150 protein-coding genes, 1 tRNA gene, 2 other RNA genes and 2 riboswitches are annotated in these 166,663 nt (G+C 58.6%); of the genes, 78 read left to right on the top strand and 75 right to left on the bottom strand.

Annotated features, from left to right (window positions below; all coding sequences use genetic code 11):
• Positions 1 to 181: 181 nt before the first annotated feature.
• From purD to KEHDKFFH_RS10440, 10 genes are all read right to left on the bottom strand, one after another.
• On the bottom strand, positions 182 to 1,468 hold the full coding sequence (purD, locus tag KEHDKFFH_RS10485; RefSeq protein ID WP_104321868.1) for a phosphoribosylamine--glycine ligase: 1,287 nt from the start codon (positions 1,466 to 1,468) through the stop codon (positions 182 to 184).
• Between the two features lie 116 nt (positions 1,469 to 1,584).
• The gene (gene purH, locus KEHDKFFH_RS10480; RefSeq protein WP_104321867.1) at positions 1,585 to 3,165 is read right to left on the bottom strand and encodes a bifunctional phosphoribosylaminoimidazolecarboxamide formyltransferase/IMP cyclohydrolase; all 1,581 of its coding nucleotides are present in this window, start codon (positions 3,163 to 3,165) and stop codon (positions 1,585 to 1,587) included.
• A gap of 78 nt (positions 3,166 to 3,243) precedes the next feature.
• The gene (gene fis, locus KEHDKFFH_RS10475) at positions 3,244 to 3,561 is read right to left on the bottom strand and encodes a DNA-binding transcriptional regulator Fis (RefSeq protein WP_008170934.1); all 318 of its coding nucleotides are present in this window, start codon (positions 3,559 to 3,561) and stop codon (positions 3,244 to 3,246) included.
• On the bottom strand, positions 3,558 to 4,556 hold the full coding sequence (gene dusB / locus KEHDKFFH_RS10470; protein WP_104321866.1) for a tRNA dihydrouridine synthase DusB: 999 nt from the start codon (positions 4,554 to 4,556) through the stop codon (positions 3,558 to 3,560). Before dusB ends, fis begins: the two co-directional genes overlap by 4 nt.
• A gap of 224 nt (positions 4,557 to 4,780) precedes the next feature.
• The gene (locus tag KEHDKFFH_RS10465; RefSeq protein WP_104321865.1) at positions 4,781 to 6,025 is read right to left on the bottom strand and encodes a DUF3426 domain-containing protein; all 1,245 of its coding nucleotides are present in this window, start codon (positions 6,023 to 6,025) and stop codon (positions 4,781 to 4,783) included.
• Between the two features lie 61 nt (positions 6,026 to 6,086).
• Entirely contained in the window at positions 6,087 to 6,983 is an 897-nt protein-coding gene (gene prmA / locus KEHDKFFH_RS10460) for a 50S ribosomal protein L11 methyltransferase (RefSeq protein ID WP_104321864.1), read from the bottom strand.
• Positions 6,984 to 6,985: 2 nt separating this feature from the next.
• Positions 6,986 to 8,332, bottom strand: a complete 1,347-nt coding sequence (gene accC / locus KEHDKFFH_RS10455) for an acetyl-CoA carboxylase biotin carboxylase subunit (protein ID WP_104321863.1) — start codon at positions 8,330 to 8,332, stop codon at positions 6,986 to 6,988.
• Between the two features lie 18 nt (positions 8,333 to 8,350).
• Positions 8,351 to 8,818, bottom strand: a complete 468-nt coding sequence (gene accB, locus KEHDKFFH_RS10450; RefSeq protein ID WP_104321862.1) for an acetyl-CoA carboxylase biotin carboxyl carrier protein — start codon at positions 8,816 to 8,818, stop codon at positions 8,351 to 8,353.
• A 27-nt stretch (positions 8,819 to 8,845) separates the two neighbouring features.
• Positions 8,846 to 9,286 (bottom strand): type II 3-dehydroquinate dehydratase, encoded by a 441-nt coding sequence (gene aroQ / locus KEHDKFFH_RS10445; protein ID WP_104321861.1) that lies wholly within the window; start codon positions 9,284 to 9,286, stop codon positions 8,846 to 8,848.
• Between the two features lie 315 nt (positions 9,287 to 9,601).
• The gene (locus KEHDKFFH_RS10440) at positions 9,602 to 11,215 is read right to left on the bottom strand and encodes a diguanylate cyclase (protein WP_104321860.1); all 1,614 of its coding nucleotides are present in this window, start codon (positions 11,213 to 11,215) and stop codon (positions 9,602 to 9,604) included.
• Between the two features lie 198 nt (positions 11,216 to 11,413).
• Between KEHDKFFH_RS10440 and KEHDKFFH_RS10435 the strand changes: the two genes are divergently transcribed.
• Both KEHDKFFH_RS10435 and KEHDKFFH_RS10430 read left to right on the top strand, forming a co-directional pair.
• Positions 11,414 to 13,414, top strand: coding sequence for a bifunctional diguanylate cyclase/phosphodiesterase (locus KEHDKFFH_RS10435; protein ID WP_104321859.1), 2,001 nt, complete (start codon positions 11,414 to 11,416; stop codon positions 13,412 to 13,414).
• Positions 13,415 to 13,421: 7 nt separating this feature from the next.
• Positions 13,422 to 14,474, top strand: a complete 1,053-nt coding sequence (locus KEHDKFFH_RS10430) for a DUF2333 family protein (RefSeq protein ID WP_104321858.1) — start codon at positions 13,422 to 13,424, stop codon at positions 14,472 to 14,474.
• 78 nt (positions 14,475 to 14,552) lie between these two features.
• On the opposite strand, the gene ppa is transcribed toward KEHDKFFH_RS10430, so the two are convergent.
• The 3 genes from ppa to rpiA form a co-directional block, all read right to left on the bottom strand.
• On the bottom strand, positions 14,553 to 15,080 hold the full coding sequence (ppa, locus tag KEHDKFFH_RS10425; protein WP_008170949.1) for an inorganic diphosphatase: 528 nt from the start codon (positions 15,078 to 15,080) through the stop codon (positions 14,553 to 14,555).
• Between the two features lie 399 nt (positions 15,081 to 15,479).
• A complete protein-coding gene (locus KEHDKFFH_RS10420) occupies positions 15,480 to 16,619 on the bottom strand; it encodes an acyl-CoA dehydrogenase family protein (protein WP_104321857.1) in 1,140 nt (379 codons plus the stop codon).
• A gap of 146 nt (positions 16,620 to 16,765) precedes the next feature.
• Positions 16,766 to 17,446: a ribose-5-phosphate isomerase RpiA gene (gene rpiA / locus KEHDKFFH_RS10415; RefSeq protein WP_104321856.1), complete on the bottom strand. Its 681-nt coding sequence runs from the start codon at positions 17,444 to 17,446 to the stop codon at positions 16,766 to 16,768.
• A gap of 151 nt (positions 17,447 to 17,597) precedes the next feature.
• Between rpiA and ilvA the strand changes: the two genes are divergently transcribed.
• Both ilvA and KEHDKFFH_RS20230 read left to right on the top strand, forming a co-directional pair.
• On the top strand, positions 17,598 to 19,133 hold the full coding sequence (gene ilvA, locus KEHDKFFH_RS10410; protein WP_104321855.1) for a threonine ammonia-lyase, biosynthetic: 1,536 nt from the start codon (positions 17,598 to 17,600) through the stop codon (positions 19,131 to 19,133).
• Between the two features lie 274 nt (positions 19,134 to 19,407).
• Complete coding sequence (locus KEHDKFFH_RS20230; RefSeq protein WP_192875773.1) at positions 19,408 to 19,569, top strand: hypothetical protein; 162 nt, start codon at positions 19,408 to 19,410, stop codon at positions 19,567 to 19,569.
• Here the strand turns inward: KEHDKFFH_RS20230 and KEHDKFFH_RS10405 are convergent.
• The 6 genes from KEHDKFFH_RS10405 to KEHDKFFH_RS10380 all read right to left on the bottom strand — a co-directional run bounded on the left by KEHDKFFH_RS10405 (position 19,551) and on the right by KEHDKFFH_RS10380 (position 23,028).
• Positions 19,551 to 20,186 carry a 5-formyltetrahydrofolate cyclo-ligase gene (locus tag KEHDKFFH_RS10405; protein ID WP_104321854.1) on the bottom strand — a complete coding sequence of 212 codons (636 nt, stop codon included), beginning with the start codon at positions 20,184 to 20,186 and terminating at the stop codon, positions 19,551 to 19,553. The two genes, KEHDKFFH_RS20230 and KEHDKFFH_RS10405, sit on opposite strands and share 19 nt — an antisense overlap.
• Positions 20,187 to 20,190: 4 nt before the next feature.
• A non-coding RNA gene (gene ssrS, locus KEHDKFFH_RS10400) (6S RNA) lies at positions 20,191 to 20,372 on the bottom strand.
• A 62-nt stretch (positions 20,373 to 20,434) separates the two neighbouring features.
• Complete coding sequence (locus KEHDKFFH_RS10395) at positions 20,435 to 20,731, bottom strand: cell division protein ZapA (protein ID WP_104321853.1); 297 nt, start codon at positions 20,729 to 20,731, stop codon at positions 20,435 to 20,437.
• Positions 20,731 to 20,937 (bottom strand): TIGR02449 family protein, encoded by a 207-nt coding sequence (locus KEHDKFFH_RS10390; RefSeq protein ID WP_008170964.1) that lies wholly within the window; start codon positions 20,935 to 20,937, stop codon positions 20,731 to 20,733. The genes KEHDKFFH_RS10395 and KEHDKFFH_RS10390 overlap by 1 nt, the downstream gene beginning before the upstream one ends.
• A 103-nt stretch (positions 20,938 to 21,040) precedes the next feature.
• Complete coding sequence (locus KEHDKFFH_RS10385; RefSeq protein WP_104321852.1) at positions 21,041 to 22,315, bottom strand: ABC transporter permease; 1,275 nt, start codon at positions 22,313 to 22,315, stop codon at positions 21,041 to 21,043.
• Positions 22,312 to 23,028, bottom strand: coding sequence for an ABC transporter ATP-binding protein (locus KEHDKFFH_RS10380; protein ID WP_104321851.1), 717 nt, complete (start codon positions 23,026 to 23,028; stop codon positions 22,312 to 22,314). Before KEHDKFFH_RS10380 ends, KEHDKFFH_RS10385 begins: the two co-directional genes overlap by 4 nt.
• Positions 23,029 to 23,095: 67 nt before the next feature.
• Between KEHDKFFH_RS10380 and KEHDKFFH_RS10375 the strand changes: the two genes are divergently transcribed.
• Positions 23,096 to 23,617: a DUF3299 domain-containing protein gene (locus KEHDKFFH_RS10375; protein ID WP_104321850.1), complete on the top strand. Its 522-nt coding sequence runs from the start codon at positions 23,096 to 23,098 to the stop codon at positions 23,615 to 23,617.
• A gap of 13 nt (positions 23,618 to 23,630) precedes the next feature.
• Here the strand turns inward: KEHDKFFH_RS10375 and KEHDKFFH_RS10370 are convergent, their stop codons facing one another.
• The gene (locus KEHDKFFH_RS10370; RefSeq protein ID WP_104321849.1) at positions 23,631 to 24,209 is read right to left on the bottom strand and encodes a ZrgA family zinc uptake protein; all 579 of its coding nucleotides are present in this window, start codon (positions 24,207 to 24,209) and stop codon (positions 23,631 to 23,633) included.
• 137 nt (positions 24,210 to 24,346) lie between these two features.
• Between KEHDKFFH_RS10370 and KEHDKFFH_RS10365 the strand changes: the two genes are divergently transcribed.
• The 5 genes from KEHDKFFH_RS10365 to KEHDKFFH_RS10345 are packed head-to-tail and all read left to right on the top strand — an operon-like array spanning position 24,347 to position 29,750.
• Positions 24,347 to 24,946, top strand: coding sequence for a UPF0149 family protein (locus KEHDKFFH_RS10365; RefSeq protein ID WP_053113127.1), 600 nt, complete (start codon positions 24,347 to 24,349; stop codon positions 24,944 to 24,946).
• A gap of 26 nt (positions 24,947 to 24,972) precedes the next feature.
• On the top strand, positions 24,973 to 26,292 hold the full coding sequence (pepP, locus tag KEHDKFFH_RS10360; RefSeq protein ID WP_104321848.1) for a Xaa-Pro aminopeptidase: 1,320 nt from the start codon (positions 24,973 to 24,975) through the stop codon (positions 26,290 to 26,292).
• Positions 26,293 to 26,298: 6 nt separating this feature from the next.
• Complete coding sequence (gene ubiH, locus KEHDKFFH_RS10355; protein ID WP_104321847.1) at positions 26,299 to 27,582, top strand: 2-octaprenyl-6-methoxyphenyl hydroxylase; 1,284 nt, start codon at positions 26,299 to 26,301, stop codon at positions 27,580 to 27,582.
• Complete coding sequence (locus KEHDKFFH_RS10350) at positions 27,575 to 28,798, top strand: FAD-dependent monooxygenase (protein ID WP_104321846.1); 1,224 nt, start codon at positions 27,575 to 27,577, stop codon at positions 28,796 to 28,798. The genes ubiH and KEHDKFFH_RS10350 overlap by 8 nt, the downstream gene beginning before the upstream one ends.
• Positions 28,799 to 28,817: 19 nt before the next feature.
• Entirely contained in the window at positions 28,818 to 29,750 is a 933-nt protein-coding gene (locus KEHDKFFH_RS10345; protein ID WP_104321845.1) for a DUF808 domain-containing protein, read from the top strand.
• Here KEHDKFFH_RS10345 and KEHDKFFH_RS10340 read toward each other — a convergent pair.
• From KEHDKFFH_RS10340 to ubiE, 9 genes are all read right to left on the bottom strand, one after another.
• A complete protein-coding gene (locus KEHDKFFH_RS10340) occupies positions 29,722 to 30,441 on the bottom strand; it encodes a 16S rRNA (uracil(1498)-N(3))-methyltransferase (RefSeq protein WP_104321844.1) in 720 nt (239 codons plus the stop codon). The genes KEHDKFFH_RS10345 and KEHDKFFH_RS10340 overlap by 29 nt on opposite strands.
• On the bottom strand, positions 30,438 to 31,223 hold the full coding sequence (gene tatC, locus KEHDKFFH_RS10335) for a twin-arginine translocase subunit TatC (protein ID WP_104321843.1): 786 nt from the start codon (positions 31,221 to 31,223) through the stop codon (positions 30,438 to 30,440). Before tatC ends, KEHDKFFH_RS10340 begins: the two co-directional genes overlap by 4 nt.
• Positions 31,220 to 31,693, bottom strand: coding sequence for a Sec-independent protein translocase protein TatB (gene tatB, locus KEHDKFFH_RS10330; RefSeq protein ID WP_104321842.1), 474 nt, complete (start codon positions 31,691 to 31,693; stop codon positions 31,220 to 31,222). Before tatB ends, tatC begins: the two co-directional genes overlap by 4 nt.
• 11 nt (positions 31,694 to 31,704) lie before the next feature.
• The gene (tatA, locus tag KEHDKFFH_RS10325; protein ID WP_104321841.1) at positions 31,705 to 31,944 is read right to left on the bottom strand and encodes a Sec-independent protein translocase subunit TatA; all 240 of its coding nucleotides are present in this window, start codon (positions 31,942 to 31,944) and stop codon (positions 31,705 to 31,707) included.
• An 88-nt stretch (positions 31,945 to 32,032) separates the two neighbouring features.
• Positions 32,033 to 32,362 (bottom strand): phosphoribosyl-ATP diphosphatase, encoded by a 330-nt coding sequence (locus tag KEHDKFFH_RS10320; protein WP_104321840.1) that lies wholly within the window; start codon positions 32,360 to 32,362, stop codon positions 32,033 to 32,035.
• Positions 32,363 to 32,391: 29 nt separating this feature from the next.
• On the bottom strand, positions 32,392 to 32,808 hold the full coding sequence (gene hisI, locus KEHDKFFH_RS10315) for a phosphoribosyl-AMP cyclohydrolase (RefSeq protein ID WP_104321839.1): 417 nt from the start codon (positions 32,806 to 32,808) through the stop codon (positions 32,392 to 32,394).
• Positions 32,809 to 32,835: 27 nt separating this feature from the next.
• Positions 32,836 to 34,479 (bottom strand): ubiquinone biosynthesis regulatory protein kinase UbiB, encoded by a 1,644-nt coding sequence (gene ubiB, locus KEHDKFFH_RS10310; RefSeq protein WP_104321838.1) that lies wholly within the window; start codon positions 34,477 to 34,479, stop codon positions 32,836 to 32,838.
• On the bottom strand, positions 34,476 to 35,117 hold the full coding sequence (locus KEHDKFFH_RS10305) for a ubiquinone biosynthesis accessory factor UbiJ (protein WP_104321837.1): 642 nt from the start codon (positions 35,115 to 35,117) through the stop codon (positions 34,476 to 34,478). Before KEHDKFFH_RS10305 ends, ubiB begins: the two co-directional genes overlap by 4 nt.
• Positions 35,117 to 35,908 (bottom strand): bifunctional demethylmenaquinone methyltransferase/2-methoxy-6-polyprenyl-1,4-benzoquinol methylase UbiE, encoded by a 792-nt coding sequence (ubiE, locus tag KEHDKFFH_RS10300; RefSeq protein ID WP_092030433.1) that lies wholly within the window; start codon positions 35,906 to 35,908, stop codon positions 35,117 to 35,119. Before ubiE ends, KEHDKFFH_RS10305 begins: the two co-directional genes overlap by 1 nt.
• Positions 35,909 to 36,033: 125 nt before the next feature.
• Here ubiE and KEHDKFFH_RS10295 point away from each other — a divergent pair, with 125 nt between their 5' ends.
• Complete coding sequence (locus KEHDKFFH_RS10295; protein WP_064229913.1) at positions 36,034 to 36,312, top strand: polyhydroxyalkanoic acid system family protein; 279 nt, start codon at positions 36,034 to 36,036, stop codon at positions 36,310 to 36,312.
• A gap of 19 nt (positions 36,313 to 36,331) precedes the next feature.
• On the opposite strand, the gene KEHDKFFH_RS10290 is transcribed toward KEHDKFFH_RS10295, so the two are convergent.
• Positions 36,332 to 37,081 (bottom strand): DUF8198 family protein, encoded by a 750-nt coding sequence (locus KEHDKFFH_RS10290; RefSeq protein ID WP_104321836.1) that lies wholly within the window; start codon positions 37,079 to 37,081, stop codon positions 36,332 to 36,334.
• 85 nt (positions 37,082 to 37,166) lie between these two features.
• A complete protein-coding gene (locus tag KEHDKFFH_RS10285; protein WP_104321835.1) occupies positions 37,167 to 38,090 on the bottom strand; it encodes an alpha/beta hydrolase in 924 nt (307 codons plus the stop codon).
• Positions 38,091 to 38,413: 323 nt separating this feature from the next.
• Here KEHDKFFH_RS10285 and KEHDKFFH_RS10280 point away from each other — a divergent pair, with 323 nt between their 5' ends.
• The 4 genes from KEHDKFFH_RS10280 to KEHDKFFH_RS10265 all read left to right on the top strand — a co-directional run bounded on the left by KEHDKFFH_RS10280 (position 38,414) and on the right by KEHDKFFH_RS10265 (position 44,756).
• Positions 38,414 to 39,820 carry a WS/DGAT domain-containing protein gene (locus KEHDKFFH_RS10280; RefSeq protein WP_104321880.1) on the top strand — a complete coding sequence of 469 codons (1,407 nt, stop codon included), beginning with the start codon at positions 38,414 to 38,416 and terminating at the stop codon, positions 39,818 to 39,820.
• A 187-nt stretch (positions 39,821 to 40,007) separates the two neighbouring features.
• On the top strand, positions 40,008 to 41,108 hold the full coding sequence (locus KEHDKFFH_RS10275) for a porin (RefSeq protein WP_104321834.1): 1,101 nt from the start codon (positions 40,008 to 40,010) through the stop codon (positions 41,106 to 41,108).
• A 239-nt stretch (positions 41,109 to 41,347) separates the two neighbouring features.
• A complete protein-coding gene (gene nosP / locus KEHDKFFH_RS10270) occupies positions 41,348 to 42,517 on the top strand; it encodes a nitric oxide-sensing protein NosP (RefSeq protein ID WP_422385691.1) in 1,170 nt (389 codons plus the stop codon).
• Complete coding sequence (locus KEHDKFFH_RS10265; RefSeq protein WP_104321879.1) at positions 42,495 to 44,756, top strand: hybrid sensor histidine kinase/response regulator; 2,262 nt, start codon at positions 42,495 to 42,497, stop codon at positions 44,754 to 44,756. Before nosP ends, KEHDKFFH_RS10265 begins: the two co-directional genes overlap by 23 nt.
• A 153-nt stretch (positions 44,757 to 44,909) precedes the next feature.
• On the opposite strand, the gene KEHDKFFH_RS10260 is transcribed toward KEHDKFFH_RS10265, so the two are convergent.
• Positions 44,910 to 45,587: a response regulator transcription factor gene (locus tag KEHDKFFH_RS10260; RefSeq protein ID WP_104321878.1), complete on the bottom strand. Its 678-nt coding sequence runs from the start codon at positions 45,585 to 45,587 to the stop codon at positions 44,910 to 44,912.
• Positions 45,588 to 45,921: 334 nt separating this feature from the next.
• Between KEHDKFFH_RS10260 and KEHDKFFH_RS10255 the strand changes: the two genes are divergently transcribed.
• From KEHDKFFH_RS10255 to KEHDKFFH_RS10245, 3 genes are read left to right on the top strand one after another with little or no spacing between them, the layout of a single operon-like run.
• The gene (locus KEHDKFFH_RS10255; protein WP_104321832.1) at positions 45,922 to 46,875 is read left to right on the top strand and encodes an ABC transporter substrate-binding protein; all 954 of its coding nucleotides are present in this window, start codon (positions 45,922 to 45,924) and stop codon (positions 46,873 to 46,875) included.
• Positions 46,872 to 47,648: an ABC transporter permease gene (locus KEHDKFFH_RS10250; RefSeq protein ID WP_241956477.1), complete on the top strand. Its 777-nt coding sequence runs from the start codon at positions 46,872 to 46,874 to the stop codon at positions 47,646 to 47,648. Before KEHDKFFH_RS10255 ends, KEHDKFFH_RS10250 begins: the two co-directional genes overlap by 4 nt.
• Complete coding sequence (locus KEHDKFFH_RS10245) at positions 47,641 to 48,312, top strand: ATP-binding cassette domain-containing protein (protein WP_104321831.1); 672 nt, start codon at positions 47,641 to 47,643, stop codon at positions 48,310 to 48,312. Before KEHDKFFH_RS10250 ends, KEHDKFFH_RS10245 begins: the two co-directional genes overlap by 8 nt.
• A 308-nt stretch (positions 48,313 to 48,620) precedes the next feature.
• Here the strand turns inward: KEHDKFFH_RS10245 and KEHDKFFH_RS10240 are convergent, their stop codons facing one another.
• From KEHDKFFH_RS10240 to KEHDKFFH_RS10225, 4 genes are read right to left on the bottom strand one after another with little or no spacing between them, the layout of a single operon-like run.
• Entirely contained in the window at positions 48,621 to 49,427 is an 807-nt protein-coding gene (locus KEHDKFFH_RS10240; protein WP_104321830.1) for an ABC transporter permease, read from the bottom strand.
• Between the two features lies 1 nt (position 49,428).
• Positions 49,429 to 50,151 carry an ABC transporter ATP-binding protein gene (locus tag KEHDKFFH_RS10235; protein ID WP_104321829.1) on the bottom strand — a complete coding sequence of 241 codons (723 nt, stop codon included), beginning with the start codon at positions 50,149 to 50,151 and terminating at the stop codon, positions 49,429 to 49,431.
• On the bottom strand, positions 50,148 to 51,122 hold the full coding sequence (locus KEHDKFFH_RS10230; protein ID WP_104321828.1) for a YVTN family beta-propeller repeat protein: 975 nt from the start codon (positions 51,120 to 51,122) through the stop codon (positions 50,148 to 50,150). The genes KEHDKFFH_RS10235 and KEHDKFFH_RS10230 overlap by 4 nt, the downstream gene beginning before the upstream one ends.
• 41 nt (positions 51,123 to 51,163) lie before the next feature.
• On the bottom strand, positions 51,164 to 52,336 hold the full coding sequence (locus KEHDKFFH_RS10225; RefSeq protein WP_104321827.1) for an ABC transporter substrate-binding protein: 1,173 nt from the start codon (positions 52,334 to 52,336) through the stop codon (positions 51,164 to 51,166).
• Positions 52,337 to 52,596: 260 nt separating this feature from the next.
• Between KEHDKFFH_RS10225 and pedF the strand changes: the two genes are divergently transcribed.
• From pedF to KEHDKFFH_RS10210, 3 genes are all read left to right on the top strand, one after another.
• Positions 52,597 to 53,025, top strand: coding sequence for a cytochrome c-550 PedF (gene pedF / locus KEHDKFFH_RS10220; RefSeq protein ID WP_104321826.1), 429 nt, complete (start codon positions 52,597 to 52,599; stop codon positions 53,023 to 53,025).
• Between the two features lie 89 nt (positions 53,026 to 53,114).
• Positions 53,115 to 54,071: a substrate-binding periplasmic protein gene (locus KEHDKFFH_RS10215; RefSeq protein WP_104321825.1), complete on the top strand. Its 957-nt coding sequence runs from the start codon at positions 53,115 to 53,117 to the stop codon at positions 54,069 to 54,071.
• A 191-nt stretch (positions 54,072 to 54,262) separates the two neighbouring features.
• A complete protein-coding gene (locus KEHDKFFH_RS10210; protein WP_104321824.1) occupies positions 54,263 to 56,038 on the top strand; it encodes a PQQ-dependent methanol/ethanol family dehydrogenase in 1,776 nt (591 codons plus the stop codon).
• A gap of 66 nt (positions 56,039 to 56,104) precedes the next feature.
• Here KEHDKFFH_RS10210 and KEHDKFFH_RS10205 read toward each other — a convergent pair whose 3' ends face one another.
• The 3 genes from KEHDKFFH_RS10205 to KEHDKFFH_RS10195 form a co-directional block, all read right to left on the bottom strand.
• Positions 56,105 to 56,890, bottom strand: a complete 786-nt coding sequence (locus KEHDKFFH_RS10205) for an ABC transporter ATP-binding protein (protein WP_104321823.1) — start codon at positions 56,888 to 56,890, stop codon at positions 56,105 to 56,107.
• Positions 56,890 to 57,705, bottom strand: a complete 816-nt coding sequence (locus KEHDKFFH_RS10200) for an ABC transporter permease (protein WP_064229930.1) — start codon at positions 57,703 to 57,705, stop codon at positions 56,890 to 56,892. The genes KEHDKFFH_RS10205 and KEHDKFFH_RS10200 overlap by 1 nt, the downstream gene beginning before the upstream one ends.
• Before the next feature lie 66 nt (positions 57,706 to 57,771).
• Positions 57,772 to 57,880, bottom strand: a riboswitch (guanidine-I (ykkC/yxkD leader).
• Between the two features lie 193 nt (positions 57,881 to 58,073).
• Entirely contained in the window at positions 58,074 to 59,105 is a 1,032-nt protein-coding gene (locus tag KEHDKFFH_RS10195) for an alpha/beta fold hydrolase (protein ID WP_104321822.1), read from the bottom strand.
• A 154-nt stretch (positions 59,106 to 59,259) separates the two neighbouring features.
• Here KEHDKFFH_RS10195 and glnT point away from each other — a divergent pair, with 154 nt between their 5' ends.
• Positions 59,260 to 60,618 carry a type III glutamate--ammonia ligase gene (gene glnT, locus KEHDKFFH_RS10190; protein ID WP_104321821.1) on the top strand — a complete coding sequence of 453 codons (1,359 nt, stop codon included), beginning with the start codon at positions 59,260 to 59,262 and terminating at the stop codon, positions 60,616 to 60,618.
• Positions 60,619 to 60,636: 18 nt separating this feature from the next.
• Here the strand turns inward: glnT and KEHDKFFH_RS10185 are convergent, their stop codons facing one another.
• Entirely contained in the window at positions 60,637 to 61,407 is a 771-nt protein-coding gene (locus KEHDKFFH_RS10185) for a class II aldolase/adducin family protein (protein ID WP_104321820.1), read from the bottom strand.
• Positions 61,408 to 61,545: 138 nt separating this feature from the next.
• On the opposite strand from KEHDKFFH_RS10185, the gene KEHDKFFH_RS10180 reads away from it, so the two are divergent.
• A complete protein-coding gene (locus KEHDKFFH_RS10180; protein WP_104321819.1) occupies positions 61,546 to 62,469 on the top strand; it encodes a bifunctional transcriptional activator/DNA repair enzyme AdaA in 924 nt (307 codons plus the stop codon).
• 20 nt (positions 62,470 to 62,489) lie between these two features.
• Here the strand turns inward: KEHDKFFH_RS10180 and KEHDKFFH_RS10175 are convergent, their stop codons facing one another.
• From KEHDKFFH_RS10175 to KEHDKFFH_RS10145, 7 genes are all read right to left on the bottom strand, one after another.
• The gene (locus KEHDKFFH_RS10175; protein WP_104321818.1) at positions 62,490 to 64,202 is read right to left on the bottom strand and encodes a hypothetical protein; all 1,713 of its coding nucleotides are present in this window, start codon (positions 64,200 to 64,202) and stop codon (positions 62,490 to 62,492) included.
• Between the two features lie 236 nt (positions 64,203 to 64,438).
• Positions 64,439 to 65,623 (bottom strand): helix-turn-helix transcriptional regulator, encoded by a 1,185-nt coding sequence (locus KEHDKFFH_RS10170; protein WP_104321817.1) that lies wholly within the window; start codon positions 65,621 to 65,623, stop codon positions 64,439 to 64,441.
• Positions 65,624 to 65,821: 198 nt separating this feature from the next.
• Entirely contained in the window at positions 65,822 to 66,436 is a 615-nt protein-coding gene (locus KEHDKFFH_RS10165; RefSeq protein ID WP_104321816.1) for a TetR family transcriptional regulator, read from the bottom strand.
• A gap of 223 nt (positions 66,437 to 66,659) precedes the next feature.
• Positions 66,660 to 67,727, bottom strand: a complete 1,068-nt coding sequence (locus KEHDKFFH_RS10160; protein WP_104321815.1) for a putative urea ABC transporter substrate-binding protein — start codon at positions 67,725 to 67,727, stop codon at positions 66,660 to 66,662.
• A 69-nt stretch (positions 67,728 to 67,796) separates the two neighbouring features.
• A complete protein-coding gene (gene uca, locus KEHDKFFH_RS10155; protein WP_104321814.1) occupies positions 67,797 to 71,423 on the bottom strand; it encodes an urea carboxylase in 3,627 nt (1,208 codons plus the stop codon).
• Complete coding sequence (locus tag KEHDKFFH_RS10150; protein WP_104321813.1) at positions 71,414 to 72,052, bottom strand: urea amidolyase associated protein UAAP2; 639 nt, start codon at positions 72,050 to 72,052, stop codon at positions 71,414 to 71,416. Before KEHDKFFH_RS10150 ends, uca begins: the two co-directional genes overlap by 10 nt.
• A 13-nt stretch (positions 72,053 to 72,065) precedes the next feature.
• The gene (locus KEHDKFFH_RS10145; protein WP_104321812.1) at positions 72,066 to 72,791 is read right to left on the bottom strand and encodes an urea amidolyase associated protein UAAP1; all 726 of its coding nucleotides are present in this window, start codon (positions 72,789 to 72,791) and stop codon (positions 72,066 to 72,068) included.
• Between the two features lie 56 nt (positions 72,792 to 72,847).
• Positions 72,848 to 72,954: riboswitch (guanidine-I (ykkC/yxkD leader) on the bottom strand.
• A gap of 375 nt (positions 72,955 to 73,329) precedes the next feature.
• Here KEHDKFFH_RS10145 and exaC point away from each other — a divergent pair.
• From exaC to KEHDKFFH_RS10080, 13 genes are all read left to right on the top strand, one after another.
• On the top strand, positions 73,330 to 74,850 hold the full coding sequence (gene exaC / locus KEHDKFFH_RS10140; protein WP_104321811.1) for an acetaldehyde dehydrogenase ExaC: 1,521 nt from the start codon (positions 73,330 to 73,332) through the stop codon (positions 74,848 to 74,850).
• A 334-nt stretch (positions 74,851 to 75,184) separates the two neighbouring features.
• Positions 75,185 to 75,256 carry a pyrroloquinoline quinone precursor peptide PqqA gene (pqqA, locus tag KEHDKFFH_RS10135; protein ID WP_007153157.1) on the top strand — a complete coding sequence of 24 codons (72 nt, stop codon included), beginning with the start codon at positions 75,185 to 75,187 and terminating at the stop codon, positions 75,254 to 75,256.
• A gap of 53 nt (positions 75,257 to 75,309) precedes the next feature.
• Positions 75,310 to 76,239, top strand: coding sequence for a pyrroloquinoline quinone biosynthesis protein PqqB (gene pqqB / locus KEHDKFFH_RS10130; RefSeq protein WP_104321810.1), 930 nt, complete (start codon positions 75,310 to 75,312; stop codon positions 76,237 to 76,239).
• The gene (gene pqqC, locus KEHDKFFH_RS10125) at positions 76,236 to 76,991 is read left to right on the top strand and encodes a pyrroloquinoline-quinone synthase PqqC (protein WP_104321809.1); all 756 of its coding nucleotides are present in this window, start codon (positions 76,236 to 76,238) and stop codon (positions 76,989 to 76,991) included. Before pqqB ends, pqqC begins: the two co-directional genes overlap by 4 nt.
• Positions 76,991 to 77,266 (top strand): pyrroloquinoline quinone biosynthesis peptide chaperone PqqD, encoded by a 276-nt coding sequence (pqqD, locus tag KEHDKFFH_RS10120; RefSeq protein WP_104321808.1) that lies wholly within the window; start codon positions 76,991 to 76,993, stop codon positions 77,264 to 77,266. The genes pqqC and pqqD overlap by 1 nt, the downstream gene beginning before the upstream one ends.
• On the top strand, positions 77,263 to 78,426 hold the full coding sequence (gene pqqE / locus KEHDKFFH_RS10115; protein ID WP_192875772.1) for a pyrroloquinoline quinone biosynthesis protein PqqE: 1,164 nt from the start codon (positions 77,263 to 77,265) through the stop codon (positions 78,424 to 78,426). Before pqqD ends, pqqE begins: the two co-directional genes overlap by 4 nt.
• Positions 78,392 to 80,314: an alpha/beta hydrolase family protein gene (locus tag KEHDKFFH_RS10110; protein ID WP_104321807.1), complete on the top strand. Its 1,923-nt coding sequence runs from the start codon at positions 78,392 to 78,394 to the stop codon at positions 80,312 to 80,314. Before pqqE ends, KEHDKFFH_RS10110 begins: the two co-directional genes overlap by 35 nt.
• A 44-nt stretch (positions 80,315 to 80,358) precedes the next feature.
• Positions 80,359 to 81,522, top strand: coding sequence for an alcohol dehydrogenase-like regulatory protein ErcA (ercA, locus tag KEHDKFFH_RS10105; protein WP_104321806.1), 1,164 nt, complete (start codon positions 80,359 to 80,361; stop codon positions 81,520 to 81,522).
• Positions 81,506 to 83,272, top strand: coding sequence for a PAS domain-containing hybrid sensor histidine kinase/response regulator (locus KEHDKFFH_RS10100; RefSeq protein WP_104321805.1), 1,767 nt, complete (start codon positions 81,506 to 81,508; stop codon positions 83,270 to 83,272). Before ercA ends, KEHDKFFH_RS10100 begins: the two co-directional genes overlap by 17 nt.
• Before the next feature lie 116 nt (positions 83,273 to 83,388).
• Positions 83,389 to 85,179, top strand: coding sequence for a CotH kinase family protein (locus tag KEHDKFFH_RS10095; protein WP_104321804.1), 1,791 nt, complete (start codon positions 83,389 to 83,391; stop codon positions 85,177 to 85,179).
• Positions 85,176 to 85,934 (top strand): polyphosphate polymerase domain-containing protein, encoded by a 759-nt coding sequence (locus tag KEHDKFFH_RS10090; RefSeq protein WP_104321803.1) that lies wholly within the window; start codon positions 85,176 to 85,178, stop codon positions 85,932 to 85,934. The genes KEHDKFFH_RS10095 and KEHDKFFH_RS10090 overlap by 4 nt, the downstream gene beginning before the upstream one ends.
• Positions 85,918 to 86,502, top strand: coding sequence for a DUF4956 domain-containing protein (locus KEHDKFFH_RS10085; RefSeq protein WP_104321802.1), 585 nt, complete (start codon positions 85,918 to 85,920; stop codon positions 86,500 to 86,502). The genes KEHDKFFH_RS10090 and KEHDKFFH_RS10085 overlap by 17 nt, the downstream gene beginning before the upstream one ends.
• Positions 86,492 to 87,616: an OprO/OprP family phosphate-selective porin gene (locus KEHDKFFH_RS10080; RefSeq protein ID WP_104321801.1), complete on the top strand. Its 1,125-nt coding sequence runs from the start codon at positions 86,492 to 86,494 to the stop codon at positions 87,614 to 87,616. The genes KEHDKFFH_RS10085 and KEHDKFFH_RS10080 overlap by 11 nt, the downstream gene beginning before the upstream one ends.
• Here the strand turns inward: KEHDKFFH_RS10080 and KEHDKFFH_RS10075 are convergent.
• From KEHDKFFH_RS10075 to KEHDKFFH_RS10065, 3 genes are read right to left on the bottom strand one after another with little or no spacing between them, the layout of a single operon-like run.
• Complete coding sequence (locus KEHDKFFH_RS10075; RefSeq protein ID WP_104321800.1) at positions 87,588 to 88,958, bottom strand: sensor histidine kinase; 1,371 nt, start codon at positions 88,956 to 88,958, stop codon at positions 87,588 to 87,590. The two genes, KEHDKFFH_RS10080 and KEHDKFFH_RS10075, sit on opposite strands and share 29 nt — an antisense overlap.
• A complete protein-coding gene (locus KEHDKFFH_RS10070; RefSeq protein WP_241956476.1) occupies positions 88,955 to 89,596 on the bottom strand; it encodes a helix-turn-helix transcriptional regulator in 642 nt (213 codons plus the stop codon). The genes KEHDKFFH_RS10075 and KEHDKFFH_RS10070 overlap by 4 nt, the downstream gene beginning before the upstream one ends.
• Positions 89,596 to 91,074 (bottom strand): response regulator, encoded by a 1,479-nt coding sequence (locus KEHDKFFH_RS10065; protein WP_104321799.1) that lies wholly within the window; start codon positions 91,072 to 91,074, stop codon positions 89,596 to 89,598. The genes KEHDKFFH_RS10070 and KEHDKFFH_RS10065 overlap by 1 nt, the downstream gene beginning before the upstream one ends.
• Before the next feature lie 192 nt (positions 91,075 to 91,266).
• On the opposite strand from KEHDKFFH_RS10065, the gene KEHDKFFH_RS10060 reads away from it, so the two are divergent.
• From KEHDKFFH_RS10060 to KEHDKFFH_RS10050, 3 genes are all read left to right on the top strand, one after another.
• A complete protein-coding gene (locus tag KEHDKFFH_RS10060; protein WP_104321798.1) occupies positions 91,267 to 91,551 on the top strand; it encodes a hypothetical protein in 285 nt (94 codons plus the stop codon).
• Between the two features lie 67 nt (positions 91,552 to 91,618).
• Positions 91,619 to 92,995, top strand: coding sequence for a class II fumarate hydratase (locus tag KEHDKFFH_RS10055; RefSeq protein WP_104321797.1), 1,377 nt, complete (start codon positions 91,619 to 91,621; stop codon positions 92,993 to 92,995).
• A gap of 27 nt (positions 92,996 to 93,022) precedes the next feature.
• Entirely contained in the window at positions 93,023 to 93,505 is a 483-nt protein-coding gene (locus tag KEHDKFFH_RS10050; protein WP_104321796.1) for a CDP-archaeol synthase, read from the top strand.
• On the opposite strand, the gene KEHDKFFH_RS10045 is transcribed toward KEHDKFFH_RS10050, so the two are convergent.
• Entirely contained in the window at positions 93,502 to 94,476 is a 975-nt protein-coding gene (locus KEHDKFFH_RS10045) for a metallophosphoesterase (protein WP_104321795.1), read from the bottom strand. The genes KEHDKFFH_RS10050 and KEHDKFFH_RS10045 overlap by 4 nt on opposite strands.
• A gap of 164 nt (positions 94,477 to 94,640) precedes the next feature.
• On the opposite strand from KEHDKFFH_RS10045, the gene chrA reads away from it, so the two are divergent.
• From chrA to msrB, 3 genes are all read left to right on the top strand, one after another.
• Complete coding sequence (gene chrA, locus KEHDKFFH_RS10040; protein WP_104321794.1) at positions 94,641 to 95,822, top strand: chromate efflux transporter; 1,182 nt, start codon at positions 94,641 to 94,643, stop codon at positions 95,820 to 95,822.
• Between the two features lie 112 nt (positions 95,823 to 95,934).
• The gene (gene msrA, locus KEHDKFFH_RS10035; protein ID WP_104321793.1) at positions 95,935 to 96,588 is read left to right on the top strand and encodes a peptide-methionine (S)-S-oxide reductase MsrA; all 654 of its coding nucleotides are present in this window, start codon (positions 95,935 to 95,937) and stop codon (positions 96,586 to 96,588) included.
• Between the two features lie 11 nt (positions 96,589 to 96,599).
• Entirely contained in the window at positions 96,600 to 97,025 is a 426-nt protein-coding gene (msrB, locus tag KEHDKFFH_RS10030) for a peptide-methionine (R)-S-oxide reductase MsrB (protein ID WP_104321792.1), read from the top strand.
• Positions 97,026 to 97,056: 31 nt separating this feature from the next.
• On the opposite strand, the gene sorU is transcribed toward msrB, so the two are convergent.
• Together sorU and sorT are read right to left on the bottom strand one after the other, a co-directional pair.
• Positions 97,057 to 97,377 carry a SorU family sulfite dehydrogenase c-type cytochrome subunit gene (sorU, locus tag KEHDKFFH_RS10025; RefSeq protein WP_104321874.1) on the bottom strand — a complete coding sequence of 107 codons (321 nt, stop codon included), beginning with the start codon at positions 97,375 to 97,377 and terminating at the stop codon, positions 97,057 to 97,059.
• 58 nt (positions 97,378 to 97,435) lie between these two features.
• The gene (sorT, locus tag KEHDKFFH_RS10020; protein ID WP_104321791.1) at positions 97,436 to 98,662 is read right to left on the bottom strand and encodes a SorT family sulfite dehydrogenase catalytic subunit; all 1,227 of its coding nucleotides are present in this window, start codon (positions 98,660 to 98,662) and stop codon (positions 97,436 to 97,438) included.
• A 211-nt stretch (positions 98,663 to 98,873) separates the two neighbouring features.
• On the opposite strand from sorT, the gene KEHDKFFH_RS10015 reads away from it, so the two are divergent.
• Positions 98,874 to 99,638: a lysophospholipid acyltransferase family protein gene (locus KEHDKFFH_RS10015; RefSeq protein WP_104321790.1), complete on the top strand. Its 765-nt coding sequence runs from the start codon at positions 98,874 to 98,876 to the stop codon at positions 99,636 to 99,638.
• Positions 99,639 to 99,664: 26 nt separating this feature from the next.
• Here KEHDKFFH_RS10015 and KEHDKFFH_RS10010 read toward each other — a convergent pair whose 3' ends face one another.
• Together KEHDKFFH_RS10010 and nhaD are read right to left on the bottom strand one after the other, a co-directional pair.
• Positions 99,665 to 100,648, bottom strand: a complete 984-nt coding sequence (locus KEHDKFFH_RS10010) for a calcium/sodium antiporter (RefSeq protein WP_192875771.1) — start codon at positions 100,646 to 100,648, stop codon at positions 99,665 to 99,667.
• Positions 100,649 to 100,657: 9 nt separating this feature from the next.
• On the bottom strand, positions 100,658 to 101,908 hold the full coding sequence (gene nhaD / locus KEHDKFFH_RS10005; RefSeq protein WP_104321789.1) for a sodium:proton antiporter NhaD: 1,251 nt from the start codon (positions 101,906 to 101,908) through the stop codon (positions 100,658 to 100,660).
• A gap of 324 nt (positions 101,909 to 102,232) precedes the next feature.
• On the opposite strand from nhaD, the gene mqo reads away from it, so the two are divergent.
• The 5 genes from mqo (at position 102,233) to KEHDKFFH_RS09980 (ending at position 109,812) form a co-directional block, all read left to right on the top strand.
• The gene (gene mqo, locus KEHDKFFH_RS10000; RefSeq protein WP_104321788.1) at positions 102,233 to 103,714 is read left to right on the top strand and encodes a malate dehydrogenase (quinone); all 1,482 of its coding nucleotides are present in this window, start codon (positions 102,233 to 102,235) and stop codon (positions 103,712 to 103,714) included.
• 156 nt (positions 103,715 to 103,870) lie between these two features.
• Complete coding sequence (locus tag KEHDKFFH_RS09995; protein ID WP_104321787.1) at positions 103,871 to 105,103, top strand: ATP-grasp domain-containing protein; 1,233 nt, start codon at positions 103,871 to 103,873, stop codon at positions 105,101 to 105,103.
• Positions 105,104 to 105,158: 55 nt separating this feature from the next.
• Positions 105,159 to 107,183 carry a hypothetical protein gene (locus tag KEHDKFFH_RS09990; protein WP_104321872.1) on the top strand — a complete coding sequence of 675 codons (2,025 nt, stop codon included), beginning with the start codon at positions 105,159 to 105,161 and terminating at the stop codon, positions 107,181 to 107,183.
• A gap of 48 nt (positions 107,184 to 107,231) precedes the next feature.
• On the top strand, positions 107,232 to 108,902 hold the full coding sequence (locus tag KEHDKFFH_RS09985; protein ID WP_104321786.1) for an acetolactate synthase large subunit: 1,671 nt from the start codon (positions 107,232 to 107,234) through the stop codon (positions 108,900 to 108,902).
• 46 nt (positions 108,903 to 108,948) lie between these two features.
• The gene (locus KEHDKFFH_RS09980) at positions 108,949 to 109,812 is read left to right on the top strand and encodes a hypothetical protein (protein ID WP_104321785.1); all 864 of its coding nucleotides are present in this window, start codon (positions 108,949 to 108,951) and stop codon (positions 109,810 to 109,812) included.
• On the opposite strand, the gene KEHDKFFH_RS09975 is transcribed toward KEHDKFFH_RS09980, so the two are convergent.
• Both KEHDKFFH_RS09975 and KEHDKFFH_RS09970 read right to left on the bottom strand, forming a co-directional pair.
• On the bottom strand, positions 109,809 to 110,696 hold the full coding sequence (locus tag KEHDKFFH_RS09975) for a chemotaxis protein (RefSeq protein WP_104321784.1): 888 nt from the start codon (positions 110,694 to 110,696) through the stop codon (positions 109,809 to 109,811). The genes KEHDKFFH_RS09980 and KEHDKFFH_RS09975 overlap by 4 nt on opposite strands.
• A 190-nt stretch (positions 110,697 to 110,886) precedes the next feature.
• Complete coding sequence (locus KEHDKFFH_RS09970; protein ID WP_104321783.1) at positions 110,887 to 111,483, bottom strand: exopolysaccharide biosynthesis protein; 597 nt, start codon at positions 111,481 to 111,483, stop codon at positions 110,887 to 110,889.
• Between the two features lie 266 nt (positions 111,484 to 111,749).
• Between KEHDKFFH_RS09970 and KEHDKFFH_RS09965 the strand changes: the two genes are divergently transcribed.
• Positions 111,750 to 112,553, top strand: coding sequence for a substrate-binding periplasmic protein (locus KEHDKFFH_RS09965; RefSeq protein WP_158253194.1), 804 nt, complete (start codon positions 111,750 to 111,752; stop codon positions 112,551 to 112,553).
• A gap of 67 nt (positions 112,554 to 112,620) precedes the next feature.
• Here the strand turns inward: KEHDKFFH_RS09965 and ssrA are convergent.
• The 3 genes from ssrA to smpB all read right to left on the bottom strand — a co-directional run bounded on the left by ssrA (position 112,621) and on the right by smpB (position 115,114).
• Positions 112,621 to 112,985: a transfer-messenger RNA gene (gene ssrA / locus KEHDKFFH_RS09960) on the bottom strand.
• A 90-nt stretch (positions 112,986 to 113,075) separates the two neighbouring features.
• Positions 113,076 to 114,494, bottom strand: coding sequence for a WS/DGAT/MGAT family O-acyltransferase (locus KEHDKFFH_RS09955; protein ID WP_104321781.1), 1,419 nt, complete (start codon positions 114,492 to 114,494; stop codon positions 113,076 to 113,078).
• 140 nt (positions 114,495 to 114,634) lie between these two features.
• A complete protein-coding gene (gene smpB / locus KEHDKFFH_RS09950) occupies positions 114,635 to 115,114 on the bottom strand; it encodes an SsrA-binding protein SmpB (protein ID WP_064229984.1) in 480 nt (159 codons plus the stop codon).
• A 200-nt stretch (positions 115,115 to 115,314) separates the two neighbouring features.
• Between smpB and KEHDKFFH_RS09945 the strand changes: the two genes are divergently transcribed.
• The 3 genes from KEHDKFFH_RS09945 (at position 115,315) to KEHDKFFH_RS09935 (ending at position 117,746) form a co-directional block, all read left to right on the top strand.
• A complete protein-coding gene (locus KEHDKFFH_RS09945) occupies positions 115,315 to 116,940 on the top strand; it encodes a sodium-dependent transporter (RefSeq protein WP_104321780.1) in 1,626 nt (541 codons plus the stop codon).
• A gap of 72 nt (positions 116,941 to 117,012) precedes the next feature.
• On the top strand, positions 117,013 to 117,459 hold the full coding sequence (locus KEHDKFFH_RS09940; RefSeq protein ID WP_064229986.1) for a type II toxin-antitoxin system RatA family toxin: 447 nt from the start codon (positions 117,013 to 117,015) through the stop codon (positions 117,457 to 117,459).
• On the top strand, positions 117,459 to 117,746 hold the full coding sequence (locus KEHDKFFH_RS09935) for an RnfH family protein (protein WP_104321779.1): 288 nt from the start codon (positions 117,459 to 117,461) through the stop codon (positions 117,744 to 117,746). The genes KEHDKFFH_RS09940 and KEHDKFFH_RS09935 overlap by 1 nt, the downstream gene beginning before the upstream one ends.
• Here KEHDKFFH_RS09935 and KEHDKFFH_RS09930 read toward each other — a convergent pair.
• Complete coding sequence (locus tag KEHDKFFH_RS09930; RefSeq protein ID WP_104321778.1) at positions 117,740 to 118,066, bottom strand: outer membrane protein assembly factor BamE; 327 nt, start codon at positions 118,064 to 118,066, stop codon at positions 117,740 to 117,742. The genes KEHDKFFH_RS09935 and KEHDKFFH_RS09930 overlap by 7 nt on opposite strands.
• 122 nt (positions 118,067 to 118,188) lie before the next feature.
• On the opposite strand from KEHDKFFH_RS09930, the gene fur reads away from it, so the two are divergent.
• The gene (fur, locus tag KEHDKFFH_RS09925) at positions 118,189 to 118,599 is read left to right on the top strand and encodes a ferric iron uptake transcriptional regulator (protein WP_104321777.1); all 411 of its coding nucleotides are present in this window, start codon (positions 118,189 to 118,191) and stop codon (positions 118,597 to 118,599) included.
• A gap of 95 nt (positions 118,600 to 118,694) precedes the next feature.
• On the opposite strand, the gene recN is transcribed toward fur, so the two are convergent.
• Positions 118,695 to 120,374, bottom strand: a complete 1,680-nt coding sequence (recN, locus tag KEHDKFFH_RS09920; protein ID WP_104321871.1) for a DNA repair protein RecN — start codon at positions 120,372 to 120,374, stop codon at positions 118,695 to 118,697.
• Between the two features lie 255 nt (positions 120,375 to 120,629).
• Here recN and grpE point away from each other — a divergent pair, with 255 nt between their 5' ends.
• From grpE to greA, 7 genes are all read left to right on the top strand, one after another.
• Positions 120,630 to 121,229 carry a nucleotide exchange factor GrpE gene (gene grpE, locus KEHDKFFH_RS09915; RefSeq protein WP_104321776.1) on the top strand — a complete coding sequence of 200 codons (600 nt, stop codon included), beginning with the start codon at positions 120,630 to 120,632 and terminating at the stop codon, positions 121,227 to 121,229.
• Between the two features lie 92 nt (positions 121,230 to 121,321).
• The gene (gene dnaK / locus KEHDKFFH_RS09910; RefSeq protein ID WP_104321775.1) at positions 121,322 to 123,247 is read left to right on the top strand and encodes a molecular chaperone DnaK; all 1,926 of its coding nucleotides are present in this window, start codon (positions 121,322 to 121,324) and stop codon (positions 123,245 to 123,247) included.
• 78 nt (positions 123,248 to 123,325) lie between these two features.
• Positions 123,326 to 124,456 (top strand): molecular chaperone DnaJ, encoded by a 1,131-nt coding sequence (gene dnaJ / locus KEHDKFFH_RS09905; protein ID WP_104321774.1) that lies wholly within the window; start codon positions 123,326 to 123,328, stop codon positions 124,454 to 124,456.
• 24 nt (positions 124,457 to 124,480) lie between these two features.
• Complete coding sequence (gene dapB / locus KEHDKFFH_RS09900) at positions 124,481 to 125,281, top strand: 4-hydroxy-tetrahydrodipicolinate reductase (protein WP_069181920.1); 801 nt, start codon at positions 124,481 to 124,483, stop codon at positions 125,279 to 125,281.
• A 480-nt stretch (positions 125,282 to 125,761) separates the two neighbouring features.
• Complete coding sequence (carA, locus tag KEHDKFFH_RS09895; protein WP_192875770.1) at positions 125,762 to 126,892, top strand: glutamine-hydrolyzing carbamoyl-phosphate synthase small subunit; 1,131 nt, start codon at positions 125,762 to 125,764, stop codon at positions 126,890 to 126,892.
• Between the two features lie 80 nt (positions 126,893 to 126,972).
• Entirely contained in the window at positions 126,973 to 130,191 is a 3,219-nt protein-coding gene (carB, locus tag KEHDKFFH_RS09890; protein ID WP_104321772.1) for a carbamoyl-phosphate synthase large subunit, read from the top strand.
• A 4-nt stretch (positions 130,192 to 130,195) separates the two neighbouring features.
• Positions 130,196 to 130,675 (top strand): transcription elongation factor GreA, encoded by a 480-nt coding sequence (gene greA, locus KEHDKFFH_RS09885; protein WP_104321771.1) that lies wholly within the window; start codon positions 130,196 to 130,198, stop codon positions 130,673 to 130,675.
• 112 nt (positions 130,676 to 130,787) lie between these two features.
• Here the strand turns inward: greA and yhbY are convergent, their stop codons facing one another.
• Positions 130,788 to 131,099, bottom strand: coding sequence for a ribosome assembly RNA-binding protein YhbY (gene yhbY, locus KEHDKFFH_RS09880; RefSeq protein ID WP_064229997.1), 312 nt, complete (start codon positions 131,097 to 131,099; stop codon positions 130,788 to 130,790).
• Positions 131,100 to 131,485: 386 nt separating this feature from the next.
• Here yhbY and ftsH point away from each other — a divergent pair, with 386 nt between their 5' ends.
• The 13 genes from ftsH to pnp all read left to right on the top strand — a co-directional run bounded on the left by ftsH (position 131,486) and on the right by pnp (position 146,105).
• Positions 131,486 to 133,429 (top strand): ATP-dependent zinc metalloprotease FtsH, encoded by a 1,944-nt coding sequence (gene ftsH, locus KEHDKFFH_RS09875; protein ID WP_192875769.1) that lies wholly within the window; start codon positions 131,486 to 131,488, stop codon positions 133,427 to 133,429.
• A gap of 95 nt (positions 133,430 to 133,524) precedes the next feature.
• Positions 133,525 to 134,355: a dihydropteroate synthase gene (folP, locus tag KEHDKFFH_RS09870; RefSeq protein ID WP_104321770.1), complete on the top strand. Its 831-nt coding sequence runs from the start codon at positions 133,525 to 133,527 to the stop codon at positions 134,353 to 134,355.
• On the top strand, positions 134,355 to 135,698 hold the full coding sequence (glmM, locus tag KEHDKFFH_RS09865; RefSeq protein ID WP_104321769.1) for a phosphoglucosamine mutase: 1,344 nt from the start codon (positions 134,355 to 134,357) through the stop codon (positions 135,696 to 135,698). The genes folP and glmM overlap by 1 nt, the downstream gene beginning before the upstream one ends.
• A gap of 75 nt (positions 135,699 to 135,773) precedes the next feature.
• Positions 135,774 to 136,532, top strand: a complete 759-nt coding sequence (tpiA, locus tag KEHDKFFH_RS09860; RefSeq protein WP_104321768.1) for a triose-phosphate isomerase — start codon at positions 135,774 to 135,776, stop codon at positions 136,530 to 136,532.
• 24 nt (positions 136,533 to 136,556) lie between these two features.
• Complete coding sequence (gene secG, locus KEHDKFFH_RS09855; protein ID WP_104321767.1) at positions 136,557 to 136,937, top strand: preprotein translocase subunit SecG; 381 nt, start codon at positions 136,557 to 136,559, stop codon at positions 136,935 to 136,937.
• A gap of 7 nt (positions 136,938 to 136,944) precedes the next feature.
• Positions 136,945 to 137,029 (top strand) — tRNA-Leu (locus KEHDKFFH_RS09850).
• 320 nt (positions 137,030 to 137,349) lie between these two features.
• The gene (gene rimP, locus KEHDKFFH_RS09845) at positions 137,350 to 137,811 is read left to right on the top strand and encodes a ribosome maturation factor RimP (protein ID WP_064230003.1); all 462 of its coding nucleotides are present in this window, start codon (positions 137,350 to 137,352) and stop codon (positions 137,809 to 137,811) included.
• Between the two features lie 55 nt (positions 137,812 to 137,866).
• Positions 137,867 to 139,360: a transcription termination factor NusA gene (gene nusA, locus KEHDKFFH_RS09840; RefSeq protein ID WP_104321766.1), complete on the top strand. Its 1,494-nt coding sequence runs from the start codon at positions 137,867 to 137,869 to the stop codon at positions 139,358 to 139,360.
• A gap of 18 nt (positions 139,361 to 139,378) precedes the next feature.
• Positions 139,379 to 141,922, top strand: a complete 2,544-nt coding sequence (gene infB / locus KEHDKFFH_RS09835) for a translation initiation factor IF-2 (RefSeq protein ID WP_104321765.1) — start codon at positions 139,379 to 139,381, stop codon at positions 141,920 to 141,922.
• A complete protein-coding gene (rbfA, locus tag KEHDKFFH_RS09830; RefSeq protein ID WP_104321764.1) occupies positions 141,922 to 142,347 on the top strand; it encodes a 30S ribosome-binding factor RbfA in 426 nt (141 codons plus the stop codon). The genes infB and rbfA overlap by 1 nt, the downstream gene beginning before the upstream one ends.
• On the top strand, positions 142,344 to 143,285 hold the full coding sequence (gene truB, locus KEHDKFFH_RS09825) for a tRNA pseudouridine(55) synthase TruB (RefSeq protein ID WP_104321763.1): 942 nt from the start codon (positions 142,344 to 142,346) through the stop codon (positions 143,283 to 143,285). The genes rbfA and truB overlap by 4 nt, the downstream gene beginning before the upstream one ends.
• Positions 143,286 to 143,363: 78 nt before the next feature.
• Positions 143,364 to 143,633, top strand: a complete 270-nt coding sequence (gene rpsO, locus KEHDKFFH_RS09820; protein ID WP_064230008.1) for a 30S ribosomal protein S15 — start codon at positions 143,364 to 143,366, stop codon at positions 143,631 to 143,633.
• 357 nt (positions 143,634 to 143,990) lie between these two features.
• Positions 143,991 to 146,105, top strand: coding sequence for a polyribonucleotide nucleotidyltransferase (pnp, locus tag KEHDKFFH_RS09815; protein ID WP_422385690.1), 2,115 nt, complete (start codon positions 143,991 to 143,993; stop codon positions 146,103 to 146,105).
• 88 nt (positions 146,106 to 146,193) lie between these two features.
• Here pnp and KEHDKFFH_RS09810 read toward each other — a convergent pair whose 3' ends face one another.
• The 9 genes from KEHDKFFH_RS09810 to KEHDKFFH_RS09770 all read right to left on the bottom strand — a co-directional run bounded on the left by KEHDKFFH_RS09810 (position 146,194) and on the right by KEHDKFFH_RS09770 (position 155,703).
• A complete protein-coding gene (locus KEHDKFFH_RS09810) occupies positions 146,194 to 147,066 on the bottom strand; it encodes an alpha/beta hydrolase (RefSeq protein ID WP_104321761.1) in 873 nt (290 codons plus the stop codon).
• The gene (locus KEHDKFFH_RS09805) at positions 147,036 to 148,901 is read right to left on the bottom strand and encodes an Lnb N-terminal periplasmic domain-containing protein (RefSeq protein WP_104321760.1); all 1,866 of its coding nucleotides are present in this window, start codon (positions 148,899 to 148,901) and stop codon (positions 147,036 to 147,038) included. Before KEHDKFFH_RS09805 ends, KEHDKFFH_RS09810 begins: the two co-directional genes overlap by 31 nt.
• Before the next feature lie 90 nt (positions 148,902 to 148,991).
• Positions 148,992 to 149,456, bottom strand: a complete 465-nt coding sequence (locus KEHDKFFH_RS09800; protein ID WP_104321759.1) for a DUF3015 domain-containing protein — start codon at positions 149,454 to 149,456, stop codon at positions 148,992 to 148,994.
• Positions 149,457 to 149,698: 242 nt separating this feature from the next.
• Positions 149,699 to 150,400, bottom strand: a complete 702-nt coding sequence (locus KEHDKFFH_RS09795) for an ABC transporter ATP-binding protein (RefSeq protein WP_104321758.1) — start codon at positions 150,398 to 150,400, stop codon at positions 149,699 to 149,701.
• A 9-nt stretch (positions 150,401 to 150,409) separates the two neighbouring features.
• The gene (gene livG, locus KEHDKFFH_RS09790) at positions 150,410 to 151,165 is read right to left on the bottom strand and encodes a high-affinity branched-chain amino acid ABC transporter ATP-binding protein LivG (protein WP_008171552.1); all 756 of its coding nucleotides are present in this window, start codon (positions 151,163 to 151,165) and stop codon (positions 150,410 to 150,412) included.
• A gap of 6 nt (positions 151,166 to 151,171) precedes the next feature.
• Entirely contained in the window at positions 151,172 to 152,443 is a 1,272-nt protein-coding gene (locus tag KEHDKFFH_RS09785; protein WP_104321757.1) for a high-affinity branched-chain amino acid ABC transporter permease LivM, read from the bottom strand.
• A complete protein-coding gene (gene livH, locus KEHDKFFH_RS09780; RefSeq protein ID WP_104321756.1) occupies positions 152,443 to 153,366 on the bottom strand; it encodes a high-affinity branched-chain amino acid ABC transporter permease LivH in 924 nt (307 codons plus the stop codon). Before livH ends, KEHDKFFH_RS09785 begins: the two co-directional genes overlap by 1 nt.
• Positions 153,367 to 153,528: 162 nt before the next feature.
• Positions 153,529 to 154,641 (bottom strand): branched-chain amino acid ABC transporter substrate-binding protein, encoded by a 1,113-nt coding sequence (locus KEHDKFFH_RS09775; RefSeq protein ID WP_104321755.1) that lies wholly within the window; start codon positions 154,639 to 154,641, stop codon positions 153,529 to 153,531.
• Positions 154,642 to 154,794: 153 nt separating this feature from the next.
• Positions 154,795 to 155,703, bottom strand: a complete 909-nt coding sequence (locus KEHDKFFH_RS09770) for a tetratricopeptide repeat protein (RefSeq protein ID WP_104321754.1) — start codon at positions 155,701 to 155,703, stop codon at positions 154,795 to 154,797.
• Positions 155,704 to 155,871: 168 nt separating this feature from the next.
• Between KEHDKFFH_RS09770 and KEHDKFFH_RS09765 the strand changes: the two genes are divergently transcribed.
• Positions 155,872 to 156,366, top strand: coding sequence for a MarR family winged helix-turn-helix transcriptional regulator (locus KEHDKFFH_RS09765; protein ID WP_104321869.1), 495 nt, complete (start codon positions 155,872 to 155,874; stop codon positions 156,364 to 156,366).
• Positions 156,367 to 156,588: 222 nt separating this feature from the next.
• Here the strand turns inward: KEHDKFFH_RS09765 and lon are convergent, their stop codons facing one another.
• Positions 156,589 to 159,039, bottom strand: a complete 2,451-nt coding sequence (lon, locus tag KEHDKFFH_RS09760) for an endopeptidase La (RefSeq protein ID WP_104321753.1) — start codon at positions 159,037 to 159,039, stop codon at positions 156,589 to 156,591.
• A 208-nt stretch (positions 159,040 to 159,247) separates the two neighbouring features.
• Between lon and trxA the strand changes: the two genes are divergently transcribed.
• The 4 genes from trxA (at position 159,248) to KEHDKFFH_RS09740 (ending at position 164,451) form a co-directional block, all read left to right on the top strand.
• Complete coding sequence (gene trxA / locus KEHDKFFH_RS09755) at positions 159,248 to 160,111, top strand: thioredoxin (protein ID WP_104321752.1); 864 nt, start codon at positions 159,248 to 159,250, stop codon at positions 160,109 to 160,111.
• Between the two features lie 71 nt (positions 160,112 to 160,182).
• Complete coding sequence (locus KEHDKFFH_RS09750; protein WP_104321751.1) at positions 160,183 to 160,497, top strand: hypothetical protein; 315 nt, start codon at positions 160,183 to 160,185, stop codon at positions 160,495 to 160,497.
• A gap of 421 nt (positions 160,498 to 160,918) precedes the next feature.
• Positions 160,919 to 163,357, top strand: a complete 2,439-nt coding sequence (locus KEHDKFFH_RS09745) for a translocation/assembly module TamB domain-containing protein (protein ID WP_104321750.1) — start codon at positions 160,919 to 160,921, stop codon at positions 163,355 to 163,357.
• Positions 163,357 to 164,451 (top strand): hypothetical protein, encoded by a 1,095-nt coding sequence (locus KEHDKFFH_RS09740; RefSeq protein ID WP_104321749.1) that lies wholly within the window; start codon positions 163,357 to 163,359, stop codon positions 164,449 to 164,451. Before KEHDKFFH_RS09745 ends, KEHDKFFH_RS09740 begins: the two co-directional genes overlap by 1 nt.
• A gap of 32 nt (positions 164,452 to 164,483) precedes the next feature.
• Here the strand turns inward: KEHDKFFH_RS09740 and KEHDKFFH_RS09735 are convergent, their stop codons facing one another.
• Positions 164,484 to 165,332 carry an alpha/beta fold hydrolase gene (locus KEHDKFFH_RS09735; RefSeq protein WP_104321748.1) on the bottom strand — a complete coding sequence of 283 codons (849 nt, stop codon included), beginning with the start codon at positions 165,330 to 165,332 and terminating at the stop codon, positions 164,484 to 164,486.
• Complete coding sequence (locus KEHDKFFH_RS09730; RefSeq protein ID WP_104321747.1) at positions 165,325 to 166,455, bottom strand: helix-turn-helix transcriptional regulator; 1,131 nt, start codon at positions 166,453 to 166,455, stop codon at positions 165,325 to 165,327. The genes KEHDKFFH_RS09735 and KEHDKFFH_RS09730 overlap by 8 nt, the downstream gene beginning before the upstream one ends.
• Between the last annotated feature and the right edge of the window lie 208 nt (positions 166,456 to 166,663).

Raw genomic sequence — 166,663 nt, 5'->3', positions numbered from 1 at the left:
ACCATCTCGAGTTCGTGTTGTTGCGGGGACGGCTCTTTGAGCATGGGGCAGCCTCTGAAAAGTCGATGCCCCAATTACAACAAACCCCCGCCGTAATGGCGAGGGTTTGTCAGCAATCTGAGCCCGGTCAATGACCGGGCTGCGTTTTCGCGGACTGGTTCTGGCCAAGTTGGCTTCTGCTTCAGGATTGCTCGCGGGCAATGGCCCGGAAAGCGATGTCCTTGCGGTAGAACGCGCCATCCCACTGGATCCGCGAGGCCAGTTCGTAGGCCCGTTTCTGGGCCTCGGTGACGGTATTGCCAAGCGCCGTGGCGCAAAGAACACGGCCGCCGTTGGTGACCACCTGGTCGCCATTGAGACGAGTACCGGCGTGAAACACTTTTTCGCCCTCGGTCTCGGTTTCCGGCAGTCCGGTAATGGCGTCGCCCTTGTTGTAGCTGCCGGGGTAACCACCGGCCGCCAGCACGATGCCTACGGAAGCGCGGTCATCCCACTCGGAGGGGCACTGGTCCAGCCTGCCGTCGATGGCCGCACCACACAGTTCAACGAGATCGGACTTCATTCGCAGCATGATCGGCTGGGTTTCCGGATCCCCGAAGCGGCAGTTGAACTCAATCACCTTTGGGGCGCCGCTGTTGTCGATCATCAGGCCGGCGTAGAGGAAGCCCTTGTAGGGGTGGCCCTCGGCCGCCATGCCGCGCACGGTCGGGTATATCACTTCGTCCATGATGCGCTGATGCACGTCGGCAGTGACCACCGGCGCCGGCGAGTAGGCGCCCATGCCGCCGGTATTGGGACCGGTGTCGCCATCACCGACCCGTTTATGATCCTGGGACGTGGCCATGGCCAGCACGTGCTCGCCATCCACCATCACAATGAAGCTGGCTTCCTCGCCTTCGAGGAATTCTTCAATGACCACGCGGCTGCCGGCATCACCGAACGCGTTACCAGCCAGCATGTCGCGGATGGCGTCTTCGGCTTCTTCCAGTGTCATGGCAACGATCACGCCTTTGCCGGCGGCCAGGCCGTCGGCCTTGACCACAATCGGAGCGCCCTGCTGGCGAACATAGGCCAGGGCCTCGTCCACGTCGGTGAAGTTGCCGTAGCCGGCTGTCGGGATCTTCTGGCGGGCCAGAAAATCCTTGGTGAAGGCCTTGGAACCCTCCAGTTGGGCCGCGCCGGCACTCGGGCCGAAGACCCGCAGGCCACGCTGCTCGAATTTATCCACGATGCCTGCCACCAGGGGCGCCTCGGGGCCGACGATGGTAAGCCCGACATTGTTGGTGGCGGCGAAGTTGGCCAGGCCGTCCAGATCCATCACGTCGATATCGACATTTTCCAGACCCGTTTCCCGTGCCGTGCCGGCGTTGCCGGGCGCCACAAATACACGGTCTGCTTTGGGGGATTGTGCGGCTTTCCACGCCAGCGCATGTTCGCGGCCGCCAGAGCCAATGACGAGAATATTCATGAGCGTATTCCTGTTTTGTCGGATTACGCCTTCGGCTAATCCGACCTACTGTATTCGTGCTTCAGATCGTAGGTCGGATTAGCCAACGGCGTAATCCGACACTCCCGAACCTTCCCTTAATGTCGGAAATGACGCATGCCAGTGAACACCATGGCAATGCCGTGCTCGTTGGCAGCATCGATAACTTCCTGGTCGCGCATGGAGCCACCAGGCTGGATAACGGCTGTGATCCCCGCTGCGGCAGCGGCATCGATGCCGTCCCGGAACGGGAAAAAAGCATCGGAAGCCATCACCGAGCCTTTCACTTCCAGACCTTCATCGGCGGCCTTGATGCCGGCAATCTTGGCGCTGTAGACCCGACTCATCTGGCCTGCGCCGACGCCGATGGTGCGACCGGCCTTGGCGTAGACAATGGCATTGGATTTGACGTATTTGGCCACTTCCCAGGCAAACAGCAGGTCATTAAGTTCCTGCTCGGAGGGCTGGCGTTCGGTCACAACCTTGACGTCTTCCATGGCGACCATGCCCAGGTCACGATCCTGCACCAGCAAGCCACCGGTGACACGCTTGTAGTCCATGGAACGGGCACGATCGCCGTCAAACTCGCCGCAGGCCAGCAGGCGAACGTTCTTTTTGGCGGACACCAGTTCCACGGCTTCCGGAGCGACGGTGGGGGCGATGATCACTTCCACAAACTGGCGGTCGATGATGGCTTTAGCGGTTTCCGCATCCAGCTCACGGTTGAAGGCGATGATGCCGCCAAAGGCCGAGGTGGGGTCGGTGGCGAAGGCCAGGTCGTAGGCCTGACGGATATCGGCGCCGATCGCCACACCACAGGGGTTGGCGTGTTTGACGATCACGCAGGCCGGATCCGCAAAAGGCTTCACGCATTCCAGGGCGGCATCGGTGTCGGCTACGTTGTTGTAGCTCAGCTCTTTGCCCTGGAGCTGTTTGGCCGTGGCTACGCAGGCTTCTTTCGGGTTGCGCTCGGCATAGAAGGCAGCGCGCTGATGCGGGTTCTCGCCGTAACGCATGTCCTGGACCTTCACGTACTGGGCGTTGAAGGTGCGGGGGAAATCGACGTTGTCGTTGTCTGGCGTGCGGCCACCCAGGTAGTTGGCAATGGCGCCATCGTAGCCCGCCGTGTGCTCAAATGCCTTGACCGCGAGATCGAACCGGGTGCTGTAGCTCAGTTGGCCATCGTTGGCATCCAGCTCTTTCAGAACCCGGCTGTAATCGGAGGCGTTCACCACGATCGCGACGTCGTTGTGGTTCTTGGCGGCGGCGCGAACCATGGTCGGCCCGCCGATATCAATATTTTCACTGGCAGTCGGCAGGTCACAATCCGGGTTAGCCACAGTCTCCTCGAACGGATAGAGGTTGACCACAACCATATCAATAGGGCTGATGCCATGCTCGGACATTACGGCGTCGTCGGTACCACGGCGGCCAAGAATCCCGCCATGGATCTTCGGATGCAGGGTTTTTACCCGGCCATCCATCATTTCGGGAAAACCGGTGTAGTCAGAGACTTCTGTTACCGAGATGCTGTTTTCTTTCAGGAGCCGGTAGGTGCCACCAGTAGAGAGCAGCTCAACGCCGCGCTCGGTCAGGGCGCGTCCGAAATCGACGATGCCGGTTTTATCACTCACGCTGATCAGGGCGCGACGGACGGAGGTGTTAGCCTGGTTTGCCATGGGTCACTTTCTTCGCTGGAGATGAACGAATAAGGGCCTCGCGAATGGTGTCCGGGAGGCCCTCTTCAAATGTCTGGATTATAGCAGACCGTACTGCTTCAGCTTCTTGCGCAGGGTTCCTCGGTTCAGACCCAGCATGGTAGAGGCCTTGGTCTGGTTGTTACGGGTGTATTTCATCACCTGCTCCAGCAGCGGGGCTTCCACTTCGGAAAGTACCAGCTGGTAGACTTCGGTCACCGGAGCGCCGTCCAGCTGGGCGAAGTAGTTTTTCAGGGCCACCTCAACGCTGTCGCGCAGTGTGACGGTGTTGCCGCTGCTGTTCACCGTCTGCAACTGATGGATATCATCGTTGGCCGGGGTGCTCAGGTTGTCGTTTGCCAAAGTCTCAGCGCTCATGCTGCGAATACCTCTCCATTTCGTAAGCCTGCAAAATACCGTTGAATCGTGTCTCTCTGCTCCAGCGCATCGTCGATGGCGTTGAAGCGTTTGCGGAACTGTTTACCCGGATCGTGGGACTGCAGGTACCAGCCCACATGTTTTCTGGCAATACGCACACCCATGGTCTCGCCATAGAAGGCGTGCAGTGCCTGGAGATGCTCGGTCAGAATATCCTCGACCTCATCCAGCTCCGGTGCGGCCATGTGGCTGCCGGTTTCCAGGAAATGCCGGATTTCCCGAAAAATCCAGGGGCTGCCCTGGGCGGCACGGCCTATCAGCAACCCATCAGCACCGGTATGGCGAAGCACGTCCCGGGCTTTCTCCGGCGATGTAATATCCCCGTTGGCAAACACCGGAATGCTGATGCGGGACTTCACATCGGCGATGGTGTCGTACTCGGCGTTGCCCTCGTACTTATCTGCACGGGTCCGGCCATGGATGGCAACAGCCTGAATCCCGGCGTCCTCCGCCATCCGGGCAATGACCAGTGCATTGCGGTTGTCCCGATCCCATCCGGTACGCATCTTGAGGGTGACGGGAACATCAACCGCCTGAACCACCGCCTCAAGAATGTCGCGAACCAGGGTTTCATCCTTCATCAGGGCGGAGCCGGCCGCCTTGTTACAGACCTTCTTGGCCGGACAACCCATATTGATGTCGATGATCTGGGCGCCGAATTCCGCATTTTGACGGGCGGCGTCGGCCAGCATTTGCGGATCACCGCCGGCAATCTGCACCGAGCGGGGTTCCGGCTCACCTTGATGGTTAAGGCGTGTCCGGGACTTGCGCGTATGCCAGAGTTTGCTGTCCGCTATGACCATCTCCGACACCGCCAGACCAGCGCCCAACCTCCGGCATAAAAGACGGAAAGGGCGGTCTGTTACGCCAGCCATGGGCGCAACAATCAAAGGGTTGGGCAAGGTGTACGGCCCGATTTTTGCCGTTGGCAGCATGATCTGAGTCCGTGTCACAGCGGGTTAAGCAAAGGTCGGACTGAGCGGTTGTTCAATAAGTAACCGATCCAGCATCCGAAGGGCGGTAATGATACCGCCGGGTGGACCATGATTGAAGGGGCTGGGCGGTGAAAAAATTGATTATTTTTCGCCCTTTCTGGTTGACTTTTGTTCTGTGCGATGGCCGTCGGTAATGGCTGTCGAGTAAATACTTCCTTACTGCATCAGGGTGCGTGGGGGCGGAAGAGGATGTTGTAATTCACTGCGTCACGACCGGGATCCCGGATGTTGATGGCAATGCGCACGGGCGTATCCGTGGGCATGGCGTCCAGCTCCCTGCCTTCGCCGGCCAGGTATTCTTCGGGCGTGAACAGGCTCTGGGCAACCACATCGCCATTCAGGTTGGAAAAGGTCAGGGCAATGGCAGGAAACGGTTGTTCGAAGTCGGCCCGGTTGATGATCACAGCATCGACTACCAGTTGCGAGCGGTTATCCGGGTCGGTCCGAACCACCAGTTTCCGGCTCTGTATGGCTTCAACGTTGATCAGCGGTTTGAGCTCACAGCCGGCCAGCTCGCACCCTTTTTCATAGAATGGCCGCAACTCGGGAATGGCCGACAGACGGTCAAACTGGAACCAGGTTACCTGGGCAATCAGAACGCCGATCAGGCCCAGCACAATAACACTCCACACTATGGTCCGGATGCCGCTTCCGCCCGAATCGACGGCAACGGGGTCGCGACGCAAGTCCCGGAAGGGCGGGTCGGCATGGAAGGCGTCGGCCGGTCGATCCGTTTCATCGAAATCGAAACCGGATTCGTCCACAAAGTCATCGAACGGATCAGGTTCCCTGGTCGGCCGGGTGGCAGCGGAAGAGGGTGTTGCTGTCTGCTCGAACACCGGTTCCTCTTCGAGGCTCAGCTCAGGGCGAGGCTCTGCTCTCGGCTCCGGTTCAGGCGCGGTTTCCTCGGGCTCTGGTTCGGGGGCAGGCTCGGGGCGTTGGGGTTCAGAGGGTTTCCGGGCTGCTGGCTCGTCATCCTGAAGAATGGCTTCGGCCCAGCTTTCATCGACTTGCTCATCGGAACTGTCGGTGTCAGCGTCCTTGTAGTCTGCTTCGTCGCGTTCATCAAAGCTGCGGAAGCTGTCGCTTAACTCGTCATCGGAGAAGGTCAGCTTGGTGCCGGCGTAGCGGCCTTCCGCCGCATCCTCTTCTGGGTTGTCAGCGAAGACAAAATCTTCCTCGCTGACGCCGGTGCCGGCCGAAGATGGAGTGTCCGCCGGTTTCTCAGGGGTGGGTGGAGTTTGTGGTTTCTCGCCCCCGCCGGGGATAACCTGGTGTTCGATGGCGTTGAACACTTTCATGCAGTTCCCGCAGCGTACCTTGCCCTTGGCAATGCCAAGCTGTTCTTCGGTTACCCGGAATCGGGTCTGGCAGTTCGGGCACTGTGTCTGCAGGCTGCTCTGGGTCATGCTTCTTCCTGAAAGCGACTGGGCTACGAGTGTCGGAGTTTAGTCGTTAAGACCGGTTTCGTCATCTGTCGTTGCGCCGTCCTGTGAGGCGTATCCACTCTTCCCGCTGTTCGGGCTCGTCCATCACGAACCAGGGCTCGTAGGCGGCCATCACTTCCCGGGCCTGGTTGGACAGTATGCCGGACAACACCAGGTCGCCGCCGGGTCTGGTCCGGGATGCAAGGTGAGGGGCAAGGCCGATCAGGGGCTGGGCCAGGATATTAGCCAGCATGATGTCGGCTTTGGTCTCGGGTTCGTCTTCGGGCAGAAACAGGTCCAGCTTGCTATCATCAACGCCATTACGACGTGCATTCTCACGGCTGGCTTCGAGGGCCTGCGGGTCTGTATCGACGCCAATCACATGGTCTGCGCCAAGCAGCAGGGCCGCAAGGCCGAGAATGCCTGAGCCGCAGCCATAATCGATGACCTGCTTGCCCCGGGCGTCCTGGCCGTCGAGCCATTCCAGGCACAGGGCTGTGGTCGGATGGGTGCCGGTGCCGAAGGCCAGGCCTGGGTCCAGCATCAGGTTCGCCGCATCGGGGTCCGGGGCGTCGTGCCAGCTGGGAACAATCCAGAGGCGTTCGCCGAATTTCAGGGGCTGAAAATCGTCCATCCAGGCCCGTTCCCAATCCTTGTCCTCAACCAGTGTCACTTCGATTTCGGGAAGCGCCTGTTGGGTTTGCTGGTGCCAGGCATCCCGGATATCGGCGCAAAGCTGCTCGATATCCCGGCCGGAATCAAATAATCCGGTCACGGTAGTCTGGCTCCAGAGAGGGGTGGTGCCCGGGTCGGGCTCGTACAGGGGCTGGTCGGCGGCATCCTCCATGGAGACGGCGTCGGAGCCCATCTCCATGAGCAGATCTTCCAGCTGATCCGCATTGTCCGGATCAGCCGGGATCTGGAGTTGTATCCAGGGCATGATTAATCCCGCATCAGTTTCTCAAGGTAGTGGATGGTGAAGTCTACCTTTTTAAAGCCACCATCGCGTACCAGTTTCCGATGCAGGGGCTGGTTGGTCTTGATGCCCTCGACCACCAGTTCATCAAGTGCATTTTTCATGCGGCGCCGGGCAATGTCCCTGTCATCGCCCCAGGTGATCAGTTTTGCCACCAGGGAATCGTAGTAGGGCGGGACCGTATAGCCGCTATACAGGTGTGAATCCACCCGCACACCATTACCGCCGGGGGCGTGGAAATGCGTGACCTTGCCCGGGCTGGGTACGAAGGTTTTTGGATCTTCGGCGTTGATCCGGCATTCCATGGCGTGCCCGGAAATCCGGATGTCGTCCTGGGTGTATTGCAGCGGGAGACCACTGGCGATGCGTAGTTGCTCGCGGACAATGTCCACGCCGGTAACCATTTCGGAGACCGGGTGCTCCACCTGAACCCGGGTGTTCATTTCGATGAAATAAAACTCGCCGTCCTGGTACAGGAATTCGAAGGTGCCGGCGCCCACATAACCGATTTCCTTGCAGGCATCGGTGCACGCCTTGAGGGTGCGCTCCCGGGATTCCGGATCGACGTCCGGGGCCGGGGCTTCTTCGATGACCTTCTGGTTCCGGCGCTGCATGGAGCAGTCACGGTCGCCCAGATGAATGCAGTTACCGTGCATATCAGCCAGCACCTGGACTTCAACGTGACGCGGGGCCTCCAGGAACTTTTCCAGGTACACCGTAGGGTCGCCGAAGGCGTTCTTGGCCTCACTCTGGGTAATCTGGACACCTTTTAGCAGAGCCGCCTCTGAGTGGACCACCTGCATGCCGCGACCACCGCCGCCGGAAGCCGCCTTGATCATCACCGGGTAGCCGATTTCACGGGCAATCCGCAGAGTGCGCTCTTCGTCGTCGTCCAGCGGGCCATCCGATCCTGGCACGGTCGGAACGCCGGCCTTGATCATGGCGTTGATGGCCGACACCTTGTTGCCCATCAGGCGGATAGTGTCCGCTTTTGGTCCGATAAACCGGAACCCGCTTTTTTCCACCTGCTCGGCAAAATCGGCGTTCTCGGCGAGGAAACCATAGCCGGGGTGGATACCCACGGAATCGGTCACCTCGGCGGCGCTGATGATGGTCGGGATGTTCAGGTAGCTGTCGGTCGCGCTGTTGGGACCAATACAGACGGACTCGTCAGCGAGACGCACATGCATCAGGTCTCGATCGACCTGGGAATGCACTGCCACGGTCTTGATGCCCAACTCCTTGCACGCGCGCAAAATCCGGAGGGCAATTTCACCCCGGTTTGCGATCAGAACTTTTTCTAACATGGCCATGAGTAGCTATCACCGCGTTCAGGAAATGACGACCAGGGGCTGGTCAAACTCAACCGGCTGGCCATTCTCGACCAGGATGTCCTGGATTGTTCCGCTCTTGTCGGCCTCAATCTGGTTCATCATCTTCATGGCTTCCACGATGCAGATGACATCACCCTCTTTGACCGTCTGGCCAACTTCCACAAACGCCTTGGCGGTGGGAGAAGGAGAACGGTAGAAGGTGCCCACCATGGGCGACTTTACGGTATGGCCCGACGGACCTGCTGGCGCAGAAGATTCTTCGGAGGCCGGGGCAGATGCTGCCGGGGCCGGAGCTGGCGCGGGCTGCTGGGCAGGCGCCGGATAGTGGCTCACGTACTGGGTGCCTGCGGCCGGCTCACGGCGGCGGGAGATACGCACCGAATCGTCCGCTTCGTGAATCTCCAGCTCCTCGACGTCAGATTCCTCGAGCAGCTCGATCAGTTTCTTGATTTTACGAATATCCATAGTCAGTCCAGTCCCGTTGTGTCAGGTCTATCGGTGAATGCGTTTCAGGGCCGCCTGGAGTGCGAGGTCGTACCCCTGGCTACCCAGCCCACAGATAACGCCTTCGGCGATATCCGAGAAATAGGAGTGATGCCGGAACGGTTCCCGTGCATGCACGTTGGAAAGATGCACTTCAACAAAAGGAATTCCCGAAGCCAGCATGGCATCCCGCAGGGCAACGCTGGTGTGGGTGAAAGCTGCTGGATTGATGATGATGAAATCCACGCCTTCCGCCCGGGCCTCGTGAACCCGTTCAATCAGTTCGTATTCGGCGTTTGATTGCAGGTGCAGCAGATGGTGCCCGCGCTCTGCCGCCTGTGAACGCAACCGGTCGTCGATATCTGCCAGTGTCTCGTAGCCATAGACCTCCGGCTCGCGTGTGCCGAGCATGTTGAGGTTGGGTCCATGGAGTACGAGAATTGTCGACATGGTGCTGTCTGCCTTGGTGTCTTTTTACAGGATCGCCGAATTTAACGGCATGTTCCCCCAATGGTGCGTGCTTGTTTTGTTCAGATCAACACTTTTTGACAATCGTTCCTGTTGTCCATTGGTCGTAAAAAGACGGCACATGAATCGAAACGGGACCTTTCCGCTGATGACAATCATTGTCGTGAACGGCGGAACGAACTTCTATACGACGTTGGTTTCATAAAAGGTAGCAGCCGGGCAGTGACTGAGCCATGCCCGACCGAAAATTGTCTGGGAAGTTTTGCGCAGAGGGATACGGCCCGGGACCGCCAGGAATCAGGAATCCGCCACCGTCACGCAGTTGCGGCCAAGTTCCTTGGAACTGTAGAGCGCCCGGTCTGCCCGCTCGCACAATGCCTGCGAGGTGTCGTCATTCCAGGCTGCGATGCCGCAACTGAAGGTGACGTTGAATTCGCGGTCGCCGGCCGGCTGCTGCAGCTCCGAAAACCGCTCCCGGATTTCATTGAGAACGTTCCGGGCATCGCTCGGGCGGGTATTGGGCAGGATAATGGCAAATTCTTCTCCGCCATATCGGCCAATATGATCGGTCTTGCGCAGGCGCTGCTTGAGGAACATCGACAGGCTTCGCAACACACGGTCGCCAATCGGGTGGCCGAAGGTGTCGTTCACTTTCTTGAAATAATCGATGTCGATCATAGCAAAGCACAGCGACTGGTCTTTCTGGCGCGCCCGCACAATCTCCTGGTCCAGCAGGTGGAGCGTATGGGTGTGATTGAACAGGCCAGTCAGGCTGTCACGGATCATCAGCGCCAGCAGGGAGCGGGCACGGCGCCCGCGGTTGTGGATGGTGGCGATCAGGTGTTTCGGGTCGATGGGTTTGGTCAGGAAGTCGTCACCCCCCAGGCTCATGGCATGGAGTTGTTTGCTGACGTCTTCTTCGGCCGACAGGTAAATAATGGGCACGCTGTGGAAGCGGTCCTGCTGGCGGATCACCCGGGCGATTTCCATGCCGGTGCAGCCGGGCATATACATGTCCAGGATGATGATCTCCGGAGAGAACTCCTCCAGCGCGTGGATGATCTGCATCGGGTCGGTGATGATGTGGGCTGTCATGCCCGCCTTCTTCAACACCGTTTCCATATACTTGGCCTGGGCCCGGGAGTCGTCCAGCACCAGAACCTTGTAGGGCTCCACGGTATTCCCGTGGGTGTAGGTTTCGATCTTTTCGATCAGCTGGCCCGGGTCGACGGCAGGATAGAAGAACTCTTCCCCGCCGCAACGTGAGGCCTGCAGGCGGGTTTCGATAGAGCCGTCCTCGTCGCTCATGAAGATAATGGGGATGGGCGTATCGTGACGTTCCTGCAGGTGTTCGATGGTGGTAATGCCGGCGTTGGCCGAACCGCCAAAATTGACGTCCACCAGGATGGTTTCGGGCTTATGGAGAGCGCAGGCTTCGGTGAGTTCATCGGCGTTGGCAAAGGCCGAGGCCCGGAAGCCGAAAAACTCAAGTTGCCGGATCAGGCGGCTAGCCATTTCCTGGTTGGCCAGAGCAATGTAGACCGGGGTGCGGCGGAACTGGTGGGGCGACTCGGAACTGTTGAGGTCGGTCCTGCGCAGGGTGCTCTGGGACAGGGTCTCGATGGCGTCCTGCAGCCGTCGCTCAAGGCTATCGTCCAGTGCCGAACCCGGTTCCCACTGGTTGATCAGTTCCAGCGTGGTCTGCCCGGCCCTGGCGTGGCTGTCCATTTCGAACCGCTGGGCGTAGCGCACCAGCTTATCGGCGGCGGCGGCAAACTCGTTGCGGTGGGCGGCGGCCTTGTCTCGGTCTTCGTGAATTTTCTGCCAGGTGTCGAGAACAACCCGGGCCTGGGTTGTTACACGGCGTGCGAAATGCTGCCTGAGTTTTTCTTTCTGGCTTTCGTCGTTCATGTTGCTCGGGCCTGTCTCTTTTTCGTTATTGGTCGTCCTTCCCCGGTGCGGACGATTTTTCAACCTTAGTCCTTTTGCAGAGTCTATAGTGTTTAATGTTGTCGGCGTAGGTAGCGCTATGTAAATGTTTGTCAACTCTGCGGTGCAGGTCACAATCACCTGGCCGGCTGGCTCACAGCCAATCCGGAGAAGCTCCCCATGGCACGGAAGCAAATCCCCATAAAGCGCAAGCAGAAGGGTGTGGTAACCCTGCGAACCATGCTTCTGGTGTTGACTGGAAGTTTGCTGGTGGCCCTGCTGGGGGCGGTTTTCATTACCAGCTACGGGTATTTCCGGGATTATGTCTCGGACCAGTTGGCGGGTCATGCCCGTGACGGGGCGACGGCCATCGGTTTGTCCCTTTCCAATGCCATTGACGGCCGTGACCCGGTCGCCTCGGCCTCACTGATTGACGCGGTGTTCGATAGTGGACGATACCTTTCAGTGAGCTACCTGAATCATCAGGGCGACCAGGTTGCCGGGCGCGCCATGACCCTCAATGAGGTGGCTGTACCCTCCTGGTTCCGTTCTTTTGCGGATCTTCCTCTGCCGGTAGCCGAGGCAGAAGTGGTCCGCGGCTGGAGCCGCCTCGGGACGGTTCAGGTAATCAGCCACCCCGGTCGAGCCTACGAAGATCTCTGGCGAATCACCATCGGGCTGACTGCCAGTACTGCGGTCATCGGGGGAATCGGACTATTTGCCGTCTTCCTCCTGCTTCGCCGCACCCTACGCCCGCTGCATGCTCTTGAGGATCAGGCAAAAGCCCTGGGCCAGAGGGATTTCAGGAGGCGGGTTTCCATCAAGTCGACCCGTGAAATCAACCAGGTGACTGACGCCATGAACCAGATGGCGGATGATCTGGGCCAGCTTTTCGAAGGGCAGGCCAAACTCATTCAGCACCTGCGGCGGGTCAATAACGAGGATTCGGTCACCGGGCTGGCCAGCCGGAGTGCCTTCGACCAGCGCCTGAAAGTGGAAGTGGAATCCGAGGAAAAGGCCGCGCCCGGGATTCTCATGCTGATTCAGCTTGCGGATTTTTCCGGTTATAACCAGGCCTATGGCCGGAGCGAAGCCGACCGGTTGCTGCTGCGAGTAGCGACGGTGATTGCCGATTTCGTCATGCAGCATGCCGGGTCCTTTGCCGGGCGCAGGACCGGGGCCGAGTTTGCCGTTTTCCTGCCCGGCGTGATGCCGGCCGACGCAGGAGTCTGGTGTCGGCAACTGGTAAATGACCTCGACGGGGTTTATTCAGATCTTGCCGCACCCATGGATACCGCCGTACATGCCGGGATGGCCAGAACGCTGGAAGGCCGCGGCGCACGTGATCTCATGGCGGCTGCGGATGAGGCGTTACGGACCGCCCAGAGCAGCAATGGGACGGGCTGTCACCTGGCCGATCCCGAGAAGGATGGCCATCACAATCTGGAAACCTGGCGGGTGATCATCAGCCAGGCGATTCGCCAGCAGACACTTTCGCTTTGGCTCCAGCCCATGGTCAACGAAGGCCGGCTCATGCCGGTTTACCATCAGGTGTTCTCCCGTATTGATTCCGCCGAAGGCGCTTTGAAGGCAGGCACCTTCGTGCCAATGGCCGAGCGTTTCGGGCTGATTTCCGATATTGATCGCCTGCTGGTTCAGCGGGTACTTGATCGCTTGAAGGATTTGCCGGATCAGCCACTGGCTGTCTCGCTCGGTAACGCCTCCGTGGCCAGCGAGACCTTTCGTACGGACTTGCTTGAGCAGCTTCAGCAAGCCGGTTCACTGGCCCGTAATCTCTGGATAGGCATTTCCGAGCAGGCCATCCACCACCACCGCACAGCGGTGGGCTTGCTGGTCAGGGCGCTGGGGCGTCTGGGGGTTCCGGTACTGGTCGACCGCTTTGGCGTTGGGGGCGTGCCTTTCAGTTACCTGAGAAATCTGAGGTTTCAGGGCCTGCGTATCGATAACAGCTTCATTCACGATATCGACACCCACGAAGATAACCGCTTCTATATCGAGTCCGTGGTGGCCATCGCACACAGCCGTGGCGTGAAAGTGTTTGCCACAGGAGTGGAAACTGCCGCGGAATACTCGGTACTCTGTAAACTGGGTATCGACGGAGCCATGGGTTACCATCTTGGCCGGCCGTTTGCCGCTGACAACCAACAGACAGGGGATTAAAAGTCATATGCCAGGCAAAATCAGACAGTACTTCAAGGACAAGAAAGACGATGTTCAGGATTATGCCGGTGGCAGCGGCGTAATCGGTAAACTGATTCTGGCGTTGGTTGTGATCTACCTGTTGGTGGCGTTGGTGCTTGGCATGATCTGGAGCAGCGAGCCGGACACCTTCTCGGTGCGCGAACACACCCGCTCGGTTGCCAACTCCATGGAGCGAGAGCCCATTACCGGGTTCGCCACCACGGTGACCATGATCCGTGTTGCCGAAACCCTGCTCGACAAGCCTGGTGGCTATATCTCCAACGATATTTTCCCGCCGGGGTTGTGGCTGGACAACATGCCTAACTGGGAATATGGCGTGCTGGTCCAGCTCCGGGACCTCTCACGGGCTATGCGTAAAGACATCAGCCGCTCCCAGAGCCAGTCCGCGGAAGACAAGGATCTGATTATTGCCGAGCCTCAGTTCCACTTCGACAGTGAAAGCTGGGCAATTCCGTCTACCGAGGCGGAGTACCGTCGGGGCATCACCGCTCTCAAACGTTACCTTGACCGGCTGTCGAGCCCGGAGCAGGCTGACGCCCAGTTTTTCGCCCGAGCGGACAACCTGAGCAACTGGCTGGCGGATCTGGAGACCCGCCTCGGAAGTTTGTCCCGTACGCTTGGTGAGAGCGTTGGCAAGGCTTCGGTATCAGACTCGGTGGTCACCATGAACTCCGGTGATCCTCTCGCTGAGGAAGCGACCGGAGAAGATGTAAAGACGGCGTGGACAAAAATCGATGACGTTTTCTATGAGGCCCGAGGCAGTGCCTGGGCGCTTCTGCACATCTTTCGGGCGATTGAAGTGGATTTCCGGAAAGTACTCCAGGACAAGAATGCCATGGCCAGCGTGCGGCAGGTAATCATCGAGCTGGAAGGTGCCCAGGGCGAAATGTGGAGCCCGGTCATACTGAATGGCAGTGGCTTTGGTGTACTGGCCAACCATTCACTGACCATGGCCGCTTACCTTTCCCGGGCCAATTCCGCGATCAGTGACATGCGGGATCTGCTGTCCCGGGGCTGATATCAGCCAGGGTTCATCCAGACACAAAAAAACCGGGCGCGCGAGCGCCCGGTTTTTTAATGCCATGAAAAGTCCGGCTCAGCCTTTATAGGCGTTCACGGAATCCACGATGGCTTTTCTGGCGGCGTCGGCGTTGTCCCAGCCTTGCACCTTCACCCACTTGCCCGGCTCAAGGGTCTTGTAGTTCTCGAAGAAATGCTTGATCTGGTCGCGCAGTAGCTCGGGCAGATCGTCGATTTCCTTGACGTCGTGGTAGGTGGTGGTCAGCTTGTCATGGGGAACCGCAACCAGCTTGGCATCGCCACCGGCTTCGTCTTCCATGTTCAGAACACCCACCGGGCGGCAGCGAATCACGGAGCCGGCCTGGATCGGGTAGGGGGTCACAACCAGCACGTCCAGGGGGTCACCGTCGTCGGCCAGGGTGTGGGGGATGAAGCCATAGTTGGCCGGGTAGAACATCGGGGTCGCCATGAAGCGGTCTACCAGCAGGGCGCCCATGTCTTTGTCCAGTTCGTACTTCACCGGGGAGCTGTTGGCCGGGATTTCGATAGCAACGTAGATGTCTTCAGGCGGGTTCTTGCCTGCGGGGATGTTGTCGAATTGCATGTGCGATCCTTCCTGGTACGTTTAAAGGTACGTTTAACTGCGGTTAAAAAGTGGGCGCAATTATACGGGAGTCTCCTGCAGTTCGAAACTAAACCTTGGTCGTTGGTTTTTGGTCTTTCTGTCCGGGCTTTGGTGCACGCGGCTATCTGGCGGGACCTTCCGAAAAACGCCCGTGAATACGTCCCTGTAGGGCTCGGTCGCGCCATCCCTGGCGCTCCACGTTTTCGGAAGGTCCCGCCAGATACCCGCCCGAACCTTTGAGGAAAGTCGTTGAAGTAAACCCGAAACAAGCGCACATGGACGTGCTCGTAGCGTGTTTTGGAACAGCCACTGACATGCCCCGCCACCAAAACCCAGCAGGCTGGGTCAGGACAAGAGGACGAACGCGGAATCCACAGCTCAGAGCTTGATCTGCTTGGCAATGAGTTCTTTCATGATTTCGGTGGTGCCGCCACCAATCGAGAGAATCTTGGCATCCCGATAGAGGCGCTCGACCACGGTTTCCCGCATATACCCCATGCCGCCGAACAACTGCACCGCTTCCCGGGTGACCTTTTCGCAGACATCCACCGAGAAGTTCTTGGCCATGGCCACTTCCTTGATGGGGTTCTTGCCCGCCTGCATCAGGGCGGCACAGCGGTAGGTGTATTCCCGGGCCACGTCGATCTGGGTGGCCATATCCACCAGCTTGTGGCGGGTCACCTGGAAACCGGCAATGTTGCGGCCGAACGCCTTGCGTTGTTGGGTGTATTCCAGGGCAGCCTCGTAGGCGATTTGAGCGGTCATGTAGGCCATGATGGCCAGGCTGAGGCGCTCGAACAGGAAGTTGCTCATGATGGCGATGAAGCCGGCATTTTCGGCGCCGATCAGGCGGTCCGCCGGGACACGGCAGTCCTCGAAAAACAGCTCGGCGGTATCGCTGGCCCACCAGCCCATTTTGCGCAGTTTCTTGCCGGTGGAGAATCCGGGCATGCCCCGGTCGATGAGCAACAGGCTGATGCCACCGTGGCCTTCGCCGCCTGTGCGCACGGCGACGGTGTAGTGGTCAGCGCGCATGCCGCTGGTGATGAAGGTTTTGCTGCCGTTGACGATGTAATGGTCGCCGTCCCGGACTGCCCGGGTTTTCAGGTTGGCGACGTCGGAACCACCGCCGGGTTCTGTGACCGCGAGGGCGGCGATCTTTTCGCCCCGCAGAACCGGCGGCACGATCTGTTCCCGGATTTCCTTCTTTGCCCATTTGGCGACCGGCGGCAGTCCGATATCCAGGGAACCGAGGCCGGCCACCAGGCCGCCGGAGGTGGAACGCATCAGCTCTTCGGAGACTGCCACTTTCAGAAAGATGTCGCCTTCTCCGATGCCGCCCAAGGTGTCGGGAAAACCAATGCCCAGCAAACCTGCATCGCCGGCTTTCTTATAGAGATCCCGGGGAAATTCACCCGCCTCTTCCCAGTCGTCGATGTGCGGCAGCACGTGGGTTTCGATGAACTTTCGGGCGGTCGCGCGGACCTGCTGGTGGGTTTCGTTGAAATAATCGGACACGGTGACGCTCCCTCTGATCGGAATCAATGCAGAGCAGTGTCGCCCAAATATTGCTACCAAGCAAGCGCTTGGTTTTTGGTGCGCCAGGCAATAAAAAAGCTGGCCCGAAAGGCCAGCTTCGACAGTCGACGAGCGACAGGAGCCGGTCAGGCGCCTTCGCTCGATATGCTTTTCACGCCGTCTTTGGTTCCCAGCAGCAGCAGATCCGCGCGGCGGCGGGCGAACAGGCCATTGGTGACCACGCCGACGATATTGTTGAGCTGCTCTTCCACCCGGATCGGTTGGGAAATATCCATGTTGTGGACATCGATAATGATATTGCCGTTATCGGTGACAACGCCTTCCCGGTAAACCGGGTCGCCCCCCAGTTTCACAACCTCCCGGCCAACATGGCTGCGGGCCATGGGGATGACTTCCACGGGCAGGGGGAAGTTGCCCAGAATGCCGACCATCTTGGAATCATCGGCAATGCAGATGAAGGTTTTGGCCACCGCTGCCACGATCTTTTCCCGGGTCAGTGCAGCGCCGCCACCCTTGATCAGTTCCAGGCGTTCGTTGGTTTCATCGGCGCCATCCACGTAGAACTCAAGCTCACCGGCGCTGTTGAGATCGTACACCGGAATGCCGTGGCTTTTCAGGCGCTCGGCGGTGGCTTCCGAGCTGGCAACGGCGCCGTCGAACTCGGTTTTCAATTCCGCGAGCATGTCGATGAAGAAATTGGCCGTGCTGCCGGTGCCAACACCAATCACGCTCTCGCTATCGAGGCGGGGGGCGATGTAGTCAATGGCGGCTTTGGCGACGGCTTTTTTCAGTTCGTCCTGGGTCATCTGGGGCTCCGGCTGCAAATCAGGTTGGCTTTGGACGGATTATAACGCTTAAGCGCCCTCTGCTTATAGACGGCTGCCGTGCAAACTTTCTACACTGTGGGTTTTTCTCAGCCAGCCATCACTCACACACCAACCAGAAGCCGGAACTGCTATGCCGCAACGCTACATCAAGAAGATTCTCGATGCGCGCGTCTATGACGTGGCCATCGAAACACCCCTGACTGAAGCCCGTAGTCTGTCCAAGCGCTTTGGCAACAATATTCTGCTCAAGCGTGAAGACCTTCAGCCGGTGTTTTCCTTCAAGATTCGCGGTGCCTATAACCGGATTGCACAGCTTTCCGAGGAGCAGAAGGCCAAGGGAGTGATCTGTGCCTCCGCCGGCAACCATGCTCAGGGTGTTGCGCTGGCAGCCAAGAACCTGGGGATCAAGGCGGTGATTGTGATGCCGCAGACCACACCTGAGATCAAAGTGCGTTCGGTGCGGGATCATGGTGCCAAAGTGGTTCTCAAAGGCGATGCCTTCGACGAGGCGGCCGCCCACGCTCAGGAGTTGATCGCAAAGCACGGCTACACCTACATTCCGCCGTACGATGATCCCGATGTGATCGCCGGCCAGGGCACGGTGGCCATGGAGATCATGTGGCAGTTCAGCAAGCCGATCCACGCCATCTTTATCTGCGTTGGCGGCGGCGGGCTGATTGCTGGCATGGCCGCTTACATCAAGTACCTTCGCCCGGAGATCAAGGTGATCGGTGTTGAGCCCGAGGACTCCAACTGCCTGCAGGCTGCCCTGAAGGCGGGCAAACGGGTGGTGCTGGACGAGGTGGGCATCTTTGCCGACGGCGTGGCGGTCAAGCAGATCGGCAAGTATCCCTGGGAAATCTGCAAGGATCACGTGGACGAGGTGATCACCGTGTCCACCGACGAAATCTGCGCTGCCATCAAGGATGTTTTCGAGGACACCCGCTCCATCGCCGAGCCGGCCGGTGCCCTCGGCGTGGCAGGCATCAAGAAATACATCGAGCGTGAGAAGGTAGAGGACGAAAACCTGATTGCCACCCTGAGCGGTGCCAACATGAACTTCGACCGCCTGCGCTACATTTCCGAGCGCACGGAAGTGGGCGAGAAGCGCGAGGCGATCCTGGCCGTGACCATTCCGGAGAAACCGGGCGCCTTCAAGACCTTCATCAACGCCCTGCACAAGCGCAGCATCACCGAGTTCAATTACCGCTACGCCGATGCCACCAACGCCACGATTTTCGTTGGCATCCAGATTGCGGCCGGTGGCCATGGCCGCGAGGATCTGGTTCAGGAGTTGCGGGAGAGCGGCTACTCGGTGGTCGACCTGACCGACAGCGACCTGGCCAAACAGCACATTCGCCACATGGTGGGCGGTCACGCGCCGACCATCACCAACGAGAAGGTCTTCCAGTTCGAGTTCCCGGAGCGCCCGGGGGCGTTGCTGAAATTCCTGATGTCACTGGGTACTCGCTGGAACATCTCCATGTTCCATTACCGCAACCACGGTGCGGCCTACAGCCGGGTGCTTTTGGGTGCTCAGGTGGAAGACGACGAAGTGCAGGACTTCGAGAAAATGCTGGATAAGGTTGGCTTCCGTTACGAGAACATGACGGACAACGAGGCTTATCAGCTGTTTCTTGGTCAGGGTAACGCGCGTTCAAGTTAACTCGGAGTAGGCCAGGGTCGGGTAGAGGCTTCCAAAACTGTGCGGAGCCATGGATGGCGGAGCCCAAGCGCCACATGGATGTGCCGCAAGGAGCGTGTTTTGGAAGCCTCTACCCGATGCTGGCCGAGCGCCGATCGAAAAGCTTACCTAATTTTAATCTGTCAAAAATTGTAAAAATGAGGATAGGTGTTAATCTTTCCTCTGATTCTTGAAGTCAAGAATAGCTCACTGATTTCCCGACACTTTCAAAACTGCATCTTGAGGAACTGAAGCCATGGGCGGCAAGCCTGACATCATCAAAGCCATTGTGCTGATTTTTGCCATCGGCCTTGTGATTACTGGTTTCACATCCATCCACGCCTCTGAAGACAGAGGCGCACGAGCTTTCAACGTTGTTGGCTCTGTCCAGGCGATGGGTCAGCCGCTGAACCGGTAACGTCGCTTATCGGTTACCACGCTGTGCAGGGGCACATCCCAGGGCTCTATTGGCAGCTTCTTGACCTTCTGGAAATCATGGGCCAGGCCAATCAGTTTCGGCGCCAGTCTTGGCCGTATACGGCTGAAAGCAAAGGTCCTGTCGTAGAACCCGCCTCCCATTCCCAGTCTTCCGCCCTGTTCGTCAAAGCCTACTAACGGAAACAGTACGGCATCCAGTGCCCAGGCCGGGCGTCGCAGGCCTTTGCTGAACGCGGGCTCGGGGATGCCAAACCGGTTGGCGGTGAGTTCTACGCCGTCGTAGTAGGGGCTGAAAGCCAGCCGGCCTTCATGAATCGGATGCAGTACCGGCAGGTAGAAGCGGATGCCCTTGCGACGTGCGATGTCGAGGTAGGCATGGGGATCAATTTCGCCGTCGTTGGGCAGATAGATGGCAATGTGCCGCGCGCGGTGCAGGTCCGGATTCTTCAGCAGGTTGAGAGCGAGATACTCGGCAGCCTGTTGTTGTTGCTCGAAATTCAGTTCGCGCCGATGCTGCCGGAGGCGCTTGCGAAGTTCGCTGCGTGAGAGGGTATCAGGATGGGACTGGAACGGTTGAGGCTCGATAAACTGGCTCAAAATAAAGCTTCCCGGGCTGCCGTTATCGGATGTTGCCCTTGAACCCAAAGTTCAAGGTCGGTGGCCGCTGTGACATATTAGGCTTTCCCCTGTTGGGGACGTGCTCACAATGCCCTGAAGTAGCCACCTGGGTAATGCGCATCGGCTCGAGGACGTATCCGACTATCCCGAACAGCCCAGGAAGTTAGTTCCATTATACGGGCAGTGTCGGGGCCGATTGCAACACCTGTCTCAGATTCTCTGCGGAATTATCGGCCGGAGCCATCGCCCAGGGCACCGTCCAGTTTATTGTCCATGGCCCGCAGCAGGCTGCTGGTGGCATCTGACATGGTGTCGCGCTCAAGCAGTTCGTGGGTAATATTCAGAGCTGCCATGACAGCAATGCGTTCGGTGCCGAAAACCTTGCCACTGGCGCGGATTTCGCGCATTTTGCTGTCCAGGTGCCGGGCAGCCCGCAGCAACGCCTCCTGCTCTTCCTCGGGACAGGCGACCAGGTATTCCTTGTCGAGGATTTTCACCTCAACCGTCGTGGATTGCTGTGCCATCAGTGATGCTCCAGGGCCCGAAGGCGGCTGATCATGGCTTCGATCTTGTGCTTCGCGTGATCGTTTTTCTGCACCAGCTGGGCCCGTTCCCGGTTCCAGTCATCCTGCAGTTCGCGCAATGTGGCGTTGTCCCGCTCAAGTTTTTGACAGCGTTCAATCAACCTGTCCAGCTTGTCCGCTAATGCCTGTACTTCGGACTGTTCCATGACGTGCCCAGCAGTGGTTTAAGGTAATTGCAACTAACTATAAGTGTGGACGCTAAGTCGGTCAATTTACAGGCTTGTCATTGCGTTCCCTGCGTGATGCGCATCACTGATCGGCGGCCTCGCCAAATCCCAGTCGGCGACTCTGGCGCCAGGTGCCGAAAGCCGGTATCAAAGCCACCATAAAGGCGGCGACAGGAACTGCGGCTAGCAGCGCCCACTCGGTTGCAGTCAGGGGGCGAAGCGAGATCTGCAGGCCATAGTTGGCCAATAGCCAGGGGCTGGCCAATGAGAGGCCGGCCATGCCAATGATCAGAGCCAGCACGCAGGCCGCCAGGGCAAGGGCCACGCACTCAAGGATGTAAAGCGAGGCGATCAGTGCCGGAGAGGCACCGGTTGCCCGCAGTACGGCAATTTCGTGGGCCCGCTGGGCCTGCAGGGTCAGAAGAACGGCAATCAGCCCGATAAGACTGGTAATCACAACAAAACCGGTAATGCCCAGCAGCGCCCGCTCAAACTGGCCCATCAGCCGCCAGAGCTCGCTCAGGGCGACGCCCGGGAGTATGGCTGACAGCGGTTCACCGGCAAACTGGTTGATTTCCCGCTGTATCCGGAAGGTCAGTACCTGTCTTTCGATGCCGACAAAGGCTGCGGTAATGGCATCGGGTGTAAAATCACGGTCCTCTGCCTGTTCCCGGGTGAGCGTTCGGCCCGGTATCGCGACCCCGGACTCCCAACCCACATGCATGGCCTCCATGCCGTCCAGGCCGATATACACCGCCTGGTCCACCGGCGTTCCGGTGGGTGCGAGTACGCCGGTGACGGTAAACGGCGTGTCTTCGTGGTTGGAGAAGCTGGTTCGCCCACCGCCATGGGACAGCACAATCTGTTCGCCCACCTGATGCGCCAGCGACCTTGCCACGCCCGCGCCCAACACAACATCGAAGACCCCTTCAAACCAATGGCCTTCAGCCAGTTCGAGCGGCAGGTCGCGGCCGTAACGGAAGTGCTGCAAAAAGTTCTCGTCGGTGGCGACTACACGGTTGCCCCGATAGCTATCTCCCAGGGAAATCGGAATCAGCCACTCGAGGCGGGAATCCTCTTTCAGGCTCTGGTAGGTGGACCAGCGAATGTTATTTGTGGCATCACCAATATGAAACACGGTGTACAGAAGCAGGTTCAACTGGCCACTGCGGGCGCCGACGATCAGGTCGGTACCGCTGATGGTGCTGGTAAAAGACTGTTTGACCTCGGTGCGCAGGTACTGGATGCCCAGCAACAGGGAAACGCTCAGGGTGAGCGTCAGGCACACCAGGGCCAGTACCTTTTTACGGTGCCAGAGGCTGGCCATTGCGAGCGTCAGAGCAAGGCGTGCCTTCATGTCCGGTCACCCCGCAGTTCCAGCTGATTACCGAAATGGCGGGCCAGGGACTGGTCGTGACTGACAAACAGCACCGAGGTGTTATGCCGGTGGGCAAGATTCAGGAGGAGTTCCAGAAAACGGTCCCGGTTGTCAGCATCCAGTGCCGATGTGGGCTCGTCCGCGAGAATCAGGCCCGGGGCACCAATCAGTGCCCGGGCAGCGGCGATCCGCTGTTGCTGGCCAATACTCAGCCTGGTGACTTTCCGCTGCCAGTGATCTTCGGGGATCGACAGGGCGGCAAGTAATCTCTCAGCTTCGTCTGCGACTGTAGGTTCGGTTCGCTTTTTGCGCAGTTCAGAAAGTCCGCAGGGCAGGGTGACGTTGGCTCGGGTGCTAAGGTAAGGCACCAGATTGAACTGCTGGAAGATAACCCCCATATGGTCGGCCCGGAATTGGTCCCGGGCGCCGGGGCCCAAGTGGTGGATGTCGGTATCCAGTAACCGGACAGAACCAGTGTCCGGGCGAAGCATGCCTGCCAGAAGGCTGAGGAATGTGCTTTTGCCGCTGCCGCTGGGGCCGTGCAGGAACAGATGGTCGCCACGTTTCAGAGCGATATCCGGAAAACTGAGGGGCGCCTGTACCGGGTCCCAGGAAAAACCAAGCCCGCTGACTTCAATGGCGGTTTCCGTGCTTCGGGAACTGTTGTTGGTTGAGTCTGTCTTGCTGGTCATGTTGGTTGCTGTCTGCCCGGTGTATGATGGCGGTTTGCGAATTTCACTGTCAGGAGTATGTGGTCCAATGATGTCTGCCCCGGCGCGTTTGCGCTTTGCGCTGCCTTCTCTCGCTGCGCTTGTCCTGGTGCTTTTACTCCCGACGACAGGCCGGAGCGAAACCCGGGAGATTGACTGGCTTGAACTGATGCCGGCCGAGGATCTGGCGCTGCTGGAGAATATGCCAGAGATCGAGCATGAGGGCGATGGCCCGCCGCTGTTGCCGGACGAGATCATGACCGGTCGGGTTGTGCCGGAGATGGGCGATGTGGAAGGGCGCATCCCCGGCTTCGTGGTGCCCCTGAAGACGACCGAGGATATGCGCATACTGGAGTTTTTCCTGGTGCCCTACTACGGCGCCTGTATTCATGTGCCGCCACCGCCCCCGAATCAGATCATTCACGTCAAGTACAAGGAAGGTTTCACGCTTGAGGCCCTGTACGATCCGGTCTGGATCGAAGGCAAGCTGGTGATCGACCGTACCGAGAATGACATTGGCACGTCTTCTTACTCCATGGTGGCAACCGAGGTTGAGCCCTACGAGGAGTAACTTGCGAGCCCCATTATCGGGCGCCTGGCCTGAAGCTGGTCTCCCCGTGATCCAGGCGGCCTGAACCCTGGCCTCCTGACCAGACCCACTCGACATTCAGGTGCTCAATCTCGGGAAAACGCTCTGTGAGCGGCGTAGAGAGTGCCTCGGAAGCATCCAGCCTGGAGCAGCTCAGGGTCTGGGTGACTTCGAAATCCGAGTGGGTGGAGCCGTTCTCGTCCGCATGCTTGTCCTCGTGGTCATGGGCGTGACCATGGTCGTGTCCGTGATTGTCACCGCCCGCCTGATGGTGCACCACCGCATTCATGACTGTGCAGCCAGCCTCGGCGGTGTCCACCAGGGGGGTCTCACCGAGCCAGTTGGTGGTTTCCGTGACCAGCGCTTTCTGTTCCTCGGTCCGGGCTCGGTGTTCGAAGCCCAGCAGGTTATAGGCTGGTGAAGTGAAAATCAGGTCAACCTGGTTGTCTTCGATGGCCAGCTGAAGCTCGGCATGACCATGCTGATGAGCGCCGGGGTTGTCGCTGGCGAACGTGGAGCCGGCAGTCAGAATGGTCGCTGCCAGTATGGCGTTGGTTACCTTTGATAAAGTCATGGTAGTGTCTCGCGGTATAAAATGTTACGTTATAACATATTGTTCTCTCCCCGGGTAAAAATCAACAGGCAGTGCCTTGGCATCGCCTGAATGCTAAAGTAGGCCTTTAATTCACCAACACAGGATCCGCCTGTTTCATGTCAGAAACCGACACTTCCGGTGCCGCCCGCGCCGCCGAATTTGAGCGCTGGGCCAATGTTTTCACAGCTCACAAGGCATTCAGCCACCCATCCGAGTTGCACGGCGCGCTTTGTGGTCGCCTGGCGGCCGGATCCCGTATTGAAGAGCCGGAGTGGCTGGCAATGGTGTGTGAGCACATGGGGCTGGCTGAGGATGCGGCCGAGGAGTCTGACGATCTTGCTCCGTTCATGAACCGGGCCTATGAGCAGACCCTGGAGCTCTTGAAATCAGCCGACATGAGTTTCCATCCTTTACTGCCAGATGACGACTACGCCATCGAACAAAGGCTGGAGGCCCTGGTTTCCTGGGTGCGGGGATTTCTCGAGGGTATGGCATTGTCGGCCGGCGAGTCCCTTGGCCAGGCGCCCGACGAGATCCGGGAGTTGATCGAGGATATGGTGGCCATCAGTCAGCTGTCCGAAGAGGAAGAAGCGGACGACGAGAGCGAGCAGCAGTTGCTGGAAATTACCGAATACATCCGGCTGGGGGCGCTCGCCGTGTTTACCGAATTCAATGCCCCCGAACCGCCGAAGTCTGATTCGCCGACCCTGCACTGAGCCGGGTCCTGATTGCAGGAGAGACTATGAACTCCATGATTCCCGCAAAGGAGTTTGCCGAGCGCCGTCGCAAGCTGATGGAGCGTATGGCGCCAGACAGCATTGCGATTATTCCGGCTGCCCCGGAGCGCGTTCGCAACCGGGATGTACTTCACCCGTTCCGCCAGGACAGCGACTTTCATTATCTGTCCGGTTTTGGCGAGCCGGAGGCGGTACTGGCCCTGATTCCGGGCCGTGAGCACGGGGAATCCGTTCTGTTCTGCAAGGAGCGTAATCCGCAGAAGGAACTCTGGGACGGTTTCCTGGTTGGCCCGGAAGGCGCCATCGAGCGCTATGGCCTGGACGATGCGTTTCCGATTGCAGACATCGACGACATCCTTCCGGGCATGATTGAAGGTCGCAGCCGGGTCTATTATCCCCTGGGCAAGGACGATCATTTTGACGCCCGGGTGATGGACTGGGTGAAGATGATTCGCAGCAAGGTTCGCAGTGGCGCACATCCACCTGGCGAATTCGTGGCCCTGGAACACCTGCTTCATGACCTGCGGCTTTACAAAAGCGCCAATGAGATCAAAATCATGGCCAAGGCCGGCCAGATCAGTGCCGAAGCCCACTGTCGGGCCATGAAGCGGGCCCGAAAAGGCGGCTTCGAGTACAACCTAGAGGCCGAACTGATCCACACGTTCATGGAGCATGGCGCCCGGTCAACGGCTTACCCCTCGATTGTGGGCGGGGGCGCCAATGGCTGCATCCTGCATTACATCGAGAACAGTGCACCGCTGAAAGACGGCGATCTGGTACTGATCGATGCCGGCTGTGAATACCAGTGCTACGCCTCTGACATTACCCGCACCTTCCCGGTCAGCGGAAAGTTCAGCAATGAACAGCGGGCCCTGTATGAGGTGGTGCTGGCGGCACAGTACCAGGCCATTGAGGCAGTTTCGCCGGAAAACCACTGGAACCGGCCCCATGAGGCGGCGCTGGAAGTGCTGACCCAGGGTCTGATTGATCTGGGGCTGTTGTCTGGCACCCTGGAAGACGCCATTGCCAGCGAAGCCTACAAACCCTTCTTCATGCACCGCACCGGCCACTGGCTCGGGCTGGATGTGCACGATGTGGGCGATTACAAGGTCGGTGATGCCTGGCGCCAGCTGGAACCCGGAATGGCCCTGACGGTTGAACCGGGGCTGTACATTGCGCCGGATAATACCGACGTGGATGAGAAGTGGCGTGGCATCGGCATACGCATCGAAGACGATGTTGTGGTAACCAAAGACGGCTGCCGGGTGCTGACCGAAGCGGTTCCGAAAACCATTGCCGAAATCGAAGCCCTGATGGCGGACTGACACCCTGTGACCAAGCCAGATACCGATCTGATCATTGCCGGTGGAGGCCTTGCCGGGGCAACCCTGGCCCTGGCGCTGGCACGGATGGTGCCGTCGCTCCGCGTGACCGTGGTCGAGGCGTTTCCACTGTCTCCCGACGCCCTGCCGGACAGTTACCAACCCAGCTACGACGCACGTTCCACCGCGCTGGCCTGGGGCTCCCGGTTAATCTTTGAAGAGCTGGGGCTCTGGCACCGGCTAGCCGAGCACGCCACGCCCATCGAACACATTCACGTTTCTGATCGGGGACATTTCGGCGCCACCCGGCTGCATGCCGGCGAGCATGGTCAGGAGGCGCTTGGTTATGTCGCGGATAATCGCTGGATGGGTCTGTGCCTGATGCGTGAGCTTCTGGATACCAACGTCCAGTGGCGGGCGCCGGCAGAAGTGACAGATATGACGCCCATCGCCGGTGGCGTCCGGGTCCGGCTGTCGAAGGATGGCGAGGATGCCCCGGAACTGACGGCTCGCTGCCTGGTGGTCGCAGATGGCGGTCGCTCAGGATTGCGCGAGAAACTTGGCTTCAGGCCCGATCGTCACAGCTATGGCCAGAATGCCCTGATCGCCAATGTCTCTACCAGTGACAGCCACGGATTCACCGCCTTTGAGCGATTCACCGATGCCGGTCCCATGGCGCTTTTGCCCCATGGTTCTCCCGCGCGGGCGGGGCATCAGTCGGCACTGGTCTGGACCTTATCCGATGAAGCATTGCAGGACGTTCTTGAGGTTCCCGACCAGGAAAAACGTCGCTGGCTTCAGGACCGGTTTGGCTGGCGTCTAGGGCGGTTTACCCGCATCGGTGCCTGTCATCATTATCCGCTGACGCTGACCACAGTGGACGAGCCAGTGCGCCCAGGGGTTGCGCTGGTGGGCAATGCCGCCCACGCCCTGCATCCGGTCGCCGGGCAAGGGTTCAATCTGGCCCTGAGAGGGCTGATGACACTGGTTGAGCAGTTCCGGCTGGCAGAAGAGCAGGGCAGGTCCATTGGCGATCTTGACGTGCTCAAGCGCTACCAGGCCCTGCATCGTCAGGATTGGCAGCAAACGGTGCGCTTCTCCGATTCCCTTGTTCGCCTGTTCGGGCAGTCCATGCTGCCGGTAACTGCCGCCCGCGATGCCGGACTGGTGGGCCTTGATCTGCTGCCGGGCGCAAAGCGCTGGTTTGCCCGCAAGGCCATGGGCCTGGGTGGTCGGCGGGCGGTGATTGATCGACCCGGAAACCTGAACCGGGAGGCACCAGGTCATGAGTGAAGCGAAAACCTACGATATTCTTGTGGCCGGCGGTGGCATGATCGGCTCCGCCCTGGCTCTCGGGCTCTCACGTCAGGGCTGGCATGTGGCGCTGGTGGAGGGCTCCGATCATGAATCTCTGGTTCAGGCGCCGGACCCTGCCACCACCGTTGCCGATTTCGAACCTCGGGTCAGTGCCATTTCGGTCGCCAGCCAGCAGTTGCTGGAGCAGCTGGGAGTCTGGTCCGAGGTTACCGCGGGTCGACACTGTCCTTATCAGTCCATGACAGTGTGGGATGGTGACGGCACGGGGCGTATACAGTTTGAGGCCGCCGAGCTACAGGCGCGGACCCTTGGCACGATTGTCGAAAACCGCAGCATCGTGCGGGCGCTGTTCAGGGCCCTGGAACAAAGCCCGGTTGAGCTGATTGAGGGCGCGAGGATCATTGGCTGCAAGCGATTGCCCGAGAGTTGCACGGTTGAGCTGGAGGATGGTCGATCCTTGTCTGCCGGATTGGTGGTGGGCTGTGATGGTGCCAATTCTCGCCTGCGTCAGTGGGTGGGCCTGCCAACCCGAGAGTGGGACTACGACCAACAGGCCATCGTGTGCACAGTGCGAACCACCCAGAGCCATCGGTTTACCGCCTGGCAACGGTTTTCAACGACCGGTCCACTGGCGTTCCTGCCCTTGTTGACCGAGTCTGGCAGTGAGCATTTCTGTTCCATTGTCTGGTCCCAGGATACCGTGGAAGCCCGGCGCTTGATGGCTCTGGGCGACAGTGAGTTTGCCGCCGAACTTGAGCGCGCCATTGAGCGGGAGCTTGGCTCAGTTGAAGCCGTTTCCGACCGGTTTGCCTTTCCGCTTCGCCAGCGCCATGCCAAAGACTACATTGCGCCAGGTTTCGCGCTGGTGGGTGATGCAGCTCATACCATTCATCCGCTGGCGGGGCAGGGCGCCAATCTGGGATACGGCGATGTGCGCGCACTTCTGGACGAGCTTTCGCGGGCAAGGAAAACCGGACTGAGTCCAGCCCATGAACTGGTTCTGGCGCGCTACCAGCGCCGCCGAAAAGGCGAAAATCTGACCATGATGGCCGCGATGGAGGGTTTCAAGCAATTGTTTGGTCGTGATGAGCTGTCGGTTCGCTGGCTGCGCAACACCGGCCTGCGCTGGCTCAACCAGCTGGGGCCGGTCAAAAATCGCATTGCTGCCGAGGCCATGGGTCTGAACGGCTGAACAGAAAAGGAATTTTGCAATGGCAGGAAGCAGTCTTCTGGTTCTGATCGATGACATCGCCACCGTGCTGGACGATGTCGCCCTGATGACCAAAACCGCCACCAAGAAAACGGCGGGTGTTCTGGGTGACGATCTGGCACTCAATGCCCAGCAGGTGACTGGCGTGAAACCGGCGCGGGAGTTACCGGTGGTCTGGGCCGTCGCCCGGGGTTCGATGATCAACAAGGCCATCCTGGTGCCGGCGGCGGTTGCGATCAGTTTTTTCATGCCCTGGCTGGTCACGCCGTTGCTGATGCTTGGCGGTGCCTTCCTGTGTTTCGAGGGCTTCGAGAAACTGGTGCACAAGTTTTTGCATCGGGAGGAAGATCAGAAGCGCAAAGGGGAGCTGCATGAGGCCCTGAAGAATCCAGAAGTCGATCTGCGGGCGATCGAGAAGGACAAGATCAAGGGTGCGATCCGCACCGATTTCATCCTGTCTGCGGAGATTATTGCCATTACCCTTGGAACGGTAACGACCCAGACCATCGGCATGCAGTTCATGGTGCTGGCCGTGGTTGCCATTATGATCACAGTCTTTGTTTACGGCCTGGTGGCGGGGATCGTGAAACTGGACGACGGTGGCCTCTACCTCAGTCAGCAAGATAATCCGCTGCTCCAGAAACTGGGCTCAGGCATTCTGTGGCTGGCTCCCTATCTGATGAAAACGCTCTCCATTCTTGGCACCCTGGCGATGTTTCTGGTCGGTGGTGGCATTCTCACCCACGGCTTTACCCCGGTCTACGACGCCATTCATCACTTTTCGGAAGGGTTTAGTGGTGTGATTGGCATGCTTATGCCAACGATAGCCAATGGTCTGTTCGGTGTGTTGGCTGGCGCGTTACTGGTAGCCATCATTACACCCCTGACCCGGTGGTGGCAGGCTGCTAAAGACAGGCGTCGAACAGCCGGCTGACCAGTACTGGTACCGCGGTTTCCACCCGCAGAATGCGGGGGCCGAGGTGTACACTCTGGCAACCGGCGTCTTCAAGCTTGCCCACTTCGTAAGCCGTAAAACCACCCTCCGGGCCAACGCAGAGTAATGTCGGCTGGTTCAGGTGAACCGGGCAGGGTGTGCTGGTGCCAGGGTGCGCTACCAGGGCCTGCCTGTTTGCCAATAGCGCCGGCAACTCGTCTTCCACAAAAGGTTTGAACAGCTTGCGGATCTGCACCCGGGGCATCAGGGTGTCTTTTGCCTGCTCCAGTCCCAGGGTGAGGTTCTCCCGGAGCTGCTCATCTGAAAGCCACGGTGTCTGCCAGAAGCTCTTCTCCACCTTGTAGCTGTTGATCAACCAGAGGTCTTTCACCCCCAGTGCGGCGCACGTCTGCAGGATACGACGGAACATCTTCGGCCGGGGCATGGCCAGCACCAGGGTGAGCGGCAATGGTGCAGGGGGAGACTGGTGCAGCGTGACCTTGAGTTCCGCCTCGGTATCGGTAAGTCGGACGACCTCGCCGGTTCCCATTTGGCCACCCGCCCGGCCTACCGGCACCGTATCGCCAGCAACGACTTTGATTACGGACTGCAAGTGGGCAAGACGCCGGCCACGTAAGACGGCTCGGTCAGGCGCTACGAAATCCTCGTCAAACAGTAACGCCAGATTCATTCGCCGGCAGGCTCATCGCTTTCCGGGTCTGCGACTTCCCGTTTCGCCAATCGCCCGAACAGGATACCTACCTCGAACAGTATCCACATGGGCACCGCCAGCAGGGTCTGGGAAATGATATCAGGCGGGGTCAGCATCATGCCGATGATAAAACAGCCCACGACCACGTAGGGGCGCTTGGCCGCCAGATCCGCCGGTGTGGTGGCGCCGGTGAGAATCAACAGCACGGTGGCGATCGGGATCTCAAATGCGACGCCGAAGGCAAAGAACATCTTGAGCACGAAATTGAGGTAGCTGGTAATGTCCGGTAATTCGACGATGCCTTCCGGCCCTATCGCGGTAAAGAAGCCGAACACCAGCGGGAAAACCACGTAATAGGCAAACGCCGCACCTGCGTAGAACAGGATTACCGAGGTAAACAGGAGTGGAAAGGCCAACCGTTTTTCATGGGCGTACAGGCCCGGGGCGATGAAACTCCAGAGCTGGTAGAGAATGATCGGGATGGCGGCGAACACGGCCAGCACCAGGGCCAGCTTCAGCGGCGCGAAGAAGGGCGAGGTAACATCCGTTGCGATCATGGTCTGGCCAACGGGCAACAGGGAACGGATAGGTTCAGACAGCCACAGGTACAGCTCGTTGGCAAAGGGATAAATGGCAGCGAAGCAGACCAGCACCGCAAGAACCATTTTCAGTAGGCGATTGCGCAGTTCGAGCAGGTGCTCGATCAGTGGCATTTCCTGCTGTTCCGGAGGCAGCTGGTTGCCGTCGGGTTTTGCATTCATGAACGGTTATCCGGCGGACTTTGCGGGGTTTCGCTTTTGGGTTGTTCCTTCCCGGCAGCGCCTGTATCCGGCGTCTGCGGGGCATCATTGGCACCAGCCTGATCCTGTGCCGGAGCCTCGGAGGCCTTTGTCTGGCCAGACACACGCCGTGTCGCTGGTGCCGGCCTTGGCTTTTGGGTCTCGTTCTCGGGCAGGATCATGTGCTCGTACTTTTTAGCCTCGTCCAGGGCACCACGCACGGTTTTCTGCACGTCGTCCAGGCCAACATCCCCTGCCTTGCGAAGCTCGTCCCGGAGTTCGCCGGCTTTCAGTTCCCGGTCCAGTTCCGAGGTGAACTGTCCGACCATGCGCCGTGCACCACCCACCCAGCGACCGGCCGCACGGGCGGCCGCAGGCAGACGCTCGGGACCGAGCACCAACAGCGCTATGACGCCGCAGATCAGCAGCTCAAGAAAGCCGATATCGAACATTCAGCCTGGTCTCAGCTGTGGGACTTGTCCCGGGGCTTGTCTTCGGCCGCAGCCTGTTGCTGTGGCTGCTCCTCTTCCTTGCCTTCCAGGGATTCCTGGTTCTCGGCTTTGGAGTCCTCATCGTTCATGGACTTCTTGAAGCCGCGAATGGCACCACCAAGGTCGCTGCCGATGTTGCGCAGTTTCTTGGTTCCGAACAACAGAATGACAATGCCGAGTACGATAAGTAATTGCCAGATGCTGATACCCATTACGGGGTCCTCGTTTTAATGTTTCTGTTCAATGACATTGTACGTTACCAGAACGGTTACGCGGAAACCCCTTTGGAGGTACTACCGCTCACTTGTCCCGCGACGCTTTTTCTTCCAGGCCTGACAGGTCGAACCGGCTGGCCAGCTCGTCCAGGATGTCTTTCGGACCAAGCCCCAGTCTCGACAGCATCACCATGCTGTGGAACCACAGGTCGGCGGTTTCATAAACCACGTCCCGGGTTTCACCGGAGTGTTCTGCGTCCTTGGCGGCCAGCAGGGTTTCCGTGCACTCTTCCCCGACTTTTTCCAGAATCTTGTTCAGACCCTTGGCGTGGAGACTGGCTACATAAGAGGTTTCCGGATCTGCCTCCTTCCGGGCTTCCAGAACCCGTGCCAGGTTTTCCAGTACATCACTCACTGTCCGTGCTCCTCAGTTGCTGCCGTAGCTCAGTTGCTGCCGTAGATAGTGCCGGGGTCCTTGATCACCGGGTCAACACTGACCCACTGACCGTCTTTCAGAGTCCGGTAGAAGCAGCTGCGTCTGCCAGTATGGCAGGCGATGCCGCCTTTTTGTTCCACCTTCAGCAGGATAACGTCCTCGTCGCAATCCAGTCGAATGTCCCGAATGACCTGTTGGTGCCCTGAAGTTTCCCCCTTGCGCCAGAGCTTGCCCCGAGAACGGGACCAGTACACGGCCTGGCCTTCTTCTGCGGTCAGCTTGAGCGACTCGCGGTTCATCCAGGCCATCATCAGAATGTCGCCGGTTTCGGCGTCCTGGGCGATGGCCGGCACCAGGCCGTCCTCTGTCCAGCGAATGGCATCCAGCCAGTCAGGGTTCTCGACGTTATCCGAGCTGTTTTGCATTTTTGTGAATCCTGAAATCTTTATCGGTTATCGGCTGCCCCGGAGCATGATTCCGCCGGCGATGGCAAACAGGGCCCAGCTCCACGCCGGCACGCTTTCGAGCCACTGCTGGCCGTCAGGCTGGGTGCCCAGGACACCCCCGGCAATCAGAAGTACCGCCAATGTAGCCCGTCGCCAGCGCCGCTCCGTGCGGACCTGCTGCTCACGGAGCAATTCCAGTGTAGCCCGGTTCTGGGGCTCGGTGGGCCCGGCCTGCCGCAGTTGAAGGAGCGCATCGTGCACCAGCTGCGGCATTTCCGGCGACTGTTCCAGCCACGACGGTAGATGGGACTGCAGAGACTTGATCAGCCCCGAGGGACCAATCCGCTTGCGCATCCAGGTTTCAAGGTAGGGTTGCGCGGTACTCCACAAATCCAGATCCGGATAAAGCTGGCGGCCCAGGCCTTCCACGTTCAGCAGGGTTTTCTGCAGCAGGACGAGCTGGGGCTGCACTTCCATGTTGAATCGCCTCGCCGTCTGGAACAAGCGTAACAGGAAGTGGCCGAAAGAGATGTCCTTTAAAGGCTTCTCGAATATTGGCTCGCAAACAGTACGTATGGCCGCCTCAAACTGGTTCACTGGCGTGTCGGGTGGTACCCAGCCGGACTGGATATGCAGCTGCGCAACCTGACGGTAGTCGCGACGGAAAAAGGCCAGAAGGTTTCGGGCAAGATAGCTCTGGTCATCCGGAGCCAGGGTGCCGACGATCCCGAAATCGATGGCGATATATCGCGGATCCGAGGGGTTGGACGTATCCACAAAGATGTTGCCCGGGTGCATGTCGGCATGGAAGAAGCTGTCCCGGAACACCTGGGTAAAGAAAATCTCCACGCCTTTTTCGGCCAGCACCTTCATATCGACACCAGCGGCCTTCAGGGCGGTGGTATCGGCAATGGGGATGCCGTGAATACGCTCCATCACCAGCACCGACTTGCGGGTGTAGTCCCAGTCGATGAAGGGGATGTAGATCAGTGAGGAGTTCTCGAAATTCCGGCGCAGTTGGCTGGCATTGGCGGCTTCGCGCTGCAGGTCCAGTTCGTCGTGGATGGTGGCATCGTAGTCGGCAACCACTTCCACCGGGTGCAGGCGTTTGCCCTCAGACCAGTATTTTTCCAGCAGACCGGCCATCAGGTACATCAGGGCCAGGTCCTGGCGGATGACCCTCTCGATACCGGGGCGCAGTACTTTAACCACCACCTTCTGGCCGTTGAGCAGGGTGGCCGCATGCACCTGGGCAACCGACGCGGACGCCAACGGGTCCGGGCTGAACTCGGCAAACAGTTCCGAGACCGGGGCGCCGAGGGAGGTTTCGATTATGCCCCGGGCCTCATCGCTCGGAAACGGCGGTACCCGGTCCTGAAGGTTTTTCAGGGATTCGGCCATGTCATCCGGCAGCAGATCCCGTCGGGTGGAGAGTATCTGGCCGAACTTAACGAATACCGGGCCCAATTCTTCCAGTGCCAGCCGTAGGCGATCGCCCCGGTCGAGCTTGGGTTTGGGGAACAGGTGCCAGGGCGCAAGCAGGAAAAACACCTTCAGGGGCGCAGGCAGTTCTGCGATTGGCAGGAACGTGTCCAGCCGATAGCGGCAGAATACCCAGGCAATTCGAAACAGGCGTTGCAGGCGGGTCACAGGTTCTCCGGTTCGTCAGTCTTGCCGCGGTTTTCAACCAGGTTCAGCCGGGCTTCCAGTCTCTCGGTGCGCAGGTTCAGTTCGTCGATGTCCTCGAACGTTGCTTCCAGTTCCCGTCGCCCGGGCAGGGCACGACTCTCTTCATGCACATACTCCTCGATATTGGCGTTCAGGGACTGAAACGCCTGACGGCTCCACCGAATGGCGCCGCGAATCCGTTGGCCCAGAAAGTGTGCGGGTACATCCCCGATATGCTGGGCCATGGCGGCTTCCCAATCCGGCTCAAGCTGGTTCAGTGCGCGCTGCAGCTGATGGGCCAGGGCCGTGTCTCCGGTCACGTCGAGGCGACCATCGGCAAAGACCCGGTCATCACCGGTGGCCAGCGCCGCAAAGGCGATGGGTTTGCCGGTCACCTCAAGAGCAGGCTGGTCGACCGGCTGGCTGCCAACCCGAACGCGGTTTCCGGCGCGGTCCAGGGTGTAGATCAGGGGGAAAGGATCAGTGATATTGAACTGCACCGGGCCCGCGAGTGCTTCCATCAAGGCATGATGCCCCGCCGGATCCAGTTCCAGCGCCCGGTTCAGGGCGCTTTCCAGGATGGCGGAGACAGCGGAAAGCAGGGTGGGGCCGGGAAACATCAGGGCTTGATTCCCACATGCAGGGCGACAATGCCGCCGGTCATGTTGTAGTACTTGCAGTTCACCAGGCCGGCATTTTCCATCATGCCCTTGAGGGTGTCCTGGTCCGGGTGCATGCGGATGGATTCGGCCAGGTACTTGTAGCTTTCGCTGTCGCCGGCGATAAGCTGACCCATCAGTGGCAAAGCGGAAAACGAGTAGGTGTCGTAGGCCTTGCTCAGCAAAGGATTGGTCGGCTTGGAGAATTCCAGGATCATCAGTTTGCCACCGGGTTTGAGAACCCGGGTCATGTCGCGCAGGGCCTGATCTTTATCGGTGACATTGCGCAGGCCGAAGGCGATGGATACCGCATTGAAATTGTTATCCGGGAACGGAAGGTGCTCGGCATCCGCCTGCACGTATTCGATGTTGCCGGCATAGCCGCGGTCTGTCAGCCGGCTGCGGCCCACCTGCAGCATGGAGGCATTGATGTCGGCCAGCACCACCTTGCCGGACGGACCCACCAGGTCTGAAAACTTCATGGTGAGGTCGCCGGTGCCGCCGGCAATGTCCAGTACCTGGTGGCCGGGACGCACGCCGGAAAGCTCGATGGTGAAGCGCTTCCAGAGCCGGTGGATCCCCATGGACATCAGGTCGTTCATGAGGTCGTATTTGCCCGCAACGCTGTGGAATACTTCGGCCACCTGGCTCGCCTTCTGGCTTTTCGGCACATTGCGGAAGCCAAAGTGGGTGACGTCATCCTGGCCATTATTGTTTGCGGCCTGGTTGGCTGGCGTTTGCTGCTCGCTCATGGGAGATGTCCTGTCAGAATCTGAACCCCGTATTCTAACCGCTGACGGGGTTGCTACAAGGGTGGCGGTGAGTTAAATAGCGCCCTAAACTGTAAATTCGTCCAAATCCGAGAGAAAACGTTTTCATGTCCGTTATTGATGTACACCGCCCGCATACCCTGGATAAAGAACACGCGAGAGAGGCTGCCGAAACTCTGGCCAAAGACCTGTCCAGCCAATTCGACGTGCATTACCAGTGGGAAGGCGATCACCTGAAATTCAAGCGCAGCGGCGTCAAGGGGCACCTGAACATTACCCCGACGGATCTGCACATTCATCTGGAGCTGGGCATGATGTTGCGGCCCTTCAAATCCCGGATCGAGCAGGAAATCCACTCCCAGCTGGACCAGATCATCAAGGCCTGAGCCCATCGTTCCGGTTGACTCAGAGGCTTTCCGGCAACCTGAACGGGTCCGGGTGATGGTTGAGAATATTACGCATCACCTGCTGTTCCCGGGAAACCAGCCGGTCGATCAGTAACTCCACATCGTCCATCTTCCGGAAGGCGGAATAGCCCCGGTGCAGGAAACTGTGCAGATCGGTCAGGTCGGCCATCTCCGCCGGGCCCCGGGTCATCGACAACAGCCACCCGAGGGTGCGGTTGCGGACATAGCGATCAAGCTGCTGGCCTACGTCAGCCACCAGGGTGATCTGCTTCTCCCTCTGATCCAGCTGTCGGCTTTCCCGGAAGGCGGCACAGTAGTCCTCAGTGGTTATTGCGTCGGCGGGCACGCCCTGCTGGTGGAACAGCTCGGCCAGCTCGAGATCCAGCCGCTGGGTGATCAGGTTCAGCTCCACCAGACCGGCGAAGGTGTCCAGCAGGTTGTCCGGCAGCCACTTCACCATCTTGGGGAAGACCCGATCAATATTGTCATCCCGCCGGGTCATTCCGGCCGGCGCATACAGATCGGTCAGCAGGAACTCCAAGCCGTGATGGTAGCCGGGGTGCTGGTAAAGGTCTTCATGAGTCGCCTTAAGCCGTTCGGCCTGCCAGTCGGCAACGTGGATTGCGCTTTCCAGCAGTGGGTGTTCTGCTTTCAAATGCCGGAAATCATGGTAGTCCAACAGCAGTTGCTGCAGCTGGCGAGCGCTTTCGGTGCGGGCTTCGGTAGCGACAAGGCGCTCACGGTACATGGACGATGGCTCCACTAAACCTGAAGAAAAGAGCGTAGTTTAGCGGAGCTGAGGTGGTCTTGCAGTAAGGCACTGCCGGGAGTTATCAGCCCTGTGCGGCAGTGGGCAGCGTTTCGAACCCCGGCACCCATTCCTTGCTGTCCAGGGTGATGAAATGGCTCGGCGCCTCGGTTTCGACGATTCGCATGGTGGTCGGGCTCTGGCGGGCACTGGCCAACATGGAGGAGCGATCCAGAATACGGTCTACCGCAGGAATCAGGAAGGTGCCGTGACGTACATGGCTGTAGACGCTGGTGTCTGTCCGTGCCATCCAGTCCATGATGTTCTCGATGTTACGAACAATGGTCAGATGATCCTTGGTGGCGGAAAACAGCTTGCTTAGCAGTTGCTTCTTGCGCGGGTTCATCTTGCCAAAGAAGGTCTGGCCGTAGGCGGACGACGGAGCGCTGTTGATCAGGCGGATCAGCCAGGGCCACATACCGTGGCTTACAGGTTCCAGAATAGTCGTTACCAGCGCCGAAAGCCTGCCGTTGGGGAGCACGGGTGCTTCCAGCACCACTTCCACGTCGTCATACAGCTCCGGCCATTGTTTGATGGCCTCCAGGATCACCGCCCCGCCACGGGAGTGACCATGTACCCGAATGTTGTCGGTGGTGGGCAGGCTGGAAAGCGCCTGGTTGAGAATGCAGGCGTCGTATTCGATGGTGCCTTCCAGATGCTTGATCGGCACTTCCCAGTCCGGGGTCTCCGGAGTCACACCGTTCACCGGGATGTGGTAATTGCTACAGGTGAGCAGGATCAGTTCGGTGGTGGGCGCTTCATAGGCCTGGGTGAAGTAGCAGTGGTTCTCCAGAAAGCCGTGCACGCCGACAACGGTCTGCTCGGCCTTGCCACTGTGGTTGCGAACGGACACAGCGCCCTTGCCAACGCGATACACCCGCCCGGAGAACATTTCCGAGTAGGCGCTCTCAATCGGTTTTATCAGCTTGCGAACATGGCTCGCTTTCATAACTGCTCTCCCTCCAGCACGGCAATGGCCTGTTATTGGAATTAGGGTGTGCTGGTAAGCCTTTTGTACCCCGATCATCTGGCTGTGTTACTGGCCCTGAATAAAGAATTTTTGATCCCTCAGGGCCAATCGATCACGGATCGGCAGCGTTTAATAACCATTGCACTACGGCTTATAACCAGTATAGGACTGAACAGTTACTCACGTGTAATTTTTTGTAACAGAGTGCGCTGGTGCCGCATATGGAGCCTGCGGGGCATGTCTGGCACAATGCGGAGTTCGGTTTTTACTTACCTTCACCACTTTTCCAGGGACGTTCGGGTTTGAGTCACGAACAATCGCATCTCCTGCTACCTGCAGATTCGGCCTGGCTGGCCCTGGAACGCCCGGAAAATCCCATGACCATCACCGTGATGCTGCGGGTTGATGGCCTCACGGCGCCCCGTTTCCGGGAATTCCTCCGGGTTTACTGGATGGCCTGGGAGCGTTTCCGATATATGCCGGTCAAGCGCTCGCCCGCCTGGTGGTGGGAGCAGGACCCGATGTTTGATGTCCGCCACCACCTTGATGTGGTGGTCGATCGCTTCACTCCGGAAAGCCTGCAGGAATGGGTGTCGGTGCGGCTGAATCAGCCTCTGCCCATGTACCGTCCGCGCTGGAAATTCTGGCTGGCGCCCAATGCCGAGGGCGGGGCGGTCCTGTTGCTGCGGATTCACCATTGTTACGCCGATGGTCTGTCCCTGCTGGGCATTTTTGAACGGCTCTGCCCACCTTCGCCCCAGCAGCATCCGGCCATATACGGTGCACCTGAAACCGCGGAGCTGTCACGCTGGACCGCTGCAGCGAAGGTCTGGCTCGGAGAGCTGATGGCCACTGGCGAGTCCGCAGAAGAAGCCCATGGCGTTGCCGGAGTAGACAAGCCCGTAGGCAACCAGTGGCAGGATGCCGGGCGCCTGCTGGAGCGGGTTGCCCAGAAAAGTCTCAAGCTGGTGCATGAGTTTTCGGAATTCCTGGTGGAGCCGGAGGATTCAGACACGGATCTCCGGCGCCCCCTGCTGGGACGACGGCACTGTCGCTGGTCTGAACCGGTGCCCCTGGAGCGCTTCCGGAACATCGCCCGGGTCACCAACGTGACGATCAACGATGTGTTGCTGAGCTGTGTTGCGGCTGCGGTGCGCACCCGCCTTGGCATTGACGGGGCGGACCTGGATGAAGCCGTGCTGCATGCCGCCGTGCCCGTTGATATCCGCAGCCGTCTACCCGATGAGTTGAAACCGGCCCCTGGCGCCCTGGGCAACTATTTCGGCACCGTGTTTGTACCTTTGCCGGTGGATGGCGAAAGCCCGCTCGAGCGCTTGTACCGCATCAAGCATGAAACCCGCCGCCTGAAGAAAAGCTGGCAGCCAGGCATTGCCTGGGGGTTGGCGGCCAGTGCCACGGTGGTTCCGGAACCCTGGCGGGAGCCTCTGGCCGATGTGTTCTATCGCAAGGCCAGTGCCGTGGTGTCCAACGTGCCCGGCACCCCGGAGCTTCGCTACATTGCCGGTTGTCGGATCACCGAGCAGATGTTCTGGGTGCCCCAGGCCGGGGATATTGGCCTGGGCATCAGCATTGTCAGCTACGCCGGCCAGGTACAGTTTGGCGTCGTTGCCGATGAGGCGGTGATGGCCGATCCCGAAGACTTCCTCAACGACTGCCTGCAGGAACTGGCCCAGTTCCCCGGCGACTGATCCGCCGGGTCGTACTCCCAAAGTTTCAATTCAATTGCCTCCCAAATGAGCAGAAAACCTGCTCCCTGGAAGCATTTTCCCCCTCCCTCGCATCACCGACCATGGAATTCAGGCGACAGACCGCGCCTGGAGAGTCCGGATAACCCGGGTCTCCGATCCCAGATTTCCAAAAACAACCGGGGGAACTATGAAAAACAATAACGTCAGAAAGTCAGGGTTAGCCATTGCCATGGCAGCCGCCATGGGTGTCAGCACAGGAGCCAGCGCCGCTGTTGAGCTTTATAACCAGGACGGCACGAGCTTTTCTGTTGATGGCTACTTCAATGCGTTTTATGTAAACCGTGATGACAAGCAGAACGATGTGCGCGATTCCCGCATCAAGATGGGCTTCCTGCCCAACACCATCGGCTTCAATTTCAGCAAGGACATGGGTGAGCTGACCCTGGGCGGGCGTTCCTCGTTCTGGACCACCATCAATGACAGCCTGGATACACCCACAGACACCGCCATCGACGTGCGTCAGTTCTATGCCACGGTGGACGGTGATTTCGGTCAGGTGCTGATCGGTAAGGATTTCGGCCTGTATGCACGCTCCAACATCTTCCTGGACGAGATCCTGATGGGATTTGGCTCCCCGGGCGTTGCCGGTGGCGTGTCCTTCGGCAATATCCGCGCGGGCTATCCGTACCCGACACCGTCTGCCCAGATTACCTATCGCTCGCCCGATATGAGTGGCCTCAAAGTTGCGGCTGGTGTGCTGGATCCCGCCGACACGGTGACCGGTGCCAATGACGAGAATGCCGCGCCACGCTTCGAGTCCGAGGTAACCTACAACGCCAACCTGAACGACGTGGCCCTGACCGGCTGGGTGAACGGCCGCTATCAGTCTGCTGAAAATGGCACCACGACCGTCGACAGCACAGGCCTTGGGTACGGTATCAAGGCGTCGGTCGCGGGACTGACCCTGGCCGCTTCCGGTTTTACCTCCAAGGGTGACAACCCGGTTCTGATCGGCAACGGAGCGGTAACCGAAGATGATGCAGACGGTTTCCTGGTTCAGGGCTCCTATGCTTTCGGCGCCAACAAGGTAGTTCTGTCTTATGGGGAAACCGATGCCGAGATTCTGGACCTGGAAACCGAAAGCACAACGCTCGGGTTCTTCCACGATGTGAACAGCAACTTCAAGCTGGTTGCCGAGTACAACATGTACGAAGACAACAACCGCACCACCGGTGCAACCACCACTGAGGCGGATACCATCGCCCTTGGCGCCATCGTGATGTTCTAAGCACTATCTGGCGTTGCGGGTGGCGGGAGGCCCCTCGCAGCGCTGGTTTGACTAAGACTAAAGTGCCGGTTTGCCTGAAAGGAAACCGGCAGCGCCATCAGACATTGATTCAGGAGGCAATTTAATCAATGGCTTACGATCATTTTGGCGCGCCGATTAAAAGCACTGAAGTCGCATTGGCTGCGTTTACGGATGCCGTAGAATCGGTGAAAAGTCATCCGTTTTCGGGAGCAGCATTTATGAAGCCAGCGACGACCCTGCCTGCGGTCCGGGTAGCGAGCTCCAGTGTTCGCGATCCGATGTTGGCCGCCACCAATCTCGCCAGCCAGCTCAGCCATGAGCACCTTGACTGTGTTCTGTTCTTTTGCTCCGCGGAATACGACCTGGGTCGACTCGGCAGTGCCCTTGAGCAAAGTTTCCAGGGCGTGCGCGTTTGCGGCTGTACCTCTGCCGGGGAGATCACGCCGGAGGGGTACGGACGTGGCTGCATCACCGCCATCGGGTTTGACCGCCGCTATTTCGCCATCGACTGTGCGCTGATCCGGGAACTGGATCGGTTCACCCTTCAGGATGCCCAGGGCGTGATCGACGGCCTGCTTTCTACCTGTCGGGACGCCAGGCTGGCGCCGGTCAAGGGCAACACCTTTGCCATCACGCTGCTGGATGGCCTGTCGAGCCGTGAAGAGCTGGTGCTGGCAACGCTTAATTCGGCCCTCGGCACCATTCCCCAATTCGGCGGCTCCGCCGGCGACGATGAGCGCCTGGCCAACACCCATGTGTTCTTCGACGGCCAGTTCCATACCGGCGCCGCCACGGTGTTGCTGGTGAACACGCCCCTGGATTTCCGGGTGTTCTCCACACACCACATGGTTGAGCGCAGTGAAAAACTGGTGGTAACCGACGCCTGTGCGGAAAGCCGGACGGTCTACGAGCTCAACGCGGAGCCGGCAGCGGATGCCTATGCCCGCGCCGTCGGTGTCGATGTCGATGCCCTGGATCGCAAGGTTTTCGCACTCCGGCCCATGGGGGTAAGAATCGGCGGCCACTATTTTGTCCGCTCGGTGCAGCGGGTAAACCCGGACAGAAGCCTGACCTTCTACTGCGCGGTGGAAACCGGAATCGTGATGACGGCCATGGCGCCGGAATCCCTGCTGGACAGCGTTCGCACCCAGATTGAGGCAGCAGAGCGGGTCGTGGGGCCGCCCCTCGTCACCATCGGTTGCGACTGTTTTTTGCGCCGGCTGGAGGCAGAACTGACCGGGGAAGTGGAAGCGGTTTCGGAATTCCTGCGTCATCACAAGGTGATTGGCTTCAATACCTACGGCGAGCAGTTTGACGGCATGCACATCAACCAGACGTTTACGGGGGTGGTCATTGGCCAGCCTGATGTCCGTTCCGGACAAGATTGAAGCACCCGTTGAGGACGAGCGGGACCGGCGAATTGCCGAGCTTGAGGCGGAGAACGAGCGCCTGAGGCGAATTCGCGATGCCCTGATTGTCCGGGTGGAGTCTGGTTCTGCCCACAAGCCGGAGCCCTATGCGGCCTTCGAGCACTCGGTGGTGCTCGCCGAGCAGGTTCGGGAGCGAACCGAGGCGTTGAACCAGGCCATGGAACAGCTCAAGGGCAGCAACAAGGCCCTGAGCCGGGCCCGGGAAGAAGCAGAGACAACCCGCCAGAGATTGAGCGATGCCATCGAGAGTATTGCCGACGGCTTTGTGCTGTTCGATAACCAGCATTGCCTGATCCAGAGCAACAGCCGGTTCCGGAGTTACTGGCGTCATGCCGGTGTCGACGCGCCGGGACAGGGTACCCGGATTGCAGAGTTGAAGCGCCAGGCGGTGGCCTGCGGTCTGGTTCTGGAGGAACACAGCCATCCGGATTCGGAAGGTGTGGTGTTTCTGCTGGCCAACGGCCGCTGGGTTCAGGTTACCGAGAGACCGACCCGCGAAGGCGGTTTGGTGGTGCTCTACTCCGACATCACCGATGTGAAGAACAGCGAAATGGCTCGGCGGATCAAGGCGCTGGAGGAAAGCGAGCGCTGGATCCGGGTGGTGACCGACCACGTCCCGGCTCTGATCGCCTACATTGGCGCCGATATGACCATCCAGTTCTGCAACAAGGTCTATGAGTCCTGGTACGGGCGCAAAGGAGAGTCGCCACTCGGCAAACGTCTCAACGAAGTGCATTCGCCCGAGTTTTACCAGCGGCTTCTACCCCAGATTCTCGATGTCATGGACGGCCACAACGTGACGTTTGAATTCGAGGAGACTGGCGAGCAGGGCGAGGTGCGCCACATGCTGCGCTCCTACGTTCCCAATTTCGATGAACAGGGCGATATCATCGGTTTTTTTGTGTTGATCCGGGACATCACCGACCGCCGCAAGACCGCCCTGGCCCTGGAACAGGCCTATGACAACCTGGAACGACGGGTGAAGGAACGCACCGCAGCCCTGACCGGCCTGAACAACCAGCTGCGCCAGGAAATCACCGAGCGGGCTGCCGTAGAGGCCCGCCTCCGGGATGCCAAGCTGGAGGCTGAACGGGCCAATCTCTCGAAAACCAAGTTCCTGGCGGCCGTCAGCCACGACCTGCTGCAGCCTTTGAATGCCGCACGGTTGTTCACCAGTGCGCTGCTGGAACAGTCGTTCGGGCCCAAGGCGGAAGGCCTGGTTCGTTCAGTCAGCACGTCCCTGGACGATGTCGAGAACCTGCTGGGCACCCTGGTGGATATTTCCAAGCTGGATGCCGGCGTGATCAAACCAGATGTCACCGCCTTTGATCTGCGAGACCTGCTGAATAACATCGCCCGGGAATTCCGGCAGATGGCCATGGCCGAGGGGCTGCGACTGGACTTTATTGCCAGCTCCGCGATTGTGGAGTCAGATTCCCAGTTGCTGGCGCGGATTCTCCGGAATTTCCTGACCAACGCCATCCGCTACACCGGCAACGGCCGGATTCTGCTTGGCTGCCGTCGACAAAAGGATCATGTTCTGCTGCAGGTGTGGGATACCGGCCCCGGTATTCCCGAGGACAAACTCACCGAGATCTTCCAGGAATTCAAACGTATTCGCCCGGCCGGCTCACAACCCGATAAAGGCCTGGGACTTGGCCTGGCCATCGTGGACAAGATTTCCCGCATGCTTGGTCATGAAGTGACGGTGAATTCCATCGAGGGCAAGGGCTCAGTCTTCAGCGTCCGGGTCCCGGTCGGCAGACTGAAGCCCCGGCAACCGGTGGCAGACCAGAATCGAGCCGTGTCTTTCGATAGCGGTCTCGGCGGTGCCCGAATCTGGGTGATCGACAATGACCAGTCGATCTGCCAGGGCATGCAAACCCTGCTCGAAGGCTGGGATTGCCAGGTGGTGACGGCGGTGTCCCTGGAGGACCTCGAGCGCCAGCTGGATCCAGCCAGCAGTGCAGTGGATCTGATTCTGGCGGACTACCATCTGGACAACGATGAGAATGGCGTGGATGTGGTGGCGGAGATCAATGGCCGCCGGAGATGCCCGGCGCCGGTGGTGATGATTACCGCCAACTACACCAATGAACTGAAGCAGCATATTCGCGAGCTGGGGCACCTGCTGATGAACAAGCCGGTGAAGCCTCTTAAGCTGCGCAGTGCGTTGAGTCATTTGCTGAGGAATTGAGGTTGAAGATGGGTGTCGGGTTACGGCTGCGCCTAACCCGACCTACGCGGGGATGTGTGCTCGAAAGGTAGGTCGGATTAGCCAAAGGCGTAATCCGACAACCAGAGAAGTAGGTCGAATTAGGCGAAGCCGTAATCCGACAAAAACCCTACCTTACCGCTTCAAATACTGACTGAAATCCACATCACTGGCAGACAAAATCGCCTGCACCCGGTTGTGAACCCCGAGCTTGCGCAATATCGCAGACACGTGGGCCTTCACCGTGGTCTCGGCGATATTCAGGTTATAGGCGATCTGCTTGTTGGATTCGCCCTTGGACATGCGCTCAAGCACCAGCAGCTGGCGGCGGGTCAGGGAATTCAGAAGCTCCGGTGAAATCGGATTGTCTTCATTGCGGCTGCGGCGGGTGTTGCTTTCCTTGCCGGTGCGGATGATATCCGAAGGCAGGTAAACATTACCGTTCAGGATTTGCTGGATGGCCTCGGTCATCTGGGCCCGGGGCGAGGACTTGGTAATGAATCCGCAGGCGCCGTAAGTAATGGCCTGCAGTACCACCTGCTTGTCTTCCTCGGCAGAGACAATCACCACCGGAATGGTCGGGGCCTCATTTCGCAGGGTGATCAGGCCGGTCAGGCCGTGCATACCGGGCATGTTCAGGTCCAGCAGGATCAGATCCAGGTCGTCGTTCTCGCGGGTGATTTCCAGGGCGCTGTCCAGATCAGCGGTTTCGATGATCTCGCTGCCCGCAAAACCGGAAGCGATTACGCTGCTGATGGCTTCCCGGAAGAGTGGGTGGTCGTCGGCAATCAGAATCTTGTAAGCCGGCTCCATGGATGGGTCTACCTGTTTGTTTTCAGTATCGGGATTGACTTCCGAATCATGATAGCGGTTTTCGGAAGAGAGTGCGGCTTCGAGCTCGTTCAGCATGGCGGCCTCCTGTGCAGAGAATCGCTGGAGTCGGTTCCGATCCTCTGTTTATTATTGTGATGGTTTCATTACACGCCATCTTGGTCTCGGGTTGAATGCGACCATCGCACCAAAAAACAGGCACCAAAGTACTATTCTTGCCGGGCTGCGGGCTTCGTATCGTGGAGCAATGAGCCTGCAACTAACAATAACGATCGTCTCCAGATCCTCACTTGTCTATTCCTGGATCAACAAAGGAATGGCCGCACTGCTATGTCTTCTCTTGAGTCTTGCAGGCAGTGTCCATGCCCGGGAAGGAGCGCCTGACCTACCCGTGCTGTCTGTCAGCGTGTTGCAGTTTGGCACCGCCCACTGGGAGCTCGACCATCTCCTGCATCGGGAGCTGGACCGGGAGCATGGCTATCGGCTGGCATTGAAACCGGTTGCCAACCTGCCGGCCTCCAGGCTCGCGGTCACCAGCTGTTCGGTGCACGGCGCTGTGGCTGATCTGCTGTGGGCACAGTCACGATTCCAGGCCGGCACACCCTACCTGTACGTGCCGTTCTCCTCCCAGATTGGCGATATCGTCGTCGCTGACAACTCAACGATTCGCTCGGTGGCGGATCTGGCAGACAACCGCATTGGCGTTGCCGGCGGGCCGGACAGCAAGGGCTGGATACTGCTCAAGAAAGTCGCACAGCGCCAGGGTATCAACCTTGAGGAAGCCGCCGGCGTCCAGTTTGCCGCCCCGCCTTTGTTGAGTCAGGCGTTAAAACGGGGGCAAGTGGATGTCATCGTCACTTACTGGCATTTTGCGGCCCGCCTGAGAGGCGAGGGCGGCTGGCGATCGGCGTTCGGCATGGCTGACCTGCTCACTGAGATGGACCTGGATCGCAACCTGCCAGTGCTTGGCTATGTTTTTCCCGAAAGCTGGGCCCAGGACAACGGCCCGCTGATTGATCGTTTTGCCGCTTCCCTGCAACAGGCCAAAGCCGAGCTCGCGGAGAGTAAATCCTACTGGCAGCGCTTGCGCCCTCTCATGGGAGATCCGGACGACAGTGTCTTCGCAGCCTTGCGAGAGGGCTTTGTCGCCGGGACGCCAGCGCCGCAAACAGACCAGCGAATCGCTGACCTGCAACGTTTGATGACCCTCACCGGCGCTGACCCGGACAACCTGATGCCGGCTTCTCTGTTTTACCGGAGCCAGCCGTGAAAGGCCGTGCCGGCCGGCCGCCGCTGTGGAGCTACTGGGTAGTTCTGCCGTCGTTTGTCCTGCTCTGGGGGCTCATTGCCTGGCTGCTTCAGTCGCCCTTGCTGCCGACGCCCCTGAACGTGCTGGACACCCTGATTCGCGAATCGGCGACCGGCGAGCTCTGGCATCATCTGGGCGCGACCCTCGGGCGTGTAGTGGTCGCCTTTAGTCTGGCCATGATCATTGGCACCGCCATCGGCATCGTCATGGGCCGATCCCAAACCACCAATGCCCTGTTCGATCCCTTGCTGGTGCTTTTACTGAACCTGCCGGCCCTGGTCACCATCATCCTCATGTATGTCTGGTTCGGCCTGGTCGAAGTGGCGGCCGTGATGGCGGTCGTGATCAACAAAGTGCCCAACGTGGCGGTTACCGTCCGGGAGGGCGCCCGCAGCCTGGACTATAGGCTCGAGGAGATGGCCACCGTTTACGAGTTCACCCGGAGGCAACGGTTGCGGGAAGTCTGGGTACCCCAGTTGTTTCCCTATCTCATGGCAGCCACCCGGGGCGGCCTGGCCCTGATCTGGAAAATTGTCCTGGTGGTGGAACTGCTCGGCCGTTCCAGTGGCGTTGGTTTCCAGTTGCATATGGCGTTTCAGGTTTTCGATGTAGCCGCCATTCTTGCCTACAGCCTGGCGTTTATTACGGTCGTCCAGCTTATTGAACTGGCCATCCTTCAGCCCCTGGAGCGCCGGTCCAGTCGCTGGCGACAACCGGAGGCCGCCCATGCTTGAGCTCAGAATTGCAGGCTGCGATTTTGGCCAGCCGGTGCTCGGAGAGGTCTTCGCAACCATTGCGCGAGGCGATCGCATTTGCCTTCTGGGCCCATCGGGTATCGGCAAGACTACTCTGCTGAACGCAATTGCCGGTCTCGATAAATCGGTTCCGGACGAGGCGGTTATTGGTCGCGAAAAACTCCGGGTGGGCTACCTGTTTCAGGAGCATCGCCTGCTGCCTTGGCGGACCCTGGACGCGAATCTTAGACTCGTTGGTGCGAACACTGACGAGGCCGAGAGGTTGCTGGGTCAGGTTGGCTTATCCGGCTACGGACACTATCTGCCGGACCAGCTGTCCCTGGGTATGGCCAGGAGAGCGGCCCTGGCCCGTTGCCTGGCGGTGAAGCCGGACTTGCTGTTGTTGGATGAACCCTTCGCCTCGCTTGATCCGGTGATGGCGGGTGAGCTCAAGGCGCTGATTGCCGGGATTCTGGATTCGCGTCCGGAGATGGCGATGATCTGTGTTACCCATGATGGTGGGGATGCAGAGATATTAGCGAACCGTCTTTGGTACCTGGATGGCAAGCCCGCTCGGTTGCAGTGGGATGATTCGGTGGGCGAACCCGGATTGGTTGATGTGCTGCTTGGGAGGCTTCGAGGTCTGGATTTGACCGGCTCTTAGGTTGATCGAGGGTGTCCGCAGTCTGTCGGATTACGCTTTGCTAATCCGACCTACGAAGTCTAACCCGACCTACCGGTTTTGGCGGTTTGCAAGGAGTATGGGTGGGCAGCGGGGAGAAGGTTTCCAAAACTGTGCGGAGCCAGGGATGGCGGAGCCCAAGCGTCACAGGGGTGAGGCCGAGCGCTTATGAAGCGAAGCTTCATGCGACAGCCAAACGACTGCAATCTATGATTGCAGGCCGGACCCCGGAGGGGTGCCGTAAGGAGCGTGTTTTGGAAACCTTCTCCCCGCTGACCACTGGCACCATATCAAGCCGGCCTGGAGGTCCCGAGTATCCTGGTCCTCTGAGGCCGGAATCCTGCCGTGGCCAGTAATGCCAGAACTACAGTTACTCCGGTGGTAATCCCGTAAGCCATCGGATTCCATTCCAGATAGAGCGAAAACCGGATCGCCTCTACAGCATGGGTGAACGGATTAAACTGGCAGATCCAGTACAGCCAGGGACTGGCCTCGTTCATGCGCCAGAGCGGATAGAGCGCCGAGGACATGAAGAACATCGGGAAGATGACGAAGTTCATCACCCCGGCGAAGTTCTCCAGTTGCTTGATCCAGGTGGCGATCAGCAGGCCCAACGCGCCCAGCATCAGGCTGGTAAGAATCAACGCTGGCAACACGGCCAGGTAGCCCCAGAGCGGTGGTTCCACATCCACCAGCAGTGCCAGCAGCAGGAACACATACACCTGGCCGATGGACACTACACCCATGGCCAGCAGTTTGGTCACCAGCAGGAAAGGTCGGGGCAGGGGGCTCATCAGGAGAACCCGCATGCTGCCCAGCTCCCGGTCATAAACCATGGACAGGGCGCCCTGCATGCTGTTGAACAGGATGATCATGCCGCACAGACCGGGGGCAATGTAGGTCTCGTAGGTGATGTAGGTCTGATAGGGCGGGATGATGGAAATGCCCAGAACCGCACGGAACCCGGCGGCAAACACCACCAGCCAGAGCAGTGGCCGGACCAGGGCGCTGGCGAAGCGGGTGCGCTGCTGCCAGAAGCGCAGCCATTCACGAGTCTGGATGCCTACGAAACAGTGCCAGTAGTGAGCTGCTTTCATATCAGCCGGCTCCGGTCAGGGAATGGAAGGTTTCGGCCAGATCCCGGGTGCCTTCGGCTTCGCAGATGGCCTGGCCTTTGTCGTCGGCCAGCAACTGGCCCTGATGCAGGATCAGGACCCGGTCGTCTGACCGGACCTCTTCGATCAGGTGCGTTGCCCAGAGCACGGTCATGCCGTCTTCCTCGCACAGGGTTCGGACGTGCTCGTTGAGCGCTCTGCGGCTGGCCACGTCCAGGCCCACCGTGGGTTCGTCGAGCAACAGCAGCGAGGGTTCATGCAGCAGGGCGCGGGCAATTTCCACCCGCCGGCGGTGGCCGCCGTTGAGCTGGCGGACGGCATCGTTGGCCCGGTCCAGCAGGCTGAAGCGTTCCAGCTCCCGGTCACCCCGAACCCTGGCTTCCTTGCGGGAAAGACCATGCAAGGCGGCGTGATATTGCAGGTTCTGGCGAACCGTCAGATCCAGATCCAGGGCGTTCTGCTGGAACACCACGCCGATCCGGCGCATGGCCTCGGCCGGCTGATTTTTCAGGGACTGCCCGGCCAGTAGGAGTTCGCCCTGCTGCAGGGCAAGCAGGCGGGTGAGCAAACCAAACAGGGTTGATTTGCCGGCGCCGTTGGGCCCGAGCAGGGCGTGAAAACGGCCAGAGGTCAGCGCAAAGCTGACCTCACGGAGCACCGGCTTCTCGCCGTAACGAAAGCTCAGGTTGCTCGCTTCAATGGTCATGACGTCGGATCAATGACCACACCCCAGGGGTAGCGGCCTACCTTGATGGACTTGATGACCTTCAAGTCTTCCACATCGATCACGGAGACATCGCCGGACACGCCGTTGGTGGTGTAGAGGTGCTTCTCATCCTTGTCCAGATCCAGCTGCCACACCCGGGCGCCCACCAGCAGGTAGTCCAAAACCTCATAGGTCTGGGCATCAACAACCGCTACATGATTGGAGGGGCCGAGCGCGACGAAGGCGTATTTGCCATCGGACGTCAGTTCAATGCCTACCGGCTGGACCCGATCCTGATTCACGCCAGGCACCTTGAAGGACATCTCGTGGATCTGCTCCAGGTTGTCGACGTCGATGATGTGCACGGTGCCGCCGATTTCCGTGGAGGCCCAGGCAATCTTGCTGTCCTTGCTGAACTCCACGTGGCGCGGGCGCTGGCCCACCACAATGTTCTTTTCGATCTCGAAGGTTTCGGTGTTGATCCAGTGCAGCATGCTGGTGGTTTCGGAGGTGTTCACCGCCCACTTGCCGTCGGGGCTTACCGCCATCCCTTCGGGCTCGATGCCCACATCAATCTGGGCCAGAACATCCTTGGTATCCACATCCACCACCGTCACGATGGCGTCGTCCTCGTTGGCGATGTACAGGTGCTTGTTGTTCGGGTGCAGCGCGAACTGCTCCGGATCTTCACCGGAGGGCAGGGTATCCACAATCTTGCGGGTGGCCAGATCCAGCACCTGAACCGTGTCGTCGTCGCTGGCACAGATGTACAGCTTGGTAAAGTCCTTGGACAGCAGGATACCCCGGGGCCGCTGGCCGACACTGATGGTCTCAATCACTTCCTGGGTTTCGGTATCAATCACCGACAGGGTGTTATCTTTCTCGTTGGACACATAGGCCACGCTGGCCAGTGCCGGTGTCGACAGGCCGATCATGGCGGCCAGCGCCGTCTGTTTGAACAGGGTTTTCATGGTGTGACTCCTTCTTGTTTTGAACGTTGGCCGCCATAGGCTCAGCCGTTAATCCGACACTCGCTCTCAGGTCTGTCAAAGCCGAGGGTGTCCATTTCGGTGTTCGGGTGCAGGAAGCCTTCGAATGGAGCTCGTGCTACCAGTCCCCGGGGATGAACCAGTGGAATCGGCTGTCTCAGCTGGCCGTTCCAGTCGCGGAAGGTGAGCTTGCGGCCCTTGAACGCGGCCAACTGGAATTTGTCGCTGAACAGGAAATTTCGGATGTCAGTGGGGTTCGCAGAGTTCAGGTCGGTCACTGCCGTACCCATTGAGCGAATGGCAGCCCAAGCCGCGTAGTCTTCACCGTTCATATCCCGCCCAGCCAATTCGCGGAAACGGTTCTGGAGTTGCGCCGCACCCCAGCTTTCCACCACCCGATGCCAGGTGACCGGTGACATGCCCTGGGTGCCCACCACCGGGCGCGGCAGCCAGGTATTGAACGGCACGTACTCGCCAAAATCGCCCCGCACGTCAGCCACCACCACCGCGTCGTAATCGCTGGCCTGGGTAAACAGGGGCAGTTCCTTGGAGGCGGTGCGACGCAGGTCGGCGTCAAAGGTCCAGGGCTTGTCTTCGACGATCTCCAGCCCGAAACGCTTGGCCGAGCGCCGGAAGGCATCGGCCCAGCCCTTGTCTGCTTGAGTCGGCCCGGTAATCAGGAAAACCTCATCCCAGCGTCGCTGATTCAGCCACTGGCCGAGCGCATCGGTGAGCATCGAATAGCTGGGCATGGTGTGCAGCAGGTTGACGTGGCACTGGCCGGTGCGCAGGGCATCGTCCTTGGCGCCAGCGTTGAAGATCAGGGTGTTGTCGCCGGCCTTTTCGGTGAGGGCTTTCAGGGTCGAGGCAGGCGCATTCACCACAAACAGGTCGAAACCATTCTCGCGCATGGCATCAAAGGCTGCGATGGCGCCTTCTTCCGAATCGGCAACCTCACTCTGGAGTGAGTAGGTCTGGCCCAGAAACTTGCCGGTGGTGCTGTTGTCGTTGATGGCCAGTTCGGCGCCTCGCAGGCCGGCGTCCTCAGGTTCCGGAATGATATTGGAAAGCACCGGCCCCTGATGCGGTACCCACTGGAGATAGCCAATCCGCACATCGAGGGTCTCAGCCTGAAGCGGGCTTGCTGCCGCCAGTGTGATCAGTGAAATGGCCACTGTCCGGGACAGAAAAGACATGGGGTTCTCCGGTTTGATGTTGTGCCTCCAGCTTATGGAAGGGGGAAACGCCCGGAAATATTCAGAAAGTAGGAATCAGGCAGTACCAAAGGATGAGATTTTCGCTCGGGGACCAAACATCTACTACCAAGGAACTAAGCCAAAAACCCCAAAGTGGCATTCGGATTGGACATGGGGATTCCTAGACTGGAGATCAGCAAGTTGGCAACTGACAAATCCAACAGCCAACCACGGGGAATCCAATAACAGAGGTAAGACCAATGGCAATGTCCTTTTCACTCAAAACCATCTTGGCTGCGGCCATGCTTGGCCTGGCCGGCTTCGCTATTGCCCACGGCAATGTCACACCACAGGAAGTGGATACGGGCAATCTGCCGGAGCTGGGCGATGACGTCCGCATTGAGAATCCGTTCCGTGAAGGCAATGAATTCGGCGAGTTCAACGCCCAGGCGGTCAAGGTCGGCGAGAGTGCCTACGCTGGTAACTGTGCCGCCTGCCACGGCATCCGGGCGATGTCCGGCGGCCTGACACCGGATCTTCGCGAGCTGACCGAGTGGGATGACGAGTACTACATCGGCCGGGTGATGAATGGTACCGACCGGGGCATGCCGTCCTGGAAAAAGAGCATGGACCAGAACGCCATGTGGGCGATCCGCACCTATGTGGAATCCCTGCCCAAGCCAGAGTGATGAGCACGGCTTCTAGCAAAACGAACGCCTGAATTCGGGTCGGCCCTGTGCCGGCCCTTCGTCGTTGAGAGAAAAGGTGGGAGAAAACAATGAAAATACTGTCTCGAATGCTTGCCCTGTTGCTATTTGCCCAGTTTGTCCTTGCCCAGGAGGTTAACGACGGAAACGAACTCCTCAACCGGCCTGCGGATCGCACCTACGACATCATTCTGGAGTCCGGCTACCTGAAAGTGGGCGTCTACGAGAATTTTCCGCCTTACTCCTACCAGGTAGATGGCGAGCCCCGGGGCATCGATATCGAACTCGGCCGCCGTATTGCCGAGGAAATGGGCGTTGAATTCAAGGTGCACTGGATTATCCCGGATGAAAACCTCGGTGACGACTTGCGCAACAACGTCTGGAAAGGCCACTACCTGGCCAAGCAGCGGCTTGCCGACGTGATGCTGCGCGTGCCCTACGACAAGACCTACGCCTACATGCAGGATTCCACCGGCGAATACATCAACGAGCAGGTTGTGCTGTTCGGCCCTTACCAGCAGGAAACCTGGCAGATAGCTTACAACCCGGAAAAGCTCGACAGTGTCGAAACCGTGGCGGTGTTCCAGTACAACCCGATCGGCGTCGAGATCGATACCCTTCCCGACTTTTACCTGACCTCAGCGTTTGGCGGCCGTATGCGGGAACAGGTGCGTCACTTCCACAAGGTGGCCGAGGCGTTCGAGGCAATGCGTAACGGTGAGGTCAGCGCTGTCATGGGCATGCGGTCGGAGATAGATCACGAACTGGCGAAATCCGAGAACAAGGCCTTCAAGGCCGCCGGCAACGGCTTCCCGGGCATCGGCAAGCAGGTCTGGGATGTGGGCATGGCGATCAAACATACCCATCGGCAGCTGGGTTATGCCCTGGAGGCCATCGTCGACAGGCTGGTGAAAACCGGAGAGATGAATGAACTCATGGCCAGCCAGAATCTTCGCTACAGCGTGCCAGGCTACTACCGGGCCTTCCTCGATGAGCAGGCCATTGCCAGGGCCGAAGGGAATCTCTGATGGTTCGCTCGATGCGCCCGGGCCGGAAGATTCGGGGTAGTCGTACTACCAAGTGATGAGAAAACCTGTTCCGGGGAGCAATTGTTGGTTTTGCCCTCAAGGCGAAGAATCGTATCAGAGGCGGGAAAAGTTCCCGGTTCGGCCTGAAACGAACACAGAACCGAAAAACAAGAGACTTGGAGAGCGCAACCATGAGAACCAACAAGTTCGGGATTCGCATTGCGGCCAGCGCCTTGGCTATGGCTGTTTCCTACGGGGCCCATGCGGTAACCGACGAAGATATCATCAACGATCACAACACCCCGGAAGACATTGTCAGCTATGGCATGGGCACCCAAGGCCAGCGATACAGCATTCTGGAAGACCTGAACACCGGCAACATTCAGTATCTGCAGCCGGCCTGGGCATTCTCCTTCGGCGGCGAGAAGCAGCGTGGTCAGGAATCCCAGCCGCTGATCAAGGATGGCGTCATGTATGTGACCGCCTCCTACTCACGCATTTACGCAATTGATGCCAGAACTGGCGAGGAAATCTGGCAGTACGATGCCCGCCTGCCGGACGGCATCATGCCTTGCTGTGACGTGGTGAACCGTGGCGCTGCCATCTACGGCGACAAGGTGATTTTCGGCACACTCGATGCCAAGCTGGTTGCCCTGAACAAGGACACCGGCAAGCCGATGTGGATCAAGAAGGTGGCCGATTATCAGGCCGGCTATGCGATCACTGCCGCACCGATTGTCGTGAAGGGCAAGGTTATTACCGGTGTTTCAGGCGGTGAATTCGGTATTGTCGGCAAGGTTGAGGCCTACGACGCCAACACCGGCGATCTGGTCTGGACTCGGCCGACCGTCGAAGGCCATATGGGGTATGTCTACAAGGATGGCAAGAAGGTCGAAAATGGCATTTCCGGCGGCAAGGCAGGGGTAACCTGGCCCGGCGAAATGTGGAAGAACGGCGGCGCAGCAACCTGGCTGGGCGGCACCTATGATCCGGATACCGATTCCCTGTTTTTCGGTACCGGTAACCCTGCGCCCTGGAACTCGCACCTGCGCCCCGGCGATAACCTGTTCTCGTCATCCCGTCTGGCGATCGACCCGGACGATGGCAGTATCAAGTGGCACTTCCAGACCACCCCGAACGATGGCTGGGATTATGACGGCGTCAACGAGCTGATCTCCTTCGATTACGAGGAGAACGGCAAAACCGTCAAAGCCGCGGCGACTGCCGACCGTAACGGTTTCTTCTACGTTCTGAACCGGGAGAATGGCGACTTCATTCGTGGCTTCCCGTTCGTGGACAAGATCACCTGGGCCGAAGGCCTGGATCCGGAGACTGGTCGTCCGATCTTTACTGATGGCGGGCGTCCCGGTAACCCGGCGGACCTCGACGGTAACAAGGGCGAGACGGTCGTGGCCCAGCCAGCCTTCCTGGGTGGCAAGAACTGGATGCCGATGGCCTTTAGCCAGGACACCGGTCTGTTCTATGTGCCGTCCAATGAATGGTCCATGGATATCTGGAACGAGCCAGTTTCCTATAAGAAAGGCGCGGCGTTTCTGGGGGCAGGCTTCACCATCAAACCGGCCAACGACGAGTATATTGGTGTGTTGAGGGCCATGGATCCGAAAACCGGTGAAGAAGTCTGGCGCTATGAGAACCCGGCCCCGCTATGGGGTGGCGTGATGACCACCGCAGGCAACCTGGTATTCACCGGCACTCCGGAAGGTTACCTGAAGGCGTTCGACGCCAAGACCGGGGAAGAGCTCTACCGCTTCAACACCGGTTCCGGCGTTGTCGGCACGCCGGTGACCTGGACCATGGACGGTGAGCAGTATGTCTCGGTTTCAACCGGCTGGGGCGGTGCGGTTCCGCTCTGGGGTGGTGAAGTGGCCAAGGTGGTCAAGGACTTCAACCAGGGTGGTACCGTCTGGACATTCAAGCTGCCTAGTGATCGCGTAGCCAGCAACTGATCGCGACGGATACCGGCCTCGAGCCGGCGAGTAACAGGGGCTGCCTTCGGGCGGCCCCTTTTTCGTTCAGGCCGCCTGATTTCTTGCGGTCTCACTGACCGACTGGTTGATGTCCTCATACAGCTTCCGATCAGTCTGACCAATCGGCAAGTCGTAGGTGATGGTGGCGCCGAACGCTTGCGGGTCATGGGGATCGTTGCGTACCTTGTCGAACACCAGCAGCCGGGTACCCAGGTAAAAACCTTCCTTCAGATCGTGTGTCACCATGAAGATTGTGGTGCCTGTCTCCTGCCAGAGTTTCAACAGCAGATCGTGCATGTCGCCCCTTATACCGGGATCCAGCGCGCCGAAGGGCTCGTCCAGCAGGAGCACCCGTGGCCGCATGATCAGCGACTGGGCAATGGCCAGCCGTTGCTGCATGCCGCCGGAAAGTTCGTGGGGCCATTTGTTGGCCGACGGGCTCAAACCCACCGATTCCAGCATGGCATCCACCTTCTCCAGGGCTTCGCGGCGGGCGCTGCCGAACAGCTTGCCCAGCCAGGGTTTCTGTTCCAGTTCCAGGCCCATCAGCACGTTCTGACGCACCGTCAGGTGTGGGAATACCGAGTAGCGTTGGAATACGATACCCCGGTTTCGGTCCGGCTCGCCGGGGAAGGCCTCGCCCTCCAGTAACAGTTCGCCGCGGGTCTGGGTTTCCTGGCCCAGCAGCATTTTCAGGAAGGTGGATTTGCCACAACCGGAGGCGCCCACCAGAGTGCAGAATTCGCCCTGTTTCACGCTCAGGTTCAGGTTTTCCAGGACCACCTGGTCACCGTATTCCTTCCAGAGATTGTTGACGGTAATAAAGCTCATCAGTGGCCTCCTGCGTTGTACCAGGGGAACAGTCTGCGGTTGGTAAGACGCAGACACTGGTCGATGACAATGGCGAGAATGGTGATCCAGATGACATAGGGCAGGATTACATCCATGGCCAGGTAGCGCCGAACCAGGAAGATCCGGTAACCGAGCCCTTCGGTGGAAGCAATCGCTTCGGCGGCAATCAGAAACAGCCAGGCGGGGCCAAGACTCAGGCGCACGGCGTCGATCAGGCGGGGCAGCACCTGGGGCAGGGCCATGCGGGTAATCACCTGCCAGGAATTGGCGCCCAGGGTCTGGATCTTGATCAGTTGCTCGCCTGGAAGTTCGCGAACCCGCTGGGCCACATCCCGCATCATGATGGGCGCGGTGCCGATCACAATCAGCATGACCTTGGACAGCTCGCCCAGCCCGAACACGATGAAGAGGATGGGTAATATGGCCAACGGCGGCACCATGGAAAGGGCAGATACCAGTGGCGCCAGGTTGGCCCTGACCAGCGGCAAAACGCCATTGAGAATGCCGACCACCAGCGCCAGTAAGGCGGCAATGCCAACGCCCATTCCCAGGCGTGCCAGACTGGCAGTGGTGTCCTGCACCATCAGGTAGTCGCCGCTTCGGCGGTCTTCCTGGAACGCCATGCGTTCCACGGCGGCGGTCATCTGCTCAAGGCCCGGAAGGAGTTTGTCGTTGGGGTTTTCTGCCAGGCGCTCCTGGGAGGCCAGGCTGTAGACAAGCATGATCAACAGGAAGGGCAGCAGGCCCAGCAGGGTGGCTGAAACGCGCCCGGGGTGATGGTTGATCATTCGCATGAATCGTCTCCTCTGGTCACACAACACGGCAAGGTCATCGCGGGTAACGGCGTCCCTTGCGATTCAGTCTCCCGGGCTTTTGTCCCGCCGTGTAACCTCCCCAGAGGTCGGTAACTCTCGGACCAGCCATCCAGGAATCTTGATTGCCCGGACCGGAACCCTAGTTACCCATTTTTTCCGTTGTGTTCGCCGCCCTGTCTGCGGTGTTGTGAACGGTGCTGTAAACGGATCGGGGTTTTGTAAATTTGCTGATGGAAAGGTTGCAGGTGGCGTGCCATATCCTTCAAGCCGGTAAAACCGCGTCATGCCGGCGAAGGCGCAGTCGAAAATATGCACCGGATTGGTGCGGCACAGGTTCGGGTGCTCTATCATGACGCTTCTCCCGCGAGCAGCAATCGGGCCGCTGCCAGAATCTGTTCGTGGCTTTCCCGCTCCCGGGCAGCACCCCCTGCGATATGGCCCCAATTCGAGTGGATGGGATCAAAAGTGGCTCCTGGCATGCCAGCACAATCCTGCATGGCATCCTCTGCCACAAAATAGAGATCTGTTGTGCTGGGCATGATCCGGGTGGGCATGGTGATCGCGGCAAGGGCGGAGTCATAATCCTTCCTGAATACCGGGTTATCGCTGATATCGCCCCGCTGCCAGGTATCCAGCACTGCCAGAAGGTTGTTGGCGTCCTGGCCCAGGTGATCCTGTTCCCAGAACCGCAACAGCTCCTCAATGGAGCCGAAACCGAGGTTGTGCCAGAGTTGGTGGCGGAAGAATGCCTGGGAATAGGCCCAGCCAGCGTAAACCCGGCCGAAGGCCCGGAGTCCCCGTTCCGGTGGTTTGCGGTAGTAGCCGTTTTCAAAACTCTGGTCGCAGGTCAGGGCAGCTTTTACACCTTCCAGAAACACCTGGTTGTGGGGGTAGCATCGTGCGGTACAGCAGGTGGCCAGCACCGAATGCACCTTCTCCGGAAACAGGCAGCCCCACTGAAGCGCCTGCATTCCGCCCATGGACCAGCCCATCACCAGGGCAATCCGGGCGTCATCGAATACTTCTTCAACCAACCGTTTTTGCAGCATGACGTTGTCGTACAGACTCACTGCGGGAAAGCCCGGGCCGGCCTGGTGTCCGGCGGTGTTTGAGGGGGAGGAGGATTCCCCGGCTCCGATCAACGACGGAATAACAATGCAGTAGCGGCCCGGATCCAGCGGACTGTGATCGCCAATCCAGGGCTGATTACCCGCCGCTGCACCACCATAGTACGTGGGCAGCAGAATCAGGTTGTCTTTTGGTGCGTTCAGCTCGCCGATCCGGTGGTACCGCAATCGTGCGGAGTAAAGCGTTTCGCCGCAGGCCAGCGGCAGGTCGCCCGCTTCATAATCCTCTACAAGCCATTGCTTCGGCGCCATTTTTTCCTCTCTTTCAGGCTGACTGGTTGCCTGAGGTCTCTTGTGTTCGCTCTTATATATACACGCTGGCATGTATGTTGAATGGCAAAAACAAAGAAAGAAACGTGCCAGAACTCAAACTGATTGCCCGCATGACGGGCCGGAGAAAAACAGGATGAAGGAATTGACCAACACCCAGGCCCTGAAAGAGAAGCTCACAGAAGCGGGTGTGAAATACGCCATTGCCAGCTACGTGGACATCCACGGTGTGACCAAGGGCAAGTTCGTGCCCGTGGCTCACCTGGGGCAGATGATGGAAGGCTCCGAGCTATACACTGGAGCTGCCCTGGATGGCGTGCCCCAGGATATCTCCGACGACGAGGTTGCCTCCATGCCGGATCCCGATGGGCTGGCGATCTGCCCCTGGAATCGTCAACTGGCGTGGTTTCCGGGCAACCTGTTTCTGAACGGCGAACCGTTTGAGGCCTGTTCCCGGAATATTCTCCGGCGCCAGCTCACTGCTGCTGCTGATATGGGTTATCGCTTCAACCTGGGTATTGAGACCGAGTTTTTCCTGTTCCGGAACACCGAGGATGGCGGTTTTGCACCCCTCAGTGAACGGGACACTCTGGGCAAGCCCTGTTATGACCCCCGCACGCTCATGGACAACCTGCCGATCCTGGATGAGCTGGTGGATGCCATGAACGAGTTGGGCTGGGACGTCTATTCTTTCGATCACGAAGACGCCAACGGCCAGTTCGAGACCGATTTCAAATACGCCGACGCCCTGACCATGTCTGATCGCCTGGTGTTCTTCCGGATGATGGCGAATGAGATCGCCCGCAAACATGGCGCTTTCGCCAGCTTCATGCCCAAGCCCTTTGCCGACCGCACCGGCAGTGGTGCCCACTACAACATGTCGCTGGCGGACCTGAAGACCGGCGAAAACCTGTTCGAGCCCAGGGGCGACGACCTGCATAACTGTGGTATCAGCAAGATCGCCTATCACTTTACAGCCGGTGTGCTGAAACACGGCGCTGCCATCAGCGCGGTGATCGCCCCGACGGTAAACAGCTACAAGCGGCTGGTGCGCCAGGGCAGCATGTCCGGTTCCACCTGGGCGCCGGTGTTCATGTGCTATGGCTCTAACAACCGCACCAACATGATCCGGATTCCCGGCATGGGCGGGCGCATTGAATGCCGTGCCGCGGACATTGCCTGCAATCCCTATCTCGGCAGTGCTCTGATCCTAGCCGCCGGCCTGGAGGGCATCCGTGAAGGTCTGGACGCAGGCGCACCCCACCACGAGAACATGTACAACTACAGCGATGCTGAGATTGCCGAGCGGGGCATCGAGTATCTGCCCCGGAACCTGGGCGAGGCGGTGGAGGCTTTCGAGGCCGATCCGCTAGCGAAGGAAGTCTTCGGTGAAGCCATGTTCAAGAGCTTCACTGAGTACAAGAAAGCAGAGTGGGAGAGCTATCAGAACCACGTGTCGTCCTGGGAGGTCGACCGTTATCTGAAGATGTTCTGATAGCTACACGGCGTGATGTCAGCTCCGGAAGCCAGGATCGATACGGTCCAGCTTCCGGAGAAGCCCCGGCCAGGCAAGATTGCCGCCCATGCCCTTGGTGACCTTTTTGGCCTGTTCCCGAATGGAGCTGAGAATGGTATCGGGAATACGTACCAGCGGCTGGCCCCCGGACATGGCCTGAATCTGGACCTCGCAGGCGCGCTGCAGGATGTACATGTTCAGGAAGGCCTCGGCCACGCTGGGCCCCGTGGTCAGCAGGCCGTGGTTGCGCAGGATCATGAACCGGGCATGGCCCAGATCTGCCTGCAGGCGCGCTTTCTCGTCTTCGCGCAGCGCCACGCCTTCGTAATCGTGGTACGCCAGTCCCGACAGCGGAAACAGGCTCTGCTGCGACAGAGGCAACAGACCTTCCTTCTGGGCTGAGACGGCCACACCGGCCGTGGTGTGGGTATGCATCACGCAGGCGGCATCTTCACGAACCGCGTGGATGGCACTGTGAATGGTGAAACCGGCCGGGTTGATGTCGAAATCGTCAGGATTGATTTTGTTGCCTTCCTGGTCAATGCGCACCAGGCTGGAAGCCGTAATTTCCTCGAACATCATGCCATAGGGGTTGATCAGGAAATGATGCTCGTCACCGGGAATCCGCACCGAGAGATGAGTGAAGATAAGGTCGTCCCAGCCGTAGAGAGCAATCAGGCGGTAGGCGGCGGCAAGGTCAACGCGAAGCTGCCACTCCTCCTCACTGACTTCGCCTTTTTTTGATGGGATTGCCATTTGTTCCGACATAGTGCTGACCTCAAGGAATTTGTTCGTTTTTTTGTTGATAGACGGTCAATGTAGCGCCCGCAAGAATCGGATGGAAGGGGGCGCAGCAAACGCGCATCATATGGCTGATTGGTTGTGTGTACATGAAGGAGTCAGAGCATGGCAAGTTCCCGAACCCCGATGCGTGACGAGAGAGAGTGTGAGGCTGAATCATCCATCCCCATTGCCGATCGCATGGTTGCACTGGCCAGATACATCGAGAGCCGGCCAGATGAGCCGTTGAGCCTTGCCGACCTTGGTGCAGTCGTTGGGTTGTCCCCATCCCGAGTACAAAGGGTGTTCAAGGAAACCTTCGGTGTCTCACCAAAGGCTTATCAGGACGCACTGCGCCTTAACCACTACAAGCAGGCATTGAGAACAGGCCAGACCGTGACCGATGCAATCTACGATGCCGGCTTTGGCTCCGTTAGTCGCGTCTATGGCAAGGCGGACCGACAGGTTGGCATGCCGCCTTCCCGTTACGGCAAGGGTGGGGAAGGTGAAACCATTGCCTATGCCTGCAGGGCAACCTCACTCGGTCTACTGATGATGGCTGCCACTGATCAGGGCGTGTGTTTTGCCGAATTCGGCGATGACGAGACGGCACTGCGAGATCAGTTGCAGAATGAGTTTCCGAAGGCCCGGCTCTCTCCGTCTGAGGCAAAGGCATCGCCAGAGCTGGATGCGTGGATGTTGGCTCTGGATGAACATTTGAGCCAGAACACGCCTAGACCGGACGTACCTCTGGATATCCGTGGTACCGCTTTCCAGACACGGGTCTGGAAACTCCTGCTGAGCGTTCGCGAAGGTGAGGTGGTGAGTTACACGGAGCTGGCAAAGCGACTGGGAGAGCCCAAAGCCGTTCGCGCAGTGGCCTCCGCCTGCGGACGAAACCGCATCGCGGTATTGATTCCCTGCCATCGGGTATTACGAAGCGACGGCTCCCTTGGTGGCTATCGGTGGGGGTTGGATCGTAAACGGCAACTGCTCGAAAGGGAGCGTCTCGGTTGCCAAAGTTGCAGAGCCCGCGATGGCGGGCTCTGATGAGGCAGATAACACCCGCCTTACTGGGGTTGCTCAGTAACTTCAGTGATGAACATGAGATCCATGTCCCCCTGATAAACCAGCGTGGTGTAGGGGCTGCTACCTTTAATCGGCAGGTAGGTCCATTCCGCACCGCCCTCTACGTAAGTGAGGGAGCCGGAAGTCAGGACGGACCAACCGTTGCTGTCGATTTGGTTTTGGTCGCCAGTGACATCAAAGTCCATGTAACCGCTGCCATCCTGGTTCAGCACCAGATCGATGGTTGCACTCTCCGGAGCATCCATGTTGTAGATGCCAGCCTCGGCTGACGTTACGCCATCGATATCGGCAAAGCTGAGGGTCTGGGTAACCCCACCGATAAAGTCGTTGCCGCTGACCTCGACGTAGACCCGCTTGGTATCGCCCTCGAAGTCCTTAAGCGTGACCGCATAGCGACCCAGGCGACGGAGGGTGAATGGCTCGCCTCCTTCAGCAACCGGAAGGTTGTCGGATAGTGTGAGCTGTCCGGTCGGGTGGAGCTCCGCCGGACCATTGACGAAGCCATTTCCGCCGTCGTCTTTCGCTGGGTCGTCAAACAGTCCTCCAGGCCCGTCCAGTTCGGCCGATACTGAGGTTACCGCAAACGTGGAACCGTTGAAGCTGTAGGTGCCCCACTCGGAGGAAACCGCCTCGACGATGTCGCCGTCGTAAACTTCGCCATTGTCGTTGTGAACAATCACGTAGGTGCTGTCATCGAGAATGGTCAGCACGTTGTGACGATCGATTTGTTTCTGCTCGTTAAACCCTTCGCCGAGGTACCAGCTGCCGATCAGGCTGTCCTGGGTATTGCGCACGGCTTCAAACCTGACTTCTTCGCTTTCTTCGACAGACGTCAATACGAGTGCGCCGTCGCTCAGCTGCATTGTCCAGGTTGCGGGGGAGTTGTTGTCGATCAGACCACCACTGAGGTCTGATTCGTCAATCAGAGTCAGTTCCAGCTGACCGGAGGCACTGTCCCAGGTGTAAGCGCCGTACTCTGCACTGGCGGCCCGCTGGTCACCGTCATCAGCTTTGGAGTGGGCAATAAGGTATTCGCTGTCATTCAGGAAGGTCAGCACGTTGACGTTGCCATTGGCTTCCTCGAAGACCCAGCTGCCGACCAGGTCGCCGGATTGGGAGCTCTTGAAGTGGTTAACCGCGTCTTCCCTGGCAATCAGGGTGTTGCCAGTGGCATTGATAGCGGTATTGGCCTGGGTTTCGAAGTCTGACTCGCTGACAGAGGGGTCGAGATCTATGTCCTGCAAAGCAGTATGCACAGCGTCGGTAATGGTAATGCCATTGCTGGCATCGCCATCGGAATCCAGGGTCTGCAGCAGACGCAGGATGTTCACGACGGTCTGGTCGGAGCTCCAGTCGGTAGCACCGCTACCCATGTCGGCCGGGGTGATACGGCCGGTGGCTTCGACGGCCGGGAGGTCGATGCCGCCGATGCTGAAGACCACGGTATCGCCAGCTTCGTAATTGTACTCGCCCAGTTCATTGGTCTGACCGGACTGGCCGCCCGGCGAAGTGGTGTAATTGATGCCGGCAACGGCGGCATCTACGAACACGCCGGTTTCGGCTGTGGTGCCGGTGTCACCCGTGTCGTTGTTATCAACAGCATCAGAAGAACTACCGCTGCTACCACCGCAGCCGGTCAGAACGAATGCAGAGGAAATGGCTGTCGCTAGAGTCAACTTCTTGAATTTGCTCATAATCCTGCCTTTTTAAGAATCGATTGATTTGGCAGTTCGAAACTAGCATCGGGGTTACATCAAGACATGCCCCATTTTGGGGATAAGGATGCACGGAATGGCCGGTTCCATGGTGTCTGTCGAGTCGGAGTTATGGTAAGTGCTTTGAACCAATAGTGTTTTTGTCATCTGTAATTGTTTGTTGATTAAGTGTAAAAGCATCAAAACAATTGCAGATTTCGACGGAGGCTCTCGTGTCAGGCCAATGCCCGGACCAGCATGGACACCAGTTCGGTCTGTTTGCGATAGCCGTTTTTCGCCAGCAGGCTCTTAATATGTTGGCGGGCGGTGTGGATGGAAATCTGCTTTCTTTCGGCGACATCGCTGGCGCTCAGGCCCTGGGCCAGAAGCGCGGCGACAGCGGCTTCTGTCGGTGTGCAGTGGAAAAGTGTCTGCAGTCGTTCCTGGTCCGGTTCCAGTGAGGGGTCAAAACTGAACAGCTCTGCCAAGACGCCGTTATTCTCGGCACTATCGGCGATCAGTGGCGTCAGGCAGACGGCGATAGGTTCTTGGCCGCGACTGGTAAAGACGGTTTGTGGCGAAAGAATGCCCTTGTGAGAGAGGACGATGCAGGTGGTGATGGCATCCTGAAGCTTGCGGGTCATCTGACGGTCGGTGCTCTGCAGTCTCCCGGAATCGTTAATGGACATGCTCCTGCTGTTTTCCATAAGAGCATGGGCCGCGTCGTTTGCCTGCGCAACATTGCCCAGTGCATTGAAGACAATGAGCGGTTTTTTCACGTGGTTTAGTGCTGTCGCCAGGTTTTCATTGTCGCTGCGAGTCTTATACAGCTTCAGGTGCAGAGCAACGGCATTCTCGATATGAGGAGCCAACAGATTCATCTGCAGAAGTTCGTTATCAGTGTAGGGGCCGAACTCCTTGTGTCGGTTGGCCATGAACACCACGCTGTCCCCGTTTTCCTGTGTGACAAGCATCCCAGCACTATCGCCCATGCCGACCTGCTCGGCCCAGGCACGGCTTTCCGGGCCCAGAATATCGAGAATGGTGCGACTGGTATCACCTCGAAGAAAGGAGTCGAACTGGCGCGGGGGAAGCTGGCGATAACGGGTCAGGGCTTCATCCCGTTCAGGCAGATCACTGTTGATATACCACTCTTCAAAGCCCTCCGGGTAGCCAAACGTCCAGCCATAAATCATGCGCTGTGGGTTGCTTGACAGCCCGAGAATTCCGCCTTGCAGGGCTTTGAAATGGTGCTTAAAAGCATCAAAGAAAGGTTGGAAGCCGGAGTTGTCATGTAGGCAACGGTAAAGGGTGCTGACAAGCGTGTTATAGGCCTGAAGATCCTCACCTCCAAGCGAGGGGAAAGGAAAAGCGAGTTCTGTGTTGGAATCCGGAGAGCTGGGAATATTGACGTTTGTCACAGCGACACATTCCTTTCAAATAAACCGCCAACACCGCAGCTCGCGGGCGTTAGCTGGGGCGGTAAAAGTCTTGGCCAATCCAGGAAAAAATGAGGTTGCTCAGAATTAGCTTAGCCGAGCAATGACGCCGGAGTGTAAAACAATGTAAAACTTATGGTGCCGGATTGGTAAAAAGGATTGCTTGTCCGAATGAGCCAATCAGTTCGATTTGCCTAACAGTCGCCAGAACTGACGCTGGAAAAACGGCGTTTGCTGTTTCAGTGAGAACAACTTCGGCGCAAACAGCCAGGTCTGGGTAATGCCCATCAGATAGGTGTAACTCAGCAGCCCAAGATCCTCTGGATCTTCCTGCGTGCTAATCAGACCCTGCCCGACGGCCTGGCCCACCAGATCCCGGAACATCGCAATAATCGACTTGGTCAACGCCCGCTCCCGCTTCAGCGTCCGACTCATGGCATCGGTCAGCTCGGTCTTGTTCAACAGAATCTCGAACGACTGACGATACTTCCGATCATTGGCCAGCAGGCCCAGCCAGCATTCAATAAAATGATCCATGGCCTCAACAGGCGTTTCCAGCATGCCGGAACATTCCGCGACCAGGGCTTCCAGGGGTTCCTGGGAGTAGGCAAGTACGGCCTCGTAAAGATCATCCTTGTTTTCAAAATGCCAGTAGATCGGCCCACGACTGCACCCAGCTTCTTTGGCAATACGGCTCAAGGTCGTCAGTGAGTAACCGTCACGACTAAACAACTTGAGCGCGGCCTCAAGTACGGTCTGGCGGGTTTTCTCGGCATCTTCCTTGGTACGGCGCATAAATAGATTTTTCTCGGCGGCTAATCATGAGGTTGGACGATTGGGTTTGGGGTGCCTTTCCAAAACTGTGCGGAGCCAGGGATGGCGGAGCCCAAGCGCCCCATGGATGGGCCGAAGGAGCGTGTTTTGGAAAGGCACCCCAAACCCAATCCACCTCCGAAGCCCACAAAAAAGGGCACGACTAATCGTGCCCGATCCTAGCAGAGTTTTAGACGACGATCGCTCAGATCTCCCCGTCAGCCGCCATCTGCATATAGCTGTCGTTAAACCGCAGCTTCACATTGGCGGAGTCACCCATGATTGAACCATCCGGAAACTCGATGCCCACGAAATCGGGGCTCATGGCTCCCTGGCCCAGGAGGCCCTTGTCGAAAGAGAACTGGCGAACGCTGTCCATGGCGTCCAGGGCTTCATTGCTGTTGATGAAGTCCACCGACATCTGCGGCTCCCAGAACATCTTCATGCCGGCCAGCTGGGCTTCGTAGCCGGCCTGGTCGGTACCGGAGAGCTCGCCGAGAAATGCCCGCGCTTCCTGACCTTCTTCACTGTCGGAGGCGAGAATGCTCATGGTTTCATACCAGGCGCCGACCAGCGCCTTACCCAGCTTCGGGTTGTCTTCCAGGGTTTCCGTGTTCACCAGGGTCAGATCCTTGATGTGGCCCGGAATCTGGCTGGAATCGAACAGCTTGGTGGCGCCCGGGTAGGCTTCCACTTCCGCCAGCAGCGGGTTCCAGGTAGCCACGTGGCGGACATCATCGGTCTGGAACGCCGAAACCAGATCGGCGTCGGAAATGTTCACCACGCTGATATCCCGCTCTTCCAGACCAACGGTGTTCAGCGCACGGACAAGCAGGTAGTGGGAAACGGACAGCTCAACCAAGTGCACGGTCTCGCCTTCCAGGTCGGCAATGGATTCTGCGTCCTTGGACACCAGACCGTCGTTGGCGTTCGAGTAGTCACCGACGATCAACGCGGTGGTGTCCACGCCAGAGGCTGCCGGAATCGACAGACCATCCATGCTGGTGGCAACAACGCCGTCAAACTGGCCGGCGGTGTACTGGTTAATGGACTCGATGTAGTCGTTCACCTGCACGATATCCACCTCGATATCGTACTTGTCCGCCCACTTTTTCATGATTCCGTAGTCCTCGGCGTACTGCCAGGGCACCCAACCGGCATAGATGGTCCAGGCGATGCTGAAGGAATCCTTTTCCTCGGCCATTGCACCCATGGACAGGGAGGCCGTGAACAGACCGGCCGCCAGACGTTTGGTGATGTCGCGTGTATTCATGGTGTCTCTCCTCGGGCCTTGCCCGTGTTTGCAGGTTTGGTCTTTTTCAGGTTTTTTTGGTTGCTGGCATTACTCGGTAATCTCTTCCACGATCACGACCGGCGTTCCGGGCGAGACCGCCTGTCCCGCTTCCCGACGCACGTCCACCACGCGTCCGGTTACGGGGCTCAGTAATTCGATTTCCATCTTCATGGATTCAATAACCGCCACAGGCCGCTGGGCATCGATGGTGTCGCCTGGCTTGACCAGGCATTCCCAGAGGTTGCCGGCTACGTGGCTTTCCACCGCGTGCTGGCCAGCGGGCAGGTTGGCGATGTCGTCCTCGCCGGTCTCCTCAATGGGCGCCTCGGAGCTGAAGTTGATCTGGCCCGACTCTATCCAGCGCTGCAGTTCCTCATCGAAGGCTTGCTTGCGCTTGGCTGTGAAGGTCTGGATTTCGTCGTCGTTGTTTTCCAGAAACTGCTCGTAGTCCTTCAGGTTGAAGCGGGTTTCCTCGACCTTTATCGGGTAGTCGCCGTTGGGAAAGTCCCGTCGGATTTGCTGCAGTTCTTCGGCACTGACCTCGTAGAAGCGCACCTGGTCAAAGAACCGGAGCAGCCAGGGCTTGCCAGCCTCGAACAGGTCGGTCGTGCGGTAGCGGTTCCACATCTGCAGGGTGCGACCAACAAACTGGTAGCCGCCTGGGCCCTCCATGCCGTAGATGCACAGGTAGGCGCCGCCGATGCCCACGGAGTTCTCCGCGGTCCAGGTCCGGGCCGGGTTGTATTTGGTGGTCACCAGCCGATGCCGGGGATCCAGCGGGGTAGCGACCGGCGCGCCCAGATAGACGTCGCCCAGGCCCATCACCAGATAGGTTGCCTCGAAAAGCGTCTTTTTTACCTCATCGATGCTGTCCAGTCCGTTGATGCGGCGGATGAACTCCAGGTTGCTCGGGCACCAGGGGGCGTCCTTGCGCACCGACTGCATGTATTTGGCGATGGCGGTCTGGCAGGCCTCGTCATCCCAGGACAGGGGCAGGTGCACGATGCGTGCGGGCACATCCCACTCGGGCTGCTTTTCCAGTTCCTTTTCAGCGCTGATCAGCAGATCCAGCAGCGTGCGTTGGTTTAGTTTCTGGCTGTCGTAATGCACCTGCAGGGAGCGGATGCCGGGGGTCAGCTCCAGAATGGCGTCGTGATTCTGCTGGCGCAGCCACAGCATCAGCGCGTGGGCGCGGAAGCGCAGACGGATATCCAGTTCCATCGGGCCGTATTCCACCAGCACGTAATTGTCGCCGGCGGCCCGGTAGACCACCCCGGTTTCATGCTCGTTGACGCTCAGCGAGTCCAGAATCGGGGTGGTCGGCTTGATGGGTTTGATGTGGGCCGTAGCGGCGGTCAGTGTTGCCACGGACTCGTCCAGCGCTTCCCTCAGAGCCACGGCCTGGTCCTGGCTTACCGGTACAAATTTCACCTTGTCACCGGCTTTCAGCTGGCCCAGTTTCCAGAGGTCAGCGCTGATGACGGTCACCGGGCAGACAAAGCCGCCCAGGCTGGGGCCATCGGGACCGAGAATGACCGGCATATCGCCCGTGAAATCCACGGTGCCAACTGCGTAGGCGTTGTCGTGGATATTGGACGGATGCATACCGGCCTCGCCGCCATCGCTGCGCGCCCATTCCGGTTTCGGGCCAATCAGGCGAACGCCGGTGCGGCTCGAGTTGTAGTGAATCTCCCAGTCGCTGGCGAAGAAGGTGTCTATATCTTCTCCAGTGAAGTAGTCCGGCGCGCCATGGGGGCCATAGGTGACGTGCAGTTTCCAGGTTTTGCCGATGGTCGGTTTCAGGTCGGCAGGGAGAGTGGTCAGGCCGGTTGGCTCAGACTCCGCCAGGGCCAGCACATCGCCGGCCCGCAAGGCGCGACCACAATGGCCGCCGAACTGGCCCAGGGTAAAGGTGCTGCAGGAGGTCAGGTATTCCGGGCAGTCCAGCCCACCGCTGAATAGAACATAGGCCCGTGCTCCGTCCGCCGTGGTGGCGCCCAGCTTCAGGGTGGCGCCGGCGGGTACGTCGATCACCTGCCAGAAGGCGACCGGCTCATCGTCCAGCGTGGCGTCCAGTTGGGCGCCAGTCAGCGCAATCTGTGTGGCGCGGTTGAAGGTGAGCACTGGCCCCTTCAGGGTGATTTCCAGGCCTGGAGCCCCTTCGGGATTACCCAGCAGTCGATTGCCAAGCCGGAACGAATAGCTGTCGAAAGGACCCGAGGGCGGGACGCCGATCTCCCAGTAGCCGATGCGACCGGGGTAGTCCTGGATGGTGGTCAGGGTGCCGCCACTGAGCACATCCACCGTCGCCGGCTGGTAATCGAATTCGTTGAGGGTTCGAGTAAACAGTCTGCCCTCTGCAAAGCGCGGGTCGTCCAGCACCTGGCGCACGTATTTCAGGTTGGTCTCGATGCCATAGAGCTGGCTGTCGTCGAGTGCCTGCATCAACCGCTGGCGGGCCGATTCGCGATCGGCCTCATGCACAATCACCTTGGCGAGCATGGGATCATAAAGCGGCGACACCTCTGTGCCCGGCTGAATCCAGGTATCGATTCGCAGTGCCTCGTCCTCGGGCCAGGCCACGTTGGTGAGCAGGCCGGCTCCGGGCTGGAAATCCTTGTTGGGGTCTTCCGCATAGATCCGGGCCTGGATGGCGTGGCCGGAAGGCGCGAGGTTGCTGCCCAGTTTTGCCAGGTCGGGCAGGGTGCCTGCGCCCAGTTCCACCATCCATCGGACCAGATCCACGCCATAAACCTGCTCGGTCACACCGTGCTCCACCTGTAAGCGGGTATTCACTTCCAGGAAGTAGAACTCGGTGGTGTCCGGGTCGTAGATAAACTCCACGGTGCCGGCACTGCGGTAGCTGATACTTTCGCCCAGCTGGCGCGCGGTGGCGTGCATGCGTGTGCGGACGTCCTCGGTGAGCCCGGGAGCCGGTGCTTCTTCAATCACTTTCTGGTTCCGGCGTTGGGCGGAACAGTCTCGCTCGCCCAGGGCCAGAACCTGGCCCTGGCCGTCGCCGAAAAGCTGCACTTCCACATGGCGGGCATGTTCCACAAATTTTTCCAGGAACACGCCGCTGTTGCTGAAGTTGTTCTGGCTCAGGCGCTGGACCGAATCAAAGCTATTGCTCAGATCGTCCGGGCTGTAGCAGCGGGACATGCCGATACCGCCACCGCCGGCGGTGCTTTTCAGCATGACCGGGTAGCCGATGGTGTCGGCCGCTTCTAGTGCTTCCTCCAGATTGGTCAGCAAGTCGGTGCCTGGTAGCAGCGGTACGCCGGCGCTTTCAGCCAGTGACCGTGCCGTATGCTTGAGACCGAATTGCTCCATCTGCTCGGGTGTCGGGCCCAGGAAGACCACGCCCTCGCGTTCACAGCGCCGGGCAAAATCGGCATTCTCGCTCAGGAAGCCATAGCCGGGGTGAATGGCGCCGGCACCGCTTTTGCGAATTACCTCAAACAGTTTGTCCTGATCCAGGTAAGTGGTCGCTGCCGGGCCCTCTCCCAGGGAATACGCCTCGTCCGCCTGCCGTACGTGAAGCGAATCGGAATCCGCTTCGGCGTAGACGGCAACCGAGGTCAGCCCCATGTCACGCAGCGTGCGAATGACCCGGCAGGCGATGGCGCCGCGGTTGGCGATCAGGACCTTTGAGAATCTGCCGCTCAGCTCCATACCAGCACCTCAATCGGTGTCGGGTTCCAGCCGTTGCAGGGATTGTTGAGCTGCGGGCAGTTGGAGATCATCACCAGAACGTCCATCTTCGCTTCCAGTTCCACGTATTTGCCGGCATCGGAAATCCCATCGGCGAAGTTGAGTCCGCCGTCGGCCGTGACCGGGACATTCATGAAGAAGTTGATGTTGTGGGTGATATCCCGTTTGCTCATGCCCAGCTCTTCGTGTTCGGTGACGGCCACCAGCCAGCTGTCGCGGCAGGCGTGCATGCACTTTTTCTCAAGGGCGTAACGGGTGGTGTTGCTCTCGGCCGCGCAGGCGCCGCCCAGGGTGTCGTGCCGGCCGCAGGTATCGGAGGTGATTTCCAGCATTACGTTGTTTTCAGAGGACATCAGCTTCGAGCCGGCGGTCAGGTAGACGTTGCCCTGCTCACGGATAGTGTCCACGGCGCTGTAGCGTTCGGTCGGATTGTGGGCGTTGTAGAACAGGGTGTCGGCGGCCTGGTTGCCTTCCAGATCCAGGATTCGGACGGTCTGGCCGGCTTTCACCACTTTCAGGAAATACTCGCCAGCCGGCACGGTTTCGCGGAAGGCGGCATTTTCGGGCTTCAGTGTGCTTTGCTTGATCATCTCCGGCCTCCCATTACTGCATCAGGTGATAAAGAGCGGTGTTGGCAAATGCCCGTGTCGCCTCGGGCGACGAGGTTTTGCACGGATCGGCATCGGTCACTGGCGCCGCCTTGAACAACTGGTAGCGCAGGGGGTGACTGGGGTATTCGCTGGCCGGATTCATCGGATGCGGGCAGGTGTGCAGCACCACGATGGTGTCCATCTCGAAACGCAGGTCCACCGTGGCGCCGGCATGGGAGTGGCACTCGGCGAAGGTCATGTTGCCGTCGTCGTCAGTCTTTACCTTGCTGAACCAGTTCAGGTTGGCGGTCAGGTCTTTCTTGCCGAGCCCGTATTTGGCCAGCTCGTTCAGGAAACTGTTGAACCCGTTTCGGTGGTAGTGGTTATGGGCTTCCTGATAGGTCTTTTTGCCCCAGCGCTTTTCCACCAGATCGGCATTGCAGGTGCCGGCGACGGTGTCGTGCCAGCCCAGGTCATCGCGGATGATGGAGGCAAATACCCGGCCCATGTCCGAGAGCAGCACGTGGCCCTTGGTGAGCAGGAAGGTGTGCTGGTTTTTCAGGGTGTCCGGCATGTTGTACCGCTCGAGCGGGTTCTCGGGGTTGTACATCAACATGCCGACATTGGCCCCGCCGGTTTCATCAATCAGGCGCAGAACGTGGCCGCGGCGCATGATAAAAGACCAGTGGGATCCGCCGGGAATCAGATCGTCGTAGAGGGGGGCTGCGGTTTGCAACATGGCCTTTTCCTCCTGGTTAGGCAATTAAAAAGCGAGAGGCGTCAGTAACTGAGCGATCCTCCCGGGCTTTTGTCCCGCCGTGTAACCTTGGAAAAGGTCGTCAACTCTCGGACCAGGCGTCTGCCTTCACTGTTGGCAGACCGGAACCCTAGTTGACCATTGGTCAGATTGTGGCGCTTTGATTGTGGTTTCAGTAACCAACGTCTCGCTGCGTAGTGGATACTCTGCAGAGTCCATGCCAATCGCTAAGTTACTGTTTTTATTGTGGTGGGATTTGAGGTGTCTGACAGGTCTGCTTCTTGCCTGGGCGAGCGCACTGTTTTTGTGCATCGAACAGTGCCTTTCCTGTGCATTTTTTTTCGGAGAGTGATTTCGGAGCCGCGCCAATGGTGGCATGGCCTTCGAGCCATCTACTACCAAGGGATGAGTTTTTCGCCTCCATCGCATCATTCAATGATTCGAAATTGAGGTCTACATTGAATGGGTAAACGCGAAAGGCCGCGTTGCCCTGCGACAAACACAACAAGAGGTCGAGATCATGATCTACGCACAACCAGGAAAGGATGGCTCCGTCGTTTCTTTCAAATCCCGTTACGAGAACTACATCGGTGGCGAGTGGGTTGCCCCGGTAAAAGGCCAGTATTTCGAGAACATCACACCGGTGACTGGCAATGTGATCTGTGAAATTCCGCGCTCCAGTGCCGAAGATATTGACCTGGCTCTGGATGCAGCGCACAAGGCGGCACCAGCGTGGGGCAAAACCTCACCCACCGAGCGTTCCAACATCCTGCTGAAAATTGCGGATCGTATCGAGGCCAACCTCGAGAAACTCGCAGTTGCGGAAACCTGGGACAACGGCAAGGCCGTGCGCGAAACCCTGAACGCCGACATTCCCCTCGCGGCTGATCACTTCCGCTACTTCGCGGGTTGTCTTCGTGCCCAGGAAGGCCACATGGGCGAGATCGACCACAATACCGTGGCATACCATTTCCACGAGCCGCTGGGCGTGGTTGGTCAGATTATTCCCTGGAACTTCCCGATTCTGATGGCGGCCTGGAAACTGGGCCCCTGTCTGGCCGCCGGTAACTGCACCGTGTTGAAGCCTGCGGAGCAAACCCCTGCCAGCATTCTGGTACTGATGGAAATCATTGGCGACCTGTTGCCGCCGGGCGTACTGAACATCGTGAACGGTTATGGCATTGAGGCTGGCCAAGCCCTGGCCACCAGCAAGCGTATTGCCAAGATTGCCTTTACCGGCTCCACCCCGGTTGGCTCCCACATCCTCAAGTGCGCGGCTGAAAATATCATCCCCTCCACAGTGGAGCTGGGTGGTAAATCCCCGAACATCTACTTCTCCGACGTGATGAAGGCCGAGCCGGAATTCATCGACAAGTGCGTGGAAGGTCTGGTGCTGGCGTTCTTCAACCAGGGCGAAGTCTGCACCTGTCCGTCACGGGCACTGGTTCAGGAAGACATGTTCGAAGAGTTCATGCAGAAGGTGGTTCAGCGCACCAAGTCGATCAAGCGTGGCAACCCGCTGGACACCGATGTTCAGGTAGGTGCCCAGGCGTCAAAAGAACAGTTCGACAAAATCATGTCCTACCTGGCCATTGGTAAGGAAGAGGGCGCTGTGGTGCTGACTGGCGGCGACCGCGAGCATCTGGATGAAGAGTTCAACAATGGCTTCTACATCCAGCCCACCCTGTTCAAGGGCGACAACAAGATGCGCGTGTTCCAGGAAGAAATCTTCGGGCCGGTTGTGGGTGTTACCACCTTCAAGACCGAGGAAGAGGCCCTGGCCATCGCCAACGACACCGAGTTTGGTCTGGGTGCCGGCGTATGGACCCGTGACACCAACCTCGCCTACCGGATGGGCCGCAACATCCAGGCCGGTCGGGTGTGGATGAACTGCTACCACGCTTACCCGGCTCATGCTGCCTTCGGTGGTTACAAGAAGTCTGGCGTCGGCCGTGAAACCCACAAGATGGCGCTCGAGCACTACCAGCAGACCAAGTGCATGCTGGTGAGCTACGACACCAACCCGCTGGGTTTCTTCTGAATCTGTGAGCGGTAAGCGGGCCTCCCACACGGGCCCGCCTGTGAGTCAGCACAGTGGACGTGCACCTTCATCCCCCGGTGTCTGGCCGGGGCGACTCTCTGACGAGAGTTCGGGTTTTTCTGTCACTCTCTTTTGGCCCTTCCCAGGGCCTTTTTTCGTTTCAGACTAGGGCGCCAGTCTGCAGCTGGTTTTTGCGACCTAGGGAGGCACCAAAACAGTTCCAAAGTACCATATTGGCCCCTTGCCCCGGCCGATAGGATGGGAACTGGGTTATCGGCAATGTCGTTGATTCACCCGCAATGCGCTAACAATCATGACAATAGAGGTGAGCATTATGTGGACCAAACCAGCCTACGAAGATCTCCGCATCGGTTTCGAAGTCACCATGTACTTCGCCAATCGCTGAGTGCTGAAGCGGCCAGCCTCGAGCTGGCCGTTTTGCTTGTGGAGTGACCCACCATGTTGATTCACGTTCTGGGCTCCGCCGCCGGCGGTGGCTTTCCCCAGTGGAACTGTAACTGCGCCAACTGCGACGGCTTCCGCAAGGGCACCCTGAACGCCCGGGCCCGCACCCAGTCTTCCATTGCCATCAGTGAAGACGGCGAGCACTGGATTCTGTTCAACGCGTCCCCCGACATTCGTGCCCAGCTGGCTTCTTTCGAAGCGATGCAGCCGGCCCGGGCTCTGCGCGATACCGGCATTGATGCCATCGTGCTGATGGATAGCCAGGTGGACCACACCACCGGTTTATTGTCCCTGCGCGAGGGGTTGCCGATGGACGTCTGGTGTACCGAACAGGTGCATGAAGACCTCAGCGGTGGTTTTCCGCTGTTCACCATGCTTGAGCACTGGAACGGTGGCCTGAACTGGCGACGCATTGAGGCGTCCGAGCAGGCGCCCTTTACCATTCCCTGCGCACCGTCCATCGAGCTGACCGCCATTCCGCTGCTGAGCAACGCACCCCCGTATTCACCGCGCCGGGACAACCCGCACCCGGGCGATAACATTGGCCTTTTCCTGAAAGACACCCGCACCGGTCAAACCGTGCTCTATGCCCCGGGCCTGGGTGAGCCGGACGACCGTATTCTCGGCTGGATGCGCCTGGCCGACGTGCTGATGGTGGACGGGACCGTCTGGCACGACGACGAGATGATCCGCCAGGAAGTGGGCACCAAGACCGGCCAGGCCATGGGGCATCTGGCCCAGAGCGGCCCCGGCGGCATGATTGAGGTGCTCGATACCATGCCGGCCCAGCGCAAGATTCTTATCCATATCAACAACACCAACCCGATCCTGAACGAAGACTCCCCGGAGCGGGCGGAACTGACCCGCCACGGCATCGAGGTGTCCTGGGATGGAATGCACATCGACCTGTCGGGGCAGCCATGAACGCCAAAGCCAACACCGCGATGAACCGGACGGATTTCGAGCAGGCCCTGCGGGCCAAGGGCCAGTACTACCACATCCACCACCCGTACCATAAAGCCATGTACGGAGGGCAGTGCACGCCCGAACAGATTCGCGGCTGGGTGGCCAACCGCTATTACTACCAGATCAGGATTCCCCAGAAAGACTCCGCCATCATGGCCAACTGCCCGGATGCCGGTGTGCGCCGGCTCTGGTTGCAGCGGATTCTGGATCACGATGGCCACGACGGCGACGTCGGCGGCATAGAAGCCTGGCTGTCCCTCGCCGAAGCCGTGGGCCTGAGCCGGGAAGAGGTGATTGACCAGCGCCATGTTTTGCCGGGTGTCCGCTTTGCGGTCGACGCCTATCTGAACTTTGCCCGCCGGGCGACCTGGCAAGAGGCGGCCTGCTCCTCCCTGACCGAACTGTTTGCCCCGGAAATCCACCAGTCCCGACTGGACAGCTGGCCGGCCCACTATCCCTGGATTGAAGAGAGCGGCTACAGCTACTTCCGCAAGCGCCTGTCGGAAGCCAGAAGGGATGTGGAACATGGCCTGACCATTACCCTGGACCACTTCACCACCGATGCCCAGCAGTCCCGGGCCCTGGAGATCCTGCAGTTCAAGCTGGATATCCTCTGGACCATGCTGGATGCAATGACCATGGCCTACGGCCACCGCACCCCGCCCTATCACACCGTGACCGATGAACAGGTCTGGCACCGGGGGTTGTAATGGAGGTGAGTATGCATGAAGTACCGCGTTTTCGTCGGGGGTTCCGGTTCCAGTGGGAGCCAGCACAGGAAAGTTATGTGCTGCTTTATCCGGAAGGCATGGTGAAGCTCAACGGCAGTGCCGGTGCCATTCTCAATGAAGTGGACGGCCAGCGCAGTGTGGCGGATATCGTCACCAGTCTGGAACAGCAGTTCCCGGACGCCGGCCCGCTGGGCAAGGACGTGAGCGAATTCCTGCAGGACGCCCGGCAACAACACTGGATTGAACTGTCATGAGCCGCACCGAGACTGCCGATCCGATCAAGCCGGCCAACCCCCATAACGCCGGGCCGCCCTTGTGGCTGCTGGCGGAACTCACCTACCGCTGCCCGCTGCAGTGTCCCTACTGCTCCAATCCGCTGGACTTTGCCCAGACCGAGAAGGAGCTGACCACCGAGGAGTGGGTGAGTGTGCTCCGGAAGGGCCGGAAAATGGGCGCGGCCCAGCTGGGCTTCTCCGGGGGCGAACCCCTGGTGCGACAGGACCTGGCGGAGCTGATTGCCGAAGCCCGCCACCTCGGTTATTACACCAACCTGATCACCTCCGGCCTGGGGCTGACCGAGGCGAAAGTGGATGCCTTTGCCGAGGCGGGGCTGGACCACATTCAGGTCAGCTTCCAGGCGTCTGACCCGGAGCTGAACAACGCCGTGGCCGGCTCCCGCAAAGCCTTTGACCAGAAGCTGGCCATGGCCCGGGCGGTCAAGGAAGCCGGCTACCCGATGGTGCTCAACTTCGTGATCCACCGTCACAACATCCACCAGATGAACGACATCATGTCCCTGTGTGAGCGCCTGGGCGCGGACTACGTCGAGCTGGCCACCTGCCAGTATTACGGCTGGGCGTTCGAAAACAGGGAAGGATTGATGCCCTCCAAAGCCCAGCTGGTGCGGGCGGAACAGGAAGTGAACCAGTACCGCGAACGGCTGCAGCAATCCGGCTCGGCTATGAAGCTGATCTTCGTGACGCCGGATTACTACGAAGAGCGCCCGAAAGCCTGCATGAATGGCTGGGGCAATCTGTTCCTGACAGTCGCGCCGGACGGTACCGCACTGCCGTGCCACAGTGCCCGCTTGCTACCCATCGACTTCCCCAATGTCCGAGACATGGATCTCCAAAGCATCTGGTTCGACAGCCCGGGGTTCAATCATTACCGGGGGGATAGCTGGATGCCGGAGCCTTGCCGCTCCTGCGATGAGAAGGAAAAAGACTTTGGTGGCTGCCGCTGTCAGGCCTATCTTTTGACCGGCAATGCCGATAACGCAGATCCAGTATGCAGCAAATCGTCGTATCATGATCGAATCCTGGCAGCGCGGAAAGCTGCCGATCACGCCACGGCCGGCCTGACTGAACTGGTTTATCGAAATGCGGACAATTCACGGCTTTTCTTCCGGGGTTAATAACCCGGTCATTGATTCTGCACTGGGCGGCCATCACCACGACAAAACGGTGCTGAGTGCCTATGAAGCCTGCTCGGCCCACATCCAGCGCGGGGAGCTGACGGTGTCCCCGGCCGGTGTGTTCTGGCTGGAGACGGATCCGGCGCGCGGCTGCAATACCCTCTGGCACCTGACTGATCACGGGCCGGCTCGTCTGGGTCCGCAGGATCTTGGCATCCGCAGCCGGGTAAACGGCTACGGTGGCGGCGCCGTGGCAGCTGGCGACAGCGGCGTGTTCGTGGTTGGTGAGGATCAACAGATACGGTTTGTCAGTCTGGCCGGCGGCGAGAGCCTCAACCTCACCGATGATAAAAAGGCGTTCTACGGTGGGTTGGTCGCTGACCCGTCTCGCAATCGGGTGCTCGCGGTGCGGGAAGCGGAAGGTCAGCAGCAGCTGGTCGCTGTCTCCATGCAGGGGGATCGGACAGTCCTTCACGCCGGCCAGGATTTTTACAGCGCTCCGGCGATTTCGGCTGACGGCAGAAAGGTTGCCTGGACCAGCTGGCAGCTGCCGGATATGCCGTGGCTGCGCACCCGCCTGTGGACCGCAAATCTTTCTGAAGATGGGCTGTTGGATCAATGCCGGGAATGGCCAACACCTTCTGAGGCTTCGGTACAGCAGCCGGTGTTCGATGACAGTCAGCTCTGGGTTCTGTCAGATCACGAGGGTTGGTGGCAGCCCTGGCGTATCGACATTAGGGACGAGGGCGGTTGGCACGCCACTGATTCACCGGCCCGGGATCATGCCAACGCGCCCTGGCAACTGGGCGAATCCCACCATTGCCCGACAGGCCGTGGCGGGTGGGCCCGGGTTCGATACTGCAACGGCACGGGCGAACTCTGGCTCAGATCCGGGAAAACCGGCGAAGAAATCCGGGTTGCCAGGGACTTCGGCGATTTCCGGTGCCTGCAGGCCTCAGGCGGCTACCTCTACTGCATCGGCCGAGCTGCCAGCCGTCTGGACGCCGTCATCATGGTTGATCTCGAGACCGGTGAGGTCCGGACCATTGCCGGTGGCGAAGAGGCCATGCCAGGGGCCCGTGCTGCACTGCCCCTTGATATCGAGATTCCGGGTCTTCAATCCGGTCAAGCCTCGATCCATGGCTTTTTCTACACTCCAAAACTGGCCACGCCAGACGTTCCTCCACTGATTCTGATTGCCCACGGAGGACCTACTTCGGCGGCCTATCCGGTGTTCAATCCCCAGGTTCAGTACTGGTGCCAGCGGGGCTTTGCCGTTGCCGAAATCAACTATCGAGGCAGTAGTGGCTTCGGTCGTGCGTTCCGGCTTGCCCTGGAGGGCCGATGGGGCGAGGTGGATGTGGAAGATATGGAGCGGGCCGCCGATCACCTGGCCTCTTTTGGTTTGGCAGACGGACAAAGAGTGTTCATCCAGGGCCGTAGTTCCGGGGGATATACCGCTCTGATGGCAATGATACGGAGCCGGCGTTTCACCGCCGGTGCGAGCATGTTTGGTGTGACCGATCCACTTCGATTGCGGGCCATGACCCATCGCTTTGAATCCGGTTATCTGGATTGGCTTTTGGGCGCACCCGGGGAGCACCTGGATCGTTGGCGGGATCGAACGCCGCTGTATCACGCCGATCGGATTACCGCGCCCATGATCTTTTTCCAGGGCGGGCAGGACAAGGTGGTGGTGCCGGAACAGACCCGGGCCATGATTGATGCCATGAAGGCCGCGGGCAGGGCGCCGGAGCTGCACTGGTTTGAAGATGAGGGGCATGGTTTTCGTCGCCAGTCCAATCAGGCCGGCATGCTCGAATGGACGTTCAGTTTTTACCGAAAGCATAGCCAAAAGGCCAATGAACAGGCGGCGAACTTGAGTTAAACTCTCGGCTATTCCTATAACAACAAGCGGTCGAGTGTAGTCTGATGAGCCACGATATATCCAGCTTGCGAAAGTTCGTGTCACCGGAAATTGTGTTTGGTGCCGGCTCCCGGAAGTCTGTGGCCAACTTCGCGAGTAATTTCGGTGCCCGGCATGTCTTTCTCGTGTCCGATCCAGGTGTGGCTGCTGCCGGTTGGGTCAACGAGATCGTGACACTGCTGACCGATGCGGGTATCCGCTCGACCATTTATACCGGTGTTTCACCCAATCCCAAGGTGGAAGAGGTGAAGACCGGTGCCGAGCTCTACAAATCCAGTGAATGTGATGTCATTGTCGCCATCGGTGGCGGCAGCCCCATGGACTGCGCCAAGGGCATCGGTATCGTCGCCACTCATGGCCGCAGCATCCTGGAGTTCGAGGGCGTCGACACGATTACCAACCCGTCACCACCCCTGATCCTGATTCCGACCACGGCCGGCACCTCTGCGGATGTGTCCCAGTTCGCGATCATTTCCGACCCCAACCGTCGTTTCAAGTTTTCGATCATCAGCAAGGCCGTGGTGCCGGATGTGTCCCTGATCGATCCGGAAGTTACCGAGACCATGGACGCCTACCTCACCGCCTGCACCGGGGTCGATGCCCTGGTGCACGCCATCGAGGCTTACGTGTCCACGGGCAGTGGCCCTCTGACGGACACCCATGCGCTTGAAGCAATCCGGCTGATCAACCGGAATCTGGAACCGCTGGTGGACAACACCGCAGACCCCTACCTTCGCGAGCAGATCATGCTGGCCTCCATGCAGGCAGGGCTGGCGTTCTCCAATGCCATTCTCGGTGCGGTGCACGCTATGTCCCACAGCCTCGGCGGGTTTCTGGATTTGCCCCATGGCCTCTGCAACGCCTTGCTGCTGGAGCACGTGGTGGCTTACAACTTCCAGTCTGCCGAAGACCGTTTCCGCCGGGTCGCCGAGGCCATGGATATTGACACCCGTGGTATGGCCAAACCGGAAATCAAAAAGCGTCTGATGAACCGAATTGTGGAGCTCAAGCGTCGGGTTGGGCTTGAAGCACGGCTGGCCGAGCTTGGTGTTTCGGTATCCGACATACCCCACTTGTCCGGCTTTGCCCTGCAGGACCCCTGCATTCTCACTAACCCCCGGAAGTCGTCGCTGCGGGATGTCCAGGTTGTCTATGAAGAAGCCCTCTGAATTCAAGGAAGGCGAACAGGACAGTAGCTACGGAATTGGCGATCTTCTCGGGCTGGGCAGCCAGTCCGTCCGCAAGAACTATTACCCCGCTCTGCAGGAACGGATTGATGAGCTGGAGCAGGAACGCAACCGCTACAAGTGGCTGTTCGAGAACGCCCTGCACGGCATCTTCCAGGCCAACCTGCGCGGCGGTTTTCTGGCCTGCAATCCAGCCATGGCGAGGATCTGCGGTTATGAAAGCCCCGAAGCGCTGACCGAAAAGGTCATCCGGCTCCGTGAGCAGCTGTTCTGTAGTTCCAGCGAATTCGATGCCATACGTCAGGAGCTGCTCAACGAGGGCAGTCTGAGCGCGCGGGAAACCCGTTTCCAGCGGGCCGACCGCACACCGGTTCACGTTGCTGTCACCCTGTTGCGGCGCCCGGACCTTGGTCCGGAAGTGGTGGAAGCCTTCGTGGCCGACATCACGGAACGGGTGTTGGCCCGGCAGAAACTGGAGCAGTTGAACGCCACTCTCGAGCGGCGCGTGGAAGAGCGCACCGAGGCGCTTCAGAATGCCAACGTGGGCCTGCGCTACCAGATTGAGGAGCGGGAAAAAGTCGAACGTGAGCTGGTCATTGCCATGGAGGCTGCTAAAGAGGCCAATCGCAGCAAGGACAAGTACCTTGCTGCAGCCAGCCATGATCTGCTCCAGCCCCTGAACGCCGCGCGGCTGATGATTTCCGCGCTGCAGGACAGCACGCTGCCCGAGCAGGAAACCCGCATGGTGCACCAGGTGCATCGGGCTCTGGAGGGCGCCGAGGACCTGCTGGCGGACCTGCTGGATATCTCCAAGCTCGATCAGCAGGCCATGAAACCGGACCTGGTGTACACCGATGTGGCCGCCCTCGCTAGATCCCTCGGGGAGGAGTTCGAGGCCGTTGCCGCCAATGCCGGCCTGGGCTTCCGGGTTCGCACCATACCAGCGACGGTCCGGACAGATCAGCGCATGCTGACCCGTATCCTTCGCAATCTGCTCAGCAATGCCTTCCGCTACACTCGCAAAGGCGGCGTGGTGATGGCCCTGAGGTCGAGAGGTGACCGGCTGCGGATTGAAGTCTGGGACACCGGTGTTGGCATTGAGGAAGACAAACTCCGGGACATTTTCACCGAGTTTCATCAGCTGTTGCCCCAGGGCACCGGCGGCCGCCAGGGCGTGGGCCTGGGACTGGCCATCGTGGAACGTATGGTCCGGGTGCTGGGGTACGACATTGATGTGTCATCACGGCCCGGTCGTGGCTCCCGGTTCGTACTGACCCTGCCACTGGAACCTGCTCAGGCCAGGCCGGATCTGGCCCGGGCAGATTCGCTGCAGAACTTTGCCGATGGTTTTGACGGCGTGCCGGTACTGGTGATCGACAACGAGCCGGCGGTGCTGGAGAGCATGCAGTTGCTGCTGGAGCGTTGGGGCTGTGAAGTGCTCACAGCCGCCAGCAAGGCAGAGGCCGTAGAGGCTCTGGAGCAAACCGGCCAGATACCGGCCATCATCCTGGCGGATTATCACCTGAACAATGAACGAACCGGCTACGATGCGGTGCACGGGGTGCGCCGCCACCTTGGCAAGGATATTCCTGCCGCCATCATTACTGCAGATCGCAGTGACGACACCCGCAAGATACTGCGCGCCCAATACCTGCCAATCCTGAACAAGCCGGTGAAACCAAACCGTCTCAGGGCCCTGATGACCAGCCTGCTGACTTCTGCCTCTGCGTGACACCCCCTCGCCAGCCATGTAAGACCTTCTTACATACACTCTGAAGCGCTTCGCGAAATACTCCCTCAACCGGTCTCCGATACCGGCAGGTTTCACAACATCTGAGGGAGTAACAGATGAAAACAACAACGATTGGCCGGAAAACCGGCAGTGGATTCGGCCGTTGGTGGCTGGCAATGATTGGCGCTGTGCTCTTGGCCGGTTGTGGTGGCGGGGGCGGTGACGCCGAGGTTTCAGACCCTTCTGATTTCGAGCCCCCGGCGGAGCCCGTGAATATCGGTGGTGATGCCGAGCTCTATGATCCCGAGCGGCTGATTGATGTGTCGGTCACCATGAATCCTGCCGAGTTCAGCCAACTGCAATCCGAAGCCCGAACCCTGGCCAGCACTGATCGGGAATGTGTGCCCGAGTTCGAATACACGGAGTTCACCGCCAGTGTCACCATCGACGGTGCCCGCATGGACCGGGTGGTCGTGCGCAAGAAAGGCTACATGGGTTCCCTGAGCCCCAGTATTCCCTCTCTCAAGCTGGACTTTGACGATCTGTGGCCCGGTCGCACGTACCAGAATATGACCCGGATGACCCTGAACAATAATCGCCAGGACCCATCCAATGCCCGACAGTGTCTGGCCTACGACCAGTTCCGGCAGGCCGGAATCGCGGCGCCGAAATGCAATTACGCCAGGGTGTCGGTCAATGGCCAGGATCTGGGTGTGTTTACCAATGTCGAGCCGATCAAGAAGCCGTTCCTGGCGCGGGCGTTCGGGGATGATGATGGTAATCAATATGAGGCCCAGACGGCGGATTTCGGCACCTGGCTGAGCCGGCGTTTCGAGAAGAAGACCAACGAAAAAGCAAACGACCGGACCGACCTGCAAGCGGTTACCGATGCGCTGGCGTTGCCCGATGAACAGATGGTGAACGTGTTGCCGCAGCTGGTGGATGTGGGTGAATTTATCCGATTCTGGGCGGTGGAAACGCTATTGGGCGCCTGGGATTCTGCCTCTGGTAATGCCAACAACTTCCACATCTACCGGAACCCCGGGGACGGCCTGTTTCATTTCATTCCCTGGGGCCCCGATACCGCGTTCCGCGGGGCACATCCTCTCAAGCCGCTGACAGGCGTGCTTTATCGCAACTTCTCGCTGGCGGACCGGCTGTTCAACATTCCCGAATACCGGGCGCGTTATGTGGCCGAGCTTGAGAACCTGCTGGCCACCCAATGGGACGAAGCCGCGTTGTTGGCGGAAGTGGAGCGGATCAGTGACCTCACCGGAACCAGTGCCGAGGCGACTGCCAGCCTGAAAGCTTTCATCGGTGGTCGCGGCGAGGCCGGCGATGACGATTTCCGGCCTGCACGCAGGACCGTCATTGAACAGGCCATTGCCGAAGAAACGCCCTCCGGGAACGTTTACCGGCTTGCTGATACGGAGCCTGACTGCAGTGCCCCGGCGACAACCAGCCTGACCGGCTCCATCAAGTCCGAGGACGGAGCCGACACTGGAGCCTTCCGCTTTACGCTTCCCGGAGGTCGGGCGGTGAACGCGAGCCTTACCTTTGCCGCTTTTGAGGTGGACAGCCTGGTTTACTCGGTCGATCGCGAATCGAAGCCGGCGGTGATCAGCCTGCTGCTGATTGGTGCGGACACCAATGACAACTTCACCCCCTATGTACTGCAACTGTTTATTGAGGCATCCGATTACGTGCCCGGTACACACCAGTTCCACGGCTTCGCCTCCAACGCTCTGCTGTTTGCAGTGGACGAGAGCCAGCCCGGGGATGTACGCACCCTGGCCCTGGGTGCCCAGGGCAGTATTACCATCAGCCGAGCAGGCACCGGCGCCAGTGAAGGTGACGTGGAACTGACCCTCGATGCCACCCTGGAATACGATTCGGCCATCCAATGAACATGGCCGTTGCCAGCCCGCCGGAGGCATTCCGCGGGCATTGCCTGGACGAGCAGATGCAGGCCCGTCTGATGAACCGGGTCGACACCAAGTTTCTGGTGCCGGCCCACCTGCTGGATGCCTGCCTACGCGGATTGGAGCACCACTACTCCATTCTGGAGATCGACGGGAACCGGCGGTTCACCTACGACACTCTGTATTTTGATACACCGGGTCGCCAGCTTTATCTGGATCACCACAACGGCAAGTTGAACCGCTTCAAGCTCCGCGTCCGGCACTACCGCGAAACCGGGGGCAGCTACCTGGAGGTCAAGAAGAAGAGCAATCGGGAGAGAACCATCAAGAACCGGTTGCCGCTGACGTCGCAGACGGTTGCGAACAACCGGTTGATCCCTTTTCTTGAGGAGCAGTTAGGCCGACCGGTGGCAGGGATGCTGCCGGCTCTTTTTGTCGGCTACCGCCGGATGACCCTCATGAGCCCAGTGGGGACAGAGCGCATTACGGTGGATACGGGGCTGGGTTTTCACTCACCCGACCGTCGAAACGGTTTGTGCCTGCCCGATGTTGTCGTTTTTGAGGTCAAGTACGATCGCAAGATTCCACATTCCCCCCTGCTTGAACGTCTTGGTCAGCTTGGCTGCCGGCCCGTGCAGTTCAGCAAATACTGCATCGGCACCAGTTTGCTGTTCGGCCACGAATGCAAAACCAATCGCTTTAAACCGCTGTTAAGGAGACTCCATGGAATCTGCAGTTGATTTCCATTTTGTGATCCGGCTTTTGATCAATACCGCGTCGGTGTTTGTGCTGATTCGTTGCTACTACGCCTTTTCCCGTCACCGGGAGAATGCCGCCTCGTTCATTTTGTTCGGCGTCGGCGTTTTCCTCGTGACCGCATTGCTGCATTCGGTCACCGTCACCATGGGCTTTGCCTTCGGGCTGTTCGCCGTTTTCTCGATGCTCCGGTACCGAACCGAGGCCCTGGGCATAAAGGAAATGACCTACCTGTTTCTGGTCATTGCCATGGCACTGCTGGCGGCGGTTGGCACCATGCACCATCTGGAACTGGTGTTCCTGAATATGCTGGTGATTGTTCTGGCGCTGGTGCTGGAAACCCGTGTGCTTTTGCCACGGCACAGCGAGAGGGAGGTGGAGTACGAAAAGATCGAGAACGTCCACCGGGACCGCCGGGAGCTGCTCATTGCGGACCTTCGTGAGCGCACCGGTCTGGATGTGTTCCGGGTGGACGTGGTGTCTGTCAGTTATCTGAGGGACACCGCCATGCTGCGCATGCATTTTCGCCAGGAGGCCGATCATGTTCGCTGAGCTGAGATGGGCATTGCTGGTTATCGGTCTGACACTGGCGTTTACGCTGCAGCCACTGCTCGTTCTGGCGTCACCGCTGGAAGCTGAACTGAGGGGTTATGTTGCCGCCGGTGTCGACCATTACGGCGCGTTTTATGACGAAGATGGCGAGCGCAGCACAACCCGGGGCGTATTGCGAAATGCGAAGCTTGAACTGGAACTGGCCTGGGGAGAACGCTGGGAGGCAGAGCTGGACGCAAGCTACAAGATCGAAGGCGACAAGAAAGAGCTGGATCTGGGCGATGCTTATCTTCTCTATGACGGTAGGAGCCGTTTCGAGGCCCAGATTGGGCGCTTCAAGGAGCCTTTCGGCCTGGAGCGCCTCGCCAGCTACACCAGCCTGAACACCAGCGAGCGTTCGCTGGTAACCTCGGCGTTCGCACCGGGTCGTTCCACCGGAGTGATGGCAGGGCAATACCGCAAACGCGGCACCTGGTCACTGGGCCTGTTTACCGATGAGCCTGATGGCGGCTCCACTCACGCCATAACCGCGAGACTGACCCGTGCCCCCATCCGTTCAGAGAGCCAGACCCTGCACTTGGGTGCTGCTGCCTCTTATCGTGACCTCGGCGACAGCCGTTTCCAGATCAAGGATGAAGGGGAAGTGTTCAGCGCCGACAATGTCATCCGCAGCCCACGATTCGAAGCCCGTGATGCCTGGCTGGCAGGCCTTGAAGCCGCCTGGCTTTATAATCGCCTGACCCTCGTGGCGGAAGCCATGGCTCAGAACGTGCGGCGGACCGACGGGTCACGCTGGCGGTTCGGTGGCGCTTACCTTCAGGCCGGTGTGTTCCTGACAGACGACCAGCGCTATTACAGCCGGGGTGAGTTTGACCGGATAGAGCCCCGGCACCGGGCGGGCGCCCTGGAACTGGTCGCCCGGCACAGCGCTGTGGACCTGAGAGACAGGAACCTGGGCGCCGAGGCGAGTGTGACGCTGCTGGGTCTTGCCTGGTATCTGGGCGAGCTGTTCCAGCTGCGTCTGAATTACCTGATGCCGGATATTCGCGGTAACACCCTGATGGCCAACCCCGACGGAGACGCCTTTACCCTGCGTGCGATGCTGCGGTTCTAGGTAGCGTGAGGGTGACCTGTGTCCACTGGCCGGGCTCGCTGGTAATCGACATGTTGCCCTTGTGATGTCGCATGATGGTCTGGCAGATGCTCAGGCCCAGCCCCAGGTTGTCCGGCGTATCGCTGGTGGAATAGAACGGATCAGTGAGGCGCTTGATATCGTCCGGCGCGATGCCCTGGCCGTTGTCCCGGATCAGGATCCGATGGGCATCTTCAGTGTTTTCGGCGGTTATCTCGATTTTGCCGGGCCCCTGGTTTTTGCTGACGGCAGAGACGCCATTGAGCAGCAGGTTGACGAACACCTGGGTCAGCGCGGAGGGGTAGCAGGGAAGGGTGGTTCCTTCCGGAATATCAATCTGAAGTTCCACGCCCCTGAGCTGATGCTGGCAGAAACGGGTGGCGGTGTTCACCAGTTTGCCAAGGTCTGCCGTTTCCAGATGATGTTCCGGTACCGGACGGGAGAACTCGATCAGGTCAGAGACGATATCGGCAATGCGTTGCTGGTGCGTACTGGCGTCGGCCAGGGCATCTGTCAACTCGGGATCCCGGTTTACCGAACCGGCAAACTCCACCGCCTGGCTGGCACAGTTCAGCGGGTTCATGATTTCGTGCAACAGTCCCTTGGCCATATGGCTCAGGGCTTGCTGTTTCTGTTCCTGGGCCAGTCTTTCTTCCGTTAGTTTCAGGGTTTCCAGAGTACGGGACAGCTGGCGGTTTCGGTCGCGCAGCAGGAATTGAAGTGCCAGCAGGTTGCGCAGGAACTGTGACAGGAACCAGGCCGACAGCGGCGCGACCACCAGGCACATGAGGATCAGCCAGTTGGTCAGAATGCCGATCAGGGTTTCGGTCACCTGATGGCTGTCGACCGCCACGAATGTGGCCAGCACCAGCAGCGTCAGGTTGATCAGGATAATCAAACTGGTGTGTAACAGGGACAGGGTAATGATGCCCACGGAGCTGATGAAAAAGAACAGCCCCACGATGGGGGCAAGGGAGGCGCCTGTGGTCATGTACCCCAGGTAGCTGAACGCTGCCATGTTGAAAAACACCAGGTAGACAATCATCGGTGCGGCCCGGCGCAGGCGGGTGAACCGGTGGGCGACGATCAGGCCGCTCAGGATCGCGGTGTAAATCAGGTAGATGCCGAATACGTCCGGTGCATCAGGGTTCAGCGCCAGACCGCCCAGAAACAGCAGGGTACCGATGAAGGCAATCGCCAGGTAAACATCGGCGAACAGAGGCAGCACGCGGTACCGATACTGGGTGTGGTAGAAGCGTTCGAACCGCCGCTGGCGGTAGGCGGGCAGCTGGCGGATCTGATCCATGCCGGAAAGCAGTTTCACTCGGCGGCTCCGTGTTGGTGTCGTTGCATGAAGAGTATCAGCTCGGGCAGGCGCTCAAAGCCCAGCTTGACGAAAATCCGGTCCTTGTAGGAATGCACCGTTTTGCAGGACACGCCAAGTCTGCCGGCAATGTCCCGCACCGGGAGCCGGCTGGCCATCAGCTGTGCCACTTCCCGTTCCCGTCCGGACAGGCCCTGGTAGGCGAGCATGCCTGCCGGTGCTGGTTCCTTTTGCCAGTTACCGACATAGACTTGTCCGTTTCGAATGTAGAACAGGGTCTTGATCAACTCCTGTATCGGCTGGTCTTTGGACACCACGGCCTTGATGCCGGCTTCCAGATAGATCGCCATCCGTCCGCTACTGACCGGCGTGTCCGAAATCAGCAGCACCGACAACGAGGGATTCACGGTCAGTGCATGCTCGGCGATGGTCAAGCCGTCGTTGTCCTGAAGATTTTCTTCAATCAGCAGTACCGTGGGTGTTGCAGCCTGAAGACGGTTCAGGGTATCGACTCCGGTCTCCGATTCCCCGACCAGTTCGACCTCCTCGTGCAGCAGGATCTGGAACAGCACACTGTCACGGAGCAGTCGCTGCCCCATGGTGACGTACAGCCTGAGCCTGCGCTGGCCTGCCACCATCAGTCTGTCCCGGCCGGCAGCCGCAGGCTGAACCGAAGGCTCTGGTCGCCCCCGGTCACATCGATGTCGCCAGCAAGCAGGCGGGTGCTTACGAAGAGCATCAGCAGGGCGCTCTGCTGCTCCAGTAGCGGTCGGGAGAGTCGGGTGATGGGCGCCAGCAGGTGGCTGTAGATGTGGAGCGCACTGGCGTTGGCGACGGTGAGGTGGCCCCCGGCCTGAGTGATGTCCAGAGCCGAGCGCTTCAGCCCCGAAGCGTTCAGAAGCGTTGCCAGCGACTGGCAAAGTGCCGTCAGGGGTGTCTGTGTTTCGCTCGTGGCTGCCGGGTTCTCCCATGGGTCCGCCAGAGCCTGTTCGAAGGCTTGCCGGTCCAGGATGGCGGGCATCGGGGCTGGCTCCAGAGTGTCCAGTTGTCGGCAAACTAATCCGACAAAGTCCCGCACCAGCTCATGTTCCAGTGCCGTTTCCCGGCTCGCGCGCAGGTGGGGCGGTTGGGCGGGCAGGGTGCGGATCCTTGCAAGGGCGTCCAGAAAATCGGCGGTTATCGGTTCGCCGGTATAGCCGTCCACCCTCTCTGACAGGTGTTCGAGCAGGCGGGCACGTCGCTGCTGGCGAAGTTCCGCGAACTGTTGCTCGGCCATCGAGCGGGAACTGTCCCGCGCTGCAACCAGGGCGCGATGATGGGCAAGGGCCTTGCGGAACAGTATCTGCAGGTCGCCTGCGTGCCAGGGCTTTTTCTGGTACCGGAAGATCCGACCTTCATTTACCGCATCCATTGCTACATCCACTTCGCCCCAGGCCGACGTGAGAATGCGGACAATGGTCGGATGCGACTGACGGAGCTCGTCCAGCAACTCCTTGCCATGCATTCCGGGCATTCTCTGGTCGGTCATCACGACGGCAACATTGCTGTCATCTCGCAGGGTTAGCAGTGCCTCTTCGGCACTGGCGGCACTCAGCACGCGGAACTCGGTCTGCATGTGCTCCAGCTGCCTCGACAGATAACGTGTGGCGGTTGGTTCGTCATCCACAATCAGAACCGCTGGTTTGGAGCCCTCCAGGGCCTGCCCGATCTCCGGAAAGGGTGATGGTTCTTCACGGGTGAGCGCGGCTGCCAGCACGTGCGACCGGACAACATCGAGATTGACGGGGTGTTCAAAACAGCGATCAATCAGTTGATCGTCCAGCAGTGTCACCAGCAGGTTCAGGGCAATGGCATCGCCTATGAGTATCTTCAGAATCCCGGGATGTTGGTCCCGGGCTTTTGCCAGCAGCAACGATTGAAGGTGATGCTCAGGCCGGTTCGGAACCAGTACGATGGCGGCAGGTGGTGTGGAGGTCGAGGCAAGGTGGTCAAGGGCTGCCTGGTCCGAGGCGAATGCCTGAACGGCAAAATCGTTGCCAAACAGGGTTTCGAAATGCTGCCGTTCCTGGGTTTTGTCATAGCGGAGAAGGATCTCCGCCGCTCCGCTGGTTGCCATGGTTTCCAGGGTTCCTGCTGATGGGGTTGGCAAGAGATTAGCAATAGCAAAGGAACATGGGTGTAGGAATTTCCTACAAATGGGTTCTTCCTGATGGTGGGAGCGTTGTTCTGTGACCGCCTTGGCACTCTGGACTGTTTCGAATTCAGGAACGACTACACTTATCACAGGTCTATCAAAAGGGAGATAACCATGACAGTTCCTGAAAACGGTCTGACGAATCACGAAGTCACCATCTGCCTCGCGGGTGGCGCTGTACTGGGCCCCTTCAATGCCACCTGGAGTAAGGATTCCGGGGGCGATGTGCGTGAACTGGTCCGCGAATACGACGCTTTTCTGCAGGGTGAAAAACAGCACCGCTACAAATTCCACCTGCACGATACCTATACCAACACGGTTCATACCCTGATCCTGAATTTTGAACAGATTACGGGCATCTGCGACCATGTTCGGCTCAGATCCCAGGGCGGCGGCTGAGCCATGGCCGGGCCTCGGGCGTACACGCCACAAAGCCCACAGAGCAAATGGACGGACAGGAGGGAATATGAGCGAATTCAGAACGGAAACCGACAGCCTCGGAGACGTCCAGGTACCTGCTGATGCGCTCTGGGGCGCGCAAACCCAGCGCGCCGTGGAGAATTTCCCGGTCAGTGGCCAGCCGATGCCCCAGGCGTTTATTGCCGCGGTCGCCCAGATCAAGCGAGCGGCTGCGGAAGCCAATACCAGCCTGGGCCTGCTCGATAACGATCTGCGGGACGCGATTGCCCAGGCCTGTGAGGACATCGTGAAGGGCAATTATGCGGATCAGTTCCCGGTGGACCGTTACCAGACCGGCTCCGGAACCAGCACCAACATGAATGTGAACGAGGTGATCGCCAGCATCGCCCGCAACGCGGGCTTTGAGGTGCACCCGAACGATCACGTGAACATGAGCCAGAGCTCCAATGACGTGATCCCCACAGCCATCCATGTCAGCGCCCTGATTGCGGCCAAGGAAAAGCTGCTGCCGGCGTTGTCCCATCTCTGTGGAGTGCTGTACGAACAGGAGGCTGCGTTTTCGAGCCAGGTAAAAACCGGCCGTACTCATCTGATGGATGCCATGCCGGTGACGCTGGGCCAGGAACTGAAAACCTGGCGGGAGCAGCTACTGGCCGTTGATAAACGGGTGGAAGCCGCCGCTGATGAACTGCTGGCGGTGCCCCAGGGCGGAACGGCCGTGGGCACCGGGATCAATGCGCTGCCGGAGTTTTCCGGCCAGTTCGTCAAGTTCCTGCGCGCCAATACGGGCTATCCGTTCACGTCTCTTGAGCACAAGTTTACCGGTCAGAGCGCGGTCGATGCGCCAGTTGCGCTCTCCGCTCAACTGCGGGGTGTGGCCATTGTTCTTACCAAGATCGCCAACGATCTGCGCTGGATGAACAGCGGCCCGATTCACGGCCTGGCTGAAATCAGCCTGCCGGCATTGCAGCCCGGAAGCAGTATCATGCCCGGCAAGGTCAATCCTGTGATCCCGGAGTCCGTTGCCATGGTCGGTGCCCAGGTAATGGGGCTGGACAGCGCGGTCGCCATCGCCGGCCAGTCCGGCAATTTCCAGCTCAACGTGATGCTTCCCCTGGTGGGCGGCAACCTGCTGGATATGACTGATTTGCTCGCCAACGCGGCCATCATGCTGGCGGACAAGGCGATCAAGGATTTCACGGTCAATGCCGACAACCTGAACGCCGGCGTGGGTCGGAATCCGGTGCTGGTCACAGCGTTGAATCCGGAAATCGGCTACAGCCTGGCGGCGGACATCGCCAAGGAGGCCTACAAAACGGGGCGTCCGGTCATTGATGTGGCGGAGGAGCGCAGCGGCCTCAGCCGCGAACGACTTGAGGAACTGATGGATCCGCTCAAGCTCACCCGGGGCGGTATCGCCTGATCGGGCGTTTCAGAGGGGCGCAAACGCTTGCTGATCATCCTGGAGCTGTTTGTGATGCTGGTGCTGGCCAACGGTACGCCGGTGGTTGCCGCCGGCTTGTTGAAGAACCGTTGGGCGGCGCCGGTTGATGGCGGGCGACTGTGGTCCGATGGCCGTCCTTTATTCGGTGAAAGTAAAACCTGGCGGGGTGTTGTATCCGGCGCACTGGTCTGCGCCCTGTTTGCCCTGGTGACCGGGCTGGGGTTCGTTTTCGGACTTCTTTTCGGGCTGCTGGGGCTGGCGGGAGATATACTGAGTAGTTTTATCAAGCGTCGGCTGGGGATGGCTTCAAGTGCCCGGGCCGTCGGGCTGGATCAGATTCCGGAAGCATTGCTGCCCATGCTGCTGGCGATGTGGTGGCTGCCGGTGAGTCTATGGGTGGTGCTGGTTGTGGTGGTGCTTTTTACCCTGTCCAACATTTTTGGCTCACCGCTACTCTACCGTCTTGGAATTCGTCGGCAGCCTCATTAATCCGGCCCCCGGGTCAGGGTGTGAAGGGTCACTTCCGGCGGGCAGTTCAGCCGAACGTTGACCACGGACGTGCCCGAGCCGGGCGAGGTGTAGCCCTGCATGCCGTTCATTCGCCAGTAGCCTCGTCCGAGGGTTCGCGGGCAGTCAGAGTCCAGAGTCACTGGTATGCCACCGGGCAGGCAGATCTGCCCGCCGTGTGTGTGGCCGCAGAGAAAGACGTCATAGCCGGCATGGGCGGCCTCGCGCCAGATCTCCGGCGTATGGCTGAGCAGGATGCTGGTGCCACCGGCAGGGATCTTGTCTCCGGCCTGGTGCAGATTGTGGACCTTGAAGAAGTGGGCATCGTCTACGCCCGCCAGGTAGAGGACCTGACCATCGCGCTCAATGGGCGCCATTTCGTTCATCAACAGCTGGTAACCCAGGTCTTCCAGTGCCGGCACCATGCGAACGCTGTCGTGGTTGCCGAGCACGGCATACGGTTTGCCTTTTATGCCATCCCGCAGTCGTGCCATACCGTCCAGGGCGCCTTCGATCGGGCCCCAGGTCAGTTTCCGGTAATCGCCGGTCAACACGCACAGGTCATAGTCTAATGGTTCGATCTGGCGCAGCACCGCCTGCAGGTTCGCCTCGTCCATGTCCACGTGCAGGTCGGTCAGGTGCAGGATGCGAAAGCCCTCAAAGGCTTCCGGGAGGCCCGGTAGGTTGAACCGATTATGCACGGTGTTCAGACGTAGGCTGTTGGTCTGGCCGCGGCCCCACAGGCCGACCATACGTAGGCAGGTACGGATAAAGCCGGGCGCCGTGGCCCAGTTTTCCAGATGGAAGGAGCTATGATCCTGCCCGAATACCTTCGCTTCAGCTTCCCGTTCAATGCCAAGCCTCTGGCGGGCGTGAACAGGGCCGAGCCGCAGGCTCAGGCGGTATTCCAGGAGTTCATCCTGGTTTTCCGGTGTGCGAGCCCTTGCCGTCATTTTTCTTCCTTTGTATGCCGAGCCGGGCATGGCCGATGTGCAAAGTGGCAAACCCTGTCTGTCATTATGGTTGCCGCTCGAAGGTATGCAACCAAAACGACACAATGTTCATGTTTGATGACACAATGTCGATCGGACGGACAACGAACAGAATCAGAGTGCTTATGACTGAAAACGAAGGCGTTGAGAAGCTGTCCGCCTGGCAGATTTTCCTTTTGTTCTTCCGGCTCGGGCTGACTTCTTTTGGTGGCCCGGCAGCGCACCTCGGCTTTTTTCACGATGAATTTGTGAAGCGTCGGCAGTGGCTCTCAGACAGTGCCTACGGGGAAGTCGTGGCCCTGTGCCAGTTGCTGCCCGGGCCGGCTTCCAGCCAGGTGGGCCTTACCATCGGCTTCCTGCGCGGCCATTACACTGGCGCCTTTGCGGCGTGGCTGGGGTTCACCCTGCCGTCAGCGCTGATCATGATCTGCTTTGCGCTGGGATTGAGCGCCTGGCCCGAGGCAGGCAGCGGCGGCTGGATACACGGCCTCAAGCTGTTTGTTGTGGCGGTGGTGGCCCAGGCTGTCTGGCAGATGGGGCGAACCCTTTGCCCCGACCGGCCCCGAATCGCTATGGCGTTGCTGGTTGCCGTGAGCCTGCTGGTGATGGGCGAAACCTGGATGCAAATACTGGCCCTGGCCATTGCCGGAGCTGTCGGCTCCTTTCTGGAGTTAGGAAACAGTGCGGCATCTGAACCGCTGCGTGTGCCGCTGCAATCCCGGAAACCTGTGCTTTTTGCCGTGGCCTTTGGGATCCTGTTGCTGGTTTCGTTCCTGCCTCAGGCAACAGGCAGCCCTGGCTGGATCGCTGCTGAAATGTACCGGGCCGGTGCCCTGGTGTTTGGCGGCGGGCATGTTGTGCTGCCCTGGCTGCAGGAAGGCTTCGTGGCCTCCGGTGCCATGCCGGCGGACACCTTCCTGGCGGGGTATGGCGTTGCCCAGGCCATGCCGGGGCCGCTGTTTTCTTTCTCAGGATTTCTGGGCGGTTCCCAGGCCGGTGCTCTCGGGGGTGTGATCGCCGTACTGGCCGTATTCCTGCCAGGAACCCTGCTGGTATTCGCCGGTCTTCCATTATGGAGCTGGCTTCGGGAACATCGCCGGGCCCGGTCGGCACTGGCGGGTGTCAATGCGGGGGTGGTAGGGCTGCTACTGGCGGCGCTCTACGATCCGGTCTGGACCTCGGCGGTCCATGGCCCAGTGGATCTGGGGCTGGTATTGATTCTTTGGCTGTGCCTCGCCGTATGGCGGGTCCCGTTCTGGCTCCTGGCGCCGCTGAGTGCGCTGGGCGGGGTGATCCTGCTGTCCTGATCAGCGTACATATAAGCCCGCTCAAACAAGCGGGCATGCGGGTTGGCAAATCTGCGGGTTTCCAGCCACAATCGAGCCATTACACGCAGATAACTTGAACGCAGAGGTCACCATGACGACATCATGCAGTATCCCGGGTCTCAACGTTCCCCGCAGCCGTTTCCCCGATCCCGACCAGGATCTGCCCGCGGCCGGGGGTGAACAACGGGTTGTATTGGCGGGCGGCTGCTTCTGGTGTGTAGAGGCGGTTTTCCTGGCAATTGATGGCGTTATCAGCGTCAAATCCGGTTACGCCGGTGGTCACGCCAGTTCCGCCAATTACGAGGCCGTGTGCTCGGGTACCACCGGTCACGCCGAAGTGGTGGATGTCCACTATGATCCGGCCAAGGTAAGTTTTGGCGAGTTGCTCAAAGTGTTCTTCTCGGTCGCTCACGATCCCACCCAGTTGAATCGCCAGGGCAATGACCGGGGCACCCAGTATCGCTCGGCCGTATTTTACGAGACGGCGGAACAGCGGCGGGTGGCCGAGGCCTACATCCAGCAGCTCAATCAGGCCGAGGTTTACCCGGACCTGATCGTGACCACGCTGGAACCGCTGGAAGCGTTTTACCCGGCGGAGGAATACCACCAGAACTTTGCCGCCCGGAACCCCTATCAGCCATACATCATGGCCGTGGCTGCACCGAAAATGGAAAAACTCGTAGACAGTTATCCTGATCGCCTGAAGCCGGAATTTACAGACAACGATACAGGCAGCACCGCCTGAGGAGGCAGACTATGGGAGTGTCCGCTGCAGGTTATGACCTGACACCACTGAATGAAGCACAGGTTGAGGAGAAAGCTGCGGATCTGACATCGGAGGAGCGGCGTGTGCTGCTCGACCATGGCACCGAGCATCCGTTCTGCGGAACCCTGCTGGATAACAAGAAAGCCGGTGTTTACTACTGCCGGCTCTGCGATCTGCCCCTGTTCAGCTCGGACTCGAAGTTTGATTCGGGGACCGGCTGGCCCAGCTTCTTCCAGCCTTTTGATCCGGAACATATCCGGTATATCGAAGACACCAGCCTGGGTATGACCCGCACCGAAATACGCTGTCCCCGTTGCGACAGCCACCTCGGCCATGTCTTTCCCGATGGCCCGCCGCCGACCGGGCAGCGCTACTGCCTGAATTCGGTTGCCATGGTGTTTCAGGAAAAAGCCTGAGCTGAAAGAGGGGGCCGCAGGGCCCCCGATTCTATTTATTGCCGCCTGTTACAGTGGCGACATAGCGTGCCACCGCCTGAATCTGTTCCTCAGACAATGACTCATTGAATGCCGGCATGATACCAACCCCGCTGGTTACGGCGTTGACTACCTGTTCCCTGGTGGGCTTGAGTTCATCCAGGTCCGGGCCGACGGCACCAGCGGAACCGGCGTCCGCCAGCGTATGGCATATGGTGCAGGAGGGTTGTGCGTCCTGAGTGAATACCTGTTTTCCTTTGTCGAGGTCGCTGGCCATGGTCAGGGGCGACAGTCCGATCAGGGCTAGGGTGCCCAGTACTGCAGTTTTTCTCATATCATTGCTTTCCGCAAAGGTCGGAGCCGCCATGTTCCCGGGTCGGCTCCGCCAATGATCAACTGATGGCAACCGTAACTCCGTGGTCGCTCCAGCCATTGTGGCCGTAGCCGCGTTCATTCTCGATCCGGCCTTCAGGCTGGGTGTTGCCCTGCATGTCGGTCGCCCGGCTGACTATCCGGTACTCTCCCGCGGGTAAATCTGCTGCCAGCACGAAAGGCCTCCAGGCATTGGGGCCCAGGTCCGGTCCCAGGAACCGAGCCTGCTTCCAGGTTTTGCCGCCATCCACTGAAACGTCGACCTTTTCCAGCGCAACGGTGCCACCGAAGGCCACGCCGTAGATCATGTTACGGCCTTTGGGACCGCTTTCCAGGGGAGCGGTCACCCAGGATTTAACGTTCATTTCCCACATGGAGGGTTGGTCTGGAGAGCCTTTGACGCCAACATCGCGAACCCGATAGCCAGAGGCCTGGATCTTGGCGTCAGTCTGATTCTCGGTGAAGGCGAGATTCTTGACGTATTTGACGTTATTAACGCCGTAATAGCCGGGGACAACCATGCGCAGGGGCCCACCATGGGTATGGGTGAGCGGCTCATCGTTCATTTCCCAGGCCAGTAATGCGGTTTTCAGTGCTTTGGTTGGAACCGAACGTTCCACGATGATGGTCTTGGGGTCGATACCATCAGGCAGGGACTCGCCACCGGTGGCGGTGATATACCTGGCGCCATCAACCGGCCCGCCAAGCGCTTCCACCACGTCGGCAAGCGGCACGCCCGTCCACATCACGCATCCGGCCGCGCCCACTGACCATTGGGTACCACTGGCTCCGTGAGGAAAGAACGCGCGTCCGTTCCCGGAGCACTGCAGCACGGAGGCGACGGTGGTGACCCCCATCTGTTTCAGGTCTCCGACAGTCAGGGTTCGGGGGTTCTTCACGCCTTCGATCCGCACCTCCCAGACATCCGGGTTGTCGGTGACCGAGGCGGGTGGCGCGGGCAGGTTATTGCGCACAAACAGCCGGTCGCTCGCGGTAATCACACCGTTGCCGATGGCGCCCCGCTGGGTTTCCATGGTGTTGGTACTGTGAACGATCAGGGCGTTGCGTTCTTTCCAGGCGGCGTAATCCGGCAGTGATTTCGGTTCATCGGCCTTGGCAAGAGGGGTAAACCCCAGCACGCTTACCGCCGCCATGGCGCCAGCACTGCCAAGCAGCAGGGTGCGCCGGGAAGGGTTCTGAAGGCCCGGGTCATTCGGGCCTCGCATCAGAGCTGTTTCCTGTTTCATGATCCGTCTCCTTTTTAGGGTTGTCGTCGGACGGTGGGACTGCTCTTTCAATTCAGTATGGTTATATCCTTATATCTTATAGGTAATGATCAAAAATTAATCAATACTTTTGTGCGTTATCCAATGGGTTTTTCAATCGCTATAATTCGCCGCTACTGAAATCCCCTGCAAGACCGGGAACTAACCCGGGAAACAGAAAAGGGTAGCTGTGATGATTCGATTGAAGATGAATCCGCTAACGGAGTCGGCGACGCTTCTTCGGCGGGCGGGTGTGGTTCTGGGCAGTGTCGGGCTGACAGCACTCTTTTCCCTGCTGGTTTTGCTGAGGGCGTTGTTCGGAAGGTTGAACCGGCCCATTGTTGATCAATATTGTCGTGAGTGGTCTGCGTCGCTGTTACGGCTGGTTCGTGCCAACCTGACCGTGCGCGGGCATGTGCCGGATTTCACCGATGGCCGTCGCTACATCATCATGTGCACCCATGCCAGCCACTATGACATCCCGGTCACCTTTGTTTCGTTGCCGGGCTCCATCCGCATGCTGGCGAAAAAAGAATTGTTCAGTATTCCGCTGCTGGGGCAGGCCATGCGAGCAGCGGAATTTCCCTCCGTGGACCGTTCCAATCGGCAACGTGCGGTCAGGGACCTGGACAAGGCCCGGGCGATGATGGAAAGCGGAATCGTGCTCTGGGCCGCGCCCGAAGGGACCCGGTCACCGGATGGCAAGCTGTTGCCGTTCAAGAAAGGCTGTTTCCACCTGGCGCTGGATACCGAGGCGGTAATTGTGCCGGTGGCCGTGCGCGGCATTCATCGGGTATTGCCGGCCCGGACCTGGCAAATCAACCTGGGACAGCCGGTGGACGTCCGGGTTGGCGAGCCGCTGGAAACGGTGGGCAAGACCAAAGCCGACCTGGATGAGGTGATGGCCGAGGTACGCTCAAGGCTGACCGGGCTGTTAGGGGATGGTGAAGCCGGTTAGCGCCGGCCTCACCCAGATACGGCAGGTCAGGCGGCGCCGGCGGCTACCACCGTGGACAACAGATAACCGGTATAGGCAACGTACACCAGTACCAGGATGCCGCCATCCACCCGGCTCACCAGTTTGCGCCATCCGGTAAGGCCAAAGCCCATCAGGAACAGGCCCACCGTTAGCGCCAGCATCAGTGTCCAGTCCCGATAGAGCACTTCCGGATCCACTGCCAGCGGTTCAATAACGGCCGCAAGGCCCACCACGGCCAGGGTATTGAAGATGCCTGACCCGAGAATGTTACCCAGAATCAGGTCGTGCTCGTTCTTTTTAACCGCCGCCAGGGCCGAGGCGAGCTCCGGCAGGGAGGTGCCGATGGCAACGATGGTCAGGCCGATGACCAGATCGCTGACGCCGAGGCTCTGGGCAATGGTGACCGCCCCCCACACCAGCATGCGGGAGCTGACAATCAGCAGAATCAGGCCTATCACCAGCCAGATAACAGCGGTTTTGAGGGGCATGGGATGCGCGATGATCTCGGCATCGGCATCGCCGGCCAGGGGGTCCGTCTTGCCTTTCAGGCCCTGATAGATTGACCAGCCCATGACAGCCGCGAACACGGCAAGTAGCACCCAGCCGTCAAGGCGAGACAGCTCTCCATCGATCAGTTGGGACCCGGCAATCAGGGTCAACACCACCAGAAGGGGCAGTTCTTTGTGGATGATCTGGGAGTGCACTGCGATTGGTGCGATGACGGCTGTCAGGCCGACCACAAGCGCAATGTTGGTAATGTTGGAGCCATAGCCGTTACCCAGGGCGAGCCCGGGGTTGCCGTCGGCCGCAGCCATGGCAGAAACGGCCAGTTCCGGTGCCGAGGTGCCGAAACCGATAATCACCATGCCGATCAGAAGGGTGGGCATGCCCAGATGTTTGGCGGTCGCCGCGGCGCCCTCCACAAACTTGTCGGCACTCCAGACCAGCAGTACCAGGCCGGCGATGATTGCGCCAAATGCCATTAGCATAGATAGACCTCAGTTAATAAAACGTCCGAGCATGAAAACCCCGGCATAGCCCAGGGTGTAGGCCGCTAGAAGGTGTGCAAGATACCGCATATAGGCCGCAAAGGTCAGCCCCGGGATCTTGCTCATTGCCACGATGCCGGCGGCTGAACCGATCACCAGCAGTGATCCGCCCACGCCCACCGCGTAGGTGAGCCCCATCCATTCGCCGGGGCTCATATCGATTCCAGCCTTCAGCAGTGCTGCCGTCAGCGGAACGTTATCGACCACAGCCGAGAAGATACCCATCAGGTAATTGGCGTAGAGCGGAGGCAGGATGTCGTAGATGGCCACCAGAGAATCCAGTGCGTGAATCTCCTTGAGCATGCCCACGAGCAGCAGGATTCCCAGAAAGAACAGCAGGGTTTCAAACTCGATGATACGGATGTATTCGAGAATCGGGTCCAGATCAGAGTCGTCGCTCATGAATCGCGACACCAGGAACATGATGGACAGGCCGAACAGAAAGGTCAGAACCGGTGGAATTCCGAACAGGGCGTTGCCGGCAATGGTGCTCAGGATTGTTAACAAAAACAGTCCGCTGATGATCGCATCCACCCGTCGCACCGGGGTGGTGTTGGAACGAAGTGTCACGGTGCCTGTCAGCCCCCGTGAGAGGAAGACGGCGAGGATGAAAACCGTAATCGAGGCCGGGATCGCCAGGGTGAGCAGAGTCAGTATTTCCACCTTGTCCGCGAGGAAAATCATCAGGGTGGTGACGTCTCCGGTGATCAGGGAAACGCCTCCTGAATTGACCGCAAAGACAACGAGCGTAACGAACTGGATGCGCTTTTTCAGCTCCAGATCCAGTGACAGAATCAGTGAGCATGAGACTAAAGTGGCGGTGATATTGTCTGCCAAAGACGAGAAAATGAAGCAGAAAAGACCGGTCAGGAACAGTAGCCGCCGCTCGCTCACCTGTTTCGGCATGATCAGGTAAATCACGTTTTCGATCATACCCTTCTTGTTCAGGTAAGCGACGAATGTCATGGCTGCGACGAGAAACAGCCACAATCCCGCGATTTCGGCAATGCTCTCGGACAGGCCGGCGGAAATGGCAGACGTTTCATCAGCGTTATCACTGAACAAAAAGAGCAAAATCCAGCTCATGGTGCCAAAGAACAGCGTTACCTTGGCCTTGTTGATGTGGATGACCTCTTCAAATATGACGCCCAACAGCGCCAGAACCGCGAGAATAATCAGAAACGCATCAAGGGCAGACATTGGGGAAATCCCGTCCTGGTTTGTCAGAGTAGAGGCCGAAGCCGGCCAGACAGATCATGCGGGCGGATTTTAGACCTTTGACCCGCAGCAAACCACTGTTCGTAAGTGCACGTATGGGCAACTGAAACCGGCAAAAGCCTGGTAAAGACGCAACGATTGACAATCGCAATTTATTATCCCGCCGAAAATCGGGATAATTGCGCGCACATTCAGACCGGAAGCAGACGGCGGCGCCGTTTACCTCGCGCCCGACCGGCTTTCGACAGGCCTCCTTGCTGATCGTGAGGGGGCAAAAAGGCTCAACACTAGCTAGGGTGAAAACCAATGGCCGTTAGACAGGCAGACGTAGTGCTGGTCGGCGGTGGCGTCATGAGCGCCACTCTCGGCATGATGCTCAGGCAGCTTGATCCGTCCCTGGACATCGTCATGGTGGAGCGTCTCGACCACGTTGCCCATGAGAGCACAGACGGATGGAATAACGCAGGTACCGGGCACGCCGGGTACTGTGAGCTTAACTACACTCCCGAAACCGACGATGGCGATGTGACCATTGATCGTGCCCTGCAGATCAACGCCCAGTTCGAGGTTTCCCTGCAGCTCTGGTCCTACCTGGTGGAGCAGGGTATTCTGCCGGAGCCATCCACCTTTATTAACCGCACGCCGCACCAGAGCTTTGTCTGGGGTGAGAAAGATGTGGCCTTTCTCAAACGCCGGTACGAGCGCCTGAGCGCCCACCATCTGTTCCGTGATATGGAATACACCGAGTCCCCGAAGGATCTCGAAGAATGGATGCCCCTGATCGTCAATAACCGGGATCCGATGCAGCGTGTTGCCGCCACCCGGATCAAGCACGGTTCGGATGTGGATTTCGGTTCCCTGACCCGCAGCATGGTGAGCTGGCTGGAAACCCAGCCGAATTTTGAGCTGATGCTCAGCTCACCGGTTCACTATATCGATCAGCGGGACAACGGCCGCTGGAAAGTCCGCGTCAAGAATCAGAAAACCGGAGAGCTGACCAAGCTGGAGGCGGGCTTCGTGTTCCTAGGGGCTGGCGGTGGTGCGCTGCCGCTGCTGCAAAAGTCCGGGATCGAGGAAGCCCGCGGCTACGGTGGCTTCCCGGTCAGCGGTCAGTGGCTGGTTTGTGGCAAGCCGGATATCGTTCAGCAGCACAATTCCAAGGTGTACGGCAAGGCGCCGATCGGCGCGCCGCCCATGTCGGTTCCGCACCTGGATACCCGGATCATTAACGGCGAGCCGGCCCTGCTGTTTGGTCCCTTCGCCGGTTTCACCACGCGCTTCCTGAAGCAGGGTTCCATCTTTGACCTGTTGGGTTCGGTGAAATCCACCAACCTCAAGCCGATGCTCTCGGTGAGCAAGAGCAACATGGACCTGACTCGCTACCTGATCGGCGAAGTGTTCCAGTCCCACAGTGACCGGGTGGCATCGCTGCGCAACTTCTTCCCGGACGCCATGGAAGAAGACTGGCAGCTGCGTATGGCCGGCCAGCGTGTGCAGATCATCAAGCAGGTTGATGGCGGCGGTGGCAAGCTCGAGTTCGGCACTGAAATCGTGGCGGCCAAGGACGGAACTCTGGCGGCACTGCTTGGCGCCTCTCCCGGAGCCTCCACTGCAGCCAATGCCATGATCAACGTCATCGAGCGATGCTTCCCGGAGAAGATCAAGACTCCGGAGTGGCAGGAGCGCATGAAGGAGCTGGTGCCATCCTACGGCCAATCCCTTGTCGAAGACGAAGCACTACTGACCAAGGTTCGCGAGAGGACCCTGTCGACCCTGCAATTGGGCTGATATTCCCAAACGGTCTAAGAAACCGAAAGGCACTGCGATTACTGGGGTAAAGTCCAGTAATCGCAGTGCCTTTCGCGTTTCAGAAGCTCGCAAGATTTGCGATTTTACAGCTTATGCGTAGGGTTATAAGACAACCCTTATGAAAGGAGAGAGTCTGTGAGTGAGCAAAAGTACAATCCTGAGAAAGGGTATATCGCGCTGTTGGGCTGGAGCCTGAATGCGGTTGAAGCGGCCGACAAGTTCGATCGTCGGTACGTTGTCGTGGCACCGGATTGGGCGGAAGCCTACTGCGAAGAGCATGACATTCCCTATGTTCCCTGGAATTTCGAGCGCTTGAATGACCGCTCTGTGGAGATTTCCCAGACCCTCAAGGAGATGGGCGTTGATGTTGCCATTCCGTTGTTTGAGGAGACTGTGGAGTGGGCCGGTGCCATCAACTCGGTGTTGATGGACAAGCCTCGTCTGTTTGGTCAGGCGATGTTGTTGCGTGACAAGGCGCTGATGAAGCGTCGTGCCCAGCTCGGTGGCATCCGCGTGGGTATTTTTGAGGAAGCCCACGATAAGGGCGATGTTATCCGGTTCCTCAAGCGGGTGAACCAGACGTTGCTCAAGCTGGATGGCGACCCCAATGACCCGATCCACCTCAAGGCGTTTGACAAGGCCGGGTGCCTGGGGCACCGGGTTATACGTACTCCTGACGAAGTCGATACCATCCCGGAAGAAGAATTTCCGGTACTGATGGAATCGCACCTGGACGGCTGGGAGTTTGCAGTCGAAGCCTGGATCCACAATGGCAAGATCGCCTTCCTGAATATTTCCGAGTATGTGACTCTGGGTTATTCCGTGTTTGTCCCGGCGACGCCCGACCTTGAGAAGTACCGTGATCAGATTCGGGGCGAAATCGAGAAGCTGATCAAGACCTTTGATATCGAATTCGGGTTTATTCACCCGGAATACTTCGTGACCAGCGACCGCACCATGTACTTTGGCGAGGTGGCCTATCGTCCGCCCGGCTTCAAGGTGTTCGAGCTGCTTGAGCGTGCCTATGGCTTTAACGCCTACCAGGGCATGATTCTGGCCTTTGACCCGAAAACCACGGACGAGGAAATCAAGGCTTTCTTCCCGACGGAAGTGGTGGATGCCAAGGGTTACGCCGGTTGCTTCGGCGTCTATCCGCGTCGCCGGGTTGTCAGCAAGCTAGAGATCCCGGAGGAGACCGAAAACCACGAGTATTTCGAGTCTCACGAGCTGACACCGCCGCTGGAAGAAACGGTCACCAAACGGACTGCTTTCGGTACCCACTGGGGTCTGGTGTATTTCTTCGGTGACGACCCTTACGTCATGCGGGACCTCCTGAAACATCAGGAAGACCTCGATTTCTATGTATAATCAGGAGAAGCATTAACAACAAACGGGTTTGGTGCCAGGCCCTGAGGATTATCGTTTGAACGATCACCAACCGGGCAGCGCAACGCCAGTTGTGAATTTCGACAAGCTGGTTCAACGGCTGGATGATGCAATCCAGGCCATGGAAGAGAGCCGGTCCTTCGCCAGGGCCGGCAAACTTCCACGCGTGCTGGATATTTCCCGCAGGGTCCTGCTGCAGCCAGACGGTTGCCGGATTATCGAGGAGCGCGCCGAGCGACTTGAGCTGGCGGGTGTTTTCGCCGGTACCGACTGGGCCGAACCCGGTATCCTGCTCCCCACGCTGACAACCTATTCGCTGCAGAGCCAGAATGCCGATACCGTCGTCATCGAGGCTTTCAGTGAACTGAGGTTGCTGGCCGTGGCCCGGGGCCACTACCTGCATCCGTCTGTATCGGCTGAACAGGCACATCACTACCTGACCCAGGTGCTCGCCATTAACCTGGGCCTGTTGTTTGGTATGACCGGCGAAGCCGAGCGGGAGCAGGGCAAGCTCGCGCTGATCAGTCAGGCTGTCGTTCAGTACGTGGCGCACCACATTGGCTACGAACATGTCATTGACAGTCTGATCGAGGAAATCTGGCGGATCCTTGAGCAGCGACCGATCCAGGTATCGGACGTGCGCAAGATGATCACCCAGATAGCGCTTTGCCGGGCTGATCCACAAGCCGATCTGGGCAGCGCGGGTCGCGGTGCCGATCGACTGATCTCAAGCCTGTATGGCCCCACCCGGGCCTGCAGTGAAGACCCCGGAACCGTGGTATACCAGCAACGACTGGAAACCATGGATGCCCAGGCCCTTCAGAACGAAGCCACCGGTTTTGCGCGTTCCATGCACGATACCGGCCTGGTCTCGCCCTACCACGCCTCGTTCATACGGTTCATTCTGGCAGACCAGGACACCCTGCTCAGCGAGGCATTGGGTCTGTCCAGTACCGGCCGGGATTGCCTGCTGTGTTACCGGGAGCTGGTGCACACGTTGATCGAGGAAGGCATCTATCCGGAAACGGCCCAGGGCATTTATGGCCTGGCGCTGCTGCTGGAGCGAGGTATTCTCTATCAACCACCCGTTGCGCCGGCGCTCTGGCGTCAGGCCCATCTGTCGCTTTGCCCCCACGCTCGGGAACGCCTCGAGCTGGCCTATGGCTACCAGCCCCAGCCTGGTGCCTGGCTGATCCAGGGTGTGCTGAACATGCTGGGGCAGCCGATGGGTGTGGGTCAGGGCAATAACCCCACGTGCCAGTCGGCCCGTGCCTTGTCCATGTGGGCTTACAATGACCCGGATTATCTGTTGCAGATGGTAGCCTGGGCCGCCCGGGACAATGAGATCGTAATGCACTTTGAAGGCCAGCCGGTGTCGTCGGCCCGGAGTGTCGGTGGTGTCGCTTCCGAGGTGACCCTGGATCTTGATCCGGTTTCGCTGGTGGTGGTGCCGCATCTTGACCGCATTTATGTGGAGATGGGCCGGTTATGTGTCGGCCGCGAGGGTGATCCCCATAAATGGGTGAATCCGGAATTCCATGGCTGGTCCGCCGGCCGGGGGTTTGCCATCAACGTGGACGTGAGCACCGGCAAGCTGCACGATCTTGAAGGCTTTATCCGGCACTTTTACGCCAGCTATCATCCCTATTACAACGGCAATCAACCGTTGATTCACCCGCAGCCTGCGGGCATTGCGGTTACCGACAGTGCCGCCCGCTTTATCGGCTGGCACGCCATCACCATTCTCCGGGCGGCGCTGGATCCGGACGGTGAAATGAGGGTTTATTTCTTTAACCCGAACAACGACAGCGGCCAGAACTGGGGCGACGGCGTGAAGGTAAGCACCTCCGGCTACGGCGAGCGTTTTGGCGAGTCGTCGCTGCCGTTCGAGCAGTTCACATCGCGGCTGTACATCTTCCACTATGATCCCCTGGAACGGGGAGAGCCTGCGGAAGTGAACGAAGACGCTCTCCGGCGCGTAACAGAAGGTGTGTATCGCAGCTGGGGTCAGGATCGCCTGCCGGCAGAAGCCCTTCAGGCGGAGCCGCCCAGAACCGATTGATCCCGGAGCCTGCCGATTACCCGGGACCCACAGATCAAGAGGAAGGCCATGGCCAACGAACACTCCCCGGCCCGTAACGGGGCAGAGTTGTTTATCCGGGCGCTGGAAAACGAAGGCGTTGAATACATTTTCGCGGTGCCCGGTGAGGAGAATCTCGCCTTCCTCGAAGCCCTGAGGACCTCCAGCATCAAGCTGGTACTGAACCGCCATGAACAGGCTGCCGGGTTTATGGCCGCCACCTATGGACGCCTGACCGGCCGGGTGGGTGTGTGTCTTTCCACGTTGGGGCCAGGTGCCACCAACTTCGTAACCGCAGCCGCCTACGCCCAGTTGGGCGGTATGCCCATGATGATGATCTCGGGCCAGAAGCCCATCAAATCCTCCAAGCAGGGGTTGTTCCAGATCCTGGATGTGGTGGATCTGATGCGTCCGCTCACCAAGTACACCCGGCAGATCACCAATGCCAACACCATACCTGCCAAGGTTCGGGAAGCTTTCCGTCTTGCTTCCGAGGAGCGCCCGGGTGCTGTGCATCTGGAGCTGCCGGAAGACATTGCCGACGAAGTGCCTGAATCCGACACCCATATCTTCAAACCCAGCGATGCTCGCCGTCCCTCGGCCAGTCCGAAAAGCCTGGAGATGGCCTGCGAGATGCTTCGCGAAGCCCGGCATCCGTTGATCATGATTGGTGCCGGCGCCAACCGGAAGCGGGTGTCCCAGGCGCTGTTGCACCTGGTGAATGTCACCGGCATCCCGTTCTTTACCACCCAGATGGGCAAGGGCGTGGTGGATGAGCGGCACCCCCGTTATCTGGGCAACGCCGCCCTGTCGGCCGGGGATTTCGTGCACTGCGCAATAGATCGGGCCGATCTGGTGATCAATGTCGGCCACGATGTGGTGGAAAAGCCACCTTTCTTCATGACCCCCGGCGGCAAGAAGGTCATTCATGTGAACTTCAGTGCTGCCGACGTGGACCCGGTGTATTTTCCCCAGCACGAGGTGGTGGGGGATATCGCCAACAGCGTGGAATACATGGCCGAGAACTGTGGTCAATGCGCCAACCACGACTTCACTCGCCTGATGGAAGTGAAAGAGGCGGTGGACGCCCACCTGCAGGAGCGGGCCGAGGATGACCGTTTCCCGGTGATTCCCCAGCGTATTGTTCATGATGTGCGCCAGGTGATGCCGGAGGACGGGATCATCACCCTGGATAACGGCATGTACAAACTCTGGTTTGCCCGCAATTACCCCGCCTACGACAATAACACCGTGCTTCTCGACAACGCCCTGGCGTCCATGGGCGCCGGCCTGCCCAGTGGAATGATGGCCTCCATGCTGTATCCGGATCTCAAGGTGATGGCGGTGTGCGGCGATGGCGGCTTCATGATGAACAGCCAGGAACTTGAGACCGCGGTACGCCTGAACCTGAACCTGGTGGTGCTGATTATCAACGACAGTGCCTACGGCATGATCAAGTGGAAGCAGGGGCAAGAGGGTTACACCGATTTCGGGCTGGATTATCGTAATCCGGATTTTGTCACCTACGCCGAATCCTATGGTGCCAAGGGGCACCGGGTGACCCGCACCGAAGACCTGCGGCCAACACTGGAGCACGCCCTGGCAGAGGGCGGTGTCCACCTGGTCGAGGTGCCGGTGGATTACAGTGAAAACCGCCGGGTGTTTGATGAGGAGCTGGCGGAACTGACCTGCAGGCTGTAAGGGGTGTATCATGCTCAGCGGATGTTGAACCCGAGGTAGCACAGCAATGATCCGTTTCCTTACCCGTGGCCTGATCGCCGCCCTGACACTGACCCTGCTCGCCGGTTGCAGCAACCCCGAGACACCCCAGGAAGTGGCGGCGGCCTTCTGGCAGGCCATGGCCGAGAACGATGCCGACGACGTCATGGAGTACTCTACCCTGGCGGATACCGCCGCGTTCGACGGTTACCAGCGAAGCTGGACAGATACTGTGCCATCGTTCGGTCGGGTGATCATCGAAGACCGTGAGGCCACCATCGTCACCCGCCTGCCCGCCGAGGCGGGTACCGAAGGCGAGCGGCTGGAGCTGGTCACTTACCTCGTGCGCTTCCAGGAGCAATGGCTGGTGGATTACAACCGCACTGGCGAGGCCATCCTCAATCCCTCACCGTTCAACAGCATCATGGGTGAGCTCAGCCGACTGGGGGAAGAGCTCAGCGCCCGCTTTTCCTCATCGTCCGACGAGTTTGAGCAGCAAATGGAGCAGTTGGCTCGGGACCTGGAAGCCTACTCTGAGGAAATGGGGCGGCAGGCAGAGAGCGCCATGGACGAGTTCGGTAAAAAGCTTCAGGAAGCCATGCGGGAGCTTGAGCGCTCGGTGGAAGAAGCCCTGAAAGATAATGAGCCGACGCCGGAGAAGGACCGGGTGATCCTGGAACAGGCTGCCCGGGATCTGGATCGCCAGGCCGATGAGCTGAGCGACCCGACCATGGAATCCCTCGCCAACGCCAGCCGCACCGTGGCGGAAACCGGCGAACGCTTCACCCGCCTGAGCGAGGACACCCTGAACCGTCACCGCGACGAGTGGCAGCAGAAGCTGGCTGAGATGCGCGCCGACGCAGACGAGTTCATTGAACAGCTCAGGCCTTAACGGGCCTGCTCTGCCCCCCTCAACATGGCCTGAAGCAGCTCTTCGGCATCGAACTTGGTCAGGGCCTCGTTGGCACCTACCTGATTGGCATAGCTCAGGCTCATCTCACTGTTCAGTGACGTATGCAGGATGATGTAGGGCTGCTTCAGCGCTGAATTGTCACGCACATTGAACGCCAGCTCATAACCATCCAGTCCCGGCATCTCGATATCGCTGACCAGGATATCCGTGGGCCGGCCCAGTTCGTGGTCCCGCAGCAGGATCTGCAGGGCATCATCGCCATTGGACGTTACCTGGTAGGGAATGTCCTTGCTGTCCAGCACGTCCGAGAGCTGCTTCCGGGCCACCTGGGAATCGTCCACCATGAGAATGTTCAGGGCCTTGAGCGTCTCGCTCTGAACATCCGTGAGAACCACCTCCTGGGTGTTCAGGGATTCCGGGTACACCTTGGCCAGCAGCAATTCGACATCCAGCAACTGGATAATATCGCCCTCCACGTCCAGCAGGCCGGTGATAAAGGCCTTGTTGCCCAGGGCCTTGGGCGGCGGCATTACTTCCTTCCAATCGGTTTCGATAATCTGCTGAACGCTGCGCACCAGAAAACCGATCTCCTGGCGCTGGATATCCGTGACAATAATTGAGGCTTTTTCCTGTTCTTCCCGGGTCAGTGGTGGGTAGCCCACGGCCGCGGCCATATCAATAACAGGAACGGCGGAACCCCGGAAGGTGGCTGTGCCGATGACCGCATGATGGCTGTGGGGCAGCTTGGTCAGCCGCATGAAAGGCAGGATTTCCCGGATCTTCAGGGTACCGATTCCGAACAGACGCTCGCCGGAAAGCCGGAACAGCAAAAGTTTCTGGGTCTGCTTCGTTTTGCTGGACATATAACCGGGTCCTTTCAACTGCAAAAGCCCCTGAAGCAGGAGCTTTTTCAAGAAGTTGGTTCAACAGGCTGTTTGCCGGGCGCTGTTCAGCCCGCAAGCCAGGGGTATGTAGCAATAGTAGCAGCTTTACCGTGAACGGGGATTCAGAAGGATTGTTTCAAATGGTGACAGAGTCCGTGAGTGCCGGGTGTCACCAGGGCAAATTGTTTAAAACGAACCAGGCTGTACCACCGGTCGCCAGGATTGCCACCAGGGCGAGCAGGCCATCCCGAGCCACAATGGCCAGGCCAAAGGCCATCAGGGCGATTCCGGCACCGTTGGCGCTGAATGGAATTACCTCCATCAGTGGCATGGCAGCGGCTACGGCCATGCAGATAATGGAGATAACGTACTGCCCCGGCCCGCGAACCAGCCAGAGTAGCCGTTGTCTGGTCCAGCGATCCATAAAACGGGCGGGCTTGGCCATCCAGTCCAGTCCCCTGGCAAGGTTTTCTCTCTCAATGTTCCGGCGCGCCAGCTTTGACGGAATCCAGATCGAGTGTCGCTGGAGAACGAGTTGTCCCAGAGTGAGTAACACCATCAGGCCGAGCAGGGTGGGTACCCCGGGAATATCCCCGATCAGCGGCGCCAGGGTAATAACGCCGGCGATCAGAACGATCGGCCCGAATGAGCGCTCACCCACGGCTTCCAGTACATCACCCACAGACACCTGAGCCTGTCCCGCGGTATTCGAGCGGAGGCGTTCCAGAAGTTCTGTCAGGCTGGCCGGGTCGTCTGGCTGGTTCATGGTGTTGCGTGAGGCCCCTTTTAGTTCGTATTTCCCAGACACTACCTTGCTTGAGTAAAGAGTGCATGACCACAAGATGACGGAAGGGTTAGCACTGATCTGGTTTTGCAGAGGTTTTGAGCCAGGGACTTATTGGTCTATATTGAACAGAGTTTCCTCCCTCAGCGGCACCAAAGATGTATACAGGCAAGAGTAACGGATTCCCGTTCTCACAGTTGTTGCCCCCGCGCTTATTTGGACCAGTTTTTTGTAAATCTGCTTTGGTCTTGGCGTCCGTTCTCTGTTTTGCGGCACCAACCTATGGCGACTGCGACATCACCTTGCGCTGGGATGATGATCCGCCTTATTTCATGGCCGAGGAAGATGAAGTGGTTGGTATGGATGCCGATCTGGTTCGTGAAGCCATGGCGCGCCTTGGTTGCAACCTTTCCTTCGAAAAACTGCCATGGGCGAGGGCGCTCCGGGAACTGCGTGACGGGCGGGTGGACATGCTCTCCGGCGCCTATCAGACCCCCGAGCGCGAACAGTATGGCCACTACTCGAAAGTGGTTGGCCTGGTATCCCCCAATATCTTGTTTGTTCGGCGGACTGACGAGGCCAGGTTCGACTTAAGCGGGTTGAGAGAGCTGCTGGAATCAGATTTCAGGCTAGGCGCCCAGATTAGCGTGACTTATAGCGACGAATACAGCGCCCTTGTTCAGAATCCCGACTTCGAACAAAACATTCAGTATCTCTCCCGCCGGGAGTCACTCTGGAAAATGCTGGCCCGTAATCGCATCGATGGCGTGGTTGCCAGCAGGCTAACCGGCTTGTACGAGATACAGGAACTGGGACTGTCCGGCACGATTACGCCCAGCTCACTGGTAGTCTCCAATAAGCCGGCGTACTTCGTTTTCTCCAAAGCAACGGTTAGTTCCGGGTTTGTGGCAGATTTTGATGTTGCGCTCCGAGCAATGCTGGACGACGGGACGTTTGCGGCCATTGTGAATCGGTATGTTTGCGATCCCGGAGGGTTTGGGCTGGCAGAGGCGCAGACAGATACGGGCACATGCCCGTTGGCGATTCGTTGACGTTCGGCCAGGTTTTGGAGGGGGTATAACGAAAAAAGCCCCTGAAATCAGGGGCTTTTCGGTTGATTGGTGGAGACGGCGGGAATTGAACCCGCGTCCGCCAGTACTCAGCCTTGAGGTCTACATGTTTAGCGTCTCTCTATTGATTTAAGTTCAAGCGACCCGAGAGCCAGGGTGCAAGAACCGAGTTCTTTAAATCTTAGCCGTTAGCCAGTGAACTCTGGGTAACGGAGCATCCCGTAAGCGATGACGTCCTGAGATGTTGCTTCCGGGCTACGGGCGACCCGGTCAGGACGACTAGCAGCTTACGCTGCTAGTGCGTAGTTTTCGTCGTTTGCGACTATTGCGTTGCAGCTTTGGATTAACGAGATTGGCTGCCATCTCGACATGCACTCAAGGGTTCGCCACCAGCGTCGAAGCCATGTCGTCCCCTTACCTCCAGTATATGTGTCCGGTTTGCCGGACTTCAAGGTTTGTTTGTTGCAGTTTTGTGCTTACAGGGTTGTAGATGTACTTACAGCCCTAACTGGCCTTGCGTTCAATGGCCCCGTGCCGGCCTGCCAGAGCCGCGTGGCTCAGGGCCTCGAAGCTTTCCCGGAAGTAGCCCATCACGGCATCCGGGTCGGCGTGAATGGCCTTGTCCACGGTAATGCCGAATTGCACGGTGCCGGCGTAACTGAGGATGCTCATCCCGATTCCGATGGTGCCGCTCTGGGGCACCCAGAACATGGGCTGGGTCAGCTTGCTGCCCGCCAGGTACAGGGGCTCTTTCGGGCCCGGCACGTTGGTCAGCACGGCGGAGGCCTTGTTGCTGAGCAGATCCAGCGCCCGCCGTTCAATAACATCGGGGCCCCGGCCGAAGATATCAAGCAGGCTGTAGGTAACCTGGGCCTGATAGGATCGCTTGAGGCGGTTCATGTTCTCCTGCACCTGCCGGAAACACATCAGCGGGTCCATCACTTCCACCGGCAGCGTGACCAGGACCAGGCCGAACTTGTTACCGAGGGTTTCTATGGGTTGATCCAGTGGTCGCAGGTTGAATGGCACGGCCACGCGAATTCCGCACTCGGGGATTGTCTCCTTATGGGCTGCAAAATGCCGTTGTAAGGCCCCGGTGACCGTGCAGAGCAGGGCATCGTTGATGGTGCCGCCGAGGGCCTTGGCGCAGGCTTTCACGTCGGCAAGATCGAGAGGATCGGCCCAGGCCACCTGCTTGCGTCCGGATAGCGGTTCCTTCAATCCGGTTTTGGGCTCTACAGGGGCCAGACCAAGCTTGAGCAGGTCGAAGGCTACGCCGCTGGCGGTGGTTGCCAGTTTCAGGGGGTAGTTGGGCTCTTCACGAACAGATTGAATGAACAGTCTTGCCTGATTGGTCGCCGTTTGCGCGCTGTCTACGGCGCGGTGCAGGAAGTTCTGGATAGCCGATCTCTGGCGGGGTTTGGAGCGACGCTTGCGGGCCACTTTGCCCAGCCTGGGTTCCGGCGTTTTATCGGTGAGTGACAGCATCACGCGCACCAGTGAAATGCCATCGGCAATGCAATGGTGAATGCGGATCAGCAGTGCGCCACCGTCGCCGTAATTGTCGATGTAATGCATTTGCCAGAGCGGCTGCCGGAAATCCAGTGAGGTGCTGTTCATGTCGCTGACCAGCTTCTGGAGCTCCGCCTTGTCGGCCTTGCCTGGCAGGGCGATGCGGTGCAGGTGATTGTCCAGATCGAACAGGGGATCGTCCTGCCAGTAGGCGCGGTCTCCGGTGTCTAGGACCCGTTGCCGGAACCGGTCAAAACAGAGAAACCGCTCCTCAAGCGTGTGCCTGAGGCGGCTCATCGAAACCGGTTTTTCCAGCGTCCACACTCCACAGATCATCATGGGGTTCTGGGGCGAATCCATGCGCAGCCACGCGCGGTCCACGGCAGACATTGGTATCTGTTTGGGTGACATAAGCGGCTCCCTTTGCCCTGCACCGGAGTTCCCGAGTATAGGCCTGTTGGAATTCTGAACAAAGAGAGTGAGTATGCGACATACCCGTCGACGCCGGCCATGACCGGCGTCAGGTATTTGTTAATTCTCGGCGGGCAGGATTAAACGTTGGCTTCGCGCAGGATGCGCTGCTTCTGGCGGTTCCAGTCGCGCTCTTTCTCGGTGGCGCGCTTGTCGAACAGCTTCTTGCCTTTCACCAGGGCAATTTCGCACTTTACCTTGTTGTTTTTCCAGTACAGCGCCAACGGAATGCAGGTGTAACCGGCCTGGTTCACCTTGCCAACGATCTTGGCAATCTCCTTGGCGTGGAGCAGGAGCTTGCGCGTGCGCGTGGGGTCTGCGATCACGTGGGTGGACGCCGCAATCAGCGGGGTGATGTGAGAGCCGAGCAACCAGGCTTCGCCGTCCTTGAGCAGCACATAGGCGTCCACCAGTTGGGCCTTGCCCGCACGGAGGGATTTCACTTCCCAGCCCAGCAGGGCGAGGCCCGCTTCAAAGCGTTCCTCAATGTGGTACTCGTGCTTCGCCTTCTTGTTCAGCGCAATGGTGTTGCTCGGCGTTCCGGGTTTTTTCTTGCTCATGAATCAATGAATCCGGGGTCGGACGAATGAACGGACCGGCCTTGCTGCAGCCGGAAAAAGGCGCATTGTAGCCCAACAGTGCCAGAGCGGTCACGAAATCAGCGTTGTGGCTGCTTCTGGTTCGTGCGCGGAGGGATCCTTCAGCTACAATACTGGCCCAGACCTTCTCCCCGACCTGCTCAGTGGCCTCAGGGACGCGAATGCCTACGCCGTATCAGACACATATCGGGTCCTTTACCCGAAAATCAACCTTCTTCTGGGCCGCGGTGGGCGCTACCGTGGGTCTTGCCAACCTGTGGCAGTTCCCTTATCTGGCCAGTCTGCATGGTGGTGGCATGTTCATCCTGCTTTACCTTGCCTGCCTGCTGCTGGTTACTCTGCCGCTGATGGTGACCGAAGCGGCCATAGGTTGCTATGCCCGACATGGAATTGTCCTGGCCATGGATGGGCTGATCCGCAGTGCCAAGCAGTCCCGTGCCTGGATGGCGGTTGGACGGCTCAGCATACTGGCCGCCTTTCTGGTGCTCTCATTCACTGCAGTGTTCGGTGCTGTCGCCCTGGCCTACGTCTTTTTCGGTGCGCTTGGCCGCTTTTCCGGTGCTGGCGAGCCCGAGGCAACCGGCATTCTGGCGGGCCTGGTGTCAGACCCCAGGGAATACCGGGTTTTCATGGGTTGGCATGTCTTTTTTCTGCTGCTGGTGCTCTGGGTCTCGGCGCAGGGCGTGGTGAAAGGGCTGGAGCGGGCCCTGCGGGTGGTGGTACCGGGCGCCCTGGTGCTGATGCTTGTGCTTTTTGCCCTGGCCGCCTGGCACGGGCGGATCGATGGTGCCATCAACCATATTCTGGCGATGCATCCAGAGGATCTTTCCTGGGAGAGTCTGAAGGCGGCCCTGTTCCATGCTTTCTTTACCCTCGGCCTCGGTATGGGTGTCTGGGCCATATTGGGTTCCTACACCACGCCCCACACCCGTCTGAAGCGCTCGATTCTGGCGGTGGTGCTGATGGATACCCTGGTTGCCATCCTCGCGGGCCTGATGATTTTCGCGATTGCGACCGACGGCAACAGCTTTGACGGTGAGCGGGGCTTCAGCCTGCTGTTCGTCTCCATGCCTATTACACTGGCCCAGTTGCCGGCAAGCCAGTTTGTGATTGCGGCGGTCTTTTTGTTGGTGGTGCTGATCGTCTGGACCACGTCGCTGAATGTGCTCGAGCCAATTGTTGGCTGGTTTCGGGAGTGGACCGGCGCGCCCAGAAGTCTGTCGGTGCTGCTCATTGGCCTGGCGGTATGGCTGGCGGGTCTCGCCTCTCTGCTGTCATTTAATGTATGGGCCGAACAGCGGGTTGGCGGTGCTACCCTGTTTCGCTGGCTGGAACTGGTCACCGGCGGCCTGCTGATTCCCCTTGTGGCCATCCTGATCGCGCTGTTTACGGGCTGGTGCCTGACCAGGCATCTTTCCGGTACCATGCTGGGCGCTGCACCAAGGCTGTTCGCCGGTATCTGGTTCTGGGTGATGCGCCTGGTTCTGCCCATCGTCGTTGCATGGATAGGGATCCAGTACACGGCCTTTTCATTGGCCAACCTGTGTAGCAACGGCAACGTTGCTGCCTGGTGCGAGCAGCCCGCTGCCATGCTTTCGGAAGGCGGTGAAGTGCCACCGAACGATCGGTCCTTTGCCGCTACGCCTGCCGACTCCGAGGGGGAAGCCGCCGAGTCTGACGGGACGGCGCCCGCGTCAGACCAGAAGTCGCCGGCGATGGAGGAAAGTGGTGGTAAGTCAGGCGAAAAAGCCCCAAAACAGAACGATATCCTTTATGATAGCGTGTGATTGAGGCTGTCTTCCTTCCCAGAAGTCCGCAACTTTTTCACAGCGTGTTTGCAAGCAGGACAACCGGTTCCAATGCCCCATCAGATTGATAAAACAGCTTTGGTTATGCACTCCGCCGAGCGCATGTTTCACCTGGTAAACGATATTGCCCGTTACCCGGAGTTTTTGCCCTGGTGTGCGGGCGCGGAGATTCACGAGCGTCAGCCGGAGCAGGTCACGGCGTCCCTGGAAATTGCCAAGGGCGGAGTGCGCCACAAACTGACGACCCGCAATCAGTTGCTGATGCCCGAGGCGATCGAGATGAATCTGGTGGACGGCCCTTTCCGCAACCTGACGGGCCGCTGGCATTTCAAATCCCTGGACGAGAACGCCTGCAAGGTGATTCTGACCCTGGAGTTCGAGTTCTCCGGATCGCTTTCAAGGATGACGTTCGGGCCCGTTTTCAGCCAGGCCGCCAATACCATGGTGGATGCTTTCTGTCGCCGTGCTGATGAGCTTTACCGGAAGGAGGGCGCATAATGCAGGTGGAAGTGGCCTATGCCAGACCCGACCGGCAGGAAATTGTGCCGGTGAACGTGCCGGAGGGAACCACGGCTCTGGAGGCTGCCAAGCTATCCGGAATCACTGATATTTTTCCGGAAATTGATCCCGACACCATTGATATGGGCGTGTTCGGAAAGGTCATCAAAGACCCGGCGGCGCACGAACTTCGCGAAGGCGACCGGGTGGAGCTGTATCGCCCGCTCAAGATCGATCCCAAGCAGGCGCGATTGAACCGGGCGAAGAAGAAAGGCCAGGCTCAGTAGGCCGGGGTTTCTTCCAGCAGCTGGGCCTCGTAGTAGGCGTACTGGTCGCCTTCGTAGTAAACGATAATTCGTTGTTCCTGGATGTCTCCGCCCTCTCTCTGGAACGTATACACATAGTATTCGCGGGAGGGGTCAACCGGGTTGAGCATGAGGGGTGTTCCCATAACGGCGTGCACCTGGCTGCGAGGCATGCCTTCGGTCAGCTGCGTCAGCTCCTCATCGGTAACGATGTTTCCCTGCTGGACGTTGATTTTGTAGACGCCCGGGAAAACGCAACCGGATAGAACGAAAGTGAGAATGAGAGCTGTGAGCTTTTGCATCGCCGGGGGAAATCCTCTATCTTGAAATCGCCTGCCAGAGGCAGGTGTGACACGGGTTAACCGTTCAATGGCGGCTTCATCATACCGGAAGCCGTGAGGCACACCAAAGAGTGAATAGTAACATGTCATCCGAAAACGCCGAATTACGAAAAGTCGGTCTGAAAGTGACTCTGCCGCGAGTGAAGATCTTCAATATCCTGGAGACAGCGGAGGAGCATCACCTCAGTGCCGAAGATGTGTACAAGAAGCTTCTGGAGCAAGGCGATGACGTGGGGCTGGCAACAGTCTACCGGGTGCTGACCCAGTTTGAGGCGGCGGGGCTGGTTCTTCGGCACAACTTTGAAGGCGGCCATGCCGTGTTCGAGATGGCTGGCGACGATCACCACGACCACATGGTCTGCACTCAGACTGGTGAGGTAATCGAGTTCGTTGACGAAGTCATTGAAGAGCGCCAGAAGAAAATTGCTGAAGAGCATGGCTACGAAATCGTTGATCACAGCCTGATTCTGTACGTAAAGCCCATCAAGTCCTGAGCCTGACTCAGTCAGTCTGATGAAAAAAGGGGCGGGTTTTGGCCCGCCCCAACAGCTCTCAGGATCGAGAGGGGTAGTGGAAAATTGCTCGCGGCTCAGTGATGGGTTGCCTGCCCCTTAGAAAACATCTCCCGGGCGTGTGCGATCGTGTGTTCGGTCATGTCCACGCCTCCCAGCATTCTCGCCACTTCACTGATTCTGCCCTGATCATCCAGCGTCTCGATTTTCGAGAAGGTGGCATCCTGTTCGGTAAACTTGCTGACAAATAAATGCTGGTGACACTGGGCTGCCACTTGCGGCAGGTGGGTCACGCAAAGTACCTGCCCGTTGCTGCCAAGAGTCCGGAGTAGCCGGCCAACCACTTCGGCCGTGCCCCCGCCAATGCCGACGTCCACTTCATCGAAGACCAGGGTGGGCGTGGTTGAGGTCTGGGCAACCACTACCTGAATGGCAAGACTGATCCGCGACAATTCGCCGCCGGAGGCGACTTTGGCCAGTGGCCGCGCCGGCTGCCCCGGGTTGGCGCTGACCAGAAATTCAATCTCTTCCAGGCCGTGGGGTGCCGGCTCCTGGCCACTGCTCCGATTCAGGTGGGTAATGAACTGCATGTTGGGCATGCTCAACTGGGCAAGCTCGGCTGCGACCCGTTGGTCCAGCTCGGCAGCGGCCGTGGCGCGGGCCTCCGAAAGCTTGCCGGCCAGTTCATCGAATCGTGCCCGTTGGCTTTCCAGCTCAGCCTCCAGTTGCTCCAGGCTGCCCTCGCCGCCGTCCAGTTCGGCCAGCTCGACGCTCAGGCGCTGATGAAGTTCCGGTAATTCCTCCGGCGTGATCCGGTGTTTGCGGGCCATCTGGTAAATGGCGCTGAGCCGTTCTTCCACGTCCGCCAGACGTGCCGGGTCGGCCTCGTAGTCTTCGACAAAGTGACGCAGGTTGTCGCCGGCCTCGCTGATCTGGATCTGGGCTTCGTTCAACATCTGTATGGTGTCGGCCAGTGCAGGTACGTCCACGGGAAGCTGTTCCAGTTGTTGCAGTGCCTGACGAACGAGATCAGCCGCGCTGGTTTCATCTTCCGTGCAAAGCAGGGCTGCCTGGTGGCTGTTGTGCAGAACCGTGTCGGCCTGGCTCAGTTGGGCCTGTTCCTGTTCCAGTTGTTCCTGTTCGCCGTTTTCCAGTGCCAGGCGGTCCAGCTCTTCCACCTGGTAACGCAGGAGTTGCAGCTTGGCCTCTGCTTCATCCGCATTCTGCTGGCGCTCGGTCAGCCGTTGGCGGATCTGGTTCCAGGTTTTCCAGGCTTCGCGGGTGTCGGCGGCCAGGGTCTCAACGCCGGCAAACTCATCCACCAGCTTGCGGTGGGTTTCCTTGCGCAACAGGGATTGATGCTGGTGCTGGCTGTGAATATCCATCAATACCCCGCCGAGTTCCTTCAAATGATTCAGCGGGCAGGGCTGGCCATTAATGTAGGCGCGGGAGCGGCCATCCTTGCTGATCACCCGACGCAGAATGCAGTCGCTTTCGTCATCCAGCTCATGCTCTGCCAGCCAGTTGCTGGCCTCGGGAATGTCGGATACGTCAAAGGTGGCTGTAATGTCGGCACGCTTGGCGCCATGGCGGACGGCGCCGGCATCTGCGCGACCACCCATGGCCAGTCCAAGGGCGTCCAGCACAATGGATTTGCCGGCGCCGGTCTCGCCGGTCAGTGCGGTCATGCCCTTGCTGAACTGGAGTTCCACCCGTTCGGCGATGGCGTAATTGGAAACCGTAAGTTGAGTCAGCATGCAGATAACCTCCGCGTTTTTCCTGAAACCGGCAAAACACTGTGGATGTATACAGTGACTGTGAATATATACAGGGTTTTTGTTGTTTGCAAACCCGCGGAGGGGATTTTCTTCAGGATTGCAGGCATTGGTGGTTGAAACCTGAAGAGCGGGCCCCATATCCGTTCGCAACGACATTTTCCGGCTCGCCGGGGCCGGAGCCCATGTTTAATCGGCCACTGACAGCGGGCCGCTTTAGATCAAGCAGGAGTAACCATGAGCACTGACGAGAACCGGAACGAGCACGAGGAACTGAACGAAGCCCTCGAGGCTGCGAAAGAGGAAGCCCAGTCTGCTGAAGGAGAGGCTGGCGACAGCGAAGCCTCCGAAGTGGAAGCGCTCCAGGCTCAGGTTCAGGAATTCCAGGAGCAGATGTTGCGCTCTCAGGCGGAGATGCAGAATGTGCGCCGTCGAGCGGAGATTGATGTGGAGAAAGCCCACAAGTTCGCTCTGGAAAAGTTCGTCAAGGAGCTGCTGCCGGTTGCTGACAGTCTGGAAAAGGCAGTCGAGAGCACTGAAGGTCATGAGGACTCGGGCGATGCGGTTGCCTCCATCCGTGAAGGCGTTGAAATGACCCTTAGCCTGTTCATGTCCAGTCTGAAGAAATTCAATGTTGAGCAGATCAACCCGGTGGGCGAACCGTTCGATCCCCAGCATCACGAAGCCATGTCGATGGTGCCGGCGCCGGATGCAGAGCCGAACAGCGTGGTCGCCGTGGTGCAGAAAGGGTATCTGCTGAATGGCCGCGTGGTGCGGCCGGCCATGGTGGTGGTCGCCAAGGCAGAAGATGCACCAAAAATTGATGAGCAGGCTTGAAAAGCCGATTAAAGCGCCAATATAGCCAGTAAATAGCGAAAGCGGGGGAAATTGGCCTCCGGGAAAGCATTCAGAAGAATTGGAGTGATTCAATGAGCAAGATTATCGGTATCGACCTGGGAACCACCAACTCTTGTGTAGCCATCATGGATGGCGACAAGGTCAAGGTAATTGAAAACGCCGAGGGTGATCGCACCACCCCGTCCATCATCGCCTATACAGACGATGGTGAGACCCTGGTTGGCCAGTCAGCCAAGCGCCAGGCAGTAACCAACCCGAATAACACCCTTTACGCCATCAAGCGTCTGATCGGTCGTCGTTTTGAGGACGACGTGGTTCAGAAAGACATCAAGATGGTGCCTTACAAGATCGCCAAGGCGGACAACGGCGACGCCTGGGTTGAAGTGAAGGGAGAGAAGATGGCTCCCCCGCAGGTTTCTGCGGAAATCATCAAGAAGATGAAAAAGACAGCCGAAGATTATCTTGGCGAGAAAGTGACCGAAGCGGTTATCACCGTGCCGGCCTACTTCAACGACAGCCAGCGTCAGGCCACCAAGGACGCAGGCAAGATCGCCGGGCTGGAAGTGAAGCGGATCATCAACGAGCCGACTGCGGCGGCCCTGGCTTACGGCCTGGACAAGAAGAGCGGCGACCGCACCGTGGCTGTATACGATCTGGGCGGTGGTACCTTTGACCTGTCCATCATCGAAATTGCCGATGTAGACGGCGAGCATCAGTTCGAGGTTCTGGCCACCAACGGTGACACCTTCCTCGGTGGTGAAGACTTCGACCTGAAGATCATCGAGTACCTGGCAGACCAGTTCAAGAAAGACAGCGGCATCGACCTGCGTGGCGATTCCCTTGCGATGCAGCGTCTGAAGGAAGCTGGTGAGAAGGCCAAGATTGAGCTTTCCAGCAGCCAGCAGACCGACGTCAACCTGCCGTACATCACTGCAGACGCGTCCGGTCCTAAGCACATGAACGTTAAGCTGACCCGCGCCAAGCTGGAGTCTCTTGTTGAGGAGCTGGTTCAGCGCAGTCTCGAGCCGTGTAAGGTTGCCCTGCAAGACGCCGGCATGAAGGCCAGCGAAGTCGATGAGGTTATCCTGGTCGGTGGTCAGACCCGCATGCCGCTGGTGCAGGAAAAGGTTAAAGAGTTCTTCGGCAAAGAAGCGCGCAAGGACGTCAACCCGGACGAAGCTGTGGCCATGGGCGCTGCAATCCAGGCGGCCGTTCTGTCTGGCGACGTGAAAGACGTTCTTCTGCTGGACGTAACCCCGCTGACCCTGGGTATTGAGACCATGGGCGGTGTGGCAACTCCGCTGATCGATAAGAACACCACGATTCCGACCAAGAAGTCGCAGACCTTCTCCACTGCGGATGACAACCAGACCGCCGTAACCATTCACGTGGTGCAGGGTGAGCGCAAGCAAGCGAACCAGAACAAGTCTCTGGGTCGATTCGACCTGGCCGACATCCCGCCGGCAGCGCGCGGTGTGCCTCAGATCGAAGTGACCTTCGACATCGACGCCAACGGTATCCTGAACGTATCCGCGAAGGACAAGGCGACCGGTAAAGAGCAGTCGATCGTGATCAAGGCCTCTTCTGGTCTGAATGATGACGAGATCGAGAAGATGGTTCAGGACGCCGAGGCCAATGCCGAGGAAGATCGCAAGTTCGAAGAGCTTGTCCAGGTCCGCAACCAGGGTGATGCAATGGTCCACGCCGTTCGCAAAACCCTGAAGGACGCCGGTGACAAGGTCAGCGACAGCGAGAAAGAGTCCATCGAAGCTTCCATTAAAGAGCTGGAAGAAGCTCTGGAAGGTTCCAACAAGGAAGACATCGAAGCCAAGACTCAGAAGCTGACTGAAGTCTCTTCCGAGCTGGCCCAGAAGATGTATGCAGATCAGGCGGATCATGCCCAACAGGCCGGTGGGCAGGAAGAAGCCCAGGGCCAGCAGTCTGACGACGCCGTCGATGCTGAGTTCGAAGAAGTCAAAGACGACGACAAGCGATAAATCTGACGTACATCAGGCAGTTGGAAAACGCGGGGAATTCCCCGCGTTTTCCGCGTTTAAAAACAGGGTTTTAAAAGCATGGCCAAGCGCGATTATTACGAGATTCTCGGGATTTCCCGGGACGCGGACGAGAAGGAAATCAAGCGAGCCTATCGAAAGCTCGCGATGAAGTATCACCCCGACCGTAACCCGGACGACGCCGAAGCCGAGAACAAGTTCAAAGAGGCCAGCGAAGCCTACGAAGTACTGGCAGAGCCGTCCAAGCGGGCTGCCTATGACCAGTTTGGTCACGCCGGCGTAGACGGTCAGGCCGGTGGTGGCGGATTCGGAGGCGGCGGTGCCAGCTTCTCCGATATCTTCGGCGATGTTTTTGGTGACATTTTTGGTGGTGGCGGTGGTCGTGGGCGCAATACCCGCGGTGCCGATCTTCGTTACACCCTGGAACTTGATCTGGAAGAGGCCGTAAAGGGCAAGACGGTCCAGATCCAGATCCCGGGCCATCGCGAGTGTGAAGTGTGCGATGGTAGTGGCGCTGAAAAAGGCTCTCGCCCGGAAACCTGCGGTACCTGTAAAGGTATGGGGCAGGTGCGCATGCAGCAGGGCTTCTTTACCGTGCAGCAGGCGTGTCCGACCTGTCGAGGCTCCGGCCAGATCATCAAGAACCCCTGCAAGGGCTGTCATGGCCAGGGTCGGGTTCAGGAAGAGAAAACGCTGTCGGTCAAAGTGCCGCCGGGTGTGGACACCGGCGACCGCATTCGCCTCTCCGGTGAAGGTGAGATGGGCATCGATGGCGGGCCCTCCGGGGACCTGTATGTGCAGATCGCCGTGCGCGAGCACTCCATCTTTACCCGAGACGGTCGCAATCTCTATTGTGAAGTGCCTATCAGCATCGTTGATGCCTCCCTGGGTGGAGAGCTCGAGGTGCCGACACTGGATGGCCGGGTGAAGCTGAAGATTCCACCGGAAACCCAGACCGGCAAGCTATTCCGGCTGCGCAACAAGGGCGTCAGCCCGGTTCGTGGTGGCCCGGCCGGTGACCTGCTGTGCCGCGTGATTGTGGAAACACCGGTGAACCTGACCAAGCGCCAGAAAGAATTGCTGGAAGAGTTCCAGAAAACCCTGGATGCCAGTAACGGCACAGAGCATGGCCCGAAGAAGAGCTCCTGGTTTGAAGGTGTCAAAAGCTTCTTCGACGAAATGAAATTCTGATCGGCCCGAAAAAGGAACGCGAGCATGAGGGTAGCAATCATCGGCGCCGCCGGGCGCATGGGGAAAGTCCTGATCGAAGCCGTTGACGGCACCGAAGGCCTGGAGCTGGGTGCCGCCGTTGTCGAGCCGGGCAGTAGTCTGATCGGCGCCGATGCCGGCGAAATGACCGGGATCGGCAAAACCGGCGTCAAAATGGCCGGCAGCCTGGCCGATGTGAAGGATGATTTTGATGTGCTCATCGACTTCACCTTCCCGGACCTGACCCTGGAAAATGCCGAGTTTTGCAAGGCCAACGGCAAGATGCTCGTGATCGGTACCACCGGCATGTCCGATGCCGAAAAGCAGCAACTGGCCCTGGCCGCCGAAGCCACGCCAGTGGTGTTCGCACCCAACATGAGCGTGGGCGTCAACGTTGTCCTCAACCTGCTGCGCACCGCCGCCGCAACCCTGGGTGACGACTACGATGTGGAAATCATCGAAGCCCATCATCGCCACAAGAAAGATGCTCCTTCTGGTACGGCGCTGCGCATGGGCGAAGTGGTTGCTGATGCCCTCGGCCGGGATCTGAAAGAGTGTGCCGTCTATGGCCGTGAAGGCTTCACCGGCGAGCGCACCCGCAAGGAAATCGGTTTTGAGACCATTCGAGCGGGTGACGTGGTTGGTGATCACACCGTGTTGTTCGCCACCGAGGGCGAGCGCATCGAGGTGACCCATAAGGCCAGCAGCCGGATGACTTTTGCCAAGGGTGCCATGCGGGCGGCGTTGTGGCTGAAGGATAAGTCGGCCGGGCTTTATGATATGCAGGATGTGCTGGATCTGAAGTGAAGTCTGTTTGTCGGATTACGAGGCTGGCGCCTCTAATCCGACCTACCTGCTTGAGGGCATTCTCCGAGGTGGGGGATTGGGATTCCTTTGCCGGGAATGTAGAGGGCCAGGGATGGCCCGAAACAAGCGCACATGGGTAAGGCAGAGCGTATGTGAAGCGAAGCTTCATGCGACAGCCGAACGACAGCAATCTGTGATTGCTGGCTGGACCCCGAAGGGGTGCTTGTAGCGGTTCCCGGGAAAGGAATCCCAAGCGCCCGCCGGTGTCTCGGTCCCAGTCTTGCGAAGACATTTTCCATGGACACAAAGCGCCATATTTTTTACAATAAGGCGGTTTGACTGCACCAAGCGTACCTTTGCACCAAGTTTCTGAAAAAGCGGGACCGAGTTAAGACTCCGTCTCGCTTTTTTGCAACCTGAATTTGCGCTTGCGTTCCTGTTCGTGACGAACCGATACGCCACTCGATGAGGATACAAGCCTTGAGCACACCAGCAATCCTTGCACTCGCAGACGGAAGCCTGTTCTACGGCACAGCCATCGGCGCTGACGGAGAAACCAGCGGTGAAGTGGTGTTCAACACCGCCATGACCGGCTACCACGAAATCCTGACAGATCCGTCCTATTCCCGCCAGATCGTTACCCTGACTTACCCGCATATCGGCAACACCGGTGTGAACGAAGAAGACGTTGAGTCAGACCGCATCCAGGCTGCCGGCCTGATCATCCGTGATCTGCCGCTGCTGGCCAGCAGCTGGCGCAGCAAGGGAAGCCTGGACGACTACCTGCGAAGCAACAACATTGTTGGGATCGCCGACATTGATACCCGCCGCCTGACTCGCATCCTCCGGGACAAAGGCTCCCAGAACGGTGCCATCGTGGCGGGCGAGAATGCCACCGCCGAGCGGGCGCTGGAGCTGGCCAAAGCCTTCCCCGGCCTCAAGGGCATGGATCTGGCGAAAGAAGTAACCTCCGAGAAGATCTGGTCCTGGAGTGAAACCGAGTGGACCCTGGGCGAGGGTTACGGTGAGCGTGAAGAGTCCCGGTTCAAGGTGGTTGCCTGGGATTACGGCGTGAAGCTGAACATCCTGCGCATGCTCGCCTCCCGCGGCTGCGACATCACAGTGGTGCCTGCGCAGACTCCGGCCTCCGAGGTGCTGGCTATGAAGCCGGACGGTGTGTTCCTGTCCAATGGCCCGGGCGATCCCGAGCCCTGTGATTATGCCATCACCGCCATCAAGGAAGTGCTGGAAACCGAGATCCCGGTGTTTGGTATTTGCCTGGGACACCAGTTGCTGGCGCTGGCCAGCGGCGCCAAGACCATGAAGATGGGGCACGGCCACCACGGTGCCAACCATCCGGTGCAGGATATCGCCAGGGGTACGGTAATGATTACCAGCCAGAACCACGGGTTTGCCGTAGATGAGGCAACACTGCCGGCCAATGTCGAGGCGACTCACAAGTCCCTGTTTGACGGCACCCTGCAGGGCATTCGCCGGACCGACAAGCCGGCCTACAGCTTCCAGGGCCACCCGGAAGCCAGCCCCGGCCCCCATGACGTGGCCCCGCTGTTTGACGAGTTTATCCGCCTGATGGAGGCGCGATCGGCCTGAGACCGATCGCCACGGAAAGCTCACGGGCGCCGCGCGTTGCGCTGCCAGAATTCAAAAGTTGCTGACAGGTTTACCAAGACATGCCAAAACGTACCGACATCCAAAGCATCCTGATCCTGGGCGCGGGCCCCATTGTGATCGGGCAGGCGTGCGAGTTTGATTACTCCGGAGCCCAGGCCTGCAAGGCGCTGCGCGAAGAGGGTTACCGGGTTATTCTGGTTAACTCCAACCCGGCAACCATCATGACCGACCCGGTGATGGCCGATGCCACCTACATCGAGCCGATTACCTGGAAGACCGTCGAAAAGATCATCGAGAAAGAGCAGCCGGACGCCCTGCTGCCGACCATGGGTGGTCAGACCGCACTGAACTGCGCCCTGGATCTGGAGCGCCACGGCATCCTGGAAAAGCACGGCGTGGAAATGATCGGCGCCAACGCCGACACCATCGATAAAGCCGAAGACCGGGACCGCTTCGACAAGGCCATGAAGAAGATCGGCCTGGAATGCCCCCGGGCCACCATCGCCCACTCCATGGAAGAAGCCTGGAAAGTGGCTGACGACATCGGCTTCCCGTGCATCATTCGTCCGTCGTTCACCATGGGCGGCTCCGGCGGCGGTATTGCCTACAATCGCGACGAATTCGAGGAAATCTGTACCCGTGGTCTGGACCTGTCCCCGACCAACGAGCTGCTGATCGACGAATCCCTGATCGGCTGGAAAGAGTACGAGATGGAGGTCGTTCGCGACAAGAACGACAACTGCATCATCGTCTGTGCCATCGAGAACTTCGACGCCATGGGCGTGCACACCGGTGATTCGATCACCGTGGCACCGGCCCAGACCCTCACCGACAAGGAATACCAGATCATGCGGAACGCCTCCCTGGCGGTCCTGCGTGAGATCGGTGTGGAAACCGGCGGCTCCAACGTCCAGTTCGGGATTAATCCGGACACCGGGCGCATGGTGGTGATCGAAATGAACCCGCGGGTGTCCCGTTCCTCGGCGCTGGCGTCCAAGGCCACCGGTTTCCCGATCGCCAAGGTCGCGGCCAAGCTGGCGGTAGGCTACACCCTGGATGAGCTGCGCAACGAAATCACCGGCGGCGTGACCCCGGCCTCGTTCGAGCCGTCCATCGATTACGTGGTCACCAAGATTCCCCGGTTCACCTTCGAGAAATTCCCCCAGGCCGACGCCCGCCTGACCACCCAGATGAAATCTGTGGGTGAGGTCATGGCCATCGGTCGGACCTTCCAGGAATCCCTGCAGAAAGCCCTGCGCGGGCTGGAAGTGGGCTCCGAAGGCTTTGATGAGAAACTCGAAGATCTGGATTCCGAGAATTCCCGGGAAACCCTGACCCGCGAACTGAACGTGCCCGGTGCCGACCGCATCTGGTACATCGGCGACGCCTTCCGGGCTGGCATGAGTGTGGGCGACCTGCACGAGCATACCCACGTGGATCCCTGGTACCTGGTGCAGATCGAGGACCTGATCAGGGAAGAGCAGGCGCTGAAGAGTGCCGGCAAGGCCGACATTGACCAGGCCACCCTGTTCCGCCTCAAGCGCAAGGGCTTCTCCGACGCCCGCCTGGCCAAGCTGCTGGGCATCTCCGAGGTGAGCCTGCGCAAGTTGCGCCACGACCTGGGCATCCGCCCGGTCTACAAGCGCGTGGATACCTGCGCCGCCGAGTTTGCCTCCGACACCGCCTACATGTACTCCACCTATGAGGAAGAGTGCGAGTCGGATGCCAGCGACCGCGACAAGATCGTGGTGATCGGTGGCGGCCCGAACCGGATCGGGCAGGGCATCGAATTCGATTACTGCTGTGTGCACGCGGCCCTGGCCATGCGTGAAGACGGCTATGAAACCATCATGATCAACTGCAACCCGGAGACCGTGTCCACCGACTACGACACCTCCGACCGGTTGTACTTTGAGCCGATCACCCTGGAAGACGTACTGGAAATCATTCACGTTGAGAAGCCCAAGGGCGTCATCGTCCAGTACGGCGGCCAGACCCCGCTGAAACTGGCCCGTGGCCTGGAAGCGGCCGGCGTGCCGATTATCGGCACCAGCCCGGACGCCATCGACCGCGCCGAGGACCGGGAACGGTTCCAGCAGATGATCACCCGCCTGGGCCTGAAACAGCCGGAAAACGCCACCGTGCGCAGCCACGAGGAAGGCATCCTGGCAGCCCGGGAAATTGGCTACCCGCTGGTGGTTCGCCCGTCCTACGTGCTGGGCGGCCGGGCCATGGAAATCGTCTATGACGAGGAAGAGCTGGTGCGCTACATGCGCAACGCGGTGCTGGTCTCCAACGACAGCCCGGTGCTGCTGGACCACTTCCTGAATGCCGCCATTGAGGTGGACATCGATGCGATCTCCGACGGCACCGACGTGGTGATTGGCGGCATTATGCAGCACATTGAGCAGGCCGGCGTTCACTCCGGTGACTCCGCCTGTTCACTGCCGCCGTACACCCTGTCCCAGCAGGTTCAGGACGAAATGCGCGATGCCGTCAAGAAGATGGCCATCGAGCTGGATGTGGTCGGCCTGATGAACGTGCAGCTGGCCTGGCAGGATGGCGAGATCTACGTGATCGAAGTGAACCCGCGGGCGTCCCGGACCGTGCCGTTCGTGTCCAAGGCCATCGGTGTGTCCCTGGCCAAGGTCGCCGCCCGGGTAATGGCTGGCAAGACCCTGAAAGAGCTGGAGTTCACCCAGGAAATCATCCCGCGCTACTACGCGGTGAAGGAGTCGGTGTTCCCGTTCAACAAGTTCCCGGCGGTGGATCCGATCCTGGGGCCGGAAATGAAGTCCACCGGCGAGGTCATGGGCCTGGGTGACAGCTTTGACGAGGCTTTTGCCAAAGCCGCATTGGCTATTGGCGAGCGTCTGCCGGCCAAGGGGACTGCGTTCATGTCGGTGCGGGATGTCGACAAGCCCGGCGCCGCGAAAGTGGCCCGTGATCTGGTTGAGGCCGGCTTCAAGCTTGTGGCCACCACCGGCACCGCCAAGGCCCTGAAAGAGGCCGGGATCGAGGTTGATCGGGTGAACAAGGTCCGTGAAGGCCGTCCGCACATTGTGGATGCCATCAAGAACGGTCAGGTTCAGCTGATCATCAATACCACTGAGGGTCGCAAGGCGATTTCCGACTCGGCCCAGATCCGTCAGTCGGCATTGCAGACCAAGGTAACCTATACAACAACCCTGGCGGGCGGCGAAGCCTTCTGCCGGGCCATCAAATTCGGCCCGGAGCGCACTGTACGCCGCCTCCAGGATCTTCACGCAGGAAAGTGAGACTATGGCTGACAGAGTACCGATGACAAAGGAGGGGGAAACCCGCCTCCGCGAGGAGCTTCAGAAGCTGAAGTCCCAAGACCGTCCACGGGTGATTGCGGCAATTGCCGACGCCCGTGAGCACGGCGATCTGAAAGAGAACGCCGAATACCATGCCGCCCGTGAACAGCAGAGCTTCATCGAAGGCCGTATTCAGGAGATCGAAAGCAAGCTCTCCGGCGCTCAGGTTATCGATGTAACCACCATGGAGAATACCGGCAAGGTGATTTTCGGTACCACGGTGCATCTGCTCAACATGGACACCGATGAGCAGGTGATCTACAAGATCGTTGGCGAGGATGAGGCGGATATCAAGGCAGGCAAGCTGTCGATTTCCTCTCCCATTGCCCGGGCGCTGGTGGGCAAGAGCGAAGGCGATGTGGTCGCGATTCGCGTGCCTTCCGGTACCGTGGAATATGAGATCGAGCAGGTCGAATACGTGTGAGGTGAAGTCGGGGTCAGTTGAAAGCGTTCATCTGACCCCTTGCTCAGGTGAGAAAAAGCCGGCTCGGGTTTCCCCAGCCGGCTTTTTTGTTCCTGCTGACCCAGACGTCGGGTCAGTGCTTATGGCGCAACAGATTGGAGAGCTTGGGGTTGGGTTTTTTGGCCCGACGCAGAATAACGGCGATCTTGCCGATGGTCTGAACCAGCTCAGCGCCAGAGGATTCGCACAGGGCTGTGATGGCTTCCTGCCTTGCCTCGCGGTCCTGGCTCGCCACCTTGATCTTGATCAGTTCGTGATCGTTCAGTGCGCGCTCCAGTTCTTCCTGGAGTCCCTCGGACAGGCCTTTGTCGCCAACGATGATAACGGGCTTGAGGTTGTGGGCAATGGCCCGGTATTCCCGGCGCTGTTCCGGTGAAAAACTCATGATGTAATCTCTTTATCGGTGCAATTAACAAAAGGTCAGCGGCGAAAGTGCTGACACGAACGTATAATCAAGAGATTGTAACAGATCGTTGTGTTGTAAAAATGGCCGTTAACACGTATCAGCGCGGTTGCAGCACGCTGAAGGAACCAACCCGCAGGCGATGGGTCAAAATGTCCGAGGAAGCGGGTTGTATCCGGGGTTGCTGTTGTAATTTCAGATATGGCGCCCAATATGAAGGTTAGGGCTACTTTTCACCGAAGAAACTGCGTGCCTCATGTGGCCGATACGGATGGGCCGTTTCTGGTGGACGGGCGTACAATTGGTGTAAGGTGTCAGTAAAGGGTGCTTTGCGAAAGGCTTACCCTTCAATTCACAGGTGATGATCCTTGAACGATATGGCAAAAAATCTGGTTCTCTGGCTAATTATAGCCGCCGTGCTGCTGATGGTGTTTCAGAACTTTTCTCCTACCACCACCGGCCAACAAGTCAACTATTCCCAGTTTGTGGAGATGGTCCAGCAAGGGCAGGTCCGTCAGGTCACAATTGATGGATTACAGGTTCAGGGTACCCGTGGTGACGGCTCCCAGTTCCAGACAGTTCGTCCGCAGGTGTCTGACAACAAGCTGATGGACGATCTTCTCGCGAACAACGTTGAGGTTATCGGTAAGGAGCCTGAGCGCCAGAGCCTGTGGACACAGTTACTGGTGGCCGCGTTCCCGATACTGATCATCATCGCTCTGTTTGTGTTTTTCATGCGTCAGATGCAGGGCGGCGGTGGCGGCAAAGGCCCCATGTCGTTCGGCAAGAGTAAAGCGCGCCTGATGAGTGAGGACCAGATCAAGACCACCTTTGGTGATGTGGCTGGCGTTGATGAAGCCAAGGAAGACGTGAAAGAGCTGGTGGATTTCCTGCGGGATCCCAGCAAATTCCAGCGTCTTGGTGGCAGTATTCCCAAGGGTGTCCTGATGGTGGGTCAGCCGGGTACCGGTAAAACCCTGCTCGCCAAGGCTATTGCCGGCGAAGCCAAGGTGCCGTTCTTCTCGATCTCCGGTTCCGACTTCGTTGAAATGTTCGTGGGCGTGGGTGCTTCCCGTGTTCGCGATATGTTCGAGCAGGCCAAGAAGCAGAGTCCGTGCATCATCTTCATCGACGAGATTGATGCTGTCGGTCGCCATCGTGGTGCCGGTATGGGCGGAGGCCACGACGAGCGTGAGCAGACCCTGAACCAGTTGCTGGTTGAGATGGACGGTTTTGAAGGCAACGAAGGCGTCATTGTTATCGCCGCGACCAACCGTCCGGACGTGCTTGATCCCGCCCTGTTGCGCCCGGGCCGTTTTGACCGCCAGGTTGTGGTTGGTCTGCCTGACATCATTGGTCGTGAGCAGATCCTGAAGGTGCACATGAAGAAAGTGCCTCTGGCTGATGGTGTTGAGCCGGTGCTGATTGCTCGCGGAACGCCCGGGTTCTCCGGTGCGGATCTCGCCAACCTGGTAAACGAGGCAGCTCTGTTCGCGGCCCGTCGCAACCAGCGTCTGGTGTCAATGGAGGAGTTCGAGCTCGCCAAAGACAAGATCATGATGGGCGCTGAGCGCAAGTCCATGGTCATGAGCGAGAAGGAAAAGCGGAACACAGCTTACCATGAGTCTGGCCACGCCATTGTTGGGCGGCTGATGCCGGAACACGACCCGGTTTACAAGGTGAGCATTATCCCGCGCGGTCGCGCTCTGGGTGTCACCATGTTCCTCCCGGAAGAGGACAAGTACAGCCACAGCAAGCGCTTCCTGATCAGCTCGATCTGCAGCCTGTTTGGTGGCCGGATTGCCGAAGAGCTGACGCTTGGTTTTGACGGTGTCACCACCGGTGCCTCCAATGACATCGAGCGTGCGACCAGTCTGGCGCGGAACATGGTGACTCGCTGGGGTCTGTCCGAGAAGCTTGGGCCTCTGCAATATGATACCGACAGCGAAGAGCCGTTCCTTGGCCGGTCTGCGGGTCAGTCCCAGACGGTGTACTCACCGGAAACTGCCCAGCGTATTGATGAGGAAGTCCGGAACATCATCGACAGCTGCTATGAGAAAGCCAAGCAGATTCTGATCGACAACCGGGATAAGCTCGACCTGATGGCGGAAGCATTGATGAAATACGAAACCATCGACCGCTACCAGATCGATGACATCATGGAAGGTCGCGAACCTCGCCCGCCCAAAGGTTGGGGTGGTAGTGGCCCCGCTGGAGGCGTCAAGGCCGACGAGCCTGAAGCTTCGCCGGAGCCAAAGGCATCTGATGATGGTCGTCATCCCGGTGTCGGCCGACCGGCCGGAGAGCACTGACGGCTAGCGACCTCAGGTCAGAAAAATAGTGTAGTTCCCTGCGCCGCCCGCATTCCGGGCGGCGTTTGTTTTTGTCATTGTGAACAAGGTTTGCCATGAAGATGAGTTTTGCCGGGCGGGAACTGGATATGTCCCGCTGCCACGTGATGGGCGTTCTGAATGTAACACCGGATTCGTTTTCCGATGGCGGCCAGTTTAACCGGCCGGATGCGGCCCTCGTCCGGGCCAGACAGATGGTTGCCGATGGTGCCACCTTTATCGACATCGGTGGCGAATCTACCAGGCCGGGTGCGACACCGGTGTCTGTCCAGGAGGAGCTTGACCGGGTTTGCCCGGTGGTCGAGGCTGCCGCCAGCGAGCTCGATGCTGTGATTTCGGTAGACACCAGCGCGCCGGAAGTTATGGCGGAGACCGCAAAGCTTGGGGCTGGCCTGATTAATGATGTTCGGGCGCTGCAGCGGGAAGGCGCGCCGGAGGCGGTCGCCCTGGCGGGGCTGCCAGTGTGCATCATGCACATCCAGGGAGAGCCGGATACCATGCAGGACCGGCCGGAGTACCGGAACGTGCGTCGGGAAGTCAGTGCCTTCCTGGCCGAGCGCATTCGTGTTGCGGAGTTCGCCGGTATTCGCCCTGAAAACATTCTGCTTGATCCCGGCTTCGGGTTCGGTAAAAGCCTCGAGCATAACCTGCAGTTGCTGGCCTCCCTTGAGCAGATGCATATCCTGGGGCATCCCCTGCTGGTTGGCGTTTCCAGGAAGTCCATGCTGGGCCATATCACTGGTCGGGACGTGAATGAAAGGTTGCCTGCAAGCCTTGCGGCCGCGACAATAGCCGCCATGAAGGGTGCCAGCATTATTCGCGTGCACGATGTCAGGGAAACAGTAGATGCCGTCCGTGTGGTGGCGGCAGTGAAGGAGGCAGGTTAATGTCCGAGAGAAAGTACTTTGGTACGGACGGTATTCGCGGGCGCGTGGGCGAGTTTCCGATAACGCCGGAATTCATGCTCAAGCTGGGCTGGGCCGCCGGTCAGGCCTTCAAGCGGGATGGCCAGCGCAACAGCGTGCTGATTGGCAAGGATACCCGGCTTTCCGGTTATATGTTCGAATCCGCCCTGGAGGCCGGTCTGGCTGCGGCGGGAGTTGATGTAAAGCTGCTCGGGCCGATGCCGACCCCCGCGATCGCCTACCTGACCCGCACTTTTCGCGCCTCGGCAGGTATCGTGATCAGTGCTTCCCACAACCCCCATCATGATAACGGTATCAAGTTTTTCTCGTCGGCCGGCACCAAGCTGGACGATGCCCTTGAAGCAGAGATTGAACGCTGGCTGGACAAGCCGATTGAAGTCTGTGGGCCAACCGAGCTGGGCAAGGCCTCCCGCGTGGACGATGCCCCCGGCCGGTATGTGGAATTCTGCAAAAGCACCGTTCCCAACGAATTTACCCTCGATGGCATGAACATCGTATTGGATTGTGCCCATGGGGCGACCTACCACGTGGCGCCCAAGGTGTTTCGCGAGCTTGGCGCCAGGGTTTCTGTGATCGGCGCGGATCCCGATGGCCTGAACATCAACCTGAACGTAGGCTCAACTCACCTCGACGCCCTTAAAGCGGCGGTGAAAGAGCAGGGCGCAGATCTTGGCATTGCCTTTGACGGTGATGGTGACCGTGTGCTGATGGTAGATCGGGACGGCTCCGAAGTGGATGGCGACGAGCTGCTCTACGTAATCGCGTCTCAGCGATTCGCCGAAGACCGTCTCAAGGGCGGTGTTGTCGGTACGTTGATGACCAATCTCGGGGTTGAGCTGGCGCTGAATGAAATCGGAATCGAATTCGAACGTGCCAAAGTCGGCGATCGCTACGTCATGGAGCGGCTGCTGGCCAACAATTGGGTGTTGGGTGGCGAAGGCTCTGGCCATATGGTCATACGCGACTGCACCAGTACTGGCGACGGCATTGTCTCGGCGCTGCAGGTCCTGCTTGCTGTCTGGAAATCCGGCAAAACGCTTGCCGACCTTCGCAAGGGTATGAGCAAGCTGCCCCAGAAAATGATCAATGTTCGGGTGGAGCAGCGCTTTGATCCGTTCAGTCGTGACGATATCGTAGCCGCCGTTCGCAAAGCCGAAACGGAGCTGGGTGGCTCCGGGCGGATTCTGCTCAGAGCCTCCGGAACCGAGCCGTTGATCCGGGTGATGGCGGAAGGCCAGGACGCTAACGAAATTTTGCGAGTGGTCCAGGAGCTGGCAAAAGTTGTGGAGAAATCCACCGCTTAATTTTGTGTTTTCAGGCGGTTGTCTGCGGGGAGGGAGTGCTGTATAGTTCGCCCTCCCTCACGTTCGGGAACTGTTATGCGTCGAAAGATCGTAGCCGGAAACTGGAAAATGAACGGGTCGAAAGACCTGGCACAAGCGCTGGTAAGCGATGTGCGATCCCAGGCGGCCTCTCTTGATAATGGCGTCGAGGTTGTTATTATTCCTCCCGCAATTTATGTCGGAGATGTAGTCGCAAGCGCAGGTGATAGCCTGTCAGTCGGTGTTCAGAACGTAGGGCAGTGGGCTTCTGGTGCCTACACCGGCGAGATTGCTGCGGACATGGCGCTGGATCAGGGGTGTCAGTATGCCCTGGTCGGGCACTCCGAGCGTCGCCAGCTCTTTGGTGAGACAGACGACGTGGTTGCCGAAAAGGTTGAACGCATCATTGCTGCCGGGCTTCAAGCGGTTGTTTGTGTCGGTGAGACTCTGGAAGAGCGTGAGGCAGGTAAAGCCGAAGCGGTTGTCGCCTCCCAGGTAAGGGCAGGGCTGGCGAAGGTCGCAGAAGGCCAGTGGCAGCGTGTGATTGTTGCCTACGAGCCGGTCTGGGCAATCGGCACCGGTAAAACCGCTACGGCGAAAGACGCCCAGGCGATGCATGGGTCGATCCGCCAGGTGCTTTCAGAGATGGGTGCGCCGGCCAATGAAATATCCCTGCTTTACGGGGGCAGCGTAAAAGCGGATAATGCAGCCGCTCTTTTTGCCGAGCCGGATATTGACGGCGGTTTGATCGGCGGAGCGTCGCTCATAGCAGAAGATTTTGTAAGTATTTGCCGGAGTGTTCCGGCGAGTACCTGAATTTAAAGGTTCGCGAGAGTCGTTATGGATTGGGTAGAGACACTGGTAGTCGTTGTGCACGTGGTGATCGCGGTGGCGCTGGTGGGTCTGGTGCTGATCCAGCAGGGCAAAGGCGCTGATGCTGGTGCCGCCTTTGGTGGTGGCGCTTCCCAGACAGTTTTTGGTAGCCAGGGTAGCGGCAGCTTTCTGACCCGCTTTACGACCCTGCTCGCAGTGGTCTTTTTTGTAACAAGTTTCTCGCTGGCGATTTTTGCCAAGCAGCGTGCCGAAGTGGCTGGGGAAGCGGGTATTCCTGTTGTTCAGGAGTCCAGAAGTGCTGCCCCGGCTGATAGCGCTGCTAACAATGGTGAAGGCGCCGCCAGCGAAACCGAGGGTGGGGAGTCTGATCTCCCTGAACTCGAGTAAGAATGTTGCCCGGGTGGTGAAACTGGTAGACACGCTATCTTGAGGGGGTAGTGGCGAAAGCCGTGCCGGTTCGAGTCCGGCCCCGGGCACCATAATAGAAGAAAAACGGCTTGGATTTTCCAGGCCGTTTTTTTTGGTCAGTCCTTGACCAGTCTGCCTGGCGTCTCTATACTCCGGCGGATATTGGGACCTGCCGCGTGGTGCTGGCGGGTTTCTGGCAGGCCAGGTGTCTGTCAGCAGGAAGCGGTACACCGGTTTGCTTCCTGCGAGTTCTTGCAACAAAAGGCCCCATTGTTCGGGGCTTTTTGATTAAGGGGCCTGGCGCAACGGGCCCTGGTGCATAAAAAGGGCTGATAAAACAGCCCTTTTTTTGTTTTTGGGGCCGGTAAATTGATAACGGAGAAGGCGCAACTTGTCAGCCAAGCTTAAGCAACTGGAAGACATTCTTCAGCCCGTAGTGGAAGGCCTGGGGTATGAGTTCTGGGGCATTGAATTCCGCTCGCAGGGCCATCATTCCCTGTTACGGGTGTTTATTGACGATGCCGAGAACGGCATCGGCATCGACGACTGTGAAAAAGTCAGTCGTCAGATCAGCGGTGTGATGGATGTGGAAGATCCCATCCAGACCGAATACACGCTTGAGGTCTCATCCCCGGGGATGGATCGCCCGCTGTTTCGTCTTGAGCAATACGAGGCCTTTGTTGGTCACCAGGTTCAGATTCGTCTCCGGATGGCATTTGAGGGGCGCCGGAAGTTTCAGGGGCTGATCAAAGGCGTGGAAGGTGATGATGTGGTTGTGGTCGTTGATGATCACGAGTATCTGCTGCCATTCGACAGCATTGAAAAAGCCCACATCGTGCCGGTATTTGAGTGAACGATTTGAATAAAGTCCGTGGACGCACAGTTGATTTTAAGGGCAGGGCAATCCAATGAGTAAAGAGATCTTGCTGGTGGTTGAATCCGTCTCGAACGAGAAAGGTGTCGAGAAGGATGTGATCTTTGAAGCTATCGAGCTGGCACTGGCCACCGCTGCCAAAAAGCGCTTTGAAGACGAAGAGGCGGATATCCGAGTCTCAATCGACCGGAAAACCGGCGAATACGAAACCTTCCGTCGTTGGCTGGTGGTGGATAACGATGCCGTTCCTGCGCTGGGCACTGAGCTCACCCTGCAGGAAGCGGAAGAAATCGACCCGGCCCTGAAGCCTGGCGATATCCACGAGGAGAAAATCGAATCCGAAGCCTTTGGCCGTATCGGCGCTCAGGCTGCCAAGCAGATCATCTTCCAGAAGGTTCGTGAAGCAGAGCGTACCAAGATCGTGGACAGTTACCGCGACCGCGTTGGTGAGCTGGTTTCGGGTACCGTCAAGAAAGTGACTCGGGACAATGTCATTGTTGATCTGGGTGCCAATGCCGAGGCCCTGCTGCCACGCGAATTCCTGATCCCGCGCGAGACGTTCCGCATGGGTGACCGGGTTCGTTCGCTGCTGCTGGAGATTCGTACCGATCATCGTGGTCCTCAGTTGATTCTCAGCCGCACCTCTTCGCAAATGCTGATCGAGCTGTTCCGCATCGAGGTGCCGGAGATTGCTGAAGATCTGATCGAGATCCGTGGCGCTGCCCGTGATCCCGGCTCCCGGGCCAAGATTGCGGTGAAGACCAACGATCGCCGTATCGACCCCGTTGGCGCCTGTGTTGGCATGCGTGGCTCCCGGGTTCAGGCCGTGTCCAATGAGCTGGGCGGTGAGCGTGTTGATATCGTGCTGTGGGACGACAACCCGGCCCAACTGGTGATCAATGCCATGGCGCCTGCAGAAGTGGCGTCTATCGTTATGGATGAAGACCGGCACACCATGGAAGTGGCTGTGGCGGAAGATAACCTGGCGCAGGCAATCGGCCGCAACGGCCAGAACGTTCGCCTGGCCACGGATCTGACAGGCTGGACCCTGAACGTGATGACCGAGGAAGAAGCCGGTGAGCGTCAGGAGCAGGAATACAGCCGGCTTGTCGAGCATTTCACTGGCAATCTGGACGTTGATGAGGAGTTTGCCGGCGTGCTGATTGAGGAAGGGTTTACCTCGATTGAAGAGGTGGCCTATGTGCCGATGGAAGAGATGCTGGCGATCGAAGGCTTTGACGAAGAAACTGTCACCGAGCTGCGCCGTCGTGCCAAGGACGTTCTGCTGAACCAGGCCCTGGCAAGCGAGGAAGCGCTCGAGGGTGCTGAGCCGGCAGAGGATCTTCTGGGAATGGACGGCATGGACCGTAGCCTGGCCTTCAAGTTGGCCGGCATGGGTGTGCGCACCATGGAAGATCTGGCAGAGCAGTCGGTTGGCGATCTGCTCGAGATTGAAGGTATGGATGAAGAGCGTGCTGGTCAGCTTATCATGACTGCACGTGCCCCCTGGTTTGAAGACCAGGCTTAATTCGGGAGGAGGACCAGTATGGCTGAAGTAACGGTAAAACAACTGGCCGAAGATGTAGGCGCTCCCGTGGATCGTTTGCTGAAGCAGATTGTGGAGGCTGGCCTGAAAGCCCGCTCCGAAAATGATTCTGTCTCCAGCGATGAGAAGCAGCAGTTGCTGGCCTATTTGAGAAAGACCCACGGTGAGGCCGACGCCGAACCGCGCAAGATTACCCTGAAGCGTAAGACCACCACCACGCTTAAGGCCGGCAAGGCAAAGACCGTCAATGTTGAGGTTCGCAAGCGCCGTACCTACATCAAACGTGCTGAATTGCAGCCTGAGGCTGAAGCGCCGAAGCCGGAAGAGCCGGTAGCGGAGCAGCAGCCGGAGCAAGCACCGGTGGACGAGGCGCCAAAGGTAGCGTCCGAGCAGGCAGCGCAGCCGGAGGCAGAGAAGTCCGCAGAGGCAGCGACATCAGAGCAGTCGGAGCAGGCAGAGAAGGTCGAGCCGAAGAAAGAGCCTGAGCCCGAGCCGGTTCCCGCTCCGGAAGACATGCCGATGCCGCCGCCCGAGGGTGAAGGCAAGGATCGGAAGCCGAAGAAAAAGAAAGAAAAAGTTCGCGAGCGCGGCGACGAGATTGAAGAGGGCAAGCCGAAGAAAAAGCAGGCTGGCCATCGTGGTCCTCGCAGTCGTCCGGTGGAAGAGCCGCTGGTTATCTCCGAGGATGAGGAAGAGACCACGCTGCGTAAGCCGCTGCGTGCGAAAAAGAAACCCAAAGAGAAGCGTCATGCTTTCGAGAGGCCGACCAAACCAATGGTCAGAGAAGTAGAGATTCCGGAAACGATTTCTGTCGGCGACCTTGCCCAGCGTATGGCGGTCAAGTCGGCTGATGTCATCAAGACCCTGATGGGCATGGGCGTCATGGCCACCATCAACCAGGCACTGGACCAGGAAACAGCGGTTCTGGTGACCGAGGAGCTGGGTCATAAAGCCAAGACGGTAAGCGAAGATGCATTCGAGGAAGAGGTTCTGAGCGAATTCTCCTTCGAAGGTGGCGAGAAAACCAAGCGTGCTCCGGTTGTGAGCGTGATGGGTCACGTTGACCACGGTAAGACCTCCCTTCTCGACTATATCCGTCGTACCAAGGTGGCCTCGGGTGAGTCTGGCGGTATTACCCAGCACATTGGTGCTTACCACGTAGAAACGGATCACGGCATGGTGTCCTTCCTGGATACCCCGGGGCACGCGGCCTTTACTGCCATGCGTGCCCGCGGTGCCCAGTGCACTGACATCGTTATTCTGGTCGTCGCCGCCGATGATGGCGTGATGCCGCAGACCAAGGAAGCGGTGCAGCACGCCCGTTCCGCCGGTGTGCCGATCGTTGTTGCCATCAACAAGATGGACAAAGAAGGGGCGGACCCTGATCGGATCAAGAGTGAGCTGGCTGCTCTGGAAGTTGTTCCGGAAGACTGGGGCGGGGACGTTCAGTTCGTACCCGTTTCCGCTCACACCGGTGACGGCATCGACGCGCTGCTTGAAGCCGTCTTGCTGCAGTCCGAAATCCTCGAACTTGAGGCATCTACGGATGCACCGGCCAAGGGTGTGGTCGTGGAATCCAGCCTCGAGCGCGGACGCGGCTCCGTAGCGACCGTTCTGGTTCAGAACGGTACCCTGCGCCAGGGTGATATGGTTGTTGCCGGAGCCTATTTTGGTAAGGTCCGGGCGATGACTGACGAAGCTGGCAAGCAGGCCAAAGAAGCTGGCCCGTCGATTCCGGTCGAGATTCTCGGTCTGAATGGTACACCAGACGCCGGTGACGAATTCTTTGCAGTTGCCGACGAGAAGAAGGCCAAAGAGCTGGCCGAATTCCGTCAGAGCCGGGAGCGGGAGCAGCGTCTCCAGCGCCAGCAGGCGGCCAAGCTTGAGAACCTGTTCGAGAACATGGGCAAGGACGAGGTCAAAACCCTCAATGTCGTGCTCAAAACCGACGTTCGTGGTTCTCTGGAAGCCATTACCAAGGCCCTGCAGGACCTCGGTAACGAGGAAGTCCAGGTCAAGATCGTATCTTCTGGTGTCGGTGGTATTGCTGAGACCGACGTCAGCCTGGCCATGGCCACCAGTGCGGTTATCTTCGGCTTTAACGTGCGTGCCGACAGTGCCTCCAAGCGCCTGGTTGAACAGGAAGGTCTGGATCTGCGCTACTACAGCATCATCTATAACCTGATTGATGATGTGAAAGCGGCCCTGACCGGCATGCTGGCTCCGGAGTTCCGCGAAGACATTGTTGGTATCGCCGATGTTCGCGATGTGTTCCGTTCGCCGAAGTTTGGTCAGGTAGCCGGTTGTATGGTTACTGAAGGTACCGTGTACCGTAACAAGCCGATCCGGGTTCTGCGGGATAACGTGGTTATCTTTGAAGGCGAGCTGGAATCCCTGCGTCGCTTCAAGGACGACGTGCCTGAAGTCCGTAACGGCATGGAGTGCGGTATTGGCGTTAAGGGTTACGACGTGAAAGTCGGTGACCAGATCGAGGTCTTCGATCGCGTCCGGGTCGAGCGCAAGCTTGAGTCCACGGGGGCCTGATGCCGAGAGAGTTCAGTCGTATTGATCGCATCGGCGATCAGATGCAACGGGAACTGGCCCAGCTCATCCAGCGGGAAGTGAAAGACCCGCGGGTGGGCATGGTCACGGTAAACGCGGTCAAGGTCAGTCGTGACCTTGGCTACGCTGATATCTATGTGTCCCTGCTTTCCACCGAGGAACTGACGGAGGAGTCTCCGGAGGTCAAGGAATCGATTTCGGTGCTCAACAAGGCCTCAGGCTTTCTGCGCGGTCAGGTTGGGCGCGCAATGAAGCTGAGGGTTGTGCCCCAGTTGCGGTTTCACTTTGATACTTTGCAGGGCTACAGTCGCAAGATGGATAGCCTCATTCGCGAAGCGGTTGGAGACAAGCCGGCTGTGGACCGCAATGGTGACGACGATCAGGACGATCCGGAGCGTAACGCTTGAGCCGTAGACGCAAAGGCCGTGACGTTAACGGCATCCTGGTTATCGACAAGCCCGCCGGAGTCACCTCCAACGGCATTCTGCAGCAGGTCAAGCGCCTGTTCGGAGCCGCCAAGGCTGGCCACACCGGCGCCCTCGATCCCCTGGCTACCGGGGTGTTGCCTCTGTGTTTCGGTGAGGCCACCAAGTTCTCCCAGATGATGCTCGACAGCGATAAGGCCTACATTGCCACCGCCCGGCTCGGAATTCAGACCGAAACCGGTGACAGTGAAGGCGCCGTTTTTGGTGAGAAACCGGTACCCGCAGGTCTGACCTCTGATGTGCTGGAGCCGGTTCTGGACCGTTTCCGGGGCGATATCCAGCAGGTTCCTTCCATGTATTCGGCGCTCAAGCACAAGGGGCGTCCGCTCTACGAATATGCCCGCGAAGGTATCGAGGTGGAGCGCCCGGCCCGACCGGTCACCATCTATGAACTGACTCTTCTGGACATTCGTGAGAATGAGCTGGATATCGCTGTCAGCTGCACCAAGGGTACGTACATTCGCTCACTCGTTGAGGATATTGGCGAAGCCCTGGGTTGCGGTGCCCATGTAACGGCATTGCGCCGCACCATGGCCTCGGGGTTTACCCTGACCAATGCCCATGCAGTGAGTGATCTCGAGGCGATGCGTGAGCGGGGTGAAAGCCTCGATGGCCTGCTCGTGGCACCGGATGCGGCACTGTCCATGTTCCCCGAGCACCGTCTGGCGGGGCAGGCGCTGGTATCGATCTTGAACGGACAACCGGTTAGAATACCGGGCCGGGCCTATGAAGGCTTCGTGCGTCTCTATGCAAATGAGAGCGCTAACGAAAGCTTCGTGGGGCTGGCAGAAGCATTCCCGGAAGGCGAGCAGACCAATCTGGTCCCTCGCCGACTGGTGAAGAGCAGCGGAAAGCGTTAGGCGCGCCGCTGTCTAGCCGGGCTGTAGAGATGCGCGGTTCGGCCGTATTCAAAAGCATCGCAAACAATGAGGTGAGTTATGGCACTTTCTGCCAACGAGAAAGCACAGATCGTTCAGGATTTTCAGCAAGGTGATGGCGATACCGGTTCCCCTGAAGTTCAGGTGGCACTGCTGAGCGCCAACATCAACAAGCTGCAGGATCACTTCAAGGCCAACAAGCAGGATCACCATTCCCGCCGCGGCCTGATCCGGATGGTAAACCAGCGTCGTAAGCTGCTGGACTACCTCAAGCGCAAGAACGCCGACCGTTACCTGGAGCTCATCCAGCGTCTGGGTCTGCGTCGCTGATCCGGGTCTTTACGACCTGAGGGCTGCGCCGGTATTTTTGGTGGCAGCCGTCAACCGGCAGGCTCTGTAAAGGGCCTGGCGGTTGTGCTTGTCTCTCACTGCAGTTGGATTGTCTGTGTTATCGAAGGAATCCCTGTCGTAATGGAAAGCCGAAATTGATAGCAGGTTGTTGAAAAGCCCGGGCCCGGCGGCCTCTGGAATGCCGCCCTTCCAACCGGGGTTTTGCAACAGCCTGTTAGCTTTCAGACGGGTTGCTCTTCAGACCACAGCAAATCATCTGCAGAACTATGGTTTCGAGCGCAGGGGCGCCCGAAACGAATCAATCTGGAACAGATAGACCAGGAGTTTTTTGTGGATCTGAAACCTTTCAAGAAATCATTCGAGCTTGGCGGCAAGACCGTCACTCTGGAAACCGGCCGTATTGCCCGTCAGGCAACCGGTTCCGTACTGGTAACCGTAGATGATATCTCCGTTCTCGGTACCGTTGTTGGCGCCAAAGAAGCGAAGCCCGGCCAGCCGTTCTTCCCGCTGACCGTGAATTACTTCGAGAAGACCTACGCCGTGGGCAAAATCCCCGGTGGCTTCTTCAAGCGCGAAGGTCGTCCTTCCGAGAAGGAAACCCTTACCTCCCGTCTGATCGACCGCCCGATTCGTCCGCTGTTCCCGAACGGGTTCATGAACGAAGTTCAGGTCATCACCACGGTTATGTCCTCCAGCAAGAACCAGGATCCGGATATCGCCGCGATGCTGGCCGCTTCTGCCGCATTGTCCATCTCCGGTATTCCGTTCGATGGCCCCATCGGTGCGTCCCGTGTGGGTTACACCAACGAGCGCGGTTACTTCCTGAACCCGACCTTTGAAGAGCTGCAAACCTCACTGCTGGACATGGTTGTTGCCGGCACCGAAGACGCAGTTCTGATGGTTGAGTCCGAAGCCAAGGGCCTGACCGAAGACCAGATGCTGGGTGGCGTTCTCTATGGCCACCAGGAAATGCAGACTGCGGTTGCCGCCATCAAGGAATTCGCAGCGGAAATTGGCAAGCCCCGTTGGGAGTGGCAGCCAGCGACCGAGAACACCGAGCTGCTGAACGCCATCAAGGCCGACTTTGCCGATGCTATCGAGGAAGCCTACGGCATCCGCGACAAGATGGCCCGTTACGAGCGCCTGGGTGAGGTGAAAGCCGCTGCCGTTGAAAAACTGGCCGGTGAAGAGGAAGGCCAGCCTTCCGAAGACGAAGTTAAAAAGTACTTCGGCAAGATCGAGAAGAGCGTGGTTCGCCAGCAGGTTATTGATGGCAAGCCCCGGATCGACGGTCGTGACAACAAGACTGTTCGTCCGATCGAAATCGAAGTGGGCGTTCTGCCCAGCGTTCACGGTTCCGCCCTTTTCACCCGTGGCGAGACCCAGGCCATCGTGACCACCACGCTGGGTACCTCCCGCGATGTGCAGATCATTGATGCCCTGGAAGGCGAGCGCAAGGATCCGTTCCTGTTCCACTACAACTTCCCTCCGTACTCCGTAGGTGAAGCTGGTCGTGTGGGCACCCCGGGCCGCCGCGAAGTTGGTCACGGGCGCCTGGCCAAGCGCGGTGTTCTGGCGGTTATGCCGACCCTGGAAGAGTTCCCGTATGCCATCCGTGCGGTTTCCGAGATCACCGAATCCAACGGTTCCAGCTCCATGGCTTCGGTCTGTGGTTCCAGCCTGGCACTGATGGACGCGGGTGTGCCCATCAAGGCACCGGTTGCCGGTATCGCCATGGGTCTGGTCAAGGAAGGCGACAAGTTCGCGGTTCTGACTGACATCCTGGGTGACGAAGACCACCTGGGTGACATGGACTTCAAGGTTGCCGGTACCCAGGAGGGCGTAACGGCCCTGCAGATGGATATCAAGATCAACGGCATCACCGACGAGATCATGGAGCTTGCCCTTGAGCAGGCACACGCAGCGCGTCTGCACATCCTGGGCGAGATGAACAAGGTTATCTCTACCCCACGTGCCGAGCTGTCTGCCCGTGCTCCGAGCATCACCACCATCAAGATCAACCCGGAGAAGATCCGCGACGTTATCGGTAAGGGCGGTTCTGTTATCCGTGCGATCTGTGACGAAACCGGTGCTTCCATCGATCTGGATGATGACGGCAACGTGAAGATCTACGCTGACAACCAGGAAGCTGCCCAGGCGGCGGTGAACCGGGTCAAGGAAATCACGGCTGAGATCGAAGTAGGTGCTATCTACAAAGGCCGCGTTGAGCGCATTGTGGACTTCGGTGCCTTCGTTAACATCCTGCCCGGCAAGGATGGTCTGGTGCACATTTCCCAGATCTCTGATCGCCGCATCGAGAACGTGACTGACGAGCTGAGCGAAGGTCAGGAAGTTCTGGTGAAGGTGCTGGATGTGGACAACCGTGGTCGCGTGAAGCTGTCCATGAAGGAAATCAAGGAAGGCGACCAGCCGACCGATTTCTCTGCCTGAGGGAACTTTCCCTGAACGGTAGGTCGGATTAGCCAAAGGCGTAATCCGACAAAGAAAAACCCGCCTGTCCTCTGGATTGGCGGGTTTTTTATTGCGACATAAACCGAATCATTTCCTTCCGATACCCGGGAATTACAAACGTCGCCCCATGCGGCGTATCTGTCTGCAAAAACTCCTTGGGCCCCTCCGCAGCTTCGTACAGGGCCTCCCCATGATGAAACGGAATAATCCCATCCCGAACGCTGTGAATCACCATTACGGGCACCGGGCTGATGCTGGGAATATGATCCACGCCCTCGTAGTCCTCAGGAATCGTCCAGCTCAGCGGAATCTGCAACGGCCAGGTAAGCCAGAATTCCCCCAGCTTCTCCCGAGCGATTTTGCGAAAGCCTGAGAACGTGCCGTCCAGGATGACTCCGTTCAGCCGGGGATCCTCTTCCCTCTGAGTCCATTCACTGGCCAGGGCGATTCCTAGTCCACCGCCAAGGCTCTGGCCCAGGATGTACAGCGGTCGTTCACTCACTTCTGGCTTCCCAACCAGCCAGCGCAGGCCAGTTTCCACGTCGTGCAGGGCGCCTTCGATGTCCGGGTCGCCGGTGGATCTGCCGTAACCCCGGTAGTCGATGGTGAAGACGTTATAGCCTCTTTCTGGCAGCCAGGCCACGTTTAGGATATGACTGCTGATGTTCTGGGCGTTGCCATGGAGGAAGTAGACAGTGCCCCTTGCGTTGTTCTCAGGGGCTTCTGCAGGAAGCCACCAGCCGTGGAGGGTTTCGTCGTCTGCGGTGTCGATGTATATGTCGTCATATTCAAGGTTCAGACGGTCCGGGGTGATGTAAGTCACCCGATCCGGGTAGAAAAAGACGCTGCTGCAACCGGACAGCAGCAGAAGTGCAGCCAGAAGCCCGGGCATCCGGGCGTTGGCGACGGTCAGAAGTAGGCGTGAAGTCCGGCGTGCCATGTGCTCTGGTACCTGTCGTAGTGATCTTCCCGGGTGAACTCAGCGAACAGGCTGAATTCCCGGCCGATGTGCCAGTTTGCTCTGGCGTAGAGCTGGTCCTGCCGGTGCTGGCTGCTGACAATCCAGGCCTTGGTTTTGGCGCCGGCAAGCAGGCTGAACTGGTTGTTCTGGTGGAGCAGGCCGATATCCGCGCCTGGAGCCGCATCGTAGCCTCGACGCAGGTCGTCGTCGATTTCCAGATCGGCGGTGGCGATGGCAAAAACCTGGGTCTGGTGGCCCAGGAGCCAGCTGCCACCGGCACCCCCCTCGAGGTAGGGCGTCAGGACCCGGTCGGTGCCGGTGTCGGTTCGGCGACCACCAAAGCCTACCTGCCAGGACAGCGGCGAGAAAAAGGCATTCCGGGGGCTTAACGAGCGGATTTCCACACCGGTGAGCTGTTCCAGTTGAAGCTCGTTGTTGTCTGTATAAAGGCGCGCGTCGAGTCGGAGGAACTGTAGCTGGGCGCCGGTGCGATAGCCGGCGGGCGGATCGAGGACGTCGTGGTAGGCCGGGCGCAGGGTCACCTGGGTGAATTCCCGGTGTTCCTGCTGGCCAGCCCCAAGACTCAGTCTGAAGGTGTCGTGGCCCTGGTCGTCTCTGACAACAGGCTCGGGCGGTTCCTCTGGTGGAGCAACGTTGCTTATCTGGCTTCGTTCTCTCAACAGGTCATGGGAAAGTGGCGCCGCGATTTCCCGGGGCCAGCCGTCGGCCTCGCTCTTGTAGCGAACGTAATCGTAGGTGGCGTCCAGAACATGGGCCCGCTGCTCGGCTGGCAGTGTGCTCACCTCATTGGCATCGGCATCTACATAACCGTTGGCGATCGCCGCCGCGAGGGTCTGATGATCGTCGGGCAGGGTAGAGAGACTGTAGGCCACGGAGGTGGCGGCCGAAGGCCGGTAATACACGTCGCTGACCAGATCCTTGTCCACTACCCAGCGTACCGTGTCCGACGGGATGGCGTGAGTGCTTACTTCTCCCAGCAGGTCCGTTCCCGGGCGCGCGATGTCTATCAGTGCCAGCAGGCGGTAAGCGCAGTTTTCGTCGAAGAAGTAATAGTCGAAATTGCGATCTCTGATCTCCCAGGCGTGGGCGATCATCAGGTCCACCTCGTCCTGTGTGAGGTTCAGTTTGTACTCCCACAGGTCGCGATGCTCGATGTCCGAGTACAGCCGTATTTTTTCATAGTAGGGCTGAACAGTCGTTATGCCGGGATAGCCCCCGAAAATGCCCTTGTAGGCAAACAGCAGTTCACTGTCGTGGGCCGCCGCATCGGCAGCATAGGAAATCGTGTTGGCCAGCAGCAGGTTGGTTTCTTCGTCGTCCTGGGGTGGGTCCAGGCGCAAAAACGTATGCCCGAACATCGAAGAGGGGCTGTTCAGGTATGAGGCGGCAAACACCAGGGTTACCGTCTCGGTGTTCAATGTTTCTGACCATTCCTGATAGCCGGGGCACTCGATTTCCGGTAGCGACAGATCGAGTTGCTGGCTGAGCCAGGTTTCCCGGGCCGGGAAACGGCAGCGGGCGTGTGCATCGCCGTCGCCGGGCTTCTGGATGGCTTCAAGGGTTGCTTCCAGCTCCGCCTGTGGCGAGTGCTTGCCGTCTTCGCTGAGAAAAAAGGCCGGATCGTCGGCCTGGCTGGTATATCCCTCGCCAAACCTGTCGGGCTGATAATGGATAAGTGTGAGCCAGGCAGGATCGAGATGGAGTTCGGATGTGTTTTCAGGCGTATTAGCCTGGGTTGGCAGGCTGGCTGCCAGCCAGATCAGCGCTGGCCCAATGCGAAGCATGTTGCCCATGGGTGTTTACTGTATCCGGGGTTGAACGGAATGGAGGATGGAACAATGCGCCGTCCCTGGCGCATGAGAAGTCCATTCAATGAGTCAGTATCAGGCTGCTACGTACTTGCTGAGAGACTCGTTTTTCTCCAGCAGCGCGACGATGGCATCGACCGCTTCGCCGGAGGTGGTGTCAGAGCTCGGGAAAATGGTGGCAAAGTTATCCTGCAGGACTTTCCGGAAGGCATCGCGATCCGCTTCGTCAACACCCAGAAGTACTGCCAGAGTGTCCAGGTTCTCGCCGGAACCGCGCGACATGTCCCGGGCGACCTTGTCGATGTTGCTGTCCATGTACATGGCCATGGACTGAACGGACTGGTTGGTCTGGCAGCCCAGGGTGCCTGTGGTCATACCGAAGGTCTGGTTACCAAAGGTCCCGTTGGTGGTTGCAGCCAGTACATGGGGGGCAATGCCGGACTGTCCTTTCCAGATCATGGCGCCTACCCCGCAGCCCGGTTGGGCAAAGGCCATAGAAGAGGCACCAAGAAGAATTGCACCTGCGATCAGTTTTTTCATTATCCACTCCTTTCTGTGGTTTAAAGCTGTCGTCGCAATACACAATGCTGCCCCTGACGTGGAGCAGCATTGCGAAAACGGCCCTGACTGGTCTTGTGGAGACAGGTTGACCGTTGATTTGAGTATAGTTGATCTCCAGCCAACGCAAGTTTAAAGATTGGTGAGTAATTGATTCGGCCCACAAAAAAAACCGGTGCATGTTGCCACGCACCGGTTTTGAGCTTGCTTTCAGGAGGTTTTGATTAACCGCCCAGGTAGGCGTTCTGGACATCCGGGTTTTCCAGCAGATTCTTGCCGGTGTCGTGCAGGCGAATCTTGCCGGTTTCCAGCACGTAGCCCCGGTCGGCCAGGTTCAGCGCCTGGTGAGCGTTCTGCTCCACCAGGAACACGGTGATACCTTCCTCGCGAAGCTGACCGATGATCTCGAAGATCTGCTTGATGATCAGCGGTGCCAGGCCCAGGGATGGCTCATCGAGGATGATCATCTCTGGCCTGCTCATCAGTGCCCGCCCGATGGCCAGCATTTGCTGCTCGCCGCCGGACATGGTGCCGGCACGCTGGTGCTCGCGTTCCTTCAGGCGCGGGAAGAGCTCGTAGACGTGCTGCTGGCTCTTGCGGATTTCGGCCTTGGTGTTGAAGAAACCACCCATGTGGAGGTTTTCCTCAACTGTCAGGCCGGAGAACACCCGACGCCCTTCCGGAACAATGGAGATGCCGGAGCGCATGATCTGGGCCGTGGATTCATTGGTGATCTCCCGGCCCTCCAGGAAAATGCGTCCTGAACTGGCCCGGGGATTACCGCACACGGTCATCAGCAGAGTGGTTTTACCGGCGCCGTTGGCGCCGATCAGCGAGACGATCTCACCCTTTTTGACCTCGACAGACACCCCGTGCAAGGCCTCGATCTTGCCGTAATGGGTATGGACATCTTCTAGTACTAGCATGTGGTTACCTCAGGCCTCGCCCAGATAGGCTTTGATCACGTCGTCGTTCTGGCGGATTTCTTCCGGTGTGCCACTGGCCAGGGGGCGTCCCTGGTTGATGACGTTGATGCGGTCGGAAATATCCATTACCAGGCTCATGTCGTGCTCAATCAGCACCACGGAAACGTTGTAGTCCTCTTTCAGGCTGATAATCAGCTGGTTGAGTTCCTTGGTTTCCGCCGGGTTGAGACCGGCCGCTGGCTCGTCGAGCATTAACAGCTTGGGCTCGGTCACCATGCAGCGGGCAATCTCCAGACGCCGTTGCTGGCCATAGGCGAGGTTGCCTGCTTCCCGGTTAGCCAGATCCAGCAGGCCTACCCGATCCAGCCAGTAAGCGGCCCGATCCAGGGATTTCTGCTCTTTGGTCCGGTAACTGGGGGTTTTGATCAGGCCAGAAATCAGGTTGGTGTTCAGGTGACGGTGTTGAGCCACCAGCAGGTTTTCCACCACCGTCATCTGGCTGAACAGCCGCACATGCTGGAAGGTGCGCACCATCCCTAATCGGGAGATCTTGTAATCAGGTTTACCCTGAACCTCTTTCCCCTCGAACAGGATCTTGCCTCCGGTGGGCTTATAAAAACCACTCATGCAATTGAATACGGTGGTTTTGCCGGCCCCGTTGGGGCCGATGATGGACACAATCTCGTGTTCCTGAACGTCCAGAGACACTTCGTCTACCGCCAGCAGGCCGCCAAAGCGCATGGACAGATTCTGTACTTCAAGCATCGTCTGTCACTCCTGCTTTTTCAGTTCAATGTGAATGCGGCGCATGGGCATCAGGCCCTGCGGACGCCAGACCATCATCAGCACCATGGCGGCGCCGAAAATCAGCATCCGGTACTCGGAGAATTCACGGGCCAGCTCGGGCAGGATGGTGACGGCGATCGCCGCCAGTACCACACCGATCTGCGAACCCATGCCGCCGAGTACCACGATGGCCAGGATGATGGCGGATTCCAGGAAGACAAACGATTCGGGGCTGATAAAGCCCTGTTTGGAGGCGAACACGGTGCCAGCAAAACCGGCAAAGAATGCGCCGATGGTAAAGGCGGACAGCTTCACTGCGGTGCGGCTCAGCCCCAGGGAGCGGGCAGCGATCTCATCTTCCCGCAGCGCTTCCCAGGCACGGCCCACCGGCATCCGCATGAAACGACGGATAACCAGGGCTGTGAACACCGCCAGAACCAGGGCAATCAGGTACAGGAAGATAACCTTGTGCTCACCGCTGTAAGCGATACCGAAGGTTTCGTGGAACGAGGTGTTGCCTTCTTCCTTCACCCGACGACCAAATTCCATGCCGAACAGGGTCGGATCCGGAATGCCCCCAATGCCGTTGGGGCCGCCGGTCAGGGTTGTCCAGTTATTCAGCAAGATCCGGATGATCTCGCCGAAACCCAGGGTGACGATGGCCAGATAATCCCCTCTTAGCCTGAGTACCGGGAAGCCGAGAACAAGACCGAACAGAGCGGCGAGCAGCGCGCCGATGGGCAGTGCCAGCCAGAACGAGATACCTGTGTACTGGGAAAGCAGTGCAAAGGTATACGCGCCAACGGCATAGAACGCCACGTAACCCAGATCGAGCAGCCCGGCCAGGCCAACCACCACGTTCAGGCCCAGGGCCAGCATGATGTAAATCAGCACGAGGGTCGCCAGGTCAACCGAACCACGGGATACAAAAAACGGCCAGAAAAGAGCCAGAACCACGATCCCGGTCAGTACCCAGGATTCGATTTTGGCCCGCCGGTTTTCTGCCATCGGCTCTTTCTTGGCCTCAGGAAGGGGGCTTGGAATGCTTCGCAGTGCGCCCAGGATATTTTCCCTGAACAACTGGAACAGGAATACGATCACCGCAGCGAGCAACACCATGGTAAGGGTGCTGGCATCGGCCCCGGTCAGGGTCACCTTGATGCCCTGGGCTTCAAGGTTGAAGCCGATGATCGGGTAGGAAATGATCAGTGTAATGATCGCGCAAAAGAGCGCGTGTCTGAAGTTGTAAGCAGCCATCAGATCTTCTCAACCTCCGGTTTGCCGAGCAGGCCGGTGGGTTTGAACAGCAGAATCAGAATCAGCAGGCTGAACGAGATCACGTCCTTGTATTCACCGCTGAGGTAGCCGGAGGTCATGCTCTCTGCCACACCCAGTATCAGACCGCCCAACATTGCGCCAGGGATGCTGCCAATGCCGCCAAGTACTGCTGCGGTAAAGGCTTTCAGGCCGGCAATGAAGCCGAACAGAGGGTCAACCGAGCCGTAGTACATGCCCAGGAGCAGGCCGGCAACCGCCGCCAGTGCTGCACCGATTACGAAGGTCGCTGAAATGATGCGGTTGGTATCGATGCCAAGCAGGCTGGCCATGCCCAGGTCCTGTGACACCGCACGGCAGGCACGACCAGTCCGCGAGCGTGATATGAACAGGGACAGGGCTGTCATACAGATCAGTGTGGTGATGAAGATGGTGATCTGCATATAGGACAGAGACATCTGGAAGCCGTCACCGGAACCGAAGTTGAAACCGCCGTCGATCAGCGCCGGGAAACCGATGTTCCGGGAGCCCTGTGCCAGGTGAACGTAGTTCTGGAGAAAGATGGACATACCGATGGCGGAGATCAGCGGGATCAGGCGATGACGCCCCCGCACAGGCCTGTAGGCCACCCGTTCCACTGCCCAGCCCATGGAACTGGAGACGATCATGGCGCAGAGCAGGGCGACGATCAGTATCAGGGGCAGCCAGGCAATGCCCAGGGCAGCGAGGCCGGTAATGGCAATCAGCGCGGTGTAGGCACCGATCATGTAGATTTCACCATGGGCAAAGTTGATCATGCCAATGATGCCGTAAACCATCGTGTAGCCGATGGCGATCAGGGCATAGGTGCTCCCGATCGTCAGCCCGTTTATGAGCTGTTGCGAGAAATACAGGAGGTCTTGCATTGTTATGGGACTCCGAAAGCCTGCTCCCTCCGCTTCCACACCCCATGCCCGGGATATCCGGGCAGGAGGTGGGGGAGGATCAACAGGAGCCTAGAAAAACACCTTCTCCCGGATCGCGGTGAGAAGGTGCTCTCATGATTACCGTTTGTTAACGATTTTGGCTCAGTTTACCGGAGTTTTGCTTCCATCTGAATGCCATTCGTACACAACAAACTCGAACGACTTCATGTCGCCGGCCTTGTCGTACTCAACGGTGCCGATCGGAGTCTGGAAGGTGCCTTCGCGCAGGGCGGCAGCAACATCAAACGGGTCGGTGGAGCCAGCCGCTTCAATGCCTTCGGCAACCAGTTGTACGGCAGTGTAGGAGGTCAGAACGAACGGACCGGAGGGATCCTCGCCTTTCTCTTCGAACGCCTTAACCAGCGCCTGGTTTTCGGCTTTCTGGTCGAACGCCGGTGGCAGGGTTACCAGGAGGCCTTCGGCGGCTTCGCCGGCGATGGTGTTGATGTCCTTGTTACCCACGCCCTCGGGGCCCATGAAACGGGCATCCAGATCAGCTGAGCGCGCCTGGCGAAGGATCAGACCCAGTTCCGGGTGGTAACCGCCATAATAGACGTAGTCCACATCGGCCTGCTTGAGTTTGGTGACCAGCGAGGAGAAGTCCTTGTCGCCGGCAGTGATACCTTCGAACATGGCGATTTCCACGCCCGCATCTTTCAGGGTGTCACGAACCGCCGTGGCAATGCCTTCACCGTACTGCTGCTTGTCGTGAACAATGGCCACGCGCTCCGGGTTCTGGGAGGCAATGTAGTTGCCTGCAACCGGACCCTGCATGCTGTCCAGGCCAATGGTACGGAATACCAGCTCATAGCCACGCTCGGTGATTTCCGGGCTGGTGGAGGCCGGGGTCACCATCAGAATGCCTTCATCTTCGTAAATGTCAGATGCGGGCTGGGTGGAGCTGGAACACAGGTGGCCGATCACGAAGCGTACGCCGTCGTTGACCAGACTGTTGGCAACGGTAACGGCCTGCTTCGGATCACACACGTCATCGTATTCCACGGCAACCAGCTCTTCCCCCATAACACCGCCGTTGGCGTTGATCTGCTCGATCGCCATGCGGGCACCAGAGAATTGCATGTCACCGTACTGGGCAACGGGGCCTGTCATGGGGCCGGCAATACCGATCTGGATTTCTGCAGCGGCGTGGCCGGCGCCCATCAGGGCTACGGAAGTACTAACAGCAGTTACGAGTTGTTTTACTGAAGTTCTCATTGAGTCTGTCCTGTTTTATTTCAGGGTTATTCTTGTGTTCTCAGAGGGTTAAACAAACACCACACCTCACTGCTTGTCAAGCGAATGGGCAGGTGTTTGCTCCGGAACACGGGCCTGTCTGCAAAGGCAATTCCCGTGCCGCTCTGAGCGGTGTCACGCATCCGTGCCGTCTTCTTCATCCTGTGAGACCAGCGCCCGGAAGCTCTCATGTTCACGTAGCTGGTCAAAACTCACGTCTACGGAAGCATCGTCGCGGTATGCCTCCGAAATTTCAATAGCTTTCTTCAAGGTGCTGACTGCGTCGTCCCAGCGGCCAATTTCCGCATAGGCGCATGCCAGCTGATAGTGCGCGTGGCCATTATCCGGTGCAAGTTTCAGGGCCCGCTGACAAAGACTGATGGCCCAGAGCGGTTCCTGCATTTCCAGAACGGCGTCAGCCTTGTAGCTCAAAGCCTCCACATCATCCGGGCGAAGATCCAGAATCTGATCGTAGGCGGAAATCTTGTTCTGCTGTGAGGTTTCCTGGCTGGCTTTGAGCCACAGCGAATGCACTTCGTTGGTGCGCTCAATCTCGGCCTGGTTCTGGTGGATAATGTCGGATTTTTGCTTTAGCTGCTCTTCGATGAATTCGAGTCGCTTCTCGTATTCAATCACCAGTTCGTTAACCCGCTTTTCCGCCAGGCTGGTGAGCTGGTTCCGCATATCCCGGATGGAGTTCCAGCCGATAACCACGAGAATCGATGTGGCGCCCGCTATCAGGTAGAAGAAGTAGGTCACGGTATCGGTGGCATAGGACATGGTTTTGTCGGCAACAGACAACTCCTTGTCTACCACCTTTTCGATCAGTTCTGCCCGTGTGTTCTGCATCTCCTTGCGAAGCGCCTTGCTTTCCTCCAGCAGATACAGCTCCACAAAGGGCGTGTACATGGGCTCTTCCAGAGTCTTGATGCTCTCTTCCAGGTCTTCCGCGGTGAGCTCTTTCTCGGGTCCCAGCTTATCCTGACCGTAGAGGGTGCCGGCGAATGTCGTCATGAAAAGAAAAGGCAGGAAAAACTTGATCATCGGGCGCGGTCCGTCCGTCTGTCTGTCGAAAAGAAATAGAGGTGTGACCATAGCATAGTGGCTGGCCGAAAAAATGCCGTGAATCTTCCTGACTTGCAATTCGCGGTACAAAGACCTCTAATAGTTAGGGGTATAAATAAATTGCCAATGCCGAATCGGAGTATTGCTGTGAACAGTTATGAAGATGTGCTGGTGGCTTTAAGACGTGTCATCCGGGCAACAGACCTTCACTCAAAGCGGCTGAGCAAGCATGCCGGGCTGACCGGGCCGCAGTTGCTGATCATGAGAACGATTCGGGATCTTGGCGAAGTGACCATCGGCACCATTGCCGACAAGGTCAGTCTCAGCCAGGCGACGGTAACGACGATTCTGGACCGCCTGGAGCACCGGAATCTGGTATACCGGGTGCGCAGCACTCAGGACAAGCGGAAAGTGCATGCTCATCTGACCGAAGAGGGGGCGGATCTGCTGGCCCGGGCGCCCAATCCGTTGCAGGAGGATTTCATCAAGAAGTTCCAGAGTCTGGCGGAATGGGAGCAGACCATGATATTGGCCTCTCTGCAGCGGGTGGCCAACATGATGGATGCCGATGATATTGATGCGTCGCCGGTGCTGACCGTGGGGTCGGTTCTGAAGGACGATGGCTGGAAAGAAAAGGCCTGAACAGTGGTGTCGGATTACGACCCGGAGGGTCTAATCCGACCTACAAATCAGCTATCATCCGACCTACAAATCAGCTATGGCAATCGTCGGATTAGACCTACAAATCAGACGTCTCGAATTCGTAGGTCGGATTAGCAAAGCGTAATCCGACAAGCCCGCACGATTTATGTACCGAAGCCCGTAAGTCGGCTCAGCAAAGCGTAAGCCGACAAACCCACACAATTAATGCACCGAAGACCCCTTCCTGGGCTTGTTCCCGAAGCACACCTGGAACACATCGCTGTAATGCTTGGCAAAGTTCACCACCAGGCCTTCCTTCAGGTACTCCGGCAGTTCCTCATAATCACCACGGTTCGCTTCCGGCAGGATCAGGTTGCTGATTTTTTGCCGGCGCGCTGCAATGACCTTCTCTCGGATACCGCCCACCGGCAGCACCTGTCCGGTCAGCGTAAGCTCTCCTGTCATGGCGATATTCTGCTGCGGCGCTTCGCCGCGTGCGATGGACAGCAACGCAGTAGCCATGGTGACACCGGCGCTGGGGCCGTCCTTGGGCGTAGCGCCTTCGGGTACGTGCAGATGCACGAAGGATTTGTCAAAGAAAGTCGGGTCCCCTTTATAGCGTTTGAGGTTCGAGGACACATAGCTGTAGGCGATTTCGGCAGACTCCTTCATCACATCCCCCAACTGGCCGGTCAGTTTGAAGCCGCGTTGAGAGCTGTGGATTCTGGATGCCTCAATGCTCAGGGTGGCTCCGCCCATGGCGGTCCAGGCCAGGCCGGTTACGACACCGGTGCCTTTTAGGGATTTCTCTTTTTTGAACGAAGGCTGTCCCAGATAACTCTGCAGATCCGAAACACCCACCTTCACCGGCTGGTCCGGGTTTTCCAGCAGCTTCACGATGCCCTTGCGCATAATCTTGTGCAGTAGCTTCTCCAGGCTACGCACGCCAGCTTCGCGGGCATAGCCCTCAATAACCTGCTTGATGGCGGCGTCGGTGATGTTGAGTTGCTTTTTCAGCAGCCCGGCCCGCTTCAGCAGCCTGGGCAGCAGATAGTGCTTGGCGATCGCCAGTTTCTCTTCCGCGATGTAACCGGACAGGCGAATCACATCCATGCGATCCAGAAGGGGCCGCGGAATCGTGTCCAGTTGGTTGGCGGTGCAGATGAACAGAACCTTGGAAAGGTCCATGCGCACGTCCAGGTAGTGGTCCAGGAAGTCACGGTTCTGTTCCGGATCCAGGGTTTCCAGCAGAGCGGAAGCCGGATCGCCCTGAAAGGACGCACCGATCTTGTCGATTTCATCCAGCATGATGACCGGGTTCGCCACTTTTGAATCTTTCAGCGCCTGCACAAACTTGCCGGGCATGGCGCCGATGTAGGTGCGCCGATGGCCCTTGATTTCCGCTTCATCCCGCATGCCACCAACACTGAAGCGGTAGAATTTCCGGCCCAGTGCATCCGCCACGGAATGGCCAATCGACGTCTTGCCAACGCCGGGCGGGCCCACCAGCAGGAGGATCGAACCGCTGACCTCGCCCTTGAAGGTACCTTCAGCCAAAAACTCGATGATGCGATCTTTCACATCGTCCAGGCCGTCGTGATCGCGGTCGAGAATCCGGCGGGCTTCGGCCAGATCGAAGTGGTCTTCCGAGTGAACGCCCCAGGGAACCTGGGTCAGCCAGTCAAGATAATTACGGGTGACGCCATATTCCGGCGAGCCCTGTTCCAGCACCTGCAGTTTTTCGATTTCATCGTTGAAGCGCTCCTTAACCGCCTCGGGCGGGTTGAGCTCCGCCATGCGTTGCTGGAAACGCTCCACATCTGCGGTCTTGTCGTCCTTGGCCATGCCCAGCTCGCGCTGAATGACCTTGAGTTGTTCCTTCAGAAAGAACTCGCGCTGATGCTTCTGCACCTTGGCGTTAACCTCTTCGCTGATTTCCGACTGCAGCCGGGCAACTTCCTGTTCCTTGCGCATCAGCAGCAGGACCTTCTCCATGCGGCGGAGCAGGGGAATGGTGTTGAGCACATCCTGCAGCTCGTTGCCCGGTGCGCTGGTCATCGAGGCGCCGAAATCAGCCAGCGGTGAGCTGTCGTCCGGTCCGAACCGGGAAAGGTATTGCTTTACCTCTTCGCCATAGAGGGGGTTGGTGCGCAGCAGCTCCTTGATCGCGCTGATAATGGCCAGGGTGTAGGCCTTGAGCTCGTCTGCGTCTTCTTCCGGTTCCACCGGGTACTCAACTTCCACCAGATAAGGCGGCTTGCGGCGCAGCCACTGGACAATCCGGAAGCGCTGAAGCCCTTGGGCAATGAACTGGACCTTGCCACTGTCGTTCTGGGCATGATGCACACGCACGGCGCAGCCCACCGTCTCAAGCTGTTCACTGGCAGGGGTGCCATCTTCGGTTTCCTGTTCTTCCACAAAGCAGATGCCCATGACCTTGTGATCGGTCTCGCCGACCCGTTTCAGGGTTTCCTGCCACGGATTCTGGTTTACCACGACCGGCTGAACCTGAGCCGGAAAGAAAGGTCGGTTTGAAACCGGCAGCACATACATGCGCCGGGGCATCATCTGCTGGGGCAGGGCGAGGCTTTTGCTGTGCTCGTCCTTGCCGATGTATTCGGTCACGTCCTCTTCGAATTCCTCAAGTGAATCGTTTTGCGTGTCATCATTCATGCCGCGAGCATCCATCCGGAAAGGTTGTGAATCCGCCCGGGACGGGCTGCTGAGTGGTTGTCCCGGAGCGTTGCTTACTAGCTATGTAACGGCAGATACGGTGATTTCAAGGAGTTGGGTTGGCACCGTTGGCGCTTGAATTTCCGGGAGTTGGCCCCATGTCTCTGACAACTCCGAACGATTCATTCGACTTTTTCAGGTGCCCTGCATGAGCAACTCTCCCTATATATTTGATGCCACCATGGAAAACTTCCAGCAGAAGGTTATGGAAGCTTCTGCCAGCACGCCCATTCTGGTGGATGTCTGGGCCGAGTGGTGTGCTCCCTGCAAACAGTTGACCCCTCTGCTGGAAAAACTGGCCGAGGATTACCAGGGCGCGTTCATGCTGGCCAAGGTGAACGCCGACGAGCAGGATCAGCTTACCTCGAGCCTTGGCGTGCGCAGCCTGCCCACAATCATCCTGGTGAAGAACGGCCAGGCCGTGGATGGCTTCAACGGCGCTCTGCCGGAGAGCGAGATCCGCAAGGTTCTCGACAAGCACGTGGAAGCGCCGAAGGAGGATCCTTACGAAAAGGCTCACCGAATCTGGGAAGAGGGGGATGTCGAGGGAGCGCTGGCCATCCTGTCCCAGATGAATCAGGAGGATCCGGAAAACCTGAAGGTCCTGATCGATCTGGCCCAGCTGAAGGCAGAAATGGGCGATCTGGAAACGGCTGAACAGGTGCTCGATAGCCTGCCGCCGGAAGAGAAGATGCAGCACCAGGCCAAGCAGCTGGCGGCCCGGATCAAGTTTCTCAAGCAGTCTGCCGAGTTGCCACCGATCAAGGATCTTGAGATGGCCCTGGAGCAGGATCCGAAAGACCCGAACGCACTGCACCAGTTGGCACTTCATCACGTATTACAGGAAAATAACGCCGAGGCCATGGACCTGCTGATCCGCCTGATGCGGGTAGACAGCAAATACAAGGACGAAGTGGCCAAGACAACGCTGATTGAGCTGTTCGACAAGCTGGGCAACAACAACCCGGATGTTCGGACCTATCGCCGGAAGCTCTATACCCTGATGCACTGATCGTTTGGTGTTAGCCAAACACAACGTAGGTCGGGTGGAGCCAAAGGCGAAACCCGACTGGTATTTCCGCAATGCTCAAACTCCCACCTCAACCCGACAACTGTGAACTCTGCGAACGCCCGGTTACCAAACTTACCCGGCACCACCTGATACCCAAACACCTGCACCGCAAAAAACGCTTCCAGAAATTGTTCACCAAAGAAGACCTGATCACCCGAACGCTCTGGGTGTGCCGACCCTGTCATAACGCAATTCATAAAGCCCGATCGGAACCGGACCTGGGGCTGTATTACAACACTCGGGAAAAGCTGCTGGAGCTGGAGGAATTGCGGACGTTTGTTGAATGGCTGAAAGACAAGCCGGAGGGGTTTGTGCCGAAGAAATAGATCGGTTGGAGGTACTGAGGTCTATTTAGTTCGAAAAGTCACATATAAGATAATCTTTTATAATGTTTTACATTGCAGGTGTTCTCTAAAAAACCAATAAAAACAATATTTTCCAGGCTGATTCAGCGCCTTGCTCGTTTTGTGAGCAAGACCCTACCTACCGAATGGTTTTTCCTTAGACTAGCCTCTTTGACGGTTCGCGACATTGCTGGATGTTAATTATGTCGGAGCCGACCGTCATAAAATAAGGATCTCAAGGAGAGACGCTTTGGATAAGTTCAAAAGGTTAGCGCTTGCTGTTGCAGTTTCCTCAGGCCTGGTTGTAACCGGTTGCGGTGGAGGCGGTTCATCGTCACCGTCAGCTGGCACCCCTCCTGGAGGTGATACCTCTGTTGTATCTGGTTCTGCAGTTAAAGGTGTGATGAAAAATGCTGTTGTCACTGCTTATGAACTGGATGACTCCGGTGAGCGATTGGAAGCACCGGTTGGCACAACTACAACAGACAGTAAAGGCCAATACCGTATTGAGCTTAATGATAACTACGAGGGTGGGCTCGTTGAGATCGAAATAACCGTGAGCTCTGAAACCCGCATGGTTTGTGATGCCTCAGACTGTGGGACTGTACCCAAAGGCGCCGACGTTCAGTTGCCGGAAGACTTCAAGCTTAACGCGATCGGTAAGGCAAGCGCGCCCGGCAGTGTCGTAAGTGTACCGGTAACCGCCTGGTCAACCATGGCAGCCAAGCGTGCAAAGACCCTCATTGCTGGCGGCAAGAGTGTTTCTGATGCAGCCAGACAGGCCAAAGCGGAAGTCAGTCAGGTGGCGGGCTTCGATATCGAAAACACCGTGGCTCGTGATGTGAACGATCTGGCGGGCGCCAGTGCCGCTGAAGCTCAGGCGGCCGTGATGAACGCGGCCGTTGCTGAGTTGGTCTTCGCAGGCGGAAGTGAAGGTGTTTCTGCGTCGTTGGACAGCTTCTCCGAGGCCCTCAATGACGGATCAATCAATAGCGAAGATACTTTCACAGCGACAAGCCTATCTTCAGCTGTAAAAACAGTGGTCGAGACAACAGAGGGCCTGGATGACGAAGCTCAGGAATCCCTGAATAACCAGACCGCTCAGCTCGATGCTGCCGGAGATAGCCTCGATACCAGCTATGACGAGGATCTGGACCTTGATGAGGGTGCCACGCAAGCAGACAAGATTGCCGCCTTCCAGGCGTTCGTGACCCAGTTCCGCAGCTGGGCCGGCTCTATTGATGAGACTGCCGCCGCTCTGCAAGATGAAACATCACCTGTTTCCGTTGGACTGGATGCGGATGTGGAAACCGTCCGTGACATATTCGCCCAGGCCGGCGTTACCGGCGATCTGGTAAGCAAGGTGCTGGATGCCTTCTCTCAACAGCTGGCCGGTACCGAAGGACGGGCGGCACTACTGAACGCTTTGGAAAGCGGCGAGCCATTCACAGCCCAGCAGGACTGGACTGATGAAGAAGATCCAACTGCCAGCGGTACCATGGACGCCACCCTCGTTTTTGAGGACACAGAATCCGGCCTCAAGGCTACGGCCACTGGTAGTGTTTCCCAGACTGGTGGAGAGACCCGCGAGTTTGACCTGGTTATCGGCACCAGCCTTGCTCAGGACGATCTGGAGCTGACCTACGATGCCGAGAAGGTTCTGTCACTGCTTGCACAAAACAATGTCACTGTCAGCGGTACGATTGGTGATGGCACCGGTTTTGAGCGGGCGGTGCTGGATCTGGTTGCCAACCTGGAGTTATCCGAAACGATTGCAGGCGAGGTTACGGCCGATGCGGTGCTGGAAAAATTCAGTGCCATTGCCCTGAACGGTTCCATTGCTCTTGCCAACCCAGAAGCAGCCAGCTTCAACGGCGAGATCTCTGTGAAGGCTGTAAACATGACAGGCTCCAGCTTCAGCGCTCTGGATGAGCCGTTCTCTCCGGAATCCTTTGCTCTGTCAGGTGATTTTACGGCCACTTCCGGACGTACTTTTAATCTCTCTACGTCCCTGAACAGCAGCAGTGCTCAGCGCTTCAACCTGTTCACCTACCTCGACTATAACGACACAACTGCGGCGTTTGATTTTGAGGTGGATCGTGCGGAGGTGGCGCAGTTTGTTGAGTATGATGAAACCGCTCAGGACTTCTGGTTTGATATTTATTCATACAGCTCCTGTTATGACTTCGAGTCGGGAACTGACGTTTTTGGTGAGCGAGTGGCCTACTCCGGTTGGTATAACAGCGAGCTCGATACTTATGGCGACAACTGCAATGTTTTGGATGACGCCGAAAATGCCGCTCTTGATCAACTGATCCTGGGCAAACTAGAAACCGCCGTTGGCGCGACCGTTGCTGGACAGTCACAAGTAGAATATGTGTCGGTATACGGTAGCAGCACGTCTGATCTTGCTGAGGTTAATGCAGACATTGCCTTCCCCGACCTGGAAACTGCCAACAACTTTGTAAACCTGTCGTTCAACATTGCAGCAGGTGTTTCTCTGGTTGATATGCCAAAAGCGACGGCTGTGGTTACCCTGACTCGTTCAACTCTGAACGGTGGTAGCGTACTCGCGAACGTCAGCTGGGATGGCGGCAGCTACAGCCTCAAGGTCAGCACCGATGAGCTGAACGCTGAAAACCCGGCAGTCAGCCTGGCATTCTGGAACCCGCAAGGATTCCGTCTTGAAGCGGTTGGCTCGGAAACGGCCAGCGGTGTTCAGAGTCTGACAGGTAATGTCTTCGTTAACGGTGAGGACATCGGTGATGTGGAGCTGCGAAACGGCATTCCTGTAATCACCTACCCGAACGGCGAAGAAACCGTGTTCGAGACATTGTTCTGATGAAAGTACCGGGAAACCGGAAAGAAAGGTGGGGCTTCGGCCCCGCCTTTTTTTTCGTTATAGCGAGTGTTAATGCCAATACAGCGCTGGCCGTGGAGATGTTTGGCAGGTTCGAGACCCAACTGGTAAGCGAGCCGGAGCCAATCAAAACTACATTGAGCGACTGGGGCAGTGAATTCGATTCAGGTAGCCGCCAATGGGCGATCAGCCATGCGGAGGCCGGGTTTCGGGAGCAAGGAATCGAGGTTTCGGTTTTCACCCGTGCGCTGGCGGATCTGAGGATGAATTCGGAGGCCGTGAGCTTTTATGGACGTATTGCTCGCAAGGAGCCGCTAAACGAAGGCGAACGGATTCCCGTTGCTCTGCGCGTCAACGGTTTTTCGGGGTCCGGCATTCGATCTGGCTATCGGCATAATGAGGAATCCTGGACAATTTCCGGCGGCATTTCTGTGTTCAAAACCCGTCATTTGATGAGCGGCACTCTTGATGGGGAGTTTGTGGCGGCCGCCGAGAATGACTATGACTTCAGCGCAGACGTTGACTACGTCTACTACCGGGACGTGATCTTTGATCGACCGGATGTAGAGAAAGCCAGTGGCATCGGTTGGGCTTTTGATATTGCTGCCAGTTGGCAACCCATGGAAAAGCTCGATTTGAACTTCCGGGCCGAGGATCTTTTCTCACGGATTAGATGGAAGGACGCGCCCTTCACGCTAGCACAGGCAAACACCGACAATAAGTCCTTCGATGACGATGGCTACGCTGTATTTGCCCCAACGATATCTGGCACGGAGGGGTATCGGGATACTTTTTATCAGGATCTGGATCCCAGATTTTATGGTACGGCCCAATGGCAAGAGGGCTCCTGGCTCACAGTAGTACACGCTCAGTATCAGTTCGGCTATGGGCTATATGGCGCCGGCTTCGGACGGGCGCTGGCGGATGGTACCCGGATATTGGCAAGCTACTGGCCAGAACTGGATTCCATCCAGTTGGAACTGACCCGAGGAAAATGGCAGGCCATGGTATCCGCAGATGCGCTCGAGTGGTCCAGCGTGCGCGCGGTCAGTCTGGGGCTTTCTTACAATTATTGAGCCAAACCTTTGCTGCTGGCCCCAGGCGCACATCAGCCCCAGATAGCTGAAAGAGTACCGTAGTGAGCGCCACTGATTATCTCGGAGGAGCTGTCCGGTAAGTTGCCGCACAACGTGATCTGGTGGTCTGTATGCACGAGTCTGTCCCCCGAGCCATGAATTACCCGCACTGGCAGTTGTATGTCCTCAGGCGCAAAAGGCCACGAATAAGCTATCAAAAACGAATCTCTGGCAAGCGCATCGGCTGCTGTGATCGAGCCCTGTTCCAACGCAGCGCAAAGGCTCTGCATAAATCCAGGACGAACAGAGTTTGACGACAGGTAGTGCTCTTCCTGATCGCCTGCAGCTCCTATGAGCGCCTGCGATAACTCATCCACAGAACCAGTAAGGGCCTCCAGTTCTTTTGCCAGCGTTTGGCGATCCACCAGCGCCGCCCGCCAGGTACTTGCGGTGAGCTCAGAGGCATACGCGTAGGGATTTTCCATCAAAGGAACCGCGGGCGTCGCAGCGATAACCAGTTGCTCGATTCGGTTGCCAAGATCATGGGCGGCCGCCATGGCGAATACGCCTCCCCCGGAGAAACCGGATATTCCGAATTTCTCCAGTTGCAGGTGATCAGCCAGTTGCCTCAGGTCATCGGAATGGTGTGAGAAGCCATAACCAGGGCAGGGGGTGGACTGTCCATAACCTGGGCGATCCGCAACAATGACCCTTACTCCCGAATCAATGAGCGTGTTCTCTAGGTGAAGCAGTTCGTTACGGGAACCGGGAATTCCATGGCAGTGGATCCAGGTGCCGTTCTCTCCGGTACCGATATCTGAAAAACTCAGATTACGACCGTCTGGCAGTCGAAGATTCAGGTTTCTTGAAGCATCAGTCATCAGGGGATCTTAGCGTGTCGGCGCAAAGTAACAGTATTCGCTGCAGGCTGGCCTGACGTCGAACGCCGGTCTTGCGCATGATGGATTTGAGCTGTGTTCTGCCGGTGTGTCGGGAAATCTGGAGCAGAGCGCTCGCCTCGTTGACATCCAGGCCGCTCACCAGAAGCGTTGCCAACCGACACTCGGCCGGTGTGAGCTGGTACATGATCGCCAATTGGCTTTGATTCAGGCGAGCTGGTCGCCCCGGGTCCAGAAGAAAGCAAAGTATCCCCTGTGCAACGGAGCGGCCGATATGGAATTCGCTCCCCGATCTGCGGGACTGCATCATGACCAGGCAGGCGCCCGTTTCTCCGAGCTTGAGGGTTTCAATCAGAGACAGGTTCTCAATCAGTCTGCCAGCCATCGTCGGCAGAGAACCTGAGCCAGATCCGGAGAATGCTCTGAGCCGGTTGCTGCGAACACCCAATCCGTAAGTGTGGGCGGCGAGGGCTTCCTCTGCCGTACTGTTCATCCAGCGAATGCGCAGGTTTGCGTCCATGTGCCAGACCCCGAAAGGCAATTGGTCCAGCGCATGGTGAGCGTCGTCCAGGGCCTGATTTAGATCGGCAAACAGGTGGGACAGGCGGGTGACCCTTCGGAGGTGGGGGCTGAACAGTTCCAGTGCGTTCAGCTCATGCCGGCAGAAGTGGCCCCGTCGTCTGGGGCGGTGGATGCCGATGTGCAGTGCCTGGCCGTTCTGTCGCTCAAACTGGGCACCCATGGCGTAGAAGTTGCCGTTGGGGCGGAAAACCGTCTGGTAATGTGTCGAATTCTCGAATTCCCGGTCCGAGATAACAGCCGTGCTTTCGATTGCTTTGCCAAGCGGACTGCTCGCTAGGGCCTCCCGGAAGGTATCGCGTACAACACCTTCGGACTCGTAAAATTCGTTGATGGTCTGGTTGAATCCGGTGGAGAAGGAGTGATGAATAACCGGATCATTCAGGTCTGTGAGCCGAAGCGTTGCAGTGTCGGCGTGGAAAAGGTGGGCGATCTTTTCAAGGAACAACGGCCAGTGTTCAGGCCTGGTTGTGTTTTCGTAAAGATCGTCCAGCAGCCCCGGAGCTGCCGACATCAGGTCATTCAAACCAACGGCTCCTGTTGCTTTTTTATACATATTGATTGCGTTTCTCAAGTAAAGCACAGGCTGGAGTTATGCGCCAACCATCCATAAAAAAGGTTCATCGCAGGTTAGCGTGAAAAAGTAGGAGACGGCGGTAAAACCGGTTAGTTTTGAGTTCGCCAAAACAACAAAATTAACCAATCCACCGCCGTCCCTATGAATGCTAATCCTC

The sequence above is a fragment of the Marinobacter maroccanus genome, from assembly GCF_002933275.1.
Classification (GTDB): Bacteria; Pseudomonadota; Gammaproteobacteria; order Pseudomonadales; family Oleiphilaceae; genus Marinobacter; species Marinobacter maroccanus.
Note: the sequence above shows the minus strand (reverse complement) of the source record. Positions and strands in the feature narration are given on the sequence as shown.

Excerpts from the sequence above, each read along its gene's own strand:
- KEHDKFFH_RS10345 (WP_104321845.1), top strand. The coding sequence starts at position 28,818 with ATGGCAGGAAGCAGTCTTCTGGTTCTGATCGATGACATCGCCACCGTG.
- KEHDKFFH_RS09980 (WP_104321785.1), top strand. The coding sequence starts at position 108,949 with ATGATCCGTTTCCTTACCCGTGGCCTGATCGCCGCCCTGACACTGACC.
- KEHDKFFH_RS10110 (WP_104321807.1), top strand. The coding sequence starts at position 78,392 with ATGCGGACAATTCACGGCTTTTCTTCCGGGGTTAATAACCCGGTCATT.
- KEHDKFFH_RS09970 (WP_104321783.1), bottom strand. The coding sequence starts at position 111,483 with ATGAACCAGCCAGACGACCCGGCCAGCCTGACAGAACTTCTGGAACGC.
- aroQ (WP_104321861.1), bottom strand. The coding sequence starts at position 9,286 with ATGTCGACAATTCTCGTACTCCATGGACCCAACCTCAACATGCTCGGC.
- purH (WP_104321867.1), bottom strand. The coding sequence starts at position 3,165 with ATGGCAAACCAGGCTAACACCTCCGTCCGTCGCGCCCTGATCAGCGTG.
- KEHDKFFH_RS09745 (WP_104321750.1), top strand. The coding sequence starts at position 160,919 with ATGAAAAATGCTGTTGTCACTGCTTATGAACTGGATGACTCCGGTGAG.
- KEHDKFFH_RS10305 (WP_104321837.1), bottom strand. The coding sequence starts at position 35,117 with ATGTTTCCCGGCCCCACCCTGCTTTCCGCTGTCTCCGCCATCCTGGAA.
- KEHDKFFH_RS20230 (WP_192875773.1), top strand. The coding sequence starts at position 19,408 with ATGGGCGGCAAGCCTGACATCATCAAAGCCATTGTGCTGATTTTTGCC.
- livH (WP_104321756.1), bottom strand. The coding sequence starts at position 153,366 with ATGCAAGACCTCCTGTATTTCTCGCAACAGCTCATAAACGGGCTGACG.
- KEHDKFFH_RS10235 (WP_104321829.1), bottom strand. The coding sequence starts at position 50,151 with ATGACCATTGAAGCGAGCAACCTGAGCTTTCGTTACGGCGAGAAGCCG.
- KEHDKFFH_RS09775 (WP_104321755.1), bottom strand. The coding sequence starts at position 154,641 with ATGAGAACTTCAGTAAAACAACTCGTAACTGCTGTTAGTACTTCCGTA.
- KEHDKFFH_RS10245 (WP_104321831.1), top strand. The coding sequence starts at position 47,641 with ATGCTTGAGCTCAGAATTGCAGGCTGCGATTTTGGCCAGCCGGTGCTC.
- KEHDKFFH_RS09975 (WP_104321784.1), bottom strand. The coding sequence starts at position 110,696 with ATGTCCAGCAAAACGAAGCAGACCCAGAAACTTTTGCTGTTCCGGCTT.
- KEHDKFFH_RS10205 (WP_104321823.1), bottom strand. The coding sequence starts at position 56,890 with ATGAGCTTTATTACCGTCAACAATCTCTGGAAGGAATACGGTGACCAG.
- exaC (WP_104321811.1), top strand. The coding sequence starts at position 73,330 with ATGATCTACGCACAACCAGGAAAGGATGGCTCCGTCGTTTCTTTCAAA.
- hisI (WP_104321839.1), bottom strand. The coding sequence starts at position 32,808 with ATGCAAAACAGCTCGGATAACGTCGAGAACCCTGACTGGCTGGATGCC.
- secG (WP_104321767.1), top strand. The coding sequence starts at position 136,557 with ATGGATTGGGTAGAGACACTGGTAGTCGTTGTGCACGTGGTGATCGCG.
- KEHDKFFH_RS09735 (WP_104321748.1), bottom strand. The coding sequence starts at position 165,332 with ATGACTGATGCTTCAAGAAACCTGAATCTTCGACTGCCAGACGGTCGT.
- KEHDKFFH_RS10165 (WP_104321816.1), bottom strand. The coding sequence starts at position 66,436 with ATGCGCCGTACCAAGGAAGATGCCGAGAAAACCCGCCAGACCGTACTT.
- KEHDKFFH_RS10260 (WP_104321878.1), bottom strand. The coding sequence starts at position 45,587 with ATGGAGCCGGCTTACAAGATTCTGATTGCCGACGACCACCCACTCTTC.
- tpiA (WP_104321768.1), top strand. The coding sequence starts at position 135,774 with ATGCGTCGAAAGATCGTAGCCGGAAACTGGAAAATGAACGGGTCGAAA.
- lon (WP_104321753.1), bottom strand. The coding sequence starts at position 159,039 with ATGAATGATGACACGCAAAACGATTCACTTGAGGAATTCGAAGAGGAC.
- KEHDKFFH_RS10240 (WP_104321830.1), bottom strand. The coding sequence starts at position 49,427 with ATGAAAGCAGCTCACTACTGGCACTGTTTCGTAGGCATCCAGACTCGT.
- KEHDKFFH_RS09940 (WP_064229986.1), top strand. The coding sequence starts at position 117,013 with ATGCCCCATCAGATTGATAAAACAGCTTTGGTTATGCACTCCGCCGAG.
- tatA (WP_104321841.1), bottom strand. The coding sequence starts at position 31,944 with ATGGGTATCAGCATCTGGCAATTACTTATCGTACTCGGCATTGTCATT.
- KEHDKFFH_RS10095 (WP_104321804.1), top strand. The coding sequence starts at position 83,389 with ATGAAAACAACAACGATTGGCCGGAAAACCGGCAGTGGATTCGGCCGT.
- KEHDKFFH_RS10390 (WP_008170964.1), bottom strand. The coding sequence starts at position 20,937 with ATGGAACAGTCCGAAGTACAGGCATTAGCGGACAAGCTGGACAGGTTG.
- KEHDKFFH_RS10255 (WP_104321832.1), top strand. The coding sequence starts at position 45,922 with ATGGCCGCACTGCTATGTCTTCTCTTGAGTCTTGCAGGCAGTGTCCAT.
- infB (WP_104321765.1), top strand. The coding sequence starts at position 139,379 with ATGGCTGAAGTAACGGTAAAACAACTGGCCGAAGATGTAGGCGCTCCC.
- ppa (WP_008170949.1), bottom strand. The coding sequence starts at position 15,080 with ATGCAATTCGACAACATCCCCGCAGGCAAGAACCCGCCTGAAGACATC.
- KEHDKFFH_RS10265 (WP_104321879.1), top strand. The coding sequence starts at position 42,495 with ATGTCCGTTCCGGACAAGATTGAAGCACCCGTTGAGGACGAGCGGGAC.
- KEHDKFFH_RS10370 (WP_104321849.1), bottom strand. The coding sequence starts at position 24,209 with ATGACTTTATCAAAGGTAACCAACGCCATACTGGCAGCGACCATTCTG.
- KEHDKFFH_RS10160 (WP_104321815.1), bottom strand. The coding sequence starts at position 67,727 with ATGAATACACGCGACATCACCAAACGTCTGGCGGCCGGTCTGTTCACG.
- recN (WP_104321871.1), bottom strand. The coding sequence starts at position 120,374 with ATGCTGACTCAACTTACGGTTTCCAATTACGCCATCGCCGAACGGGTG.
- KEHDKFFH_RS10055 (WP_104321797.1), top strand. The coding sequence starts at position 91,619 with ATGAGCGAATTCAGAACGGAAACCGACAGCCTCGGAGACGTCCAGGTA.
- KEHDKFFH_RS10430 (WP_104321858.1), top strand. The coding sequence starts at position 13,422 with ATGCCAGGCAAAATCAGACAGTACTTCAAGGACAAGAAAGACGATGTT.
- KEHDKFFH_RS10090 (WP_104321803.1), top strand. The coding sequence starts at position 85,176 with ATGAACATGGCCGTTGCCAGCCCGCCGGAGGCATTCCGCGGGCATTGC.
- pqqB (WP_104321810.1), top strand. The coding sequence starts at position 75,310 with ATGTTGATTCACGTTCTGGGCTCCGCCGCCGGCGGTGGCTTTCCCCAG.
- KEHDKFFH_RS10340 (WP_104321844.1), bottom strand. The coding sequence starts at position 30,441 with ATGAATCTGGCGTTACTGTTTGACGAGGATTTCGTAGCGCCTGACCGA.
- KEHDKFFH_RS10085 (WP_104321802.1), top strand. The coding sequence starts at position 85,918 with ATGGAATCTGCAGTTGATTTCCATTTTGTGATCCGGCTTTTGATCAAT.
- KEHDKFFH_RS10080 (WP_104321801.1), top strand. The coding sequence starts at position 86,492 with ATGTTCGCTGAGCTGAGATGGGCATTGCTGGTTATCGGTCTGACACTG.
- KEHDKFFH_RS10230 (WP_104321828.1), bottom strand. The coding sequence starts at position 51,122 with ATGAAAACCCTGTTCAAACAGACGGCGCTGGCCGCCATGATCGGCCTG.
- nosP (WP_422385691.1), top strand. The coding sequence starts at position 41,348 with ATGAAGCCAGCGACGACCCTGCCTGCGGTCCGGGTAGCGAGCTCCAGT.
- KEHDKFFH_RS10285 (WP_104321835.1), bottom strand. The coding sequence starts at position 38,090 with ATGAAAGCGAGCCATGTTCGCAAGCTGATAAAACCGATTGAGAGCGCC.
- tatC (WP_104321843.1), bottom strand. The coding sequence starts at position 31,223 with ATGAATGCAAAACCCGACGGCAACCAGCTGCCTCCGGAACAGCAGGAA.
- KEHDKFFH_RS10175 (WP_104321818.1), bottom strand. The coding sequence starts at position 64,202 with ATGAGCAAATTCAAGAAGTTGACTCTAGCGACAGCCATTTCCTCTGCA.
- KEHDKFFH_RS09785 (WP_104321757.1), bottom strand. The coding sequence starts at position 152,443 with ATGGCTGCTTACAACTTCAGACACGCGCTCTTTTGCGCGATCATTACA.
- accC (WP_104321863.1), bottom strand. The coding sequence starts at position 8,332 with ATGGCCATGTTAGAAAAAGTTCTGATCGCAAACCGGGGTGAAATTGCC.
- pqqD (WP_104321808.1), top strand. The coding sequence starts at position 76,991 with ATGGAGGTGAGTATGCATGAAGTACCGCGTTTTCGTCGGGGGTTCCGG.
- KEHDKFFH_RS10210 (WP_104321824.1), top strand. The coding sequence starts at position 54,263 with ATGAGAACCAACAAGTTCGGGATTCGCATTGCGGCCAGCGCCTTGGCT.
- sorT (WP_104321791.1), bottom strand. The coding sequence starts at position 98,662 with ATGAAACAGGAAACAGCTCTGATGCGAGGCCCGAATGACCCGGGCCTT.
- KEHDKFFH_RS10045 (WP_104321795.1), bottom strand. The coding sequence starts at position 94,476 with ATGACGGCAAGGGCTCGCACACCGGAAAACCAGGATGAACTCCTGGAA.
- KEHDKFFH_RS10440 (WP_104321860.1), bottom strand. The coding sequence starts at position 11,215 with ATGAACGACGAAAGCCAGAAAGAAAAACTCAGGCAGCATTTCGCACGC.
- pqqE (WP_192875772.1), top strand. The coding sequence starts at position 77,263 with ATGAGCCGCACCGAGACTGCCGATCCGATCAAGCCGGCCAACCCCCAT.
- KEHDKFFH_RS10185 (WP_104321820.1), bottom strand. The coding sequence starts at position 61,407 with ATGTCGGAACAAATGGCAATCCCATCAAAAAAAGGCGAAGTCAGTGAG.
- sorU (WP_104321874.1), bottom strand. The coding sequence starts at position 97,377 with ATGAGAAAAACTGCAGTACTGGGCACCCTAGCCCTGATCGGACTGTCG.
- KEHDKFFH_RS10275 (WP_104321834.1), top strand. The coding sequence starts at position 40,008 with ATGAAAAACAATAACGTCAGAAAGTCAGGGTTAGCCATTGCCATGGCA.
- folP (WP_104321770.1), top strand. The coding sequence starts at position 133,525 with ATGAAGATGAGTTTTGCCGGGCGGGAACTGGATATGTCCCGCTGCCAC.
- KEHDKFFH_RS10385 (WP_104321852.1), bottom strand. The coding sequence starts at position 22,315 with ATGAAGGCACGCCTTGCTCTGACGCTCGCAATGGCCAGCCTCTGGCAC.
- KEHDKFFH_RS10225 (WP_104321827.1), bottom strand. The coding sequence starts at position 52,336 with ATGTCTTTTCTGTCCCGGACAGTGGCCATTTCACTGATCACACTGGCG.
- ilvA (WP_104321855.1), top strand. The coding sequence starts at position 17,598 with ATGCCGCAACGCTACATCAAGAAGATTCTCGATGCGCGCGTCTATGAC.
- KEHDKFFH_RS09800 (WP_104321759.1), bottom strand. The coding sequence starts at position 149,456 with ATGAAAAAACTGATCGCAGGTGCAATTCTTCTTGGTGCCTCTTCTATG.
- KEHDKFFH_RS10010 (WP_192875771.1), bottom strand. The coding sequence starts at position 100,648 with ATGCTAATGGCATTTGGCGCAATCATCGCCGGCCTGGTACTGCTGGTC.
- KEHDKFFH_RS09945 (WP_104321780.1), top strand. The coding sequence starts at position 115,315 with ATGCCTACGCCGTATCAGACACATATCGGGTCCTTTACCCGAAAATCA.
- KEHDKFFH_RS10375 (WP_104321850.1), top strand. The coding sequence starts at position 23,096 with ATGATGTCTGCCCCGGCGCGTTTGCGCTTTGCGCTGCCTTCTCTCGCT.
- purD (WP_104321868.1), bottom strand. The coding sequence starts at position 1,468 with ATGAATATTCTCGTCATTGGCTCTGGCGGCCGCGAACATGCGCTGGCG.
- greA (WP_104321771.1), top strand. The coding sequence starts at position 130,196 with ATGGCTGACAGAGTACCGATGACAAAGGAGGGGGAAACCCGCCTCCGC.
- nhaD (WP_104321789.1), bottom strand. The coding sequence starts at position 101,908 with ATGTCTGCCCTTGATGCGTTTCTGATTATTCTCGCGGTTCTGGCGCTG.
- livG (WP_008171552.1), bottom strand. The coding sequence starts at position 151,165 with ATGCTTGAAGTACAGAATCTGTCCATGCGCTTTGGCGGCCTGCTGGCG.
- nusA (WP_104321766.1), top strand. The coding sequence starts at position 137,867 with ATGAGTAAAGAGATCTTGCTGGTGGTTGAATCCGTCTCGAACGAGAAA.
- prmA (WP_104321864.1), bottom strand. The coding sequence starts at position 6,983 with ATGCCCTGGATACAACTCCAGATCCCGGCTGATCCGGACAATGCGGAT.
- KEHDKFFH_RS09805 (WP_104321760.1), bottom strand. The coding sequence starts at position 148,901 with ATGGGCAACATGCTTCGCATTGGGCCAGCGCTGATCTGGCTGGCAGCC.
- dapB (WP_069181920.1), top strand. The coding sequence starts at position 124,481 with ATGAGGGTAGCAATCATCGGCGCCGCCGGGCGCATGGGGAAAGTCCTG.
- KEHDKFFH_RS09810 (WP_104321761.1), bottom strand. The coding sequence starts at position 147,066 with ATGGCACGCCGGACTTCACGCCTACTTCTGACCGTCGCCAACGCCCGG.
- msrB (WP_104321792.1), top strand. The coding sequence starts at position 96,600 with ATGGGAGTGTCCGCTGCAGGTTATGACCTGACACCACTGAATGAAGCA.
- KEHDKFFH_RS10070 (WP_241956476.1), bottom strand. The coding sequence starts at position 89,596 with ATGGTGGCAGGCCAGCGCAGGCTCAGGCTGTACGTCACCATGGGGCAG.
- glnT (WP_104321821.1), top strand. The coding sequence starts at position 59,260 with ATGAAGGAATTGACCAACACCCAGGCCCTGAAAGAGAAGCTCACAGAA.
- KEHDKFFH_RS10435 (WP_104321859.1), top strand. The coding sequence starts at position 11,414 with ATGGCACGGAAGCAAATCCCCATAAAGCGCAAGCAGAAGGGTGTGGTA.
- KEHDKFFH_RS10100 (WP_104321805.1), top strand. The coding sequence starts at position 81,506 with ATGAAGAAGCCCTCTGAATTCAAGGAAGGCGAACAGGACAGTAGCTAC.
- smpB (WP_064229984.1), bottom strand. The coding sequence starts at position 115,114 with ATGAGCAAGAAAAAACCCGGAACGCCGAGCAACACCATTGCGCTGAAC.
- yhbY (WP_064229997.1), bottom strand. The coding sequence starts at position 131,099 with ATGAGTTTTTCACCGGAACAGCGCCGGGAATACCGGGCCATTGCCCAC.
- KEHDKFFH_RS10065 (WP_104321799.1), bottom strand. The coding sequence starts at position 91,074 with ATGGCAACCAGCGGAGCGGCGGAGATCCTTCTCCGCTATGACAAAACC.
- KEHDKFFH_RS09930 (WP_104321778.1), bottom strand. The coding sequence starts at position 118,066 with ATGCAAAAGCTCACAGCTCTCATTCTCACTTTCGTTCTATCCGGTTGC.
- dnaK (WP_104321775.1), top strand. The coding sequence starts at position 121,322 with ATGAGCAAGATTATCGGTATCGACCTGGGAACCACCAACTCTTGTGTA.
- KEHDKFFH_RS10180 (WP_104321819.1), top strand. The coding sequence starts at position 61,546 with ATGGCAAGTTCCCGAACCCCGATGCGTGACGAGAGAGAGTGTGAGGCT.
- KEHDKFFH_RS09750 (WP_104321751.1), top strand. The coding sequence starts at position 160,183 with ATGCTCAAACTCCCACCTCAACCCGACAACTGTGAACTCTGCGAACGC.
- KEHDKFFH_RS10365 (WP_053113127.1), top strand. The coding sequence starts at position 24,347 with ATGTCAGAAACCGACACTTCCGGTGCCGCCCGCGCCGCCGAATTTGAG.
- ercA (WP_104321806.1), top strand. The coding sequence starts at position 80,359 with ATGAGCCACGATATATCCAGCTTGCGAAAGTTCGTGTCACCGGAAATT.
- KEHDKFFH_RS10290 (WP_104321836.1), bottom strand. The coding sequence starts at position 37,081 with ATGTACCGTGAGCGCCTTGTCGCTACCGAAGCCCGCACCGAAAGCGCT.
- uca (WP_104321814.1), bottom strand. The coding sequence starts at position 71,423 with ATGGAGCTGAGCGGCAGATTCTCAAAGGTCCTGATCGCCAACCGCGGC.
- KEHDKFFH_RS10295 (WP_064229913.1), top strand. The coding sequence starts at position 36,034 with ATGTCCGTTATTGATGTACACCGCCCGCATACCCTGGATAAAGAACAC.
- ubiE (WP_092030433.1), bottom strand. The coding sequence starts at position 35,908 with ATGAGCGAGCAGCAAACGCCAGCCAACCAGGCCGCAAACAATAATGGC.
- KEHDKFFH_RS10145 (WP_104321812.1), bottom strand. The coding sequence starts at position 72,791 with ATGTTGCAAACCGCAGCCCCCCTCTACGACGATCTGATTCCCGGCGGA.
- tatB (WP_104321842.1), bottom strand. The coding sequence starts at position 31,693 with ATGTTCGATATCGGCTTTCTTGAGCTGCTGATCTGCGGCGTCATAGCG.
- carB (WP_104321772.1), top strand. The coding sequence starts at position 126,973 with ATGCCAAAACGTACCGACATCCAAAGCATCCTGATCCTGGGCGCGGGC.
- KEHDKFFH_RS10200 (WP_064229930.1), bottom strand. The coding sequence starts at position 57,705 with ATGCGAATGATCAACCATCACCCCGGGCGCGTTTCAGCCACCCTGCTG.
- fur (WP_104321777.1), top strand. The coding sequence starts at position 118,189 with ATGTCATCCGAAAACGCCGAATTACGAAAAGTCGGTCTGAAAGTGACT.
- glmM (WP_104321769.1), top strand. The coding sequence starts at position 134,355 with ATGTCCGAGAGAAAGTACTTTGGTACGGACGGTATTCGCGGGCGCGTG.
- KEHDKFFH_RS09935 (WP_104321779.1), top strand. The coding sequence starts at position 117,459 with ATGCAGGTGGAAGTGGCCTATGCCAGACCCGACCGGCAGGAAATTGTG.
- KEHDKFFH_RS09985 (WP_104321786.1), top strand. The coding sequence starts at position 107,232 with ATGGCCAACGAACACTCCCCGGCCCGTAACGGGGCAGAGTTGTTTATC.
- KEHDKFFH_RS10215 (WP_104321825.1), top strand. The coding sequence starts at position 53,115 with ATGAAAATACTGTCTCGAATGCTTGCCCTGTTGCTATTTGCCCAGTTT.
- fis (WP_008170934.1), bottom strand. The coding sequence starts at position 3,561 with ATGAGCGCTGAGACTTTGGCAAACGACAACCTGAGCACCCCGGCCAAC.
- chrA (WP_104321794.1), top strand. The coding sequence starts at position 94,641 with ATGACTGAAAACGAAGGCGTTGAGAAGCTGTCCGCCTGGCAGATTTTC.
- KEHDKFFH_RS09770 (WP_104321754.1), bottom strand. The coding sequence starts at position 155,703 with ATGATCAAGTTTTTCCTGCCTTTTCTTTTCATGACGACATTCGCCGGC.
- KEHDKFFH_RS09740 (WP_104321749.1), top strand. The coding sequence starts at position 163,357 with ATGAAAGTACCGGGAAACCGGAAAGAAAGGTGGGGCTTCGGCCCCGCC.
- KEHDKFFH_RS10195 (WP_104321822.1), bottom strand. The coding sequence starts at position 59,105 with ATGGCGCCGAAGCAATGGCTTGTAGAGGATTATGAAGCGGGCGACCTG.
- accB (WP_104321862.1), bottom strand. The coding sequence starts at position 8,818 with ATGGATATTCGTAAAATCAAGAAACTGATCGAGCTGCTCGAGGAATCT.
- KEHDKFFH_RS10060 (WP_104321798.1), top strand. The coding sequence starts at position 91,267 with ATGACAGTTCCTGAAAACGGTCTGACGAATCACGAAGTCACCATCTGC.
- rbfA (WP_104321764.1), top strand. The coding sequence starts at position 141,922 with ATGCCGAGAGAGTTCAGTCGTATTGATCGCATCGGCGATCAGATGCAA.
- grpE (WP_104321776.1), top strand. The coding sequence starts at position 120,630 with ATGAGCACTGACGAGAACCGGAACGAGCACGAGGAACTGAACGAAGCC.
- KEHDKFFH_RS10395 (WP_104321853.1), bottom strand. The coding sequence starts at position 20,731 with ATGGCACAGCAATCCACGACGGTTGAGGTGAAAATCCTCGACAAGGAA.
- KEHDKFFH_RS09795 (WP_104321758.1), bottom strand. The coding sequence starts at position 150,400 with ATGCTAGTACTAGAAGATGTCCATACCCATTACGGCAAGATCGAGGCC.
- KEHDKFFH_RS09955 (WP_104321781.1), bottom strand. The coding sequence starts at position 114,494 with ATGTCACCCAAACAGATACCAATGTCTGCCGTGGACCGCGCGTGGCTG.
- pqqC (WP_104321809.1), top strand. The coding sequence starts at position 76,236 with ATGAACGCCAAAGCCAACACCGCGATGAACCGGACGGATTTCGAGCAG.
- pedF (WP_104321826.1), top strand. The coding sequence starts at position 52,597 with ATGGCAATGTCCTTTTCACTCAAAACCATCTTGGCTGCGGCCATGCTT.
- rpiA (WP_104321856.1), bottom strand. The coding sequence starts at position 17,446 with ATGACCCAGGACGAACTGAAAAAAGCCGTCGCCAAAGCCGCCATTGAC.
- msrA (WP_104321793.1), top strand. The coding sequence starts at position 95,935 with ATGACGACATCATGCAGTATCCCGGGTCTCAACGTTCCCCGCAGCCGT.
- trxA (WP_104321752.1), top strand. The coding sequence starts at position 159,248 with ATGAGCAACTCTCCCTATATATTTGATGCCACCATGGAAAACTTCCAG.
- KEHDKFFH_RS10015 (WP_104321790.1), top strand. The coding sequence starts at position 98,874 with ATGATTCGATTGAAGATGAATCCGCTAACGGAGTCGGCGACGCTTCTT.
- pepP (WP_104321848.1), top strand. The coding sequence starts at position 24,973 with ATGAACTCCATGATTCCCGCAAAGGAGTTTGCCGAGCGCCGTCGCAAG.
- KEHDKFFH_RS10150 (WP_104321813.1), bottom strand. The coding sequence starts at position 72,052 with ATGATCAAGCAAAGCACACTGAAGCCCGAAAATGCCGCCTTCCGCGAA.
- dnaJ (WP_104321774.1), top strand. The coding sequence starts at position 123,326 with ATGGCCAAGCGCGATTATTACGAGATTCTCGGGATTTCCCGGGACGCG.
- KEHDKFFH_RS10380 (WP_104321851.1), bottom strand. The coding sequence starts at position 23,028 with ATGACCAGCAAGACAGACTCAACCAACAACAGTTCCCGAAGCACGGAA.
- mqo (WP_104321788.1), top strand. The coding sequence starts at position 102,233 with ATGGCCGTTAGACAGGCAGACGTAGTGCTGGTCGGCGGTGGCGTCATG.
- KEHDKFFH_RS10465 (WP_104321865.1), bottom strand. The coding sequence starts at position 6,025 with ATGACCCAGAGCAGCCTGCAGACACAGTGCCCGAACTGCCAGACCCGA.
- rpsO (WP_064230008.1), top strand. The coding sequence starts at position 143,364 with ATGGCACTTTCTGCCAACGAGAAAGCACAGATCGTTCAGGATTTTCAG.
- dusB (WP_104321866.1), bottom strand. The coding sequence starts at position 4,556 with ATGCTGCCAACGGCAAAAATCGGGCCGTACACCTTGCCCAACCCTTTG.
- KEHDKFFH_RS10350 (WP_104321846.1), top strand. The coding sequence starts at position 27,575 with ATGAGTGAAGCGAAAACCTACGATATTCTTGTGGCCGGCGGTGGCATG.